Origin of the sequence: Shewanella alkalitolerans, from assembly GCF_019457575.1 — a bacterium.
Classification (GTDB): domain Bacteria; phylum Pseudomonadota; class Gammaproteobacteria; order Enterobacterales; family Shewanellaceae; genus Shewanella; species Shewanella loihica.
Map to the genome: position 1 here is coordinate 2,760,997 of NZ_CP080422.1, position 230,686 is coordinate 2,991,682.

Annotated in this window: 179 protein-coding genes, 3 tRNA genes and 1 other RNA gene (2 of these 183 running past the window's edge); 86 read left to right on the plus strand and 97 right to left on the minus strand. The window is 53.2% G+C overall.

All coding sequences use genetic code 11. The annotated features are described in order from the left end of the window. Positions 1–1,394, minus strand: partial view of a chromosome segregation protein SMC gene (smc, locus tag K0J45_RS12250; protein ID WP_220042767.1) — the beginning only. 2,032 nt of this gene lie to the left of the window's left edge; 1,394 of the gene's 3,426 nt are visible here — the first part of the coding sequence; its start codon is at positions 1,392–1,394; its stop codon lies beyond the left edge, outside the window. Between the two features lie 188 nt (positions 1,395–1,582). On the opposite strand from smc, the gene cysZ reads away from it, so the two are divergent. Further along, positions 1,583–2,356, plus strand: coding sequence for a sulfate transporter CysZ (gene cysZ / locus K0J45_RS12255; protein ID WP_220042768.1), 774 nt, complete (start codon positions 1,583–1,585; stop codon positions 2,354–2,356). Between the two features lie 49 nt (positions 2,357–2,405). On the opposite strand, the gene K0J45_RS12260 is transcribed toward cysZ, so the two are convergent. Then, positions 2,406–3,635, minus strand: a complete 1,230-nt coding sequence (locus K0J45_RS12260) for an RDD family protein (protein WP_220045295.1) — start codon at positions 3,633–3,635, stop codon at positions 2,406–2,408. Positions 3,636–3,898: 263 nt separating this feature from the next. Between K0J45_RS12260 and cysK the strand changes: the two genes are divergently transcribed. Then, a complete protein-coding gene (gene cysK, locus K0J45_RS12265; protein WP_220042769.1) occupies positions 3,899–4,867 on the plus strand; it encodes a cysteine synthase A in 969 nt (322 codons plus the stop codon). Positions 4,868–4,929: 62 nt separating this feature from the next. Here the strand turns inward: cysK and K0J45_RS12270 are convergent, their stop codons facing one another. Further along, on the minus strand, positions 4,930–5,586 hold the full coding sequence (locus K0J45_RS12270; RefSeq protein ID WP_220042770.1) for a TetR/AcrR family transcriptional regulator: 657 nt from the start codon (positions 5,584–5,586) through the stop codon (positions 4,930–4,932). A 256-nt stretch (positions 5,587–5,842) separates the two neighbouring features. Here K0J45_RS12270 and K0J45_RS12275 point away from each other — a divergent pair, with 256 nt between their 5' ends. After that, positions 5,843–6,910: a methyltransferase gene (locus K0J45_RS12275; protein WP_220042771.1), complete on the plus strand. Its 1,068-nt coding sequence runs from the start codon at positions 5,843–5,845 to the stop codon at positions 6,908–6,910. A 965-nt stretch (positions 6,911–7,875) separates the two neighbouring features. Next, positions 7,876–10,584: a TonB-dependent receptor domain-containing protein gene (locus K0J45_RS12280; protein WP_220042772.1), complete on the plus strand. Its 2,709-nt coding sequence runs from the start codon at positions 7,876–7,878 to the stop codon at positions 10,582–10,584. A gap of 72 nt (positions 10,585–10,656) precedes the next feature. On the opposite strand, the gene yfcC is transcribed toward K0J45_RS12280, so the two are convergent. Further along, the gene (gene yfcC / locus K0J45_RS12285; protein ID WP_220042773.1) at positions 10,657–12,186 is read right to left on the minus strand and encodes a putative basic amino acid antiporter YfcC; all 1,530 of its coding nucleotides are present in this window, start codon (positions 12,184–12,186) and stop codon (positions 10,657–10,659) included. A 342-nt stretch (positions 12,187–12,528) separates the two neighbouring features. On the opposite strand from yfcC, the gene K0J45_RS12290 reads away from it, so the two are divergent. Beyond that, on the plus strand, positions 12,529–13,443 hold the full coding sequence (locus K0J45_RS12290; protein WP_220042774.1) for a LysR substrate-binding domain-containing protein: 915 nt from the start codon (positions 12,529–12,531) through the stop codon (positions 13,441–13,443). 182 nt (positions 13,444–13,625) lie between these two features. Here the strand turns inward: K0J45_RS12290 and focA are convergent, their stop codons facing one another. Next, positions 13,626–15,152 carry a formate transporter FocA gene (gene focA / locus K0J45_RS12295; protein ID WP_220042775.1) on the minus strand — a complete coding sequence of 509 codons (1,527 nt, stop codon included), beginning with the start codon at positions 15,150–15,152 and terminating at the stop codon, positions 13,626–13,628. Positions 15,153–16,113: 961 nt separating this feature from the next. Here focA and K0J45_RS12300 point away from each other — a divergent pair. From K0J45_RS12300 to pflA, 3 genes are all read left to right on the plus strand, one after another. Next, complete coding sequence (locus K0J45_RS12300; RefSeq protein ID WP_220042776.1) at positions 16,114–17,646, plus strand: DUF3360 family protein; 1,533 nt, start codon at positions 16,114–16,116, stop codon at positions 17,644–17,646. 564 nt (positions 17,647–18,210) lie between these two features. Continuing rightward, positions 18,211–20,493, plus strand: a complete 2,283-nt coding sequence (gene pflB / locus K0J45_RS12305; protein ID WP_011866187.1) for a formate C-acetyltransferase — start codon at positions 18,211–18,213, stop codon at positions 20,491–20,493. 103 nt (positions 20,494–20,596) lie between these two features. Beyond that, positions 20,597–21,337, plus strand: a complete 741-nt coding sequence (gene pflA / locus K0J45_RS12310; protein WP_220042777.1) for a pyruvate formate lyase 1-activating protein — start codon at positions 20,597–20,599, stop codon at positions 21,335–21,337. A 6-nt stretch (positions 21,338–21,343) separates the two neighbouring features. On the opposite strand, the gene yfbV is transcribed toward pflA, so the two are convergent. Further along, a complete protein-coding gene (gene yfbV / locus K0J45_RS12315; protein ID WP_011866189.1) occupies positions 21,344–21,787 on the minus strand; it encodes a terminus macrodomain insulation protein YfbV in 444 nt (147 codons plus the stop codon). Between the two features lie 195 nt (positions 21,788–21,982). On the opposite strand from yfbV, the gene ackA reads away from it, so the two are divergent. The 4 genes from ackA to K0J45_RS12335 all read left to right on the plus strand — a co-directional run bounded on the left by ackA (position 21,983) and on the right by K0J45_RS12335 (position 27,142). Then, entirely contained in the window at positions 21,983–23,179 is a 1,197-nt protein-coding gene (ackA, locus tag K0J45_RS12320) for an acetate kinase (protein ID WP_011866190.1), read from the plus strand. 96 nt (positions 23,180–23,275) lie between these two features. Next, on the plus strand, positions 23,276–25,414 hold the full coding sequence (gene pta / locus K0J45_RS12325) for a phosphate acetyltransferase (protein WP_011866191.1): 2,139 nt from the start codon (positions 23,276–23,278) through the stop codon (positions 25,412–25,414). Between the two features lie 327 nt (positions 25,415–25,741). Further along, positions 25,742–26,173 (plus strand): hypothetical protein, encoded by a 432-nt coding sequence (locus tag K0J45_RS12330; protein ID WP_011866192.1) that lies wholly within the window; start codon positions 25,742–25,744, stop codon positions 26,171–26,173. A 744-nt stretch (positions 26,174–26,917) separates the two neighbouring features. Continuing rightward, positions 26,918–27,142 (plus strand): hypothetical protein, encoded by a 225-nt coding sequence (locus tag K0J45_RS12335; RefSeq protein WP_011866193.1) that lies wholly within the window; start codon positions 26,918–26,920, stop codon positions 27,140–27,142. A gap of 104 nt (positions 27,143–27,246) precedes the next feature. On the opposite strand, the gene K0J45_RS12340 is transcribed toward K0J45_RS12335, so the two are convergent. Then, on the minus strand, positions 27,247–28,170 hold the full coding sequence (locus K0J45_RS12340) for a class I SAM-dependent methyltransferase (RefSeq protein ID WP_220042778.1): 924 nt from the start codon (positions 28,168–28,170) through the stop codon (positions 27,247–27,249). Positions 28,171–28,233: 63 nt separating this feature from the next. Beyond that, entirely contained in the window at positions 28,234–29,385 is a 1,152-nt protein-coding gene (locus K0J45_RS12345) for an AI-2E family transporter (RefSeq protein WP_220042779.1), read from the minus strand. Between the two features lie 75 nt (positions 29,386–29,460). Between K0J45_RS12345 and folX the strand changes: the two genes are divergently transcribed. Both folX and K0J45_RS12355 read left to right on the plus strand, forming a co-directional pair. Next, positions 29,461–29,826 carry a dihydroneopterin triphosphate 2'-epimerase gene (gene folX / locus K0J45_RS12350; protein ID WP_220042780.1) on the plus strand — a complete coding sequence of 122 codons (366 nt, stop codon included), beginning with the start codon at positions 29,461–29,463 and terminating at the stop codon, positions 29,824–29,826. A gap of 96 nt (positions 29,827–29,922) precedes the next feature. Further along, positions 29,923–30,852, plus strand: coding sequence for a TIGR01777 family oxidoreductase (locus K0J45_RS12355; RefSeq protein WP_220042781.1), 930 nt, complete (start codon positions 29,923–29,925; stop codon positions 30,850–30,852). A 98-nt stretch (positions 30,853–30,950) separates the two neighbouring features. On the opposite strand, the gene K0J45_RS12360 is transcribed toward K0J45_RS12355, so the two are convergent. Together K0J45_RS12360 and K0J45_RS12365 are read right to left on the minus strand one after the other, a co-directional pair. Beyond that, entirely contained in the window at positions 30,951–33,401 is a 2,451-nt protein-coding gene (locus K0J45_RS12360; protein WP_220042782.1) for an ABC transporter permease, read from the minus strand. Further along, the gene (locus K0J45_RS12365; RefSeq protein WP_011866199.1) at positions 33,401–34,141 is read right to left on the minus strand and encodes an ABC transporter ATP-binding protein; all 741 of its coding nucleotides are present in this window, start codon (positions 34,139–34,141) and stop codon (positions 33,401–33,403) included. Before K0J45_RS12365 ends, K0J45_RS12360 begins: the two co-directional genes overlap by 1 nt. Before the next feature lie 64 nt (positions 34,142–34,205). On the opposite strand from K0J45_RS12365, the gene K0J45_RS12370 reads away from it, so the two are divergent. From K0J45_RS12370 to K0J45_RS12380, 3 genes are all read left to right on the plus strand, one after another. After that, complete coding sequence (locus tag K0J45_RS12370; RefSeq protein ID WP_220042783.1) at positions 34,206–34,769, plus strand: arylesterase; 564 nt, start codon at positions 34,206–34,208, stop codon at positions 34,767–34,769. Positions 34,770–35,305: 536 nt separating this feature from the next. Continuing rightward, a complete protein-coding gene (locus K0J45_RS12375; RefSeq protein ID WP_220042784.1) occupies positions 35,306–37,957 on the plus strand; it encodes a parallel beta-helix domain-containing protein in 2,652 nt (883 codons plus the stop codon). 51 nt (positions 37,958–38,008) lie between these two features. Then, positions 38,009–39,244 (plus strand): SO2930 family diheme c-type cytochrome, encoded by a 1,236-nt coding sequence (locus tag K0J45_RS12380; protein WP_220042785.1) that lies wholly within the window; start codon positions 38,009–38,011, stop codon positions 39,242–39,244. Here K0J45_RS12380 and K0J45_RS12385 read toward each other — a convergent pair. The 3 genes from K0J45_RS12385 to K0J45_RS12395 form a co-directional block, all read right to left on the minus strand. After that, positions 39,241–40,254 (minus strand): helix-turn-helix transcriptional regulator, encoded by a 1,014-nt coding sequence (locus K0J45_RS12385; protein WP_220042786.1) that lies wholly within the window; start codon positions 40,252–40,254, stop codon positions 39,241–39,243. The genes K0J45_RS12380 and K0J45_RS12385 overlap by 4 nt on opposite strands. A gap of 138 nt (positions 40,255–40,392) precedes the next feature. Then, positions 40,393–41,424, minus strand: coding sequence for a protease SohB (gene sohB / locus K0J45_RS12390; RefSeq protein WP_220042787.1), 1,032 nt, complete (start codon positions 41,422–41,424; stop codon positions 40,393–40,395). A 128-nt stretch (positions 41,425–41,552) separates the two neighbouring features. After that, positions 41,553–44,039 carry a VolA/Pla-1 family phospholipase gene (locus K0J45_RS12395; RefSeq protein WP_220042788.1) on the minus strand — a complete coding sequence of 829 codons (2,487 nt, stop codon included), beginning with the start codon at positions 44,037–44,039 and terminating at the stop codon, positions 41,553–41,555. Between the two features lie 260 nt (positions 44,040–44,299). On the opposite strand from K0J45_RS12395, the gene K0J45_RS12400 reads away from it, so the two are divergent. Beyond that, positions 44,300–45,037, plus strand: coding sequence for a YciK family oxidoreductase (locus K0J45_RS12400; RefSeq protein ID WP_220042789.1), 738 nt, complete (start codon positions 44,300–44,302; stop codon positions 45,035–45,037). 142 nt (positions 45,038–45,179) lie between these two features. On the opposite strand, the gene fabB is transcribed toward K0J45_RS12400, so the two are convergent. Further along, positions 45,180–46,391: a beta-ketoacyl-ACP synthase I gene (gene fabB, locus K0J45_RS12405; RefSeq protein ID WP_220042790.1), complete on the minus strand. Its 1,212-nt coding sequence runs from the start codon at positions 46,389–46,391 to the stop codon at positions 45,180–45,182. A gap of 175 nt (positions 46,392–46,566) precedes the next feature. On the opposite strand from fabB, the gene mnmC1 reads away from it, so the two are divergent. Next, positions 46,567–48,543 carry an FAD-dependent 5-carboxymethylaminomethyl-2-thiouridine(34) oxidoreductase MnmC1 gene (mnmC1, locus tag K0J45_RS12410; protein WP_258406681.1) on the plus strand — a complete coding sequence of 659 codons (1,977 nt, stop codon included), beginning with the start codon at positions 46,567–46,569 and terminating at the stop codon, positions 48,541–48,543. 129 nt (positions 48,544–48,672) lie between these two features. Here mnmC1 and K0J45_RS12415 read toward each other — a convergent pair whose 3' ends face one another. The 6 genes from K0J45_RS12415 to prmB all read right to left on the minus strand — a co-directional run bounded on the left by K0J45_RS12415 (position 48,673) and on the right by prmB (position 54,256). Beyond that, on the minus strand, positions 48,673–49,197 hold the full coding sequence (locus K0J45_RS12415) for an RNA methyltransferase (RefSeq protein ID WP_220042792.1): 525 nt from the start codon (positions 49,195–49,197) through the stop codon (positions 48,673–48,675). Positions 49,198–49,199: 2 nt separating this feature from the next. Further along, positions 49,200–49,481 carry a YfcL family protein gene (locus K0J45_RS12420; RefSeq protein WP_220042793.1) on the minus strand — a complete coding sequence of 94 codons (282 nt, stop codon included), beginning with the start codon at positions 49,479–49,481 and terminating at the stop codon, positions 49,200–49,202. Between the two features lie 22 nt (positions 49,482–49,503). Beyond that, entirely contained in the window at positions 49,504–50,670 is a 1,167-nt protein-coding gene (locus K0J45_RS12425) for an ATP-NAD kinase family protein (protein ID WP_220042794.1), read from the minus strand. A gap of 20 nt (positions 50,671–50,690) precedes the next feature. Continuing rightward, a complete protein-coding gene (locus K0J45_RS12430) occupies positions 50,691–51,854 on the minus strand; it encodes an MFS transporter (protein WP_220045296.1) in 1,164 nt (387 codons plus the stop codon). A gap of 231 nt (positions 51,855–52,085) precedes the next feature. Continuing rightward, positions 52,086–53,180, minus strand: coding sequence for a chorismate synthase (gene aroC, locus K0J45_RS12435; RefSeq protein ID WP_220042795.1), 1,095 nt, complete (start codon positions 53,178–53,180; stop codon positions 52,086–52,088). A 131-nt stretch (positions 53,181–53,311) separates the two neighbouring features. Further along, entirely contained in the window at positions 53,312–54,256 is a 945-nt protein-coding gene (gene prmB / locus K0J45_RS12440; RefSeq protein WP_220042796.1) for a 50S ribosomal protein L3 N(5)-glutamine methyltransferase, read from the minus strand. Between the two features lie 79 nt (positions 54,257–54,335). Here prmB and smrB point away from each other — a divergent pair, with 79 nt between their 5' ends. Further along, positions 54,336–54,863, plus strand: a complete 528-nt coding sequence (gene smrB, locus K0J45_RS12445) for an endonuclease SmrB (RefSeq protein WP_220042797.1) — start codon at positions 54,336–54,338, stop codon at positions 54,861–54,863. 179 nt (positions 54,864–55,042) lie between these two features. On the opposite strand, the gene sixA is transcribed toward smrB, so the two are convergent. After that, a complete protein-coding gene (gene sixA / locus K0J45_RS12450; protein ID WP_144200613.1) occupies positions 55,043–55,513 on the minus strand; it encodes a phosphohistidine phosphatase SixA in 471 nt (156 codons plus the stop codon). Positions 55,514–55,724: 211 nt separating this feature from the next. Between sixA and K0J45_RS12455 the strand changes: the two genes are divergently transcribed. From K0J45_RS12455 to K0J45_RS12465, 3 genes are all read left to right on the plus strand, one after another. Beyond that, positions 55,725–58,514: an insulinase family protein gene (locus tag K0J45_RS12455; protein ID WP_220042798.1), complete on the plus strand. Its 2,790-nt coding sequence runs from the start codon at positions 55,725–55,727 to the stop codon at positions 58,512–58,514. Between the two features lie 609 nt (positions 58,515–59,123). Then, complete coding sequence (locus tag K0J45_RS12460) at positions 59,124–63,401, plus strand: EAL domain-containing protein (protein ID WP_220042799.1); 4,278 nt, start codon at positions 59,124–59,126, stop codon at positions 63,399–63,401. Between the two features lie 150 nt (positions 63,402–63,551). Beyond that, the gene (locus tag K0J45_RS12465) at positions 63,552–64,187 is read left to right on the plus strand and encodes a hypothetical protein (protein WP_220042800.1); all 636 of its coding nucleotides are present in this window, start codon (positions 63,552–63,554) and stop codon (positions 64,185–64,187) included. Between the two features lie 416 nt (positions 64,188–64,603). On the opposite strand, the gene K0J45_RS12470 is transcribed toward K0J45_RS12465, so the two are convergent. From K0J45_RS12470 to fadI, 3 genes are all read right to left on the minus strand, one after another. Next, on the minus strand, positions 64,604–64,777 hold the full coding sequence (locus tag K0J45_RS12470) for a hypothetical protein (RefSeq protein WP_220042801.1): 174 nt from the start codon (positions 64,775–64,777) through the stop codon (positions 64,604–64,606). A 201-nt stretch (positions 64,778–64,978) separates the two neighbouring features. Beyond that, positions 64,979–67,099 carry a fatty acid oxidation complex subunit alpha FadJ gene (gene fadJ, locus K0J45_RS12475; protein WP_220042802.1) on the minus strand — a complete coding sequence of 707 codons (2,121 nt, stop codon included), beginning with the start codon at positions 67,097–67,099 and terminating at the stop codon, positions 64,979–64,981. A gap of 4 nt (positions 67,100–67,103) precedes the next feature. Next, positions 67,104–68,414, minus strand: a complete 1,311-nt coding sequence (fadI, locus tag K0J45_RS12480; protein WP_011866223.1) for an acetyl-CoA C-acyltransferase FadI — start codon at positions 68,412–68,414, stop codon at positions 67,104–67,106. A 408-nt stretch (positions 68,415–68,822) separates the two neighbouring features. Here fadI and K0J45_RS12485 point away from each other — a divergent pair, with 408 nt between their 5' ends. From K0J45_RS12485 to K0J45_RS12575, 19 genes are all read left to right on the plus strand, one after another. Continuing rightward, positions 68,823–69,779, plus strand: coding sequence for an AAA family ATPase (locus tag K0J45_RS12485; protein WP_220042803.1), 957 nt, complete (start codon positions 68,823–68,825; stop codon positions 69,777–69,779). Further along, complete coding sequence (locus K0J45_RS12490; RefSeq protein ID WP_220042804.1) at positions 69,779–70,708, plus strand: DUF58 domain-containing protein; 930 nt, start codon at positions 69,779–69,781, stop codon at positions 70,706–70,708. The genes K0J45_RS12485 and K0J45_RS12490 overlap by 1 nt, the downstream gene beginning before the upstream one ends. Beyond that, positions 70,709–71,203, plus strand: a complete 495-nt coding sequence (locus K0J45_RS12495) for a DUF4381 domain-containing protein (protein ID WP_220042805.1) — start codon at positions 70,709–70,711, stop codon at positions 71,201–71,203. Further along, positions 71,191–72,210, plus strand: a complete 1,020-nt coding sequence (locus K0J45_RS12500) for a vWA domain-containing protein (protein WP_220042806.1) — start codon at positions 71,191–71,193, stop codon at positions 72,208–72,210. Before K0J45_RS12495 ends, K0J45_RS12500 begins: the two co-directional genes overlap by 13 nt. Then, positions 72,207–74,273 (plus strand): VWA domain-containing protein, encoded by a 2,067-nt coding sequence (locus K0J45_RS12505; RefSeq protein WP_220042807.1) that lies wholly within the window; start codon positions 72,207–72,209, stop codon positions 74,271–74,273. Before K0J45_RS12500 ends, K0J45_RS12505 begins: the two co-directional genes overlap by 4 nt. After that, a complete protein-coding gene (locus K0J45_RS12510; protein ID WP_220042808.1) occupies positions 74,267–75,907 on the plus strand; it encodes a BatD family protein in 1,641 nt (546 codons plus the stop codon). Before K0J45_RS12505 ends, K0J45_RS12510 begins: the two co-directional genes overlap by 7 nt. Positions 75,908–75,991: 84 nt before the next feature. After that, a complete protein-coding gene (locus K0J45_RS12515) occupies positions 75,992–76,555 on the plus strand; it encodes a sigma-70 family RNA polymerase sigma factor (protein ID WP_144200587.1) in 564 nt (187 codons plus the stop codon). After that, complete coding sequence (locus K0J45_RS12520) at positions 76,548–77,252, plus strand: DUF3379 domain-containing protein (RefSeq protein ID WP_011866231.1); 705 nt, start codon at positions 76,548–76,550, stop codon at positions 77,250–77,252. Before K0J45_RS12515 ends, K0J45_RS12520 begins: the two co-directional genes overlap by 8 nt. Before the next feature lie 361 nt (positions 77,253–77,613). After that, positions 77,614–79,065 (plus strand): sodium/proline symporter PutP, encoded by a 1,452-nt coding sequence (gene putP / locus K0J45_RS12525; RefSeq protein WP_220042809.1) that lies wholly within the window; start codon positions 77,614–77,616, stop codon positions 79,063–79,065. Positions 79,066–79,446: 381 nt separating this feature from the next. Beyond that, positions 79,447–80,763 (plus strand): OmpP1/FadL family transporter, encoded by a 1,317-nt coding sequence (locus tag K0J45_RS12530; RefSeq protein WP_011866233.1) that lies wholly within the window; start codon positions 79,447–79,449, stop codon positions 80,761–80,763. A gap of 105 nt (positions 80,764–80,868) precedes the next feature. Then, positions 80,869–81,255 (plus strand): VOC family protein, encoded by a 387-nt coding sequence (locus K0J45_RS12535; RefSeq protein WP_011866234.1) that lies wholly within the window; start codon positions 80,869–80,871, stop codon positions 81,253–81,255. A gap of 75 nt (positions 81,256–81,330) precedes the next feature. Next, positions 81,331–82,041: an SIMPL domain-containing protein gene (locus tag K0J45_RS12540; protein ID WP_011866235.1), complete on the plus strand. Its 711-nt coding sequence runs from the start codon at positions 81,331–81,333 to the stop codon at positions 82,039–82,041. Between the two features lie 114 nt (positions 82,042–82,155). Then, on the plus strand, positions 82,156–83,172 hold the full coding sequence (locus K0J45_RS12545; RefSeq protein WP_220042810.1) for an efflux RND transporter periplasmic adaptor subunit: 1,017 nt from the start codon (positions 82,156–82,158) through the stop codon (positions 83,170–83,172). Between the two features lie 30 nt (positions 83,173–83,202). Beyond that, complete coding sequence (locus tag K0J45_RS12550) at positions 83,203–86,457, plus strand: efflux RND transporter permease subunit (protein ID WP_220042811.1); 3,255 nt, start codon at positions 83,203–83,205, stop codon at positions 86,455–86,457. Positions 86,458–86,468: 11 nt separating this feature from the next. Continuing rightward, the gene (locus K0J45_RS12555; protein WP_011866238.1) at positions 86,469–86,681 is read left to right on the plus strand and encodes a YgaP family membrane protein; all 213 of its coding nucleotides are present in this window, start codon (positions 86,469–86,471) and stop codon (positions 86,679–86,681) included. A gap of 92 nt (positions 86,682–86,773) precedes the next feature. Beyond that, positions 86,774–87,088, plus strand: a complete 315-nt coding sequence (locus K0J45_RS12560; protein ID WP_398351624.1) for a rhodanese-like domain-containing protein — start codon at positions 86,774–86,776, stop codon at positions 87,086–87,088. Positions 87,089–87,736: 648 nt separating this feature from the next. After that, positions 87,737–90,148, plus strand: coding sequence for a S8 family serine peptidase (locus tag K0J45_RS12565; RefSeq protein WP_220042812.1), 2,412 nt, complete (start codon positions 87,737–87,739; stop codon positions 90,146–90,148). Positions 90,149–90,247: 99 nt separating this feature from the next. Then, positions 90,248–90,598 (plus strand): VF530 family protein, encoded by a 351-nt coding sequence (locus K0J45_RS12570; RefSeq protein ID WP_220045297.1) that lies wholly within the window; start codon positions 90,248–90,250, stop codon positions 90,596–90,598. Between the two features lie 144 nt (positions 90,599–90,742). Then, positions 90,743–91,219: a hypothetical protein gene (locus tag K0J45_RS12575; RefSeq protein ID WP_220042813.1), complete on the plus strand. Its 477-nt coding sequence runs from the start codon at positions 90,743–90,745 to the stop codon at positions 91,217–91,219. A 56-nt stretch (positions 91,220–91,275) separates the two neighbouring features. Here K0J45_RS12575 and ribA read toward each other — a convergent pair whose 3' ends face one another. The 6 genes from ribA to rssA form a co-directional block, all read right to left on the minus strand. Next, entirely contained in the window at positions 91,276–91,893 is a 618-nt protein-coding gene (ribA, locus tag K0J45_RS12580) for a GTP cyclohydrolase II (protein ID WP_220042814.1), read from the minus strand. A gap of 234 nt (positions 91,894–92,127) precedes the next feature. Further along, positions 92,128–92,484 carry a YibL family ribosome-associated protein gene (locus K0J45_RS12585; protein WP_011866244.1) on the minus strand — a complete coding sequence of 119 codons (357 nt, stop codon included), beginning with the start codon at positions 92,482–92,484 and terminating at the stop codon, positions 92,128–92,130. Positions 92,485–92,641: 157 nt separating this feature from the next. After that, the gene (gene nrdG, locus K0J45_RS12590; RefSeq protein WP_220042815.1) at positions 92,642–93,115 is read right to left on the minus strand and encodes an anaerobic ribonucleoside-triphosphate reductase-activating protein; all 474 of its coding nucleotides are present in this window, start codon (positions 93,113–93,115) and stop codon (positions 92,642–92,644) included. Between the two features lie 121 nt (positions 93,116–93,236). Beyond that, a complete protein-coding gene (gene nrdD, locus K0J45_RS12595; protein WP_011866246.1) occupies positions 93,237–95,354 on the minus strand; it encodes an anaerobic ribonucleoside-triphosphate reductase in 2,118 nt (705 codons plus the stop codon). Between the two features lie 250 nt (positions 95,355–95,604). Then, positions 95,605–96,342 (minus strand): Rossmann-fold NAD(P)-binding domain-containing protein, encoded by a 738-nt coding sequence (locus tag K0J45_RS12600; RefSeq protein ID WP_220042816.1) that lies wholly within the window; start codon positions 96,340–96,342, stop codon positions 95,605–95,607. A 166-nt stretch (positions 96,343–96,508) separates the two neighbouring features. Beyond that, positions 96,509–97,456 (minus strand): patatin-like phospholipase RssA, encoded by a 948-nt coding sequence (gene rssA, locus K0J45_RS12605; protein WP_220045298.1) that lies wholly within the window; start codon positions 97,454–97,456, stop codon positions 96,509–96,511. 226 nt (positions 97,457–97,682) lie between these two features. Here rssA and K0J45_RS12610 point away from each other — a divergent pair, with 226 nt between their 5' ends. The 3 genes from K0J45_RS12610 (at position 97,683) to K0J45_RS12620 (ending at position 100,375) form a co-directional block, all read left to right on the plus strand. Then, positions 97,683–99,026 (plus strand): DEAD/DEAH box helicase, encoded by a 1,344-nt coding sequence (locus tag K0J45_RS12610; protein ID WP_220042817.1) that lies wholly within the window; start codon positions 97,683–97,685, stop codon positions 99,024–99,026. Positions 99,027–99,352: 326 nt separating this feature from the next. After that, the gene (locus K0J45_RS12615; protein ID WP_220042818.1) at positions 99,353–99,793 is read left to right on the plus strand and encodes a DUF3010 family protein; all 441 of its coding nucleotides are present in this window, start codon (positions 99,353–99,355) and stop codon (positions 99,791–99,793) included. Positions 99,794–99,868: 75 nt separating this feature from the next. Continuing rightward, positions 99,869–100,375, plus strand: coding sequence for a M48 metallopeptidase family protein (locus K0J45_RS12620; protein ID WP_220042819.1), 507 nt, complete (start codon positions 99,869–99,871; stop codon positions 100,373–100,375). A 75-nt stretch (positions 100,376–100,450) separates the two neighbouring features. Here the strand turns inward: K0J45_RS12620 and K0J45_RS12625 are convergent, their stop codons facing one another. The 10 genes from K0J45_RS12625 to K0J45_RS12670 all read right to left on the minus strand — a co-directional run bounded on the left by K0J45_RS12625 (position 100,451) and on the right by K0J45_RS12670 (position 116,516). After that, positions 100,451–101,707 carry a peptidoglycan DD-metalloendopeptidase family protein gene (locus tag K0J45_RS12625; protein ID WP_258406837.1) on the minus strand — a complete coding sequence of 419 codons (1,257 nt, stop codon included), beginning with the start codon at positions 101,705–101,707 and terminating at the stop codon, positions 100,451–100,453. A 245-nt stretch (positions 101,708–101,952) separates the two neighbouring features. Next, positions 101,953–105,009: an AAA family ATPase gene (locus K0J45_RS12630; protein WP_220042821.1), complete on the minus strand. Its 3,057-nt coding sequence runs from the start codon at positions 105,007–105,009 to the stop codon at positions 101,953–101,955. Further along, positions 105,006–106,148 carry an exonuclease SbcCD subunit D gene (locus K0J45_RS12635; RefSeq protein ID WP_220042822.1) on the minus strand — a complete coding sequence of 381 codons (1,143 nt, stop codon included), beginning with the start codon at positions 106,146–106,148 and terminating at the stop codon, positions 105,006–105,008. Before K0J45_RS12635 ends, K0J45_RS12630 begins: the two co-directional genes overlap by 4 nt. A 230-nt stretch (positions 106,149–106,378) precedes the next feature. Further along, a complete protein-coding gene (gene yghU / locus K0J45_RS12640) occupies positions 106,379–107,239 on the minus strand; it encodes a glutathione-dependent disulfide-bond oxidoreductase (RefSeq protein ID WP_220042823.1) in 861 nt (286 codons plus the stop codon). Between the two features lie 281 nt (positions 107,240–107,520). Next, complete coding sequence (locus K0J45_RS12645) at positions 107,521–107,850, minus strand: hypothetical protein (protein ID WP_220042824.1); 330 nt, start codon at positions 107,848–107,850, stop codon at positions 107,521–107,523. Between the two features lie 137 nt (positions 107,851–107,987). After that, positions 107,988–109,049: a toxin-antitoxin system YwqK family antitoxin gene (locus tag K0J45_RS12650; protein WP_220042825.1), complete on the minus strand. Its 1,062-nt coding sequence runs from the start codon at positions 109,047–109,049 to the stop codon at positions 107,988–107,990. Between the two features lie 33 nt (positions 109,050–109,082). Further along, entirely contained in the window at positions 109,083–111,401 is a 2,319-nt protein-coding gene (locus K0J45_RS12655; protein WP_220042826.1) for a toxin-antitoxin system YwqK family antitoxin, read from the minus strand. 106 nt (positions 111,402–111,507) lie between these two features. Then, positions 111,508–113,280 carry a toxin-antitoxin system YwqK family antitoxin gene (locus K0J45_RS12660; protein WP_220042827.1) on the minus strand — a complete coding sequence of 591 codons (1,773 nt, stop codon included), beginning with the start codon at positions 113,278–113,280 and terminating at the stop codon, positions 111,508–111,510. 9 nt (positions 113,281–113,289) lie between these two features. Further along, positions 113,290–115,584, minus strand: coding sequence for a hypothetical protein (locus K0J45_RS12665; protein ID WP_220042828.1), 2,295 nt, complete (start codon positions 115,582–115,584; stop codon positions 113,290–113,292). Positions 115,585–115,751: 167 nt separating this feature from the next. Continuing rightward, a complete protein-coding gene (locus K0J45_RS12670) occupies positions 115,752–116,516 on the minus strand; it encodes a TSUP family transporter (RefSeq protein WP_011866261.1) in 765 nt (254 codons plus the stop codon). Positions 116,517–116,621: 105 nt separating this feature from the next. On the opposite strand from K0J45_RS12670, the gene gcvA reads away from it, so the two are divergent. Continuing rightward, positions 116,622–117,551: a transcriptional regulator GcvA gene (gcvA, locus tag K0J45_RS12675; RefSeq protein WP_220042829.1), complete on the plus strand. Its 930-nt coding sequence runs from the start codon at positions 116,622–116,624 to the stop codon at positions 117,549–117,551. Positions 117,552–117,554: 3 nt separating this feature from the next. Here gcvA and K0J45_RS12680 read toward each other — a convergent pair whose 3' ends face one another. The 6 genes from K0J45_RS12680 to K0J45_RS12705 form a co-directional block, all read right to left on the minus strand. Further along, positions 117,555–119,525: an NERD domain-containing protein kinase family protein gene (locus K0J45_RS12680; RefSeq protein ID WP_220042830.1), complete on the minus strand. Its 1,971-nt coding sequence runs from the start codon at positions 119,523–119,525 to the stop codon at positions 117,555–117,557. A 109-nt stretch (positions 119,526–119,634) separates the two neighbouring features. Continuing rightward, entirely contained in the window at positions 119,635–120,021 is a 387-nt protein-coding gene (locus K0J45_RS12685) for a ribonuclease E inhibitor RraB (RefSeq protein WP_011866264.1), read from the minus strand. Between the two features lie 32 nt (positions 120,022–120,053). Continuing rightward, positions 120,054–120,284: an RNA-binding S4 domain-containing protein gene (locus K0J45_RS12690; protein ID WP_011866265.1), complete on the minus strand. Its 231-nt coding sequence runs from the start codon at positions 120,282–120,284 to the stop codon at positions 120,054–120,056. 48 nt (positions 120,285–120,332) lie between these two features. Beyond that, on the minus strand, positions 120,333–120,878 hold the full coding sequence (locus tag K0J45_RS12695; protein WP_220045299.1) for a GNAT family N-acetyltransferase: 546 nt from the start codon (positions 120,876–120,878) through the stop codon (positions 120,333–120,335). 7 nt (positions 120,879–120,885) lie between these two features. Then, a complete protein-coding gene (locus K0J45_RS12700; RefSeq protein WP_011866267.1) occupies positions 120,886–121,164 on the minus strand; it encodes a peptidylprolyl isomerase in 279 nt (92 codons plus the stop codon). Positions 121,165–121,256: 92 nt separating this feature from the next. Continuing rightward, complete coding sequence (locus K0J45_RS12705; RefSeq protein ID WP_220042831.1) at positions 121,257–123,098, minus strand: DUF885 domain-containing protein; 1,842 nt, start codon at positions 123,096–123,098, stop codon at positions 121,257–121,259. Positions 123,099–123,177: 79 nt separating this feature from the next. Here K0J45_RS12705 and K0J45_RS12710 point away from each other — a divergent pair, with 79 nt between their 5' ends. Then, on the plus strand, positions 123,178–123,687 hold the full coding sequence (locus K0J45_RS12710; protein WP_011866269.1) for a GGDEF domain-containing protein: 510 nt from the start codon (positions 123,178–123,180) through the stop codon (positions 123,685–123,687). Between the two features lie 59 nt (positions 123,688–123,746). Here K0J45_RS12710 and K0J45_RS12715 read toward each other — a convergent pair whose 3' ends face one another. From K0J45_RS12715 to K0J45_RS12760, 10 genes are all read right to left on the minus strand, one after another. Continuing rightward, the gene (locus K0J45_RS12715) at positions 123,747–124,994 is read right to left on the minus strand and encodes a tetratricopeptide repeat protein (protein WP_220042832.1); all 1,248 of its coding nucleotides are present in this window, start codon (positions 124,992–124,994) and stop codon (positions 123,747–123,749) included. 2 nt (positions 124,995–124,996) lie between these two features. Then, the gene (locus tag K0J45_RS12720; RefSeq protein ID WP_220042833.1) at positions 124,997–125,614 is read right to left on the minus strand and encodes an energy transducer TonB; all 618 of its coding nucleotides are present in this window, start codon (positions 125,612–125,614) and stop codon (positions 124,997–124,999) included. Between the two features lies 1 nt (position 125,615). Further along, positions 125,616–126,020: an ExbD/TolR family protein gene (locus K0J45_RS12725; RefSeq protein ID WP_011866272.1), complete on the minus strand. Its 405-nt coding sequence runs from the start codon at positions 126,018–126,020 to the stop codon at positions 125,616–125,618. Between the two features lie 13 nt (positions 126,021–126,033). Beyond that, the gene (locus K0J45_RS12730; RefSeq protein ID WP_011866273.1) at positions 126,034–126,561 is read right to left on the minus strand and encodes a MotA/TolQ/ExbB proton channel family protein; all 528 of its coding nucleotides are present in this window, start codon (positions 126,559–126,561) and stop codon (positions 126,034–126,036) included. Then, positions 126,561–127,916, minus strand: a complete 1,356-nt coding sequence (locus K0J45_RS12735; RefSeq protein WP_011866274.1) for a MotA/TolQ/ExbB proton channel family protein — start codon at positions 127,914–127,916, stop codon at positions 126,561–126,563. Before K0J45_RS12735 ends, K0J45_RS12730 begins: the two co-directional genes overlap by 1 nt. Then, a complete protein-coding gene (locus tag K0J45_RS12740; RefSeq protein WP_011866275.1) occupies positions 127,916–128,698 on the minus strand; it encodes a DUF3450 domain-containing protein in 783 nt (260 codons plus the stop codon). The genes K0J45_RS12735 and K0J45_RS12740 overlap by 1 nt, the downstream gene beginning before the upstream one ends. Before the next feature lie 773 nt (positions 128,699–129,471). Next, a complete protein-coding gene (locus tag K0J45_RS12745; RefSeq protein ID WP_220042834.1) occupies positions 129,472–132,210 on the minus strand; it encodes a TonB-dependent receptor in 2,739 nt (912 codons plus the stop codon). A 494-nt stretch (positions 132,211–132,704) separates the two neighbouring features. Then, a complete protein-coding gene (locus tag K0J45_RS12750; RefSeq protein ID WP_220042835.1) occupies positions 132,705–135,344 on the minus strand; it encodes a TonB-dependent receptor in 2,640 nt (879 codons plus the stop codon). A gap of 783 nt (positions 135,345–136,127) precedes the next feature. Beyond that, entirely contained in the window at positions 136,128–137,339 is a 1,212-nt protein-coding gene (locus K0J45_RS12755) for a porin (protein ID WP_011866278.1), read from the minus strand. 233 nt (positions 137,340–137,572) lie between these two features. Next, a complete protein-coding gene (locus K0J45_RS12760) occupies positions 137,573–139,984 on the minus strand; it encodes a DNA polymerase II (protein WP_258406682.1) in 2,412 nt (803 codons plus the stop codon). Positions 139,985–140,122: 138 nt separating this feature from the next. On the opposite strand from K0J45_RS12760, the gene dinG reads away from it, so the two are divergent. Genes dinG through K0J45_RS12790 form a run of 6 tightly spaced genes read left to right on the plus strand, consistent with a single transcriptional unit; the run spans position 140,123 to position 145,596 of the window. Beyond that, the gene (dinG, locus tag K0J45_RS12765) at positions 140,123–142,195 is read left to right on the plus strand and encodes an ATP-dependent DNA helicase DinG (RefSeq protein WP_220042836.1); all 2,073 of its coding nucleotides are present in this window, start codon (positions 140,123–140,125) and stop codon (positions 142,193–142,195) included. A 38-nt stretch (positions 142,196–142,233) separates the two neighbouring features. Beyond that, a complete protein-coding gene (locus K0J45_RS12770; RefSeq protein WP_220042837.1) occupies positions 142,234–143,007 on the plus strand; it encodes a sulfite exporter TauE/SafE family protein in 774 nt (257 codons plus the stop codon). Next, positions 143,004–143,666 carry a primosomal replication protein gene (locus K0J45_RS12775; protein ID WP_220042838.1) on the plus strand — a complete coding sequence of 221 codons (663 nt, stop codon included), beginning with the start codon at positions 143,004–143,006 and terminating at the stop codon, positions 143,664–143,666. Before K0J45_RS12770 ends, K0J45_RS12775 begins: the two co-directional genes overlap by 4 nt. Before the next feature lie 9 nt (positions 143,667–143,675). Continuing rightward, on the plus strand, positions 143,676–144,365 hold the full coding sequence (locus tag K0J45_RS12780; protein WP_220042839.1) for a DUF2057 domain-containing protein: 690 nt from the start codon (positions 143,676–143,678) through the stop codon (positions 144,363–144,365). 7 nt (positions 144,366–144,372) lie between these two features. Further along, positions 144,373–145,275: a histone deacetylase family protein gene (locus K0J45_RS12785; protein WP_220042840.1), complete on the plus strand. Its 903-nt coding sequence runs from the start codon at positions 144,373–144,375 to the stop codon at positions 145,273–145,275. Between the two features lie 51 nt (positions 145,276–145,326). Beyond that, entirely contained in the window at positions 145,327–145,596 is a 270-nt protein-coding gene (locus K0J45_RS12790; protein WP_220042841.1) for a late competence development ComFB family protein, read from the plus strand. Here the strand turns inward: K0J45_RS12790 and K0J45_RS19805 are convergent. From K0J45_RS19805 to K0J45_RS12800, 3 genes are all read right to left on the minus strand, one after another. Continuing rightward, positions 145,576–145,818 carry a DUF6538 domain-containing protein gene (locus K0J45_RS19805; protein ID WP_350355025.1) on the minus strand — a complete coding sequence of 81 codons (243 nt, stop codon included), beginning with the start codon at positions 145,816–145,818 and terminating at the stop codon, positions 145,576–145,578. The genes K0J45_RS12790 and K0J45_RS19805 overlap by 21 nt on opposite strands. An 80-nt stretch (positions 145,819–145,898) precedes the next feature. Next, positions 145,899–145,996: signal recognition particle sRNA small type (gene ffs, locus K0J45_RS12795), an RNA gene on the minus strand. A gap of 172 nt (positions 145,997–146,168) precedes the next feature. Continuing rightward, positions 146,169–146,468: a ComEA family DNA-binding protein gene (locus K0J45_RS12800; RefSeq protein ID WP_220042842.1), complete on the minus strand. Its 300-nt coding sequence runs from the start codon at positions 146,466–146,468 to the stop codon at positions 146,169–146,171. A 390-nt stretch (positions 146,469–146,858) separates the two neighbouring features. Between K0J45_RS12800 and K0J45_RS12805 the strand changes: the two genes are divergently transcribed. Then, the gene (locus K0J45_RS12805) at positions 146,859–148,250 is read left to right on the plus strand and encodes a DASS family sodium-coupled anion symporter (protein WP_220042843.1); all 1,392 of its coding nucleotides are present in this window, start codon (positions 146,859–146,861) and stop codon (positions 148,248–148,250) included. Between the two features lie 105 nt (positions 148,251–148,355). Here K0J45_RS12805 and megL read toward each other — a convergent pair whose 3' ends face one another. The 6 genes from megL to pspA form a co-directional block, all read right to left on the minus strand. Next, positions 148,356–149,531 carry a methionine gamma-lyase gene (megL, locus tag K0J45_RS12810; protein WP_220042844.1) on the minus strand — a complete coding sequence of 392 codons (1,176 nt, stop codon included), beginning with the start codon at positions 149,529–149,531 and terminating at the stop codon, positions 148,356–148,358. 125 nt (positions 149,532–149,656) lie between these two features. Beyond that, positions 149,657–150,751, minus strand: coding sequence for a TIGR01620 family protein (locus K0J45_RS12815; protein ID WP_220042845.1), 1,095 nt, complete (start codon positions 150,749–150,751; stop codon positions 149,657–149,659). 100 nt (positions 150,752–150,851) lie between these two features. Continuing rightward, positions 150,852–152,294 (minus strand): YcjX family GTP-binding protein, encoded by a 1,443-nt coding sequence (locus K0J45_RS12820; protein WP_220045301.1) that lies wholly within the window; start codon positions 152,292–152,294, stop codon positions 150,852–150,854. 107 nt (positions 152,295–152,401) lie between these two features. Then, on the minus strand, positions 152,402–152,797 hold the full coding sequence (pspC, locus tag K0J45_RS12825; protein ID WP_144200503.1) for an envelope stress response membrane protein PspC: 396 nt from the start codon (positions 152,795–152,797) through the stop codon (positions 152,402–152,404). Then, positions 152,784–153,023, minus strand: coding sequence for an envelope stress response membrane protein PspB (pspB, locus tag K0J45_RS12830; RefSeq protein WP_011866292.1), 240 nt, complete (start codon positions 153,021–153,023; stop codon positions 152,784–152,786). Before pspB ends, pspC begins: the two co-directional genes overlap by 14 nt. A 20-nt stretch (positions 153,024–153,043) precedes the next feature. After that, complete coding sequence (pspA, locus tag K0J45_RS12835; protein ID WP_011866293.1) at positions 153,044–153,727, minus strand: phage shock protein PspA; 684 nt, start codon at positions 153,725–153,727, stop codon at positions 153,044–153,046. A 177-nt stretch (positions 153,728–153,904) separates the two neighbouring features. Between pspA and pspF the strand changes: the two genes are divergently transcribed. The 7 genes from pspF to fabV all read left to right on the plus strand — a co-directional run bounded on the left by pspF (position 153,905) and on the right by fabV (position 161,707). Beyond that, entirely contained in the window at positions 153,905–154,975 is a 1,071-nt protein-coding gene (gene pspF / locus K0J45_RS12840; RefSeq protein WP_220042846.1) for a phage shock protein operon transcriptional activator, read from the plus strand. Between the two features lie 87 nt (positions 154,976–155,062). Then, a complete protein-coding gene (locus K0J45_RS12845; RefSeq protein ID WP_220042847.1) occupies positions 155,063–156,706 on the plus strand; it encodes an ABC transporter substrate-binding protein in 1,644 nt (547 codons plus the stop codon). Next, the gene (locus tag K0J45_RS12850; protein ID WP_220042848.1) at positions 156,706–157,737 is read left to right on the plus strand and encodes an ABC transporter permease subunit; all 1,032 of its coding nucleotides are present in this window, start codon (positions 156,706–156,708) and stop codon (positions 157,735–157,737) included. Before K0J45_RS12845 ends, K0J45_RS12850 begins: the two co-directional genes overlap by 1 nt. Then, a complete protein-coding gene (locus K0J45_RS12855) occupies positions 157,724–158,614 on the plus strand; it encodes an ABC transporter permease subunit (RefSeq protein WP_011866297.1) in 891 nt (296 codons plus the stop codon). The genes K0J45_RS12850 and K0J45_RS12855 overlap by 14 nt, the downstream gene beginning before the upstream one ends. Positions 158,615–158,626: 12 nt before the next feature. Next, positions 158,627–159,640 carry a peptide ABC transporter ATP-binding protein gene (locus K0J45_RS12860; protein ID WP_011866298.1) on the plus strand — a complete coding sequence of 338 codons (1,014 nt, stop codon included), beginning with the start codon at positions 158,627–158,629 and terminating at the stop codon, positions 159,638–159,640. Continuing rightward, positions 159,615–160,400: a peptide ABC transporter ATP-binding protein gene (locus K0J45_RS12865; RefSeq protein ID WP_220042849.1), complete on the plus strand. Its 786-nt coding sequence runs from the start codon at positions 159,615–159,617 to the stop codon at positions 160,398–160,400. Before K0J45_RS12860 ends, K0J45_RS12865 begins: the two co-directional genes overlap by 26 nt. A 104-nt stretch (positions 160,401–160,504) precedes the next feature. Then, a complete protein-coding gene (gene fabV, locus K0J45_RS12870) occupies positions 160,505–161,707 on the plus strand; it encodes an enoyl-ACP reductase FabV (RefSeq protein WP_220042850.1) in 1,203 nt (400 codons plus the stop codon). A 491-nt stretch (positions 161,708–162,198) separates the two neighbouring features. Here the strand turns inward: fabV and K0J45_RS12875 are convergent, their stop codons facing one another. The 9 genes from K0J45_RS12875 to K0J45_RS12915 form a co-directional block, all read right to left on the minus strand. Then, positions 162,199–164,064, minus strand: a complete 1,866-nt coding sequence (locus K0J45_RS12875; RefSeq protein WP_220042851.1) for a SurA N-terminal domain-containing protein — start codon at positions 164,062–164,064, stop codon at positions 162,199–162,201. A 225-nt stretch (positions 164,065–164,289) separates the two neighbouring features. Next, entirely contained in the window at positions 164,290–164,562 is a 273-nt protein-coding gene (locus K0J45_RS12880) for an HU family DNA-binding protein (RefSeq protein ID WP_011866302.1), read from the minus strand. 259 nt (positions 164,563–164,821) lie between these two features. Next, a complete protein-coding gene (lon, locus tag K0J45_RS12885) occupies positions 164,822–167,179 on the minus strand; it encodes an endopeptidase La (protein ID WP_220042852.1) in 2,358 nt (785 codons plus the stop codon). Between the two features lie 126 nt (positions 167,180–167,305). Continuing rightward, complete coding sequence (gene clpX, locus K0J45_RS12890) at positions 167,306–168,586, minus strand: ATP-dependent protease ATP-binding subunit ClpX (protein WP_011866304.1); 1,281 nt, start codon at positions 168,584–168,586, stop codon at positions 167,306–167,308. 84 nt (positions 168,587–168,670) lie between these two features. Continuing rightward, positions 168,671–169,282, minus strand: coding sequence for an ATP-dependent Clp endopeptidase proteolytic subunit ClpP (gene clpP / locus K0J45_RS12895; protein ID WP_011866305.1), 612 nt, complete (start codon positions 169,280–169,282; stop codon positions 168,671–168,673). Between the two features lie 89 nt (positions 169,283–169,371). Then, the gene (gene tig / locus K0J45_RS12900) at positions 169,372–170,676 is read right to left on the minus strand and encodes a trigger factor (protein WP_220042853.1); all 1,305 of its coding nucleotides are present in this window, start codon (positions 170,674–170,676) and stop codon (positions 169,372–169,374) included. A 252-nt stretch (positions 170,677–170,928) separates the two neighbouring features. Beyond that, positions 170,929–171,004, minus strand: a tRNA-His gene (locus K0J45_RS12905). Between the two features lie 8 nt (positions 171,005–171,012). Next, positions 171,013–171,089, minus strand: a tRNA-Arg gene (locus tag K0J45_RS12910). A 63-nt stretch (positions 171,090–171,152) separates the two neighbouring features. Then, positions 171,153–171,229: transfer RNA gene (locus K0J45_RS12915), tRNA-Pro, on the minus strand. 347 nt (positions 171,230–171,576) lie between these two features. Here K0J45_RS12915 and folD point away from each other — a divergent pair. After that, positions 171,577–172,431 carry a bifunctional methylenetetrahydrofolate dehydrogenase/methenyltetrahydrofolate cyclohydrolase FolD gene (gene folD / locus K0J45_RS12920; RefSeq protein ID WP_011866307.1) on the plus strand — a complete coding sequence of 285 codons (855 nt, stop codon included), beginning with the start codon at positions 171,577–171,579 and terminating at the stop codon, positions 172,429–172,431. Between the two features lie 175 nt (positions 172,432–172,606). On the opposite strand, the gene cysS is transcribed toward folD, so the two are convergent. Continuing rightward, positions 172,607–173,986 (minus strand): cysteine--tRNA ligase, encoded by a 1,380-nt coding sequence (gene cysS, locus K0J45_RS12925; RefSeq protein ID WP_220042854.1) that lies wholly within the window; start codon positions 173,984–173,986, stop codon positions 172,607–172,609. A 264-nt stretch (positions 173,987–174,250) separates the two neighbouring features. Here cysS and K0J45_RS12930 point away from each other — a divergent pair, with 264 nt between their 5' ends. Further along, positions 174,251–174,745, plus strand: coding sequence for a peptidylprolyl isomerase (locus K0J45_RS12930; protein ID WP_220042855.1), 495 nt, complete (start codon positions 174,251–174,253; stop codon positions 174,743–174,745). 18 nt (positions 174,746–174,763) lie between these two features. Next, positions 174,764–175,492 carry a UDP-2,3-diacylglucosamine diphosphatase gene (locus K0J45_RS12935; RefSeq protein WP_220042856.1) on the plus strand — a complete coding sequence of 243 codons (729 nt, stop codon included), beginning with the start codon at positions 174,764–174,766 and terminating at the stop codon, positions 175,490–175,492. A 73-nt stretch (positions 175,493–175,565) separates the two neighbouring features. Here the strand turns inward: K0J45_RS12935 and miaE are convergent, their stop codons facing one another. After that, positions 175,566–176,336, minus strand: coding sequence for a tRNA isopentenyl-2-thiomethyl-A-37 hydroxylase MiaE (gene miaE / locus K0J45_RS12940; protein ID WP_220042857.1), 771 nt, complete (start codon positions 176,334–176,336; stop codon positions 175,566–175,568). A 250-nt stretch (positions 176,337–176,586) separates the two neighbouring features. On the opposite strand from miaE, the gene K0J45_RS12945 reads away from it, so the two are divergent. Then, positions 176,587–177,183 carry a Yip1 family protein gene (locus K0J45_RS12945; protein ID WP_011866312.1) on the plus strand — a complete coding sequence of 199 codons (597 nt, stop codon included), beginning with the start codon at positions 176,587–176,589 and terminating at the stop codon, positions 177,181–177,183. Between the two features lie 85 nt (positions 177,184–177,268). On the opposite strand, the gene glnS is transcribed toward K0J45_RS12945, so the two are convergent. From glnS to K0J45_RS12960, 3 genes are all read right to left on the minus strand, one after another. Further along, positions 177,269–178,939: a glutamine--tRNA ligase gene (gene glnS / locus K0J45_RS12950; protein ID WP_220042858.1), complete on the minus strand. Its 1,671-nt coding sequence runs from the start codon at positions 178,937–178,939 to the stop codon at positions 177,269–177,271. A gap of 199 nt (positions 178,940–179,138) precedes the next feature. Continuing rightward, on the minus strand, positions 179,139–181,439 hold the full coding sequence (gene feoB / locus K0J45_RS12955; protein ID WP_220042859.1) for a Fe(2+) transporter permease subunit FeoB: 2,301 nt from the start codon (positions 181,437–181,439) through the stop codon (positions 179,139–179,141). After that, complete coding sequence (locus K0J45_RS12960) at positions 181,432–181,671, minus strand: FeoA family protein (protein WP_011866315.1); 240 nt, start codon at positions 181,669–181,671, stop codon at positions 181,432–181,434. Before K0J45_RS12960 ends, feoB begins: the two co-directional genes overlap by 8 nt. 393 nt (positions 181,672–182,064) lie before the next feature. Between K0J45_RS12960 and K0J45_RS12965 the strand changes: the two genes are divergently transcribed. The 10 genes from K0J45_RS12965 to K0J45_RS13010 all read left to right on the plus strand — a co-directional run bounded on the left by K0J45_RS12965 (position 182,065) and on the right by K0J45_RS13010 (position 201,732). Then, entirely contained in the window at positions 182,065–183,033 is a 969-nt protein-coding gene (locus K0J45_RS12965) for a DmsE family decaheme c-type cytochrome (protein WP_220042860.1), read from the plus strand. 15 nt (positions 183,034–183,048) lie between these two features. Further along, positions 183,049–185,160 carry an MtrB/PioB family decaheme-associated outer membrane protein gene (locus K0J45_RS12970; protein WP_220042861.1) on the plus strand — a complete coding sequence of 704 codons (2,112 nt, stop codon included), beginning with the start codon at positions 183,049–183,051 and terminating at the stop codon, positions 185,158–185,160. A 37-nt stretch (positions 185,161–185,197) separates the two neighbouring features. Next, complete coding sequence (locus tag K0J45_RS12975) at positions 185,198–187,108, plus strand: OmcA/MtrC family decaheme c-type cytochrome (protein WP_220042862.1); 1,911 nt, start codon at positions 185,198–185,200, stop codon at positions 187,106–187,108. A 75-nt stretch (positions 187,109–187,183) separates the two neighbouring features. Then, positions 187,184–189,331 carry an OmcA/MtrC family decaheme c-type cytochrome gene (locus K0J45_RS12980; protein ID WP_220045302.1) on the plus strand — a complete coding sequence of 716 codons (2,148 nt, stop codon included), beginning with the start codon at positions 187,184–187,186 and terminating at the stop codon, positions 189,329–189,331. Positions 189,332–189,870: 539 nt separating this feature from the next. Further along, the gene (locus K0J45_RS12985; protein ID WP_220042863.1) at positions 189,871–192,186 is read left to right on the plus strand and encodes a multiheme c-type cytochrome; all 2,316 of its coding nucleotides are present in this window, start codon (positions 189,871–189,873) and stop codon (positions 192,184–192,186) included. Positions 192,187–192,672: 486 nt separating this feature from the next. Beyond that, positions 192,673–194,886, plus strand: a complete 2,214-nt coding sequence (locus K0J45_RS12990) for an OmcA/MtrC family decaheme c-type cytochrome (protein ID WP_220042864.1) — start codon at positions 192,673–192,675, stop codon at positions 194,884–194,886. Between the two features lie 372 nt (positions 194,887–195,258). Next, on the plus strand, positions 195,259–197,229 hold the full coding sequence (locus K0J45_RS12995; protein ID WP_220042865.1) for an OmcA/MtrC family decaheme c-type cytochrome: 1,971 nt from the start codon (positions 195,259–195,261) through the stop codon (positions 197,227–197,229). An 81-nt stretch (positions 197,230–197,310) separates the two neighbouring features. Then, entirely contained in the window at positions 197,311–198,300 is a 990-nt protein-coding gene (locus K0J45_RS13000; protein WP_220042866.1) for a DmsE family decaheme c-type cytochrome, read from the plus strand. A 12-nt stretch (positions 198,301–198,312) separates the two neighbouring features. Continuing rightward, positions 198,313–200,412 (plus strand): MtrB/PioB family decaheme-associated outer membrane protein, encoded by a 2,100-nt coding sequence (locus K0J45_RS13005; RefSeq protein ID WP_220042867.1) that lies wholly within the window; start codon positions 198,313–198,315, stop codon positions 200,410–200,412. A gap of 156 nt (positions 200,413–200,568) precedes the next feature. Beyond that, entirely contained in the window at positions 200,569–201,732 is a 1,164-nt protein-coding gene (locus K0J45_RS13010) for a sugar diacid recognition domain-containing protein (protein ID WP_220042868.1), read from the plus strand. Positions 201,733–201,761: 29 nt separating this feature from the next. Here the strand turns inward: K0J45_RS13010 and K0J45_RS13015 are convergent, their stop codons facing one another. Both K0J45_RS13015 and K0J45_RS13020 read right to left on the minus strand, forming a co-directional pair. Beyond that, on the minus strand, positions 201,762–203,441 hold the full coding sequence (locus tag K0J45_RS13015) for a pseudouridine synthase (RefSeq protein WP_220045303.1): 1,680 nt from the start codon (positions 203,439–203,441) through the stop codon (positions 201,762–201,764). Between the two features lie 173 nt (positions 203,442–203,614). Next, complete coding sequence (locus tag K0J45_RS13020) at positions 203,615–204,586, minus strand: TDT family transporter (RefSeq protein WP_220042869.1); 972 nt, start codon at positions 204,584–204,586, stop codon at positions 203,615–203,617. Positions 204,587–204,696: 110 nt separating this feature from the next. On the opposite strand from K0J45_RS13020, the gene K0J45_RS13025 reads away from it, so the two are divergent. The 5 genes from K0J45_RS13025 (at position 204,697) to panP (ending at position 211,943) form a co-directional block, all read left to right on the plus strand. After that, positions 204,697–205,599, plus strand: a complete 903-nt coding sequence (locus K0J45_RS13025) for a LysR substrate-binding domain-containing protein (protein ID WP_220042870.1) — start codon at positions 204,697–204,699, stop codon at positions 205,597–205,599. Between the two features lie 794 nt (positions 205,600–206,393). Next, entirely contained in the window at positions 206,394–207,197 is an 804-nt protein-coding gene (locus K0J45_RS13030; protein WP_220042871.1) for a gamma-glutamyl-gamma-aminobutyrate hydrolase family protein, read from the plus strand. Positions 207,198–207,459: 262 nt separating this feature from the next. Continuing rightward, complete coding sequence (locus K0J45_RS13035) at positions 207,460–208,818, plus strand: GntP family permease (RefSeq protein ID WP_220042872.1); 1,359 nt, start codon at positions 207,460–207,462, stop codon at positions 208,816–208,818. 106 nt (positions 208,819–208,924) lie between these two features. After that, positions 208,925–210,070 (plus strand): glycerate kinase, encoded by a 1,146-nt coding sequence (locus tag K0J45_RS13040; protein WP_220042873.1) that lies wholly within the window; start codon positions 208,925–208,927, stop codon positions 210,068–210,070. Positions 210,071–210,302: 232 nt separating this feature from the next. Beyond that, a complete protein-coding gene (panP, locus tag K0J45_RS13045; RefSeq protein ID WP_220042874.1) occupies positions 210,303–211,943 on the plus strand; it encodes a pyridoxal-dependent aspartate 1-decarboxylase PanP in 1,641 nt (546 codons plus the stop codon). 40 nt (positions 211,944–211,983) lie between these two features. Here panP and K0J45_RS13050 read toward each other — a convergent pair whose 3' ends face one another. Next, on the minus strand, positions 211,984–212,445 hold the full coding sequence (locus tag K0J45_RS13050; protein ID WP_220042875.1) for a thiol-disulfide oxidoreductase DCC family protein: 462 nt from the start codon (positions 212,443–212,445) through the stop codon (positions 211,984–211,986). Positions 212,446–212,761: 316 nt separating this feature from the next. On the opposite strand from K0J45_RS13050, the gene K0J45_RS13055 reads away from it, so the two are divergent. From K0J45_RS13055 to K0J45_RS13070, 4 genes are all read left to right on the plus strand, one after another. Beyond that, positions 212,762–213,700, plus strand: coding sequence for an AraC family transcriptional regulator (locus tag K0J45_RS13055; protein ID WP_258406684.1), 939 nt, complete (start codon positions 212,762–212,764; stop codon positions 213,698–213,700). A gap of 292 nt (positions 213,701–213,992) precedes the next feature. Then, positions 213,993–214,679 carry an AzlC family ABC transporter permease gene (locus K0J45_RS13060; RefSeq protein ID WP_220045305.1) on the plus strand — a complete coding sequence of 229 codons (687 nt, stop codon included), beginning with the start codon at positions 213,993–213,995 and terminating at the stop codon, positions 214,677–214,679. Beyond that, positions 214,679–214,981: an AzlD domain-containing protein gene (locus tag K0J45_RS13065; protein WP_220045306.1), complete on the plus strand. Its 303-nt coding sequence runs from the start codon at positions 214,679–214,681 to the stop codon at positions 214,979–214,981. The genes K0J45_RS13060 and K0J45_RS13065 overlap by 1 nt, the downstream gene beginning before the upstream one ends. 12 nt (positions 214,982–214,993) lie before the next feature. After that, positions 214,994–215,305 (plus strand): NIPSNAP family protein, encoded by a 312-nt coding sequence (locus K0J45_RS13070; RefSeq protein WP_220042876.1) that lies wholly within the window; start codon positions 214,994–214,996, stop codon positions 215,303–215,305. A 24-nt stretch (positions 215,306–215,329) separates the two neighbouring features. Here K0J45_RS13070 and K0J45_RS13075 read toward each other — a convergent pair whose 3' ends face one another. From K0J45_RS13075 to K0J45_RS13100, 6 genes are all read right to left on the minus strand, one after another. Beyond that, on the minus strand, positions 215,330–216,016 hold the full coding sequence (locus tag K0J45_RS13075; RefSeq protein ID WP_220042877.1) for a helix-turn-helix transcriptional regulator: 687 nt from the start codon (positions 216,014–216,016) through the stop codon (positions 215,330–215,332). Positions 216,017–216,116: 100 nt separating this feature from the next. After that, positions 216,117–216,575, minus strand: a complete 459-nt coding sequence (locus K0J45_RS13080; RefSeq protein WP_220042878.1) for a GyrI-like domain-containing protein — start codon at positions 216,573–216,575, stop codon at positions 216,117–216,119. Between the two features lie 133 nt (positions 216,576–216,708). Beyond that, the gene (locus K0J45_RS13085; protein ID WP_220042879.1) at positions 216,709–217,128 is read right to left on the minus strand and encodes a VOC family protein; all 420 of its coding nucleotides are present in this window, start codon (positions 217,126–217,128) and stop codon (positions 216,709–216,711) included. A 175-nt stretch (positions 217,129–217,303) separates the two neighbouring features. Then, complete coding sequence (locus tag K0J45_RS13090) at positions 217,304–219,058, minus strand: phospho-sugar mutase (RefSeq protein ID WP_220042880.1); 1,755 nt, start codon at positions 219,056–219,058, stop codon at positions 217,304–217,306. A 233-nt stretch (positions 219,059–219,291) separates the two neighbouring features. Continuing rightward, complete coding sequence (locus tag K0J45_RS13095; RefSeq protein ID WP_220042881.1) at positions 219,292–220,197, minus strand: GGDEF domain-containing protein; 906 nt, start codon at positions 220,195–220,197, stop codon at positions 219,292–219,294. 87 nt (positions 220,198–220,284) lie between these two features. Next, positions 220,285–221,091, minus strand: a complete 807-nt coding sequence (locus K0J45_RS13100; protein ID WP_258406685.1) for a substrate-binding periplasmic protein — start codon at positions 221,089–221,091, stop codon at positions 220,285–220,287. 356 nt (positions 221,092–221,447) lie between these two features. On the opposite strand from K0J45_RS13100, the gene K0J45_RS13105 reads away from it, so the two are divergent. Then, positions 221,448–222,311, plus strand: a complete 864-nt coding sequence (locus K0J45_RS13105) for an RluA family pseudouridine synthase (protein ID WP_220042883.1) — start codon at positions 221,448–221,450, stop codon at positions 222,309–222,311. A gap of 45 nt (positions 222,312–222,356) precedes the next feature. On the opposite strand, the gene K0J45_RS13110 is transcribed toward K0J45_RS13105, so the two are convergent. The 5 genes from K0J45_RS13110 to K0J45_RS13130 form a co-directional block, all read right to left on the minus strand. Beyond that, a complete protein-coding gene (locus tag K0J45_RS13110) occupies positions 222,357–224,345 on the minus strand; it encodes a monovalent cation:proton antiporter-2 (CPA2) family protein (RefSeq protein ID WP_220042884.1) in 1,989 nt (662 codons plus the stop codon). 5 nt (positions 224,346–224,350) lie between these two features. Beyond that, a complete protein-coding gene (locus K0J45_RS13115; RefSeq protein WP_220042885.1) occupies positions 224,351–224,968 on the minus strand; it encodes an NAD(P)H-dependent oxidoreductase in 618 nt (205 codons plus the stop codon). Between the two features lie 230 nt (positions 224,969–225,198). Beyond that, on the minus strand, positions 225,199–225,744 hold the full coding sequence (locus tag K0J45_RS13120; RefSeq protein WP_220042886.1) for a GNAT family N-acetyltransferase: 546 nt from the start codon (positions 225,742–225,744) through the stop codon (positions 225,199–225,201). Further along, a complete protein-coding gene (metA, locus tag K0J45_RS13125) occupies positions 225,737–226,702 on the minus strand; it encodes a homoserine O-acetyltransferase MetA (RefSeq protein ID WP_220042887.1) in 966 nt (321 codons plus the stop codon). Before metA ends, K0J45_RS13120 begins: the two co-directional genes overlap by 8 nt. A gap of 73 nt (positions 226,703–226,775) precedes the next feature. After that, complete coding sequence (locus tag K0J45_RS13130) at positions 226,776–227,177, minus strand: YbaY family lipoprotein (RefSeq protein WP_220042888.1); 402 nt, start codon at positions 227,175–227,177, stop codon at positions 226,776–226,778. 118 nt (positions 227,178–227,295) lie between these two features. Here K0J45_RS13130 and K0J45_RS13135 point away from each other — a divergent pair, with 118 nt between their 5' ends. Beyond that, positions 227,296–228,066 carry an SDR family NAD(P)-dependent oxidoreductase gene (locus tag K0J45_RS13135; RefSeq protein WP_220042889.1) on the plus strand — a complete coding sequence of 257 codons (771 nt, stop codon included), beginning with the start codon at positions 227,296–227,298 and terminating at the stop codon, positions 228,064–228,066. An 81-nt stretch (positions 228,067–228,147) separates the two neighbouring features. Here the strand turns inward: K0J45_RS13135 and ompW are convergent, their stop codons facing one another. The 4 genes from ompW to tesB all read right to left on the minus strand — a co-directional run. After that, on the minus strand, positions 228,148–228,789 hold the full coding sequence (gene ompW, locus K0J45_RS13140) for an outer membrane protein OmpW (protein ID WP_011866351.1): 642 nt from the start codon (positions 228,787–228,789) through the stop codon (positions 228,148–228,150). A gap of 769 nt (positions 228,790–229,558) precedes the next feature. Beyond that, the gene (locus K0J45_RS13145; protein ID WP_220042890.1) at positions 229,559–229,768 is read right to left on the minus strand and encodes a hypothetical protein; all 210 of its coding nucleotides are present in this window, start codon (positions 229,766–229,768) and stop codon (positions 229,559–229,561) included. A gap of 251 nt (positions 229,769–230,019) precedes the next feature. Beyond that, positions 230,020–230,412 carry a YbaY family lipoprotein gene (locus K0J45_RS13150; protein ID WP_220042891.1) on the minus strand — a complete coding sequence of 131 codons (393 nt, stop codon included), beginning with the start codon at positions 230,410–230,412 and terminating at the stop codon, positions 230,020–230,022. Positions 230,413–230,440: 28 nt separating this feature from the next. Further along, positions 230,441–230,686: the 3' portion of an acyl-CoA thioesterase II gene (gene tesB / locus K0J45_RS13155; RefSeq protein ID WP_011866353.1), read on the minus strand. The gene runs 618 nt beyond the window's last position; the window shows 246 of its 864 coding nt (coding positions 619–864); the start codon falls outside the window, past its right edge — the gene reads right to left on this strand; it ends in the stop codon at positions 230,441–230,443.

Consider the following 230,686-nt stretch of genomic DNA (forward strand, 5'->3'; position numbering starts at 1 on the left):
GTGGCGGCCCCCAGCTCTATCTCGCCCTTAAGCTCATCGACCCGCTCGGCGAGCCGTTCACACTGAGCATGTTGCAGCGCTAGATTGGCGCTCTCATCCTGATGGGATAACTGCTCGAGCTGGCGTGACGCGCTCTGATGTTGCGACTTCAGCTGAGTCAGGACGCTCTGCTTATGCTTGAGCTCCCCCTTGGTAAGTTCCAGGCGTAGCTGACATTGATTAACCGCCTGCTTGGCCTGACTTTCGGCCTCCTGAGCCTGCTCCAGTGATAGCTCGACCTCGCCGAGCTGCTCATCGAGTAACTCGAGCTGCAGCTGCAAGGTCTGATGGGCCTCCCGGGCATCGTGCTGTCGTCCATCGAGATCGCCGCGCGCCAATATAAGCGCCTGCTCCTGCGCCTTTAACAGTGCCAGCTTATCTTCGTCCTGCTTGATACGCTGCTTGAGGTGGGCATCTTGCTGCTGGCGATGCTTGACCTCCTGTTCGAGCTTGGCGATCTGATTACCGTTAAGATAGAAGGCCTCGACCTGTTGCTGCTCCTGGCGCTCAAGCTCATCGAGTTTGAGTTTAAGCTCGGTCAAGTTGCGTGACAGGGCTTCTCGCCCGGCGTCGCCCTCGCTCTGGGTCAGCGTCTTGGCTTCTATCTCCTGGGATAACTTGTCAGACTGGGCGCTCAGCTCCAGATATTTGGCCACCTCTAGCTGGGCATGTTGATCCCGCTCCGTCTGTTTCAGCGCCCGATATTGACGCGCCGCCTCGGCCTGCTCGGCCAGCTTGTCTATTTGGCGGCCCAGCTCCTGACGGATATCCCCTAAGCGTTCGAGGTTCTCGCGGGTATGGCGGATGCGGTTTTCCGTTTCGCGTCGCCGCTCCTTGTAGCGGGAGATGCCGGCGGCCTCTTCTATGAAGACCCTCAGCTCCTGAGGCTTAGATTCGATAAGCCGTGAGATGGTGCCCTGCTCGATAATGGCGTAGCTGCGCGGACCTAGGCCCGTGCCCATGAAGAGATCGGTAATATCCTTGCGGCGGCACTTCTGGCCATTGAGGAAGTAACTGGATTCACCGTCGCGGCTCACCTGGCGTTTTACGGCAATCGCCTGATAGCTGGCGTACTGACCGCCCAGACGGCCCTGCTGATTGTCGAAGCTGAGCTCGACACTGGCCACAGAGACCGGGCGTCTGGCCGAGGAGCCGTTAAAGATAACGTCAGCCATGGAGTCGCCGCGCAGGTGTTTGGCAGAACTTTCGCCCAACACCCAGCGCACCGCGTCGATCACATTGGACTTGCCACAGCCATTGGGGCCGATAATTGCCGTAAGCGGTTGGTTAAAAGGGATTTTAGTGACATCGACAAACGACTTAAATCCAGCAAGTTTTATCTGTGTGAGTCTCATTGTGCCAGTTTGGTCGTCTATTGGGAGGCGCGCTTGGTATCGCTGTTATTATTGCTAGCCACTTTATCAAAGCATGCCGCATTTTGTAACGTTTTTTCTGTTAAGCACCGTGATTTCACCCTTGTTTTTACAACAGGGCTGACACACAATCGGCCTTAAGCAAGACATAAGGATATTCTGATAAGACTATGAATCAAAAAGCAAGCAAGCCCGCTAAGAGTGGCGTGAACTATTTTCTCGACGGCTTTCGGCTGATCAAACAGCCGGGGCTGAGACGCTTCGTCTTCATCCCGCTGAGCGTCAACCTGGTGCTGTTTGCGGCGGTGATCTACTTCGCCATCGGCCAGCTGGAGCAGGTGTTTCAATGGATCAATGGTCAACTGCCCGAGTACCTGAGCTGGCTGAACTTCCTGCTCTGGCCGCTGGCGGTGCTTACCCTCTTGGTGGTGCTCTCCTTTATCTTCAGCTCTGTGATGAACTGGATAGCCGCCCCCTTCAACGGCCTACTGGCGGAGAAGGTTGAGCAGTATCTCACCGGCAAAGACCTCAATACCGGTGGCACCATAGATCTGATTAAAGATCTGCCGCGTATCCTGGGGCGCGAGTGGATGAAACTGAAATATTACCTGCCCAGAGCCATATTGTTTCTAATCCTCTTCTGGGTGCCTTTCATCGGCCAGACCGCCGCCCCTGTGCTCTGGTTTCTGTTTAGCGCCTGGATGATGGCGATCCAATACTGTGACTATCCCTTCGATAACCACAAGGTGCCTTTTAATGATATGAAGTTTGCCCTCAATCAGACCAAAGGGAGCAGCTTTAGCTTCGGCGCCGCGGTGACCCTGTTTTCGATGATCCCCATCATCAACTTTATCGTGATGCCGGTTGCCATCTGTGGCGCCACTTCTATGTGGGTCGACAAATACCGCGCCGCCTATCGCAATGAGCAGATTGCGCCGGAATAAAGCTCACTTCAAAAAAAAGGCCTGCAATTGCAGGCCTTTTTATTACGAATCAGGCGCCACCATATACCTCTGGGGAACTCTCCTCTGCTGGGATTTCTCTTGGCTTAGAGAGATCAACAACGACAGTTTCTGAGATCTTATCTTGAATCGCCTGACGGTTGGCATCCCAATATATCTGTAGGAACCCGAGTAAACCTGTGGCGAAACCGGCACCATAGCCACCATATCGCCCAAAGGCATCCCATAACGAGATAGACGAGGCATCCAGCGGCACCACCCGAATGTTGAGCAATTTCTTACCCAGCGTCTGGCCATCGAACCAGGCGGTAAAGATAGTAAAGTAAAAGGCGGCCCAGCCAAAGCCGAGCCCGAGATCGTTTAAGATACCTTTGGCCCATTCGAGCAGGCTGTAGGGCGAAGGCTTATCTTCCTCTTCATCAAGTTTATCCGGGTCAATCCCGAGCACTGCAGGCTCATCCATTAAGGCTTGTTGGCTTGGCTCGCTTGCCTCTTGCTCCACCGTCTGTTGCTTTACCGCTTCTTGCTTCAATACTTCTGGCTTCACCACATCTTGCTTAACCTCGCCTTGCTTTACAGCATAGCCATTAGGGTAAGCCTGCTTTAGGCGCTGCATCAGTGCTTGTTTTTCCTGACTCGGCAGAGACAGCTCGTCAATCAGCTGAGATGCCAGCGCCACTTTCTCCCTGTCGCTTGTCTCTAAGCTGTCCATCGCGCTAAGCAGCTTGGTTAACTTCTCGTCTGCGCAGCTTGCCTCCTCACACAGGCTAAGGGCTATGATCTGCGGCATGACCTTAAGTGCATTTAGTGACTCCGCCTGCTGACCCGTGGTTTGCGCCACTTTCTCCCCGCCTTTACCTTTATCCGCATCGCCGTAGGAGATGATGTTGTCGCTGGTGACCCAGATTGTCATCAAGAGCATGGCAAGATAGAGCCCCCACTTCAGCGCCTTGCCCAGTTGATGGCTGCGACGCTCAATGACTAAGGTTAAGCCGACCAGGAGAATAAACAGGGCGCCGGCCTGCTCTGCTAATACGCTAATCAGCAAACCATCGATCAGCATCGCCAGACCACGCTTGAGTGGCGAGGCCAGCGGGGTATAGAGCAGCTCTGGCGCCACATGAAAGGCGAAGGGGGTGACTATTGTCTTAGGGTCCTTGCTCTTAGGATCTTTGGTCTTACGATCTTTGGAGTTTGGAGCTTTTGTCTTAGATTTTTTAGCTGACTCAGGGCTCGCAGATTGATACGCTGTGCTCGGCATATTTGCCGCATCCCCTATCCTATCGTTTGTGCTGCTCACTCATCTGCTCCCTGCGATTTATTCTGCTTATTTTGGCTAGCGGGCTTGATACATTTCGCTAACTTATCAATAGGATCCCCATTAGACCAGCCCCCTTAGCGATGTAATTATGATATAAGTGACAGCTTTTATAACAGAAAAGAATAACGAAGATGAAACTATCATTTCTAATGCGCCCAAACCACACTATGATTTAGCTGTATACATTAAGGAGCAAGTAATCCATGAGTAAAATTTTCGAAGACAATTCATATACCATAGGTAATACACCTCTTGTTCGCCTAAATCGCGTCAGCAAGGGAAATGTGCTCGCCAAGGTTGAGGCCCGTAACCCTAGCTTTAGTGTAAAGTGTCGTATTGGCGCGAATATGATTTGGGACGCCGAAAAGAAGGGCTTGCTCACTAAAGACAAAGAATTGATTGAGCCGACCTCAGGCAACACAGGTATTGCACTGGCCTATGTCGCCGCGGCCCGTGGTTATAAGCTAACCCTGACCATGCCAAACACCATGAGCCTCGAGCGTCGCAAACTGCTTAAAGCTTTGGGTGCCAATCTTGTGCTGACCGAAGGTGCCAAGGGTATGAAGGGCGCCATCGACAAGGCTGAAGAGCTGCGTCAATCTGCGCCAGAAAAATACCTGATCTTGGGTCAATTCGATAACCCAGCGAACCCAGAGATCCACGAGAAGACCACAGGTCCAGAGATCTGGAACGACACAGACGGTGAAGTCGATGTGGTTGTGGCGGGCGTGGGTACCGGCGGCACCATTACCGGTGTGAGTCGTTATATCAAGCAAACCCAGGGCAAGGCGATCACCTCGGTTGCAGTTGAGCCTGCAGACTCTCCTGTCATTGGCCAGACCATGGCCGGTCAGCCTGTACAGCCTGGCCCACATAAGATCCAAGGTATCGGCGCAGGTTTCATCCCTGGCAACCTAGACCTTGACGTAATTGATCGAGTAGAAGCCGTGACCAACGAAGAAGCGATAGAGATGGCCCAGCGCCTGATGAAAGAGGAAGGTATCCTGGTAGGTATCTCTTCGGGTGCAGCAGTTGTTGCGGCAAACCGTATCGCCGACTTGCCAGAGTTTGAAGGCAAGAACATAGTGGTGATCCTGCCATCAGCGGCCGAACGTTACCTCTCTTCTGTCCTGTTCCAAGGCCAATTTGGCGACACGGAAAACGTTCAGTAAGACTCGCCTAATAAGGCAGGTTAACTCACTTGAGGCCCCGATAGTTTTAAACTATTGGGGCTTTATTTTATCGCACGCAGGATCTTGTCGATACAGGCGCCAAGGGTCTGCTGCAGAAAGTCGCTGTCCAGATTGCCACTGATAATACTCTGATACTCCACCCAACGAATCAGCCCCAAAAGCTGATGGGCATCGGCATTGGCCGTGGTTGATCCTAAGGCGGTAAAAAACTGCTCGATAGTGCTGACAAAGCCATTGTCCAGCAACTGAATCGCCTCGGCGAGCGCGGGATTGCGCAGCGCCTCTTCGTGAAACGCCACCTCGAGAATGCGATCATCCCTGTGACTCACCTGGGTTTGAATATGTTCACAGAGAAATTCGGTCAGATGCGCAGTCACCTTGTCAGGGGCCATCTGGTGACTGTCTGCCTTAAGCGCCTCAAGTAGCTGAAAACTCTTCTGCTCAAGAGTGTTGTTCATCCACAGGGTCTTTTCGGCAAAGTAGGTTAAGGCGTCGCTGATCAGATCTTTGATATCTTTAAAGTAATAGGTGGTCGAGGCAAGCGGTACCTGCGCCTCTGTTGCCACCGCGCGATGACGCACGCCGCGAACCCCCTCCTTGACGATCAACCTTAGGGTCGCCTCTAAGATAGCCACGCGCCGTGCCTCACCATCGGCCCTGTGGGTGATACGTCCAACATAACTAAGAGGTTGCTGCATTAATTCTATCCTTATCGATCTAAGCCGTCGGCGACAGAGATGATGCTATGTTAACACCTGAGTAACACTTGACCTAGCACAGCGTCGTTATGCGCTCCTTCTCAACGACCAATAACGCCTTGTATCGTCGATAATTTCAGCTATCTTGGGACTGTTTTCGCGAGCCAGGTCGATAAAACGACATAGACTTGATGTCCTCATCAGGGGATCGGGCTAGAGTGGATGGCATTGCACTCACTCAAGCGTCAGGACTCTGATGGACTTTTACCAATCGCCGAAACAGATATCGGCATTTGATGCCAAATTTGAAGCACAAAAAATCGCATTCGCTCCCATAACCTTCCAGGTTGCCCGTTGCCTGCTGAAATTCGATCTCTTAGCCCAAATCGAAGATAAACCTGGCTCGAGCCGCGCACAGCTCGCGAGTCTGGTTGAACTGTCAGACTATGGCGTTGGCGTCCTGCTGGATATGGCCCTGAGCATGGGACTCGTATGGCAAGATGATCAAGGCTTTCATCTGGACAAGATAGGTCACTTCCTGCTTCACGATGAGATGTCCAGAGTCAACCTTAACTTCAACCATGACGTTTGTTATCAAGGCATGTTCGAGCTCGACAAGGCATTGGAGAATGGCGAAGCCAGTGGTCTAAAGGTGTTTGGCGATTGGCAGACCATCTACCCAGGTTTAACCCAGCTGCCACCTGCGGCCAAGCAGAGCTGGTTCGAGTTCGACCACTTCTATTCCGATCACGCCTTTGGCACTGTGCTGCCACTGATCTTTAAAGCCAAGCCGAAGACACTGGTGGATATCGGCGGTAACACGGGAAAATGGGCACTCGCCTGCACCCGCTACGATACCGACGTCGAAGTCACCATCATGGATCTCCCCGGTCAGCTGAAGGTCGCCATGGAAAATGCCAAGGACAAGGGCTTGAGTGACCGTATCCATGGCTTCGAATGCGATCTGTTGAAGGCGGATACGCCTTTCTTTAAGGGGGGAGATCTTTACTGGATGAGTCAGTTCTTAGATTGCTTCTCCGAGGAGCAGATACTGACCATATTAAAACTAGCCGCCGCCAATATGGCCCCCGATAGCGAACTCTGTATCTTAGAGACCTTCTGGGACAGACAACCCTGTGAGGCTGGTGCCTATTGTGTCAATGCCACCTCGCTCTACTTCACCGCCATGGCAAACGGCAATAGCCGCATGTACCACTCCAAAGATCTGCTCAAGCTGATCTCATCGGCGGGCCTCTATGTCGACGAGGATATCGATAACATAGGACTAGGCCATACCTTGCTGCGCTGTCGTAGAAAGCCTTAAATACTTAAACCTAAATTCTTAAATCTTTAACCTTAAATCTTAGGTAGACCGATGACCTCGGGCTTGCGGTCTACCTAGCTCTCGACTTTCTCTAGTCTCTATAGTACCAATGTGTACTCTGTTAAATAGCGCTAGGTTTGGGTTAATAGATGTATAGACACTAGATTAATAAGCTTAACAGCCAATTCGACAGGGCCAATTGTGTTGCTAAGCTCCTGCTCAGCCAACAAACCGTCGCCCGTCAAGGTGACTTCTCTTTCTCTTTCTCTCCCCCTTTTCTTCCCTCTTGCCCTCTCATTAGTGCAAATAATCGAGTGGAAAAGAGCAACACAGATTTAACAAGCCTAACCCTCAAGCTTAATAATAATGACTTATCATGGGCGCCAATTAGACCGTGAATTAAGAAAAACACCGCACATTAGTATTAGAAATTAATCCCCCCACACCTCGCTGTTAACAATATATAAACAATTAAACAGACATTAATAGAGGTGATTTTGGTCACAAACAAATCATTTCCACAATATTTTTCATATTTTTTGTATTTTTTTTAAATAACAAACAGCACAACTAAAAAACAACTAGCAGCAAAAGTAAAAACAAATAAAAAACAAATAGACCCACCAGAATTGACAATGTCACTACAATTAACCACAAAAAATAACACTCAGAAGTATTTTGAAATAAATCGCTTAATTAACATCCATTTTGCAATGTTAATTGTACTTATTTTGTTAAAAAAAGGATAAGAATCTAAGCGCGTAAGCAGACGTATCGGCTGTAGCCGCCTTGTTGCAGTTGTTACCTCTCTATGATTATATCGAGCACGAGGTAAAGATTTATCAATATAAGTAAATATTTGAAAAGTTTTTACTAAATAAAGATCGACACTTAGATCGAATAAAAACGGTCAGTCCAATAAGTGTTCAAATCAAAAATTAAAATAAGTCTCAGGGAGAAACACAATGCAGCCTAATTCTATATTGGCTAAAGCTGTTCGTTTCGCATTAATTGGTGGTGCCGCGACGGCAGCACTAAGCGTACCTGCCGTTTATTCGGCAGACGAAGACAGCGTAGAACGTATTCAAGTAACAGGTTCACGTATTAAGCGTACCGATATGGAAACGGCTACACCTGTTACCGTCATGAGCGCAGAAGACATGGCGAAACAGGGTTTCACTAACGTTCAAGATGCGTTGGAAAGCCTAACTTCAACCACCAGTGCAATGACCACTCAGTCAGTTCACGGTTTCACACCAGCCGCCTCTTCTATCAGTCTACGTGGCGCCGGTGCTAACCGTACGCTAACACTGATCAATGGTAAGCGTCTAAACCAATATCCAAAGCCATCTGGTGGTACCGATAACTTCGTAGATACTGCTAACCTGCCTATGGAAGCCGTACAACGTATCGAAGTACTGCAATCTGGTGGTTCTGCTATTTACGGTGCTGACGCCGTTGGTGGTGTAGTTAACATCATCCTGAAGAAAGACTTCGAAGGTGTAGCACTTAAGTACCGTCACGGTGACACCACTAACGGTGGCGGCGGAAGCGACCGTATCGCACTATCTCTAGGTGCTTCATCTGATCGCGGTAACGTATCGACTTTCATCGAATTTACCGACAACGAGCAGCTAAAAGCGACTGATCGTGAAAACTTTGGTCTGCACACTGATAAAGTGCCTTACAGCCCACATTCGGCCTACAGCTCATACGGTGCACGTATTGCCGCAGTAGCCAGAGATGATAAAACCATTCCAACTGGTCAACGCGTATTGACCCCTGAAGAGTGTACCGCTGGTGGATTCCTATGGACTGGCTCTACTTGTGGTTTCGACCGTTCAGAATGGCGCGACTTACAACCTAAGAGCACACGTTTCATCAGCTCAACCAACTTCAACTATGAACTATCTGATGATGTGAATTTCGTCGGTCGTTTAGACTTCGCCGAAGCGAAATCTACCACCAACATCGAGCCTATGGCGATCAATGACTACGACATCACTGTCGCGGGCAACAGCGTCACCGTAAGCAATGGCGATCTGAGCAAGACCTTCAACAATAAAGCGACAGCTCTGGGTGGCGACTTCGCCAACGCTGAAGATGGCGAATATTACTACGTACGTCGTCTACACGAGTTCAGCAACCGTGCTGGCGAGACTAAGACGCGTAACTACTTCTTCACCGCCGGCCTAGAAGGCACACTGGCAGATGAATACAGCTGGGAAGCATCAGTTAACTACGGCCGTACTAACGTTGACGTGTTCCGCAGTGGCTACGCAACTGTTGGCGGCATGTTTGACTACATCACTGCCGGTGAAAACGGTAACTCTCTGCTGAAGAACATGAGTGCAGAAGATGTAGAACAGGCCTCTTACTCTCCATTTGAGCAGGCTCAGTCTACTCAGAAAAACGTCCAGGCTAACATCTCTGGTATGGCGTTCGAAATGCCAGCGGGTGACGCGCAGTTTGCATTCGGTGCCGAATACACAGAGCAGGACTATGAAACCAATAGTGATTCAGAGTCTAAGAAAGGTAACATCCTGACCACTGGTGGTTCTTCAGGTGCCGGTGAGCGTTCATACTGGGCAACTTATGCCGAGTTGAGCCTGCCCGTTCTTGACGTACTGACTGTCAACGCGGCACTACGTTATGACCGCTACGACGATTTCGGTGGCAACCTGTCACCACAGTTAACGGTTGAATACCGCCCGCTAAGCGAACTATTGGTTCGTGGTTCTATCAGCTCTGTATTCCGCGCACCAGACATGCACCGAGTATATGGCGATGCGACTAAGGGCTACTCTACAGTTATCGACTTCAAGCAGTGTCAAGCATTGGGCGGTGTACCTGGCCAAGGTTATGACAACAATCCTGCACTAAACGAAGTCTGTAAAGAACTGCACGTTGACACTACCACAGGTGCTAACAAAGATCTGGAAGCCGAGACTGGTTACACTGCTAACATCGGCGCGGTATGGGGCGGTGATGCACTCAACGCATCATTCGACCTTTGGGAGTGGAAACTGGATGACATGGTTAGCGACATCAGCGCTAGCAAGGCTGCACGTGAATACGAACAGTATGAAGACATGCTGACTCGTGACGCATCTGGAAAGATCACTCATGTTAATGCCGTTGCACAAAACCTGGCGTTCCAAAAAGTACGTGGTTTAGACATCTCTGCTGGCTATGGCTGGGATCTTGACAACTATGGTGAGCTGAAGCTTAACTTCAACGGTACTTACATCCTGTTGTCTGAATTCCAACTGTCTCCAACCGATCCAGTTGAAGACGACATCGATAACGGTGGCCTGCCACAGTACCGCGCGAACCTAGTACTTGGTTACTACATCGATGACTTCGAAGCGACCTTAGGGGCTTACCACACTGCGCGTATGCACGGTGTTCAGTACAAGTCTTACAAAGAGTCTGCCGAAGATAAGAATCAACCGTTCGATGAAAGCGCACACGAAGTGGCATCACAGACTAAGTGGAACCTGACTGCAGGTTACAACATCACTGATGCTATCAAGGTGAAAGCTGGCGTAGTTAACCTGTTCGATGCAGGTCCTAACTTCGACCCAACCGATACTTCTTGGCCGCACTACCCACGTTCAGTGTACAACGCACGTGGTCGTGAGTGGTTCCTAGAAGGTGAAGTGAAGTTCTAATCTAACTGAACTTTAATGAAAAAACGGCATCCTAGGATGCCGTTTTTTATTGCCAAAATTAAAAACTTGCTCTTAGACAAAGCCGAGATAGTGAGCGGCGACTACCACTAGGCTAGAGACCAAAAACAGCGCCAGCATGAAACGCCAGATAAACTTGACCCAAATGCCCCAATCGACGCGACACACGCCTAAGGTGGCCATCAATGACGCCGACGTTGGCACCAGCACATTGGTGAAGCCATCCCCCAACTGAAAGGCCAACACGGCCACCTGACGCGACACGCCGACGATATCGGCAAGAGGAGCCATCAAGGGCATAGTCAAGGCGGCCTGACCCGACCCCGAGGTCACAAAGAAGTTAAACACCGACTGGAACAGCAACATAAACCAGGCCGAGGCGACCGCAGGTAATTGGCCAATCAGGCTGCCTGCGCTGTTGAGTAAGGTGTTAAGTACGCTAGGTTCATCAGGCTTACCACCGCCTAGAAGCAGCAAGATCCCCGAGGCGCAGCCAACCAACAGGGCGGGCTCAAGCATGGTGCCAGCGCCTTGTTTGAAGCTGGTCGCCATACGATTCAGCGTCATACCATTGAGCCCGAAGATCACAGCAATCATCCCCACGACAATCCCCATGGCAAAGAACTGACTGGCGATCTCAGGAATAAACCAGGCGTTAGCGACAACGCCCCAGATCACCCAGATAACCGTTAGCAAGATGGTGAGCAGCACCAGGCTATCACCGAGGTTAAAGCGGCTCTGTAATTCGCTCGCTCCATGATGCTCGCGAAAATATCTGTCCGACTCATAACAGAGTGAGCTTTGGGGGTTGGCCTGGATCTTGGCGCCGTAGCGCATGGTAAAGATCACCCCCATCAGGGTGAAGCCTGCCCACATGAGGCCCCTTACTCCAGCGCCCGACAGCACAGGAATGCCGGCGATACCCTGGGCAATCGCCACGCTGAAGGGATTCATCCAAGAGCTGGCAAAGCCCACCTGAGTCGCCACATAGGTCACCATCACTGTGGTGATGCCATCGAACCCTAAACGTATCATCAAAGGGCAGATGATGATGGCAAAGGCGATCGCCTCCTCCCCCATGCCAAACACTGCGCCGCCAAGGGAGAACAGAATAAAGAGCACGGGAATGAAGAGGCGCTCATTACCCTGGGTCTTATCAATAAGCCTTATGATGCCATTATCTATGGTGCCGGTTTCCATCACTATGCCAAAGGCGCCGCCTATCACCAGCATAAACATGATCACCCCGATGGCGGTGCCCCACTTAGAACCCGAAGTTAAGCCTTCGAAGGCAAAGTTAAAGAAACCTATGCCTCCGCCTCCCTCAAACAAGGCGACCGGCTGCTTGAGATGCTCTCCGGCCTCATCCAGGCTAAAGCGAAACGAGTTAGGGTCGACCACACTGCGCTGTTTTTCGACGCCATCGGCAAGATAATGGATCTCCTGGGTCTCGAAGGAGCCGACTGGCACCAGATAGGTCAGCAACATGGCGGCTAGCGCCACGAAGAAGATGATCACTAAAGTATCGGGTAAAGGGATTTTATTTTGCGGGTTCACCGCCGGGGAAGGCGCTTGATTTGCCATTGTTTTTCCATGGTTATTCTTGGAATCTAAGTTATTGCCCGCCAATATAAACCAATTCCCTTTTCACTGCACAAGAATCACCCTTACCAGCGAATAAGGGATAGCGCTCAGATCAGGCGGCCATATTGCTCAAGCATCCCTGGATAGGATTCACGTATTGGTCAAAATTGTCATGGGGCGCACAAGACGCCGCCAAAGAGTGAGGCAGGTCGAGTAACTTAGATAAAATCAACGCTTTACTTGTGAAAGCATTCGGGCGCTCATACAATCAATATCACACAAGCATCAATTTTATTGATAGTTTTCTTTATTGTTTAAATCAGTTAGGACGCCAAAAGCTCGATGAAGTACTCACTAAAACAAATCATGGTGTTCGATGCCGTAGCCAGCCTGGAAAGTGTGAGTGCCGCGGCGCGAAAACTGTCGATGACCCAGTCTGCAGTCAGCATGTCCCTTGGCCAGTTGGAGAACCTGCTCGGCCGCCCCCTGTTTATCAGACAGGGCAATCGCCTCACCCTCAGCCACTGGGGAAACTGGTTACGCCCAAGGGCAAGACGCCTGCTGCAAGATGCACAACAGATCGAATTAGGCCTTCACGAACAACACCTTATAAGTGGTCGTTTTCGTTTATGCTCGAGTCAGACGGCCGCCGAACATCTGCTGCCTGAGCTCATCAGTAAAATCGATACCGATTTTCCCGAACTTAGGATCGAGCTCACAGTGGAAAATACCGAGAACGTGGTCGAGGGCTTACTTAATTACGAATATGACTTTGGCATCATAGAAGGCCGCAACGACGACAGCCGACTCTATCAGGAGCAATGGTTAGACGATCATCTGGTGGTAGTCGCCTCGCCTCACCACCCCTACGCCAAGCAGACCAACATCAGCCTGGCGCAGCTTGAACAGGCAAGATGGGTGCTGCGCGAACAAGGCGCCGGGACCCGCCGCATTTTCGAGGGAGCCATCCACGGCGTCATCGAAAAACTCAACGTCTGGAAAGAGTATGAGCATGTCTCCCTGCTCAAGGCTTTAGTGAAGAATGGCCCCTATCTGAGTAGCCTGCCTTTCCTGGATGTGGAGAAAGAGGTGGCCGCCGGCGAGTTGGTTATCCTACCGACGCCGCAGCTCAATATGCAGAGGCACCTCTCCTTCGTGTGGCGCTGCGATTCAGGCGAGAATCCGCTACGTGACTGCGTGATCACCGAGGCCAGACGCCTGAGCAAACATCGCCAGCACGCCAAAAGCAATAAATAGCGAATTTGGTTAGTTGCACAACTCACTAACTGCTTAACTCATAGGTAAAATGAGTACACAATTGAACTGGAAATTGAAAGGGCAATTGAACTGCAAATCAAACAGACAATTGAGCTAGTAATTCAGTAGACATTAAAAAGGGGCATTCGCCCCTTTTTGTTATTTGCAGCAGGTCTTAGCCACTATTCGTAGATGGCACATACCTTGGCTACGATGGACTCTCGGTTAATTACCCCGACTAACTTGCCTTCACTGACCACAGGAAAACAGCTGGGCTTACTGGCGCTGGCATGACGCAGTCGCTCCTCGTAACTGGCATAGGTATGGCCGGTCAAAACGCCCATGTCACTCACGGGAAACAGCTTGTCACGATCTACCACCATCACCTCAATAAGATCGGCCACCGCATCATTTGGGGTTACCGTCAGCACCCTGGTCTGCATCAGATCGGCCACCTTGTAACTAATGCCACGGACAAACTCTTCTGACCATAGGCTGCGCAACAGATCTTGCTGAGAGACAAACCCCAGCAGACGTTGCTTAGCATCAACCACAGGTGCGCCGCGCAGCTGCTTCTCGTTGAGCTGCTTAAGCCCCTCATACACAGAGAGCTCAGGCGCTAGGGTAAAAGGTGTCTGCTCCATCAGCGCGCTGACATTTAATTTTTGAATCGATTTAGGCATTTGGGTCTCTCCCCTACAAACTTTACTAGATAATATTGAGATTGAATTTGCAGCGAGCTCGCTGCCGTTGTCCTGTCTGTTACTCTGATCACTGCGGCTTAACACAGGCTCGAGATGCACCGCCATAGATGTCACCTGAGCGAGTGGGCCATCATGTGCCTTACTTGAATCTATCCACCAGTAACCCAGCCCCACCACTAGGCCACCGCCGACGATATTGCCCGCGGTCACAGGGATAAGGTTATTGGTCAGAAAATGAAGCAGCGTCAGATCACTAAATTGCTCGGCGGTAAATCCGGGGATCTGATACCAGTCCCAGATGGCCAACTGCTTAATGACGATCCCGAGCGGCACCATAAAGAGATTGGCTATGCTGTGCTCGAAGCCGCTGCTGACAAACATCGCCACGGGTAGCATCAACAAGATGGCCTTAGTCAGCGCCTCCTTACTGGCGAAGGTCATCCAAACCCCCAAACAAACCAGCATGTTGCATAGGATGCCCAGGGCGAACGCCTGGCCCCAGGAGTGGTGCAGCTTATGTTGGGCGACCTTCAGGGCGTTGAGGCCCCAGAGTCCACCGTCTAACAGATACATCTTGGCACTGAGGATCAATGCCAGCATAAACATGGCACCGCAAAAGTTACCCAGATAGACGCGTCCCCAACAGGCCAGCAGCTCCCGCGTGCTGACACGCTTCTGCGCCCAGGCGACGCTGCTCAGCACGCTACTGGTAAACAGCTCGCCACCACAGATCACCACCAACATCAGCCCCAAGCTAAAGGCCAGGCCGCCAACGAGCCGCACCATGCCCCAATCGCCAGATGCCCCCGTGGTAACGGTGAGATAAAACACGAAGGCGAGCGCAATAAAGGCGCCGGCAAACATCGCCTGACCGATAGACTGCATCGCCTGCTTAGTCACCTTCTCCTGACCATAAGTCGCGGCGCGTTGACACAGGCTAGGCTCGATCGAAGGCGCTGGCTCGACCCGCCTGGCTGCAAGTGGCACTAGATTAGGTATCGTCATGGCGCGTCCATCTCCAGCCGAGCGTAAAACAGGGGTGAAATTTCATTAACATCATCTCCGCAAGTGCCAAGTCCCGAAAGACGGCGATTAATTAATAAATGTTTTTACAAAGAGTTAGCCTATTGCCTCACTCTCTGATGCCGAGATTAGCCATTAAAAGGAGGGAATAAAATTTGATAATAATGAATGAGACAATCAGTAAATTTGATAACCAAACCTGGAGGTAAGCAAGTTGTTAAGTCAGCAACAAATAACCTTTAAAGCGATTAAATACAATAGGTTATAAGAAAACAAATGTTACTTAGGAAAATAGAGATAAAAGCGCCCATGAGGTGTAAAGGCGTGCGGCTCAACAGGGCAAACTGGCAACTAACCACCTATTGCCTAAGCTATAAGGCATCTTGATTAACATCCCTGGCAAGTCCTTTGTGTGGGCGCGCTGGAGGCGAAGCGGCAGACCCAGATGAGCATTTTCGAGACACGACGCACACCGTACTGGCTTTTTGTGAAGCCTACCCCAGCCAAAAATGTGAGCCGTGCGAAGCATCTCTAATTTGCTGAGAATGGGGGGAGTGGCTCCCAAAAGTGACAAAAGGCGCGATCCATATCCAAACGCAATATATATGCCTAATGTAAAAATTGATCTGAAATGGCGATACAAGATGTTAACTAGCTCCCAAATCATCTAATCACCAGTTTCAAGTTTATTGATAGTTAATGTCAGGTGAAATTCACTATGTTAAGATTTGTGAGGTAAATTGGTCAGACCAATTTTAAACAGCGTTAGGGATGCAACTGCTCGCCGGATTTAGGGTGTTTTATCCATTCTAGGGGGCGGACAAGTTACTCGAGTGGCACCTGGGGGTTTTTCAACAAACGACACTCGCTGACTTGCAAGGATTACCTCTAAGTCTTCATCGAATTGATGAGTCAATAAGTTCTTTTCGGAGAATGAGAAATTATGTCAGAAACAGTCAAAAAAGAAGAGATGGAAGCCTCTGAGCTGACTTACAAGGCGCTTCACCGTCCTGCCAGCGAGTTTGCCACTCGTGAAGAATATTTAGACCACGAATTACAGATCATGAAGCCCAGACGTTGGGGCCTCAACCTGCCGGGACGCGACTTCCGTTTCGAGTGGGAGGACTTAGTACCCGCCATCGCTGGTACTATCGGCATCACGGTAATGTATTCCGCCGTAATGGCCGCCTGGGCTTCGGGCCTGAGTGAGCGCTGGGAACACATCAACCTGGGCGCCGAATTCGCCATTCAGGTGGTTCGCGTCGAAATGCTCATCCCCGCCCTGCTCTTCTGTATCATCAGTTCCGGCTTTATCAACCCTCGCGCTAACCTTGGCGGCAACCACGGCCCCATGATCCCACTTATCGGTACCATCGCCTTAGCTGGCGCGCACCCGTTAGCGCTTGCGATCCTTCTGGGTATCTTTGGTCTGCTACTCAGTTATTTTAAAGGTGGCTCCAGGTTGGTAAACCTCACCTCCAGCGGCGTCGCGGGGGGACTCTTGGTCTTCCTGGGCTTCATGGGCGCCAAGAGTCAGATCACCTCACTGTTTGACTGGGCCGGCGGCCTGCAGGCCAAGCACGCCCTGGACTATAGCCTGGGCTATGTGGCCTTCTTCATCCTCTTGGTAAACGTCGTCCTCTACGCCTATCTGGCCAAGGTGGGTAAACGCTGGCTGGCTATTCCACTTTGTTCAATCGCAGCAATTGCGCTGGCCTTCACCCTCGGCGCCGGCTTAGATCTGCAGTTTGTTACCGCGCCAGGCATCCCTAACCTGAACCCAGTGTACTGGTGGGGCTCTACCGAACACGGCTGGCAGCTAGGCTTACCTAACTTCGAGCACTTCATCGCATCGCTGCCTTTCGCCATCCTGGCGGTTGCCATGTGGTCACCAGACTTCCTCGGTCACCGCATCTTCCAGGAGCTGAACTACCCTAAAGGCACAGAGAAAGTGCTGATGGATGTGGATGACACCATGACCACCTGCTCGCTACGTCAAATCGTCGGTACGGCTGTGGGTGGCGGTAACATCACCTCTTCATGGGGTACCTACATGATCCCGGCGGCGATCGCTAAGCGTCCTATTCCTGCCGGCGCTATCTTACTGGGCAGCCTGTGTATCATAGTCGCGGTACTGGGTTACCCAATGGATGTCACCGTATGGCGTCCAGTGATGTCAATCGCGTTGCTGGTTGGCGTATTCCTGCCGCTCCTAGAAGCTGGCATGCAGATGGTGAAAGACACCCAAAGCAGCCAGGCGGCGGGGATCTGTATCTTCGCCTCATTCGTCGCCAACCCTGTGCTGGCCTGGGCACTCACCATGCTGCTAGATAATAACGGCCTGATTGGCGACAAAGAACGTGCCGCTAGCCTGAGCCTAGCCGACAGGCTGATCATTCCGGGTCTGGCCTTTGTTATCTGTCTCGCCGCCATGCTCGCGGTGGGGATGATTCAAGGGATCCCGGCGCTACTTTAATCGCGCAAACGACAATGAAGAGGGCTTAGGCCCTCTTCATTTTTATCTCCCCTATACTTACATCAAACTTGCTGATAACAGGCATCAATATGCCCTATGGGCATGGCGCTCATAACGCCGAGGAATCGCCCTTATCCTCGATGTCATAGGCAGTCAGACAAAGGTGTGAACCACCTCGCGCAAATAACCGACTCTTAGGTGAGATGCAAACGAATTTTTGCGCCAAAAATGATAACCCGATAGCAATTTTGGCATTAACTCGGGCAAAAGCGGACCGATTCAGATGCAGCGCCTAGGGAGATATGGTACTATGCAGATGGTTAATTGGTCTTACCAATTTAACGATAACCGAATCGATATAGACAGTGAGTGTCAAACGGCTTCGGATATCGCGTAAAACAGATTTAAATCGACACGGTTTACCGGTTCGATAATTCAGTTCCCATCATCCGGGTAATACATTGAAGGGAGCTGCGAAGAATAGCTATTGGTGTATCGCAACGTCTGCAGTGACAGCCTCTCGATAACCAATAACCTTTATCTCAAACAGAAGGTATTAGTACGATGACCGAAAAAACTGAGCTGTTCACCAAAGCGTGGGAAGGTTTTACTCCTGGTGATTGGAAGTCTGAAGTAAATGTACGCGACTTTATTCAAAAGAACTACAAGCCCTATGAAGGAGACGAATCTTTCCTAGCAGGCGCCACCGAAGCGACCAGTGCGCTTTGGGACAAAGTGATGGAAGGTATCAAACAGGAAAACCGCACCCACGCGCCGGTTGATTTCGATACCGACAAAGTCTCTACCATTACCTCTCATGCAGCAGGTTACATCGACCAAGATCTTGAAACCATTGTCGGTCTACAAACAGACGCGCCACTTAAGCGTGCCATGTTACCCAATGGCGGTATCCGCATGGTCGAAGGTTCATGCGCTGCCTATGGTCGTGAACTGGATCCAAACATCAAATATGTCTACTCAGAACTCCGTAAGACTCACAACCAAGGCGTGTTCGACATCTACACCCCTGAGATCATGCGCTGCCGTAAGTCTGGCGTACTGACTGGTCTGCCGGATGCCTACGGCCGTGGTCGTATCATTGGTGACTACCGTCGTATCGCCCTGTACGGTATCGATTACCTGATGCAGGAAAAATTTGCTCAGTTCAGCTCTCTGCAAGCGCAGTTTGAAGCGGGTGAAGACCTTTCAGCCACCATGCAGCTGCGCGAAGAGATCGCCGAGCAGCACAAAGCCCTGGGTCAGATGAAGCAGATGGCGGCCAGCTACGGCTGTGACATCTCAGGTCCTGCAACCAACGCTAAAGAAGCGATTCAGTGGACCTACTTCGGCTACCTGGCCGCAGTGAAGAGCCAAAACGGCGCAGCCATGTCTCTAGGCCGTACCTCTAGCTTCCTGGATATCTACATCGAGCGCGACATCAATAATGGCGTGTTGACCGAGCAGCAAGCTCAGGAGATGGTTGACCATTTCGTGATGAAGCTACGTATGGTGCGCTTCCTACGTACCCCTGAATACGACGAGCTATTCTCTGGCGACCCAATCTGGGCTACCGAGTCTATCGCAGGTATGGGTCTTGACGGCCGTACTCTGGTGACTAAGTCTAGCTTCCGCTTCCTGCACACCCTGTACAACATGGGTCCAAGCCCTGAGCCAAACATCACAGTGCTTTGGTCAGAGAAGCTACCGCTGAACTTCAAGAAGTACTGCGCTAAGGTGTCTATCGACACCAGCTCTATTCAGTACGAAAACGATGACCTGATGCGTCCCGATTTCGATTCTGACGACTACGCTATCGCCTGTTGTGTGAGCCCTATGGTTGTTGGTAAGCACATGCAGTTCTTCGGCGCCCGCGCCAACCTGGCCAAGACCATGCTTTACGCCATCAACGGCGGTGTGGATGAGAAGCTTAAGACTCAGATAGGTCCTAAGTTTGAGCCAATCAAAGATGAAGTGTTGGACTTTGACGATGTGATGGGCCGCCTGGACACCATGATGGAGTGGTTAGCGACTCAATATGTGTCTGCGCTGAACGCGATTCACTACATGCACGACAAGTACTCTTACGAAGCGGCCTTGATGGCGCTACATGACAGAGACGTACGTCGCACCATGGCTTGTGGTATCGCAGGCCTATCGATTGCTGCCGATTCACTGTCAGCCATCAAGTTTGCCAAGGTGAAGCCTATTCGTGACGAAAACGGCATCGCCGTCGATTTCGACATCGAGGGTGAATATCCTAAGTTTGGTAACAACGATGCACGCGTCGATGACCTCGCCACCGAGCTGGTTGAGCGCTTCATGGCTAAGATCCGTCACAAGAAGATGTACCGTAACGCGATCCCGACTCAGTCTATCCTCACCATCACCTCAAACGTGGTTTATGGTAAGAAGACAGGTACTACGCCAGACGGTCGTCCAGCCGGCGCGCCATTTGCACCGGGGGCAAACCCAATGCACGGCCGCGACGAGAAAGGCGCTATCGCGTCACTGACTTCTGTTGCCAAGCTGCCATTTGCACACGCACAGGACGGTATCTCTTATACCTTCTCTATCGTGCCAAATGCCCTGGGTAAAGATGACGACGGTCGCCGCGCTAACCTGGCTGCGCTGATGGATGGTTACTTCGCTCACAACGAGACCCGCGAAGGTGGTCAACACCTTAACGTGAACGTGATGAACCGCGAAATGCTGGAAGATGCAGTGGTTAACCCAGACAAGTATCCACAGCTGACTATCCGTGTATCTGGTTACGCCGTGCGCTTCAACGCACTGACACCAGAGCAGCAACAGGACGTCATTACACGTACTTTCACCAAAGGGATGTAATTTCCGTCAATCGAGCGGTCAAACGCTAGATTTTTGGTGAATATAAGCTAGGCTGTGCACTAATTTAGCACAGCCTACTTTAATTGAAGTTTTCGGAGTCACAATGACAGTAAAAGGGCGGATTCACTCGCTGGAATCCTTTGGCACAGTTGACGGTCCTGGCATTCGGTTTATCACCTTCATGCAAGGCTGTTTGATGCGCTGCCAATACTGCCACAATCGTGATACCTGGGATCTTCACGGTGGACGTGAAATCGAGGTAGACGAGCTGATGGAACAGATCATCAGCTATCGACCTTTTCTCGAGTCCAGCGGCGGAGGCGTCACTGCCAGTGGCGGCGAAGCCATACTGCAAGCCGAATTTGTCGCGGCCCTGTTCAAGGCCTGCAAAGCGCAAGGGATACATACCTGCCTAGACACCAACGGCTTCGTACGTAAATACACCCCAGTTATCGATGAACTCCTCGATAACACAGACTTGGTACTGCTCGATATCAAACATATCGATGACGACCAACACATCGCCTTAACCCATGTCAGCAATCATCGCACGCTGCAATTTGCCCAGTATCTCCAAAAACGCCAACAAAAAGTGTGGATACGCTATGTGGTCGTGGGCGGCTATACAGATGATATTGCTTCGGCAAAGGGCTTGGCAGAATTTATTAAACCTATGACCAACGTGGAGAAGGTAGAGCTACTGCCCTACCACGAACTAGGAAAACACAAATGGGAAGCCATGGGCGAAGAGTACACCCTCAAGGATATCTCTCCCCCATCGCGCGAAACCATGGAACAGATTAAACAGGTGTTTGTGGAAGCCAGCATAACTGCCGTGTACTAACAAAGATTAGAGCGCTTCCCAGTAGTGTTTATCGAGACGCTCGAAGGCCATCTTCAAGATGACCGCCATGTCCAGATAACAGGCACTGGCACCTAGCGGGGGACAAGCCACCCCCATCCCCTGGAGCTTGGCGGACAGATTATTGCCCCAATCCAGCAGAGAAAGTGGCAGCGGATGCTTGGCTCGCCAACCGAGCCAGAGCAAGCCTTGAATAGGCAAGCTGATAAAAAATAAGGCGATGGTAATAGCCTGAGGTAACCAGGCCCAGCCATACAGATAGAGTTGACTGCCGCCGGCCAGCAGGGCCAGCAGAGGCATCAAGCGAATCGCCAGGGCCGTCGCGCGGATCACGCGATACTCTGGAAAATAAAAACTAAGTTGTCTAACCATAGGCCAAGTCTTCATATAGCGACGACCGACCCCTAAGGTTTTTAACACTTGAACAGTCAATGATGACACCTAACACTTAAGAGACTGTCTTTACCATAGCACAAGGCGAGCGTCAGCCCCAAGCGGCATCGCCTTGGCAAAGACCGAATCTTAATCTCAGGAACGAGAATTTAAAGCGACACCGGCCCTAGGCTTTGTGGTCATTTAATTTTGGTGAATGCCAGTCATTCACTCACTTTGCAAAAGGTTTTAAACATGTCTAACAAACTGGTTTTGGTACTAAACTGCGGCAGCTCATCACTGAAGTTCGCCATTATCGACGCGCTTACGGGTGACGACCAGATCTCAGGTCTAGCAGAGTGCTTTGGTCTGGAAGATTCACGCATCAAGTGGAAAGTCGATGGCAACAAATTCGAGTCTAAGCTAGGGGCCTTCACCGCCCACCGCGAGGCGGTCGAGTTTATCGTTAAAGAGATTCTGGGCCAGTATCCTGACGTCGCCGCCCAGATCCAGGCAATCGGTCACCGCGTGGTTCACGGTGGTGAGAAGTTCACCCACTCTGTGGTAATCGATGACAGCGTAATCGCGGGTATCGAAGATTGTGCCGCCCTGGCGCCACTGCACAACCCAGCGCACCTTATCGGTATTCGCGCCGCCCAGGCCTCTTTCCCTGGCCTGCCACAGGTCGCCGTGTTTGACACCGCCTTCCACCAAACCATGCCTGAGCGCGCCTTCGTGTATGCCCTGCCCTACAAACTCTATCGCGAGCACGGCATCCGTCGCTACGGCATGCATGGTACCAGCCACCTGTTCGTGAGCCGCGAAGCCGCCAAGGCGCTGGGTAAAGAGTTAGCCGACACCAACGTCATCTGTGCCCACCTGGGTAACGGCGCGTCTGTCACCGCGGTTAAAGGCGGTAAGAGTGTCGATACCTCTATGGGTCTGACACCGCTAGAAGGCCTGGTCATGGGTACCCGCTGTGGTGACATCGACCCATCTATCATCTACCACCTGGTAGATCGTCTGGGTTACACCTTAGATGAAGTCAACAACCTGATGAACAAGCAGAGCGGTCTGCTGGGCATCTCTGAGCTGACTAACGACTGTCGCGGCATCGAAGAAGGCTACGCCGAAGGCCACAAGGGGGCGACACTGGCGCTTGAGATCTTCTGCTACCGTCTGGCCAAATATATCGCCTCTTACACAGTACCACTGGGTCGTCTAGACGCCTTAGTGTTCACCGGCGGTATCGGTGAGAACTCAGACCTTATCCGTGAGAAGGTGCTTAACCTGCTCGCCATCTTCAACTTCGAAGTGGATCCAGCACGTAACCAGGCGGCACGCTTTGGTAACCAGGGTCAGATCACCACAGACAATGGCCCAGTTGCCATGGTGATCCCAACCAACGAAGAGTGGGTGATCGCCGAAGACGCAGTGTCACTACTAAAGTAATGTTATCGCAGCAGTAAATGCTATCGCGGCGCCTAGCGCCGCCACCAATTTTGACAAGACCCGGCCGTATGTCTGGCCGGGGCATAAGAGGTAACTATGTCTCGCAATATTATGCTCATCCCCAATGGTACCGGCGTCGGCCTGACTTCTATCAGTCTAGGCATGGTACGTGCGCTGGAGCGCCACGGGGTAAAGGTGAGATTCTTCAAGCCTATCGCACAGCAGCGTCCAACCGATAAGGGCCCTGAGCGCTCGACCACCATACTTAGCAAGTCGCCGACGGTTAACCCGCTCGAGCCCTTCGACATGGCTCACGCCGAACACTTGATCCGCACCGATCAGACTGATGTCCTGATGGAGCAGATCATTGCCCGCGCCACCGAGTGCGCCGATCCAAGCGAGACCCTGATCGTCGAAGGTCTAGTGCAGACCCGCAACCACCCTTTCTCAGACGACATCAACTATGAGATCGCCAAGGCACTGGATGCTGACATCATCTTCGTCGCCGCGCCGGGTAACGAAACCCCGACCGCCTTGATGAACCGTCTCGAGATCGCCCATAACGCCTGGGGTGGCAGCAAGAACAAACGCCTCATCGGCGCCATCATCAACAAGATTGGTGCCCCGGTAGACGATGAAGGCCGTGCCCGCCCGGATCTGTCAGAGGTGTTCGATCACCAGGATGTGCAGCGTCCAGACGCAGCGAGCATGTTCCAGCTTCCTGGTAAAAGTAAGCTGCGTATCCTAGGCAGCGTGCCATATAACTTGAATCTGGTCGCGCCACGCGCTTCAGATTTGGCCAAGCACTTGAGTGCCCGCATCATCAACGCCGGTGAGATGAATACCCGTCGTCTGCGCAAGGTCACCTTCTGCGCCCGCAGTATTCCTAACATGGTTACCCACATCAAGACAGACTCTCTGCTGGTGACGTCGGGCGACCGCTCGGATGTGATCGTCTCTGCCTGTCTGGCGGCGATGAACGGCGTCAAGGTGGGTGCACTGCTGCTGACAGGTAGCTACGAGCCAGAGCCTGAGATCATGGCCCTGTGTGAGCAAGCCTTCGAGACAGGCCTACCGGTATTCTTGATCGACACCAACACCTGGCAGACCTCGCTCAATATCCAGCGCTTCGACCATGAGGTGCCTGTGGATGATGCAGTGCGTATCGAAGAGGTGCAGGAATATGTTGCCAGCCATATCGATCAAAGCTGGGTAGAAAGCGTCACCATGAACTCACCGCGTGAGCACAGACTGTCGCCACCAGCGTTCCGCTACAAGCTCACCGAGCTTGCCCGCGCCGCGGCCAAGACAGTGGTTCTGCCTGAGGGTGACGAACCAAGAACCATCGAAGCGGCCGCCATCTGCGCCGAGCGTGGCATTGCCCGCTGTGTGCTGATTGGTAACCCTGAAGAGATCCAGCGTATCGCCAGCCAACAGGGGGTAACCCTGGGCGAAGGCGTTGAAATCATCGAGCCTGAAACCGCTCGTGAGCGCTATGTTGCGCCTATGGTTGAACTGCGTCGCCACAAAGGCATGACAGAAGTGGTTGCCCGTGAGCAGCTGGAAGACAACATGGTACTGGGCACCATGATGCTGGCACAGGGTGAAGTCGACGGTATCGTCTCTGGTGCGGTAAACACCACGGCCAACACCATACGTCCGCCACTACAGCTGATCAAGACGGCACCCGGTTCTAGCCTGGTTTCCTCTATCTTCTTCATGCTGATGCCAGATCAGGTACTGGTTTATGGTGACTGTGCCATCAACCCAGATCCAAACGCCGAGCAGCTGGCAGATATCGCCATTCAGTCGGCCGACAGCGCCGCGGCCTTCGGTATCGAACCAAAGGTTGCCATGATCAGCTACTCAACCGGTAGCTCTGGCACAGGTTCAGACGTCGATAAGGTGCGAGAAGCAACCCGTATCGCCAAGGAGAAACGCCCTGAGCTGGTGATCGACGGCCCGCTGCAATACGACGCCGCCGTGATGCCAAACGTGGCTCAGTCTAAGGCGCCAAACAGCCCAGTGGCCGGTCAGGCAACCGTGTTCGTCTTCCCGGATCTGAACACAGGTAACACCACCTACAAGGCGGTTCAGCGTAGTGCGGACCTGATCAGTATCGGCCCTATGCTGCAGGGTATGCGCAAGCCGGTTAACGATCTGTCTCGTGGCGCCCTGGTCGACGACATCGTCTACACCATTGCCCTAACGGCGATTCAAGCCTCACAGAACTAATCTGTACTCGCCATAAGATCGAAAAAGCCTGTCACGAGACAGGCTTTTTTTATACTCAAACGGTTTGGCAAGATTAAAAAATATTCAGAGATGCACAATGCGTCAAAAAATGACCACACAAATTTACCAATTAAGTTCAGTCACTTAAGAGTTATGCATCGACTCTTCAACATACTTGTCCACAGATTCTGTGGATAACCGTAACAATTTGTTCATTCAGATATGCCAGCCCAGCTCCTAAGAGTCAAGTACTTTCGACTGACGCGCCCCGCTTGCCAAGACTTTAGAGAATCGCGATACTAGGCCAAAGCCTTTCGATTAAACCCTATGAAAAAATTACTCTTTATCTTCATTTTATTCTTAACGGCCTGCAGCCCAGACTCGGAAACCGTGTCGGGCGTCATGACACCTGAGCAGGTCTCATTAGGATTCTTTCGCGCCATCTATGTCGACAGAGATGTCGAGAAGGCCAAGCAGTTTGTCGATGAGCCTATGCAGAAGGTGTTGTCGCACTACTATATCGCCGCCTCGGTGCAGCGCCACGTGTTAAACCTCTCCATGCGCGATGTGACCCTGGAGATCGAAGAGATAGATATCGACTTCTTCCGCAAATTTACCAAGGATGTCACGGTGATCGTCAAGATGACCGGACTCAAGGGCGGCCAACCTTGGATAGACGATCGCACCATACGCCTACACAAGGTGAATAAGCGCTGGGTGATAGTGGAAATTCTACCGGAGAAAGGCAACCTCAACTAAGCGCTAGACTCTTCAAGCCCTAATCTCAACAAGCACTGGTCTCAACAACCTCTTGTCTCAACCGGAGTGGCCGATGCCAGAGTTCTAGCTTTGGAGGCCTAGCTTTAGAGGCCTAGCTTAGAGGCTTAACTTAGAGGCCTAGCCTACAAAAATACGACCGATAGTGTTGCCCATAAAGCGGCATACGAAACAAACCTACCGACCACAAAAAAGAGCAGCCCTAGGGCTGCTCTTTTTGTCTGAAGACTCTCACCTTAACGCACCCAGCCAGACTCGGCGCCTAAGTGAAAATTCAGTTTGGATATTTCCTTAATCCAAAAACGCTTCGTCATCCATCTCAACGGGTAATGACTCAATTACTTCATCTTGTACTTGGTAATAAGCGCTCTCGTATTCACGGGCTTCCATAACGACTCCAGATTTTTGTGTAGGGTACAGGCATGCTTTTTTATTGGTGCATTTTGCCTTGGGTATAAGCTGCAACTATCTGCTAACTCATGGGCGCTAGTGTAACACTAAAAAAGTGGGACTTACAGAAAACTTTCAGTATTGTGGCCGCATTTAGCAAAAAAATGCCTAAAAGTGTCAATATTCAATGATCAGGGTGAAAGTCTTTCATTTTTTTACTGCTACGAAAACTAAAAAACATTTTCTTTACAATAAAACGATCTAATGACTCAAATGAGAACTGCTATCAATTAATTAATAGCGAATCATTTGCGCAAGCAGGAGTGAGGTGATGCAATGAACACGCTGATCGAATTTGAGGCCCAAAGGCTAGCCGACCTGTTTACGCAGGGAGACACCTTGTCTATCCACCTGTTCATGGACTCGATGTCCATGCCCTTCGACGTACAAGAGAAACTGTTTAACGAAATTTCGGCATTAAAAAACCTGGACCACCAACAGATAGCCCAGGTCATCGAATCTCACGGTCAGTCCTTGATTCAGGAACTCTACCGCTACTAACTCTAACGCTACTAACTCTACCCCTACTAACGCTGCCGCTACAAACTAGAGGCTCATGGCTTGAATAGTTCTAGCCATGAGCACAGCTCATTAACCCTTAAAGCCTATTCTGATTCTGCTTGACGCTGACGATAGCGCAGCACCTTCAACGCCTTGTCGAGGTCTTTATCCAGGAACACCTCGGGATTAGCCAACTGCTCGACAAACTCCAGCGTCGGACTCTGCTCTGCCACCTGCTGTTTGAGAAAATCGATACCCAGCTCGGGCGCGTTGAGACACAGCAGGACTTCGCCTTGCGGCGCCAATAACTGAGGCAGGCGGCGCAGCAGTCGCGCATAATCCTTCGTCGCCACGAAGCTGCCGCGCTGATTACTCGGCGGATCGGCGATGATGAGATCATAAGGCCCCATCTTGGTTAGCTTGCCCCAAGACTTGAAGATGTCGTGCCCCAGGAAGCGTGCACCATGGGGGAACTCGTTGAGCAGATGGTTCTGCTTGCCTATGGCTAACGCTCCCTTGCTCATGTCGATATTGACCACCTGATCCGCACCGCCCTGCAGCGCCATCACAGAGAAGCCGCAGGTATAGGCAAACAGGTTGAGCACATTGGCCTGGGCGGCATTAGCCTTCACCCAGGCGCGCCCGGCGCGCATATCGAGAAACAATCCGTGGTTTTGCCCGCGCAGCAGATGGATCTGAAAACGCGCCCCGTTTTCACTCACCAGATGTGGCTCGGGCACCTCACCATATAGCAGATGGGTCTGGGTCTGCCCAGCGCATCTGTGCTGGAATACCAGGTTAAAGCCCTGCTCTCCCTGCTCTTCTCTCCAACGCGCCTGAATCGCCTGAGTCAGCTCCTCAAGCGCCGCCTCATCGATCTCTTTAAAACTGGTGAGCAGGAGCACAGGGGGAAACCAGTCGAGACACAGATGCTCGGCGCCCTCATAACGACCACCACGGCCATGAAACAGCCGCTCGGCCTCATCAGAGAATTGCACCTGCTGTATTGCTTGCTTAAATGACTCCATCTAACGCTATTTACCTATTACTTTATGCTTTAACTAATGCTATATGCTTTATCGAATAATGAACTACTTTTCCGCGTCGGCTTGTTCGCCGGCATCGGTTTGCTCGCCGGACTTGGCACTTACCTGAGCATCGGCGTTAACCTGTGCCTCGGCGTTAACCTGTGCATCGGCGTTAACCAGGGTCTCATCGACGCGATCGGCCAGTAAGATGGCCAGCCAACCACCACTCTGACTCGACTCAAGCGCTATCTTGACGATCATGGTCAGCGGCACAGAGAGCAACATGCCCACAGAGCCCAGCAGCCAGCCCCAGAAGATCAAGGAGAGGAACACCACCAGGGTCGAGAGTCCCAGGCCTCGCCCCATATATTTGGGCTCGACGATATTCCCCATCACGGTATTGGTCGCCAGATAGAGCAGCGCCGTGCCCCCCGCCCCGGCAGGGCCGAGTTGAATAAAGGCCAGCAGCACAGGCGGAATCGCGGCGATGATAGAGCCTATGTTGGGAATATAGTTAAACAGAAAGGCGACAACGGCCCAGAGCAAGGCGTAATCGACGCCCATCAGCGCCAGGCCCGTGCCGACCACCACGCCGGTTCCCACACTCACCAACGTCTTGATCACCATATATTGGTTTACCGACTGCAGGAACTTGTCTATCTGCTTGATGCGCATGTCAGGATCGTCCAGCGCGAAATGCAGCTTCTTGGGTAAGTCCTGAGCCTCAAACAACATAAACACTACGGTCAGAATGATCAGAAACAGGTTAGCCATCACGCCACCGACACTGGACAACATGTTGGTGGTCATCGACAGCGCAATACCCGGGTCGAAATAGGCCAAGATCTGCTCCTTGGAGACCTCGATATTCAGCGCCTGTAACTTGGTCAATACCCAGGAAAACTGCTCCACCAGCTGATCCCTATAAAGGGGCAACTGACGGGAAAATTCGTTGATTGAGCTCCCCACCAAGGAGGCCAGCCAGAGCCCCATCAGCACGATAAATACCATCATGATGGCCACCGCCAATGCGCGGGGCAGCTTAAGGCGGGTCATGCCATTGATTGCCGGGTTGCAGATCACCGCAATAAAGGCCGACAACACAAAGGGAACCACGATAGGGCTGGCGGCTTTTATCCCTGCCAGAATCACGACGATAAACGCCATGATGGCAAAGCCTTTAAACGCGACCCCCTGATTATCAAATCGAGTCATCTAAATAAAGTCCTTCTGAATTACCCATAATATTGATAGGCTTAACTTAAATCTTACACAAGAAAAATTACGATCATGAAACCAGAAATCGCCATTATTCGAATTAAAAATCTCCGTCTTCGTACCTACATTGGCATCAAGGAAGATGAGATCAACAACAAACAGGACGTCACCATCAACGCAGAAATCCATTACTGCGCCGCTAAGGCCCGTAACAGCGATAACATGCAAGACGCCCTGAATTATCGCACGATAACGAAAAAAATCATTGCTTTAGTTGAAAACAATCGCTTCTCACTGCTCGAACACCTCACGGATCAGGTATTAAGCATTGCCAGCGATCATGAATGGGTCGATTTCGCCTCGGTCGAGATAGACAAGCCCCACGCCCTGAGATTTGCCGATTCGGTCTCGATGCAGCTCTGCTACCAAAAGGACTAAGCCTCACCCATTCCCTAGTTACCTGCTGCCTAAAAGTGATCCGAATCCCTCGCTATGGTGTATATTTTTGATATCCCCTAAAAAATTGGAGTCGGCATGCGGATTTTGATCACCGGCGGAACCGGATTCATAGGCAAGGCCTTGGTGAAGGCCTTGGAAGGCGAACATCAACTCACCTTGCTCACCCGCTCGGCCGGCAAGGCCCACCTCACCCTTGGCAACCAACACAAGTTACTGGGTAACCTCGGCGCCCTGGCCAATCTCGACGGCTTCGATGCCGTCATCAACCTGGCGGGTGAACCCATTGCCGATAAGCGCTGGAGCCTGGAGGTAAAGCAGAAGATCTGTGACAGTCGCTGGGATACCACAGCGCGTCTGGCCAAACTCTTCGAGGCCAGCAAGACGCCGCCTAAGGTCTTCATCAGTGGCTCTGCCACCGGCATCTATGGCGATCATCACAAGCAGGTGCACTTGGATGAGAGTTTCGATCTCGCCCACTTCAAAGACACAGGCAAGGAGGAGAAATTCCCCCATAGCGTCTGCGCCAAGTGGGAAGAGTTAGCCCTGCAGTGCCAAGGGCTGACCCGGGTCTGTGTGATGCGTATCGGCCTGGTATTAGGTTTAAACGGCGGCGCGCTGAAGAAGATGCTGCTGCCCTTTAAACTGGGCGCCGGCGGCGTGGTGGGCTCGGGCAAACAGGGGATGAGCTGGATCCACAGAGAAGATCTTATCGCCATCATACTGTTTCTGTTAAATAACGATCAGTGCCAGGGGATCTATAACGCCACCGCTCCTAACCCGGTCAGCAATCGCGAATTTACCAACTCTTTGGGCACAGCCCTGAGCCGCCCCACCCTGCTGCCTATGCCTGCCCCTGTCCTAAGCCTAGCCCTAGGTGAGATGTCCCAGCTCTTGCTGGAAGGCCAATATGTCTACCCCGATCGGCTAACCCAGGCGGGCTTTAGTTTTCACTACACTCATCTGGATGACGCGCTGACAAATCTATTTGGCGCCTCCACAAGCTAGAGTTTTCCCCTCGAGCCTTAAAGGCTTAAACCTTGAGCCTTGAACTTTGAACCAGCGGGGCGCTAACCACTCGCGCCGCTCTCCTCTTTTCCTTCACGCTAGCCCTGCAAGAGTTGTCGACAGGACTTCTGCAATAGCTGACGACAACGCCAGGTGCCCAGCAGGGCGACGATGGCCGCGCCGGCAAGCGGCGCCAACAGCCACCAGTCCCAATGCATATAGACCACCAGCTCAAACACCTGAGTCTTTAGCAGGTAGATGGTGAACTCGGCCACTATGGCGGCCAGCAAGCCGGCGATAAGCCCTAACAGGGCAAACTCCAGTGCGGTGGCCATACGCAGCAACCAGCCAGAGGCGCCGAAGGTGCGCAGCACCGCCAGCTCGCGCTGACGCGTCGCCATCCCCGCCTCGGTCTGCGCTATCATCACCAGACTGCTGGCCAGCAGTACCAACACCAACACCAGAGTCAGCGACAGGGAGACCTGATCGATGATCTGCCTAAGCTGCTTCACCATGGCGCCGACATCTATGATGGATACCGTGGGAAAGCGTTTGATCAACTCGATAACCATAGTTCGCTTGCTGTCGTCCAGATAGAAGCTGGCCATTGAGGTATAGGCAAAGGGCGCTAGGGCGTCGGGGTGGAAGATCATGAAGAAGTTTGGCTGCATCGTCTCCCAGTGTACGGCGCGGATGCTGGCCACCTTGACGGTCAGCGGCTGGTTATCGATAACATAGCTCAGCTCATCCCCAAGCCCGATGCCGAGACGCTCGGCGACGCCGGACTCCACCGACACCTCATCTGCCTTTTGGTTAAAGTGACCCGATACCAGCTCGTTGTTAGGCGGCAGCGAGGTACGCCAGGTCAGATTCAGCTCACGGGAAATCCCTACTCGGCCTTGGGCCCCCTCATCGGCCTGCTCGGCAGAGATCAACTTATCACCATTTATCGCCACCAGACGGCCGCGGATCACAGGATAGATATCGGTCGCCTTGACGCGATTGTCGCTAAAGTAGGCCTCCAGCGGCGCCTGCTCCTCGGGCGCTATGTTCACAAGGAAGTAGTTGGGCGACTGCTCGGGCAGCTGTTTATGCCACTCATCGAGCAAGTCTTGCCTAAGCGCTATGATGGTCAGCAGCAACACCAGGGCGCTACTAAAGCCCACCAGCTGCACTGCATTTTGCCTGGCGCGGCGTCTGAGCCCCGCCAAGGCCAGCTGCATAGGATTGGTGGTCTTCATGCCTACGCTGTGACCGGCGCGGATCAATAAGAAACCAAACAGACTCAGCAAGACGCCGAGCAGCATCACGGCAGCAACCACGGTTAGGGTGAGCACCAGACTCTGTGAATAGAGATACCCAAGCAGTGCCATCGCCGATAGGCTAAGCACCAGGTGCAGCCACATCCCCAGTTGAATTCCCTCTAGCTGGCGCTGCAACACCCTAAGGGGCGGAATGGCCAGCAACCTCATCAGCGGATAAGCCGAGAACATGAAGGCCGAAATAAGCCCAGTGGCGACCCCTAAGGCGATAGGCCTAAATAGCGGCGGCGAGTACGCCGAGATCGAGGCAGGCAGATAGGCGCTGATCAACGTATCGAGCAGGAAACCGCCGATGAGCCCCAAGACGATACCCGCAAGAGTGACCAACAGCAGATGCAGGCCAAAGAGAATACGGATCTGCCGACTCGAAGCGCCGAAGGTCTTGAGCATAGCCACCACATCGAAATGGCGCTGGCAGTAACGTTGGGCGGCGATCCCTATGGCGGCGCAGGCAAGCGCTATTCCCAGCAGGCTGGCGAGCAGCAAGAAGCGCTCGGCCCGTTTGACCGCGCCGGCGATGGGCGAGTCCCCCGACTGCACATCGACCCAACGCTGACTGTTGTTGAGCAGCGGCTTAACTTCGGCCTCGAAAGCCTTGAGCTGGTCAGCCTCTCCAGCGAACTGATGGATATAGCTCACCCGGCTGCCAGGTTGAATCACCCCAGTTTTGGGCACATCTTGCAGACGCATCAGCACCACAGGCGATGAGGCGAAGGGGTTAAAGCCCGCATCGGGCAGCCTGGCTATCTCGGCGCTCAGGCTGAAATTGGCATTGCCTAGCTCGAGCTGCTTAGGGTAACCCAAGATCCCACCCAGACGGGTCTCGTACCAGAGCTGATCCGCCTTGGGCAGCTTATCTGTCGGGCCATCGCTCAGCTCTATCACCCCTTTTAAGGGGTAGCCGTCGCCCACGGCCCTTACCGTCACCAGCTGAAAGGCATCACCTGCGTAAGCCATGGAGTTAAACTGCATGCTGGCAACGTGTTTTAGCCCCAGCGCCTCGGCCTTGGCTAAGATCTTGTCATCCAGAGGAACCGGCGAGTTAATGATGCGATCGGCGGCGATAAACTTAGAGGCCTGGCCGTTAATGGCCAGCTGCAGGCGCTCGCTCACCCGCGCGAGGCCTGATACCGACAAGACCGCCAGGGTGATCGCCAATATGATGAGTAACAGCTGTCCCTGCAGCAGCTCTCGTTTAAACAACTTCCATGCGATGCGAGACTCCATTAACTCGCCTCCGCTGCGCTCGAACGGGCCATCTCTTGCTCGCCGCTGTTGTCAGTTTCGCTCATCACCTCACTCAACTGCCCCGCCTGCATGTTCAGACGGCGCTGACAACGATTGGCCAGCTGAAGATCATGGGTCACCAGCACCAAAGTGGTGTCGCTCTCACGGTTCAGCTCAAACAGCATGTCCGCCACCCGGTCGCTGTTGGCGCCATCCAGGTTACCCGTCGGCTCATCGGCAAACAGCACCTTAGGCTCACAGATGAAGGCCCTGGCGATGGCGACACGCTGCTGCTCGCCGCCCGAGAGCTGATTAGGGAAATGGTTGAGCCTGTGACTTAGTCCCACACGCTCCAGCATCTGCTGCGCCTTCTGTTTAGCGTTACTGATCCCCGACAGCTCGGCCGGTAACATGACGTTCTCCAGCGCATTTAGGGTATCGACCAGCATGAAAGACTGAAAAATGAAGCTGACTTTCTGTTTACGCAGCGCGGCCTTGCCTTCCTCATCCAAACCATTGAGGGTCACACCATCGAGGACTATCTCCCCCTTGGTGGGCGAGTCGAGCGCGGCCAGCAGGCCGAGCAGGGTCGACTTCCCCGAACCCGAGGGGCCAAGAATCGCCACACTCTCCCCCGACTTGACATCCAGATTGATGCCATTGAGGATAGTAAGCTCTCCCTCTTGGGTAGTTACCGATTTATAGAGATCACTGACCTTGATAGCACTATTTTCTAACATAAATTCCTTCTCGCTTCGTCGCTTAAGCCGATTGGTGCAAGCCACTTGCCTGCTTGTCTTATTCTTGATCCCCCAAGCCCATGCTAACCCGATATTGATCTTAGGTGATAGCCTAAGCGCAAGCTACGGCATGGAACAAGACAAAGGCTGGGTGCATCTATTGCAGCAGCAATCCCCCGAGGTCACCATCATCAACGGCTCGGTGAGCGGCGAGACCTCGGCCGGCGGTCTGCGTCGACTGCCCGCCCTGCTTGACTCGACCAAGGCCAAGCGGGTCTTTATCGAGCTCGGCGGCAACGATGGTCTGCGCGGATTTTCGCCTAAGCAATTGAAAAATAATCTTACAAAAATGATACTGCTCGCCAAGGAGTCAGGCGCCGAGGTGCTGCTCAGCGAGGTAATGGTGCCGCCCAACTATGGCCCGCGTTACGCCAAACAATTTACCCAGGTCTATCAGGAGCTATCGAGCGAGCAAGGGGTCACCTTAGTGCCCTTCTTCATGACAGAGATAGCCATTCATCCCAAGCTGATGCAGGCCGACGGCATACACCCCAACGAAGAGGCGCAGCCACAGATTGTCAGCTTTATCCGCCCCTGGCTTATCGATACGCAGCAACCGAGTGAATAGGATCACCTCGGGCACGCATTTGGGCAGACTATCCCGGTATGCTGACCTGTTTGCCGAGTGATTTATTCTTACGCCAAGTGCTGACAGTCCCCCTAATTGTACACTTGGCCTTCCCCTTCCTGTTTTGCACCAACGTTCGCCCAGCCCCCCCAAGCCCTGCTTGCTCAAGCCCGTGCTAAATCCCCCTCAGCCTATCGGTGGCACGCCACGATTTACCGCAAGCGGCTTCCGCCTATGCCCCCCAAGCCCCAAGCAACAGCCCCAAACAATGGCCCCAAGGCTAACGGTTTAGGCCCCTATCAGGCTTAACTGCTAAAATCAACTCATCCTACCAGTTGAGTGTGGCTAAATTTACCGTTTGATAAATTACACACCTCACTGTTTTCCCTCAATTTTATCTCAAACACCTGTTTAATAAATGTACTAAGCCACTGATTGTTACGGATGTTAAAAGTTTGTTGGCCAGATTTCACATTGCTTATCTAGTACGCCAGTGCAATCTAGAGTGGGAATAATAACAATAAGTAGGAGATACTATGTTCAACAAGATGCCTTCGTGGCTGCTCCCAAGTCTAGTGGCCAGTGCAGTGGCCCTCTCCATCACCGCCTGTTCCTCAGATGATGAAGATACCCCTAACGTCGAGACACCACCTGTTACCACCACACCAACGGATCCCGGCCCAAGCTTTCCGGTCGGTGCCATCATCATCGAAGATGGTGAGGACCTGACCACCCGCATTCAGGAAGCCCTGATCAACGCCCAAAGCAATGATGTGATCGTGCTGCCTAAGGGACACTTTAAGATAGAGTCTACTCTGCTGTTTGACGGCGACGTGGACGGTGACGGTGCCTATGCCAAAAACATCACCATCATGGGCTACGGCATGGAAGAGACCGTGCTGGACTTCTCCGAGTCGATCACCGGCGATGGTATCTTCGTGCAGAACGCCGTTAACATCACTATCCAGGATCTCTCGGTCAATGAGGCCAAGAACAACGGCATCAAGCTGAAAAACACCAACGGCATCATCTTGAGACGCCTGGCCACCGTATGGGAAGGCGCGCTGGATGAAGATAACGGCGCCTACGGCCTCTATCCGGTGGAGTGTGAAAACATCCTCATCGAAGACACCTATGTACGCGGCAGCGCCGATGCCGGTATCTATGTGGGTCAGTCTGAGTATATAGTGGTTCGCCGTAACATCGCCAAGGAAAACGTCGCCGGTATCGAGATTGAAAACTCTAAATACGCCGACGTCTACGACAACGAAGCCATGGGCAACACGGGCGGCATCCTGGTATTCGATCTGCCGATCAACAACCACAGATATGGCTCCAGCGTGCGTATCTTCAACAACAAGGTGTATAACAACAACACCCCTAACTTCGCCAATGCCTCCTCTAACCCTGCCGGGGTACATATCGTGCCGCCGGGCACAGGGGTGATCATCCTCTCCACTAACGATGTGGAGATCTTCAATAACGAGATCACCGGCCACGACACATTAGGGGTGACCGTCTCCAGCTTCTTCATCGCCGAACCGGATATGACCAGCTTTGTGGGCAACTATGGCCAGCCGGGTCAGCCCATTGAAGATGGCTGGCGCCCGACACCACGCAATATCTATCTGCATGACAACGTCATCACAGACTATGGCAAGAAGCCTAATGGCTATCTGATCGAAGATATCATCAAGGCCTACCTGCTGAGCCACGGCGCCTTCCCCGGGATCCTCTACGATGGCCTGGGCGAGATGCTCTCCAACAACGGCACCGCCGCCTATCTGGGGCTTAAGGAGTTGCCTTTTGCCGATGATGGCAGCGACAACATCTGTGCCCGCGATAACGGCGATGTCTCCTTCGGTCGTCTCTATGCCAACAGCAACACAGATATCAGCATCGCCGACGTCCTCTATGAGAAGACCCAGGATAAGATCATGAACTGTGCCCAGCTCAGTTTGCCTGTGCATACTGTCACCTTTGGCGATCAGATCTTCGGCTGCGGCGTGGATGACGATGTCGAGGGCTGTGACGGCGGCAACCTGGTCGGTGGTGGTGGCACCATAGGCGAAGGAGAAGGCGGCCTGGTGGGCGATGGTGACCTTAGCCTGTGTAGCACCACCACCCCGGGCGTAAATTGGGATGCCCTGCTGGGCGCCAACTGCCCTAACCTCTCAAACTATCAGCTGTTTGCCGATACTAAAGATCCGAGCACTGGGGCGAACTCAGGCGGTATTCCTTACGATCTCAACACTCAGCTGTTTACCGACTATGCCAGCAAGTATCGCTTCGTCTTCGTGCCTGAGGGCAAGGTGGCCAACTACTCGGCCAACGAGAGCATGGACTTCCCCGTCGGTACTGTGATCACTAAGACCTTCGCCCTACCAAGCGACACCAGCAAGCGCGGCGTGGCCAACGAGACACTGGTCGAGACCCGACTGCTTATTAAACGCGCCACCGGCTGGTCGGCCCTACCCTATGTGTTTAACGCAGAGCAGACAGATGCCGTGCTGGCCAAAGCCGGCGCTATCCAGGCCAAACAGGTGATTCACAACGGCAAGACGCTGGACTTCGACTATGTGGTCCCCAGCATGAACCAGTGTAAGCAGTGTCATCAGTTTAAGAGTGATGATGCAAGTAACGCGGTATTCGTGCCCATTGGCCCTAAGGCGCGTCATCTGAACAAGGACTACGCCTATAGCGACGGCACCATGAACCAGCTGATGAAGTGGCAGGCCGCCGGTATCTTGCAGGGTGTGCCAGACACGGCAAGCATCCCGACAGTGCCCGCCTTCCACGATGGCGATGAAGCCAAGGTGGCAGCCATGACAGATGCCGAGCTGATGCAAACCGCCAAGGGCTACCTGGATATCAACTGCGCTCACTGTCACCGTCCAGAAGGCAACGCCTCTAACACAGGCCTGAAGCTTGAGTACTGGCGTACCTACGAGGAGGACAGCGGTTATTCTCATGGTACCTGTAAGTCGCCAATCGCCTATGGCGGTGGCTCGCTGAGCTACGATGTGGTGCCGGGCTCGAGCGAGACCTCTATCCTGCACTTCCGTATGGATAGCACGACACCTGGCGATCGCATGCCAGAGATAGGTCGCAGCCTGTCCCACACCGAAGGCACGGCCTTGATTGCCGAGTGGATCAAGCGATTACCGCTGGCCACCTGCTCTCAATAATCCCAACCCAAGGGCCGCCATCAGGTGGCCCTTTTTTCACGAGCCGAAACTATGTTAACCAGCCCAGTAAAAGGTTTGCTGCCACTTTCGAGCCCAGCTCTACTAGCTCTCTTGCTGTTATGCCTCACGGCCTGCGGCGGCAGCGATGACTCCTCGACCAATCAAACAGGTACAGACACCAACCAGCCTGGCACGCCTGTGACCCCGCCGACGGGCGGCACAGATCCCTCATCGGATATCTGCGATAGCCAGGAGGGGGAGATCAACTGGCAGGCGCTGATGGAGCAAGATTGTCAGCTTCTGTCCCAATACCGGCTGTTTCAGCAGCCTGATAAACCAACCACAGCTCCTAATGGCCCAGGTTTTAGCTACGAACTCTCGAGCCAGCTATTTACCGACTACGCCCATAAATACCGTTTCATCTTCCTGCCCGAGGGCAGCCAGATCGACTATCACCCGAGCGACACCTTCGACCTGCCGGTAGGCGCCGTGCTGGTCAAGACCTTTGCCCTGCCGAGCGACACCCAGCTCATGGGGGAAGCCAACGAGACTCTGGTCGAGACCCGGCTGCTTATCCACCGCGAGAGCGGCTGGACGGCGCTGCCCTATCTCTGGCAAGGCGGCGAGGCTCGCCTCGCCGTTGCCGGCGCCAATCAGGCCCACAGCCTGACTCGTCAGGGCGAGCAGCTGGAGTTCACCTACCATGTGCCCAGCCGGGCAGAATGTAAGGTGTGCCATCAACGCGCTGGTGACAATGGCGCCCAGATCTATCCCATAGGCCTCAAGCCCTACCTGCTAAACCATGAAGTATTAGTCGATAATCAGACGGTGAATCAGCTCAAGCATTGGCGCGACCAGGGGCGCTTGAACGGCCTGCCGGCGGGCGGCGCCCCAGATTCGGCGCCTGCAATCACAGATGAGAGCGGCGATCTGACCACCAGGGCCAAGGGATATTTGGATATCAACTGCGCCCACTGTCACAGGGCCGAAGGCTTTGCCAGCATCTCGGGGCTGCGCCTGGGTTTCTATGTGGATCATACCAGCTATCAATATGGGATTTGTAAGCAGCCACCGGGCTGGGACGGCGGCGAGAAGGGGCTCTCCTACGACATCATCCCCGGCGATGGTGAGCACTCCATCTTGCTCTATCGCCAGATGCTAGATGCCCCCAAAGATCGCATGCCGCCTATTGGCCGAAGCCTGAGTCATGTGGAGGCATTGACCGTGCTGCAAAGCTGGATAGATAGCCTGTCGCCCAGTTTAGGCAACTGCCAGCATGGGGGCTAGATCTTGCGAATAAACTGTCCTGGCGGCAGGCCAAGCCAGTGCTTGAAGCTCTGACGAAAATGGCTCACATCGCCGAATCCCATGATGTCGGCGATATCCACTATGCTCTTGTCGCCCTGAACGATGAGACCGATAGCCGTCTGGCAGCGCACCTGATCCACCAGCTTCTGATAGCTGGTGCCGGCACTCGCCAGATGTCGTCTCAGGGTACGATCACTCATGTTGAGTCTCAGCGCCATCGACTCCAGCTTAGGGTTATTGGGAAAATCCTGGTTTAGGATGGCCAGCACCTTCTCGATCAAGGAGGTGTCATGCAGGGCCTGCTCATCAAGTTGTAGCAGAGAGAAGTCATACACAACAGGCAGCGAAAGCATTTCATGGGAGATGGCCCACTCGAAGAACTCGCCGTCGAAACCAACATCGGCCTGGCAAAAGGCCGCCAGGAACTCACTGTCATGGGCCGGGGTGGCCAGCTGCACCCGCTCGAGTGTCACCATCTGACCCGTGAGCTGACGCGCTAGGGCTAACATGGAGCAGACGCTGTTTTGAAACTGCAGGCTGAAATATCGCGCCGAGATCTTCGCCGTATTGAGCCAGCGAAAATAGAGGCTTCGCTCGCCATGGCTCACCAGGGTATCGGAGACACTGCCCACCAGCTCGGGATGGGCGATAACAAACTCAAGGCATTCACCTAAGGTCTGACACTTGGCCAGATAGGGCCAGATAAGCGTCAGCTCTTCCACCTTGTAGGTCTCGCCGAGCCGCGCGCCTATCTGAGGGTCATCGGCTAAGTTCCCCAGAAACGCCATGGCATAGTCCACCTGCCAGACATAGACAAAGTTTAACTTGGCCAGCTCGTTAAGCCCCAGGCCTATCTCCTGACATAGCTGCTCGGCATGATGCTCGCCGTAACACTCGGCCATGAAATGAACCAGGCTTCTCAGTTCATAGGCGGGATAAGATTGATCGCCAACTTTTAATGTCGCCTGATAGCGGGTATTACTCGTCATCTCATCATTACAACATCCAAGGATAATAGTATTTTGTATAAGATTTTAGGGACGAGTAAAAGCCCAGCAGGGATAAAAAGTTACAAATATGTAAAAACCCGCCGAGAGCGGGTTTTTATCCGGTGAAAGTCACAAGCCTTAGTTAAGAGGTTGATTCTTTTCCGCCAAGCGATTGAACACGGCATTGACCGCCAGTGAGGCGCTGTGGGCAAGCTTGTCGGCTATCTTCTTCTTCAGCTGATAGCGAACCTTGATCACTGTCTTCTCTTCGGCAAGCTTCATCACCACGTCATCACTGGTAGAGAGGCCATCGACCAGACCAAGATCCAACGCCTGCTGACCATACCAGTGCTCACCGGTCGCCACCTTGGCAATGTCCAGCGTAGGACGATACTTGCTGATGAAGGCTTTAAACAGCACATGGGTCTCTTCCAGCTCTTCCTGGAACTTCTGTCTTCCTTCGTCGGTGTTTTCACCAAACAGGGTCAGGGTACGCTTGAAGTCACCGGCGGTGTGCTGCTCGTAATCGATATCATGCTTCTTCAGCAGACGATTGAAGTTAGGGATCTGCGCGACCACGCCGATAGAACCTACGATGGCAAAAGGCGCGGCATAGATGGTATTGGCCACACAGGCCATCATATAGCCGCCGCTCGCGGCCACCTTGTCGACACAGATGGTCAATGGGATCTCGGCGCTGCGCAGTCTGTCGAGCTGGCTCGCCGCCAAGCCATAGCCATGCACCATGCCGCCGCCACTCTCGACGTTGACCACCACCTCATCGCCTTGCTCGGCAATCGCCAGGATGGCGCTGATCTCTTCTCGCAGTGACGCCACCTCATGGGCATCTATACTGCCCTTGAAGTCGATAACAAATACGCGAGGCGTAGGCGCGGCTTCGCCATCGGCCTTCTCTGCCTTCTCCTTGGCCTTCGCCTCGGCCTTGAGGCCCTTCTCGTAGGCTTTAAACTGCTTCTTGCTCAGCAGTTCTTCCTTTAAGTCGTGTTTGAGTGCCTTAAGATCTTCTGACACATTGGTCAGCTTAAGCTCACCCTTATCGGCCTTCTGCTTTACCGCAGATGCCAACACCAGCACCACGACGGCGACGATAGCCACCACTATGGTGACGGCTTTTGCCAGAAAGAGTCCATACTCGTACAAAAATTCCAAAATTCAGCTCCGTGATCAGGCCTTTAAAATCTGGCCGCTATTCTATCAGCCCTGAGGGCAATAACAAATCCAGCCATAAAAAAACCCAGCCAGGCTGGGTTTTTATTTTATCCTTGTTGGATTTAGGCTTAGTTAGCTGGCACAGCGCAAGGCTGAATCACTGAATCATCCTGCACCAGTACGCTTGCCTGGCCCTTACCCGCAGTCAGGGCAAACGCGGCAACTTGCTGCTGCATCTCAACCGTAGCCGCGGCGGCGCTACCATCTGTCACGCCTGGGACCTCACTTGGGCTAATCAGCGAGCTGTGATGACCCTTGCTAAAGCGCACGGCGCCAGAGCCAACAGTTGTAGTATCAATACATTCAAGACCCAGGTTGGCAATCAGCGGCTCGGTACCCGCCACAGGGAACTTGTCTACGCGATTCGGCAGTACCTGATCCCCTAAGTTGCTGCCATCTCCCACGATTTCAATCAGATGTACAGGCAGGCCAGTCGATTTAAGCGTCGCTGCATGGTTGATAGGATCCGCACCATCTACCGCCGTCTGTACCGCAAAGGCGAAGGTTGGAATGAACTCGGCGTACACAGCCTGAACCAGGGCCGCATACTCAGGCGTACCAGGCTCATAACCGGCAACGTTAGCCTCATCCACCAATGCCTTGAAGGTATCGCTGGCAGTTACGTTTTCAAACAGCAGTGGGCCGAAGGTGGCAGAGCCGATGAAGGTGCCCGACAAGCCGCCAGTTGGCGCAACCAGAGAAACCGCATTGAGCTTATGCACATAGCTAAGGTCCGCACCGTTAGCCGGATGGCTCAGGCCAGAGTTAGCATAGGTAGCAAAGTCGGTACCGACGATGGCGCCAAGGCTCAGACCCTGTGCGCTGATCTTAGTGATATCGAACATCTGCGGCATCTGCGCGGCGGCCAGGCCACCGGCAAGCCCAGTGAGGGCGGCGCGAAGCGCTAGGTGGTCAACCGTTGCCTGTCTGAAGTTATCACGTACCGCCAGAGTGCTCGCTATGTTAACAAACACCAAGGGGTTACCATTCTTAAACGCATCTGGGTTACCTATCACAGCGCCAAATGCTGGATCTGAAGCCGATACCTCATAGATGCCGTCGCCGTTAGCGTCGAATGAGCGAGCGCCGTGCAGCGGCATATCGATGGCGATAGTGGCAACGCCCATGGCAGCATAACTACCGGCATAGGCCAGTGACATCTCTTTACCACCGCCCAGGCCATGCATGGCGATGGTGGTCGGCCAACCGCCTGTAGGCGGCGTAAAAGGTAGTCCCTGAGAGGCGTAGAACTGCGCCAAACGCTCGGCGTTTGGCATAGAGATCAACACAGGAACCTTCTCTGCACCAGTTGGTGCAGGGATAGGGTTGAACTTAGTCAGGTGCTTGGCCTTATCGGCCGGTGTGCCATCATCGAGTAGCCAGGTCTTACCCGCCAACAGGGCAGGATCGGCCAGACCCGCTGCGGGGTCGATACCGTGCGCCACGGCCTGAGCGCCGTAATTTTGCTGACTCAGGGTACCCGATTGCAGGGCTAGCAATACGGCTACAGGGCTGTCGCCCAGCGCATGCCAGTTGCCGTTGATGCCATTACACATCACAGAGTTACAGGCGCCATAAGTAGGCAGGGTCAGTTCGGCAACATAAACATCGGCTAGGCTAGAGACCACATAGGCCACGCCATCGGCAGGAGTCAGGCCAGCCGCCTGTGCAACCGTGATCCCCAGCGGATGCGGCTGAGGCACAGAGATAGACGGCGCAAAAGGTGTGCCCTCTTGCAGCATCAGTAGCTTAGTCGTCTCATAGACATCGCTGATCGCCTGGGTAGTAAACAGGCCAGCATAGCTGATAGTCGCGCTATCTACGCCATGAGCGGCGGCCATGCCCTTCTCATAACTGTTCACCAGCGTTTGCAGCATCAGCTGATCGGGTGTCTGCAGCGGCTTGGTCTCGATATCGAGTTTCAGCGTGGCATAGGTGGTCGACGGCGCAATAGGGCGGCCAGCCGAGTCTTGAATCAGGTCTGTGGTGGCATACACATAAGATTGGCCCGCCTTGAGTGGCTTGAGCGGTACGATAGCGATAGTGTTGCCCGAGGCGCTGGCGACAAAGTCGACGCCAAACTGAAGCTCGTTGCCTATCTTACAGGCTGACACAGATGGTGCAGACTGACACTCGGGATCCGATGATAGCGGACCACCTACAGTGACTTCGAACATGCGCACCGCGCCAGGCTGGGCCACAGAGGCTGCAGCCAGCGTCAGCATGGTACCGTCATGGTCGGTGGCAGGTTCAACCGTGATAGAGATGGGAGAGGTGGTAGACCAACCGTCCAGTGCGCCCAGCGCCATCTGAGGGTCGGTGTAATCGCTTGAGCCGTCGGCTTTTTCGCCCGGCATGGTCAGGGTACCGTCTGTGGTACCGCTAAAGAGTAGATCGTTGGGTAATGGTACCTTGCTGTTAGCAGGATCGAATACCATGTGTGAAAGAGGGATTAGCGGCTCAGTCTTCTCTGCGAGTTGATCGACGCTATCTTCGCTACAACCAGCCATTCCCAATGCGGATGCAATTGCGACACCCAAAAAGAGTCTTTTCATCTTTTTTCCCCAAATCTTGTTGTAATAATTTTGTTTTCCCCAAAAATTGGTCACAATAGTCTTCCTTGTGTGACCAATAGGACTTTTAGTGTCCTTATGGCTACTCAAGTTAACGCAAAATTATTGAGTTAGCTACAATTTTGTCACACACAAACAACAGAACGATGGTCATTAATCAGTCATTTGTTTTAAACATTCGTTTCAGGCTCAAATAAATCATAGAAATGGCGGGGAATTCCGCTAACAGGAAAAATTGACTCATGTTGGAATATCAGGCAGCAAAAGATTTACTTAAAAATAAAACGATACTGGTCACAGGCGCCGGAGATGGTATTGGTCGCGCCGCTGCTCTGGCCTACGCTGAACATGGTGCCACGGTGATCTTGCTGGGCAAGACAGTCAAGAAACTGGAAGCCGTCTATGACGAGATAGAACAGGCCGGCTACCCTACCCCTGCTATCGTGCCACTCGATCTCAAAGGCGCCACAGAGCAAAACTACCAGGACATGGCCGAAACCATAGAGCAGCAGTTTGGTCACCTCGACGGCCTGCTGCACAACGCCAGCCTCTTGGGTGTACTGGGCCCGTTCGAACATATCTCGATGGATTCGGTAAAAGAAGTGCTACAAGTTAACTTGGTCGCCGAGATCATGATGACCAAGGCGCTGCTTCCCGTGATGAAGAAAGCCCCTGCTGCGTCTATCCTGTTCACTTCCAGCAGTGTTGGCCGTCAGGGACGCGCCTTCTGGGGCGAGTATGCTATCTCAAAATTTGCCACCGAAGGCATGATGCAGTCTCTGGCACACGAATATGAAGACACCAACCTGAGAGTCAACAGCATCAATCCTGGCGCCACCCGCACCAAGATGCGCGCCAATGCCTACCCGGCAGAGAACCCACAGGATCTCAAGGCGCCAGAAGAGATCATGGCGACCTATCTCTACCTCATGGGTGACGATGCTAAGGGCGTCACGGGCCAGCAGTTTAACGCCCAGTAGTTTAAGGCTCAGTCATAGCTCACGCGCCCGCTTTTATGGGCGTGTTTCACTTTTTATCAGTAAGATGACCAGCTGAAGCTAGACACAAAAAAGGGAAGCATCTGCTTCCCTTTTCTAATAACTGTCAAAAACAGCTGAGCAATTACTTGTACTTGCGCATAACCAAGGTAGCGTTTGTGCCACCGAAGCCGAAGCTGTTGCTCATGATAGTGTTAAGCTCGGCATCGCGATATTCGGTCACGATAGGCATACCTTGAGCCTTCTCGTCGAGAGTATCGATGTTGATGCTTGGCGCGATGAAGCTGTTCTCCATCATGATCAGGCTGTAGATCGCCTCATGCACACCCGCGGCGCCCAGAGCGTGACCAGTCAACGACTTGGTAGACGCGATAGCAGGTAGATTGTCACCGAAGGTTTCGGCCAAGGCTTCCAGCTCACGCATGTCGCCAACTGGCGTTGAAGTACCATGAGTGTTGATGTAGTCGATTGGTGTGTCGACACTTTCGAGGGCCATCTTCATGCAACGCACCGCGCCTTCGCCCGATGGTGCAACCATGTCGTAACCATCTGAAGATGCGCCGTAACCGATCACTTCGGCATAGATCTTAGCGCCGCGAGCGAGCGCATGCTCAAGCTCTTCGACAACCACGATTCCGCCGCCACCAGAGATAACGAAACCATCACGGTCCGCATCATAGGTACGAGAAGCCTTCTCAGGGCAGTCGTTATACTTAGTCGACAGTGCGCCCATGGCGTCGAAGCCCATGGTCAGGGTCCAATCCACCTCTTCGGCACCACCGGCGAAGACCATGTCTTGCTTGCCCATCTGGATCAATTCAACAGCATGGCCGATACAGTGAGCACTGGTGGCACAAGCCGAACTGATTGAGTAGTTCATGCCCTTGATCTTAAAAGGCGTGGCCAAACAGGCGCTGGCCGTGCTCGACATGATGCGTGGCACGATATACGGACCAACGCGCTTCACACCTTTCTCACGCAGAGTATCGGCAGCCTGAACCTGGTTAGCCGATGACGCGCCGCCAGTACCGGCAATGATACCGACGCGGTGATTTGAATATTGTTCTTCGGTGAGGCCAGCATCGGCTATCGCTTGCTCCATGGCAATATAAGCGTATGCGGCTGCATCACCCATAAAACGTAATGCTTTACGGTCGATATGTTCTTTAGGGTCTAACTTAATGTCGCCCCAAACATGGCTACGAAGCTTCATTTCTTCAAACTGATCTGAGTGGGTAATACCACTGCGACCCGCTTTGAGTGACTCGGTGACTTCTTGCTTGTTGTTACCGATACTTGACACTATGCCAAGGCCGGTGATCACGACTCTTTTCATTATTTACTATCCATTCCGTACGTCTAGTACCAATTTAGCTGCGCCAATAGTATCGCTTTTACTGCATTTAAGTGGTCAGCTTTCCATAAAGGCAGGTAAAATAATGCCTAATATCCCCTTGAGAGTAAATTCATTGGCCACCGAACACCCGAATAACGCACAAAATAGTGACAAAATGCCTACATTCGACGCAATTTTCAGCCGTTTATCGGCGATAGCGAGTCAAAACTCTCACCAAATTATCGCCCTACTCCCTAGCAGTGATGCCTACTGGCCGGCGGCGCTTATAGCAGAGCGACTAACACAAGCCGGTTCAAAGCAGCCCCTTCAAAAGCAGCACCTTCATCTACACCTGTTTGCCCAGCATCAGGCAAGCTGGCTTAAGGCCCTTGCCGAGAATGAGTCCCTATCGTCACCAGCCAAAGAACAGATTAAGGCGATTTGCGACGCTCGGGTGTCGGGCTGTCACAGGCTCAAGCTGGTAAATGCACAGCTTATCATCGACATCCATCTTGGCGATCCACTTTCCCAACTCAAGGCCTTAGTCTCCCCAAGCCTAACAAGTCAAGCTATCCAAGGCTGGCTGGCGGATACCCAGGCTACCGATGAGGCGCTTATCTGGCAGATGGCGCGCCTCAGCCAAGATAACGCCGAGTTTCTCCTTCTCGAGAATGTCGATGTTAATCTAGACAAGACCTCAAATAACGCCAGTACAAACTTACTGCTCCAGTTGATCATCAAGGCGGGTTTTACCTGCTATCGCCTTAACTTATCTCCAGAAGATGACCAACTCGTGACCCTGGCCGAAAAACCAAGTATTGCGTCTCAGGATATCGCCATGGTGGAGCGGCGCGCCCTCAGGCGCCAACAATTAGATAAGTTCGCCTTCAACCCCTTAACACAAAGTCGTGAGGGAGAAACCGCCATCATAGGTGGTGGTGTCGCCAGCGCGAACCTGGCGCTCTCACTGGCCGAGCGCGGCAAAAAGGTTAGCTTCTTCTGTATGGATAAGGCGCCGGGCGAGCAGGCATCTGGCAACAAACAGGGCGCCATCTATCCCCTGCTCACCCCAGAGCATGGCAGCCTGAGTCACTATTTTCTGCAGGGTTACCTCTTTAGCCGTCAAAGGATCAAGCAGCTACTTGAGGCGGGCCATGAGATCCCCCATGATTTTTGCGGCGTGCTGCAGACCGGTCACGATGAGCGCAGCCATATGCGCCTCACTAAGATAATCAACGCCCAGCCCTGGGCAGAATCTATCGCTCGCCCCGTAGATGCAACCCAGGCCACTTCGCTCGCCGGGGTCACCATAGAACATCAGGGGATCTACTATCCGCTCGCTGGCTGGGTGTCGCCACAAGCCTTTACCCGCGCCGCTATCGGCCAGGCCGAGCAGCTCGGTAAGCAGAGCACACACTACCAATGCCAGATCACAGCTATTCGGTTCGAAGATCAGCAATGGTATCTGACCGCAGTGCAGCAAGGTCAGAGGCAAGAATTTGGCCCCTTTGCCAATCTGGTGCTGGCCAATGGCCGTCACCTGACCGATTTTTCGCAAACGGCACACTTACCCATCAGCGGTTTTCGCGGCCAGGTCAGCCATATCCCGGCAAGAGCACCACTTGCCGAGCTTAAGACGGTACTCTGCGCCCATGGCTATCTCACGCCCGCCCACGACAGGCTGCACTGCACAGGCGCTAGCTATGTGAAAGATGCCAGTAACCTCGACTATAGCGCGGTGGAACAGGTAGAGAATCTAGATAAGATCCGTACCAGCTACGGCGGAGACTGGACGAAGGCCGTGGACATCACAGGCCATAGCGCTCGCGTAGGCGTGCGCATGGTGACTAGGGATCACGCCCCCATGATGGGCTGTGCCCCAGATTTCGAGGCGATATTGGCAGCCTACGGCGAGCACCAGCATACCAAGGAGAGTGCCAAATACTGGCGGGCTACACCTGCTCCTGTGCATCATGGTCTGTATATTCTCGGCGGACTCGGCTCCCGCGGTCTCACCTCGGGTCCATTGGCGGCAGAGATCTTAGCGGCCCAGCTTTGCGGCGAGCTGCTACCTGCGACGAATGATATATTAACCCTGCTCAACCCCAATCGTATGTGGATGAGAAAGCTTATCAAGGGTAAGGCGCTGTGAAACAGGATTAAAACCTCGCCCGTTTAGCAAGCAAAAGACGATGGTCACTCCTTGGCATGATTAACTAACTAGCCACCAGATAACAAAACGCCGACTCAAGGAGTCGGCGTTTTCATTGTATAAATAAGGCTAAGACTTTACCTTGACGCGGTTGTTGGTGTCTCTGCTGGCCCGAATGAGCTCATCGCCTGCGAGGTGTTCGCCCTTGGCCAGTCGGTCATAGAGCAACACATTAACCGAGGAGGCCAGATTCATACAGCCCACTGTTGGGACATAGACCACCTCATCGGCACGATCGATAAGCGCCTGATCTAGGGTGCCGTCTTCTGGGCCGAAGAGATAGATGGCTTTCTCTGGATGATTAAACGCCGGCAGCGGCGTGGCGCCTTCCACCAGGTCGACACAGATCACCTTAGTATCGACATCGAGATCATCCAGCAATGACTCGACCCCTTTTAGCGGAATATGCTGACTCACCCGCTTGGTGTCTGTGTTGTACTGCTCGCCCCTATGCTGTGCGGCCAGCGCATAACGCTTGCCTGTATATCGCACCTCATCGGCACGATAACAGCCGGCGGCGCGCATCACGCCGCCCACGTTGGTTGGGCTCTTGGGATTTTGCAGCCCGATAATCGCCTTGCTTGTGTTAGCCATGACTAGGCGCTTGCCACCTGAGCCATCTTCTCGCGCAGTTCATTCCAGGCGTTAACCACCAGGGCAAGGTCGGCAGGTTCCAGTTCAGACTTGGCCGTCTCCAAACAGGCCTGCATCTTAGTATCCAGCGCCTGGTAATCCTGAGACTCTTCCACTTCGAGTTCAGACAGGACTACGGCAACATGGCCCTGCAGGTAACCGCTGGCGAAGAGTTGATCGTCATCACCGCCTGTAACCTTGGTGGCGATCCACTCGTCTAATGCTTGCTCATACTGCTCTAACATTGCGTCTCCAATTATCATTTCGCTACTCAGGCTGGCCGATTAAATCTGAGCTGACTAAATCTGGGCTGATTAGGTCAGGATTAGCCACCTGATACATCACATAATCGTGGTAGCCGGTCACGACTTTATAATAACCACTTAATTCGCTGTCTAACTCTGGGTCGCCACTATCCACAATTAAGGGCCGACCTTCAAGTGCTTTTAACTTAGTTTTTGTCGCCAGGATGATAATATTTTCTTTGCCGACCTGACGAATCAGCGCGGGCGACAGCTGCTGATTACCCCGCCCCAGGATATGCCCTTGCCCGCCGATGAGGGTGATCACTAACTTGCACTCACGACCTATGGTTGCCTCGAGCAGTGCTTTAGCGCTGAGATCGCTGGCAAGCAGCTCACCCGCGTCAATCAGATCCACCCCCAGCAGGGTGTTATCCAGCCCAAGCTCCTCCATCACGGCCGCGACTGTGCTACCAGAGCCCATGATGGCAAGGGCATCGTCTATCAGCTCGATCGCCTCGGCGGCAATGTCCGCCAGCACCAGCTCGTCGACCTCTTTGCCGCCCATCTTAACTGCCTGAATGTAGCGTGGCTCGGCAGGTACCTGCATCTCGCCGAATCGGCGCGCCCTTACCACACCTTGCCTGAAGGCCACCTCGTCGATATCCATCACATCGGCGGACATCAGGCTCACCAAAGCCCCCTCGAGCAGCAACTTGACCACCATGCCCGAGGCGTGCGGCGTAATACCATAGACACCCGAGTGAATCTTCACCCCGGCCGGCACGCCCAGCACTGGCTGAGTCTCATCGATCACCTCAAACAGATCCCGCGCCGTACCGTCGCCACCGGCAAATAGTAATAGATCCACGCCAGCGGCCTGCAGCGCCTTGGCGGCGGCTTGGGTATCGCTGGCGGCGGTAGTATCACCTGCCTGATAAACCACCTGATGGTTAAATCCCATCTGCTCGGCTAAATCGGCGCCCATGGCACCGGAGGCGGTAACGACAGTGATCTTATCCAGATAAGGTTTAATCACCTCTAGCGCCTGGGCCATTCTCAGATGGGCCTTAGGTTCGGCGCCGCGGGCTATCGCCTCATCTGCCACACCATCGCTCCCCTTGAGTGCCACACTGCCCCCAAGCCCAGCCAAAGGATTGATGATCACGCCGAGGCGAAATGTCTGTTTCATGGATATTTCCTTATCATCTCTTATTGTTTTGCAACTTCGCGCGCCTTAGGGATTAACAGTACCGCAAGCATGGACAGCAAGGCACAAACGGCGGCCGCCAACCAGCTCAGCCAGGCCTGAGAGCCATCGCCCCAGATAAAGCCGCACAGCCAGGTGCCCAGCGCGCCGCCGACACCGAAACTTAGGCTGGCATAAAGCGCCTGCCCCTTGCTGCGGTGGCGCACGTCGAATCTTTGATGAACGAACTGAATCGAGGCCGCATGCACCAAACCAAAGGTGAAGGCATGCAGCAGCTGACTAACCCCGAGCCAGATCATGCTGCTGGCACAAAAGGCCATGAGTAGCCACCGCAGCGCCGTAAAGCCGATAGAGATCACCAACAAGGCGCTGACCCCATATCGACCCAACAATCTCGGCGCAAACATAAACATGACAATCTCGGCCAGCACCCCAAGAGCGACATAGATGCCGGCGCTGGACTCGCTGTAACCCACCTGTTTCAGATAAAGCACAAAAAAGCCGTAGAAAGGTCCGGCGCTCATCTGCAGCAACATGGCCGATAACAAGAACCAGATGATACCCGCATCTAACTTTAGAGGCGTGGGCGCCTGGCTCTTGTCCACCTTCACCCGGGTACTTGGCAGAGACAGGGAGCAGCCCAACAAGCCAAGGAACAGAGAGAGACCGACGAAGGGCAAGATCTCTGTGCCGAACTGGCTGATGGCAAAGCCTACGCTGACCACGAACACCAGATAACCCAGGCTGCCGAAGCTGCGGATCTTACCATAGCCCCCGGTGTTCTCCCCCAGGGTCTCTAGGGTGATCACTTCAAGCTGTGCCAAGATAGCGTTCCAGAAGAAGGTATAGATGCTGAGGCTGATGGCCAGATAGACAAAGCCACCGTGATAGAAGAAGCTCATGAAGGTGACCGCCGAGCAGGCAGCCCCCATCTTCACCAGCTGACCACGCATGCCAGTCTTATCGGCCACCATGGCCCAGATATTGGGGGCTATGATGCGCGTCGCCATCAGGATGGCGAGCAAAAATCCAATTTGCTGGGCATCGAAGCCCCGATTTTCGAAGAAGACCCCGAGATAAGGCACCAGCACGCCGAGGATCGCGAAGAAGAAAAAGTAACAGGCGCTAATCCAATGTAGTTGGTGTTGTGGATCAGGCTGTTGCATGCCGTTAGGCGACATGCTAGTGGATGACTGGGCGTTGGACGACATTTGTGTAGGGCGATTCCTATGTGTAAGGCGATTTCTAGCAGGGTTATTATCTGCTCTCGATATGACTCGGAGCGACTTCTTATAATGACTTTATTCTGACTTTTTATTCTAACTGGAACCCATAGAATTAATGGCTCCCATAAAAGAAGGCACATTTCTGTGCCCTCTTATTCGCTCAATTGCGTCTTACTTCATCCCAATCACAGGGGTGATGCTCTCGACATTCATGTTTTGTGCCCTGTGCCTGAGGAGATGGTCCATCAGGACGATGGCCAACATCGCCTCGGCGATCGGTACGGCGCGAATGCCCACACAGGGGTCGTGACGCCCCTTGGTGACCACCTCGGCGCGCTCGCCCTGCACCGTCATGCTCTCTCCCGGCACGCTGATGCTGGAAGTCGGCTTCATGGCGATATGCGCAACGATTGGCTGACCCGACGAGATCCCACCGAGAATACCGCCCGCATGGTTAGAGGCGAACCCCTCGGGCGACATCAGATCTCTGTGCTCGGAGCCCTTCTGGTTTACCACGGCAAAGCCATCGCCAATCTCAACACCTTTGACGGCATTGATCCCCATCAGGGCGTGAGCGATATCGGCATCGAGACGGTCGAACACCGGCTCGCCCAGTCCCACTGGCACATTGGTCGCCACCACTGACACCTTGGCCCCTATAGAGTCGCCGCTCTTTTTAAGCTCACGCATATACTCGTCGAGTTGCTCGAGCTTTGCGGCATCGGGAAAGAAGAAGGCATTGTGCTCAACCTGCTCAAAATCCAGGGTTTCGGCGCAGATTGGGCCAAGCTGTGACAGATAGCCCTTGATCTCTATGCCGTGCACCTGCTTTAGATACTTCTTGGCAATAGCGCCGGCCGCCACACGCATGGCGGTTTCCCGCGCCGATGAGCGCCCGCCACCGCGATAATCACGCAGGCCATACTTTTGCTGGTAGGTATAGTCGGCATGGCCCGGACGGAACTGATCTTTGATGTTAGAGTAATCCTGGCTACGTTGATCGGTATTCTCGATCACTAAGCCGATGGAGGTACCAGTGGTTTGCCCCTCGAACACACCAGAGAGGATCTTCACCTGATCGGGCTCGCGTCTGGCTGTGGTATAACGCGAGGTGCCCGGACGGCGCCTGTCGAGATCATGCTGCATATCGGCTTCATCGATCGCCAGACCCGGAGGACAGCCATCGATAATACAACCTAAGGCTTTACCGTGGCTCTCACCAAAAGTCGTCACCACAAAATTTTGACCGATACTGTTACCCGACATTCGCTTACTTCACCTCTACTTGATTATTTGCCTCAGCATAACCTAAAGCCGCCACTGACTATATTCCTAAATCGGCTTAGTCATTCTAAGCCGACAAAACATTGTCCGATGAGACTCTAGCCGACCATACATTATTCACTATCTTTGTAGATGGCGAAAAGTGATTCATTTTCAACTAACTGATCGCGAGTCAGCACAAACACGCCGTCGCCGCCATGTTCGAAGTTAACCCAGGTAAATGGCACCTCGGGGAACTGCTCCATAAGGTGAACCATAGAGTTACCCACCTCGACCACCAAAAGACCATCTTGAGTCAGGTAATCGGCCGCATTGGCAAGGATGCGCTTGGTGAGATCGAGACCATCGCGACCCGAGGCTAAGCCTAGCTCTGGCTCGTGGTGATATTCCTCTGGCATGTCACCGATATCTTCGGCATCCACATAAGGCGGATTAGAGACAATCAGATCGTATTGCGGCCCCTTAGGGATGGCGGCAAACATGTCAGACTCGATAGGGAATACCCTGTCCATCACGCCTAATGATTCAATGTTGATCTGCGCCACTTCCAGCGCATCGCTGCTGATGTCGATAGCATCGACCTCGGCATCTTCAAACTCATAGGCACAGGCGATGGCGATACAGGCGCTGCCGGTACAGAGATCCAGAATACGGTTGACCGGCTTGTTATAGAGCCAAGGGCTGAAACGGTTAGCAATCATCTCGGCGATCGGCGAGCGCGGAACCAACACCCTGTCGTCCACATAGAACTCCAGGCCGGCAAAGCAGGCGCGGTTGGTCAAATAAGGCACGGGCAGACGCTCGCGTACCCGGCGAATGATGAGCTCGACAATCTTATGCTTTTCGCTGCTGGTGAGATTGCTATGGATCACCTGCTGACCAATCTCTTCTGGCAGATGCAGCGCATGGAATACGAGAGCGATGGCTTCATCCCAAGCGTTATCGGTACCATGACCATAGTAGATATTGGCATCGTTAAAGCGGCTCACCGCCCAACGTAACATATCGCCGATTGTACGTAATTCCGTCACGGCTTCATCAACAAAAATCTTGTCCAAAACTGGCTCCCGCTAGATAGTTCCGCCTCATTGTAACTGAACTCTATTCATATGGCATCGGATTCAATAAAATAGCGCCATGAATAAAGAAAATGATGATGAATTGGCGCTTTTTTCGGCGTTAACCAAAGGGATAAAGCCGCTTAAACAGGATAAGCGTCATTTCGCCGCGCCGCAAAAACCGAAGCGAGAGCTGGAGATAGCCACCACCCAGCTGCACGCTGACAGCTATTTTTCCGATACCTACCAGCCCCTGCTGCCCCTGGAGGGCGCCATGCGCTGGTCGCGAGAAGATGTCGACAGCCACGAGCTCAAACGGCTCAGACGCGGCGACTATCAGCCGGACCTACTGCTGGACCTACACGGCATGCGCCAAACCGAGGCCAAACTCGAACTTGCGGCCCTTATTCAGGCCTGCGTTAAACAGCACAGCCACTGCTGCTGCGTCATGCATGGCCATGGCACCGGCATCTTAAAACAGAATCTTCCCATGTGGCTTGCCCAGCACCCTCAGGTAAAGGCCTTTCACAAGGCGCCTAAGGAATGGGGCGGCGATGCGGCCCTCTTGGTGTTGATTGACGTTGGCGAGTTACCGAGCTGGGATTAATCCTTTGTCTTTTGGGAATGTGACCAGCGGAAACAATAAAGCTCACTGCTTGATTGACGAGCGGGCTGAATAGCCGCCTTCTTATTTCAGTAGAGATCAAAAAGGACGCCTCGGCGTCCTTTTGTTTAAGTGGTCAACGGTTACGCAAATGCGTTAATGCATTTTTCTATGAGTTAGAGTTAGCTCACCGTGTGCGGCGTGTGCTGCCAGCTGAGCGAACCACGCTCACCATGACGGTCGATCAGGGTCACTCCTGAGGTCGCAAACAGCGGCGGCTCTATGCCGGGCACCAGCTCGCTCACCATATAACCCAGTAGCGGCATGTGGGCAATCACTAACACACTGTCTGCCTTATACTGTTCGGCATAGGCCAGGGTCAGATCGGCGGCAAGGGTCGGCTCGGCCGATGGCGTCAGCTCATCTAATACCAACCACTTTCTCGGTTCGGGGAAGTGCTTACTCACTTCCTGCCATGTTTGCTGCGCACGCAGATAGGGACTCACCAACACGAGATCGAACTCGGTCACATCACGGGCCAGCCAATTACTCATCAATTCAGTCTGATAACGGCCGATTTCTGTCAGTACTCGTTCTCGATCTGAGTGGGCGTGATAACCCGCCTCGCCATGTCGCATCAAATATAGCTTCATACTACTCTCGCTATGATTATTCTTGTTCTACTATGAATTGTAGCGTTAAAGTGCAGCGCAACAAACCTTAACCCTGTTATTAATTAGTCGAATAATGGATAAGATATTTGCCAAAGTCTTTTTTGAGGCTCAATATGTAGGCTTACCGCTTTAGTCGCCTAAACTCCGATGAATATCATACGTTTGTCCAGCATAAGGATGGAGCCAACCATTGCAAACATCTATGCCGATCACTAAAAGTCCCAACGATCATCGCCAGTATCAGTATCTGCAGCTGGACAACGGGCTACGTGTATTGCTAGTGGAAGATCTCCAGGCCCAGCAGGCTGCCGCATCGATGGCTGTCAACGTCGGCCATTTTGACGATCCCGCTTCGCGTCCCGGCATGGCGCATTTTCTCGAGCATATGCTGTTTCTGGGCACGGAAAAATACCCCAAGTCTGGCGAGTACCATGCCTTCATCAATCAACACGGCGGCAGTAATAATGCCTGGACAGGCACGGAGCAGACCAATTTCTTCTTCTCCATCGACGCCGAAGTGTTCGAGGAGTCTCTGGATCGCTTTAGCCAGTTTTTTATCGCGCCCTGCTTCGATCTTGAGCTGGTCGATAGAGAGCGCCACGCCATCGAGTCAGAATTCAGCCTTAAGCTCAAAGATGATATCCGCCGCACCTATCAGGTTCAGAAGGAAACGGTTAACCCGGCTCATCCCTTTTCAAAGTTTTCGGTTGGCAACCTCAAGACCTTAGACGGCGATGAGAAAACACTGAGGCAAGAGCTGCTGGATTTCTATCAGACCCATTACAGCGCCAACCTAATGACCCTGTGTCTGGTAGCACCCTTACCACTAGATGAACTCTTGGCATTGGCCGAGAGCTATTTTGCGCCGATTGAAAACCGCAAACTGGCAAAGCAATACCCAAATGTGGCCATCTATGAAGCCGCTCAGCTTGGCCAACAGATCAACATAGTGCCGCTAAAAGAGCAGCGCCGCGTGGCGATCACCTTTCCCCTTCCCGCCATCGATCGCTTCTACAAGCGCAAGCCGCTGACCTTTATCAGTCATCTATTGGGTTATGAGGGCAAGGGCAGCCTGCTGAGTCACCTAAAGGAGCAAGGGCTAGCCATCAATCTCTCGGCCGGTGGCGGGGTCAACGGCTATAACTTTAAAGACTATAACATCAGCATTCAGCTGACCGAGAAAGGCCTGCTACAGCTCGACGATGTGATTCAGGCAAGCTTCGAATACCTGAAACTGATCAAGACCCAGGGTATGCAGGCATGGCGCTATCAAGAGCGAGCCAACCTGCTCAAGCTTGCCTTCAAATATCAGGAACAGATCAAACCGCTGGATCTGGCCAGTCATCTCAGTATCAACATGCACCATTACGAGGTATCTGATCTCATCTATGGCGACTATCGCATGGATGGTTTGGATGTAACTCAGGTCACCGAATTGCTGGACTTGATGAGCCCGGATAACTTACGTATTCAGCTGATCTCGCCCGATTTAGACACAGAGAAACAGGCCGCCTGGTATCACTCGCCCTATCAGATGAAACCCATCGATGCACAGAGGCTCAAGCATTGGCGCGAGCCTGAGATTCGAGAGGCGCTGAAACTGCCTGAGCCTAACCCCTTTATCATCGAAGACTCGATCGCCAGAGACGTTAAGAGTGACCATCCGGTGCCTGTCGTCGTCTGTCAGGAAACCGGCTATCGAATTTGGCACAAGAAAGATGATGAATTTAACGTGCCTAAGGGACATATGTACTTGTCGCTCGATTCGCACCAGGCCGCAGCGACCCCAAAACATGCGGCGCTGACCCGCCTCTACGTGGAGATGTTGCTCGATTATCTGACCGAGTTTACCTATCCGGCCGAAGTCGCCGGACTCAGCTACAACATCTACCCTCACCAGGGGGGGATCACCCTGCATCTAACCGGCTTGACCGGTAAACAAGAGGCCCTACTGTCACTGCTGATCAACAAGGCCAGGGAACGTAACTTTACCCAGGACAGGTTTAAGCAGATAAAGAAGCAGATCCTACGCAACTGGTTTAATCAGAGCCGCGCAAAGCCTATCTCCCAGTTGTTTACCAGCCTGACGGTAACGCTGCAGAAACGCAGTTTCGAGCCGCAACGTATGGCTGAGGAGCTAGAAGACATTACTCTGGACGACCTTCACAACCATGTACGCGCCTTCTATGAGAAGATCCATCTCGAGGGTCTGGTCTATGGCGACTGGCTGACCGAAGAGGCTCAGGCCCTGGGTAAACGGTTAGATCACATACTCTCATTGGTCTCCTCACCCAGCGGCGAGTCGGAGCGAGAGCTGATAAAACTTGAGAATGTCGGCACCCTGATGCGTGAGGTCAGCGTTAATCATCAGGACAGTAGCATCATAGTCTACTATCAGTCGGCCCAGGCAACGCCGCTGAAGATGGCGCTGTTCAGCCTGTTAAATCACACCATGTCGTCGACCTTCTTCCACGAGCTGAGAACCAAGCGTCAGCTAGGTTACATGGTAGGCACAGGCTACCTGCCACTGAATCGTTATCCAGGCATGATCTTCTATGTGCAATCCCCCACTGCCGGCCCCTTAAAGCTACTGGAGGCCATAGACGAGTTTATCGCCGACTTTAACTACGCCGTCATGCAGATCACCAATGATCAATGGGAACTCACTAAGCAAGGACTCATCAACCAGATCATGGAACACGACCCCAACCTTAAGACCCGGGGACAGAGATATTGGTCGAGCATTGGAAACAAAGACTACGACTTTAATCAGCGAGAACTGGTCGCCGAGCAAATTGGTGAACTCACACGTTCTGATCTGATTAAGTTTATGATGCAGAAGATGCGCACCAAACACGGCGACCGTCTGATCCTCTTCACCACAGGGGAGCAACACAGAAATCAGGAACAGCTGACCTCAGACAATATGATCACAGATCTGAGGAGCTTTAAACAGCGAGCCTCCAAGTTTAGATATTAGGCTAACGCCCTCCCCTAGAGTCTGGCACATTAGTGTCCAAGGCTTTGGGCTTTGGGCTTTGGGCTTTGGGCTTTGAACCTAAATAGCCACAGTGTTAAGGCACTGTACTTGAGGTAGCGTTCTTCTAATAGTGTGCTAAAGAGCTTTTTCTTGCTGGATACTAGTTCACTCTGGGTGTTTAAGATTGAGTTGCTGGCCTCAGTACTTGATACATTCATCTTAATCCTTTGGTTAGTTCTTGTGTTTTAAACCCCCTATCTGATCCACTACGAGACTACTGTGAGAATCGTTAACAGATCGAACCTATTTTTACGTCACAGCACCGACCCAACATTACCCCAACGCCAGGACACTGATTGTTAGCGTCTTTTTTGCTCCAATTGCCAAAACACTCGATATAGTACGAACGCCTGATTGGCACGCACACAACAGACAAAGCCTAATCACTCAGAAGATTTAGCAGTACAAAGCCCTAAAAGACAATGAAAATGAAAGTAATTTGCAAACAAGAAAATTCAGTGTTCTTTTGACAAATCCCCCTATTTCTGAATAAAGTAGGTTAAATAACTGTTGCCTATGCATTATTGGCTAATAATCAAACTAATAATTATGCCTAAAATCCTCTCAAGATTGCTACTCTCACTGCTAATGGCCCTGACTGTCTCCAGCTATGTCTCCGCCAGTGAAATACCAAGCAACGCGCCGATCTTAAAGGTCGATCACTATAACGTTCCCGAAGGTCTATCACAAAGTTCTGTTACATCAATAGTCGAAGATCAACAGGGACATATCTGGATTGGAACCTTAAACGGGCTTAACCGCTTTGATGGCATTCACTTTAAGCATTATTTCACTCAAGGTAATGATTCATCATTACCAAGTTCATTTATTAGAAGTTTATTTGTAGACACAAGCGGGAAATTATATATAGGCACAGACAAAGGTCTTTCCATATATAATCATGAACTAAATAGTTTTTACTCTCCAAAATTCGGCGATATCGAAAACGACCTACCAATATGGTCAATAACCGCTAATGAGGGTAAAATTATTATTGGTTCAGAGAATCAAGTATTATTGTTGAACAAGGAACTAAAGAAAGAAAACTCTTACATCATAAAAAATGCAGAGGGAATTAAAAACGTCATCGCAACAAGCAAAGAAATCTACGCAAGAACATATCATGGCGACGTTTACAGACTTAAAGACTCCGCTACCGACAAAATATTACAAAAAGTCCAAAACATAATAAAAACAAAAGAGAATGTTTATGCGATAAAACACAACAAAATATTGGATATAACTAAAGGTAACGAAGAAAAATATCGATTTGACGAAAATATTGATCTGGGATTCAATGATGAAAATCAGATGTTGGTGTTCTCTAAAGCGCGACTATATAAAGAAAGTGATAACTTCCACAAACCTTTATCATTAGAGAATAACAATTTTAATTACACAGATGCATACAAATTAAAAAACAGCATAATTTTAACTGCCCCTAACAATGGACTCTCAATAATTAATGAATACAAAAACCTCATTAAAGAATATAAGATAGATAAAAATATATGGTCCGCTAACAAATACAACAACCAACTAATAGTTACATCTGATGCAGGCAATATCAAGGTCTTAGACAGAGAACTTAATGAGCTTAAAAAATATGAAATTGATATAAAAGGCCCTAAATCTGCGATAATTAAAAATGATAAATTACTTGTAGCAAGTCAACAAGGATTAGTTTCAATAAACCTTGAAAACAATAAGCTCACCGTAATCGATAACAGTCAATACTTTATGATCAAAGATGTTATTGACTCCCCCACTGTTCTAGCAGGTTCGACAGGTGGAGAACTTGTAAGATACGACACTATCTCCGGAATATTAGAGAAATTAACCGTAGATAAAGGTAATCCAGTATTTGATATTAATATCAATGAAAATAACATTTGGGTTGCCACACAAGGAGGACTATTTAAAGTAAAAGATAATAACATCACCAATATTTACAACGAAGATTTGGTGGTTAGCATATACAGTGATAAAAACGAAGTACTTTTTGGAACAAGAACATCTTTATACAAGTACAATTTAGTAAACGGTGAAACAAAGAAAATAATCCACAAAAACAAACCTATTTATGCAATTGCAACTTATAAAAACTTGATTATTGCCCCGTCAAACTCTGAAATAATAATTTACGACAGAGACAGCGAAAACATTTTAACCTTATCTTCAGCCTTTGGTAGTCAAGAAGAGTATAATGTTCAAGCCATATCAGTCATTGATAGCAATATTTATATAGGAGGGATAGATGGATTATCTGTTATCTCCATGAAAAAATTAGAAAATTTATTATCGGAGAGAAATAGACCATCTGTCATATTGGATGATCTTTTAGTTTTCAATATCCCACAAAAAATCGGCGAAGGAGTACTAAGTAAATCAATATCTTACTCAGAAAGTATCCAACTTAAGTATTCCGACTACCCTTTTACTCTTGGATTTAGTACACCAGGAAACCAAAACTCTGATCTCCAATACTCTTATCAAATGGAGGGATTATCTGATGTGTGGATCAACTCTAAAGGCATAAATTCGGCTACCTATACCAACCTGTCTCCTGGACCGTATGTTTTTAAAGTACATGCGATTGATCCACTAACCGAGAAGTTCGGGCCAACGAAAAGTATTGCAATAGAAATAACGCCTCCTTGGTGGTTATCAATTCAAGCTAAACTCGTCTACCTGCTTATTACCCTCTTGATCACGGGTGCCATAGGCAAGGCAGCGTTAAGAAGAAGAGAAGTACAACGTCAGATCGCTAAATCTGAAGAGCGACTGAAGCTCTCCCTGTGGGGTAGCGGTGATGAGATGTGGGACTGGGATATCGAAACGGGTCAAATCTACCGCTCAAATATCTGGGGATCTCTCGAGTTTCCACGGGATGGCCAGCGCTCCGGTGAGGAAGGTGAAGAGAGTAACATTCACCCTATGGATCAAGAACGTGTTAACACGGCGTTGAATAAACACTTCTACGGTGAAACCGATCACTTCGAGGCAGCCTATCGCGTTAAGGGCAAAGACGACCAATGGATCTGGATCTTGGACAGGGCAAAGATCGTTGAACGCGATGAAGAAGATAAAGCCCTGCGTATGACAGGTACAATCAAAAACATCAGCAACTTCAAACAAGCAGAGGAGCAGCTCAGACTGTTTGAGCGCGCCATCGAGAACATCTCAGAAGGCATGTTCATCCTGGACAACAAATTTAAATTTGTTGAGGTCAACGAGGCCTGCTGCGATCTATGTGAGAAGAGTCGCAATGACTTTATCGGTGAGCTATTTAAGTTTGACCTTTATCCCGAGAGCTACTCTGAGCAGATTCGTCATATTCTGCAGCAACAAGGCAGCTGGAGTAACGAAGTAGAGTCCGCCAAGGGCGATGGCAGCAGCTTCCTGATGGAGCTTACCGTCGATGCGATTTACGATGAGCAAGGTGTCCTCTCCCACTATGTAGGGGTATTCTCTGATATCTCTCGTCGCAAACAGCAGGAAGAAGAGTTACGTAAACTAACCAACAACGATCTACTCACCAGTCTGCCAAATCGATCGAGTCTCATGGTTACCCTAGGTAACTTGGTGAAGAAAGATACCCATCACACCCTGATGGTATTGGACTTAGATAACTTTAAGAAGATCAATGACTCACTTGGGCACCAGGTAGGTGATGAACTCTTAATTAAAGTAGCGAGACGCATCGAATCCACCGTGCCTTACCATACGAGTATCTATCGTCTGGGCGGCGACGAGTTCGCCATACTGGTCGATAACAATCCAGATATCGGCTCCAGCGCCGTCATCGCCAATCATGTAGTCGATGCCTTCTCAAGCCCATTCGAGCTCACCAAAGACAGAGTCGTTGTCGGGGTGAGTATAGGTATAGTGCTTTACCCAGAAGACGATCAAAACGAACAGGCGCTTCTGCGTAAGGCAGACATTGCCATGTATCACGCAAAATCTGCCGGTGGCAATCGTTATCAATTCTATTCGGAGTCTCTCAACCGTAACGCCATTCGCCAGCTGGAGGTGGAGAACCTTATACGCGAAGGTTTAAGGGACGATCTCTTCGAAGTCTACTATCAACCTAAGATTGACCTCAGAACCAGCAAGATGGCCGGTATGGAGGCCCTGGTAAGATTAAATCACCCTGAACACGGTCTCATTTCCCCGGGCGACTTTATCCCACTGGCCGAAGAGAATGGACTCATCGTCGAGATTGGCGAGGTCGTACTACGTAAAGCCTGCTTCGCGGCACAAAATTGGCGTCGTCAAAATTTGTTCAACGGCCGGGTCGCTGTCAATTTATCATCACAACAATTCGCTCTTCCGGACCTACAACAACGGATAGAGTCAATTTTACGTCTAACTCAACTGCCTGCAGCCAACCTTGAGCTTGAAATTACCGAAGGCACCGTCATAAAACAGCCAGAAAAAGCGATAAAAGTGATGATGCAACTCTCTAAAATGGGCGTCAGCCTTGCGTTAGACGACTTCGGCACCGGATATTCGTCACTGTCATATTTAAAGCGCTTCCCAATTGACACCCTAAAAATCGATAAGGCTTTTGTTGACGACATAGATAAATCTGACAGAGATCTAAAGATGGTCGACTCTATTATCACTATCGCCCATAACATGGGCCTCTCTGTTGTCGGCGAAGGCGTCGAGGAAGCATCTCAACTCAGCATATTGAAAGCATTAAAATGCGAAGAAATACAAGGCTTTATATACAGCAAGGCGGTAAATGAAAGCAGCTTCACCGAGCTACTAAAACAGGAGAGTTTTACCTCTACACCTGTCTCGCAACACAAGAAAGCCTAGTCTCGAATTAAAAAAAGACAGGCTAACGAGGAAGAAATATAAACTAAAAAAATACTTAAAATAAAAATTGGCATAACACCTGCAATGTATCTCTCAAGCGTCAGTCAAATGTCGACGCAATAACTTCAATAACCCTGAGAGATTAAGACAATGATTAACGGACTAGTTACTGCCATCACTTTAGCTTTAAGCCTAACGAACATATCAGCTGACAAAGTTGATAACTATGCAACAGCGGGAATTCCAAACGTTAAATACAAGTCTGTTAATCTTGCAGGTATTCCAAACGTTAAGTATAAGCCTATCGAAGTCGCTGGCATCCCCAACGTTAAGTACAAGCCTTTAGAAGTCGCTGGCATCCCCAACGTTAAGTATAAGCCTATCGAAGTCGCTGGCATCCCCAACGTTAAGTACAAGCCTTTAGAAGTCGCTGGTATTCCCAACGTTAAGTACAAGCCTATAGAAGTCGCTGGCATCCCTAACGTTAAGTACAAGCCTGTAGAAGTCGCTGGCATCCCTAACGTTAAGTACAAGCCTTTAGAAGTCGCTGGCATCCCTAACGTTAAGTACAAGCCTTTAGAAGTCGCTGGCATCCCTAACGTTAAGTACAAGCCTTTAGAAGTCGCTGGCATCCCTAACGTTAAGTACAAGCCTTTAGAAGTCGCTGGCATCCCCAACGTTAAGTACAAGCCTGTAGAAGTCGCTGGCATCCCTAACGTTAAGTACAAGCCAGTCGATGTCGTAGGTATCCCTAACGTTAAATACATCAACTCAGCCGTTGCTTAAGTCTTAAGGAGAATGATTATGTTAGATTCATTGAAAAAAGCTCTAGGACTTACTCACAAACCAGAGCGCAAAAAAGTACAGCTTCCAGAAGGCCTGAATCACTTAGAGGTGATCCCAGCAAAAGGTTGGTGGAACTAATTGACTTCAAACGTCTTTCGAAAACCAGACACATAAAAAGGAGCTCTAAAGGGCTCCTTTTTTTATCTGACTTATCTATCTGATTTTTTAACTAATTCTTTATATGAACTGACTATAGTCCGAGATGTAGATATCTAGGCCCAAAGCCCACGCCACTCTGAACGAGCAGAGAAGATGGCATCAACTTGTACTTCAAACTTGCTAATAAGTCACTAATATTCACCGCAGCTCTACATCTTGATAGCGCTACACCCTTAGGCTTTTATACCTTAATAGCTCTATACCTTAATAGACATGCTTTGCTTGCCCTGCGCCCGCTTCTGCGCGAATCGCTTGTGAGTGCTAAATAGCGGATAGGCGACCGGCCCTATGATGAGTCCTAGCATGGCCCAGCGTTTCACCCCTAGCCCGGCGCGAAATGCCATATTGCCCATCGCCACACTACTTACCATCAACACACCAAGAATGTAAATCACCACAGACACTACCTCACAACAACGGCGTCAATAAGGCTAAAAACAGCCAAAACGAGCCAAAACGAGCCCAACATGATAACCGAATTCACGCCTTTGATGAACAAAAAACAGGCAAAAATAATCCTCAGGCAAAAAAAATGCGGCATTATGTTGCCGCATTGTTAAATGTGAATAGGGCTATTCGTAGAACTTACTGCCCGATTCGGCCATCTCGACTAGGCGATCACATGGCGCGAAACGATCCCCGAATTGATCTTGATAACGTTTCAAGGTCTCAACTAAGTGCTTGGCACCCAAGGAGTCCATGTAACGGAAAGGTCCACCCAAGAATGGCGGGAAGCCGATACCAAATATAGCGCCGATATCACCGTCTCGTGGCGAGGCAATAATCCCCTCCTCTAGACAACGAACCGCTTCATTAAGCATCTGCACCACACATCGCTCGGCCAACGCTCTTGGCTCGCCGTCGGCGCCAGGTGTTAACCCAAGCACACCATAGACGCTCTCATCCACCAGCTTCTTCTTCGACTTAGCGCCATATTGATAGAAGCCCTTACCATTCTTACGGCCTTTACGGTCATCGGCCAAAAGCTTGTCAAAGGCGGCGGGTGCCTTAAAGCGATCACCCAACTCCTTCTCCAAAATCGGCGAGATCTTGGCGCCCACATCTATGCCGACCTCATCGAGCAGCGTCATAGGACCTACCGGGAAACCAAACTTCACTAGCGCCTTATCTAGATGATCTACACTCTGACCTTCCAGCAGCAGATTCGCCGCCTCGTTCATGTAGAGCGCCAGAATACGGTTAACATAGAAACCGGCACCATCTTTCACCACGATAGGCGTCTTACCCTGCTTGCGAGCAAAGGCAACTGTAGTGGCGATAGTCTGTGGTGAGGTCTTGTCATGGGCGATCACCTCGACCAGTGGCATCTTCTCTACCGGTGAGAAGTAGTGCAGGCCAATCACATTCTCAGGACGCTCTGCAGCCTCGGCGATCTGCTTGATGGGCAAGGATGAGGTGTTAGAGGCAAAAATCGTATGCTCGCCACATTCACGCTCGACATCCTTCACCATCTGATGCTTGAGGTTTAGATCCTCAAACACGGCTTCCACCACCATGTCTGCATCCTTTATCCCTTTATACTCTGTGGTGGTGGTCATCAGCGCCATCAGGTTATCGCGCACCGCAGGCGTCATGTGACGACGTTTTACCCCTTTGGCCAGCAGCTTATAGGCATAGGCCAATGCGTTGCTTAAACCAGTTTCACTAATATCTTTCACCCGAACAGGGATCTTCGCCTTGGTGGTGGTCACAGAGGCGATACCGCCACCCATCAGGCCACCGCCCAGTACCATCACCTTGTTGACGGCCTTTGGCGATACATCACCGGCACCAGTTTCTTTCTTCATCTCAGTGGTTGCAAAGAAGATGCTGCGCAGGGCCTCTGACTCACTGGAGACCACAAGGTCGCCAAAGTGCTGCGCCTCAACCTCTAGGCCTTTCACTATGCCTTTGGTCACGCCCTGACGCACACAGTCGATGATCTTCTCTGGCGCAGGATAGTTGCCCTGAGTCTTCTTATTGACCTGCTTAAGCGCCTGTTCGAAGATGATGTTGCGACCAACAGGCGTGCCCTCAAGCAGCTTCTCTACCGTCGACAGCTTTGGTTTCTTCGCCGGACGAGCGCCAGCCAGTGCCATCTCTATCGCCGTCTGCAGCAGAATCGATTCAGGCACCACATCGTCAACCAGCCCCATCTTCAACGCTTGCTTGGCGCGCAGCTGCTTGCCGGTGAGCATCATGTCCAGCGACTTGGCAATACCCACTAAACGCGGCAGACGCTGAGTCCCGCCGCCACCTGGCAGCAGACCGAGTTGCACCTCGGGCAATCCCAACATTGTCTTGTTGCTGTCGGTACAGACACGCTGATGACAGGCCAGGGCCAGTTCGAGCCCCCCTCCGAGACAGGCACCATTGATGGCGGCAACCACGGGAATCGACAGAGACTCCAGCGCAAAAAACACTTCGTGCCCCTGCTTAGACAGCTCCCTGGCATCTTCGGCGGTAGCGCAGGCATCCAGCATAGAGATATCGGCGCCCGCAACGAAGGAGTCCTTCTTACCCGAGATGATCACCACGCCGCGAATTGCGGCATCGGCCTTAATCTCGGCCAACATCTCACAGATCTCGGGGCCAAACTCGGCTCTGAGGGTATTCATGGTCTCGCCAGGTACATCCATGGTCAGCACGGCGATGCCGTTGTCGAGACGATTTAATGTAAAACTCTTTTCCATGAGATCACTCCACTTCTACTATCATAGCTGCACCTAAACCACCCGCCGCACAGGCAGTTGCCAGACCGGTACCGCCGCCACGTCGTTTGAGCTCGCGACACACCTGAGTAATCAAACGCGTCCCGGTCGCCGCAAAGGGGTGACCATAGGCCAAAGAGCCGCCCAAGACATTGAACTTAGTCATGTCGATCTCGCCGATGGCGCGATCGCGACCCAGTTTCTCCTTCGCAAACTTCTTCGAGGCAAACATCTGCATGTTGGCGAGCGTCTGCGCCGCAAAGGCTTCGTGCATCTCGATAAGGGTAAGATCCTCAAGCTCCATGCCAGCACGCTTAAGTGCCAACGGCGTCGCATAGGAAGGCCCCATCAACATATCCTGCCACACGTCGATGGCGCTAAAGGCGTAACTCTTAATATAACCAATCGGCTCATAACCCAGGGCCTTGGCACGGCTCTCGCTCATCAGGAGGACCGCCGAGGCGCCATCGGTCAGTGGCGTACTGTTGGCCGCGGTCACAGAGCCGTGTTTACGGTCGAAGGCTGGACGCAGCTTGGCGTAAGAGTCGAGCGAAGAGTTTTCGCGAATGTTGTTATCTCTGTCGATGAATGATTTGTATGGCGGTACGTGCGCCACCATCACCTCATCACGCAGATGGCCCGAATCCCAGGTCTCTGTCGCCAGGGTATGTGAGCGATGCGCCAGGGCATCTTGATCGGCGCGGCTAATGTTATAGGTCTTGGCCATCTGCTCGGCGGTCTGTCCCATGGAAAGGCCGGTCGAGTATTCGGCAACCGCAGGGGGCACAGGAAGCAGATCTTTCAGTCCAAGGCGACGAATGATGGCCCATTTCTGGCCAAAGCTGCGGGCCTTATTGAGATCCACCAAGGCGTGAGCGAGTTTCTTCGACACGCCGATTGGCAGTACGGATGATGAATCGGCGCCGCCGGCAATCCCTATCTCGATATTGCCTGTCATGATGGACTCGGCCACATTGACCGTCGACTGGAAACTGGTGGCGCAGGCACGTGTCACGCTATAGGCGTCGGTGGACACATTCATGCCAGTGCCGAGCACTATCTCGCGGGCGATGTTGGGCGCCGCTGGCATCTGTACTACCTGACCATAAACGAGCTGTTCAATCTCTTTCGGGTCGAGTTCCGAGCGAGACAGGAGTTCGTTCACCACCATCTTACCCATATCCAATGCCGACACCCCATGAAACGCGGTCGCCTGCTTAGCAAAGGGGGTTCTTAGCCCCATCACTATCGCGATGCGATCGCCCTTCGCGTTCCTTACTTGCTGTAATTCACTCATCTTTTGCCCTCGTGACGCGTCTGATAGAAACGCTTCTACTAACGCCGTTATTATTCTTCCCTACCCCGTTGCTGGGTATCTCGCTACACTCTCGCAACAGGTCAGACCATCAAAGTGTGATCTGATTCTAACTTCTTATTTCAAGGTTTTAAACACCTGTTTGGTTTTTAAACGACAAATATCGAAAAAGATGTTGATTAACAATGTTTAATAAAAGCAAAATTAGCCATTAAAGCCAGTTTAAATCCCGGTTTAAGCATGCTAACTTATTTTGCTGATTGAAATTTGGCGCCGCCAAGCCCCCAAGGTCATCCAACACACCTAAGGCTGAGGTAAGGCGTTTATCACTGAATTTTTTACCCGATACGCTGTCTACAGCTCACACAATAGATAATACCGAGTAGCATCATGCCCTTAAGTCGATTTCATGCATTACGTGAATACCTGGATAAAGTGATCCTGGGTCAACCCACTCTTACCGAAAACTTATTGATCGCACTGATTGCCGATGGTCACTTACTAGTTGAGGGCCCTCCGGGTCTGGCCAAGACGCGAGCGGTCAAGGCGCTGAGCGATGGCGTAGAGGGGGACTTTCACCGCATTCAGTTTACCCCAGACCTACTCCCGGCGGATCTCACCGGCACCGACATCTATCGCGCCCAGACGGCCACCTTCGAGTTTGAGGCAGGCCCTATCTTTCACAACCTGATCCTGGCCGACGAGATCAACCGTGCACCGGCCAAGGTGCAGTCGGCGCTATTGGAAGCCATGGCCGAAGGCCAGGTTACCGTGGGTAAACAGAGCTACAAGCTGCCAAAACTGTTTCTGGTGATGGCGACACAAAACCCGCTGGAAAACGAAGGCACCTATCCCCTGCCCGAGGCGCAACTTGACCGCTTCCTGATGCACCTGAATCTCGACTACCCCAGCGCCACCACCGAATTTGAGATCATGCGCCTGTCCCGCAGCGAAGCCCTCACCCAGGAACTGCCAAAGGTTGAGCCGATCGCCCAGGAGGAGGTATTCGCCGCCCGTAAGGCCGCGCTGGATATCTATCTCGCCGAGCCGCTGGAGCAATATATTGTCAACATCGTCATGGCCACCCGCCAGCCGCAGCAATACAGCGATCAACTGGCCAACTGGCTGGAATATGGCGTTAGCCCACGCGCGACCATCTCCATCGAGCGCTGCGCCCGCGCCCGCGCCTGGCTGATGGAACGTGACTTCGTCTCGCCAGAAGATATTCAGGCAGTAGTGCCCAACGTACTGCGTCACCGCCTGCTGCTCAGCTATCAAGCCCAGGCCGAAGGCGTGAGCAGTGATCAGGTAATAAACCATATTCTGAGTCAGGTAGCGGTGCCTTAATGGGACAGAATGCTTTACCCCTATTTGCCGATGGCGTCTCCCTCAATCAGAAAGAGCTGTTAGCCTGCCAAAATCTTGCCCGGGCCCTGCCCGAGCGCAAGAGCAAGGCGCGCGCAGCACTGGCCGGCCACAGAGCCAGCAGCATCAAGGGACGGGGAATGGAATTTGCCGAGGTTCGCCATTACCAAGCCGGCGATGATGTGCGCACCATAGACTGGCGAGTAACCGCCAGAACTGGCAAGGCCCATACCAAGCTGTTTGTCGAGGAGCGTGAGCGCCCGGTATTACTGCTGCTGGATCTCAGCCACAGCCTCTATTTCGGCTCGAGCCTGATGCTGCAGTCGGTGCAGGCGGCGCACCTGGCAGCCACCCTGGGCTGGGCCGCCGTCGGCCATGGCGATCGCCTGGGCGCACTGATCGCCAGCGAGGCCGAGCACCTAGAGCTTAAACCCCGCAGCCGACAAACAGGCATGCTGGCGCTTATCTCTGCCATAGAGCAGGTCCACCAGCAGCAACTTAATCAGCTAAATCAACCGGTGAAACAGCCCGAGCACATCTTCAAGGCCTGTCAGCGCCTCAGGCGAATCGCCAAGCCTGGCTCGTTAATCTGGATCATCAGCGATGGCAGCCATTTCGGCCCCCAGTGCCTTGGGCCATTGAGCGAGCTTAAACGCCATTGCGATATCGGCGCCTTTCTGATCACAGACCCCCTCAGGCAAGGCACCCTAAAGCTGCCGCCCCAGTTTCAATTTCCGGTGAGGGATGGCGATAAGGAGCTGATGTTAGACAGACGCAGCTACGATGCCTGGCTGGCTCAGCAACAAACACAGCAACAGGGATTTATCACTATGATGAATCAGATCAACGCCCGACCAAGAAGCATCGACGCGGCCCAGCCGTTAAATCAACAAATTGGAGCCCTGAGGTAGATGCAAGCGGCAAGTCAACCTGCGCTCGCCAATCTGCAGGATATCATCACCCCGCCCCCGGTCGGCGTCTGGCCCCTCGCCTATGGTTATTACCTGCTGGCGCTACTACTGCTTATGCTGATAGCGGCCCTGTTTTTCTATATCAAACGCAGAGGCAAGCTGCTGGCGGCAAAACGCGAGGCGCTTACTCTTCTCTCTCAGGTGACGGCAGAGGACCCTCAACTACCGCTGGCGGTCAACAGCCTGCTAAAACGCAGCGCCATGAGTTATCTGCCCCGGGAGCAGGTCGCCTCACTACAGGGCGATGCCTGGTATGCCTGGCTAGGGGCTCAGGTGCCGTCCATGGATCCTATGCTGCCAAGCCTGTTGGAGAAGCGTTTCCAAGCGGATAAGCTCTCACCAAGTGAGGCGACGCAACTCCTCGATGGCGCCAAAGCCTGGCTACAGCAGGCGCTGCCACTCAAGGCTGGCAAGGAGGCGTCATGTTCACACTAGCCTGGCCCTGGCTACTCATATTACTGCCGCTGCCACTGATTTTTTCTCTCAGCAAAGCAAGCGGCAGCAAACAAGCCACGCAGACGGGTGGCGGTCATCTACAGATGCCCGGCGTCGCTGAAGCGCCAACGACAAGATTCGATCACTCCCCTCGCCGCAGCCGCTGGCCCTATTGGCTCATCTGGACGGCGCTGGTATTTGCCGTTGTGCGCCCGCTATGGGTTGGCGATGCCATAGAGCTCCCCAGCAAGGGACGAGACCTCATGCTGGCGGTGGATCTGTCGGGCAGCATGCAGATAGAAGATATGGTATTGAATGGTAAGACGGTCGATCGTTTCACCATGGTACAGCTGGTAATGAGCGAGTTTATCGAGCGCCGCAAGGGCGACAAGCTGGGGCTGATACTGTTTGCCGATCACGCCTATCTGCAGGCGCCGCTCACCCAAGACAGACGCTCGGTGGCCCAGTTTCTCACCGAGGCGCAAATCGGCCTAGTGGGCAAACAGACCGCCATCGGCGAAGCCATCGCGCTGGCGGTCAAACGCTTCGACAAGGCCGAGCAGAGTAACCGCGTGCTTATCCTGCTTACCGACGGCTCCAACAACTCGGGTAGCATCACGCCGGAGCAGGCCGCCGATATCGCCGCCAAGCGAGGCGTAACCATCTACACCATAGGGGTGGGCGCCGAGGTGATGGAGCGCCGCACCCTGTTTGGCAAGGAGCGCGTTAATCCGTCGATGGATCTCGACGAGAAGCAGCTCACCCTGCTGGCCCAGAAGACCAAGGGGCGTTACTTCAGGGCGCGTAATTCAGATGAACTGGAACAGATCTATCAGGAGATAGACAAGCTTGAGCCCACCGATAGCGACCAACTCAGCTATCGACCACAGGCGGAGCTCTTCTACTATCCCTTGGCCATTGCCCTGCTTGTCAGTGTGCTCATGATGTTAAGTGGCTTCGCTGCCGTGCAGGCCTTGGTTCAACGTTTACCACGGAGCGCCTCATGATCCATTTTCTCCGTCCCGAATGGCTGCTCGCCCTCATCCCCCTGGCGCTTTTGCTCTGGCTGCGAAAGCGCCAGCGACATCAGGCCTCGAGCTGGAATCGCTATATCGCGCCGCACCTGGCAAAGGTGTTAGTGAGCGGTCAGGCAAGCAACAAGAAACAACACCTGGGCCTCATCGCCTTTATCTGGCTCGTTAGCGTCCTGGCGCTCTCTGGCCCGGCGCTGACCAAACAGACGCTGCCGGTATTTGAAGCCAACCTGGGCCGGGTGATAGTGATGGATATGTCGCTCTCCATGTACGCGACCGATCTGGCGCCCAACAGGCTGACTCAGGCCAAGTTCAAGGCAACGGATCTGATCAAGAGCCTCAAGGAGGGCGAGACCGGCCTTGTGGCCTACGCCGGCGACGCCTTTACCATCAGCCCGTTAACCCGGGACAAATCAACCTTGCTGAACCTGCTGCCGACCCTGTCGCCGGAGATCATGCCGGTGCTGGGCTCCAACCTGCCCGCGGCCCTAGAGCAGGCCAAGCAGTTGCTTGTTCAGGGCGGTCATCTCAAGGGCGAGATCATCTTGCTGGCCGATGGCGTGAATCCGGACCAAATCAGTGATGCCAAATCGATACTGGACGATACTCAGTATCGTCTCTCCATCATCGCCATGGGCACAACTCAGGGCGCCGCCATCCGCTTGCCGGATGGACAACTGATGCGTGACCAAAGCGATCAGGTGGTGGTCAGTCAGACGGATCTCAGCCAGCTCAACAACCTGATCGGCAACAGCGGTGGCAAGTTATTTGCCTACCGCGCCGATGGCAAAGATCTTGAGTCACTGACCCAGAGCTTAAGCCAGGAGAGCGATGCCAAGACTTCAGAACTCCAGGGAGAAGCCTGGCAAGATCTCGGCCCCTATCTGGCCCTGCTCCTGCTGCTGCCGGCGCTGCTGAGTTTCAGACACGCCTTCGCCGCACTGGCCTGCCTGGCTATCCTCGCCCCAAGCCCAGAGGCCCAGGCCGCCAGTTGGCAACATCCCTTCTCCACCGACGATCAGAGAGCGATGCAGGCCTATCAGGCGCAAGACTATCAAGGTGCGGCCGAGCAGTTTACCTCGCCCCAGTGGAAGGCTGCATCCCTGTACAAGAATGGTGATTATCAAGAGGCGCTCGAGCTTTTCGAGCAGGATGACTCGGCGAGTGGCCTGTTTAATCAGGGCAACAGCCTGATGCAGCTCAATGACCTCGATAAGGCCATCGAGCGTTATCAGCAGGCGCTCAAGAAAGACCCTCAGCTTACTCAGGCCAAGCAAAATCTTGAGTTGGCCGAGCAGCTAAAGCAGCAACAGCAAGCTAGCCAAGATCAAGGCCAATCGGATCAAAAACAGTCCGAGCAGAATCAATCTGATCAAGACCAGTCGAATCAGGACTCAAATAAGCAAGATAAGTCCCAACAAGAGGGCGCCGGGCAAAATCAAGGTCAGCAACAAGGCCAAGGCGATCAGCAATCGGGCCAGGGCTCGAGAGGCCAGCAGTCTCAAGGCCAGAATGGTCAACAAGAAGATGAGCAAGGCTCTAACCAACAAAGCACTGGCCAGCAAGGCGCTAGCCAAGAAAGCCCTGAGCAAGAAACTCCCGAGCAACAAGCCTCTGGCGAGCAGGATGGTCAGTCGCAAGACCAGCTGGCAGGCACAGCTAATGACGCTCAGATGAGCGCCGATCCGGCCAAGGACGCCAAAAACCCAATGGACGCCAACGCAAATCAATCTGACGCTGACCGGCAGATGGGACAAGGCCAGCAGGCGCAAGACGAACAAGAGAGCACTCAAGCCCAGGCTCAGGCCCAGGCCGCGAATATGACCCAGGGCAAACCCGGCGAGGGCGACGAGCAAGGCGAGCCGGTCGCGGCCGCAACCAACGCCATTGCGCCTGAGGATCTGCCCCCCGAGATGCAGCGCGCCCTTACCGGGGTGATAGACGACCCTCAGGTCTTGCTGCGCAACAAGATGCAATTGGAATATCAAAAACGCCGCCGTCAGGGGGCGACCATAAAGGACAATCAACAGTGGTAATACGACGCTTTTTGACCTTAGCCTGTTTGGCGCTCTGCCTATCGGCGCCGGCCTATGCCTTAACTAAGGTAGAAACATCGGTAGACAGAAACCCCGCCATTCAGGGGGAATATCTGGTGCTCAGCATCAAAGCCGATGACGATGTAGACAACGCCAGCCTGGATACCAGCGGCCTGTTAAAAGACTTTATCGTCGGGCGTACCAGTGTCAGTCGCAGCACCCAGATCATGAACTTCGACGCCAGCAAAGAGACCCGCTGGCAGATCCTGCTGGCGCCCAAGAAGACCGGCACTGTGATCATCCCCGCCATGACCATAGACAACATAAGTTCAGATCCCATAGAGCTAAAGGTGGCCGCCCCCGGCAGCCAACCCGAGCAGATGAAGAATCTGTTCATCCGCAGTAGCGTCTCGACCGAGACCGCCTATGTGGGCCAGCTGATCACCTATAAGGTCAAACTCTACCTGGGCGTCGAGTTGCAACGTGGCGTGCTCAGCGCACCTAATGTCGAAGGGGCGCAGCTCAAGCAACTGGGGGACGATGTCGATGGCGCAGAGATCATCGACGGTCGCCGCTACCGGGTGATCGAACGCACCTATAGCCTGATCGCCGACGAGCCAGGTACGCTGTCGCTCTCCGGCGCCAGCTTCTCCGGCGATGTCTTAGTGGAATCCTCCCGTCGCGGCGGCATGTTCTCCTTCAACGAGAGCCGTCCCATGCAGGCCAAGGCCGCCCCGAGTGAGATAGAGGTGTTGCCTATCCCAGAAGGTTATCAGGGCGACTGGCTGGTGAGCGATCTCGTGGTCTTAAAAGAGGACTGGAAAAAAGATGTCCAATATCAGGTAGGCGTGCCCATCACCCGCAACATCAGCCTACTTGCCTCCAACGCCGACGACACCAGCCTGCCCGGCATCAGCCTGAGCCTGCCTGACACCTTTAAGGTCTATCCGGAAAAACCCCAGCGCAAGACCTATGTGCGTGATAAGCAGGTGGTCGCCCAGCTCAACCAGACCACGGCGATAGTCCCAACTCAGCCCGGCAGCTATACCCTGCCCGAGATCCGTATTCCCTGGTGGAACAGCCGTACCCAGAAGCAGGAGTTCGCCACCCTGCCCGCGCGTAACATCAGCGTCGCGCCGGCCAGCGCCAGCCAGGAGAGTCCGCAGCTCACCGCGGTAACACCACAATCCGATTCGAGCGGCCTCTGGCCCGCCATCAGCGCCCTGTTTGCCCTGCTCTGGTTGGCGACTAGCCTGCTCTGGTACCGTCACTACCAAGCTTATCGTTATCGCGCCACGCCAAGCGGTGCAGACGAAGGTGCTACGAGTCACGCGCCCAAAGCCTCGGATGCGTTACGTCAATTTGAAACCGCCTGCCGAAATGGCAAGACAGGTGACGCCCTGGTTGCCCTGCAGCGTCACATGAGCCAGCAGGCGGGCAAGCCAATGACCCTGACCGATATCGCCGCCCTAAGCTGCGATCTCGACCAGGCGATTCAAGCCATCCAGCATCAGGGATACAGCCTAGACCGCCAAGGGCTAGAGGTTGAAAAAGTGATCACTGCGGTGAAAAATGCCCCAAAAGCTGCGCCCCACAGCACACAATCTGCTTTAAGGCCCTTAAATCCGCTCTAACAACTTGCCTCAGGCGCGCCAATGGCGTTAACGTAGTCGAAACAATTGACGCGCCTCACCTCCTTTCTATGCTGCGAGTAAAAAATGTTTAGCGTGATACGAAATAAAAAACCGAAAAAGTCGGTCAATAGAGACATGCTGAATAAACAACGACGATACGATAGCCTTGTCAGGGCACTTCATGGCGACCTGTTCCGCTACGCCTTCTGGCTGTGCGGGGATAAACATATCGCCGAAGATATCACCCAAGAAACCTTCTTACGCGCCTGGCGCTCCTTGGAATCACTCAAAGATGACAAGGCGGCCAAGGCGTGGCTGATCACCATATTGAGGCGTGAAAACGCCCGCCGCTTCGAGCGTAAGCAGTTTGACTACTCGGATGTAGAGCAGGCAGATATCGCCGACCATATCTCTTCGTCCAGCGAAGAGAACATGGAGCAGCATATGCTGAGACGCCAGATAGCCAAGCTCGAGGCCGAATATCGCGAGCCCTTGATCCTGCAGGTGATCGGCGGCTTCAGCGGCGAAGAGATCGCCGATATCTTAGATCTGAATCGTAATACCGTAATGACTCGCTTATTTCGCGCCAGAAATCAGCTAAAAGAGATACTCGATGACACGCAAACCAGGGGGCGCTCTAATGGATGAGCTCAAATTCCGCCGCGAGGCCTATGAAAATCCAAACCGTCAAGACGACGAGTTTCTTGCGTCGATGCACGAGTCGAGTGAGCGCACTGCCTTTGTCAACGATCTCAAGCTATTAGACAAGAAACTCGAGGCTGCCCTTAAGATAGAGGTGCCTGAGGATCTCGAGGCTAAACTGCTGCTCAACCAACAGTTACATCAGCATCAGGTAGATCGCCGTAAGACAGGCTTTACCCTGGCCCTGGTGGCCTCTATCGCCTTCATCGCCGGCATCAGTTTCACCCTACTGCGTCTCGCCCCGGTGGATCTGGGACAGCACGCCCTGGCCCATGTCTATCATGAAGAGATGGCGATGAAGAGTGAAGAGAACATCAGCGTCGATGAGGTCAATACTCAGCTGGCCTCGCTGACCAGCCTTAAGCATGCCCACTTTACCGAGCAGCCCGGTCGCGTGCTCTACAGCACCTACTGTGACTTCCAGGGGGTGAAGAGTATCCATCTGGTGATGCAGGGCAAGCAGGGTAAGGTCACCCTGTTTATCGTGCCGCTGGAAGATCGCATGGTGCTCGAGGAGGCCTTTGCCGACAACCGCTATCAGGGAATGGGCTTCAAATCTGACAACGCCTACGTCCTGCTGGTCGGCGAGCATGCCACAGATCTGGACTTTGTCAGAGACGAAGTGAAAGAGTCTTTCATCTAGGGCTCCTACCGTTAGACCAGAGTCCAAGGCACATTCCAATTAGTCAGGTAAGCTAATACAGGGAGTCACCTCAGGTTGGCTCCCTTGCACTTGCGACTGTGTTTTAAACTCTCGGCCACTAACATATACGAGCCGTATTCCGCCAATATGACCAACAAAGCCACAACATTTCCGCATAACTTGGCAATTAATCGACCGATAAAGCCTAGATCCTGATCACATTTCACGGCAGATTTGGGCTAGCGCTCAAACATCTGCTAGCATACAGGCTCATTTAAAACAGACATGTCGGCGCACTTTGACGATGGGCTCACATCCCGGCTAACAAAAGGCATTGGCATGAGAACAATATGGCGAAAGCATGAATATTGAATTACCGATATTAGTTACTTTTTTCGGCTACCTCATCCTGATGATGGGCATTGGCCTTTGGGCATATAAAGCAACCGACTCTGTCGACGATTATATTTTGGGTGGCCGCTCCATGGGACCGGCCGTCACCGCACTCAGCGTGGGCGCCTCGGACATGTCAGGCTGGCTGCTGCTGGGACTCCCCGGCGCCGTCTACCTCGGCGGCTTGGGCGAAGCCTGGATCGGCATAGGCCTGGTATTTGGCGCCTGGCTAAACTGGCTATTCGTGGCCAAACGCCTGCGGATCTACACCCAGTTTACCGATAACGCCCTCACCCTGCCGGACTTCTTCGAAAAACGCTTCGAAGACAAGCAATCTGTATTAAAACTGGTCTCGGCGGTCACCATCCTGGTCTTCTTCACCTTCTATACCTCATCGGGCATGGTGGGCGGCGCCATACTGTTCGAGAAGGTGTTTGGCCTTGACTACAACCTGGCCCTGCTTATCGGCTCTGGCATCATAGTGGCCTACACCTTCGTCGGCGGCTTCTTCGCCGTGAGCTGGACCGATTTCTTCCAGGGCTGTCTGATGCTGATCGCCCTGCTGATCGTGCCGGTTACCATCTTCAGCCAGCCTGAGACCCAGAACGGCATCCATAGCCTGGATCCTGCCATGCTGTCACTGCTGAGCGACAACACTACTATGATTGGCCTGGCATCTCTGCTTGCCTGGGGTCTTGGTTATTTCGGTCAGCCCCATATCCTGTCGCGTTTCATGGCCATCGGCAGCGCCGACGACCTTAAGGTCTCGCGCCGTATCGCCATGAGCTGGATGATAGTGGCGCTGATGGGCGCGCTGGCAACAGGCCTTGCCGGCACCCTCTACTTTGCCGATCAGCCTATCGACAACCCAGAGACCATCTTTATCCACCTGGCCCACGCCGCCTTTAACCCTTGGATCGGCGGCCTCTTGGTGGCGGCGATCCTCTCGGCCATCATGAGCACCATCGACTCACAGCTGCTGGTCTGCTCTAGTGTGATCACCGAGGACTTCTACAAGAAGTGGCTCAGACCCGATGCCAGCAGCAAGGAGCTGATGATGATTGGCCGTATCGGCGTGCTGACCATAGCCGTCATCTCTGGCGTCATCGCCCTGAACCCTGAGAGCAGCGTACTGAGCCTGGTGAGCTATGCCTGGGCAGGCTTCGGCGCGGCGTTTGGCCCTGTGGTGATCCTGTCTCTCTTCTGGCGAGGCTATAGCCGCAATGGCGCGGTAGCCACTATCGTCGTTGGCGCCATCACAGTGGTGCTATGGAAACAGAGCACAGGCGGCATCTTCGACCTGTATGAGATCTTGCCTGGTTTCCTCTTCGCCACCCTGGCCGGTGTCTTAGTCAGCCTGGTCTCGGCGCCAGCAGACAGCACCCGCGAACAATTTGAGCAATTTAGCCAGAAACTCTGAGGCCAGGCTCCCACTTCGCTAACGTAAAAATGAGCGGAAGATAAAAAAAGCGTACAAGTGTACGCTTTTTTTATACCGCATAAATTTTACTTACAATTTGCCATTTCACAACCCGTTAACCTTTAGCAAAACCTTAATCAAACCCAGAAGCTACGTGGCATAGCGCCATCAAGCACCTCTTCAAACAACAGCTAACTTCCCTGCATAAAACCGGCCATCCATTTAACACAAAATCAACAAAAAGTTGCATCTGGTCGGAGTTGTTGAGGTAACACCTCATCCCTACTATGCACGGGAATTATAAAATGGACCTGGCCGCCACGACTCAGGCACAAGCATGAGCGCAGTATGCAGCCGGGCCGACAATAACGAGAACAAACTATGAAGCGTTTCAACAAGACAATACTCGCAGTAGCCGTCACACTCGCTAGCTCACAGGCGATGGCCGCCGGTTTCCAACTCAACAGCCAGTCAGCCACTGGTGTCGGCCGCGCTTTTGCCGGTGATGCCGTGATCGCTGACAACGCCTCAGTGCTGTCTCGTAACCCAGCGGCCATGGCCCTGTTTGACGAGAAGCAACTTTCTATGGGTCTGACCTACGCCGATGTGGAAGTCAGCGTTAAAGATGTTTACATCGACTCGCTAGTGGGCCCGATCCACTATGGTCATGTGGACGATGCGGCAGAAGCCAAGATCATCCCTAACTTCTACTATGTCAGCCCGGTAAACGACAAGTTTGCCTATGGCGTTGCCATGTTCAGCAACTTCGGCACAGGCACAGACACTACCCCTATGTCACAGCAGCTGGTTAACGGCTTGCCTGCCCCGCTGGATCTTTTGGGTAAGACAGAAGTGACCACGCTCAACTTCAACCTGAGCGCCTCTTACCGTTTTAACGACCACTTCAGCGTCGGCGCCGGCGTCGATGTGATCTATGGTCAAGGTACCCTGACCCGCGGCGGCCTGGTACCGACTCAAGCCGGTGCAGTACAGCAAGATCTTGTGGATGTTGACGCCGACGGCGTAGCATTTGGCGGCATCATAGGCGCAGTGTATGAGATCAATGCCGATCACAGATTCGGTATGAGCTACCGTTTCAGCCCAGATTTCAAGGCGACAGGCGACATCAACATGTATAACCCAGTTGCCGGTGCCAACGTAGCCTTCGATGAGATCAACATCCCTATGCCGGATATCTTCCAGGTGGCGGGGTTCCATCAGCTGACCGAGAAGTTTGCTCTGCACTACACGGCGCAGCTGACCACTTGGGGCGATTTCAAAGAGATCACAGTGACCGACGGCACCATAGGTGGCGTGCCTGTCGCACCTGAGGCTAGCCTCAAGACCTACGCCTGGGATGACTCTTGGCTGTTCAGCGTTGGCGGTACCTACACACTCAACCAGGACTGGACAGTGCGTGCCGGTTACATGTTTGACCAAGGCGTCGTTGGCGAAGTGAGCTCTATCTCTATCCCTGACTCTGACCGTCAGTGGTTCACCGCCGGTGCCACCTATAACCTGGGCAAACACGCGAGCCTGGACTTCGGTGTCGCCTTCATCCGCGGTGAAGATGTCGATCTTATCGAGCACAGCGCCATCACAGGCGGTCTGCCAATCGGTCCTGATACCGGCATGGTTCACGCAACCACACGCTCGAACGCCACTTACTACTCTATGCAGTACAACTACAAGTTCTAACTTGTACCAGTGTCCCCAAAGAGCCGCAGCCTACTGCGGCTTTTTTGTAGTTATCGGAAAACTTTTCTACAGTTAATACAAAGCTCCCGTGACGACAGATGGACAATGGCAAAAGTAATTGGTTTAGGTGGCATATTTTTCAAGAGTGACGATCCCCAGCGGCTCGCACAGTGGTACAAAACCTACCTGCAGGTGCCGGTAGAAAACTGGGGCGGCGCGGCCTTCTACCTCAATAATCTGATGCCTATGGCTGCCACCGGCTACAGCGTCTGGACCCCAATGGGAAGAGACACAGATTATCTTCACCCCTCTAGCAAAGAGTTTATGTTTAACCTGATAGTCGACGATCTCAACGAGGCCCTCTCCCAGGTGGCCGAAGGCGGTGCCGAGCTTTTGGCCGAAACCGAGGACTCAGAATTTGGCCGATTCGGCTGGTTTATCGACCCCGACGGCAACAAGGTCGAGCTCTGGCAACCCAGCACCCAAACCTAAGCGCTGTTTCCCCTGGAAAACCAAACGAAACAAGCATATGCTGGCTTTACCCCATAGCAACTCGGACGCTTATCCATGCAAAAATCACTAGCAAGTATTCTCTTAGGCGGCTTCATCTGCGCCGGTCTCTATCTGTTAGGCACTAGCCTTGGCGATAGCATCATCAAGATGCGCGCCATGGAAAGAACCGTCACGGTCAAGGGCCTCGCCGAAGTCGAGGTAAAGGCCGATACCGCCATCTGGCCCATCCGCTTCACCCAGGTCGACAATGATCTCAATAACCTCTATCAGGAGGTGCAGAGCAAGACAGATAAGGTGATCGCCTTCCTGATTAAACAAGGCTTTACACAGGATGAGATCTCGAGCTCCCTGCCCTCCATCGAAGACAGGCAGGCCCAGGGTTATGTAGACCCTAACGTCAAATACCGCTACGCGGCCCAGGTCACCGTGTCCCTCTACACCAAGCGGGTGGATCTCCTGCTGGGCACCCAGCGCAACCTTATCGAGCTGACCAAGGAAGGGATCGCCATCTCCAACCAGGATTACAACGGCCGCACCGAGTTTCTCTTCACCGGCCTGAATGAGCTCAAGCCGCAGATGGTGCAGACGGCCACGGAGAATGCCCGCCAAACCGCCGAGAAGTTTGCCAAAGACTCCGCCTCCCAACTTGGCAAGATAAAGCAGGCGTCTCAGGGGCAATTTACCATCAGCAACCGTGACAGCAACACGCCGAGTATCAAGAAAGTCAGGGTGGTTTCGACCCTGACCTATTACTTAAACGATTAGTTTTAAAGGGGCAAAGGATTTTCGCCCCTTCAATCGTATTTTTCTAATAAAAGATTGCACAAGCTTAAAAAGTCCATTAGAATTTTCTTATGAAGTTTTAAGAGGTGATCTTCCATGCAAGTACAACACACACTTTCCATCGGCATTTTGCTGTCACTCGTCAGCCTGGTATCTGGCGCCAGCGAACTCCCCACCATGACGGTGGCCAAACACTCTCAGCCCCAGTGGATCACCTTAGATGCACAGCTTGAGGCGGTAAAATCAGCGACGGTATCGGCGCAAACCTCGGGCCGCATCATCAAGATCAACTATGACGTCAACGATATCGTGCCCCAGGGCGCATCCTTGCTGGAGATCACCAGTAAGGCCCAGGGCGCCGAATTAGCGGCCGCCGAGGCCGACTTTGCCCGCGCCCAGGCCCAAAACGAAGAGGCGCAGAAACAGCGTAAGCGTTATGAGCAGCTGTTCCCCCAAGGCGCCATCTCCCAAGGCGATATGGATCAGGCCATCGCTAACGCCCGCGCCTCGGCCCAGGCGGTCAGCGCGGCCAGAGCGCGTATCATTCAGGCCAACGAGTCTCTGCAGTACACCACGGTCAGCGCCCCCTTTGCCGGCGTGGTCACCAAGCGCCATGTGGAAGTGGGCGAAACCGTGTCACCGGGCCAGGCGCTGCTGAGCGGCTTTGCCACCGAGCATATGCGTGCCGTCACCCATGTGCCCCTGCGTTACATAGATGCGCTGCGCGCCAATCCCAAGATGAAACTAGTGCTGACCAACGGCAAGGAGCTCGAATCGGACGCCCTGACCATCTTCTCTTTCGCCGACGCAAAGAGCCACAGCTATAAGACACGTATCGACCTACCGCCTCAGGAGCCCAACCTGATGCCGGGTATGTGGGTCAAGGCCAGCTTCAACGCCGGCGATCGCAATACGCTGACCATCCCCGAGTCTGCGGTGATCTATAACAACGAGCTAAGCGCGGTCTACCTGATGCAGAACAATCAGTTCATGCTCAATCAGGTGCGACTGGGCAACAAGCAGGGCGATAGCTTCGAGGTGCTTTCGGGCCTGAGTGATGGCGACACCATCGCCATCGACGCCTATCAAGTGCTGCTGAAGTTGAAACAATAGATCTTGTGATCGAATAGGAGCCGTATAGATATGAATCAGCAAGATCGACACCAAGATAATCCGCACAGCCCAAAACGTCTGGGATTTTCCGGGCGCCTGGCGGCCATGTTCCAGCTGAGCGCCATCACCCCCTTGCTGGCCCTGCTTGGCCTGCTACTGGGTCTGTTCGCCGTCATGGTGACCCCAAAAGAGGAAGAGCCGCAGATAGATGTCACCTTTGCCGACATCTACATCCCCTTCCCCGGCGCCACGCCGAGCGAGGTCGAGCATCTGGTGACCCAGCCTATGGAGGAGGTGATCTCGCAGATCAAGGGGATAGACACCCTCTACTCTTTCTCACAGCCAGATGGCGCGCTGATCATCGCCATCTTCGAGGTGGGGATCCCGCGCAACGAGGCGATCGTCAAGCTCTACAATCAGGTCTATTCCAACAAGGACAAGGTTGCCAGCCAGGCAGGTGTCGGCGAGCCACAGATCAAGCCCCGCGGCATCGACGATGTCCCCATCGTCAGCCTGACCCTATGGTCGAAAGACAAGAAGCAATCTGCCGAGCAGCTGACCCATATCGCCAAGGGACTGGAGAGCGAGCTGAAACGCATTCCGGGCACCCGCGAGATCTACAGCGTCGGCAGCCATGAGATCAGCCTCAACGTGCGGATCGATCCCGCCAAGATGAGCTTCTATGGCCTCACCTACGATGATATCAACCGTAGCCTGTCGAGCAATAACCATGTCTCCATGCCAGTATCTCTGGTGCAGGATAATCAGGAGATCAAGGTTCAAACTGGGCAGTTTTTAAAATCGAAACAAGAGGTTGAGCAGCTGGTCGTCGCCGTGTATCAGGACGAGTCGGGCCAGAGCGCCCCCGTGTACCTGGGCGATATCGCCAAGATTAGCCTCAACAGCGACATCCCTACCCAGCACGCCTGGCACGGCGATAAGTCGGTCATCTATCCTGCGGTCACCATCGCCATCGGCAAGCAGCCGGGCGAGAACGCCGTGGATATCGCCAATGTGATCCTCGAGCGCCTGGACAAGATAGACAACATACTCGTGCCCGACGATGTCAACATCACGGTCTCGCGCAACTATGGTAAGACAGCGGGCGACAAGGCCAACACCCTGATCCTCAAGCTGGTGTTTGCCACCTCGGCCGTGGTGATCTTAGTCTTCCTCACCATGGGGCTACGCGAATCTGTGGTAGTGGGCATCGCCATCATCATCACCTTGGCGATCACCCTGTTTGCCTCCTGGGCCTGGGGCTTTACCCTTAACCGTATCTCGTTGTTCGCCTTGATCTTCTCTATCGGCATACTGGTAGATGACGCCATCGTGGTGGTGGAGAACATCCACAGGCACATGGCGCTGGGCAAACGCTCCTTCGTGGAGCTGATCCCCGTCGCCGTCGATGAGGTGGGCGGGCCGACTATTTTGGCAACCTTTACCGTGATCGCCGCGCTGATGCCGATGGCCTTCGTATCCGGCCTCATGGGCCCCTACATGAGCCCTATTCCCATCAACGCCAGCATGGGGATGCTGATCTCCCTGGCCATCGCCTTCATCGTCACCCCTTGGCTGGCCACAAAGCTGCTCAAGGGTCATCAACACCAAGGCGGTGATGGCGAGCATGATGTGGACGATCGTATGCTGAGGCTGTTTACTAGGCTGATCTCCCCCTTCGTCAGAGGCAAACAGGCCGGTAAGGCGAGGATTGGCCTGGGCGCCGCCATTGCCCTGCTGATCATGATCGCCGTCTCTCTGCCTGTGGGTCAGTTAGTGGTACTCAAGATGCTGCCCTTCGATAACAAGTCGGAGTTTCAGGTGATGCTGGATATGCCAGAAGGCACGCCGGTCGAACAGACCCAGCGTGTACTCAAGGCTCTGGCCATGGAACTGGATAAGGTCGAAGAGGTGGACAACTACCAGCTCTACGCCGGCACCGCCGCGCCGATGAACTTTAACGGCCTGGTACGTCACTACTTCCTCAGACAGAGTCAGGAACTGGGCGACATTCAGGTCAATCTGGTTGATAAAGGCGATCGTGACAGAGACAGCCACAGCATAGCTTCAGAGGTGCGCCGCGCGCTGCAGACCACCGCCAAGCAATACAATGCCAACGTCAAGGTGGTGGAAGTGCCCCCTGGCCCACCTGTGTGGTCGCCGATCCTGGCCGAGGTCTATGGCCCTAACGCCGAGATGCGTGAGACCGCAGCCAATGCTCTGCAGCAGCTGTTCCACGATACCCAGGATGTGGTGGATATCGACATCTACCTGCCGGCCGCGCAGCAGAAATGGCAGGTCAATATCGACCGCGCCAAGGCCAGCCTGATGGGCGTGCCCTACAGCAATATCGTCGATCTGGTGGCCACTTCGGTGGGCGGCAAGGCGGTGAGCTACCTGCACAAGCCAAATCAAAAGTCGCCTGTGCCTATCAAGCTTCAGCTGGAGGAAGGCGCCAAGGTGGATCTCGAGCAGGTACTCAACCTCAGGCTCACCAATGCCTCGGGTAACTCTGTGCCCGTCTCTGAGCTGATCACCATACACAAGCGAGCCATAGACGCGCCTATCATACGCAAGAACATGATCCCAATGATCATGGTGGTCGCCGACATGGCTGGCCCGCTGGACAGCCCGCTCTATGGCATGTTTGAGATCGCCGGCAGCATCAATCAAGAGGGTGGTCTGGGCTTCGATCAACACTATGTCAACCAACCCTCAGGGTTGGACAGCATCGCCGTGCTCTGGGACGGCGAGTGGAAGATCACCTATGAGACCTTCAGAGACATGGGGATAGCCTATGGCGTGGGCATGATCGCCATCTACCTCCTGGTGGTGGGTCAGTTCCGCTCCTACAGCGTGCCGCTGATCATCATGGCGCCTATCCCGCTCACCATCATTGGCGTGATGCCGGGCCATGCCCTACTGGGGGCACAATTTACCGCCACCTCTATGATAGGCATGATCGCCCTGGCGGGCATCATAGTGCGTAACTCCATCCTCTTGGTGGACTTTATTAATCAGGAAACCGCCGCGGGTGTGCCCTTCGAGCAGGCGGTGATCCATTCTGGCGCCGTCAGGGCCAAGCCCATCATGTTGACGGGACTGGCTGCCATGATAGGTGCCCTGTTCATCTTAGATGATCCGATCTTCAACGGCCTGGCCATCAGCCTGATCTTCGGCATCTTGGTATCAACCCTGTTAACCCTGGTGGTGATCCCCGTGCTCTATTACGCCGTGATGCGTCACCGCCCCGAATACTTTGCCGCGGTTAATCCGCAATCTTAAGGAGATACAGTATGTCTGTCGAACGTAGTATTTTCGCCTTTGCAGGCTTTATGGTCATGTTGTCTTTGCTGCTCACGACCTTTGTCCACCCTAATTTTATCTGGCTAACGGCTTTTGTAGGCGCTAATCTATTTCAAAGCGCCTTTACCGGCTTCTGTCCGGCCGCCATGTTAATGAAGAAGATGGGGATCAAGACGGAAGCGGAATTGGCCCGCATGAAATAACTCACAGATCACAAGGAGCCAACGTGAGACAAGCCAATAAGATGCTACCCAAATCAATCATCAGCCTGATGGCGCTGCTATTTGTCGCCATCATGGGCGTATCGGCGCCAAGCTATGGCGAAGAGAAAAACCCTAAGGTTGCCTGGGAGCATATACAGCAAGGGGCCATGGTCGTTGATGTCAGAACCCCGGAGGAGTTTGCCGAGGGACATCTAGAGAACGCGATTAATATTCCCTTTGAAAACATTGCCGAAGAGTTTACCAAGCGCGGCATCGCCAAAGATCAGTCTGTGGTGCTCTATTGTCGCAGTGGCCGCCGCAGCGGCATCGCTCAGGAGAGTCTGGTAAAGCTCGGCTACAGCAACACCTATAATGGTGGCGGCTACCAGAGTCTGGCTAAGCACTAAGAGAAGATGAGCTTAACGCTAAGACATCCTTAAACCGACTAAGGCACCCCTGGGTGCCTTTTTCATTAGCTGCCTTTTTCATTAGCTGCCTTTTTCATTAGCTTCCTTTTTATTCCCAATATTATTCACTAGTAGCCGTGTTCACAAGCGGACTGCTCCATTAGCTGCCATCTTCACACTTCGCCTTTTTACACTTAAAGCATGCCTCCCCCTTTAGAAGGCTTAGGATCTCGCGACATTAAGACGCTGCCCAATTGTAACAATTGAAACAGCATATAACTATTAGCTATATATTATTACACTTATGGAATAACGATTATTCTATAATTACAATAAGTTATAAATTAAGGTCAATTTTACGTCGCAGGCAATCAGGCAACACACCAAGCAAATAAACAGGCTGAAAATTCGAATAAATACTCAAAAACACACTATCCCATCGGCGAAACAATCGTATTCACTGAATATTTTCTGCATAAAAATGCTCAACACAAATCGCTTATTTTACCCAAACACCAACTTAACAGCTTGTTTACAAATGTTTCATCAGCAGATAAATTCACTGTCGAGTAACGCATATGATGGCAGTCATGCTGCTATGCACTCCAATAATAATTATTAATTCTAACTTTTAAAATGGAAGACAATATGACAGTTAAAAAGACAACTGCGGTCGCTATGTCTTTGTCTGCGCTTGCCCTGGCAATTGCAGCAAACGTCAATGCGGCGCCTGCGAAAGGACTCCACCTTCAGGCAGATAATGCTCGTATCAATCAAGCATCTCCCCTGCCTAAGCGCTATATCGTCAAGTTTAAGAATGCCCAGGCCGCCGCACAGGCCGATGCCAACAGCCTTAACGACTATCAGCCTAGAGCCAACGAAGTCTTCTCTCAGCACAGAGCACTGAACAGCGTGAAGGCTAAGCAGATGAAGCGCATCGGTCGCTCAAACGCTTACTCGGCGCAGCTGGATAACAATGGCGTCAAGTCCCTGAAATTGCGCGCCGACGTTGATTATGTCGAAGAAGATATGCCGCGCCACCTGCTGAGTGAAACCACACCTTGGGGTCAAACCTTTGTGGGCGCCACCAGCCTGAGCGACAGCATGGCCGGCAACCGCACCATCTGTATCATCGACTCGGGTTACGATCGTAGCCACAGCGAGCTGAGCGGCAACAATGTTACAGGTACCAACAACTCAGGTACGGGTAACTGGTATGAGCCAGGCGCCCACAACGCTCACGGTACTCACGTAGCGGGCACCATAGCCGCAATTGCCAACAACGACGGCGTAGTCGGTGTGATGCCAAACCAGAACGCCAACATCCACGTAGTGAAAGTATTTAACTCAGATGGTTGGGGCTACTCATCATCATTGGTTTCGGCGGTTGACACCTGTGTGGCCAACGGCGCGAACGTAGTGACCATGTCTCTGGGTGGCTCTCAGTCAACCACCACAGAGAAAAACGCCCTAGCCGCTCACGCCAACAACGGCGTGCTGCTGATCGCAGCGGCCGGTAACGACGGTAACAACACCCACAGCTACCCTGCATCATACGATGCGGTTATGTCTGTAGCTGCGGTTGATAACAACAAAGATCACGCCGCCTTCTCTCAGTACACCAACCAGGTGGAGATCTCAGGTCCAGGTGAAGCGATCCTATCAACCGTTACACGCGGTGAAGGTCGTCTGGCTAACATCACAGCCGGTGGTCAGTCATACTTCGACAATGGCGTAGTGCCTCATAACCGCTATGTGAAAGACAGCAGCGGCAACTATGTTGGCACTCCTATCTCAGGTTCTGTCACTGCCGAGCTGGCCGAGTGTAGCGTATCGGGCGGAGTCTTTAACTGTGGCGACATGACTGGCAAAGTCTGTCTGGTTGAGCGTGTTGGCAACCAAGGCGCCAGCTACCCAGAGATCGACGCGGTCAAGGCATGTAACAACGCCGGCGCCCAAGCAGCTATCGTGTTCAGTAACACCGCGCTGCCAGGTCTGCAAAACCCCTTCCTGGTTGACACCAACAACGAAGCCCCAATGGTTTCTGTGTCTGTCGATCGCGCCACAGGTCAGGCACTACGTGCTCACCTAGGCACTAACGTCACAGTAGCCAACACTAGTGGTGAAGACTACGAGTACTACAATGGTACCTCTATGGCAACACCACACGTATCGGGTGTTGCAACACTGGTGTGGAGCTACCACCCAGAGTGTAGCGCCGCTCAGGTGCGCGCTGCGCTAACAGCAACGGCTGAAGATCTCGATGTTGCCGGTCGCGACGACAAGACTGGTTACGGTCTGGTTAACGCGGTTGCCGCCAAAGAGTACTTAGATGCCTCTTGTAACGGCCCAACCGATCCAGGTACAGGCACCGGTGGTAACGTGCTGGAAAATGGCGTGGCTAAGACCAACCTGTCTGGCGTGAAAGGCGACGAGCTACACTTCTCTATCGACGTACCAGCCGGAGCCACCGATCTGAACTTCGCCATGAGCGGTGGTACAGGCGATGCCGACCTTTACGTCCAGTATGGCGCGGCACCTACGCTGAGCAGCTATGACTGTCGTCCATGGAAAGGCGGCAACAGCGAGTCTTGTCCAGTGAGCACACCACAAGCGGGTACCTACTATGTGATGGTTCAAGGTTATAGCGACTTTAGCGGTGTTAGCCTGACAGCCAGCTACACAGAGCAGAGCACTGGCGGTAACACAGGCGGCCCAGCCACCTATACCAACAACACCAGCTATGCGATCCCTGATAACAACACTGCTGGTATCAGCAGCCCAATCGATGTGGCTCGCAGCGGCGACTCAGGCACGGTAACGGTAACGGTTAACATTACCCACACCTACATCGGCGATCTGCAGGTTGAACTGCACAGCCCAAGTGGTCAAGTAGCCGTGCTACATGACAACAGTGGCGGCAGTGCCGACAACATCATCAAGAGCTACACAGTCGACATGTCTGGCGTTGAATCTGCCGGCACCTGGACACTGAAGGCAGTTGATAGCGCCCGTCGCGACACAGGCACTATCGATGCGTGGCAGCTAAGCTTCCAATAATCGCATCATCTAGACAGGGGACCTCAGGGTCCCCTTTTTTATCGAAAACGCCTTGGATAAGCTGATATAATGGGCCAAATTTTTTACTCAGCTATCACCATGACTCAGGCGAATAACCCACTACACGGCATCAAGCTCGAAGCCCTACTCACAGACCTCGTCGACCACTACGGCTGGGAAGAGCTTGGCAGACGCATCGACATACGCTGCTTTAACCACGACCCATCCATCAAATCCAGTCTCAAGTTCCTGCGTAAGACCCAGTGGGCCAGGGAAAAGGTGGAGCGCCTCTATCTTAAGATGATTGGGGAGCCTATCCCGGCGCACCTACGCGGCGATGCCGGTCGTCCTATAGATGCCCCCAAGCCTAAACGCACCACTGGCGATGAGGCGGAAAGCTCAGGCACCAGCGGCATCAATCAACATATTTGGGGCAAATCTGACGAATAAGCCAGGTGATTTCACCAGGAAAGTGAACCCTATCAGATTAATCACATCAAAATCCGCTTAAGCTTCTGTCCTGCCTGCCGATACTAACGTCAGGCATACTTTTAATTGCATCTATTTAATGAAGTAACAAGGAAGGTTAAGCAGATGAATGTTCACGGTATAAACGCCTTCGGCGCCCAAAGCCTGGGCCCCCAGAGCCTAAGCTCAGTCGATGTGCGCGATCCCAATGCGCCCGAGGCGCTCCAAAATCCAAGTCACCCAAACCAGAGTGAACAAACTCAGTCCAGCAGTGACAGAGTCAGCCTATCTGAGGCCGGCAAGAAGGCCCTCGCCTATTCCACTGGTAATGCACTGCATGATAACGGGGCGGCCAAGACGGACAAGGCGCGCAAGGCAGAGGAAGCAGAAGAGGACGAAAACCTGTCAGAGATCGACAAGAAGATCAAAGAATTAAAACAGAAACTCGAAGAGTTACAGCTAGAGCTTCAGGCCCTGCAAGGAGACGACTCTGAAACTGCCGAGTTGAAACGAAAAATGTTGCAGGATCAGATAGCCATCACTTCTACTCAGTTGATGACTCTGCTCAAGGCCAAAGAAAAACCGGTTCAAACTAGAGCGTAAGAAAACAAAACATTTGCCGACGGCGACACACTAGAGTCGCCACGGCACTAGCAGGATTAGTCTTGATGCTCTTCGGTGAAGTGATATTCAGACATCATGTGACCCAGCTCGGTCGACTTGGTCTTCAGATAGGCCTCGTTATAACGATTCTTACCCACCTGCAGGGGCACACGCTCGATAACCGCGATGCCAAGTTCCTTCATCGCCTTCACCTTGCGGGGATTATTGGTCATCAGCTTCACCTGCTGCACACTAATTTTCTCAAGCATGGGCTTGATCATGTCATATTTGCGCATATCGGCGGCAAAACCCAGACGCTCGTTGGCTTCCACCGTATTGGCACCTTGATCCTGCAGCTCGTAGGCACGGATCTTATTGAGCAGACCGATACCACGGCCTTCCTGACGCAGATAGAGAATAAATCCCTGACCCGCCTCGGCGATATTTTGCATCGCGGTTTGTAGCTGAAAACCACAATCGCAGCGCAGACTGAACAGGGCATCGCCGGTCAGACACTCGGAGTGAATTCTGCCCAGAATGGGCTGGCTCGCATCTAACTCGCCAAAGGTGAGCGCCACATGTTCTTTGCCCGTCTCTGTATCTTCGAAACCATGCATGGCAAACACTCCCCAAGGGGTGGGAAGCTTTGAGGTGGCGACATACTTAATCGACATGAAATAACCTTTACAACTCGCTCTGTCTGAGATGCGAACGAAAAATGAAAACCAGGAGGAGAGACTCTCCCCTTTCTCAGACCGAGCATTCTATGTGTTTTTGCCTAACAGTGAAATACCCGAGTGATGAAATCGGTTATTGCTTCACCGCAACCGCTTTGGCTTATAAGGATACGCCCTGAGTGGCGGCAAGGCTATGAAGTCGCTCACGCCGCCATCAAAATCCTCTATGGCCTAGAAGGCCTTAGGTGCGTATCCAGTCACCTGAGTCAGTCCCATCTGACGTCCAAGGGCCGTCATGGGGTGCACAACGATCAAGCCCTTCACCGAACGCTTGAGCTTACCCATATCCGCCTGCTCGGCCTTGGTCAGCGCACGGCTAAAGGCAAGTTCGCTCACCTCTGTGCCGCGTTTGTTCAACTGACGGCTCTGCTGCTGTTTAACATGGGTAATTTGCTTAGTTACCGCATTGATCTCTTGCTTAAATTGCAAAATCACCGCCTGATCGCCACGCTTCTCCGCCGCATCTAATTTACGACGATACTTGTCGAGACGATCGTTTAACTGCTGTAACTCTTGCTTTAAATTCATTAACTTGCCTTAAAAATCTCGCGAATATACAAATGCCACTCAGATAAAAATAGGCAGCATTTGCCAGTTTGGCGAACATTATACCACTAATGAGGAAGGTACGAACAAGTCATCCGGCATCGGTGCACCCAAGCCGTAACTCTATCTGCCGCTAAAATCAGCGCTTGTCGGTGAGATAGTGAATAACCTGATTGCTGCTGCCGCGAAACACCAGGCTGGGATCGGCAAGCGACTGCTCAAATTTGCCATCCACCAGCACGTCCACATGGGCGATAACCGCTTGTTGGGCCGGGCTGAGTTCATCGAGTCGATAGCCGGTCCACAGCCAGATATCCTTGCCCCGGCACTCCTGCCTTACACGTTTAACTAAGGCCAAGATGACATTGAGATTGCCCGGATGCAGGGGGTCACCGCCAGAGAGCGACAGGCCGCGGCGCACAATACGGGTATCATTGAGATCCTTAATCACCTGCTCGAGCATAGCCTCGTCGAACAGATGGCCCGAGTCAGGATTCCAGGTCGACTGGTTATAGCAGCCCCGGCACTGATGCTCGCAGCCCGAGACAAACAGGGTCGCCCTGGTGCCGGGTCCATTGACCACGTCGATGGGAAAATATTGATGATAGTTCATGTGCCCCTCATACAAAGATAGCAAGTGCCCCGGGGCGCCTTGCTATCTTCATCTTTTCTTTCACTTTCAATATTCACTTTGTGCCAGCAGACGAAACTTTGGTGCTGCCTGGCTCAGCTCATTAAAGGTGCTTCACCCGGCGTTTAACTTCTTCCTGCTTACCATAGTTGAAGGGTCTGGCATCCGGGCTACCCAGGTAGCCACACACCCTGCGGGTCACAGACACCCGGCTCGGCTCATGGTTGCCACACTTAGGACAGGTAAAGCCCTTACTGGTACAGCTAAACTCGCCGGTAAAGCCACAGTCGTAGCACTCGTCAATCGGCGTATTGGTACCATAGTAAGGCACCCGACTGTAACTGTAGTCCCACACATCTTCCAGCGCCTCGATATTGTGCTGCATGTTGGGGTATTCGCCGTAGCAGATGAAGCCGCCACTGGTGAGCGCCGGATAGGGCTGCTCGAAATCCAACTTATCGTACGGGTTCACCTTCTTCTCCACATCCAGGTGGAAGCTGTTGGTGTAGTAGCCGCGATCCGTTACGCCGTCGATCACCCCAAAGGCCTCGGTATCCAGCTTGCAGAAGCGGCTACACAGGTTCTCGCTAGGCGTGCTGTAGAGGCTGAAGCCATAGCCCGACTCCTCGCGCCAACGCACGGTCGCCGCCTTGAGGTGTTCGATTATGGCAAGCGCCTTGCCGCGCAGGGCCTCGCTGTCATACACATGGGTCTCGCTGCCATAGAGGGCATTGATGGTCTCATGCAGGCCGATGTACCCCAGGGAAATAGAGGCGCGGCCATTCTTAAAGATGCCGCTGATCTCATCATCCGCACGCAGACGCACGCCACAGGCACCTTCCATATAAAGAATTGGCGCTACCCTCGCCTTCACGCCTTGTAGACGCTCGATGCGCGTGTCCAGGGCGCGGCGGGCCACCGCCAGACGTTCATCCAGCAGCTGATAGAAACGCGTCTCATCACCCTTAGCCTCGATAGCGATACGCGGCAGGTTCAGGCTGACCACGCCAAGGTTATTACGCCCTTCGTGCACCAGCTCGCCCTCCTCCTCGTAGGTACCGAGGAAGCTGCGACAACCCATAGGCGTCTTAAAGGAGCCGGTGACCTTTTCGACCTGTTCATAGTTGAGAATATCGGGGTACATGCGCATCGACGCACACTTGAGCGCCATCTGCTTGATATCATAGTTGCAGTCGCCCGCCTTATGGTTGATGCCGTCGCGAATGGCGAAGACCAACTTAGGGAAGACCGCCGTCTTACGGTTCTTACCCAGGCCAGTCATGCGCACCTTCATCATGGATGACTGAATGAGGCGCGACTCCCAGGAGGTGCCTAGGCCGAAGCCGAAGGTGACAAAAGGCGTCTGGCCGTTGGCGGTGTGCAGGGTGTTGACCTCATACTCCAGCGACTGGAAGGCGTCGTGACACTCTTTCTCTGTCTGCGCCGTGGCAAAGGCCTTGGCGTCTGTGATCCCCCAGGTCAACGCGACCTGATAGTGCTTGTCATAGCTCTTGGCGACGAAAGGCGCGAGCACCTCGTCGATACGGTTGATGGTGGTGCCGCCATAGATATGGCTGGCCACCTGGGCGATGATCTGCGCCGTTACCGCCGTGGCGGTAGAGATAGACTTAGGGGTCTCGATCTCGGCGTTACCCATCTTGAAGCCATGGGTCAACATACCGGCCAGATCGATCAGCATACAGTTAAACATGGGGAAGAAAGGCGCATAGTCGAGATCGTGATAATGGATCTCACCCGACTCATGGGCCGCCACCACATCCTTAGGCAGAATATGGCGTGTAGCATAGTGTTTGGCCACAATGCCCGCCAGCAGATCACGCTGGGTCGGGATCACCTTGGAATCTTTGTTGGCGTTCTCGTTCAGCAGCGCCGCATTGCTCTGCTCAACCAAGCCACGGATCTCGCGGTTGAGACGGCTGCTCAACTCACGATGAATATCCCTGTCGTGGCGATACTCGATATAGACCCTGGCGAGTTGCTTGTAGGGGCCTTCCATCAACTGATTTTCTACCGCATCTTGCAGGTCGTGAATATCCACCTGCTCGAGCTCGGCCACCGACTGGCGTACTTGTAAGGCCACCTCGGTGGCATAGGCAACATCATCAATACCTGCCGAACTTGCTGCAGCAACCACTGCATCTCGAATCCTTGTTTCGTCAAAAGGCGTGCGGTAACCATCCCGCTTAATAACCACTGGCATTGTTCAATATCTCCTCAAGTAACGGCCAAATTAACACCATATATAGTGTTAATATAGACGATGAACACAATATGTAGCGCATTAAGCTACAAGTTAGGCTCAAGTACCTTGATCCAGATCATTAATTTGCGGATGGAATTTTGTGACACAAGATTACTGCCAACTGGGCCACTTATCGTTAAAACTTGCCTTGACCCAGTCGGCAAAGGGAGCTAGATGCGGGATAAAAATGGGACAAACTGTGAATAAATTACGTAATTCGTTTAGATAGTGCCAGATAACGCTGTAATTGCCCGGAAGCCTGTTGCGAACTTCCCGATGCGGCGGCCAATTGCATGGTGGATTTAAGCGCCTGCCACATCTCCTTGTCTCTGCTCGTCAGACCGTTATCGCCCTGTACAAACACCGACAGCTGGGCCGATACCCGCGCCGCCTTCTGGTTCAGTCCCTGAGTGTCGAGGCTGTCCATCTGCTTGAGCACAGACTCGGCGTCATCGAGCATGGCAATCATCACGCTATCGGGCTTACTCTCCTTGAGCTGCTCGCGCTGGCTGGCGATAAAGTCGAGCAGCGACGGCTGCGAGCCATCGCCCCTTGGGATCTCAAAGCCCGCCTGACTCAGACGATTGAGCTGACTTTCTGATAAGATGCCGTCCTGATGCAGACGCTGAATTAACTTGGGAATATCACCGATACCAAACTGCCCCTTGGAGAAGAAGTCTTTGGCCATCGCCTCTATCTTCTGCGCCCGCTCCGCCCTTGCCGAGAGAAATACCGCCTCCTGAGGAATATCTGGGCCTGTCGTTTTCGTCTTGGAGGCTTGATTTGACAGGGTCACCTTGTCACTGGCCGATGAGCCGTCGACATCGCGTGTGTGCTGACCCTGTGTATCAGGGCCATGGGCTTCTTGGCCGTGTGTATCTAGGCCATAGCTGTTGGCAATCAGATTGGCTTGTGAACCATTAATGGCCTGGCTAATTGAATTCATTGTCAATTTTTCGACTACTGCAGAGAAATATCCCTACAAGCAGCAAAAACCAGGCCAAAGCTCCTAGCCAGAACTCCTAAAGAGACAAGCCTTAGGGAATGTTAGCCGTTTATTTAAACAACTCCTGTTTATAAGGACTGACGCCTAAGGGCTATTACTAAAACTATTAATGACGCTCTAGCTCATCGATACGGGCACGGATGATATGGGCCACCTGCCTCACCGCCTCTTGTCCCGCCTCGATCGCCTCGCCCGCGCGGTGGAACTCCATGGTGCCAATCTCCATCACATTAGGGGTGATCAGGATATCCGGTGGATCCCCCATCAGGCGTACCCGCTTGTGACGCTGCTCCAGGATATCCATCGACTGGGACATCACAGCCAACATGCCTGGCTCACTGCGATTACCGAGGGAAAACTTATCGGTCAAGCCGCTGACATAATCCCGTCCCCGGGCCAAGAGATCCATAAAGCCGCTCTCCAGTTCCTTCTCGGCTTTCACCTGCTCTGCCTGACTGGCCTTCACATCGGAAGAGATGGCCACGGGCAGCTGCTGATGGCGGGTCTTCCTGTGAGCGTTAAGATCCACGGCAATCACTAGGTCGACGCCCATTGCACGGCTCACCGACACGGGCACAGGGTTAACCACGGCGCCATCCACCAGCCAGCGCTCGCCAATGCGCGCCGGCGGCAAGATCCCCGGCATGGAACATGAAGCTCTCACCGCATGACGCAGGCTGCCCTGCTTAAACCAGATCTCCTGGCCGGTATAGAGGTCGGTCGCCACCGCGGCAAAGGGCATCTGCATCTGCTCGATATCCAGGTTGCCGATATGCTGCTGCATCACGTCGAACACCTTCTCGCCGCCAATCAGCCCGCCTTTGCGCCAGCTCAGATCCATCAGGCCCAACACATCCCAGCTGGAAAAGCTGGTCACCCAAGCCTCTAGATCGTTAAGGTTATCTTGCGCATAGGCGGCGCCCACCACGGCGCCGATAGAACAGCCGGCCACCTTGTTGGGGAAGACTCCCATGTTCGCCAGCTCGTTTAGCACACCTATGTGGGCCCATCCCTTCGCCGCACCACTGCCCAGTGCAATGCCGATATTCGCCATCTTCTCTGTTACTCTCCCTGGGACGCGAGCCGCTTGAGCAAGCCGCGTCTTATTGTCTTTAGTTTTCATCATAAGCCAAACCATGACGCCGCACAGCCTATAGCGGTAAAAATTAATCTAAGCGATGCGCCTTAGCATTGACTGGCGACGAGCCAGCGCGCAAGTCATGGCTGAATCGCTCACGGCGATGTATAATGCGCCCCTATCTATATTTCGGAGCACAGCATTGCAATTTTCAGATTTTTCACTCGATAAACGTCTACTGACCAGCCTTGAACACATGGGCATCGACACGCCGACCGAGATCCAAACGCAATCGATACCCGTAGGCTTATCGGGAAGAGATCTTATGGCATCGTCTAAGACGGGCTCGGGCAAGACCCTGGCCTTCCTGTTGCCAGCAATGCAGCGCGTCATAGCCACCAAGGCGCTAAGCAAGCGCGATCCCAGGGTGTTGATCCTGCTACCGACCCGAGAGCTGGCCACCCAGGTCTACAGCCAGCTGCGCCTGCTGGTCGCCAACACCCAATACAAGGCAATCAAGATCCTCGGCGGCGAGAACTTTAACGATCAGGCCAAGGCCCTGGCGAGAGACCCCCACTTCGTGGTCGCAACGCCGGGCCGTCTGGCGGATCACTTGGCCCAGCGTCACCTGTTCCTCAACGGACTCGAGCTGCTTATCCTGGATGAGGCCGATCGCATGCTGGATCTTGGCTTCGCCGAACAGCTCAGGGCCATCAACCAGGCCGCCGATCACAAGCGTCGCCAGACCCTGATGTTCTCGGCAACCTTAGATCACGGCCAGATCAACGAGATTGCCGTCGAGCTACTCAAGGAGCCAGAGCATGTGGCCATAGGCGCCTCCCATGTGGAGAACCAGGATATCGCCCAGAAGATCTACCTGTGCGACAACCTGAGCCACAAGGAGCAGCTGCTCACCCGTCTGCTACAGCTTGAGCCCCACAAGCAGGTGATCATCTTCACCGCCACCCGTGGCGATACCGACCGCCTGGCTGGCGTGCTGGCCGAACAGGGCTTTAGCACCAGCTCCCTCAGCGGCGAGTTGAAACAGGCGGCGCGTAACCAGATCATGGACCAGTTCAGCCGTGGTCAGCAGCAGATATTGGTCACCACAGACGTCGCCTCCCGCGGCTTGGATCTACTTAACGTATCCTTGGTGATCAACTTCGACATGCCAAAGTTTGCCGAAGAGTATATTCACCGTATCGGTCGTACCGGCCGCGCCGGCGCCAAGGGCGATGCTATCTCCCTGGTCGGGCCGAAAGACTGGGTCAACTTCAAGCAGGTACAAAACTTCCTGCGTAAAAGCTTTGAGTTCAGCGAGCTGGAGGAGTTGGCGCCTAAGTTTAAGGGGCTAAAAGACAAGCCGAGCCAGGAGAAGCGCCTGGGTAAGCAGCAGGCGAAACCTAAGGCCAAGAAGGCTAAGGCTGCCAGCAGCGACAAGCCGAAGAAGCAGCGGGATAAGCGCTTCATCACAGGCGTCGATGTAGGCGATGCGCCAATGCTGAGAAAGCCCAAGGCGAAACTGCAGGATACCCCTGAAGATTAACGCCTGGCCCCGAGCCTAAAACCTATGATTTGCGGTCACTTAGCGGGCACTTAGCGGTCACTGAGTATTCACTGAGGGCCGCTTTTTATTGCCCGTTTTATCTGTCGTCTATCTGCTCTCTACTGTTCTTTACCCGTTCTGCATCTATTCTGTATTTGTTCTACATCTCCCGACGCCTATCGTGTCGGGCGGTTATCTATGGCACATGCCACCCTATTTAAATCAAGCGGCAGACGATAGCGGCGATTTTCACCTAACAACTAGTGCTCAATCGGGCCAATTAAGGTTACAATAGCCGCCATTGATTTTTTTATATTAGGGTTATCATGAGAGTTTGTGGCGTTGAGTTAAAAGGTGGCGAAGCCATCATCTGTTTGTTGAGCTATGAGGGTGAGACCTTTAACATCCCTGATTGCCGTTCTCGCTCACTGACCATCTCTAATTCGGCCAGCACTGAGTCGATTAAAGAGTTCCACTTCGCCTTTAGCAAGCTGATGCAAGACTACAAGGTCGATCAGGTCGCCATCATAGAGCGCGAGCAGAAAGGCAAACTGGCAGGCAGCGCCACCAGCTTCAAGATGGAAGCGGCGATTCAGCTTTGCGGCCTGCCGGTGCACCTGATCTCACCGGTCAACATCAAGGAGCAGCTCAAGCGCAATCCGCCTATGGTGGATTTCGACGGTCTGGATCTCAAGCGTTTCCAAAAGAGCGCCTTCGAAGTCGCCTACTGCTACCAAAACAAGTGCATCTTCACCAAGAAAGATTAAGCCTGTTGCCGGGCGCATCGCGCCCGGCGTTATCTAATCGCGTCACCTTAGCCGCCATCCACTAGGCTTTTTCTTATGTCATCACTGCCCTATCTGCAAGGCTATCGGCCCGAGCTTATCAGCCAGGTCAACGAACTGATCGAGACTAATCGACTGAGAAGTGTCCTCGAACGCCGCTATCCAGATAGTCACACTATCCGCAGCGACAAGGCCCTGTATGACTACACCATGGCGCTGAAGAACCGCTACCTTAAGAAGTCCTCCCCCCTGAGTAAGGTGATCTTTGACGATAAGATCACCCTCAAAAAGCAGGCCCTTGGATTGCACAGCTATGTCGCTAAGAATCACGGCGGCAAGACCAAGTCGAAGAATGAGATCCGCATCGCCGCGCGCCTCAAGGAGGTGCCCGAGCCCCTGCTGCGTATGGTGGTGGTACATGAGCTGGCGCATCTTAAAGAGAAGGATCACAACAAGGCCTTCTATCAGCTCTGCTGCCATATGCAGGGTGACTACCATCAGCTGGAGTTTGACCTGCGGCTATGGCTCACCATGCTGGATCTCGAGGCCCAAGAGAAAGCCTAACCATAAAAAAACGCCACATCATGTGGCGTTTTTCTCTTCGATAAGCCGTTAAATCAATCGGTATTAATTAGCTTTTTAGCTCTGGCCCATCATCATCTGGCGCACCTTGACCAGCTGAGCAAACTCGCCCATCTGCTTCTTCGACAGCTTACTCGCCATAGGGATATCCGCCTTCATAGGATCCACGGGGCGGCCATTGATATGGAACTCATAGTGCAGATGTGGCCCTGTGATGCGGCCCGTCTTACCCGACAGGGCGATCACCTGGCCTCGAGACACCCTCTGTCCCTTGTGCACCAGGGCCTTAGAGAGATGCAGATAACGGGTACGATACTTGTTGCCGTGGTCGATCACCACATATTTACCCGCATATCTATGGTCGGTCACCAAAGAGACGATGCCATCGCCAGGGGCTACCACCTTAGTGCCGATCGGCGTGGCGAAATCTGTGCCGTTATGGGGCGCGGTGCGACCCGTAACCGGATGGTGACGATGGCGATTAAAGCGCGAGCTGACACGGTAGTTCTTCTGTAGCGGCACACGCTGGAAGGCCCTTGCCAGGCTGCGGCCCTGATCGTCATAGAAGTTGCCGTCGCTATTCTGGTAGGCGTTGATCGTGCTGCGACCACGTTCTATGGTGATCGCGAGAATATCGCTATTGCCCGTCACCTCACCATCGATATATTGATCGCTCTTAAGCACAGAGAATCGGTCGCCCGCGCGCAGATCACGAGCAAAATTCAGCTTCTCTTTCAGCAGGGTCTCGATGCGCTGAATCTCGCCGGCATTGAGGCCGATACGCTGAGCCGACAGATAGAAGGAGCCCTGGATCTCACCGCTTAAGGCTCTGTCCTGCCAGATCCCGTCGATGTTGATCTCATCGACACTGAAACCACCCTCTTCGTAACGGCTAAACACCACCTGGCGCGCCGCATTGAAGTAAAGTTCGAGTTTCTCGAGCTGGCCCGAGTCATTGAGCCAGAAACGTATGATGTTGCCGGGTTTGAGGGTATCTAGGGCCAGGATATTCAAATCCGCCTCCAATACCTTGTACATGGTCTGCTGATCCACATTAGCCTCGACAAACAAGCCACTGAGGGTATCGCCGGACACTATGGTCTTAACAAAATCGGCATGAGACAGGGTTTCGACCGCTTCGTCGCCCAGGTGCAGGTTAGTCACCAGAGACTCAATATCCAACGCCACCGGAATGCGTTGTGGCTGGGCCTGTTTCTGGCTTGGCCAAAGCAGCGCCGCGCCCACGACCAGCCCGGCCGCCAATAAGATCTTCTTGTGGGGCGAGGGTAACGCCATGATACGGGATTGAGACATGCTCAAAAAAGAAATTTTACCTGCGCGCAACCTGTGCCTCATTTTTCATTATTATGCTTATCATTAGACCCCAAAACCCCATAAAACATGGGGTCGATGCCAAGTTATATCAAAAATAACGGCATTTACAAACCGATCGACAACACAATTTAATGGAATAAACAGAGGTTTTTGGCGACCAAACAGACAAAAAAACTAAAAAGGTGCTGAAAATCCCACTGATATCAGCACCCTTTAAATCTAGCTTAAGGTAAAACTAATTTAATCTCGCTACCCTCGGCACTCTTAAGGATATCGATGCGGCTAGCGATCTGCTCCTTCATCTCGGTCACGTGGGAGATCACCCCCACCATGCGACCCGCAGACTGAAGATCCATCAAGGTTCTGATGGCCAGCTCGAGAGAGTCCTGATCCAGGCTACCGAAGCCCTCGTCGATAAACAGGGTATCGAGCTTAATGCCGCCGGCATAGGCCTGCACCACATCCGACAACCCAAGGGCCATAGACAGAGCTGCCATAAAGCTTTCGCCGCCGCTCAGGGTCGCCACTGAGCGCACCTTGGCGGTGTAAGCATCTTCCACCTCCAGCTCCAACCCAGAAGCCTTGTTGCCCTTGGCCCGCTCCTCCTTGCGCAGTAGACGATAGCGCCCCTTACTCATCAGCTGCAGCCTGTGGCTGGCTTCCAGCAAGACATCGTCCAGCAATACGCTCAGCACGAAGCGTTGCAGGCTTATCTTGTTACCCGTGTTGCCATTGGCCACATCGGCCAGGGTGCCGACCACGGCGTACTGCTGCTCGAGAGCGCCGGCCTTAAGATCCAGCGACTTGAGCTGCTCCTGGGTTTGACTTAGCTGAGCCGCCCTGGCGCTCACCTTCTGCCACTGAGCTAAGGCCTGCTGCATCACCTGCTCGGCGTCCATTTTTTGCTGCTCGAGCGCACTCATATCCGGCGCCTCACAACCGGCTAAGGCCTCTTGGAGCTGAGACAGGTTAGCCTGATGAGTGATAAGCGCCTGCTCGAACGCCTTAATCTGATTGGACAACTCGGCCTGCTCGGCCTCGGTCAGGCAGGCCTGCTCGAAGGCGGCAACGCTTTCAAATTCCGAAGTCGCTAGCGCCTGTTGGAAACTCAGGCTCTCCTGCTCGGCTAGGGCATTCACCTCACCAAGACGACGGCTCGCCGCCTCCAGCGAGGCCTTGGCCGCCGCGTTGTCCTGCTCCGCCTTGGCATGGGCCGCCCTCACCGATTGCTGGCGCGCCTTAAGCTCATCGATAGTCTTGGTAAGATCGGCAATGGCCGTGCTGAGCGTCGCCACGTCGCTAAAGCCCTGTGGAATGGCCGCACTTATCTGCTGATACTGCCCCTTGTCGCTGGCCAGCTGCTCGGCCAGTTTGCCGTAGTGGGCGCGCGCCTCATCCAGCGCGGTTTGTAGCTCTCGTCCCTGGTGCTCGCTACGCTCAAGCTGAGTCTCTAGCTGGGCAAGTGATTGCTGCGCCGCCTTGGCCCGCTCGAACGCGCTGCTGAGCTCTGCAAGTCGCGCCTGATGCTCATCAAACGACAAGCCTGCCGCCTCGCCAAGCTCATCTTGCAGCTGAGATGCACTTAGCTGCAGGCTCGAAAGGGATTGCTGGAGCAGCTTATACTCGCTTCTGGCCTGATGCAGCAGATTGAGCGCGTCGCTCTCTCGCTGCTTAGCCTGGGCCAGCGCCTCGTCGCTCGGCAGGTCAAACTCGCCCATGGCAGGCTCTGGGTGTTCCAGGCTGCCACAGACGGGGCAAGGCTCGCCCGGTGATAACTCGGCCGCCAGGCGCGCCGCCTGACCGCGATGCCAACTAAGCTCCAGACGCTTATGGGCATCGATTGCCTGCTTGTGCTTTTCGGCAAGCTCACTGCCTGCTGTCTTAGCCGCCGTTAACTTCTGCTCGAGGGCCGCGATCTCCAGCCCCTGCTGCTGCCAGCGCTCAAACACCTTGAGCTGGGCATGGCCGTCGCTCAGAGATTGTTGCAACGCGAGCTGCGGCTCGGCGTCACGTTTAAGCGTCTCGCGGCGACTCACCATCTCCTGGCGAGCCTGATTAAGCTCGTCTAGCTGTTTGGCGCTCTGCTTACCACTCGCCTCGGCCGCCTGCATCTTAGCCAGGCCATCGGCGAGTCGCTGATTCAGTTGATTAAGCTGCTCTAGCTGAGGCGCTAGTGCCTCAAGTTGGGTCAGGCGCTGCTGCTGGCTCAGTTGCTCTTGCTCGAGCGCGCCCAGCTGCTCGAAGGCCTGCTGGCTCTGATTCAATGCCTGCTCGGCGCTAGCTTGAATCTGCTGGCACTCACCTAAGTGCTGGCTTGCCGAGCGCTGCTCACCGAGGCGGGACTGCATCGCCCGGTACAGGGGGCTCAGGCTATTGGCTCGACCGGCCGCCTGCAGTCTTTGTTGCCACAAAGTCGCCTCCACCTGGCGAGCCTTGAGCCCCTCACCCTCGCTTTGCAGCGCCTGCAGGCGATTGAAATCGCTCTGCAGCTTCTGGCCCTTGTCCAGATTCTGATTGGCGGTCAGCAGTGCCTGCTCGGCTTGCTGCTTGTGCGCTAGGGCAAGTTCCAGCTCGGGAGCAATGAGCGCCTGCTCATCGATAAGTGCCTGATCGCTTGCTAACTCGGCGCCCTCCAGAATGCCGCCGCGGCGATTGCGCATCGCCTCGACGTCACGGCGGATCCCGGCCGCCTGCTGCTTGAGGCGCTCCTCGATACGGCGATAGATGTGGGTCTGAAACAGCTGGCTGAAGATCTTCTCCCTGGCCTTAGAGTCGGCCATCAAGAGCTCGCGAAACTTGCCCTGGGGCAGCACCATCACCTGACGGAACTGATCCACATCAAGACCGGTTAACTGCTCTACCTGCGCGGTGGCGTCAGACACCTTGGCCGCCACCAGCAGGGTCTCGCTGCCATCTGTGTCGAAGCGAGACAGCTGGGCCTCGCTCTTTTGCAGCGTCACGCCATCACCACTCTTCTTGGCCCTTGGCTGCTCGGGCACGCGGCGAATGAGATAACGTGTGCTGCCAAGCTCAAACTCGAAGCTGACCTGAGTCAGCCTCTGCTCATCGGCCATGTCGCAGCGCATCTGGGTGCCTTCGCGCTCATCCCCTGTGGTCTTGCCATAGAGGGCGAAACAGATGGCATCGAGAATCGTCGTCTTACCCGCCCCCGTGGGGCCGTTGATCAGAAACAGCGGGTTACTGCCCAAGGCGGCAAAATCTATGATCTGCTCGTCGGCGAAGGGGCCGAAGGCAGTCATGGTCAGTCGCAGTGGTCTCATTGCGCCGCCTCCCCTTTGTGCAGCTCATCCAGGGTCTGGGTGATCAGCTCAAGCTGCGCCTCGTTAAGTGGATCGCCGGAGACCTGAGTGAAGAAATCTTTAAACATCTCGAGCTCACCCTTCTTGATGTGATCCGAGGCGATGGCCAGCTGCTGATTATTGGCCATCAGGCCGGTGCGCTCCAGATGCAGCACGTTGGGATAGACGCTTCTGAGCTTGCCCATGGCATCTAAGATGGCGTGTTTATCCAGCAGACGCACCATCAGATAATCCTCTCGGCCGGGATCTTTCGCCCCTTGCTGCAACAAGTCATCGAGCGCGCCCTCTATGATGCGCACATCACGCAGCGGGCTGAGCGGCAGCAGTGTCATGACAGCCTGGCTGTCTGCCGTGAGCTCCACCAGGGTAACCGACTTGTTCTGATGCTGCTCGCTAAAGGAGTATTTAAGGATGGAGCCAGAGTAGCGCACCTGCTCGGCTCCTTTGTATTGCGGGCCATGGAGATGACCCAGGGCCGTATAGTCGAAGGGCACGAAATGCTTAGGCGAGATCTTGTCTGCACCGCCGATACTCAGCGGTCGCTCAGAGTCCGATTCGCTGCCGCCATCGAGGAAACAGTGGCCTATTACCACCTTAGGCAATCCCTGACTGTCATGGTCCTGCACCTGCTTGAGCAGCTCGACCATCGCCTCCTCATGGCTGCTGGCCTCGCAATCGAGTTGCTGCCTGACGGTGGCAGGCTCGGCATATGGCAGCGGATAAAAAACGGCATCGCCGCTGCCTGAGCTTAATCTTATGGGGCTCACCTTGGGCGCCAAGGGACCTATGATGTGCAGGCCGCTGGCCTGCATCTGGCGTGCGGCAAACCCCAGCCTTTCATGACCGTCATGGTTTCCGGCGATCATGATGACATCGATCCCAAGGGCGATAAATTCGTTGAGCACCTCATCGAGCAGGGCCACTGCGTTGGCCGGCGGCACGGAGCGATCATAGATATCACCGGCGACAATCAGGGCATCGACCTCGTGGGTCTTGGCCAGGGAGACTATCTGTTCCAGCACATGACGCTGATCGTCCAGCAGGCTCTGATTGTGCAGCTGACGGCCGATATGCCAGTCTGAGGTATGGATAAATTTCATCTTTTCTCGTTTAAAAATGAGGAGGATAGGTAGAGAAGCTCTGCAAGCTATAGTAAGAAATGTCACCCCATTAGGCAATGCGCCAGCTTGGGCTTTCTAGTCGATGGTTATTGCATTAGGCCAAAACCTAGCCTGCCATAAACTCTTGGCCAGCGTTTTATTTCGTCTAAATAAAAAAGACCCACCTTAACGGGTGGGCCTTCTCTGTTTATCAAGCTTGTGGGCGCGAGCTATTTATCCGGCGTCAACGCCAGCACGGCGTCGATATCGGCAGCGCTGTGACGCTCGGCCAGCTGCTCCCAAGGTTCACCCCAGGTGCGATTGACGATGCGACCGCGCTTCACCGCGTCCCGCGCGGCGATCTGCTCGGCCCAGCGCTTGAGATGCACATAGCTGTCGACGTCGAGGAACTCAGCGGCGTCATAGGCATGACCCAGCACCAGATTGCCATACCAGGGCCAGATCGCCATGTCGGCAATGGAGTAGTTGTCCCCGGCGATATAAGTGTGTTCGGCCAATTGCTTGTCCAGCAGATCCAGCTGACGCTTTACCTCCATGGAGAAACGGTTGATGGGATACTCAAACTTTTCCGGCGCATAGGCGTAGAAATGACCGAAGCCGCCGCCGAGATAGGGCGCAGCCCCCTGCAGCCAGAAGAGCCAGTTGAGTACCTGAGTGCGCTCATGACCAGTCGCTGGCAGGAAATGGCCAAACTTCTCAGCCAGGTGAAGCAAGATTGCGCCGGACTCGAACACGTTGACTTCAGTATCGCCCGTCTTATCCAGCAAGGCGGGGATCTTAGAGTTGGGGTTGACCGCCACGAAGCCGCTGGAGAACTGCTCGCCCTCACCTATCTGAATAAGATGCGCGTCATACTCGGCATCCGCGCCGAGGGCGAGAAGCTCCTCAAGCATAATGGTGACCTTCTGACCATTAGGTGTCGCCAGGGAATAGAGCTGCAAGCCATGCTTGCCCTGGGGCAGTTTGGCCTCATGACGGGCGCCCGCCGTGGGGCGATTGATGCTGGCCCAGGTACCGCCATTTTCGCTGTCCATGGTCCACACTTTCGGGGGAATATAGGTTTCAGACATACTGCTTCCTTTATCTTATTAGTTGGTGTCGCGATCGCGTCGCAATAGTTTCGAAATAGTTTTCGCAATAGTCTCGCGATAGCTTCGCGCCATGCCCGCTGGGGACATACTCTGTCCTGGAGTGATCTCGGGGCGTATGCTGACAATTTAAACCCTTGTGGGGTCAATTGGATAGAACCTTTGGCTATAGGGCCAACTGAATTGGCATGAAAGAAAATCGCCATTCACCGCAAGGCCACAACTGACAGGCGTTCGCTCAATAAAAGGCGTTTCAGAATGACTCAATCCGAATCCGCATCAGCATCCGACTCGTCGGCCTGTTTGGCCTGGTATCTTTCTAAGATCCCGCTGCGGGCAAGTCCGCGATGCACATTGCGGCACAACTTGGCGAAGCGGCTCACCTCACCGAGTAATGGCGTTTCCCCCTGCTCGATGGCGCTTTCCCAATAGCGCATCTCGCTGTCGACCAGCTCGAGTAACTTCTTGGGGCAACCGATACAGGAACCCTGAGGGCCACAGACGAAGGTCTCGGGCTCATTGAGCGGCATCGCCTGCTTGACCTGATCGATCAGCTGTAACATGGCGGTGGTGCTATCTGGCTTGCGCGTCACGGGCGTTGAAATCTCACATCGAATCTGACGAAAAATAAGACGGCTATATTACCTTTCCCTAAGCTAACAAAACAGGACCTAGATCATAGCCCCTGGATCATAGCACCCGAATAATAGCGCCGGAATCAAGGGCGCTCTTAATAGATCTGCTGACCGGCAGCGTTAAAGTAAAACGCCTCGAGTAATTCCCCTTGGCCGTCGAAGCGCTCACGCTTAATCAGGTTGCCCGATTCATCGAAGGTCTTCACCTCTGTATCCACCATGACCCCCTGTCGATACTCCTTGGCATTCATCAGCTGGCCATTGCAGTGATACCACTCGAATCGCCCCTGCTCGATGCCCATCTCATAATGGGCGAGCTCCTCGAGCGCGCCGCTAGACTGACAGAAACTGCGCTGCTCACCGTGGCGCACGATGAGCGGATCGAAACCATATTGCTGCTGCGATTGTACCTGACCGTTTGGCCAGTAGGTCTGCTGCGTGGCCTGGTTGCTCTCCCTATCATAGGCATAGCGCGTCTTGACCTTGCCGCTGGCATAGAAGGTTATCTCACTGAGCCGCTTAAGATCCTGTTTACGAAACAGGGCGTCGCTGGCCAAGCTGCCGTCTGGGAAATAGTGACGCTGGCGCTCACGCTGCTCGCCGTCCTGAAAAAAGAGGTGCGTCCAGGGGCGTCCCTGCTCATAGGTGATGGACTCGACTGTCTTATCGCCCTCCAGGCGGCGATAACTTTCTATAATGCCAGCCTCATCGAACAGGGCGACCGCCTGCTCCTCGCCATTCTTGTAGATGGCCTGACGTTTCGGTCGCTGGCTTTGCATATGGTAGTCTAAGTGCTCACCCTCTCTTATCCCTTGGCGATACCAACCCTGGGACAAGATGCGACTGCCCTCGGCCGAGAAGCTAAATCCATGACGTTTCCCCTCGAGATACTGGGTGGCACTGAAGAAGCCCTCCGGCTTGCCTGTGGTCTTGATACCACTGAAGGGCTCACCGCGATAGCCTTCCAGACAGTCCGTATCGACCCAGATGCCGTAGACCTCTTGTCTGCTACAGTCGATGGGCGACAGCGCCTGCTCATCTACGGGCAGCTGTGGCGCCTCGCTGCAACCGGGTATCAGGAGAATACCAAGAAAGAGCGTCGCGGCCCGACCTAGCAAACGCTCAGCGGCTCGACTGAGCAAGAGACTGGGACACATCTTATCTAACCACCCGCATTTTCGACACGCCACCTAGTGATGTTCCGTCTTGATCAGCTTGCCGAATTGATCATAGAAGGCCCAGTCGCCGGCCTGACGGTCTGCGATATAACTGCCTTCGCTTCGCAGCTCACCACTTGGCCAGTAGGCGCGCCACAAGCCTTCCTTACGAGAGCGCAGGAAGGCCCCCTGCTCGGCCTGCTTGCCATTGGCGTGAAAATAGCTGGCCTCGCCTTCACGTTGACCATCCAGCCACTGCTCCTTGGCTTGGGGCTTACCCGTTTGGAAATAGCTGAGCTGCTCGCCGCTAAGCTTGTCTTTCTGGTAGTGAGCACGCACCTTTAACTGACCATTGGGGTAATATTTGGCGTACTCGCCGTTAAGTTTACCGGCCAAGTACTCGCCGCTTTCCGACAGCACGCCGTCTTCAAACCAGCTTTGCCAGAGTCCGACCTGCTCCCCCTTGAGCATCTCGCCCTCGCGCTTGAGTTGACCGTTATTGGCGTAATACTCGCTGTAGTGGCCGCTGAGTTCACCCGCCTGATACTGCTCGCTGCGATAACGCACCTGCTTAAAGCTGTAATAGGCCCGCTCGCCCTCGAGTTTGTCCTGATGATAATGGCTGACGCGATAGATGTTGCCCTCGGGAATAGGGCCAAAGCTGGGGTCCTTCTCCTGGTAGCGATACTCGGTCCACTCGCCCTCCTTGCGATCCTCAAGGTAATGACCTGTTACCCGGCGACGTCCGTTGTCAAACTCGCTGTAAGGCCCGTTTAGCTTACCCACCTCGAAGGTCATCTCACGGCTCACTATGCCCTGACGATACTGACGCCAGGTTCCCTGTTTCTCGCCATCCTTGTACTCGCCAGCCTCGTTGAGATCGCCGTTGGCATACCAGCGGGAAAACGCGCCATGAAGCGGATAGCGGCTGCGGCCGGCGATTTTCTCATCGCTGTAATAGATAAGTTCTCTGGGTTTACCCGTCTCATAGAAGGATTCATATTTGCCGACCCATTGCCCTTCGATGCGAGTCCCGCGCTCCTTGAGGGTGCCGTCGTCGAAATAGCGCTCGGCCTTGCCTGTCTGGCGATTGTCCTGATACTGATCCAGGCTGCGCAACTGGCCATTATCGTAATAGGCGATGAAATCCCCATGACGCGCGCCCTGACGCCACTGCTCCTGACGCTGCAACTTGCCCTGACGATAGGTCTCGAACTTGCCATCTCTCAGCCCCAGATCGTAATGCTCAGTGGCCAGCAGGTTACCCGCCGGATCGAAGCGCTGCTGCAGGCCATGCAAGGGATATTGCCCGTTGTCGGCCAGAATCTGATCCTGGTAGCGAATCACCTTCTTAGGTTTGCCATCGTCAAAATAGGTCTTCTGCTCGCCCGCCTGCAGCCCCGCCTTATAGTTCAGCTCGCTCACCAGGATACCGGCGCGGTTAAAATAGCGCTGAATGCCGTCATGTTCGCCATCGAGGTAGTTTTCCTCCTCGAGCTTAACCCCGGTGTCGCTGTAATGCACCAGAGTGCCCTGGCGCAGATCCTCACTGTACTGCCCCTGCAGCGATAACTGGCCATTGGGATAGTAGCTTAGACTCTCGCCATGCAGGCGACCGGCGACGTAATGCTCGTCGCGCTCGGGCGTACCATCATCATAGAACGTCTGCCAGCTGCCCTGGCGCTCGCCATTGGCATCTAGCATGCCTGTCTCAATCACCTGCCCCTCGCTGTTTTGCGCAAGATAAGGGCCGGACAACTGGTTGTTGGCATACTGCTGTCGCTGAGCCAGCACGCCGTTGGCATGGTAGGTCTCCCACACTCCGTGGCGCAGATTATCGACATAGGCCTCTTTGGCCTTAAGCTTACCGCTGGCGAAATAGCGCAGCACCTGGGTTTTCACCCCAGCCTCATAGACCGTCTTCTGATAGAGGTTACCCAAGTCATCATATTCGGCCCACTCGCCGCTTGGCACGCCGTTGAGATAGAACTGCTCCTCACTCAGCTCGCCGTTTGGCCTAAACAGCTGCCAGCGCCCCGACTGCAGGCCGCTGACATACTCGCCGTCCACCAACTTCTGATTGTTGGGCAGATAGACCTGCCAGCGACCATTGGGCACGCCCTGGGCAAACTCCCCCAGGGTATAGCCTTGATTATCCCGCACCAGGGTCACCTGACCACTCAGCGCCATGCCGGTGGCCAGGTTGTAGTAGGTGGCGATCCCTTCCTGCTGGCGGATCTCCACCATCAGGCTGGAAAGATTCTGACTCGCCGCCACGGGGCTGGCGATAAAGGTAGACACGCCCAGGCCGATCCCAGCCAACAACACAGAGTAAGCGCGATTAGAGTGCATATAAGCTTCCTTGTACCTAACCATTTGTTCCTAAAAACATGTTTCTAAAAGACGTCTAAAAAAATAATATTTACTGAATAATGCTGGGTGCAGCCAGGCCCTGCAGTTATCGCCTAAAGATCAGCTCATGCTGAGTGCGATAGGGCCAGCTTTGTTCAGCCGCGGTCGGCTCACCGTGGCGATATTCGCTTCGCCTACTCAGGGCGCCATCATCATAAAACGCATACTGAGTGCCATGCAGGCGCCCCTGCTCATCGAAGCTTGCGATAGCCAGCCGATAGCCCTGGGCGCTGAAACGCTGCCATTTCCCCACCTGCTTACCTGCTCGATATCGGCCTTGCCAATACTCACGCCGAGTCACAGGCCGCGGCGAATAATCCTCCTCGCTCGGCGGCACTATCCAATCGCCGTCACGCTGACCGTTAAGATATTGGCCACGCGCGTAGATCTCGCCGTCGCTATAGTAGCGCTCAAATTTGCCGGTCAGCTCGCCATCGCGATAATGGATTCGCTCCAACACCTGACCCGCCTCTCCCAGGGATAAATACTCGCCATCAAGCCGGCCATGGCGGTTATAGTGGCACCGGGTACGCATCTCGCGGCTCTGCATCACCCAATCACCCACCGGCTTATCGGCGGCATATTCTCCCTGATAGATGAGCCTGCCATCGCCGCTTCGTTTCTCGGCCTTTCCCTGCTTCACGCCGTCGTGATAGTGGCTCTTCTCTATCCAGGCGACTTGATTATTCCGGCCGTGGTTATTATTAGTGGCGTGGCTATTGTTGGCGCCAAGCCTGTTGTTACCGCCAAGCTTTGCCTCAATTTTTAATCCGGTGAGCTTACCCGCTATAGTCTCCTCGCGGCCTATCATCTCGCCCTCAAGATATTGGCTGACCAGACGCCACTGCCTCTGTTTGTGCTGCTCTATCTGCTTGACCAAGACCTCTTTTTGATAGAAGCGCCTCACCTCTTGGCGGTCGCCATCGGCGAGGTAGCGATATTCCGCCTCGAGATAGCTCTCACCATTGTCACGATACTCGACCACGCTCTCGGTGCGGCCACGTTCATCGAGGACCTCGCGTTTGGCCAGGCGACCATCTTCGAAATAGTTCAGCTGCTCGCCGGTCTTGACCCCATTTTTCCATCTGAGATGCTGCTTGAGCTGACCACTTTGAAAATAGGCAAAGTAATCCCCCTCCTCCTTGCCGTCACGATAGGCCTGGGTCACCTCCACCTTGCCATCCTGCCAGAAGGTTTCGGTACCATGTTTACGCCCACCTCGTTTCTGGCTTTCCATGGTCAGCTGACCCTGTGGGTTGTAGAAGCGGTCACTGCACCGCCCGGTATGACAAAGGGTACGTACCGGCGCCCCGGTCTGTGTATAGACCATCTCCTGCTGCACTGGCTTACCCTGGTGATAAACAGACTCGCGCTTAAGCTCGCCTGTTGGGTAATACTCTTTCTGCGCGCCCTCTCTTTCGCCCCTATCGAACTGACAGTCGCAGCTGAGTTTTCCCTGCTCATCGTAAATCTTCACCTGACCGTGGCGCTGCCCCTGGTCATTAAACTCGCCCTGCTCGATCAAGGCGCCATCGCTGGCGAAGAAGCGATAAGGCCCCACGGGATGAGTGCCCTTATCTCCCAGGCGGTCACTGCTTAGGTCGCCACTAAATTGCTTGATGTTTGTGCCGAGATAATAGGGCTCGAAGCGAAACCGCCCCAAGGACGGGCCGGGCAGAGGCTCAAGTGGTTTTTTGAGATAAAACTTGGCCTCGCTCTTTAGCTCGGTCGGTTGCCAGTCCTTATCGAGCCAGATGCTCGCCTCGGCGGCGCCCAAGCTTACACACAAGACAAGCAGAAACAGTAAGATACGCTGCATACTCATCTCCTAGGGCAGTGGCTTGAGCTTAAACTGATAGGGAAAGCTCATAGGCTCATCACCGATGGCAAGATAGGCGGCGCTGCTCGCCGCGCCATCGACGCTAAGAAATCGCCCCTCAACCAAGGCCTTCTCCAGCCCCTGCCCCACGCCGTCTTTAGGCAGACGCGGCGACAGTGGCCGCCCCTCGGCGTCTGTTATCAGCAGCGAGCGATACAAACGACTCACCTTAGCCTTGCGCTTATCCAGATTAGATAGCCAAGGGGTTAGATCCACCAGCCAGGGACGACGCTTATCGCCCTGCCCAATACTCAGCCACTGAGGGCGCCCCTGGCAGACAATGCTGCCTTGGATGCTTTTGTCGTAGAAATAGCGCCGGCTGCCATCTTGGCTAGCCAGCACATAGGCGCTCTGCCCCTGACCGTTATCGATAAGCCGCCACTGCACCGGCTTACCGACCTCATCAAATCCTTTATCTATCTGCGGCCGACACACCTCGGCAAGGGCGGTCGGCATAGGGACATAGAGATCGTTACCTGTGCGAGAGACGACCGACGGCTCAGCGAACTGCCATCTATCCCTCGACTTAGCAGATGCACCGCTGTCAAAGCCGCCCCTTGAGGCTGGCGTTAGCGGTGGATTGGCGAGGTTCGCCTCATAGTCTGACTGAGTCACAAAGGTGATAGCTTTTGTCCTCACCTTATCTCTTAACTGCTCGCCATGGAGGATTGAGAGTAATTTGGGCACCTCTGCTAGCTGTAAGATGTAGACATGACTAGTCTGCTCACGGGAGGCCTGCTCGCCAGAAGCTTGCTCAAGAATAAAGAGCTCATCGAGCAGTAGCTGCTCTGTGCTCGTCAGCCACTTAGGCCCCTGACCTTCAGGCGCTTCGTAGCCCAACTTGCCGTTCAGGCCGTTGAAATCAGGCGACAGGCTGTTAACTCCACGATTAGTCACGACCAGGCGATAGCGACCGGGTTTGTTCAGTGCACTGAGTATTAGCGTCGCCTCGCCAAAGCGGTAAGACTGCTTCAGCAGCGCCTGCCAGGAAACTTGCTCGGTGTATGTGCGTACCGGAGTAAAACTCACCTCGGCGCGGATCTGATAGAGCTCCTCCAACTTGGCCCGGCTCTCGCCCCAGCCGAGCGGCAGCAGATTTACCCCTGAACTGACCACCCCCTCCAGGGCGCTGGCGCCGCGGGCACTGTGGCGCCACAAGGGCAGATTTATCACCCGATCGCGCCAGTCGATAAGCTGGATATTTTGGTATTCGACCGAGGTGGCAAAGTCCCCCGCAACTAGGCCATGAATATAGCGCAGCTCGATATCATCACCGCCCCACCCGGCTGACATGATCCCTTGGTCCGGCTCCATCATAGGAAGAGTCGCATCAGGGTCGTCTGGCGTCATGGGCAAGGTTGGGATCTCATACAAGTCGGGCTCAAGGTCATCGTTCGAGTCGCCCTCATCCTGCCACAGCATGTCGCTCACATAGAGAGTCGATTTCGGCGCCAGCAGCCAGCGGCGCGTCTGCCTCCTATCGCCTTTCTCTTGCTGCTCCACCAGCAAGAGCCTATCTAGCCAGCCGCTACGCCTGTCGAACCTCAGCTGGCCATAGCGTCGGTTTTCTATTCCTTGTTGCTCACTGCTCTGTTCAAGCGTCGCCGTCACCCATTGCCCCTCGATGGCGGTTATCTTCCAGGGGGCTAATGCATCTGTATCCGTTTGAATGAAATTACCGAGCTCAAGGGTGTCACCCACACTAGGCGCCTTTGCTTGCCACTGAGTCTGGGGAATGAGCGGATTGAGCGTGAACAGGGATTTCAGCGGTGCCAGCGCCCTGGCAGCCTCTTTGCCCTGCTTGGCCAGATAGGCATCCCACTCATCCTGAGCCGTGAAACGCGCCTGGCTTTGACTTGTAGCGACCTTGTCATCACCCCTTAATTGCACTCCCTGACGCACTATCTTGGCCAGCGCCGCGCCGCGGCCAGCATCATCGAAACTATTGATATTGAGTCGATAGGCAGGGTCTTGGTACTGCAGCATAGTCGGGATAACAGAGAGGCTAACCGACTCGGTGTTACTCGATGCAGAATCAGTTTGATACTTGAGGAGCGCCCGGGCCCGGACGCCGACTTGCTGATTGTCACCATGGGCATAAAGGGTACTCATGGTGACTTGATATTCATGGGGGCGGGCATCCGTTTCCCGGCTATGCGCCTCACAATAATGACTCTGAAACGCGAACAGGCTCAAACAGAGCGTCAATGCCGTACAAACAATCCTGTTTTGGCTAAAGGCCATCCTAACTTCCCTGGCTTTGCATGTTACTGAAATGTAATGAGATTAAACTAAACCTTCAGCCATTCTACACAAAACTCAGGTGAAATACACAGCATTCGATTTCCGCTGTCAGATCCCCTAAGTCACTGACTTACGGCTACAACAGCCCTCTTATGTCAAAGAAAAGACTATAGATAATGCTCCAGCAGCAACTTGCCGCTCATGGCGATCGACATGGTCACCACCAGCGGGCGGATGATCTTACTGCCCTTAGTCACCACCATGCGCGAACCTAAGGTAGCGCCAATCGCCTGACCCAACAGCATCACGCCGCCCAGCAGCCAGAACACCTTGCCGCCCAAGGCGAAGAAGATCAGCGAGGCAATGTTGGTGGAGAAATTGAGCACCTTGGCGTGAGCGGTTGCCTTCGCCAGCCCATATCCGGCAAGCGACACGAAGGCCAGCGCGAAGAAGCTGCCGGTACCCGGACCGAAGAAACCATCGTAGAAGCCCACGCCTAAGGCGGCCGTCAGGCCAAAGAGGGTTGGCGACATCACCTGATGCTTATCCTCTTCGCTGATGGACTTGGAAAACAGGAAATAGCAGCCGATCGCCAGGATCAAGAAAGGCAACAGCAGCTTAAGCACACTGGCATCGATTAGCTGCACCGCGACCGTCCCAAGCGCGGCGCCAAGAAAGGCGCAGCAGATGGCCAATTTCATCTTACTGAGATCCACCATCCCCTTACGCACGAAGTAGAAACTGGCAAAAAAACTGCCGCCACAGGCCTGTAGCTTGTTGGTCGCCAGCGCCGCCGTGGGTGGCAGGCCCGCCCACATGAGCGCAGGAATGGTGATCAGGCCGCCGCCTCCGGCTATGGCGTCGATAAAACCGGCCAGGGCGGCCACTGCAAACAGCAGTGCCATCAGTTCATAACTCAGTTCGAGGGACATAGGGACTCTTTAAAAGGTTTATTCACAATTGGCCGCTATTAAACGCGCTTTGCATACATTTAGCAAAGGAGTTATCCTCGCCTTAGCGTGAAATAATCTCACAGAATGAAGATGAACCAACTGACACTCCCGCCCCTAAATGCCCTGCGTGCCTTCGAGTCTGCGGCAAGACATCTAAGCTTTACCCGCGCTGGGAATGAACTCTTTGTCACCCATGGTGCCATCAGTAAGCAGATAAAATTATTAGAGTCTTACTTAGATGTCAGCCTGTTCAGCCGCCAGCATAAACAGCTCAGCCTCACGCCTGAGGGCGAGCGTTATCTGCGCCATATCAGCAGCGCACTGCAAAGTATCAGCCAGGCCACAGAGGAGCTAAGGTCACAACCGGGTATCGCGCAGGCGCTGTCGATCAACGTCTTGCCCAGCCTCACCATTAACTGGTTGATCCCGAGACTCGAGGAGTTTAAGGCCCGCCATCCCCACCTCTATGTGGATCTCTCCATCGGCGACTTTCAGGTGGATTTCAAGCGGGACAAGTATGATGTGGCCATTCGCAGCGCCACGGTGCGCCCGACCCATTGCCATGTACTCAAGTTGATGGATGAAGATCTCTGCCTGGTCTGCGCGCCGCAGCTGGCCAAGCAGATAGACAGCCTTCAAGATATCAACCGTCAGACGTTACTAAAACACACCACCCGCCCCGAGCTCTGGCCACTGTGGGCCGAGAAGGTAGGACTCAAGCTGACCACAGACAAGATGCTTGGGATGGAGCATTTCTATATGCTAAGTCAGGCGGCGGTCAGTGGCATGGGGCTTGCTCTGATCCCCCGCTTCTTCATCGAAAAGGAGCTGGCAGAGGGCAGCCTGGTGATCCCCTTAGCGACCCAATTTACCAGCCCCTATGCCTACTATGTGTTGACGCCTAATCTACTACCGTCAAAGCAAAGTGAGCGACCACTCAAGGTCCAGGCCTTTATCGACTGGCTGCTGGAGATCTTTGCCCCATACCGCCACCAAAGCGACGATCTAAGCTAGAACTTACTCGAGCAGATTGCTCGCGTCGAAGGCCTCCAGATAGTTAACCCCCTGGTCCACATCGAACTCGAAGTTGAGCACCTTGAGGCAGGTATCGAAGGTCTTCTCGCCAAACCACTCCCGGTCGAAGGCATGCAGCGCCTTGATGATCCCGGCCTGCCCGCCATCCCCCTGGAGCTTGACTGGCGTCAGGGTGGCGATAAAGCTTGCCACCAGCCCGTAGAGGTCCTTCTCAGCCTCCCCTTCGGCGGCCCATAGCTGAGGGTCGGCGTAACGGCGAGCATAATGACTGGTGGCGATGTCCAGCCCTATGCCGAAGTTCACCAGTACGGCCTTATCGTCGCTACAGATGATGTTTTTCGGGCAAATGGCGCCGTGATAGATATCCATCTGATGCAGATACTGCAGCGCCGACAATAACTGAGTAAACCAGGTCGCCGGTTGCCCAAGTTGAATGTCGCTTAGCTCATCCAGCGACACGCCGCGCTCCCAGGCGCGGCTGATAAACAGCTCATCGCTCTGGGGCAGTTGGCCAAAGTTAAGCACCTGCTCCACATGGGGGTGATAGAGTTTCGACAGGCTGCGATAGAGGCTGCTGAGCATCAGCCAGTCGGTCTCCACCTTGGCATAGATGGAGACGCCACAGGGATAGTTGCCCTGAAGATGGCGCGCGCGCCAGAACTGGCTATGCTCGGTGGCGGCAATGAACTGCTCCAGCTGATAGTGATGATCGATAATGGCGCCGCTGGCAATTTCGATACGCTCAGGCAGGGTGTCGCAGACGCCGTTGTCAATCAATGCCGCGATATCACAGCGGATCATGTCCAGATCTGTGTTACTGCCACTGGCGGCCTGGCGAAACCATTGATAGATCCTCGGCTGACGTGTCTGCTCCGCCAGGAAAAGAAAACTGGCGGCGAAGGCGGCGATATCTTGGCTGGCATTGAGGTTGTCCTTGATATCGATAAACTCGACATCACCGAGATCTGAGACGAACAGACAGTTGCTCTGCCAGCCGCCAACCGTGACACCACGACGATGGATCTGCTGCAAGCCGGAGACGGCGCGGCGCAGGATCTCCAGTAGCTGATAGGTGGTTAACTGCTCGTGTTCGAGCACATCCAGCGGTACGCCCCGTGGCATCCTGATCGGCAACACCAACTGCTCGCCATCTTGAATAAGCGGCGCGCATTGCGGCACGCCGCTACAGCCCGCCAGGGTCTGCAGCCGCTTAAACTCATCGCGCAGACGCAGCTCATATTGCAGCGACTCATCGCTGTTCTCAAACTGAGTCGGCACTAATACCTTGAGCAGCCAGGGCGCCGTCCAACCGCCGGGGCTGTACTCCGCCTGCCACACCTCGAGGCCGCTCTGGATGAAGAGACACTTGAGCTTAACGAAATCCTGGATCTTATTGTTGCGCTGCTCCACCAAGGCCACCTGGCCTATGGTCTCCAGCACCATCTGTTTCTGCTTGTCGGTCACCTGATGCTTACACGGCGCCGTCAGACCCCACTCCTTGGTGAGCGCGGCAACGATCTGACTCGGGGTATAGATACTCAAAGAGCCCTGCTGTTTTTCAAGCTCAATCTCTTCGCCTTTGCGGCCGGTGACAAACACCATCCCCTGACACCAGGGCGCATAGACCCCCACGGGGATCTTGTGTTTGACATTACCGGCCAATACACGGGCCACATAGTTGGCCTTAGCCAGGCTGTTATCCACCTGACGGCCATCGAGCGACCAGGCATGCAGACCGGCGTCCAGGCGACCGATATAGCCCTTCACGTCGACCACATAGACGCCCCATTCGCCGATCACCAGCGCATCGACCTCCATCGCCTGTCCCGACTTGGTGGGGATCTCCACATTGGTCAGCAAGATATAGTTGTCGGGCAACTCATCGGCCAGCATAGCAAATGCCCAGCGCTCGGCGTCGTTGACCGGGGTACCAAAACTGATCTGCTTCGCCATCTGCTCTCCCTAATCCTTGGCTTGCTTATCTTATTGCTAACGTTACCGCAAAAAAAAGCCACTATAAATAGTGGCTTATTAAATTAGTGGCATTTTAAATTAGCCGCGATTAATGATGGCAGTCGTCATCGCATTCATGGTCATGGTCGGCAAACTCATCGTCACCTTCCTGATGCTGCATCACGCCCCAGCCATCGGTCGCTCCACCGAACTCGGCGGCAAACTCGTTGAGCTCAACCTCCTGATCGACGATGGCCTGATATTCCGGCACCATGTTGATGCAGACGATCAATTCCCACTTACCTAGCTCATCGTTGAGGTGTAGCTCCAACTCACCTTCTAGCTCTGACTGGGAAAGCTCTTCCACCGCAGACTCGGCGTCGCGCTGATCGTCGAAGATCAGGAAAAAATCCACATCCAAGGCCTTGGTTAAATCGATACCGGCCTCGGCCATGGCGGCTAACATCTTGCCATTATCATCATCTGGGAACTGCATAGTTTGACTCCTTCTGGATCTGTCGCGACGAATCACTCAGCGACAATTGTCACGCTTTCGCCGTTGTAGCTGACCACCTGTCCGGCAATCACCTTCTTACGTTTACGGGTCTCGACTTCACCATCGACGGTCACCAGGCCTTCGCTGATCACCATCTTGGCTTCGCCGCCACCTGAGGTCATGGATTGCACCTTCAATACTTTATAGAGTTCAATAAACTCTTCACCCGGTAACAGGGTCAAGGTTTGAGATTCTGTGGTCACACTAACTACCTTTATTTAACTGAGTCGACGGGAGTATATCACTCTGGCCTATTGCGGGCTATCACTGCGCTCCGAGGCGAGCAATCCATAATAGCGATCGTCCACCCAGGCATCATTTAGCCTGAAGTTATGCCTTAAGGTGCCCTCAAGGATAAAGCCGCACTTCTCAAGCACCCGGGCCGAGGCCAGATTCTGGTCGGTACAGAGCGCAATAAATTTATGGGCATTAAACTGCAGACAGGCCCAATCGATCACCGCCCTGAGGCTCTCGGTAGCATAACCGCGCCCCTGGCCACTATTGCTAAGCATATAGCCCACCTCGACCTGACCCAGGCTGGTATCGACGCCGTAGAAGCCGGTGAAACCGATAAACTCACCATCCTCTATGGTTTCAATCACCAGGGTCAGCCAGGCGCCAGACTCGTAATCCCAGGGCGCGAGACGCTGCTCGAACTTCTCCCGGATCACGCCTTCAGTTTGGGGCGCCCTGACATAGCGGTTTTGCCGCTCATCCTGATGGACCGACAGGAAATGCGGCCAGTCCTCAGGCATGAGCGAGCGGATCTTTAAGTTGTCTGTATATAACTCGACGATCAAGAGATTAACCGCGGCTGGTCACTTCGAGCAGGTGGTAGCCGAACTGGGTCTTAACCGGGCCTTGCACCTCATTTAACGGCGCACTGAACACCACCTCGTCGAACTCACGTACCATCATGCCTGGACCGAATGACCCCAGGTCACCGCCCTGCGCCCCTGATGGACAAGATGAATGCGCCTTGGCCATCTCGCCGAAATCTGCGCCATCCAGGATCTGTTGCTTGATCTGTGCGCATTCTTCTTCGCTGCTAACCAATAGATGACGTGCTGTTGCTTGTACCATGTGGCACTCCTTTGATTTCCCTAAAAATGAATAAATTAAAAACCCAGCAAGTATAAAACATTTGCTGGGTTTAAAAAGGTATAACGCTCAGATTATGCCTTAGCGCCCTGAGCTTTTATCCAGCGGTGGATTTTTTGCTCCATAACCGCCATCGGCAGCGAGCCCGAGGTTAAGATCTGATCGTGGAACCCTTTGAGATCGAACTTGTCACCCAAAGCCTTTTCCGCCTCGGCGCGCAGGGCCAAGATCTTCAGCTGTCCCACCTTGTATGAGAGGGCTTGACCTGGGATAGCCATGTAGCGCTCAACCTCGGCGATGATGTCGGTCTCGGCCATCGGCGAGTTGTCCTTCATATACTGGATCGCCTGCTCGCGGCTCCAGCCCTTGGCATGTAGCCCTGTGTCGACCACCAGACGCATGGCGCGCAGCATCTCATCGGATAGCTTACCAAAATACTGGTAAGGATCTTCAAACAGGCCCATCTCGATGCCGAGATACTCGGCGTACAGGGCCCAGCCCTCTTCGAAGGCGGTATAACCGCTAAAGCGTTGGAACTCAGGCACACCGGTCAGCTCCTGCTTGATGGCGATCTGGAAGTGATGCCCAGGTGCGGCCTCGTGCAGTGACAGTGTCGTCATGCCCCACTTAGGCTGCGCCTTCAGATTGTAAGTGTTGATATAAAACACACCTGGACGCGAACCATCGACCGCAGGCGCCTCGTAAGATGCACCGGCCGCAGACTGCTCGCGGAAGCTCTCAACCGGCTTGACCACATAGTCGGCCTTAGGCATGACATTGAAGTAGTTAGGCAATACGGCGTTGATCTTGTCCTTCAGTACCATGTAGCCGTCGATCAGCCCCTGACGTTCGCTAAAGAAGTATTGTGGCTCAGAGGATAGCGAGGCAAAGAAGGCCTTGAGCTCGCCCTTGAAGCCCACCTGCTCTCTCACCTTATCCATCTCACTGAGAATACGCGCCACCTCATTAAGGCCAATCTGATGGATCTCATCGACCGGCATAGTGGTTGTGGTGTGGGCATTGGCTAGATGCTGATACCAGAGTTTACCGTTAGGCAGTCCCCACCATCCATCGCTGGCTCTTGCCACGGGCAGATAGGTCTCCTGGAAATATTGCTTGAGCGACGCCAGCGCTGGGATCAGCTCTTTGCCGATCAGAGTGTCATATTGCTGAGTAAGCTTCTGCTTCTCCTCTTCACTAAAGCTCTCGGGTAGATTAGTGATAGGCGCATAGAAGAGGCTGTCACTCGGCTGCTCGACCAACTGGGCCTCCAGCTGCGGTATGATGCGCTCGACCAAGACTCTTGGTAACACAACCTTGCTGGCGATACCTTCGTCCATGCGCGCCTGGGCCAACTTAGTCCAGTTGATAAAGCCCGATAGGCGCGATAGCCAGTTTTCATAGTCTTTAACCGTATTAAATGGCTGAGCGCTCTCACCGCTGCCAAGCTGCACCATGGTAATGACTGTGCTGTAGAACTGGTTCATCGGCATGAAATAGGATGGGAAGGTCTCGGACACCAGCGCCATGTTTCTGTCATAGGTAAACATGTCGTAGCTCAGCTGCAGCGGCTCGGGTAAGGCGCTGCGATCTATGGCCTTTACCGCCTTCAGGTAGCGACTGTTAAGCTCGTGACGCGACTTGAGATACTCCTCGGTCAGATCGCCGCCAAACTGGTCGTTGTAGTCATTGACGCCGACAAAGGTGGCGTACATTGGCTCTAGCTTGAGCATGTCATTGAAATAACGATCCACTAAGGCAAGGTATTCCTGCTCGGCGCTTTGTACCTGAGGCGCCACAGTCTGTTTTGGCGCTGGCGCATTGCTCTTGGCCTGGCTTGCACTGGTTTCCTTGTCTGAGCAGCCCACCACGGCCACTAAAGCTGATATCGTCAATGCGAGAAGCGTTTTGTTCATTCGAGTTATATCCTTCATATTCTGTGCAAGTGAGTGTTGTTTTCTATAATTACCTTAGGTGTATCTGAGGAGCGAGCTAATGATTTACTCATTTAGTAATTCTGGATTCAGAGATCCCGAAACTGGCGTCTACAACCAAACCTATTTTATGGAGGTGTTTAACCGTGAGTGGCACCGCCACATGCGCGAACGCCAGACGCTGGCCTTATTGTATCTTTGCCCACACATTCATGAAACAGTAAAGCAACCTCATTTACTGGAATTATTCATGAAACAGGTTCAAGAAGCGATACTTAGGACAACGGATATGGTCGCCAGACTGAATCAGGATAACTTTGCCTTGGGGCTGTTTAACATAGATAGAGAAGGAACCGAAATCGTTATCGCCCGCATAGAACAGAAAATAATGGACTTCAATCAAGACTATCAACGCAAACACAGCAATCGCATCGACTATGAGCTGGCCGGTTGTCTCTGCCAACCCGAGAGCGATCTCAACATCGAAAACCTGTTTGAAGATGTCCGGTCATTGACCCACACCTTAGAGGGGCAGAAGGAACACCATACGGCGATGCATTGCCTGAACTAACTTATATACTTGTCTACCGGCATAAAAAAAGCCCCTTGCGGGGCTTTTTATTTTAAGGCTTAAAGTGCGACGTTATAGATACGTGCCTTTTCCTTGATATAGGCGAGATAACTTGTCGCTGAACGCTTAGTCTTCTCATCCTTAGCAGCCTTCAAGCAGGCATTGTATGCCGCTTTTATCTGCTTAGTACCTAGATAAGCCAAAGTTAGCTCAAACTCGACTTCACCTGCACTCACACCGCCGGCAGCCAGTGCTTTTTTCAGCACAGGGATCGCCTCTTTGTGTTTCTCTTGCAGGGTCAGCAGACGGGCTTGTTTAAGGTAAAGTTTACCATCGTTATTGATGGCAGCAGCCTTACCATAATAATCCCCCGCTTCCTTTAGCTCTTTAGCATTGTGATAGAAGCCACCCAGGATAGATAAGGTTTTCTCATCTTCCTTAATCAGGCCACTCTTCATATGCTTTTCATAGATTTTCGCTGCGCGGTATGGTGAACCATTTTGCGCCAGCAGTTGAGACAGACGCGTGATGTTACCCGACGTCTCTAAAAATCCATTCTTATAGGCTAAGTCGTAGGTTGCTAATGACTTTTCATAGCTCTCAGTCATCAAATAAAACTGCGCTAACTGTACCCATAGACGGCCATCTTGTTGGAAAAGAGGCACCATAGTCTCTAGGACTTTAATCGCATTTTTATAATCTTTCTTGTTGAAGTAAGCAGTCAGCTTCATCTGGTACAAGCCTTTATCTGGCTTAGTACTGATAGCTAGACCCTTGTCGACAACGCCGAGCACCTTATCCCACTCTTTGAGCTCTGAATAAGCGATACCTATACGACGATACACTTGTGGATCTTCTTTACAGGTAAACTTCATCCACTCGTAGTAGTAAGGGATAGACTCTTTAAACTTCTTTTCCTGAATCAACAGGTCGGCATATAGACGCAGGGTTGCACCATGGTCTGTGCCACCAAGAACATCAGCGTCAACGGCTTGCTTCAGGTACTTGATCGCCGTACCCATTTGATTCTTTTCGGCGTAAAAGTTACCCAACATACGGGCAATATAGGCCTTATCAAAAGCATCGCGTGGGCTGGCTTCAAGCAATACGGCAATCGCTTCGTCGATATTGCCTTCTTGATAAGCTTCGAAAGACTTTTGTACTTTCTTTGCCGAGCTTTGGCCTACGGCCTTAGACTGGCGCTTCTCAATGGGGCATTTTTCGGCAGCGTTTGCAGCTGGCGCAACGACCAGGCTTCCACCAATGGCAAGCAATAGTGCGGCTGCAAGTGTATTAACCTTTTGCATCTCTATTTGCCTCCATCAAGTTTAAAGTCTAGTTGTACAGTCATACCAGGTTGCTTGAGGGCTTTACCGTCAACAATCTTTGGCTTGTACTTCCACTTCTTCAGTGCACGCTTAGCTTCTTTGTCGAAGATACGCTTAGGATCGGCATCGATCACTTGCACATCTTCTACACCACCAAGTTCGTTGATGGTAAAGCTAAGTTGAACCCAACCTTCCTTACCGTCACGTGCTGCAGCAATCGGGTACTGTGGCTCGATACGAACGATAGGTGTTGCATCACCGTCACGAGTCATCATGTTACCCAGCTTAAAGCCGGTAGATGCTGCACCTGCTACTACACCAGTCATGTTGAAAGACATGTTAGTGTCGATGTCTGATGAGCTATCAGGCGGTGGCGTATCTGGTAAAGGTGGCTGCTCAGGCGGTGTAGGTGGCTTAGGTTTAACCCTAGGCTTGTCCTGCACTTTCGTATCCTGTTTATCCATACTGATCTCAATAACCGGAGAATCAGTGGCAGTGTCGGCGCGTTTCGCGCCGCCACCGACCAAGAAGGCCATGAAAACAAACAGGGCGAAAGTAACAGCACCACCAACTAATAATGATACTATTCCTCTCAACATATTAGTCTTTCCCCGCTGATACCGAAATCTTGTTGATCCCAGCTTTCTTCACATTGTCCATAACCTTAACAACAATGCCGTGTTCAGCTTCTTTATCTGCTTCGATCAATACAGCCGCTTCTGGTGATTCAGCCAGCATACGCTCAACGTTTGCTGTTACACGCTCGATGTCAACCTGACGGTTTTCCATCTTGATCACGCCTGTCTTGCTCACACCGATAAAGATGTTTGCCGACTTCTGAGTTGTCGCTTGAGAAGCCTCTGGCTTGTTGTAGTCAAGACCAGATGGCTTAATGAACGACGTTGTTACGATAAAGAAGATCAACATGATAAACACGATGTCGAGCATCGGTGTCATATCAATTTGCGCTTCTTCTTCTATACTTGAATGCTTTTTACGTGCCATGTTCAATCTCTCTCTAGTGGTGTGGCAGGCTATCTTTTAGCTTTTCCATACTGATTTTCATCTTGGCGTCTAGGCGAGTACTAAAGAATACTCCCGATAACGCTGCGACCATTCCCGCCATTGTCGGCATGGTTGCCATTGAAATACCAGCTGCCATCATACGAGCATTACTCGTCCCATGAACTGCCATCACATCGAATACCTGTATCATACCGGTTACGGTACCTAGTAGACCGATCATTGGACAGATGGCTACTAAGGTTTTGATAATCAGCATACGAGCATTCATATCTTGTTTCGCTTGGGATACCCAAGCTTCACGGATACGGTGTGCATGCCAAGAGGTTGAATCCTCTCGCTTGTCCCATGCGGTGATAATGTTTTTGTGCTCTTTTGGCGCAATCAGATTGAGATACCAATAGCGCTCAAGCATTAACACCCACATGAGGAATAGCACTGCCGCAACCAACCAGAGGACGTCGCCTCCGGAGGCCATGAAGCCCCTGACGGAATCCCAGATGTCCATCAGGTATAGCATCATTAGGCGTTCCTCTTCTCAGCGTGCTCGGCAACGATACCTGCACTTTGCTCTTCAAGTACTTGAACAACTGACTTGCTACGTGCAATCACGATAGCGTGCATTAGCATCAGTGGCAGTGCAGCAACCAGACCTTGTACGGTTGTCATCAGTGCCATAGAGATACCACCAGCCATTAGCTTAGGATCACCAGTACCGAATAGCTGGATGCTTTGGAAGGTTGCAATCATACCTGTTACTGTACCCAGTAGACCCATCATAGGTGCGATAGCCGCTAAAACCTTGATGATAGAGATACGAGTCTCAAGTGCTGGAGTTTCTTTCAGAATCGCTTCGTCAAGTTTCAGCTCTAGGGTTTCAACGTCAACATCTTTGTTGTCGTGATATGCCTTAAGTACGCGACCCAGTGGGTTATTACCTGGGTTGTCGATGTTCTTACGTTGAGCGTTAACTTTCGCGCCAACAACATACAGAGTCACCAGACGCTCGATAGAGATCAGGGCACCAAGAACAAGCAGACCGATGATGATGTAACCGATAGTACCACCGGCTTCGATACGCTCTTCGATAGTTGCCTTCTGAGTGAACACGTTTAGCAGTACACCACGTGCAGGGTCAACAAACAGCTTGTGAACGCCTGAAGTTTGACCTTCAAAGTCTTTAACGCTGGCAACTTGCTCGCTACCTGGCTGTTGTGAAAGCTGCTGAACCAGACCTAGATCGGCGTTATAAACAACATACTGACCATCGGCTAGCAGGTTGTAAGCACCAACACGAGTGATCTTGGTGTTGTGAACGTTACCGTCGATACCAGTTACGGCACCTTCAAAAGTAACCACTTTACCAGACTCAGCCATTTCGAATAGCTGCTCTTCCCAGAACTTTTCTAGCTCTTCGATTTTTGGCAGTTCTTTACGTGCACCTAGCTCGGCGATGAAAGCATCACGACCAGGGAACTGAGCGCTTACGTTTGATGAAACAAGCTTACCAGCGAAATCACCGGCTTCACCTTTAACAACACCGAACATCTCACCCAAGTCACCTTGAGCAATCTTACGGTCTTCTTCTAACTGAGCAATTTTACGCTCGTTATCGGCAAATGCTTGAGAAAGATCTTTACCGCGTTGTTCTTCAGCCGCTAGCGCCGCTTTTTCACGCTTTAGCAGTGCAGCTTTATCGCCACGCTCGGCTTGGAACTCGGCTTCACGCTTCTTGTTTACTTTAGCAGCATTAGCACGATCGGTTTGAACTTGCTTAAGTAGCTGGTCGATGTTCTTAGGCGCATCAGCAGCGCTCACCATGCCAGCAGTTAAAGACAGACTTGCAGCAACGATTGCTGTAGAGATTAACTTTTTCATTATTGTGCAGCCTCCGCAGCTGGGATTGGTAACGCGAACATATCTGGAGCACCCTGGCCACGAGCCTGGCGAATTGCTTTAGTAATGTTACGTAGATAGCTATCTTCTAGCTTATCCCATGCTTTTGTCTCAGGATTGAACATCCATGCAGACTTTTGATCTAGGCTTTGTGCGTAGTAGGCAACGCGACCGAAGTTGATGAAATCAACCAGGATCTCTTTACCGTCAAGTTGCAGCTTACCGGTTTCAACATTCAACTTAGAACCATATTCACGCTCGATGTTATAAGCATCAAGGATCAGACGGTATTTTTCAGCCAGTGTTACGTTAGCGGTATCTAGGGTTTCACGAAGACGCTTGATACGGGCTTCACGAGTTTCTTTGTTGAATGGCAGATCCAGAGCAACAAACTGCTCTAGTGCATCAACCATCTTGAACATTAGCGGTACAACGCCTTGACGTAGCTTATCAACACCGTTGATGTCTTCTTGGATAAGCTTCATAGTGGCTTCTTGGTCTGCTACCAGGCCAGCTACATAATCGTTGTATGACTTAGTTGACTCACGAGTGTCTGCAACTTGGCCATATTCAAACGCCATGTCTTGCGCTTGATCGTAATACTTATCAACTTTCTTTTGAGATGCGGCCGCATCTGCATGAATTTTCGCATCCGCTTTCTGAACATCAGAAAGTGGATCGGCAACCACTAAGTTACTGCCTGCTAAGGCCAGCGCGCCAATGAGCGCCGTAGCGATTTTAGTTCTATTGCTTACCTTGGACATAGTTCCCAACCAATTTGAAGTGAAAAATAAAAGGTTTAACTTATTGGTAACACGGGTTTTCTGCTTATATTTGCATGAATTCCGCCACCATAAGTGTGCATTTCTCTTGTGATTGTTAGTTATTATCTTCCCTTTTCTACACCAATCAAGGTGTAGACCCGCAGGCATCATTTCACAAAATGTTGACCTGTGTCAACATTTGGAAACGGCTAAAACTAGCAGAAAAAGCTCTTAGGGGCTGAAAATAACACAAGAGGTGTTTTTTCAAACAAGTCAATATTTACAAATCTAATTCACACAAGCCGACTTAAACAACAATACGCAGCTAACCACATGATTTTAATTGAATAAATTGCATAACAAAAACCAAATACACTGTTAACATGTCATTAACCAAATAACTTTATCGCAAACGTTTGCATCAAATTATGTTGTGCTGGTATTACCACGTGGTCTATCTGAAACATCTTTTATACATATCGCAAATTGGAGCCTGCAGATACTAGATAGTTTTATTTATGACAATCTTCCAACCCAAAACCTGACCGTCATTATCTTCAATCTGATTAATGCTGCTTAAGTTCGCACCCAGTTCAATTAGATTAGCTAAGCTAGCCAATAGTGCCAGTACATTTAGCCAAGTTCGCTATTGGCATTATCATCAAATTTTGTGCATAAAAAAATCGGGCCCATTTTCATGAGGCCCGATTTGGCATTTGTCTTACTTTTTAATCAATCATCTTAGCAAGGATAATACCTATACCGATCGCTGATTAGAACTTCATGCTCGCTCTTACGAAGAAGTAACGACCAAGTACGTCATAGGTGTAAGGGTCGGTGTTAGAGTCATTGTTACCTGAGTAGTAAGGTGGCTCTTTGTCAAACACGTTGTTCACACCGCCAGACAGACGGATAGTGTTAGTCACATCGTAAGTGGCAGAGATGTCATGGTAAACAACACTGTCAACGCTTGGCGCGTAGCATGATGATGGGTCATCTTGACAAGCAAATGAGTCCATACCATCGATGTAGCGTGCCTTGTATGTTGCACTCCAGCTATCACCTGTCGCAGTCAACTCTAGGTTAGACTTCAGCTTAGCATAAGCACCGGTACCACCAGTGATCAGGCCGCGGTAATCAACAGCATTACCGTCTTGGTCAAATTCTTCGAACTTATCCAGGATAGAAGTATCCAGGCTCGCTCTCCAATCTAGACCCAAGCCTTCGAAGGTGTACAGCACGTTGATGTCGTAACCTGCAGTATTGGTTTGACCGATGTTTTGTAGTCCGTTATCAAACGAAATACGACCGGTACCATCAATCTCGATGTTAGAAGACTGACACAATGCAGTACCAGTGTTGATCTTCGCACCACTTGCATCCAAACACTGGTTAGCAATGTAGTTAGAGTCAACAGAGGTGATAGTGTTGCTGATCTCGATATCGTAGTAGTCAACAGTAAATGACAGACCTTCGATAAAGTTTGGTGAGTACACGATACCCAAAGTCGTGATATCGGCCTCTTCCGGTGTCAGCAGAGGGTTACCACCAACTGTTACTTCAGCCTGTGTCTGAGGTGTTGCAGGGTGCTTGATCTGGTCGAATGAAGGTGACTTACCACCGTAAAGCTCGCTAACTGTAGGAGCACGGAACGCAGTAGACATACCACCACGGAACATGAAGTCATCAGTCATGCGCCAGGTCAGACCTAGCTTCCAAGTTGTGTCATCACCGAAAGTGCTGTAATCGAAGTAACGCATAGCGGCACTTAAGTCGACTTGCTCAGCAAGTGGTAGACCACTTAGTAGCGGGATAGCCAATTCTGCATAAATTTCGTTAACATCGAAATCACCCGCAGTAGCTTCTACACGAGGATCGTTTGCCAGACCTTGTGAAGTCAGAGAATCAGGCGTGTAGTGTGCAGCTTCTTTACGATACTCGTAACCAGCAGCGAAGCCCATGTAGCCAGCAGGCATTTCGAATAGCTCACCAGAAAGCGAAGCGGCGAAGATGTCTAGCTCACTACCACCGCTGTTCAGCTCGGTGTAGATGTAAGGAGCGATGCTGTCACCAACCCAAGAAGATTGAGAGAATGGATCGAACTCTTTGTTTCTTACTGCTTCATCGATTGAACCTAGGTTATGTAGGTTTGCCAGAGTATCAACAGAGTCGTTCTTACCTTTGTTGTAAGAAGCATCCCATGCCCAACCATTGTCAAACTCACCTTCAAGGCCGACAACGATACGAATCGTATCTACAACCTGAGAGAAGTAACGGTTACCAGATTCAACCACACGACGTCCGTAGTCTAACGCCTCGCCTTCCTGAACAAGACCAACCAGATCTTTAGTCATCCATGAAGAGTCATATACCCAAGAAGAGCTATTCCAGATTGGCTGTGGTGCCATCTGTTGGTTAGACCAACGCTTAGAGTACATAGCTTCAGAGAAGAAGGTCATAGAGTCAGTTAACTCATATGTACCAGCCAATGAAAGGTTCAAACGCTCCATTGGAGTAGACAGATAACTTGTCTTCGCGTAGTTGTAACGGTCAGCATTGGTGAAATCATGGTATTGACCACCCAGACCACTCAAATCAGGCACGCTCTTATCGGCGAAACCTTCCCATACAGGCTTACCTGTATCAGGATCGGCAACGTAGTGACCATAGTAACCTGAGTCACCTACTGCATAAGCACCATCAGGGCCAGTACCTACGATACCATGGTTTCTATCACCCCAGATGTGGCCGCCTTCAGAATAGCTACTACCGGCACAGTAAAGCTCGCTACCATCAGATGTTTCGGCAATAGGACACTTAGAGAAGTCACGGTCAGCCTGACTAGCTTCGCCACGCTTGGTGTACTGAGCGTTGATAACGATGTTACCTTTGTCGAAGGTGTTACCTAAGGTAAAGTCTACGCTGGTCTCATCTGCGTCACCCTGACCAGAAATACCGGTCTGAGCATTTACTTCGAAGCCATCGAAATCGCGCTTAAGAATAATGTTAACTACGCCAGCAATAGCATCGGTACCATAAATGGCTGACGCGCCATCTTTAAGTACTTCAACACGCTGAATCATTGATACTGGAATGGTGTTCAAGTCAACAGTTGACGCAGCACCAGTACCTGAAGCGATCATACGACGACCGTTAACCAGTACCAGAGTACGGTTAGAGCCCAGACCACGAAGGTTAATACGCGCGTTACCGCCAGAACCGTTGTTGATTGCGGCGTTGGTCATGGCACCACCGGCAGACGTCATGTTACGTAGAACGTCATCGATAGAGGTTGCACCTGAAGACAGAATTGAAGATGCGTCGATTACGGTAACTGGGCTAGCAGTTTCCATATCGGTACGCTTAATACGTGAACCCGTAACCTCGATACGTTCAACTTTATCAGCACCCTCATCGGCAGCTGATGCTAACGGCGCGGTAAAGGCTGCCATTGCTGCGCCACTGACAAGCGCAAAACGTACCGAATTAGCCAATAAGCTATTCTTATACATGTTGTTTCTCCCTGGATCGTACTTCTTTATTTATTATATAAATGTGCACTAACGGTTAACAAAGTTAATTAACGCAACACACGGCACCACAAATAGAACCACAAGAGAAACATTTAATCAACAAATAAGCTTATTTGTTGTAATCTTCAAACTTAAGTGCTCAGATTTACAGCACAAGACGGTGGAAGTAACTACTTATCCCTACTCAATATTTAACCACTTCGCTCTGTGACTCTTCGTCAATTTTTATGCTGTAACGGTTTGTTACCGAAATCCATTCGAGCCTTCCAAAATGACAACTTTGACTCTCCCGCTCATAAAGCATAAATTTTAGTCACTCGCACGAGTCTGGATGACTAGATACAATTTGTGCAGATTTCGGCTTTAAAAAATTAATATCCCTCCTTTCCAAACTAATCATCTAACAAAAAACGGCCCCGAAGGGCCGCTTTTATATTTGCCATCAGCCTAAGCTTGTGGCTATTCAAACATCATTAGAATGACTGTTCAATCTTGAAGAATACTGTACGACCTAGTACGTCGTATAGTCCAGTATTCACATCACGCCAGCCCACTGTACCTTCGTACCAAGATGGTGCTTCTTCGTCGAACAGGTTGTTTACACCGAGTGTAAGTTTACCGTTCCAAGCGTGGTTATAAGAGAACTGCACGTTATGCTTGAAGTAAGAAGGGATATCGGCCAGATAGTCAGTACCGTACTCTTCGTTACCTGAGTCTTGTGCACCAATATAGTAAGTGGTCCACGCTGCAGTCATGTCACCATTGGTCCATGACAGGTTCACGTTACCACGGTATTCAGGATAGTCCTGAAGACCTGCATATTGGAATGGCTCTTCGCCCTTGGCTGAAGTTTGAGAGAAGTCTTTAACATAACCCATCTCACCTTTAACCGAGAAATCACCCACTTCAGTTTCAAGAATGTATGAAGCTTTGAAGTCGAAACCAGAAGTTTCTAGGCTAGCCATGTTACGGTCGAAGCTGTACGCCACGTCAATCTTACCGTTTGCATCACGAACGATAGCGTCTGAACCGCCATTATCGATCTCATCTTTCAGCAAACGAGTTAAGCTTGTTGAAGCGATCTGGTTATCCAGAGTCAGATCATAATAAGACAGTTCGAATGCTAGGCTGTCAGTAGCATTCCAAACAACACCTGTTGTGAATGACTCACCTTCTTCAGGCTTAAGGTCTGGGTTACCACCGAACCAAGTCTTGTGCTGTGAACCGCCAGTAGCACAGTAAACTGGGTCAGAAGCCGCATTGTTACCTTGGTCACACCACAGGTTATCATCTGCAGTCTCGAAGCTTAGCGCCTGGCTAGAGAACATTTCACCCATGTTTGGAGCACGGAAAGATTCACCCCAGCTAGCACGTAGCAGTAATGAATCAACTGGACGCCAAGTTACACCCAATTGAGGTGATACGTTGTCGAATGAACCGCTTACTACGTTGGCACCAACATCACCTTCTTGGTCGTAGTTGTCGTAACGAGCCGCAGCCTTAACATCAACATTGAAAGGCAGTGTCGCCTGAATTTCTACATAGGCAGAAGTACGATCACGAGTTGCGTTTACATCGTCACCACCTGAACCACCTGATACACGACCTGAAGCTGATTGTGGGTCACTCTTCTGAGTAAACTCTACAGTTTCAAATTCGGCACCAAACACACCAGACAGTGAGAACTCACCATCGTCGATGAAGGTAGTAGAAATCAGACCATCGATTTGCGAGCTGATAAACTGAGCCTGATAAATACCTGTGTGAGCCGCTTGACCGTAGAAATCTACCATCATGGCATCCCAATCCGCATAGCTCATGCCAGTTGTGTTAAAGATGTCATATTGCTCGCTATCAATTAGCGTTTGAATGATATCGTCATTGATCAGATTCTGGTTGAAGGCATTGGTGGTTGAACGGCTATGTTGACCGTTAATTTCCCAATCGATGCCGTTACCAGCTTCAATGTAACCAACCAGACCACCGAAGAAATCGATTGAGTTGATTTCAGTGCGAGTATCACGCTCACCGATGGCAGCAGAACGCATAGAAAGGTCTAAATCTTCACCTACTGGGTTGTACGCATTTGACGCAGACATTGAAGGCTTGTTAGTTGATACTGGCGTACCAGCATAACGGCTATCTGTCTCAGATAGAGAAGCACTTGCGCGGCCACGGAATCTCAGGTTTTCAGACAGCTCATAGTTGAAGTTAGACAGAACAGAGTTCTGAACAACATCACCAAACAGCTTAGTCACTTCACCATAGCTGTATAGACAACGTCCACCGTTTGCACCGTCAGACAGGTCATAGGTATTTGGCGCTTCTGCACACATGGCGCTGTTAGTCACCCAACCGCTCGCACCTTTACCATTTGGTACGCTGCTGTAGCTTGAATAATCGAAATAAGTTGGATCATCAAACTTCCAGATATCTTTATCCATAACTTTCTGAGAGTTGTAGTACTCATAAGTCAGGGTAATGTTACCTTTATCGCTGGTGTAACCGCTTGTTACAGTGAAGCGGTTTACGTCACCACCTTCAACGCTAGGTAGTTCAGAATCATAGGTAAAGTTCAGACCTTCAAAGTCTTTCTTAGTGATGATGTTGATTACACCGGCAACCGCATCAGAACCATATACCGCTGAAGCACCTTCACGAAGGATCTCGATGCGTTCAACGATTGCCATAGGGATACGAGAAGTATCGGCAGAAGCACCTGAACTTGAACTAGTACCCGGCATACGACGGCCATCAAGCAGCACTAGAGTGTACTTAGCGTCTAGACCACGCATTTGTACGTTACTTGTCGCAGCACCGCCTGAACCATAACCAGACATACCGCGCCATGAACCGAAGCTGTTTACAGAAGAGTTATTCAATACGTCTGCAACAGTCGCTTCACCAGTTAATTTAATATCTTCCGCAGTAAGTACTGTTACTGGAGAAGCAGTTTCCATATCAACTTGCTTAATACGTGAACCGGTAACTTCAATACGCTCAACTTTCTCTGGCGCTTCATCCGCAGCAAAAGCTACTGGCGCAGTTAGTGCAACAACGCCGCCAACCAGTGCCAAACGCACTGAATTAGCTAATAAGCTGTTCTTATACATGTTGTATCTCCCTGGACTTTATTTTTTATTTTTTTGTGAAAGTAAACACAAATAAACATCAATAGTTACATTTGCGCACATTCGCCAACAAATAGAACCACATGAGAAACATTTAATCAACAACTACTCCGCTATTTTCACAGAAACGACTAGTGATCGCTCAATTTGTAGACACCCGTCACATTACCGCTGATTTCTGCTAGCTCCAACAGGGTTGAAATTTCTGAATAGACGTTGCTTTACGCATGGCGAAAAGAGAAGAAGGAAAAGTTTTATTTACTTTAAAAACAATACCATATGAAGCAATACGCATGATCGCATAAGGCTAAATTAGCCACAGGATTAATTAGGCATTAATCAAATAGAAGAACACAAGAATGTTAATAATATGTCATTAACCTTGTGATGCAGGAATATAAAGAAAAACTCAGATATGGGCAAAAGTTGCAATAGCACGTAAAGAATTGATTACAAATTCACCAGACATTAGAAATTAAATCTCAATCGCGCATTAAGACCAACGCACAGTCGATATGGCTAATAAATAGACACCCAGTAACCCACAAAACGAGATAAGAACCCGGATAGGGAGCATATAGGTACATATTTTATCTTGAGAGCGAAGCCCACAAATAACACTACTCGGTGGGCAAAATAGCTGAGCTCACGCTTTTCTACACGATTAGTAATTTAGGTAAGCTATTTTTAACAGACAATAAAAAAGCGCCTATTAGGCGCTTTTCATTGAATTGTTTAGACTTTCACTCGTAATGACAAGGCGTATTACAGAGTGTAACGAATACCTATGGCTATACCGTCTTCTTCAAATTTAGCTTGGGCTTCAGCATCGGCACCTTCAAACTTACTGAAGTCTTTACGGCCTTCAACATAAAGCACTGTGTTGGCATCCCACACATAGTGCAGACCAACAACCACGAACTGACGCTTGAACGATGAGTTAGGGTCAACGTTGTTAGGCTGGATCACATAGTCCTTACCCGCGTCTAAGATGTTGTAAGAAACAAAGGGACGGAAACCGTTATCAAACTTGTAAGAGAACAGTGTTTCGACACCGTATGAATCCTTGATCAGACGACCCAGGTTATCTGTATCATGGTTCTCGTTCTTGTTGAAGTTAGCCGCGCCGTAGAAACCATCGGCATCCCAGTTACCCCATGTCACACCCATACCGTAGATCACGTCGATTGCGGTGATCTGCTCTGAGGTCTTTCTGAAGGTGACATCAAACTCACCACGGTTGATACCGGCAGAGACAGAAAGCTTGTCGTTAACCTGATAGGTCGCAGACGCGCCATAGGTGTAGTTGTACTTAACTTCTTCTGAATCTAAGACAGGATCTTGGCTGTCCCAACGCTCTTTACAGTCGGTAGACAGGTTAGGATCATATTCACAGGTATAGAACTTATCGTTCTTTAGCTGCGCCTGAACCGCAAAGCTCAGATCGCCTACGCTGTTACGGTACTGAACGATCTTGTCACCACGACCCACACCGTTTACCGCACCATCTGCCTTGTTATAGGTGTAAACACCGGCAGCGTTACCGTCCCATACGAAACCGTAGTTAGTGTTGTAAACCACATCATACCAAGCACCCCACTGCTTACCTATGGTCAAACTACCATAGAGATCATGGGCGATACCGACATAACCGAGACGATTGTTAAGAAAGTCACCGCTCTTAGATTCGAAGTTACTCTCACTGCTGTAAACGATTTCGCTGTTACCGAATGGGTTAACACCCCACTCCAGCTTAGTGAACGCCTTCCAGCCGTCGCTCATCTCGCGGGTGAAACCAAAATTGATCCGTGACGCACCGTTAACCACTTCAGTTGAACCTTGAGTGTTAATAACACGGGCATCAATAAAACCACCAATTTCTACCGCATTTTTATCGTCTTTATAGATTTCGATAGCGGATGCAGCGGGGACAAAAATGACAGCCGCTAACGCTGTTGCTATTACACTCTTCTTCATCTGTTAGTCTAACCTTTTGTTATGTTCAGTTTGCTTTATCTTATTGTGCGACATTCCGTTGTTTTATTTCGTTCCAATTTCAGCTAAAGACTAGCAAAAGATTAGCATTCCCTCAAAGACGAATATCACAATAACGGCGCTATTTTTCACCAAGTTAACTAAAGAATTCCAGAAAACTCAGACTTTACACCAAACGTTAACAACTCATCACTATCTCAACAACCAGAAAACAACTAAATTAACGACATTTGCTTGGCCACAAGATTATTGAAACTAGTGTTTAAAATTGAAAGTATGGGATCAGAAATGGGTGCGATCTGTTTATCCAGATAGTACTGATAATCGATCTTTCCGAGTAGATGCTGCACAGGTTCGGCGCCATTTTGCGTCATCAGGTAGCTTATCTTTTCGCCACGCTTACCATGACTGTCATCGCCACTTCGCTGGCACCAGAGGGTCGCCGCCTTCACATGGGGTGATGATTTGGCGGTATAGTCTTCGATGTTGCGCCTAAGGCGTTTAGAGAAGATCAGCTTGTCGTCCAGCTCTCCCTGCTGCAGCGCATCCACAATTTGTTTTAAATAGCCGAGCACATCCTGCTTGGCAAACAGTCGATAATAGAGTTCTGCCTGCACCTCCCTCGCCAAGGGGCTCCAGTCACTCCTCACCTGCTCCATCCCCTTGAACACCAGCTTGAGGCTTTGGTCTTCCTGACGATAGGCGCCCACATAACGCTTCTTGGAGCCTTCGGTAGAGCCACGCAGTGTCGGCATGAAGAACTGCTCGAAATGTCGCTCATATTCAAGCTCGAGGTAACAATCTAACTGAAACTCCTGCTTGAGCTTGAGTCGCCATTTCTCGTTGATCGATGCGACCAGCTCCCTGGCAAAGGCATCGATATCACCGACGCACTCGGGCGAGGAGATATGCACGAAGGTAGAGTCGGTATCGCCATAGATAACGGTCAAGCCCAGCGCCTCAATCCATTGCTTGGTCTGCTTCATGATCTCATGACCCCTAAGGGTAATTGAGCTTGCCAGGCGCGCATCGTGAAACACACAGCCGCGAGACCCCAGCACGCCGTACAGGGAGTTCATGATGATCTTTATCGCCTGCGACAGGGGGGCGTTGGCTTCGCGCTTGGCTTCTTCTCGCTTAGCCGACAGGCTGGCGATAAGCTCGGGCAGAATAGGAGAATTGCGGCTAAACTGGGCGCCCAAAAAGCCTGGCACAGTATCATTGCCTTCACTTGCTCCCCTTACCCCAGCGTTAGCCCCTTCTTTTAATCCTTCCACCAGCCCCTTGGGGTCAATTAGAAACGTCCTGATGATCGAGGGGTATAGGCTCTTAAAATCGAGCACCAATATATGTTGATAGAGCCCGGGTTTAGAGTCCATCACATAGCCGCCTGGGCTCTCTATGCCATCGCTGACCGGCACGCTGGGGGCGACATAGCCGGCGCGGTGCAGATGGGGCAGATAAAGATTATTAAACGCCGCCACTGAGGCGCCGACCCGGCCAAGCTCTAAGCCGGTTAGACGCGAGCGCTCCATCACAAAGGCCAGCAGATCGGTTTTGGCAAAGATCTCCCACACCAGGCGGCAATCGGTAATATTGTAGTGGGCCAGCGCCGCCTTGTCCTCACGAAACAGGGTCGCTATCTCCTCGGCGCGGTGACTGACGTTATGAATCGCCTTCCCCTCACCGAGTAACTCTCTGGCGACAGATTCCAGACTAAAACTGTCAAACTGATAGAAGGCCGCCTTGAGCCAGTCGATGCCATCGAGCACCACACGGCCAGGCAAGATTAAGGTCTCCGGTCGATATTTGTTATCGACCCGCCAAGAAAGCTGAGTGCCTAGCCTGCCAAGCGTCAGCGGAATATTGAGCGCCTTGGCCCTGCGATACAGGAGCGCCAGGTCGAAGGTCACTACCGCCCAACCTATAATGATGTCGGGATCATGCAGCTTAAACCAGGCGAGCAGCGCCTTAATCAGCGCAGCCTCATTGGGCACAAGCTCTAGATACTCAGGCGGCGACTCACACGCCTCCCCCACCATGATCACCTGCTGATAGGGCTCGCCGCTGGCCGATTGGCCGTACAGCCCGACGCTAAAAAGCTCACCATCCATGGCGCATTCGAAATCCAGCGAGACCACAGCCAGCTTAACTTCTCGATTAACATCGAGCTCACAGCGTCTTGCCCGCTCGGCGATGAGCGTGGGCGTGTCTTGTGCCTGGCTTTGCCAGCGGCCGATAAACTCCACGTCTAAGGCGATGTAACGCTCGATAAGATAACGCTGCTCGGCCCTCAGCTCAGACTCGTAAAGAGAGATCCCCTTATCGGTGGCGATACGGCTTAGATGACGAAAACTTTGATTATTAGCGAAATAGAGGGCGCTGACCGGCTCATCGTCGAAGGTGGTCAGGTTAAGCGCTTCGCTGCGTACCCCACTCTCATGGTTGCCGCCGAGCAGGTTCAATTCATCCTGAGTGCGACAAAAACAGATGCGCTCGCCATTGGGCACTATGACCCGAGCTGGCCCTTCGGCCGTACTAAGGTAATAGTGTAATTCGCTGCCTTGGTGGTGACGGGTTAAGATCCGCCCTTTTACGCTCACCAGCGGGGTGTTTAAATCATGCAAGCCTGGCTATTATCCAATTAATTTCAACACATTAGGTGACACGACAACAAATAAGTCGTGAATTCCTTACTTCTACTCTTCTTAGGCTATGTAATCACTGTTATTATGTACAGCATTATTTGCCAGCACTAAGCCTTCATGTTATCTGCCGACGTTAAAACCCAGATCCGAACGATTTACAAAGAGATTGCCGCCGCCCTGCCTAACTTTAGATCGCGTCGGGAACAAAATTATATCGTCGCCGAGATCTCCAAGACACTCGCCGGTGAATATGACAAGCATAGACGCATCATAGTGGTCGAGGCGGGCACAGGCATAGGTAAGTCGCTGGCTTATATCTTAGGTTCGATTCCACTGGCGTTGGCGAGCAAGAAGAAGGTCTGTATCGCCACCGCCACGGTAGCCCTGCAGGAGCAGCTGCTCAACAAGGACCTTCCCTTCTTCTCCAAGCAATCAGGGCTTAATTTCACCTTCGGCCTGGTAAAGGGGCGTCAGCGCTATGTCTGTCTCTCTAAGCTTGAGATGCTGATCGGCGGCGATGACGGCACTCAGATGGCCATGTGGCAGACAAAACCTGATCATAGCCAGGTCGAGCTCTTACAAGGCCTGCTGAAAGACTTTCACGAAGGACGCTGGAACGGCGAGCGAGACACACTGTCTCAGCAGCTGCCCGATCACCTGTGGCAGCAGATCGCCTGCGATAAACACAGCTGCCACAGACAGCTCGCCAGCCACAGACACTGCCCCTTTCATAAGGCCCGTGAAGACGTGGACACCTGGGATGTGCTAATTGCCAACCATAGCCTGCTGTTTGCCGATCTCGAACTGGGCGGCGGGGTGATTCTGCCAGATCCGGAAGAGCTCTATTATGTGATTGACGAGGCCCATCACCTGCCGATAGTGGCCAGAGACTTCTCCAGCGCCCAGGCAACCCTCAGGGGCGCCATCGACTGGCTTGAAAAGGTCGGTAAGACCAGCGCCAAGCTGCAGAACCAGCTCAAGAGCAACAACATCATAGCCCCAGCCCAGGCCATGCTAGATCACATCAACGATCTCACCAGCCTACTCACCAGCGTCGCCCAATATTGCGACGGCCAGGCGGCCAAATTTGATAACCCGGAGCGGCGCATCCGCTTCGAACACGGCAAGCTGCCGGCGGCCTTGACCATGCTGGCGGAAAACCTGGCCACGGCATCGAGCAGCGCGCTCAAGCAATTCAACAAGATGCTGGTGCTGCTCAACGAGGCGATTAAGGATGGCGAGCTACCTAAGCATCAATCTGAGCAGCTACTGAGTGAAACGGGCTTCATGTTACAGCGCCTGGAGAATCTGCAGAAGCTGTGGAAGATGATGGCCAAGGAAGACAGCGCCAAAGGCGCGCCCATGGCCCGCTGGGTCGAGCATCTGGTGGGCAAACAGAGCGACTATCTGTTTAACGTCTCGCCGATCGAGGTGGGATATATGCTCGAAACCCTGCTGTGGGAGAAGGCCGCCGGCGTGGTGCTCTGTAGCGCGACACTGAGGGCACTGAATAACTTCAACCACTTTACCCATCAGGTAGGACTCTCCATCAACGATGGCAGTCGCTATCTGGCCATGGACAGTCCGTTTGATTTCCAGCAGAACGCCACCCTGTATCTGCCCAAGATGCGCACCGAACCCACGGACGATCGCTATACCGACGAGCTGGCGGAACAGATCCTCACGCTAATCGATGGTGAGATGGCAACCCTAGTGCTGTTTGCCTCCTACTGGCAGATGGAGAAGGTGGCCGATCTGGTCAGAAGCAAGATTAAGTCGCCGCTGCTTATCCAAGGGGAAGCCTCCCGTCAGCAGCTGCTGCAAGATCATAAGCAGCGCTGCGATAACGGCGAAGTCAGCATCATCTTCGGTACCGGCAGTTTTTCTGAGGGTCTCGACCTTCCCGGCGACTATCTGACGAACCTGATCATCACAAAACTGCCCTTTGCCGTGCCCACCTCACCGGTGGAACAGGCACACGCGGAATACATTAAGGCAAAGGGAGGAAATCCCTTCTTACAGCTGACGATCCCAGATGCTTCGCGTAAACTGATCCAAAGTTGTGGTAGATTACTGCGTAAAGAAGAGGATTATGGCAGAATCACCATATTGGATCGCCGTTTAGTGACCAAACGCTACGGCAAATCCCTACTGGATGCCCTGCCTCCCTTTCGTCAAGTCATTGAATAGAAAGCAATCTAATAGAAAGCAACCGAATAGGATAACCATTGGATCTATTACTCGACCCAGGTAGCTGGGCGATTCTGGCTGCGACCGGCTTTATCGCAGGTTTTATCGATGCCGTCGCCGGTGGCGGTGGCCTGCTGTCGATCCCGGCCCTGCTCACCATAGGCATTCCACCCCATACGGCACTGGGCACTAACAAGTTGGCGGCCAGCTTCGGCTCCTCCATGGCGGCCTTCACCTACTATCGCAAGCAGTTTTTCACCCCCAGATTTTGGTATCACGCCTCCATTGCCACCTTTATCGGCGCTGTCATAGGCACCTTTGTGGTCTACCTCATCGACAATCAATGGCTCGAGAAGTGGCTACCGCTGTTTATCATCGCCGTGGCACTTTATACGCTACTAAAACCCAATGCCATGGGCTGCCCCACCTATGAGCCGCCGGTAAAGCCGCCCTCTAAATTTAAGCAGTGGCGCCAAGGGTTACCGCTTGGCTTCTACGACGGATTTGCCGGCCCAGCGACCGGTGCCTTCTGGACCATCAGCAGCGTGTCTCAATATAAGCTGCCTGTACTCAATAGCTGTGGCCTTGCCAGAGCCATGACGCTGATCAGCAACCTCACCTCACTGAGTGTGTTTCTGGCATTAGGCCAGGTAAACCTCATGGTCGGACTGTCGATGGGGCTGTGGATGATGCTTGGCTCATTCATCGGCGCCCGCACCGCCATCAAATTTGGCGTGCCTTTTATTCGCCCCCTGTTTATTAGCATAGTGATACTCATCGCCATTAATCTGGCCTGGGGAGCCTGGGCATGAAGACAAATGAACTTATCCACCGCCTGCGAGTCCAACTGAAACAGTTAGAGCAAGAGGTGCTGCAACACGACAGCCAATTGCCTAAGGGCGAGCGTAAGCTGCTGCAAGATACAGAGCGATTTAACGACAATCTGTTTAATCAGGCAGGTGCTCAGCTTGGCCCCTGCATAGATCAGCTCAGTAAGAAGATTGCTCAGCTGGAGAAGCTGCTCCAAGGCAATATTTCGGCGACGACCATCGCGCTGGCCTGCGAAGGTATTCAGGACAGGTTTACCGCCCTGAGGCGCGCATTGAATACCACGGCGCTTGGGGTAAAGTCGGCCGAGCAGCAGAAGGCGTCTCGCATCGCTTATGCGCGCAAGCGGCGACAGAAGAGCCATGCTCAGAGCGGATTTAGTTGGATCGCGGCCGGCGTGATGAATAACAGCCACCAGCTCTATGAAGAATTGAACAAACATATGAACTGGGTTCACACCTTTGAACAAAAAATTGCGCATTTGCAATCTAAGCTTGAAAACTGTCATAGTGCTGACAAAATTGCACTGCAAAATGAAATACTTTTGATCCATCGCCGCTTGGGCAAGTGCCGACAAGCTATCAGCTATATAGAAGATCGTATTCAGGCGTTCGAACGCCCATACAAGCATCAGAATCGTTAAGGAGCAACAATGAAATCAATCAAGCCAATCACCGCTTTAATCGCTCTGCTTGGTGCCTCATCGGCAATGGCTGCCAACCTCTCCATCCCCATGGCATTCGAATACCTTGCCCTAGACGGCAAGAAGGTAGAAGGCAGCCTGTTTAATCACAAATCTGATCTTGAGCTAAGCCAAGGCACGCACAAAATCGCTATCCGTTACCATGACATGGTGCAAGACGACTTTAGCGACAGCGAAAGCTTTGTAAAATCATCTCCCTTCATCGTGACCCTGGCGGTTGACGGCGACTATGATTACCGCCTGCAGCCGGCCGAAGGCGAGATCATCAAGAAGCCCAAGTCATTCGCCAAATCACCAGCGGTAGTGATCAGCCGTGTCGATGGCGGTGCGGTCAACTACAAGGTGACTCACACCGAGCTCACTGAAGACAGCTTCGTCAGCAAGCTGTTTAACGGCAACTCGGGTCAGGATATCGAAACCGCAGCCGCAGCCGCGACAGGTACAGCCGTCGCCGCCCATGCTGCTGCACCAGTGCAACCAGCTGGCACTGTCGAAGCCGTTACCCTACCCGCTACGCTACCGGCCAATCCAAGTGCAAGCGATGCCGATCATGCTCAGCAGATGTTGCAATACTGGTGGCTACATGCCGACGACAAGACACGTAAAGAGTTTATGAGCTGGGCTATCAAACAGCTGTAACTTTTAGATGGTTCCACTCGTCTATCACGCCAGCTATTCACAGCTGGCGTTACCCCACCACCACAGATTTCCCATTACTAAATACCAGGCGCTCTACCAATACCTGCTGGATAGACAGATAGTCGACCCGGCGGCATTTCACTCCCCAGAGGCGGTCAGCCTTGAGTGGCTGAAATCGATCCATTGTCCCGACTACGTCATGCAGTTTATCGAGCAGCGTCTGCCCGACAAGGCGGTGCGCCGACTGGGATTTCCCCTTAGCGAGCGCTTGACTCAGCGGACACTCTACTCTGTCGGCGGTAGCCATCTTGCCTGCGAGCTGGCGGTAAAACACGGCATAGCCCTGCAACTGAGCGGCGGTTATCATCATGCCCACTATCAGTTTGGCAGCGGCTACTGCGTATTTAACGACCTGATCTCTGCCGCCCTGCATGCCCAGAGCCTGGAGGGGATAGAGACAGTGCTCATCTTCGACTGCGACGTGCATCAGGGCGATGGTACAGCCGCCATGGGCCAGGCCTATGACAACCTCTACACCTGCTCCATTCACTGCCAGGAAAACTTCCCCGCCCGCAAACAGACCTCAGATCTCGATCTGGAGTTGAGCCGCGGTGTCGGTAATGAGGAATATCTCGAGGCTGTCGCTCAAACCTTAGCGCTCGCTATTCGCCTCTATAAGCCGGATCTGATTATCTATGATGCCGGAGTCGATGTGCATCAGGAAGACAGGCTAGGCCACCTCAATATTACCACTGAAGGGATCTACCAAAGGGACAGGCTGGTGCTGGACAACGCCAAGGCGGCCGGCATTCCCATCGCCTGCGTCGTCGGCGGAGGTTACAGCAAGGAGATAGAGATGCTCGCCGAACGCCACGCGCAAGTTTTTATTGCCGCTCATGCCATATGGTAGCAAACTAGATTATGCTTAGTTAAACCACAACGGAGCCTGAGGGAGAGACCTATGCAACTGGAAATTCGCAATTATTACGAAGTACTGTTGATGGAGTTACTGTCTGATGAAGGATTATTTGACGAGCTACCCGAAGACTATCTAGCCGATCTCTGCTGCGTGACCCTAAACCAACTGCCAGTGCGCTATATACGTCACCTGGTGGATACCTATTTTTTCGAAGACTACAACGAACTCAAACAGATGAAAGAAGAGATCCAGACCGCACTGGAAAAATCGCGCGCCTTCTTAAAGTCAAAACTACCGGAAGAGCAGACTTAGGCGGATTAGCCCAGGGGAAATATCAGACAGTCTTCGTGGGTTGCCGTCATATGTACATGCTGCAGCTTCCAATCTGTCTCTGGTGGCGAGTGACTTTCTGATTTCCCGCTTGCCTAAAGTACCTTGCTGAGACTCAGGCACGACAATTCTTGCATACCAAATGTCTGATGTCCTTGCGTGGACGAGATCGAAACAGATAAGGAGGATTTTTAGATAGACTATTTATCATCAAGTGTACCACCAAGTGTATCACCTGAGGTATTTCTGAGTTAACTCGTTGATAATAGTTGGGATTGGAGGTTCCCCTAGAGCCAACACCCCGGCACATGAGTCGCCTGCTGCGGTTGCTCCCTTCCGGGCCTGGCCGAGTTCACAAGTTATCATTGCGGGGGGACCCTAGGGTCACCACAGATTCTTAAGCAATTAAATCCCTAAGACGGCGTGCATTATCTACTATGGCAGCCCGGCAATCAAGTCAATAACCAAGAGTAATCGCCAGAATAGGCCTAACTGCCCATTCTATAAACAAAAGCCCGCGAGTGCGGGCCAAATTCCATCGACGTTCATGGTGTCTACAGGGCCAATATCGCCTTGTTCTGTTCGATCACCTTAGGGCCGATACCCTTTACCTGAGTTAATTCTTCAATGCTGTTGAATTTACCGTGAGCATCTCGGTACTCGACTATGGCCAACGCCTTAGCTTCACCAATCCCCTTGAGCTGAGTCAGCTCCTGGGCGCTTGCGGTATTGATATTAACCTGGCTTAGGCTCGCCTGGGCCGTGTCGGCAGGTATCGAAACCTGTTCGGCAGCCAGCGCGGGAAAGAGGGAAAATGACGCTACGACGAACGCAGCTAAAAGTAGGTTCTTCATTGGGGCTCTCCTTAAATATCCTTATGCTGTTCATGGCCAACAATCCATTTTCCTCGGCCACCTCGAAAACATAGAACAGCTTCAAAAATTTCGCCAATTCGTGACCGGCAAACATACCGCGCCGACCACCGCGAGAGATGGATCACAAAATAAATTATATTAATTTATTTCAGTCTGTTATTAATTAGCGCCCCGTTACCCAGCCGCCGTAAAAAAAATTGATCGTCAGACGTCACCGCTGCGTGACTTGCGCCACAAACCACTGCGATAGAGCGATCCAAATCACATGTAAAAAAGTATGAAATGTAGTTTTGCCACAGAAAAAATTTAGTTGCGCCCCGCAACCGCTAGGCTAGTGTAGAGCGCCAAAATAATAATTAAGGAACCCCTATGTCCCTCGACACCACACAAGAGGCGATCGCCGCACCGCCAAAGCAGGCAGCCCAAACCAACTTGCCGATTCTGTTTGGCGATATAGTGCTGTTTGCCTTGCTCTATAACTTTCTGCCTTTCGAGCCAGGGGTGAATACCGGCATCGCTATTCTCGTCTTCGCCGCCGTACTCTGGCTGACCGAAGCAATTCACATCAGCGTCACCGCCATACTGATCCCTATCATGGGCGTCTTGCTGGGGGTTTTTGAAACCAAGGCGGCCATGAGCAACTTCGCCAATCCTATCATCTATCTCTTCTTCGGTGGCTTCGTGCTGGCCGCGGCCCTCAACCATCAGGGCATTGATAGACGCATCGCCCAAAAGGTATTGACCGCCTCCAAGGGCAAACTCAGTATCGCCTGCATGCTGCTGTTTGGGATCACAGCGCTACTCTCCATGTGGATCAGCAACACGGCCACGGCGGCCATGATGCTGCCTCTGGCCCTTGGGATCCTCAGGCAACTGGATTTCAAAGAGCACAGAAGCACCTATCTCTTCATGCTGCTGGGCATCGCCTACTCGGCCAACATTGGCGGCATAGGCACCCTTGTGGGCAGCCCGCCGAACGCGATCGCCGCCGCCCAGGTCGGCCTGAGTTTCGCAGACTGGCTAGAGTTTGGTCTGCTTACCGTGGCCCTCATGTTGCCTAGCATGTTGATTGCTCTCTATATCTACCTAAAACCCAACCTCAATGTGGTGTGTGAGATCCCAAAGAGCAACGAACAACTCGCACTGCAGGGTAAACTCACCTTACTTATCTTCCTTACCACTGTGTGCTGCTGGATCTTCAGCAAGCCTATCTCCACCGCACTGGGGGGAATCAAACAGTTCGATACCATAGTGGCACTGGGCTCAGTCGTCATGCTCGCTGGGCTTGGCCTGGTCGACTGGAAGAAGATTGAGAAAACCACAGACTGGGGCGTGCTGATCCTCTTCGGTGGCGGCCTCACGCTCAGTGCCATCCTCAAAACCACGGGCACCAGCGTCTTCCTGGCCCACTGGGTCACCGACATCTTCGGCAATACCCATATGGCCCTGTTTACCTTTGCGGTGATCTTCTTCGTGGTGATGCTTACCGAATTTGCCAGTAACACCGCCAGCGCCGCGCTATTGGTGCCGGTGTTTGCCGCCATCGCCGAGGCGCTAGGCCTGTCACCTGTGATGCTCTCTGTGCTCATAGGTATCGCCGCGTCCTGTGCCTTCATGTTACCTGTGGCCACACCGCCTAACGCCATCGTTTACGGCTCTGGCTTTATCAAGCAGTCGGAGATGATGCGCGCCGGGGTGATCATCAACTTCATCAGTATGTTGGCGCTCTATGTGATCGCCCATCTGTTTTGGACCATCTAAAAACACAAAAGCCTGCAACTGCAGGCTTTTTTATTCTTCTATCTAAGGACTCACATAAGACTCTAGGCTTTAACTCCCAAATTAGTCGTCAAATTAGCTGTCGATCTAAGCCTCGAAGGCTTGGGCCAGATCGGCAATGATATCCTCGCTATCTTCAAGGCCCAGGGAGATCCTCAGTAGGGTATCGCCTATGCCGGCATCCATTCGCGCCTCTGGCGAATAGGGGGAATGCGTCATCGAGGCAGGATGCTGGATCAAAGACTCGGCGTCACCTAGGCTGACCGCAATCTTAAACAGCTTAAGCCTATTAGCGAACGCCTTGGCAGTGTCGAAACTTCCTTTAAGTTCGAAGGCCACCACACCGCCGGCCCTGCGCATCTGCTTGCCCAGCAAGGCATGCCCAGAATGTCCCTTGAGGCCAGGATAATAGACTCTGGCCACCTTAGGATGTTGCTCGAGATAGTCGGCGACCCGCTCAGCGTTATCGCAGTGGCGCGCCAGTCGCACATCTAAGGTCTTGAGCCCTCTTAGGATCAACCAGGCATCGTGGGGCGAGATCACCCCGCCGATATCCTTAAGCACCTCGAGTTTCACCTTAGTGATCATCTCCTCAGTCCCGCAGACAATACCGGCTATCACGTCACCATGACCGTTGAGATACTTAGTCGCGCTGTGGATCACCATGTCGATCCCCATGCACAGCGGGCGCTGCAACAGCGGGGTCATGAAGGTATTATCGACGATACTCACCAGCTGATGTTCTTTGGCCAGCGCCGCGATAGCCTCAAGATCATAGACATCCAGATGTGGATTAACAGGCGTCTCGCAAAACAGCGCCTTAGTGTTGGGGCGAATGGCCTGAGCTATGTTGGCCACCTCGCAGAAATCCACCAGGGTCACTTCTATGCCGAAGCGCTTAAACTGCTCCGTCATCAGGGCAAAGGTACAACCATAGACAGCCTTGGAAGCGACCAGGTGGTCGCCCTGGCTTAGATTGGTCAGCAAGGCCGCGGATACCGCCGCCATGCCGGATGCGGTCGCCGCAGCGGCTTCGCTGCCTTCCAGCACCGCCATCTTACGTTCTAGCTCTGCCGTGGTGGGATTGCCAAGGCGAGTGTAGATATAGCCTTGTTGTTCGCCGGCAAAGCAATCACCGCCCTGCTCGACTGTATCAAAGGTAAAGGTGGCGCTTTGCACCAAAGGGGATACCAAGGCACCATGCTGATTGGCCTCATGCCCTGCATGGATCACCTGAGTGGCAAGTTTCCATTTATCTTGCATACACTTTCTCCGTCATACTCGCTGCCTATTATTGTTGGCTTATATTTATTGGTTTAGCGTGGCAGCGATGCATTAACTTGCCCAGTTTCGGGACGCGGAGTAAACCTGTCTCGAGAAATTATCTCCTATTTGGATGTAAAATCTTTGTTACGAACAGTCGTTTTACCTAAGACGCTAATGGAGAAGTCTTTCAACTCGCCAAGCAGGGCCGTGTGTATCTTACTCAACTTAGGTCGGGAGTCTGGGGTAAACACCACGGGGCGGCACAGTCGCATGGTCTGATAGCCCAGACGCGCCGTGAGCAGCCCGCCACCCAGCCCCTGGGCCAGTCTGGCGGAGATCTTGCCTGACATCTCCAGCGAAAACAGCTGAGCTCCGATATCGGTGACAATCTCGCTGGTGCCGGCATAGATGATGTTAGTGATCACCGACCGGATAAGCTTGATGCGGCTCCAGTAACCCAGTTCTATGCCGTAGCAGCGCGCCAGCTCAGCTATCATCTTCTGATTGCGCCAGAGTATGATCGCCATATCCAGCACGGCGATAGGACTGGCCGCCAACAGGAGTGCCGATTCGCTGGCATAGCGATGCACCAGCTTCTTCGCCTTGGCATCGACCTGTGGCAGCACGCTGCTCTCGAACAGTATCAGGCGTTCGGCGTCGTTATGCTCCTCGTGCACCAGGCGATAATAACTATTGGTGTCAATATCTTCTGGTAGGTTTGAGATGAGTCTGTCGATAAACTTGTCCGCCTCGCCCCTCTGCATGCTCTGAGATAAGCGCTCACTCACCGCCTGGGCCTCTTCTACCGCGCGTAGTCTGCGCAGTTGGCGCCACTCCTTCACGCCTAGAGTGATAGCCCAAAGACTCACGATGGCGGTCACGCTACCATAGAGACCAAACAGCCAAGGGCTCTGAGCCCACGCATCCCTTAGGGTCAACCCGAGCTCCACCAGCAGAATGCTGCCAATCCCGAGCAAGGACGCCTTGGCAAGCCATGACCATGAGCGTCGACGCGCGCCAGATGGCGACCTGCTAACGATGCCGTCAAGCTCAGGTACCAGTGCCTGGAGCGCCGCTTCGTCGAGCTCGCCTCTCTCGGCATCCTCGAACACCACCTGGTCATCGAAGCGCTCTGCCGCCTTGAGCTCGGTGACGCTTAACGCCTGCTTTGGCTCGAACACTTGCTTCTTTTCAATCTGCATATCGGCTTTACTCATAACGCTTTTCGGTGCCCTCTTTGCGATGCATGCTTTCTAACAGCTAGCTTTCTAACAGCTAGCTTTCTAACAGCTAGCTCTCTACACCCAAGTGCCCGATTTAACTCAGCTTGTCGCCGAGCAAAAACTGCAACAGGTGATCCAGGCGTATATGCTCAAACTGCGCCTGATGGCCAGACTCGGCCAGTTGCGGCGGGGCGAAATCGACAAACTCAAATCCTTGCTTTCGCCAGAAATCGCCACCAGGTAAGTGAGTGGGGACTTCGCCGGGGAACATAGTCACCTCTTGGTTTGAGGCAAGCTCAATCCCCTTCACCACCTCGACCGATTTCCCCTGGCTCTGCACCATGCCGTGCTGAGTCGCCTTGATGGCACTGATCGCCATCACCTCGACTTCACAGCCTTCAAACTGGGCATGTTGCTGACTGCGTTTAACCAGATGAGACAAGAGCGACAACACATTGCCCTGCTGATCCCGGGTGATGTGATCGACCTTGCTGGCGGCAAACAAGAGCTTGTCAATCCGCGGGGCAAACAAGCGTCTCAACAGATTCGATTGCCCGAAATGAAAACTCTCCATGATGGCATCGAGCGCCCCCGTCATATCATCAAACTGCGCCTTGCCGCGATTAAGCGGCGTCAGGCAGTCGACCAGCACCAGCTGGCGGTCGAACTTGGCAAAATAGTCACGATAGAAGGGCTTTACCACCTGGCTAACATAGCTGTGGTAGCGCTGCTTCAATACCTGATAGTAGGAGTGCTTTGGACTCTCTTCAGCGGCGTCCAGCTCGGCCTCGCTCAGATGTAGCAACGGAAAGAAGGCCAGGATGGGGGTATCGGCAAGCTCCCCTGGCAGCAACATGCGCCCTGGCTGAGCATGGTAGAAGCCTTGCTCCTCGACAAGATCCACCAGCAGCGCCTGATAAAGCCCAGCGATCTGCTTTAACATGAGCTCATCGGCACTCTGCGTAAGGTCCAGCTCCCGACAGGCCGCTACGAACGCCTGATAATGGGCGCTCTGGGACAACACGGCATCACGGCGCGCCTGCACCTGGCACCAGGCCTTGAAACTCAGCTTGAGCATAGGCAGATCCAGCAGCCACTCGCCGGGGTAATCCACTATGTCCAAAAAAAGCGTCGCGCTGTCGGTAAATTTCGCCCTAAGTCCTGCCGAAGGCTGATAGCGAATGGCCAGTCGCAATTCACTGATGGTACGGGTCGATTGTGGCCAGGTAGGCGTCTCGCCGCACAAGGCGCTCATGGCGCCCTCATAATCGAAACTCGCTATAGTCAGATCCGGCTGTAGCGCACGTTTCACTCCGTGTAGGCGCCCCTCACGGGAGACCTGCAGCAGCGACAACGCATTATGGCGCTGACCGACACCGGCATGCAGCAGTTGATTGACCAGTCCGGTAATGAAGGCGGTTTTGCCCGCGCCCGATAAGCCTGTCACCGCCAGACGAACATGATTGTCCGTGGTGCGTTTAACCAGTGACTTGGAGTGATGGCCGAGTTGACGAAGTGAGCGGTTAAATGAATTCATCATTTGCTTTTACTATTGGCTAAGAGCTTTATGGCTAAGAGCTTTAGGGTTAAAGGCTTCTTATCTTAATACGGCTAAGGGCGGTATACACCGCCCATTGAAAGGATTTAAAGATTGTTGATCTGCTGTTTAAGATCGAAGCTATCTGAGGTGACGTGCCTTTCAAGATGCTGCAACCTGAGTTCTAAATCGCGAAACTGGTTGTTGACGTCTCTTAAGGCTGCCTTAGCCGGCTCTCCTGCCTGCCATACCTTCTTCTTCACCTCGATCTCCTTGTGTTGTTGCTTGTTCTTTGCGCTGCCGGGTTTGATATCCAAGATCATCCAGAGTAGTACGTAGATGATAAGAATAACCCCCGATCCCCCAAGCAAAAATATCGATGCGGCGACCACTCTGACCAACCAGGTTTCGAAGTTGAAGTAGTCCGCGATCCCTGCGCATACTCCAGCTATCTTGCCTGACTCGGGGATTCGATATAAGGGTCGTCCCTTAGATTCGCTCATCTCGATTCCTCCACTGCGGGGCCTCGCTATCTAAAATCGCTTCCAATGTCTCTATGCGTTGGGCCATTTTATCAGCTTTGCCGATTAGCTCATTCAGCTGAGCATACTCTTCTTCAGTGAGTCCCTGGCTCACTTGGCGTTTGCTACGATAGTGCAGTATCAGCCAGATGGGCGCCACCACTACCATAAAGATAATAATTGGGGCTATTAATAAATCCAAATCCATAACTCACCTCAGAATTGTTGTTATTTAGTCTGTTTCTTGGCTTTCGCTGCTTTTACCTTAGCCTTCAGGGCTTCTAGCTCTGCACTAACGGCATCTTCAGCTTCCAGCGCGGCGAATTCATCGTTCAGTGTCTTTTGGTTACCCAGATCATAGGCTTCCACCTGAGATTCAAGACCTTCGACACGACGCTCATACTGCTCGAATCGGCTCATGGCATTGTCAATCTTGCTAGAGTCCAACTGACGCTTCACCTCAAGGCGAGAAGACGCAGTCTGCTTACGCATAATGATAGTCTTCTGACGTGCCTTGGCGTCGGCCAATTTCTCTTGCAGCAGGTTCACTTCCTCTTTCAGGCGTGCGATCTGCTCTTCGACAACCACTAGCTCCTGCTCTAGGGTGCTTGCCAGCTCACTGGCCTTTTGCTTTTCAAGCAGAGCGGCCTTGGCCAGATCTTCACGGTCTTTCGACAGTGCCAGTTCCGCCTTGTCCTGCCAATCCTGAACCTGCTCCTGCACCTTAGCGATACGACGAATGATCTCTTTCTTCTCTGCCAGTACCTTGGCTGAGGTAGAACGAACTTCTACTAACGTATCTTCCATCTCTTGGATGATCAGGCGAACCATTTTTTCTGGATCTTCTGCTTTATCGAGTAATGCGCTGATATTCGAGTTAATAATATCTGCAAAGCGAGAGAAAATTCCCATAATACTGTCCTCAAATTTATGTTGGTTTCGCCTAGATTAATACATTAAGTGTGCCAACTTAACTATACCGATTAAAAACAATCAGTTAAACATATTTATAACTTTTTCTTTATTTTAATTCACAGGGCACATATTATAATTTTCACCAATAATTAGCGTGAAAGACTAAAAAATAAAGTGGCCAATCAATTTCAACAAGACAACCTCATAGGTCAGTCGAACGCTCTACTGGAAGTCCTTGAGCACGTTTCAAAAATTGCACCCTTATCTAAGCCAGTCTTAATTATTGGCGAGCGCGGAACCGGTAAAGAGTTAATCGCCGAGCGCCTACATTATCTCTCCAAGCGCTGGGATCAAAGCTTTATTAAGCTAAATTGTTCATCCCTCAGTGAAAACCTATTAGAGAGCGAGCTCTTCGGTCATGATGCGGGCGCCTTCACCGGCGCCAACAAGAAGCATGAAGGGCGTTTCGAGCGCGCCGATGGTGGCACTCTGTTTTTAGACGAGCTCGCCAACACCTCAGGTTTGATTCAAGAGAAGCTGCTGCGCGTCATCGAATATGGCGAGTTCGAGCGTGTAGGGGGCAGCAAGACGGTACAGACAGATGTGCGCCTGGTGTGCGCCGCCAACGAAGATCTCCCCTCACTGGCCGAAGCCGGCGAATTTAGGGCCGACCTGCTCGACCGCCTGGCGTTTGATGTGATCACCCTGCCGCCTCTGCGTCATCGCCCGGAAGATATCATGCCCCTGGCCGAATATTTCGCCATCGGCATGGCCCGCCAGCTTAAACAGCCACAATTTGACGGCTTTAGTCGCAATGCCATCGAGCAATTACTGGATTATCACTGGCCGGGCAATATCCGTGAGTTGAAGAACGTGGTCGAGCGCGCCGTCTATCGCAATACGGATCTGGAAGAGCCGATCGACAGCATCATCATAGATCCCTTTGCTTCCCCTTATAGGCCGACCAACCGCGTCAAGACCAAGTCCCGTCAGGTACAGAGTGAGCCGATCGCTGAACAGGAGAGCCCAGCGACGCCCGCTACCGAATCAAGGAGCAAGGCTAACGGCCTAGATATCAGCTTCCCGCTGGACTTTAAAGAGCACTGCGAGCAGCAGGAGATCATGCTGCTTAAGAAGGCACTGGAATCTGGGCAATACAACCAGAAGAAGACGGCGGAGCTGCTCGGACTTAGCTACCATCAGCTGCGAGGCATCTTAAAAAAGTACAACTTACTGGATAAATAAGCGCACCTGGGGCAGATGATGTTTGCCCCTAACTCCAGACCACTGTTAAAATAAACCCCTTCATTCAAATAACTATTACATCTGCTGATGAAAGAGCTGCTCAAACGTCTCACGTTAGGTTCGGCGTTTTGTTGTATCGTGCCACTGCTGTCGGCCTGTGGACCGACGCGAGTGCCCTCGGGATTGGTCTATTGCTCTGAAGGCAACCCTGAGTCCTTCAACCCCCAGTTGGTCACCTCTGGGACCACGGTCGATGCGACCTCACAGCAGCTTTACGACGGTCTGGTGGATTACGACGCCAGAACCGGTGAGATGACCCCATCTCTCGCCACCTCCTGGCACCTCAGCGATGATGAGAAAGTTTACACCTTTGAGCTTCGCAAGGACGTGCAATTTCATCGCTCCGACATCTTTACCCCGAGTCGCAACTTTAATGCCGACGATGTGCTCTTCTCTTTCAACCGCATCATAGATACCGACAATCCCTATCACTTTGTCTCTAAAAGCGGTTATCCCTTCTTCCAGAGTATCGGCTTTGCCGAGCTTATCGACGACATAGAGAAGATAGATGACTATCATGTCGCCTTTCATCTCAAGCACAAAGATGCCTCCTTCCTCTCTAACCTGGCGACAGGCTTCGCGGTGATCCTCTCTAAAGAGTATGCCGAACAACTACAGCGCACGGGGCAGGAAGAGTTGCTGGACAAACTGGCCATAGGGACAGGGCCCTTCAGGCTGATCGATTACGTCAAAAATGACTTTATTCGTTACTACCGCAACCCCTACTATTGGCGCCTGACCCCAGAGGTCGACCAGCTGGTGTTTGATATCACGCCAAAGAGCACTACCCGCCTAGCTAAGCTTATCACCGGCGACTGTAACGTCTCGGCCCTGCCTAAGGCCGGTGAGCTGCCGGTGGTGATCGAGAAAGAAGATCTAGAGGTGGAGTCGCTCCCCGGATTTAACGTGGCCTTCTGGGCCTTTAATACCGAGCGGATCCCCTTTAACGATGTGAGGGTGCGCCGCGCACTGGCCCACGCCATAGACAAAGAGAACATCCTCAGGGCCGTGTATCAGAAGACGGCCGAAGAGGCGGTGGGTCTGCTGCCGCCACTCTCCTGGGCCTATTCGGCCAACGAGAAAATGATCGACTACAACCCGGAAAAGGCGCGCGAGCTACTCGACGAGGCTGGAGTGAAAAACCTCACTATAGATATCTGGGCCATGCCGGTCGCCCGTATCTACAACCCCAATGCCCATAAGACCGCCGAGCTTATCCAGGCGGATCTGGCCAACATTGGCGTCAAGGTCAACATAGTCAACTACGACTGGAGCGTCTTTAATCAGAAGCTGAGCCAGCATGGTTACGACTCTGTACTCATCGGCTGGAACGCCGACAACAGCGACCCCGATAACTTCTTTACCCCTATTTTGAGCTGCGCCTCGGTGGGCTCAAACAGTAACCGTTCTCGCTGGTGCGACCCCGCCTTCGACCATATCCTCAACGCGGCCAAGTCCACCACAGACAGAGAGAAGCGAGCGCGTCTCTATCAAGAGGCCGAGCAGTATGTAGCCGAGCAGGTACCTATGCTGCCCTTCGCCCACGCTACCCGTATGGTGGTAAAACAGAAATCGGTGACCGAGGCTAAGCTGACCCCCTTTGGCGGCATCTCCTTCACCAAGACCTCCGCCCAGCCTCGCCTTGCCAGCGACAACAAGGAGAGTAACTGATGGCCAGATACCTGATCCGTAGGTTAAATCTTTTCCTGGCGACCTCGCTGGTGCTTTTCCTGGTGATGTTCATCGCCACCGGTAAGTTTCCCGTCGCCCACACCTTTGCATTAACGGGCCTGCAATCGCCGACTGCCCAGGAGCTGACGCAGATAGCGCAAGATTACCAACTCGATAGCTCGCAGGCACACCAGTTTCTCGCCTACCTACAGCAGCGCCTGTCGGGCAACCTCGGCATATCGGCCACCTCACAGAACCCGGTGATCGACGAGCTCACCGCCGTGCTGCCCGCCAGTTTCGAGCTTGGGATTGTCGCAGGGCTGATCGCCCTGGTATTGGGTCTGCCGCTGGGGGTACTTGCCTCCTTGAGTAAACATAAGATCACCCAGCACACCATCATGGCGATCACCCTGACAGGTTACTCCATTCCCGTGTTCTGGCTCGGCCTGTCACTGTCGCTCTGGTTTGGGGTGCAGCTTGGCTGGCTGCCGATTTCGGGGCAGATTAATCTCTTGTATGACATACGCCCTGTCACCGGCTTTCTGCTGATCGATACCCTGCTGTCGGACTCGCAATACGCCACCTCGGCCTTTATCGACGCCCTGCTGCATATCATCTTACCTGCGGTGACCCTGGCGGTACTGCCTTTTACCGTGGTGGTGCGTATCACCCGCGCGGCGATGATATCTATCATGGAGCAGACCTACATCAAGGCCGCCGAGGCCCGCGGCCTCCATACCAGCATCATAGTGCTGCGCCACGCATTGCCGAACGCCTTTATTCCCGTGCTGAAAAACCTCGGCCTCATGCTGGGCGCCTTTGCCAGCTATGCTATGGTGGTGGAGGTGATCTTTAGCTGGCCTGGCGTGGGCGCCTGGCTGGTCTCAGGGATTTACCAACGGGATTATACTGTGATACAGGGCGGGATCCTCGCCGTCGCCTTAATCATCATCTTCTTAAGCATTCTTATCGAGGTGATCCATACGGCAATGAACCCCCTCAGCAGGAAAGAGCTCTATGCCGCAAATTAAAATTTATCAGGAAGACCATATCCCCTCGCCCCTGAGCCGGATCTGGTCCGCCTTTACCGACAACCCATTCGCCTTCGCCGGGCTCTGGGCCGTCTGCTGTCTGCTACTTCTGGCTCTATTTGGCCCGCTTATCGCCCCCTATAGCCCTGAGCATCAGGATCCCTTGGCGCTGCTACTGGCGCCCTCCTGGGAGCCCACAGGCACGGTGGAGCACTTCCTCGGCACAGACGATCTGGGCCGCGACATCTTCAGCCGCCTGCTCCATGGGGCTCACCTCACCTTCGGCATGGCGCTGGCAATCGTTATCACCGCCCTGCTGCTGGGCTTCATCATAGGTTCCATCTCGGGCATGATGAAGGGACTCAAGTCGAGTATCTTGAGCCACCTGCTGGACGCTCTGCTGTCGATCCCTTCGCTGCTGATGGCGATTCTGGTGGTGGCGGTTACAGGTCCGGGGCTTGGCAACGTCTTCTGGGCCGTAGGTATCGCGCTCACGCCGCAGTTTGTCCGCGCCATTCATCAGGCGGTGCACGAAGAATTACAGAAAGAGTATGTCACCGCCGCCAGACTCGACGGTGCCAATAGTTTGCAGATCTTCTGGTATGTGATCCTGCCCAACATCATGGACACCATGATCATCCAGACCACCTTAGGGATCTCGGCCGCCATCCTGGATATCGCCGCACTGGGCTTCCTCAACCTGGGGGCCCAGGCCCCTAGCCCTGAATGGGGCGCCATGGTGTCACAAGGCTTAGATAATCTGCTCACCGCCCCCTGGACGGTTACCATACCCGGCGTCGCCATCCTCTGTAGCGTGCTAGCCATTAACCTTGTGGGAGACGGACTGCGCTCTGCCCTCTCGCCGATTCGCTCCTAACGAGACGCACCTATGCCTTTACTGGACATTAGAAACCTCACCATAGAACTCGATACTCCCCACGGCCGCGTCAAGGCCCTGGAGCGTGTGAGCCTTACCCTCAATCCGGGCGAGGTTCACGGCCTAGTGGGCGAGTCGGGCTCGGGCCGCACCTTGTTAGCCAAGGCTATCTTAGGGATCCCGGGTCACAACTGGACCATACAAGCGGATCGCATGATGTGGGATGGACAGAACCTGATGGACATGTCCCCCAGCGAGCGCCGCGTGCTCATGGGCAGCGAGATGGCGATGATCTTTCAAGATCCCATCAGTAGCTTAGATCCAGCGATAGCCGTCGGCACCCAGATCATCGAGGCGATGCCGGAAAACAAGGAACTACCTTGGTGGAAGCGCGGCAGCGACAAGCGCAAGAAGGCCCAGCAGTGGCTGCACAAGGTAGGCATTAAAGAGACCCAGAAGATCATGTCCAGCTACGCCTGGGAGCTCTCCGACGGCGAGTGCCAGAAGGTGATGATCGCCATCGCGGTAGCCAACCAGCCCAGGTTGCTGATTGCCGACGAGCCCACTAACTCGATGGAGGTTCGCACCCAGGCGCAGATCTTCCGTCTGCTGAGTAAGCTTAATCAGCTGCAGAACGTATCTATCCTATTGATTAGTCACGAATTAGAGACGCTATCTCAGTGGTGTGACCGCCTAACCGTGATGTACAGCGGTCAGGTGATGGAATCGGGAGTGACCAGTGATGTTATCGCCAATCCCTATCACCCTTACACCAAGGCGCTTTTGGATAACATTCCCGATTACTCCAATCCCGAGCACCACAAGACCATGATGCAGACCCTGCCAGGCTCGGCGCCGGCGCTACAGCATCTGCCCATAGGGTGCCGACTCGGCCCGCGTTGCCCCCAGGCACAGAAACTCTGCGTCAATCAGCCTAGCCTGTGTCACCAGAAAGATCGCTATTTTGCCTGTCATTTCCCTTATCACAATGAGCCATGCCATGAAGAGCCCCTTACTAAAAGTTAATCGACTCAGTAAAACCTTTTTCGCCGGCTATAAGGGATTTAAACGCCAGTATAACCATGCCCTCGAGCCCATCTCCTTCGAGCTTAATCGCGGCGAGACGCTGGCGATAGTAGGCGAGACAGGCTCGGGCAAGAGCACCCTGGCCCGTATCTTGGTGGGCGCCGAGCAGCGCACCGATGGTGAGATCTTATTTGAGGGCGAAGCGCTGGAAAGCCGCAACCTGAAGCAGCGTTGCAGGCTCATTAGAATGATATTCCAAGACCCCAACACCTCGCTCAACCCGCGCTTGACTGTGGGTGAGCTGCTGGATGAACCCTTAAAATTCAATACGGATCTCGACAAGCAGGCACGCTTCGCGCAGGTTGTGGATACCCTGCGCAAGGTCGGCCTACTGCCAGAGCACGCCGACTTCTACCCTCACATGATCTCAGAGGGGATGAAACAGCGGGTCGCGGTGGCCAGGGCATTGATGTTAAACCCAAAAATCATCATCGCCGACGAGGCATTAACGGCACTAGATCTCTCGGTTCGCTCGCAAATTCTTAACCTGCTGCTCAAGCTGCAGCAGGAGATGGGACTCTCCTATATCTTCGTGTCCCACAACATGAACATCATTCGCCATTTCAGCGATAAGATCATGGTATTGCACCAGGGCAAGATGGTGGAAAAGGCCACCACTGAGAAGTTGTTTAACGCCCCCGAGCATGAATACACCCAGCGGCTTATTCAGGAACAGACCATGTTTTCCTACAAGCGTTAAACTGCTCCAACCACTGGAACATTAACGTCTTATTATTAAAAAAGGTGTGCCATTTCAGCGTGGTTTAATTATCCTTATGGCACTTTTTCAAGAGAAGCAGAAACATGATAATCAAACCCAAAACACGTGGCTTTATTTGTACCACCACTCATCCGGTTGGCTGTGAAGCAAATGTACTAGAGCAAATCAACATCACTAAGGCAAAAGGCCCTGTCGCCAACGGCCCTAAGAAAGTATTAGTGATCGGCTCTTCAAGTGGCTATGGTCTATCTTCGCGCATTGCGGCAGCCTTTGGCAGCGGCGCGGCAACCCTCGGCGTCTTTTTTGAAAAACCAGGTACCGAGACTAAGCCTGGTACGGCTGGCTGGTATAACTCAGCGGCCTTCGACAAATTTGCAAAGCAAGACGGTCTCTATTCTAAGAGCCTGAACTGCGATGCCTTCAGCCATGAAGCCAAGCAGAAAGCTATCGAGCTGATCAAGCAAGATCTGGGTCAGGTAGACATGGTCGTCTACTCACTGGCCTCTCCGGTAAGAAAACTGCCTGACAGCGGCGAGCTGATTCGCTCTTCACTGAAGCCGATTGGCGAGACATACAAGTCTACCGCGGTTGATACCAACAAAGATCTGATCATCGAAACCAGCGTAGAGCCGGCCACAGAGCAAGAGATTGAAGATACTGTTACCGTCATGGGCGGTCAGGATTGGGAACTGTGGATCAATGCCCTGGCCGAGGCTGGCGTACTGACTCCAGATTGTAAGACAGTTGCCTACAGCTACATAGGCACAGAGCTGACCTGGCCTATCTATTGGCACGGTGCCCTAGGCAAGGCCAAGATGGACCTTGACCGCGCCGCGCACGCACTCAACGACAAGCTATCGGCCACAGGTGGCAGCGCCAACGTCGCCGTGCTCAAGAGTGTGGTTACTCAGGCCAGCTCGGCCATCCCTGTAATGCCACTCTACATCGCCATGGTATTTAAGAAGATGCGCGAAGAGGGTCTGCACGAGGGCTGTCAGGAGCAGATCAACCGTATGTTCCACGAGCGCCTTTACCGCGCCGACGGTGCAGCACCGGCAGTCGATGATGCCAACCGCCTGCGTCTGGATGACTGGGAACTTCGTGACGAAATTCAGCAGCACTGCCGCGACCTATGGCCGACCATCACCACAGAGAACCTCAGCGAACTCACCGACTACCGTGAGTACAAGGAAGAGTTCCTCAAGCTGTTCGGCTTCGGTATCGAGTCTGTAGACTATGACGCCGATGTGAACCCTGAGGTGAACTTCGACGTCGAGCAGTTCTAAACCGCTCGCTCATCGATAAAAAGCCACGGCCATTGCCGTGGCTTTTTGTTTGCTGGCTTATTTTCCCTGGAGCGCCTCAGAGGCACTATCAGGCCGCGATTGGTGAAACCTGCCATAAGCCCCAATAAAAGTTGCATTCTCTCAACTCATCTCTTCTAAGCGGCGTTATGAGTAGGCTAAAGACAATCTCCCTACCTATCCCCCATAGAAGACAATCCAGAGTGATAACTGCAAAAGCAGATGCTGACCGCTACTGGCTAGAAGCCTAGACCAAACACTCGATAGAAAGGCAGTTATCAACACCCACCTCACCTAAGGAAACGGCGGAAATGGCTTCTATGCAGCAACTTAGGCAGATATCCCCCCTTAGTCGGATTGTCGCTCTGAACGAACTGTCAAACCGAGTTGCATGTCCTATGGCCAAATCTTAGAAACAAAAAAGCCAGTCACTAGGACTGGCTTTTGGCAACCCATCTTATTCTCAAGATAAGTTATTCGGCTGGCGTGTAAACCACTTCCGCCTGAGCCTTCAGCGCGGCGATAAGCGCGCGGTAGTCGTTCTCACTGTACTGAGAGTTCAAACGTTGCTTAAGGGCCGTAACTAGGCTCTCATCTACGCTCTCGGCTTGATTCACCTTATCGAGAATCACCACGGCATAGCCGTTAGCCAGGGCCGCAGTATCAACCACAAACTGCTCGGCTGGCTGGGCCATCTCGAACGCTTTGCTAACGATAGAGGTATCTATGCCTTGCTCGCCACGACTTAGCTGAGTGCGAGTGATCATCTCGGCCGGGATCTCACCGCCCTTGATCGCTGCCATCATCTCTTGCGCCTTGTCGCGCGCCAGCTCGTTAGCCTTATCTTGCTTGAGACGCTCGACAATGGTCGCCTTCACGTCGGCAAACTCCATGGTGCCCGCCGCAGCGTGCTTATTCACACGCACCACGACCACATGGTTATCACCCAGCTCGATCACATCACTGTTCATGCCATCGAGCAGAACCGTGTTAGAGAAGGCCGCCTTAAGCACATCGGCAGAGTTTAGTGGCTCTGGCGCATTGTCGCGGGTAAATACAGGGCTGGTCTTCACCGCAACACCCACTTCTTTAGCCGCTTCGGCTAGGGTATCGGGTACTTCGTAGCTCACGTCAGACAGGCGCTGTTGCAGGGTATAAAACTCGTTAACTGCCTTGTCTTGCTGGATCTGGGCAACGATCTTGTCTTTTACCGCCTCGAATGGCGAGGTCGATGCCGCTTGTAGATCGAGCAGCTTGATGATGTGGTAACCGAAGCTGGTCTTCACTATGTCTGAGTACTGACCTTTTTCCAGCGCGAATAGCGCCTGGTCGAAAGGTGCTTCCATCACGCCCTGTTCGAACCAATCCAGCTTACCGCCCTGCTCACCGCTGAAGCTGTCATCTGAATCACTCTTAGCCAGCGCTTCAAAATCTTCGCCCGCCTTGAGCTTAGTCATGATGGCTTCGGCCTTAGCCTTAGCTGCATCTTCATCATCACCCAGGCTCACCAAGATATGGGCGGCCAGACGCTTCTCAGGCTGCAGGTACTGCGCCTTGTTCTCGTCGTAATAGGTCTTAGCTTCTTCATCGCTTACCTGAATCGCCGAGGCCAATTGATTAGCACTTAGCTCGATATAATCCAGCGCTATGGTTTCAGGACGCACGAACAGCGACTGATTTTGCTGATAATAGGTATTCGCTTCTTCGTCACTCACACTTACAGCGGCCAACATAGGCTCGGCATCGACCACATGGTAACGAATGTCACGGGTTTGTCCCTGGATCTTGGCCAGATACTCGGCTTCACCAGGCAACACAAATTCAGAACCGACAACGGTCACTACTAGCTGACGACGAGTCATGTCACCACGCATCATGTCGCGGAAGCTGTTGGCTTGATAGCCAAGCTGGCGGATCAGGGCAAGGTAACGGTCGTTGTCAAACTTACCGTCGGTTTGGAAGGCTGGCTCATTCATGATAGCCGTCTTGATCTGTTGATCAGACACTGTAAGCCCTAAGTCGGCAGCGGCTTGATCCACCAACTTGTCGGCGATCAGGCGCTCTAATACATTCTGCTTAACGCTAGCCAGGTAGCTTTCGTTGCTGGCCAAGGTGTCGTACATATCACCCAGTTGCTGCTCTAATCGAGCACGCTCGCTTTGATAGGCTTGCTCCAGTGCAGATTTACTGATCTCTTCACCATTAACCGTAGCCGCGCTCGGCTCCGAAGATGAACCCAAATAGCTACTCACGCCAGTAAATGCAAAGGACAAAATGACAAGAACGAGAATGCCTTTAGCAATCACGCCCTGTGAGCCTTCGCGAATCTTTTCTAACATCAGACTTCTCGCTCGTTGCAATAAAAATAAAAAGGCGCATCACCTATTGGAGGATGCGCCATTTTTGTAATTTGTAGACCTAGTTTACACAGTGCGTAATGTTAGGCCAACGGCTTGATAATGAGGGTTACATTATCAAAACCCCTACTCGTAAAAAGCACTGTCTAAACAGTGCTTATCAAACTACTCGTAAGGTTTACAAAGGCCACCTTAACTAAGTGTGTCTTAGTTTACAGCGTCTTTAAGTGCTTTACCGGCCTTGAATGCTGGAATGTTTGCAGCAGCAATCTTGATCTCTTTACCAGTCTGTGGGTTGCGACCAGTACGCTCTGCGCGTTGACGCACTTCAAAAGTACCAAAACCAACTAGAGAGATTTTATCGCCATCTTTTAAGCCATCAGTCACAGCAGAAATAAAAGAATCTAGAGCACGACCAGCGGCCGCTTTAGAGATATCAGCACCAGAAGCGATTTTCTCGATTAGTTCAGATTTGTTCATGTCATCCCCTTGAATTTAATTTTTGCGCCGCAACCAAATCCTTCTCTAGAGCGGTCTGCGGAGGCTTTTTATAACAAGCTTGAAACTAAAGTTCAAGCCAAATAGGAAAACCTAAGAAATAAAATTGGAATAAGCCTAAAAACCAGCAGCGCCAAGGGCTGCAGCTAAAATGCTATCCACAGACCTAGGCTACCACAGGTTTAGATTTTAAAAAGCCCCTTTTTGCATTTTTTTTAATGCAAATAGGCATTTTCTTGCGTTAGACCAAATTTTTAACAACTTCAAAGCCTTCGATTGGTCGTTCTAGCGCCAGCTTAAGCACCTCATCCACCCAACGTACGGGTCTGATCTCAAGGTCGGCCACAACATTGGCTGGGATTTCCTCAAGATCACGCTCGTTCTCCTTAGGAATAAGCACCAGCTTAGTACCGCCGCGATGGGCCGCCAGCAGCTTCTCTTTCAGGCCACCGATTGGCAAGACCTCACCGCGCAGGGTGATCTCACCCGTCATGGCCACATCGGCGCGCACAGGGTTACCTGTCAGGCTAGAAACCAAAGCGGTACACATGGCTGCACCGGCAGAAGGACCGTCTTTTGGCGTCGCCCCTTCGGGTACGTGCACGTGAATATCGCGCTTCTCATAAAAATCTGGGTTGATGCCCAGCTGCTCGGCGCGGGCACGTACCACTGTCATGGCCGCCTGAATCGACTCCTGCATCACATCACCCAGAGAGCCAGTGTAGGTCAGCTTACCCTTGCCCGGCACAGAGGTAGCTTCGATGGTCAGCAGATCGCCACCCACTTCGGTCCAGGCGAGGCCTGTCACCTGGCCAATCTGGTTGTTCGACTCGGCCTTACCATAGTCAAAGCGCTGCACGCCAAGGAAAGACTTGAGATTGTCTTGGTTGACATCCACATGCTTCACCGACTTGTCCAGCAGGATCTGTTTAACCACCTTACGGCAGATCTTAGACAGTTCGCGCTCAAGCGCACGCACACCGGCTTCGCGGGTGTAGTAGCGAATGATGCCAATAATGGCGCTCTCATCGACCTTGACTTCGCTGGCCTTGAGGCCGTTACGCTCTATCTGTTTAGGCAACAGATGCTGCTTAGCGATGTTGAGCTTCTCATCTTCGGTGTAACCCGACAGACGAATCACTTCCATACGGTCGAGTAGCGGGCCAGGAATGTTCATCGAGTTAGAGGTCGCCACGAACATCACATCAGAAAGATCGTAATCGACTTCCAGGTAGTGATCGCTGAAGGTCGCATTCTGCTCAGGGTCTAACACCTCAAGCAATGCCGACGCGGGGTCACCACGCATGTCGCTGCTCATCTTATCGATCTCATCGAGCAGGAAGAGCGGGTTCTTCACCCCAACCTTAGACATCTTCTGGATCACCTTACCCGGCATTGAGCCGATATAGGTACGGCGATGACCACGGATCTCGGCTTCATCTCGCACACCGCCGAGCGCTACGCGCACATACTTACGGCCGGTCGCCTTGGCGATAGATTGCCCCAGAGAGGTCTTACCCACACCCGGTGGGCCCACGAGACACAGGATAGGTCCCTTAAGCTGTTTAACACGGCTCTGCACCGCCAGATACTCTAAGATGCGCTCTTTAACTTTTTCCAGACCATAATGGTCTGTGTCCAGCACATCCTGAGCCTTGGCGAGATCGCGCTTGATCTTAGAGCGCTGTTTCCAGGGCACAGAGATCATCCAGTCCACATAGCTGCGCACCACAGTAGCCTCGGCGGACATAGGCGACATCATCTTCAGCTTGTTGAGCTCGGCGGTAGCCTTCTCTTTGGCCTCGCTCGGCATGCCGGCTTCTTCAATCTTACGGGTCAGGGTCTCAAACTCGTCGTGAGACTCGTCGATATCCCCAAGCTCCTTCTGAATCGCCTTCATCTGCTCATTCAGATAGTACTCGCGCTGACTCTTCTCCATCTGCTTCTTGACGCGAGAGCGAATACGCTTCTCCACCTGCAGCAGATCGATCTCCGACTCCATCATGGCCATCAGATATTCGAGGCGCTCTGAGACGTTAACCATCTCGAGCACCGCCTGCTTATCTTCAAGCTTCAGCGGCATATGGGCCGCCATGGTGTCTGCAAGGCGCGCGGCTTCATCGATCCCCGAGAGCGAGGTTAAGACCTCTGGCGGGATCTTCTTGTTTAGCTTGATATAACCTTCGAACTGACCGATGGCCGAGCGCACCAATACTTCCTCTTCCTTATCGGCAAGTTCTTCCGATTCGAGGTACTGGGCGGTCGCCACAAAAAATTCGGTTTCTTGAGTGTACTTGTCGATACGGGCACGTTGGCCACCTTCGACCAGCACCTTCACTGTGCCGTCAGGCAGTTTGAGCAATTGTAAGATAGAGGCAACGGTACCGACCTCGAAGATATCATCGCTGGTCGGCTCATCTAATTCAGCATCGCGCTGGGCCACTAATATAATCTGCTTATCTTGCTCCATCGCTGCTTCCAGGCAGCGAATAGATTTTTCCCGACCGACGAACAGGGGAATAACCATATGGGGGTAAACCACCACGTCTCTCAATGGCAGTACCGGGAGTTCGATTCGCGCTTCACGCTCTAAGGTCATAGCTCGATTCCGTTTGGTAACAATATTAATGAGTATATTGGGGTGTTTCAGTGGGTTTCAATGGCAAATATAAAAAAAGGAGCCCAGTGGACTCCTTTATGTTTATTTCGCTTCACGTTAGCCGAATTATTGTTCAGCCACCGCGGCTTGCGTCTCATTGGCTTCGTAGATGAGGATAGGAGCGGACTCGCCCTTAACCACTGACTCATCGATAACCACCTTGGCCACGTTCTCGGTTGATGGCAGGTCATACATGATGTCCAGTAGAATGCCTTCGACGATTGAACGCAGACCGCGAGCACCTGTCTTACGATCCATTGCCTTGAGGGCAATCGCCTTGAGCGCATCTTCTCTGAACTCAAGCTCAACCCCTTCCATCTCGAACAGGGCGGCAAACTGCTTAGTCAGCGCGTTCTTTGGCTCAGACAGGATCTGAATCAATGCCGCTTCATCCAGCTCGGCCAGGGTAGCCAGTACAGGCAGACGACCGATGAACTCAGGGATCAAACCATATTTCACCAGATCTTCAGGCTCAACCTGCAGCAATACGTCAGAGATAGTGGCCTTATCGGCCTCGCCTTTCACCTCGGCGCCGAAACCTATGCCGGTACCGACATGAGAGCGCTGCTCGATCACCTTCTCTAGGCCCGCAAAGGCGCCGCCACAGATGAAGAGGATCTTAGAGGTATCGACCTGCAAGAACTCCTGCTGAGGATGCTTACGTCCGCCTTGGGGCGGTACGGCAGCCACAGTGCCTTCGATCAGCTTAAGCAGCGCCTGCTGCACGCCTTCACCGGACACGTCACGGGTGATCGATGGGTTATCTGACTTGCGGCTGATCTTATCGATCTCATCGATATAGACGATACCACGCTGGGCCTTCTCGACATCGTAGTCGCACTTCTGCAGCAGCTTCTGAATGATGTTCTCGACATCCTCACCCACATAACCGGCCTCGGTCAGGGTGGTGGCATCGGCCATGGTAAAAGGCACATTCAAGAACCGAGCTAAGGTCTCGGCAAGCAGCGTCTTACCACTACCGGTTGGGCCGATCAGCAAGATGTTACTCTTGCCCAGCTCGACACCATCTTTAGGGGTGGCATTTTTTAAACGCTTATAGTGGTTATATACAGCAACAGATAAGACTTTCTTAGCCTTCTCTTGACCTATGACATAGTCATCAAGATGCGCTCTGAGCTCATGTGGCGTAGGTAATCTATCTTGATCTTGCTTTGGCGATATCTCACGGATCTCTTCACGGATAATATCGTTGCAAAGCTCTACACACTCGTCACATACATACACAGAAGGGCCGGCGATGAGCTTACGAACCTCATGCTGACTCTTTCCACAAAAAGAGCAGTACAGCAGTTTCCCACTATCACCGTTACTTTTGTTGTCGCCCATTAGTTTACCTCTTTTGCAGTTTCACTCACTGCACAATTCTTCTCTTACGCCTTTTACTGATCATAGCTCAGCAAGCGACAAATATCAGCCTCGTTTATCGAGCACAGAGTCAACCAATCCGTACTCTGCGGCCTCGGTTGCACTCATGAAATTGTCACGATCCGTATCGCGCTCGATCACTTCCAGCGGCTGGCCTGTATGATCGGCAAGCATCTGGTTCAGCTTGTTCTTAATGCCCAAGATCTCTTGTGCATGAATCGCGATATCAGAGGCCTGGCCCTGGAAGCCACCCAATGGCTGATGGATCATTACACGTGAGTTTGGCAGACAGTGACGCTTACCCTTGGCACCACCGGCAAGCAGAAAGGCGCCCATACTGGCGGCCTGACCGATGCAGACTGTGCTGACATTTGGCTTAATAAACTGCATGGTATCATAAATCGCCATCCCCGCAGTGACCGAGCCACCAGGAGAGTTAATATAAAGATAGATATCTTTATCTGGACTCTCAGACTCGAGGAACAGTAGCTGAGCCACAATCAGGTTAGCCATATGCTCTTCAACCTGACCAACGAGAAAGATCACCCTCTCTTTGAGCAGACGAGAATAAATATCATATGAACGTTCCCCTTTGGCAGTTTGTTCAACGACCATAGGCACAAGTGCATTCAGTACTGATTCTGGCGCATTTTGCATTATTAACTTCCCTAAATAAAAACGGCCCGCATGAGGAGCCTCATACGAGCCATTATAAATGGCTAACAGCCATTTAAGTCAAGCATAGGTTACGCGCGACCGGTAGCCTTGTTCATAAATTCTTCGAATTGAACTGCTTTCTCGGTAACCTTGGCAGTTTTCAGCAGTGCTTCAACAGCTTGCTCTTCTAGCGCAACGTTACGCATGTTCTGCATCATCTCTTGGTTGTTATTGTAATATTCAATAACTTCCTGTGGATCTTCGTAGGCAGAAGCCATAGAAGCGATCAGCGCTTGAACACGCTCGTCATCAGCTTTCAGCTCGTTAGTCTTGATCACTTCGCCAAGTAGCAGACCCACTTTTACGCGGCGCTCGGCTTGCTCGGTGAACAGGTCAGCTGGTAACTCAGGCATGTTAGCGGCTTGGTTGCCGAAACGCTGCATAGCTTGTTGACGCAGAACGTTAACTTCGCCATCGATTAGTGCCTTAGGCAGGTCGATTTCGTTTTGCTCAAGCAGACCGTTTAGCACTTGATCTTTGACGTTAGCTTTAAGCGCTTGCTCAAGCTCACGGCTCATGTTTTTACGGATCTCAACTTTCAGCGCTTCCAGGCCGCCGTCAGCAACGCCGAACAGCTTAGCGAACTCGTCGTTCACTTCTGGTAGGTTAGCCGCTTGTACTTCTTTCAGAGTAATAGCGAACTTGGCTACTTTACCCTTCAGGTTTTCTGCGTGGTAGTCTTCTGGGAAAGTCACGTCGATATCGAATGCTTCACCGGCTTTGTGACCTTCAACACCAGACTCGAAACCTGGGATCATACGGCCGCTGCCAAGTTGAAGTTCGAAATCTTCAGCCTTACCGCCTTCGAACTCTTCACCGTCGATAGAACCAACGAAGTCGATCTTCGCCTTGTCGCCTTCGGCAGCTTCACGCTCAACCGCTTCGAACGTAGCGTGTTGCTTGCGCAGCGTTTCGATCATTGCATCAACGTCTGCATCGGTAACTTCGGCAGTTGGTTGCTCAACTTCAATCGCATCTAGGCCTTTTAGTTCTACTTCTGGGTAGATTTCGAAGGTAGCAACAAACTGGAAGTTTTCAGCATCGGTTTCACCAGGAACAAAAGTTGGTGCACCGGCTGGGTTCAATTTTTCTGCGATGATGGCTTCGATAAAGTTACGTTGCATCACTTCGCCAGTGATCTCTTGACGAATCGCTTTACCATAACGCTTGTTGATCACGCTTACAGGTACCTTGCCTGGACGGAAACCAGGAATACGTGCACGCTTAGCTTCATTTTTCAAACTATCAGAAACGGCTTTTTCAATCTGCTCAGCAGGAACAGAGATAGTTAGGCGGCGCTCTAAACCTTGTGTTGTTTCTACAGAAACTTGCATTGTTTTACCTCGAAATATGTCAAACGTCTTTTGTAATAGCCGAATCATCAACTATTAAGGTATTCGTTTCTTGATCTAAAAAAACGACTAAAATGCCTTGGTAACTGGGTTTGGCAGTCGTCGCACATAGTTGAAATTTATCAAGACGCGACATTATAGCCACGGTTTTCGGCATAGTCGAGCCTCAAAGCCCTAATTACGGACGTAAAAAAAGCGACCAGAGGTCGCTTTTTTTATTTTCTTCGAAAGAAGTGGGGTGACTGATGGGACTTGAACCCACGACAACCGGAATCACAATCCGGGGCTCTACCAACTGAGCTACAATCACCACTGATTTGGTACGCCCGGCAGGATTCGAACCTGCGGCCATCCGCTTAGAAGGCGGATGCTCTATCCAACTGAGCTACGGGCGCGTCGTTATGAACTTGGTTCATATCCTAACAGGGCAAATAACGTCTCCACGTTATTTTAAAATTTGGTCGGTGATAGAGGATTCGAACCTCTGACCCTCTGGTCCCAAACCAGATGCGCTACCGGACTGCGCTAATCACCGAGAATCTTGATTCCTGACGATACTCTGGGTGTCGTCGAGAACGGAGCGCATATTATCCCCTCATATGGTTAGCGTCAACGATTTTTTTGCAATGCCGACGCGCCTGACTATTTAAGCAGCTATCCGCAACTTTATTAAGCAATTCGCGCAAATATCCAAGCAATTAATCAATTTCATCCCCCTAAATAGCCTTATTTAAAGTAGCTAGACATATCGTGGCCCTCGCCGACATTATTCATATATTAGAACTGACTGTTATCGAGCTAAGTCAATGACAGTTTCCGCCCCCCCTGTTAAAATGTCGCCGATTTTTTATTATCGCGCCATATTAAGGAAATCCACCCCCCATGACAGCACAAATAATCGATGGCAAAGCGATTGCTCAATCCATTCGAAAACAACTGAGTGCCAAAGTAACCGCCCGCAAAGAGGCCGGAAAACGTGTACCGGGATTAGCCGTTATCTTAGTGGGAGCCGATCCCGCCTCTCAGGTCTATGTCGGCAGTAAGCGCCGTGCCTGTGAAGAGGTTGGCTTCCTATCACAATCTTTTGACCTGCCGACCGAAACCTCGGAAGCCGATCTGCTGGCCCTGATCGACAAGTGCAACGAAGACCCGAGCATCGACGGTATCTTGGTTCAACTGCCGCTACCGGATCATATTGAAGAGTCGAAGGTGATCGAGCGTATTCGCCCGGATAAAGATGTCGACGGTTTCCATCCTTATAATGTGGGTCGTCTGGCTCAGCGCATTCCAGTACTGCGTTCTTGCACGCCGATGGGGATCATGACACTTATCAAGTCCACCGGCGTAGACACCTACGGCCTGGATGCTGTGGTCGTTGGCGCCTCTAATATCGTCGGTCGCCCGATGACGCTAGAGCTGTTATTAGCCGGCTGCACTACCACTACCTGTCACCGATTCACCCGTGACCTTGAAGACAAGGTGCGCCGCGCCGACCTGCTGATCGTCGCCGTGGGTAAGCCGAACTTTATTCCTGGCGAGTGGATTAAACCGGGCGCTATCGTTATCGACGTGGGGATCAACCGCTTAGAGAGCGGTCAGCTAGTAGGTGATGTGCAATATGATGTGGCCGCCGAGCACGCCAGCCATATCACGCCAGTGCCGGGCGGTGTCGGTCCAATGACCATCGCCAGCCTGCTGGAAAACACCCTGTACGCCGCGGAAAACTATCACGACTAAAGCTCTCACGACTAGCTATCTCGACTAAGCTATCACGGCTAACGTCGACTACTAAATGCCCGCAAGTATTAGCCGTCTGACTTGATTCGCTAAGCGACAGATACAAAAAAGCCTGCATATTGCAGGCTTTTTTACGCGTGTCACTTTATTAAGTGACGGAAAACGTCATAACGGCTTACTTCTTACGCCAGGTCGTTCCTTCCGGGCCATCTTCCAGAATCACCCCAAGGGCATTGAGGCCATCACGCGCCACATCGGCCGCGGCCCAATCCTTCTCGGCGCGGGCGCGGTTACGCTCGGCGATCAAGGCTTCGATCTGCGCCACCTCATCGTCGCTGCCCTCGCCCTTAAAGAAGCCATCGACATCCTGCTCTAGGATCCCCAGCACGTCACCCAACTGCTTCATGCTAACGCCCAGGGCGGAAGCCGCCGCCAAGTCATCAACTTTTAGACGGTTGATCTCACGGGCCATGTCAAACAGCACTGAATAGGCCTCAGGCGTATTGAAATCATCGTCCATAGCCTCTTTAAACTTAGCCACATACTCGTTTGCTGACGCAGCCTCGACGCTCAGGTCCAGTCCCTTCAGCGCGGTATAGAGACGCTCGAGCGCCGCCTTAGCCTGCTTTAAGTTATCTTCCGAGTAGTTCAGCTGGCTGCGGTAGTGACCAGACAACAGGAAGTAACGCACGGTCGAAGCATCATAATGTGCGAGCACGTCGCGAATGGTAAAGAAGTTATTGAGCGACTTGGACATCTTCTCCTTGTCCACCATCACCATACCGGTATGCATCCAGTAGTTCACATAGGGGGTGTCGTGGGCGCAGCAAGACTGAGCAATCTCATTCTCATGGTGAGGGAACTGCAGATCAGAACCGCCGCCGTGAATATCGAAATGCTCACCCAGATGCTTGCTGTTCATCGCCGAACATTCGATATGCCAACCAGGACGACCAGGGCCCCATGGCGAATCCCAAGTTGGCTCGCCCGGCTTAGACATCTTCCACAGCACGAAATCCATAGGATCGCGCTTGTTCTCGTCCACTTCTACGCGGGCACCAGCCTGCAGTTGATCCAGGTTCTGACCAGACAGACGACCATATTCAGGGAAGGACGCGACGCTGAAGAGCACATCGCCATTGTCGGCGATATAGGCATGGTCACGCTCCAGCAGGCGCTCGACCATCTCGATGATCTCAGGCATATGCTGAGTCGCACGAGGCTCAAAATCGGGGCGCTTCATGTTCAGCGCATCGAAGTCGTGATACATTTCTTGGGTCAGACGCTCGGTGAGGGCGTCGCAGCTCTCGCCATTCTCGGTGGCGCGCTTGATGATCTTATCGTCGACATCTGTGATGTTACGGTGGAAATTCACATCATAGCCGATATATCTCAGGTATCTGACGATCATGTCAAAAGCAACAAACGTACGTCCGTGACCAATATGACACAAATCATAAATGGTAACCCCGCAGACATACATGCCGACTTTACCTGGCTGTATTGGCTTAAATTCCTCTTTTTGGCGGGTAAGACTGTTGTATAGCTTCAACATTGATATTCTCTACAGATAATTGACAACAAATAGGCCGCTCAGTCTACCACCTGAAAACGGCCGCTTCCAGCGTGATTGCGTGAATCTAAAGCGTTTTTTGTGCCCCCGCACATTCTCTGGGCCAGACAGGGCAAAATGCGAGAGTTTATCGCACGGCTAAGCATGTTCCAAGGGAGAAAAGTCACGCCATCCCTTTATGCGCCTTGGTTAATAGGCTAGAATCTGGCGCTATCTGAATAAGTAACCATGATGAGATACAGTCATATGATCACAATGCAAACCAACCACGGTGTTATTAAACTCGAACTCGATGCCGAAAAAGCCCCTGCAACCGTCGCTAACTTCATCAAGTATGCGAAAGACGGCTTTTATGATGGCACCATCTTTCACCGCGTTATCGATGGTTTCATGATCCAGGGCGGCGGATTCACCGAAGATATGTCGCAAAAGCGTTGCAACGAAGCGATCGAAAACGAAGCCAATAATGGTCTGTCTAACCTGGTCGGCACCATAGCTATGGCCCGCACCTCAGATCCACACTCGGCCACCGCGCAGTTCTTCATCAACATCAACGACAACACCTTCCTCGACTTCAAATCTGAGTCGGTACAAGGCTGGGGTTATTGTGTATTTGGTAAAGTCACCGAAGGCATGGATGTGGTTAACCAGATCAAGGCCGTTGCCACCGGCAACCGCGGCATGCATCAAGACGTACCGCTAGAAGCCGTGATCATCGAAAGCGTAACTGTCGAAGCTTAATCACAGGGCCGACACTCGTTGAACTACACCCTGTTTGTGGGCGATCTGCACCTCAGTGCCGATCGCCCCGATATCCTAAACGCCTTCCATCAATTTCTTGACCAAGATGCCAGCCATTGCGACGCCCTCTATATCCTGGGTGATCTGTTTGAAGTCTGGGTGGGCGATGATATTGCCGAGCCTTTTGCCCTGGAGCTTGCCGAGCGCTTAAAGCGATTCTCGACCCATACGCCCATCTATTTTATCCATGGCAACCGGGACTTCCTGCTGGGTAAAGAGTACGCCAAGCGCGCAGGCATGACGCTGCTGCCTGAGGTTTATAGCATCGACCTCTATGGTGAGCCCAGCGTGTTGCTCCACGGCGATAGCCTGTGCACCCTGGATAAGGCTTATCAGAGATTCCGCCGCTTTAGAAATATGGCCTGGGCCAAGTTTATCTACAATCACCTGCCTAAGTCGAAACGCATCGCCATCGCCGACAAGCTGCGTAGCAAGAGTAAGCAGAGCAATCAGCTTAAAAGCTATAGCATCATGGATGTGGAGCAGAGCGCGGTCGAGCAGCTGATGGCTGAGACTGGAGCTAAGCGCATGATCCATGGTCATACCCACAGACCAGACATTCATCGGCTCGCCAACGACACTCAGCGTATCGTGGTGGGCGACTGGTATGAGCAAGGCAGCGTATTGAAAATCAGCCCCAAGGAAGTGAACCTGCAGAGCCTGCCCTTTGGTGAAACAGAGGCATAGGCCAGCCGAAACAGCCTGATCCCCCGTTAGTTTACAGTACGCACTAACTAAGGTCTGTCAGACTTTTCCCGTATCAACAGGTCTCAGGCCTTCCCGAGTGAAACTTAAACTCACTGTCTGGCGCGCTGATAAGTTCCGCCTCCAGCTTGGCAAAGTGAGCCACACGTTCATCTATATTCTCAGGCGATATCGCCTGGGCCAGCACCAGATAATCTTGATAGTGACGCGCCTCTGAGCGCAGCAGCGACACGTAGAACTTACTCAGGCCCTCATCAAGATAAGGCGCTAGCTTGGCGAAACGCTCACAGGAGCGAGCCTCGATAAAGGCGCCTACGATCAGCTTATCCACCAGGGTAGCCGGCTCATGGGTGCGCACCGCGCGCATCATCCCCTTGGCGTAGCGGCCTGCAGTGAGATTCTGATAGGGTATGCCCCGTGCCTGCATGATCTCCAGCACCTGCTCAAAATGGTGAAACTCCTCTTTTATCAGGCGTACCATCTTGGCGATAAGATCCTGACCGTAATCGACCCCATCCTTCGCGGTCAACTCACCCACCAGCTCATTCTTTTTCACATCCCGCGCCAGAAAGGCATCGATATCCCGCGACTTGTTATAGACGAACTCCTCATAGGGCTTGGCCCACTGGAGTAGCTGATCGCCACTCGCCTTATCCACCGCATACTTACGGATCAAAAACATCGCCGTCTGCGCCGCCTTCAGTTCACAGTTACAGTGATCGATAAGCAGCGCAGCAAGCTGCTCGCTCTGGCTGGCGAGCGCTATCCACTCATCAGGGGTTTCACATTGTAGGAACTGCTTTATCGGGGCTAATAGGGCTTGCATCACACACTCGAGGATTAAACGGACAGACGCCGACTATTCTACCCTTAAAAGATGGCCTTAGGCAGGTCCATCTGCCTAACAGATGAAAGTTAGCTTGACTAGTCTAAGTTTATGTTCAATAAATAAACTATGTCAGTCCTCACAGGGCTGTTTGGGAGCCTGAGGTCTATTGGGTAGCAGACCAACAGGCAATGCGGGTTCGTCTGAAGTTTGGCGAGCACAATATGAAAGCTGAACAAGGATAATTATAATGATATTGAATCACTTAATGGGGTTATACACTCATCCGAAAGAAGAGTGGCACACAATTGAGAAAAACCACGAAGCGCTGAGAAGCAGTCTTAGCCATGTCATGCTAATCGCCCTCATACCGGCCGTCTGTACCTATCTTGCCTCCACCATGTTCGGCTGGAACCTAGGAGTATCCGATCCCCTCTTCCTCACCAAGCAAAGCGCCATGATGATGTCCATCAGCATGTATTTCGGCCTGATTGCCGGCGTCTTCGCCCTGGCCTATCTGGCCTATTGGATGGCAAAGACCTTCGATGCTCAGCCTAGCTACACACAGGCGATCGAGCTGGCAGCCTATACCGCAACGCCTCTCTTCATGGTCGGCTTGGCGGCGCTGTATCCTGCGCTCTGGTTCATGATGGTCGTTGGACTGGTAGGACTCACCTACTCTGTGTACCTGCTCTACACTGGGGTACCTATCATCATGAATATCCCGGAAGAGAAAGGCTTTATCTATGCCAGTTCGGTAGTCACCGCAGGCTTGGTGCTATTGGTCGCGCTGATGGCTTCGAGCGTCATCCTTTGGAGCTTCGGCCTAGGCCCCATGTACCAATAGACGACTTAGCTGACGCAAGATACAACAAAGGCTTTAGGGTTCACCTAAAGCCTTTTTTTAATATCAAATTTAATACCAAGCAGTATTAGTTAGAAGAGTCTCGCAGGGCAACCGTCAGGTTAAACACCAGATGCTCAGGCGATGAGTCTTTGCTATCGGCGCAGAAGTAACCTTCGCGCTCGAACTGATAGGCCTTCTCGGCCTGTACATTAACCAGGCCAGGCTCGACCAAGCCATGCTTAACCACCAATGACTCAGTGTTCAGCACCTCATCAACCGTCTCGGCGGCCGCAGGATTCGGCTGATTGAAGAGTCTGTCATACAGGCGGAACTCGGCAGGTACCGCACTTGTGGCCTCAACCCAGTGGATCACCCCTTTCACCTTACGACCATCGGCTGGGTTCTTACCCAAAGTTTGATTGTCATAGGTGCAATAGATGGTGGTCACATTGCCCGCCTCATCCTTATCGCAGCGCTCGGCCTTGATCACATAAGCGTTACGCAAACGTACCTCTTTGCCCTGGATAAGACGCTTGTACTTCTTGTTGGCCTCTTCACGGAAATCATCGGCATCGATATAGAGTTCGCGACCGAAGACCAGCTCGCGCTCGCCCATAGACTCGATAGTCGGGTGCGCCGGTGCAGATAGCTTCTCTACCTGACCTTCCGGGTAGTTTTCGATGATCACCTTAACCGGGTTGATCACCGCCATGGCGCGAGGCGCGTGCTCGTTCAGCTCTTCGCGAATACAGGCGTCCAGCATGCTCACTTCGACCATGTTCTCTTGCTTGGTCACACCGATACGACGGCAGAACTCACGAATCGCCGCTGGCGTGTAGCCACGACGACGCAGACCGGCGATGGTCGGCATACGCGGGTCGTCCCATCCTGATACCAGACCACGCACCACAAGGTCGTTAAGCTTACGCTTAGACATCAGGGTGTATTCCAGATTCAGGCGAGAGAACTCATACTGACGGGTACGGTTTGGCGCCTGGAAATCGTCCAGGTTATCCAGCACCCAGTCATACAGACGGCGGTTATCCTGGAACTCCAGCGTACAGAGCGAATGGGTGATATCTTCCAGCGCATCAGAGATACAGTGGGTGAAATCATACATAGGGTAGATGCACCACTTGTCACCTGTCTGATGGTGATGGGCGAAACGGATACGATAGATCACAGGGTCACGCATACACATGAAGGGTGACGCCATATCGATCTTGGCTCTGAGTGCACATTCACCCTCTTTGAATTCGCCTTTGCGCATCTTCTCGAACAGCTCAAGGTTCTCTTCGACAGAGGTATCGCGATATGGACTGTTCTTACCCGGCTCTTTCAGGGTGCCACGGTATTCACGGGTCTGCTCACCATTGAGGAAACAGACATAAGCCAGTCCCTTGTTGATAAGTTCTACCGCGTACTGGTGCAGCTGATCGAAATAGTTCGACGAATAACGGATCTCACCATCCCATTGGAAACCTAACCAATGTACGTCGGCCTGAATAGAGTTAACGTAATCGATATCCTCTTTCTCAGGGTTGGTATCATCAAAACGTAAGTTACATAGCCCCTTGTAGTCCTGCGCCAAACCGAAGTTCAAACAGATCGATTTTGCGTGACCGATATGAAGATAACCGTTTGGCTCGGGCGGAAAACGTGTGTGCACACGGGTGTGCTTACCGCTCTCTAAATCTTCATCTATGATGTTACGAATGAAGTTACTTGGACGTACTTCGGTGTCCACATGACTCATGGAAATCCTCTTTGCGAACTCTATTTCATCGGGCGCACAGGTGCCGCTCGAGACTAATGGGAGAAAACCTGCATATTCCTACAGATTTCGCTTCGTTACAACGGCCAAATCGCAAAAACTGCCATGATTTAGCGCAAAAACAGAAAAGCAGCGACTTATCGCTGCTTTTCTCGGTTTAACAAACTGTTTTACATCAGGCTTAAATCGACTCGGTCACCACATTGATCACCGGAATGATAGTCTGAGCACGCTGTCCCTTGCGCTTTAACCAAAGGTAGAAGACTACCAGCGCGACCAGGAAGAAGGCGATCCACAGACCAGACTGCAGCGGATGCGCCGCGAAGGTCATCGCCTGATAGAAGACGGTCGCTGTGCCATAGGCCAGGCCCAGAGTCCAGGTTGCCGCAAAGGTTGCCCAGCGAGGGCCAAACTCACCCACTAGAGCCCCCATGGCCGCCACACACGGCGTATAGAGCAGGATAAACAGCAGGTAGGCAAAGGCTGCCGTCACGCCACTGAAACCACTCTGCAATGCGCTAAAGGTCGAGGTATCTACGTCCAGCTCACTCGAGGCCGTCTCAATGGTCTGAATGTCACCAACCGAGATAGATAGCGGATCTTCAGGTGCGATGCCAAACAGGTTTTCAGGAATGGTTGCCAAGGCTTCGCTGAAGCTCTCAGAAAGTGGCGCCAAGGTTTCATCTTCACCGCTCGCGGTCGAGTAGAGGCTGTTCAGGGTGCCGACTACGGCTTCTTTGGCGAAGATACCTGTGATGATACCCACGGTTGCTGGCCAATTATCCTGCTCTATGCCCATTGGCGAGAAGAGTGGAGTGACCTTCTGGCTCGCCACACTCAGCACAGACTCAGAGCTGTCCTCGTGGCCGAAGCTGCCATCGACACCTATGGCGTTGATGAAGTTAAGCAGGGTTACCACGATAACGATTGTCTTACCTGCGCCTAGAATAAAGCTCTTGGTACGCTTACCAGTTCTGGCCATCACCGCCTTAAGCTTTGGCTTCTCGTAGTTAGGCAGTTCCATCACCACGGCGCTGCTGCTGCCGGGAAGCAAGGTTGAACGTAGCAACAATCCTGTTCCTACCGCGGCTAACACGCCTATGATATAGAGCAGGAATACCAGGTTTTGACCCGACTCGGGGAAGAAGGCCGCCGCAAACAGGGCATAAACCGGCAGACGCGCACCACAAGACATGAAAGGCGCCATCATACCTGTCACGATACGCTCACGCTCGCTGCCTAAGGTACGGGTCGCCATGATGGCAGGTACCGAGCAGCCAAAACCGACGATCATAGGCACAAACGCCTTACCCGGCAGACCGATACGACGCATCAGGCCATCGACCACGAAGGCGGCGCGCGCCATGTAACCCGAGCCTTCCAGCACAGATAGTGCCAGGAAGAGCGCGGCGATCACGGGAATAAAGGTGGCTACGGTTTGGATACCCTGGCCCATACCGCCGGCAACTATGGTCACCAACCAGGCTGGGGCACCGATATTGGTCATCAGTGCGCCGAGATGATCGACAAACAGGGCACCGGCCGTGATGTCGAAGAAGTCGATAAAGGCGCTACCGACATTGATACTGAACATAAACATCAAGTACATCACGAACAGGAATACCGGGACTCCTGCGATGGGATGCAACACCAGCTTATCGAGACGGTCGCTCAGGGTAAGCTGATCGCTGTCTTTCACCGATTGGTTAAAGACCTGCTGCACGAAATCGAAACGTGTGGTGGCCACCATGATCTCGATATCCTTACCTTGGGCCGCTAAGCGCTCGGAGCATTGGGACACCTCAGACAGCATCTGACCATTCTTACACTGGCCACAGCCAAGACCGTTACCCATCATCGCCAGGGCGCGGCCACGACTCAGCTGGCTATCACGCTCAAACAGCGCCTTGATACCCGCCTCGATCTCAACATCGTAATCCAGCACCAGAGGCGCCTCGGACACCTTACCATCTAACAGGTCGACCACCTGGGCCTGTACCTGCTTGATATCATTCATATCGCGAGAGCAGACGGCAATCACGGGGCAGCCTAGCTGCTGACTCATCTTGTCGACATCGACCTCTATCCCGTGGGCCTTGGCCGCGTCAATCTTGTTGATCACTACCACCATAGGAATGCCAAGCTCGCGCAGCTGCACCGTCAGATACAGGTGACGCTCGATATTGGTGGCATCGACCAGGTTGATGATGCCATCCATCTGCGCCTCGGCCAGGTATTGCTGGGCAATCTGCTCGTCAAGAGAGCAATCGCAGCTGCTACCGGCTGGCAGTAAGTCGTAAATACCAGGCAGATCCGTCAGCAGCACCTGGGTATCGTTCAGGGTAAAGGCCCCTGTCTTCTTCTCTACCGTTACCCCAGACCAGTTACCCACCTGCTGGTTAGCACCGGTTAGCGCATTAAAGAGTGTTGACTTGCCCGCGTTAGGGTTACCAACGGTCACACAATGAAATTGTTTAGCCATGAGCCAGCTCCACCTCAATTACTTCAGCCAGGTCCTTACGCATGCATAACTTACTGCCACGAATGGCCAACTCTAATCCCGAGCCCAATGGGGCGCGTCGTAACAGGGTCAGAGAGGTGTTGGGGGTGATCCCCATGGATAAAAGCTTGCGTTTCACCACCGCAGGCAGGCTAATCTGGCCAACCTCGGAGATCACTGCACTATCGCCAGGCTTTAATTCGCTTAATTTCATATTGCAACTCTACCTTTTCAGGTCTCGATAAATCTGAACTACACCAGATTCTAACGGAGCAAGGCTTCCAATAACTTTATCTAGATCAATATTTATGATTGGAAACGATAATAATTTTCAATTGTATTTTATATTATGTGACAGATATCTCAATCAGTAAACGAGATTATCAAATGAGAACCATTTTCATTGGCGAGCAATTCTACGTCCCAACTTACGAGCACAACGTGATCCAGATCACATAAAGTGCTAATTCGCTCAAATACTTCATTTTTACCCATTATTTATCGCCACAAAATTTACACATTCGTCACAAATCTTGCCTATTATTTAGCTTTGGTAAATTAGTAATTCATAAAGATAACAACTAAACGCCACACTGTGCTTGGATGGATGATGATGAAAAAGGAATCGACTTGGCTGCGTGCCCTTAGGCTAACGGCCCTACTCGCGCTATACCCTCTCTTTAGTTTGCACGCTCAGGCAACCCCCTGGGACGAGATGCCCGCCGAGGAGGTGGAGAAGATCCTCGATAGCAAATTCGCCGAAGGTCAATACTCCCCCAAGGGCGCCGATAGCTGCCTCATGTGCCATCGCAAGAACCAAACCGTCATGGCGCTATTTGACGGCGTGCATGGCAATTCCCAGGTAAAAGGCTCCCCCATGGCCGACCTGCAGTGCGAAGCCTGCCACGGCCCCATGGGCAAACATAATCGCGGCGGCAAGGAGCCTATGATCACCTTCGGCGCCAACTCACCCGTGCCAGCCGAGAAACAAAACAGCGTCTGCATGAGCTGCCATAACGACGACCAGCGCATGGCCTGGAGCGGCAATCATCACGACAATGCCGATGTTGCCTGTAGCGATTGTCATCAGGTACACACGGGTCATGACCCCATAAGCGATAAGAGCCAGGAGGTCGCCGTCTGCACCACATGTCATACCCAACAAAAGGCCGACCTGCACAAGCGCAGCAGCCACCCACTCAAGTGGCAGCAGATGGTTTGTAGCGACTGTCACAATCCCCACGGCGGTCTGGGCGAGGCCAGCCTGAAGCAGATGAGCATTAACGATAACTGCTACGCCTGCCATGCCGAGAAACGTGGGCCTAAGCTGTGGGAACATGCACCGGTCACCGACAACTGCGCCAACTGTCATAATCCCCACGGCACGGTCAACGAGGCCATGTTGATCGCCAAGCCCCCTCAGCTTTGCCAGCAGTGCCACGCCAGCGACGGTCACGCCGCCAATCCGGTATTTGCCAACAGCCCTAATGCCTTCAACGGCGGCCAAAGCTGCCTCAACTGCCACAACCAGGTGCATGGCTCTAACCATCCATCGGGCAAACTACTGCAACGTTAATGAGGGAGCATAGCGATGAACAGACTTAAAGGGACTCACACACGCGCTTGGCCACTCAGCCTGCTGACCCTCTCTATCCTCAGCAGCCTGGCATCGGCCCAGGGGTACGATCTCGCCTCCGCCAATCGCAGCTCGGTGAAGATGGATGCCTGGAAATGCCAACGCTGTGAAGTCAAAGATGCAACCACTGGCGAGATAGGCGTCGGCGTCGCCTATAACGACGGCGGCGATAGCCGTTTCGGCAACACCACGGGCACAGACACAGATGGCGCCGTGGCGAGCCTGGAGGCAGATCTAACCCACAGGAAGTCCTCTGGCTACCAGACCCAATTTAAGGCAGACCGCCTAGGCTACGACGCCAGCTCAGCCAGTTTAACAACCGGACGCAAGGGCCAGTACGAGATAGCCGCCAGCTATCGAGGCTTTGCCCGCTTCGACAACAATGCGGCACTAACCCCCTATCGGCTATTGGCCAACAGCTGGCAGCTCCCCAGCCAATGGCAGAGCGCCGCCACAACCGATCAGATGAGCAGCCTAAACGATAGCCTGATGGCGAGTGAGCTTAAGATCACCCGTGACCGCTACCGTCTCGACGCCGCCTATACCGGCAGCTTCTACGAGGCTAGCCTCGGCTACCAATATGAGCAGCGTCAGGGCAATCGCCGTGCCAGCGCCAATCTCCTCACCAACAGCACCATGCTGGCGGAGCGCGTCGACGACAAGAGCGATCGCATCGAAGGCAAACTCTACTTTCGCGGCAATCAGTGGCTGACCGGCATAGATGCCGAGCTCAGTCATTACAAGAACGATATCAATGCCCTGCACTGGCAATCGGCCTTCAGCCCCACCTTCGGCGCCGCCTATTATGGACAGAGCGCTGTAGCGCCCGATAACAAGGCCTATCGCATCGCGGCCCACAGCCAATTCTCCGCCCCGGGTCAGCAGGTGCTGATGCATCTGGGTTTTAGCCGCATGACCCAAGATCAGGCCTATCTGCCGGCCACCATTAATGGCCCCTCACCCATGCTGCCTGCGACCAATCTCGACGGCCAGGTAGATCTGCTGGAGATGAAGCTTAAGTATCTCGGGCGTCTCACCCCGGAGCTCAGCCTCAGGGCCGGCTACGACTATCGCGATTGCGACAACAAGTCTGAGATAATGAGTTACCCGCAGATCATTACCGACAGCTACTACAGCGGCGATAAGGTTAATCAGGCCTATGACCGAACCCGTCAACAGGCGAATCTGGGAGCCAAGTACCGCTTTACCCGCAGCCTCTATCTGGATCTGCAATACCAGTATGAGCACAACAACTACAACGCCCTCGACCGCGACAGCCTGCAGACATCAGATGTTACGGCCAAGCTCCACTATCGGCTCTCCTCCCAATGGCAGGCCTGGCTCAAGGCCGAGTTTAAGGATCGCGGCGGCAGCGAATATCTGGGATCGAGCGTCAGCAATCGCCCCAACAACCCGCTGTTAAGGCGCAGCTATCTGGCCGATCGTGAGCGCCAGCGCTATGGCCTCTACACCAGCTATAACGGCGAGTCGCTCAGCGCCACGCTCAACCTGCACCTGATGCAGGATGACTACACAGACACCCAGATAGGCCTGACCCAGGTCGATAGCCAGGGTTATGATCTCTCCGCCAACTATGCCCTGAATGAGCAGATTAACCTCAGCGCCTTCGTCAATCAGGACTGGCGCGACAGCGATCAGGCAGGCAGTAACAACTTCGGTAGTGCCAACTGGTTTGCTACCACCAAGGATAAGGCGACCCTTATCGGTGCCGGGTTCGATTACGATGCCCTGATGGAGAACCGTCTGCGACTAGGCCTCAACTACAGCTATAGCGACGGCCAGAGCGACACAGAGGTCAGCCAGGGTCTGCACAGCCCATACGGCAGCTATTACGCCACCCGACACAATCTCAACGCCTTCGCCGACTTTAATCTCAGCGAGAGCCTGGGGCTGCGGCTGGATTGGATCTTCGAGCAGTACCAAGACGCCGACTGGGCTAACGACAACCTGATGCCAGACAGCATCCCCAACGTGTTGACCTTCGGTGACCTCAGCCATGATTACAACGCCCACTACTTTGGAGTGACCCTGAGTTACCAGCTGTAACTCAGGCGCCCCCTATGCCAAGGAAGCGATGATGAAGATGAACAAAACTTTCCATTATGCCGCCCTATTTGGGCTAGTTTCGCTACTCTCCGCCTGTGGCGGCGATGATGGTAAACCCGGTAATCCTGGCGAGCCCGGCGGCCCACCAGCCATGGTGATCGACACCTTAGTGGTCAGCTTCGATCCCGTGCAGATGCAATCAGGCGTTGCCACGGTGAGCTACCGCGTCACCAATCAGGATGACGAACCTGTTGTGGGGATCCCAAGCGCCACCTTTATTGCCGCTCAGCTGCTGCCCCAGGGCTACACCAATGCGGGCAACGCCTCCCAGTGGCAATACTTCACCTCGGAAAGCTGCAACGACAGCTGCCCTGGTGAGTATGTGGATCATAAGAATGGCCGCTACAGCTACACCTTCAGCTCAGGTTTCGACGGCTTGAATGATGTCGGTTACCAGGCCGGCGCCACGCAGCGAGTCGTGGTTAAGCTAGGGGGCGACAGCCTGGCCGATGGCACCAGCCTGCCCGTCACCAATCAGCACTTCGACTGGCAGGGCGACAAAGACGGCACCAGCAGCGATCCTGTATACACCCGCAACCTGATCAAGATAGAAACCTGCAACAGCTGTCACAGCGATCTGGCCTTTCATCGCGGCAACTACAACCAGATTGAGACCTGTGTGACCTGTCACAATGCCGATCGCGTCAGCAATCCAGACAACATCTTCCCGCAGATGATCCACGGCAAACACCTGACCGGCTTCCCCGGCTCGCTGGCAAACTGCCAGACCTGCCACGCCGAGGACGAGACATTGAGCGAGCAGATGAATTGGGCGCGGGTACCCACCATGGAGGCCTGCGGCGCCTGCCATACCTATATCGACTTCAAGAAGGGGGAAGGCCATCCGGCGCAGCTCAACAACGCCAACTGCGTCGCCTGTCACAACCCGGATTGGACCGCCAGCGTCCACAACGACGGCGGCAACGCCCAGGCATTGGCACAATTTAAGCCTGTGATCACCAAAGCGATGCAAAGTGGCGATACCGTCTCATTCACCCTGACACTGGAAAACCCCGCGACGGGTCAGCCCTACACGGCCAGCGCCGACCAACTGGATTTCGTCTCCGACCTTCGCGTATACGCCAACTGGGGCACCAGCTTCGACTATGCCACCCGCTCGGCGCGCTCCATACGTGTGCATGAAACCGCGCCTATCTCCGGCAGCAACGGCAGCTTCGACTATCAGATAGCCGGGCTGACGGTCCCCGCAGGTAGCGAGATGGATAAAGGCACGCTAGCGATTCAAGGCAGAGTCTGCGCCGCCAACGGCGTACTGGGCGCCTGTAGTGATGAGGCCAACAGCGAAGTGGTGATCAAATCCAGCCATCGCTTCTTCGCCACCGATGCCTTGAGCGATAGCGGCCGCCGCGTGGTGGTCAACAACGACACCTGCGGTAGCTGCCACGGGGATCAACAGCTGAACTTCCACGGTTCGCGCAACGATCTTGAGGGTCAGTGTCAGCTATGTCACAACCCCAACATGCAAGCCGAGGCCGCGGACAATCCGTCCCTCACCACGGCGGACTTCAAGCATCTTATCCACGGTATTCATAGTGGTCAGCGCGCCGGTTTCGAAGGGATTAACTACCCTGGCAATATAGGTAACTGCGCCCAGTGTCACGCCGACAGAGATGGCGTGCTCTCGGTCGCCCTGCCGCTGGATCCCGGCGTGAAACCGCTGGCCATAGACGATGGCAGCTACACCAGCCCAACAGCCGCCATCTGTAGCGACTGCCACAGCAGCGAGACCAACAAGAACCATATGATCCAGCAAGGCGCAGTGTTCAGCGGCACTCTGTCCGATGCCACCGCAGGCACCGAAAGCTGCAGCACCTGTCACCGACAAGGCGCCGATGCCGATGTGCTGAGGGTGCATCCCATCAAATAAACCGGACACGGCGCCAGCTCACTGGCGCCGATTCGACAACGCATTGAGAGATTGACTGAAATGGAAGGCACTATGATGGATATGAAGAAGAAGGTGAATCAATGGAGCCTCATCGCCCTGAGTTGCAGCGCGCTGCTACTGGGCTGTGGTAGCGACGGCAAGGATGGTAAAGACGGCCCCGACGGTGTCATAGGCGTCAGCATCACAGACACCCCAAGCGTGATGGCCCAGTTTACCCAGGCATCGGTAGAAGATGGCCAGGTCAGCGTGACCTTTAAGCTTGAGAATGCCAACGGCGTGGCCGTACTCGGCCTGACCAAAGACTATGATCTCAGATTCGGCATCGCCCAGCTGGCCCAGGTAACAGAGACGATTGATGGCCAAAGCTTCGATCGCGGCTACCAGTGGCAGGCCTACATCAACAGCCTAAGACAACCGGGGTCATTGCCAGATGACACCTCAGGCCTTAACCCCTCGCCTCAATATCAGGCCAATGTCGAGGCGGCCAGTGCCTGCGAAGACTGCCTGACAGATAACCTCGATGGCAGCTACACCTATAAATTTCAGCAAAACATCGCCAATGTCACCGAGCCTTTGGCCATCACATACAATGGCGATAACACCCACAGGGTCACCCTGGAGCTGAAGCTACCCCAGGCGACCGCCAACGCCCACCATGACTGGCAGCCCTCTTCGGGGTCGACCGACGGCATTCAAACCCGTAATGTAGTGAGTAAGGAGACCTGTCTTAATTGTCACCAGGAGGAGAGCCTAGCACTGCACGGTGGCCGCCGCATCAGCCTCGAGAATTGCGCCAGCTGTCATACCGCGACCTCAGGCGATCCCGAGAGCGGCAACAGCATCGAATTTACCTACCTGATCCATGCCATCCACAAGGGTCACGACAGGGTCACCAGCACGCCAGAAGGGATTGTACCCGCCCCCTATAAGATAGTGGGCTTTGGCGGCAGTCTGCACGACTATGGCAAGGTGATGTTCCCGCAGAAGCCAGCAGCCAACTGCGCGGCCTGTCACAAAGAGGGGGACGGCGCCCCAAGCGACGCAGCCCTGTTTAAGGCAGATAACTCCAGCATCGCCTGTATCAGCTGTCACACCGAGAAACCCTCGCAGAATCACTCAAGCACCAACTGCGTCGCCTGCCACAACGCCACGGATACCTATCCGGGCACAGGCAACGCCGAGAAGCGCCATGGCGACGTGCTAAAGGCCTACTCGCTGGCCCAGGCCATGGGCGTCAGTTTCAGCAACATAGGCCTGGATGGCGACGGCAAGCTGAAATTTGATCTCCAGGTAACCGACTCTGCCGGTAATCCGGTAGCCAGCGAATTTATCGAGCTTGGCACCCGCGTCGTGGTCGCCTGGGATGTGGACAAGGACTACCCGGCCTACACGGATGCCTCCTACAGCAATCGTCGCTTCAGACTGTCCCAAGGCACCTATGACGATGCCAGCAAGACCTTCACCATAGTGGCCAGCAGCTTCGACATGCCAATGGATGCAGCGGGAAAGACCTTCGAGCTCTGGTCTGCCATTGAGGTCTGCTTCAACCACGGCGGCTATGGCGTTGCCGATGTGGTGATGACCGCCTGTAGCGATGATACCCGCTGGGTAGCCGTTAAAGAGGCGCCCTATCGCTTCGTCTGGTCCGGCACAGGCGTTGCCGAAGATGGCCAGGTGGCCATGCGCCGCGCCATCGTCGATACCAGCAAGTGTCAGACCTGTCACAATCAGGAGAATCACCATTACAACAATGGTTATAACTGTCAGACCTGTCATACCTCAGACAAGACTACCAGCGGCGATGACAGCTATCCGGGCGGACGTCGCCCCACCAGCTTCGCCTTTAAGGCCCACGAGGCAGAGGGTCACTACCTCAAGTATGCCGGCGTGCAGTCGGGCACAGTGCTCAAGACAGACTGCCTCACCTGTCATACCGATGATGGCATCACACTTGGCCGCGCAAGCGATCGCGTCTGGCGCTATGGCGATACCACCACAGGCGTCGATATCTGGGTCTCATCCGATGCCGGCGCCTGCCTGAGCTGCCACCAGAAATACCTTAAGGATTCTGGTGCGGCCCATATACAGGCCAACGGCGGTATCTTAGACGGTATGGACGCAGACGATGTGCGCGCTCGGGCGGCAGAGACCTGCGCCACCTGCCATACGCCGACTCAGCTGTTAGGCATTCACCAGGAGTAGCATCGCACTATAAAAGATGGTGAGCGAAACACTGGATAAAAGGAGGCTGCGGCCTCCTTTTTTATCGCCCTACACCTATGCATGCCATCAATGCATGACGCCAAACGCCACGCCATCCAGCCGCACAATTCACAAACTACTAACATCAAGCCCACAAACCCGAAAGTTTCACCGGCAAAATGGATCGGTTTCCCAGCGCCTATGCTTGCGTTAGATCAAAACTGCGGTGAAAAAATCCACTGCCGCTTAAGCTTTATTTAAGAAAAGGCTTATTTTTAGGCAGCTCAAGAGAAAATGCCCTCACTCGATATTTATAAGTAACTGTAAAATAATAAATTTAACAAGTTTATCAATTTCCACCAAGCTTAATGGATCCGCTTCACGTTTGCGCCAAGTGGGCCGCTGCACCTACCCCCTTTTAAGTAATATGGCCCCTAAGGTGCCGCCAAGTTGTTGAGGCAATAGCAATAACTCTGGCCACCTTGTTCATACCAAAAAAGAAAAAATTGAGATCACTCTCATTCTCATGCAGGGGAAAAATGATGAAACGGTATTCAATCAGTACCGCAGTCAAAGCAGCATTCGGTGTCGGAGCCTTATCTCTGGCGCTGGTCGGCTGTGGCGGCAGCGATGGAAAAGATGGTGAAGATGGCAAGCCTGGTGAAATCGCGGTCGATATCAACAGCGCGACTGCGGTCCAAACCAAGATAGAAAGCGCCAGCTATGACGCGGCGGCCAAGACCCTAAGCTTCGAATTTAGCCTGACCAATCCTAATGGCGTCGCCGTCACAGGATTAGAGGCGCTCACCGACCCACTACGCATCGCCTTCGGTCGCATGGGCACCCGCAGCGAGGCCTTCACACCCTACAGCCTGGAAGATGGCACCCAGGTCACCGGCCGCGCCGATGGCGACGAGGAGATCTGGCTCTCTTACCGCAACGCCAGCAAGAACGGCGTACCTATGACGGGCACCAACAACTGGCGTCCAACTCGTGACTGCCCTGAAGGACTTAGCTGCCTGAGCTACCTAGGCGAAGGCCGTTATCGGGTTACGGCGCCAGAGATCATAGACACCAATGGCCTGGACTACGACTATGATGCCAACCGCATCAATGGTATCTACCTGATCACCTATGGTGTGGGTCAGAATAAGCTAAAGAATGTCGAAGCCTACTACTGGGATCCTTTGACCGAGCAGTCGGTCTCTTCGCCTAAGAAAGTGCTGGAGATGGATACCTGTACCAGCTGTCACGTAGGTCAGGATCATATCCGCCACGGCAACTATGGTAATACCGCCGACGGCTGTGGTTTCTGCCACACAGACTATACCCAATACAGTGGCTCAGGTACCGATGGCGAAGGCAACACGGTCGAATTTAACTTTGATGGCTCCATCAAGGGACTGGTTCACGCCGTGCACACTGGCATCATAGAGGGTGATCGCCGCGGATTGGAAAAATTCAACACTGTCATTGCCAACGCAAGCAAAAACCCAGCGTTTGCTTACAAATTTGATGGAGCGGCGCTCGATAGCGAAGGCAATCCTAAGGCCGAGCTTAACTTCCCGGCCTCGACGGCTAACTGTCAAAGCTGTCACGTAAGCTACACCACCACAGAAGAGACGCTGCCCGAAGGCCTGACCGCTCACGCCCTGGCCTGGTTTGGCGATAAGGATGTGACCAGCTGTCAAAGCTGTCATGGCGAATACCACAAGGGCAGCAGCCTGGTGGCGCCGGGTGAAGATGGCGCAACCATGGTAGGTTGTGTCACCTGTCACAGCAGCCAAGATGGCAATACCCGCGGCGGCGCCTTCCGTCACTTTGCCGGTCATGAACAAGAAAGCAGCCAGGCCGCATCACAGGCCGGTATCTTAGTCGGTGCCAGCTACAGCCAGATCGCCTGGGATGAAACCAGCGCGACCTTAAGCTTTACCCTTAACCTCAACAAGGGTGAAGAGGCGGTTACCAGCCTACATGTACCGCGCGTTACCGTGTACGTTAACGCCGTCGATGCGGTTAAACCTGACGCCTACCTGGCGGCGCGCACCAGTGATAGTGCAACCGCGAATCCTGATGGTAGCTATACGGTGACCGTCGATGCGTCTAAGCCTAACTATGGCCTACCTTCACTGGCCGAGGTTATTGCCAATGGGGCAGATCTGGCGATCACCTCAAGCTTTAGCACCTGCTTTAAGAACAAGTCTTCAACCTTGGTTGAACTTGACGGCGAACGCAACTGCGCCAGCGTGTTAAGCCCCAACGCGGCTAAGACAGAGTTCGTTAAGCTTGACGGAACGCCTGGTGCAGTGCGCGCCAGCGCCGTGGACTATGACAACTGCGCAAGCTGTCACAACAACGACATGGTGGTTAGGAAAAATAAACAAGATCCAACAAAAGGTGATTATCACTACCGCAACGCCGACGTACACACCTGTGCCCAGTGTCACGAAGCCGGTGACTACAACAGCCTGGTGGTGCGCGTTCACGGCACCTTCGGTAGAGCCCATGGCCGCGCTGATGTGCATCAACTGGTCAGCAGTGCCAACTGCTCAGCCTGTCACAGCGATCTCAACTTCGGTCTAGAGAATGCACGCTCAACACCGATGCGCTGGAACAAGGGAAATTACAATAATGATATCCCATCGACCTTCTCTAGCCCACAGGCCGGTGTGTGCGCCTCTTGCCACGTCTCATCAAGCTATGAGATCGGCGGTGGTAAAGATGCGGCCAAGTCTCACATCGAGAGCATGGGCGGCGTCGTTGATGGCAGCTATGAAGCGGCCATGCTAAACAGCGAATCATGCCTCACCTGCCACAGCGCAGAGAAGGTCGCCGAGCTGCACAAGCAAAACTAAAACAGACGCCACTGTTTTAAAGACCCATTTAAAATAAGCTAAGAGTGTCAGGCCATGCCTGGCACTCTTTTTTATCGCCGCTTTCTGTTCCACTTTCTCTCCCATCTGCCGCAAGACCACGGGTGCGCATGGAGCAAACTCAAAGAAACACAGGCTCTACATACCCCCAAAGGCGCCACATTTTCGGCTACAGCAAATTAACAGGATGTGATTTAACTGGCTGACTTTCTTAAGTGAAAATGAAAATTTCACCAAAAATGCATTTTTTTACCTACCTCTAAAGAAATAGTCAGATCTCAATCACATAAGCAGACTGAAACACCTGCTAAAAAGTTGCCGTTTCGATAGCCTTAGAGGTGGAAATTAATTCCACACACTAAGCGGGTGTTTTCAGTAGACAAAACAAATACTGTTCTCAATTTCAGTGCTTGTTTTTATTGAAGAACAATCAATTAGTGATGATTAAAACTATTGCAGGGAATAATCATGATGAAAAAGTTCAATGTTAATGCAGCGACAAAAGCTGTATTAGGTGCCGGACTTCTCTCTCTCGCCTTATCCGGTTGCGGCAGCGACGGTAAAGATGGCGAAGATGGTAAGGACGGCGTCATTGGTGTCAATATCGACACTACACCTACCCTTCAGGCAACCTTTACCAATGCGACAATCGACGCGGGTAAAGTCACGGTCGACTTCAAGCTTCAAGATGCAAACGGCGTTGCCGTACTTGGGCTCACCAAAGACCACGACCTGAGATTTGGTGTCGCGCAGCTGACCCATGTGGTTGAAACCAAAGCCGATGGCGAAACCGCCGATCGCGGCTTCCAATGGCAGGCCTACATCAATAGCGAGAAAGCGCCTAACCCAGACTGGGTACCAGAGGGCGATACCGACATCAATCCGTCTAACCAGTTCCAAGCCAACGTAGAGCAAGCCGCCAAGTGCGACGACTGCCTGGTCGACAACGAAGACGGTAGCTACACCTATACCTTCCAGACCAACATCGCCAACGTCACCTCACCTGTCACTGTGACCTATGACGCCGATGCGACTCAGCGTATTACGCTCGAGCTGGAACAACCTAGCGTTACGGCTAACGCCAACTATGATTTCCAACCTTCTAGTGGCGCGACTGAAGGCATTCAAACCCGCGACGTGGTTGCTATCGAGACCTGTTACACCTGTCACCAGCCAGAGAGTCTGGCACTGCATGGTGGCCGTCGTATTAACATCGAAAACTGCGCCTCTTGCCACACCGCCACCTCTGGCGATCCAGAAACCGGCAACAGCGTCGACTTCACTTACATGATCCACGCCATTCACCGTGGTGAAGAGCGTCACACCTATGATGCCGACGGCAACCAAGTTCCAGCACCTTACAAGGTGATTGGCTATGGCGGCGGCGTGCATGACTACGGCAAGGTGATGTTCCCACAAAAACCAGCGGCCGATTGTAGCGCCTGTCACGTCGAGGGCAGCAATGCACCGGCAAATGCCGACCTTTACAAGGCAGACCTGAGCAACACTGCCTGTATCGCCTGTCACAGCGAGAAGCCATCTTCTCACCACAGCAGCACAGACTGTATGGCCTGTCACAACAGCACCGAACCATATGGCGGCACAGGTAGCGCCTTCAAGCGTCATGGCGACGTACTGAAAGCCTACCAAGATGCCGAGGCGATGAGCGTTAAGTTCAGCAACATAGGTGTTGATGCTAATGGTAAGTTTGTCTTCGACGTACAGGTACTGGGTGCCGATGGCGCCGCCCTGGATGGCGAGCTATTAGATCCGAAATCACGTGTGGTTGTGGCCTGGGATATAGACAAAGACTTCCCTGCCTATAGCGATGCCTCTTATGGCAATCGTCGTATAGCGCTTGAAGACGGGGTATACAACGCCGAGACTAAGACTTACACCCTAACCGGTAGTGATTTCGACCTACCCGCCGATGCCAACGGCAAGACCTTCGAGCTCTGGTCAGCGCTGAAAGTCTGCTTCAACAACGGCGGCTATGGCGTTGCCGAGATTAAGCCTACCGCCTGTGCAACCGAAGGCGCACGTAAGGTAGAAGCTAAACAAGAAGCGATGCACTTCGTCTGGAAAGATGGTGCCATCGATGACAGCGCAACAACAGCCGAGCGTCGTGACATCATAGACCCAAGCAAGTGTCAGGGCTGTCACAACCAGGAAAACCATCACTACAACAATGGTTACAACTGTCAAACGTGCCACACCTCTGACAAGCCGATAAAAGAATCGGTTCGTAATTCAGGTATCTATGACAGTCCTACAAGCTATGCGTACAAAGCGCACCACGCAGCAGGACACGACATGAACGCCAAATGGGGTAGTGGGCTAAAATCTGGAACGGTAATGAAGACAGATTGTTTAACATGCCATACTGCACAAGACGACAGAAATAAAATCGACAATGGCATTACCTTAGGCAGATCGCCTGAGCGTGTTTGGAATTACCCTAACCTTGAGACTAAAGATAAATCAGGTATTTGGGTGTCTTCCGATGCAGGTGCTTGTATGAGCTGTCACCAGGCTCACCTGAGCGATGCAGCCAAGTCTCACATCGAGACCAACGGCGGTATCATAGACGGTGTTAGTGCCGATGACGTACGTACTCGCGCAGCAGAAACCTGTAAGACCTGTCACACACCAGAAAAGGTGATGGAACTGCACGGTTACTAAGAGGATTGACTCACTAACTCTCAAGGTTAGTGGGTCGACATCTACCTCGAAGGGAGGCACTCGCCTCCCTTTGTTTTTACTGTAGAACAGTGAACGCTAAAATAAGAACAAAAATCGCAAAACTGTTTCATTTTGCAACATTTTTTCCGCCAAGCCGCCCCATTCTTCGCCCGCCGAGCTACCCCTTTAGAAATAGAAAGATCTCGGTCACACATTAGACTCAGTCAGGCAGATTTTAGCCGCTTGTTACGTTAGCATTTCCTTGGGGATTTCTATTTCCAGCATTGACTTAGGTCGCACAACTTATAACTGAGAATCGGCGCAATCAATGGCCATGCACTTAAGACGATGCCAAACCTATGCAGGGAAAAAATGATGAACGTACAAAATAATAAATTTAAGCTGCTACTCGCAGCAGGTGCCGTCTCCATGGCTCTCACTGGTTGTGGTGGCAGCGACGGTAGTGATGGTAATCCGGGCAACCCAGGTGGCCCAGCAGCCGATGCCATTGAAGTACTTCACCTTGATGTCACCAAGGTTGAATACGACAACGGCACACCCACAATCACAGTCTTTGCGACCAACCAGGAAGATCTTCCTGTTATCGGTCTGAAAGATCTTGAAGTGAAAAAAGTGGTTCAGCTACTGCCACAAGACGCGACCGGTGCAGGTAATGCCGCCGAATGGCAATATATCGGCTCACAAAAAGCCTTCACCGACCACAAGAATGGTAACTACACCTTCACCATCGACGTGGAAGGCTACAACCCAGAGCTGACCCAAAGATACAATATCGTCGCCAAGGCCTCGACACTGCTCGACGGTGTCACCCTGGTGCCACAAACCGAGATCGCCGAAGACTTCTCTGGCGAAGGTTATGAGCCACTCTACACCAAGAATGTGGTCTCAACCGCCAGCTGTAACAGCTGTCACGCCGAAGGACAGAAGATCTACCACAGCTACACCAGCGTAGAGACCTGTGTCTCTTGTCACACCCAAGAGATGGCCGATGAGAAAGGTAAGCCACAAGTTGCCTTTAACCATCTGATCCACAACGTCCACAACGACGCTAAGATGTATGGCCGTAACATGGACAAGAGCGCCGAGACTGCGCACCACATTGTCCAGGACAACTGCCAAGCCTGTCACGTTAAGTCTGACGAGCTCACCGAGTGGGGCAACTGGTCACGTATTCCAACCATGGAAACCTGTACCAGCTGTCACGTCAACATCGACTTCGAGGCGGGTAAAGGCCACTCTCAGCAAAATGACAACAGCAACTGTGTTGCCTGTCATAACGCGAGCTGGACTGCCGAGCTGCACACCCAAGCTGGCAACGACAAGAAAGCCCTTATCGACCAATACGGCCTGAATGTTGAGTCAACCATCAACACCGAAGGCACTGCTGCCACCATCAGTGTTCAAGTGGTCGATGCCAGCGGCGCCGCCGTTGATATCAACACCATTCTGCCTATGGTACAACGCTTCGAGATCGTGACTAACGTAGGTCCTAACAATGTGACCCTAGGTTATGGCGGTAAAGACTCTATCAACGCCGTGAAGAATGGCGTGGTTGATGCGGCTGCGATGATCGAAGATGGCAAGCTGGTTTACACCACTAGCAAAGATCTTAAGCTAGGTGCCAACGGTATCGACAGCGAGACCGCCTTTACCTTCGTTGGCTGGGCAATGTGCTCAGACAAGGGTGAGTTCGTGACCTGTGACGATCCTGCCTTCGACGGTAGCGACACCGACAAGTACACCGGCATGAAAGCCGACCTTGCCTTCGCCGCATTAGCAGACAAGGCGCCAAGCATGCGTCACGTCGATTCAGTGAACTTCACCGCCTGTGCCTCTTGTCACACCACAGAGTTTGAAGTGCACAAGGGTAGCCACCATGCAGGTTTCGTCCTGTCTGAGCAGCTCTCTCACGCGAAAGACGCCAACGACATGCCTATCATAGGTGTCGATGCCTGTGTGGCCTGTCACACACCTGACGGCACATACGCTGGCGGCGCGAACAAGGGTGCCCTGGAGATGAAGCTGCACGTGGTACACGGCGAGCAAGGCATCATCAAAGATTGTGCCCAGTGTCACAACGACTTCAATCTGGACGCCTTCAAGGCTAAAGGTGCCCTGGCAACTGCTGCTGGCCAATACAGCACACCTATCGCCGCGACTTGTACTTCTTGTCACACCAGCGATAGCGTCAAGGCCCACGCCGAAAGCCAAGGTGCCATCATCAATGGTGCTAAAGATGTCGCTAACGATGCGGCGCAGCTAGAAACTTGTTTCTTCTGCCACGCACCTGTTATCGAAGATCACACTGCGGTGAAGATGTAATTTGCGCATCTCAAATTGAAAACCGGGGGAGTCTCCTCCCCCACTTTTCACGACTCATTTGTGCAAATTAGGATGCCTATTATGAAAATCACAAATCAATTCAAAAGCCTGTTTCCGGCGGTGATGACAGCTGCACTGCTGTCGCTCGGCATAAGCCAGGGCGCGGTGGCGTCTAAATGGGATGCCAAGATGACCCCGGACGAGGTGGAAGTCACCCTGGACAAGAAGTTCGCCGAGGGCCAATACTCGCCTAAGGGCGCCGACTCTTGTCTCATGTGTCACGGCAAGTCTGAAAAGGTCATGGACCTGTTCAAGGGCGTACACGGCGCTGCCGACTCGAGCAAGAGCCCGATGGCTGGCCTGCAATGTGAAGCCTGCCACGGCCCCATGGGTAAGCATAACCGCGGCGGTAACGAGCCGATGATCGCCTTCGGTCCAGACTCTACCCTGTCTGCCGAGAAGCAAAACAGCGTCTGTATGAGCTGTCACAAAGATGACAAGCGTATGGCCTGGAACGGCGGTCACCATGACAATGCCGATGTGGCCTGTGCCTCTTGTCACTCGGTGCACACAGATAAAGATCCTGTTCTCTCTAAGAACACAGAGATGGAAGTCTGTACCAGCTGCCACACCAAGCAAAAAGCCGACATGAACAAGCGCTCTTCTCACCCAATGAAGTGGGCACAGATGGTCTGTAGCGATTGTCACAATCCACACGGTACCCTGTCGGACTCGGACCTGGTCAAGCCCAGCGTTAACGAAACCTGCTATTCGTGCCACACAGAAAAACGCGGCCCAAAGCTATGGGAACATGCGCCCGTAACTGAAAACTGCGTTACCTGTCACAACCCGCACGGCAGTGTTAATGAGGGCATGTTGAAGACCCGCGCCCCGCAACTTTGTCAGCAGTGCCACGCTAGCGATGGCCATGCCAGCAATGCTTACATGGGCAACACTGACCAAGGTTCTACCGTGGGTGGCAATGCCTTTACCGGTGGTCGCAGCTGTCTGAACTGTCACAACCAGATCCATGGTTCTAACCATCCATCTGGCAAACTGTTCCAGCGCTAAGGAGACGAGAAGATGAAATTCAAACTCAATGTAGTCACCCTCGCCCTTATCGCTAATGCCGGTATCGTCATTCCCGGCATGGCGCTGGCCGACGGCTATGGCATTCAAAACGCCAACACAGAAAAGGTAAAGTTCGATAACTGGGACTGTAAGCGCTGTAAGATTGAGACAGGCGTCACTGGCACTATCGGTGCCGGCGTCGGTTACAACGACAGCGACGACATCCGCTCGGCCAACGCCTTTGCCGCCGAAAATGAATTTGTCGGCAAGGTCGACGCCGATGTGAGCTACATCAGCGAGTCTGGCTACCGTGCCAGCATAGAGGCGCAAAATCTCGGCATGGAAAATGGCCGCCTGGATCTCGAGTCAGGCAAGGTGGGGCAGCACAAGCTGAGCCTCAACTACCGTCAAATCGCCACCTACAAGACCGATAAGGCAATGAGCCCTTATCAAGGCGTGGGCGGCGACTACCTGACCCTGCCAGACAACTGGCAGACGGCGGGTTCGAGCCAGGATATGAGCGAGCTATACAGCAGCCTAAATCCACTGGAGCTGTCGCTCAAGCGCAAGCGCGCCGGCATCGGCTTCGAGTATCAGGGTGAAGAGCTGTGGAGCACCTACGTCAACTACCAGCGTGAAGACAAGACCGGCCTTAAACAGGCATCGGGCAGCTTCTTCAATCAATCTATGATGCTGGCAGAGCCTGTGGACTACACCACAGACTCAGTTGAGGCGGGTATCAAGCTTAAAGGCGACAACTGGTTTACCGCCCTGGCCTACTCAGGCTCGAGCTTTAAGAACCAATACAGCCAGCTCACCTTCGACAACGCCTTTAATCCGACCTTCGGCGCCCAGACTCAAGGCACTATGGCCTTAGACCCAGACAACGAGGCGCACACAGTCTCGCTAATGGGCCAATACACGGCGGGTAGCACCATCATGAGCGGCCGCGTGCATTATGGTCAGATGAGCCAGGATCAGGCGCTGGTTACCTCAGGTTATGGTTACCAGACACCTGTGGACGCGCTGGATGCCAAGGTCGACATGAAGGGTGCTAACCTCAAGGTGGTGTCCCGCATCAACCGCACGGTTCGCGTTAATGCCAGCTATGACTATAGCGACCGCGATAACAAGACCAATGTGGAAGAGTGGACCCAGATCAGCATCAACTCCACCACAGGCAAGGTGGCCTACAACACCCCTTATGACTTCACGACACAAAGGGCTAAGTTGGGCGCCGATTTCCGTCTGAGCCGTGGCATGAAGCTGGAAGCGGGTTACGACTTCCGCCGCGACGAGCGTAGCTACCAAGACCGCGAAACCACAGATGAGAACACGCTATGGACCAAGTTCCACCTCAGCGCGTTCGACAACTGGGATATGTGGATCAAGGGCAGCTATGGCGAGCGTGATGGCTCTGAATATCAGGCCTCTGAGTGGACTTCGAGCGAGTCTAACAGCCTGCTGCGCAAGTACAATCTGGCGGATCGTCAGCGCACCATGGTTGAAGCCCGTATCAGCCACACGCCAATCGATGCCCTGACCATAGACTTCGGTGGCCGTTATGCCCTTGACAACTACAACGAGACCCAGATAGGTCTGACCGAGTCGAAAGATGTCAGCTACGACATCAATGCCAGCTACCTGATCAACGACGACATGATGGTCAACGCCTTCTACAATCGTCAAAACATAGACTCAGAGCAGGCAGGCAGCAGCAACTACAGCACGCCTAACTGGTTTGGTCTGGTGGAAGATCAGGTCGATGTGATCGGCGCCGGGTTCAGCTACAACAATCTGTTAGAGAAGAAACTGCGCCTGGGCGTGGACTACACCTACTCAGATTCGAGCAGCAACACCCAGGTGAAACAGGGTCTCAGCGGCGACTATGGTGATTACTATGCCAAGGTCCATAACGTCAATGTCTACGGTCAATACCAGGCCACAGACAATATGGCGCTGCGTCTTGACTACAAGATGGAGAAGTACAAGGACAATGACCCAGGTAACAGCATAGCGCCAGACGGGATCTGGAACGTGGTCGGCTTTGGTTACAACAGCCATGACTACAATGCCCACCTGATCATGCTGAGCATGAGCTACAAGCTGTAATTACCGTTCATTTATAGCTAGCTAAAAACCCGCGCCCGTCGCGGGTTTTTTATGCTCCATCCTTAATGACCATCTCGCAAAAACAGCCTCCCAGGCTTTTTCCCGTCAGGCTTTTGCCGTAAGCTCAACACACCACCTCCAAGATGACGCAGCGCCTTGTACTTTCTCGATAATCAACTCGCCCAGCAGATAGTCGATCGCACCATGGCGATCATAGGACACAACATCAATGTGATGAACAGCCAGGGGGTGATCCTCGGCTCGGGCGAGCCCCATCGCATTGGCTCCACCCATGAGGGGGCCCTACTGGCCATCAGTCAGAACCGCACCGTGGAGCTTAACAGCGCCAGCGCCGCCAGCTTGCAGGGGGTCAAGCCCGGCATCAATCTGCCGCTGCACTATCAGGGGGAGATCATAGGCGTCATCGGCATCACGGGAGAACCCGAACACCTCAAAGCCTTCGGTGAGCTATTGAAGATGACCGCCGAGATGATCGTCGAGCAGGCCAACTCACTGAATGTGGCCCAGTGGCGCGCCCGCCAGCAGGAGGAGTTTATCCTGCAGCTGATAAAGCCCGAGGGGCGGGACCTCAGCCACCTGAAGATCTGGGCCCAGCGTCTGGATATCGATCTCGAGATGCCAAGGGTCGCGGCCGTGCTGCGTATCAGCGACGACGCCGGCGACGAGCTGGCCAACTCCCAGCTCAAGACGGTACTGCATCTGTTAGAGACGCCGTCACGCGGCAACCTGATCGCCATGACCTCTATGACTGAGCTGGTGATCCTCAAACCTGCCTTCTTAGACGGCAAGGCCTGGAGCGCCGAGGCCGAGAGCCTGCGTATCGACCGTCTGCTCAAGCGTCTGCCCAGCGAGCTAAACGCCAGATTGAAGATTTCCCTGGGCCACTACTTTCCCGCCACCATGGATATCAACCGCTCCTATCAGACGGCGCTGGAAACCCTCAATTTTGGCCAGCAGCTGCACCCAGAGCAGAGCAAGTATCTGTATGAAGATCATGCCCTCTTGGTGATGCTCTCGGGGCTTAAACATGACTGGCGCGGCGAGCAGCTGCTGAGGCCGTTTCAGCGCCTCATCGACAGGGACAAAAACGCCCTGCTGCGCAAGACACTGGCCAGCTATCTGGGGCATTTCGGCGACCAGCAGGCCTGCGCCAAGGCGCTGTTTATCCACCGCAACACCCTGAGGTATCGCCTGGATAAGATAGCCCAGATCACTAAGGTGGATATTCAAAAACTCGACGGCCTGCTACAGCTCTACCTGGGCCAGGTGCTGCTAAGCCGCGGCCAGGACCAAGGCTAAATGATGACCATGGCCTAAGCTAGTCAGGCCTAGAAATCGGGATCACAGCTAAAGCTGATTCGCTCACCGCTGATGGGGTGGTTAAAGGCCAGATACTGGGCGTGCAGATGCAGCCGGTTAGCCTTAGCCCCGTAGAGATCATCGCCTATGATGGGCATGCCCAAGCCATCCTGATGGGCACAGTGCACCCTGAGCTGATGGGTACGTCCCGTCTTAGGAAACAGTGACAGCAAGGTCGTCCCCTCGGCTCTGGATTTTACCTGCCAATAGGTATGGGCGTGTTTACCGTGCTCGAAACACACCAGCTGACGCGGCCTGTCGTCGAGATCTACCCGCAGCGGCAGCCTGATCTCGCCCTCTTCCCCCTGCACCTCACCCGCTACCCTGGCAAGATAACGCTTCTCCACTGTGCGGCCGATAAACTGCTGCACCAGTGCAGTATTAGCCTCGCTGCTCAGGGCGATCACCATCAGGCCTGAGGTGGACATATCCAGACGGTGAACGATCAACGGCCCGGTCGCCTTGGGAAAGGCCTGACGCATACGGCTATAGACGCTGTCGGTTACGTGCTTGCCCGGCACAGAGAGAAACTCCGCCGGCTTGTTGACCACGGCGATCGCCTCATCCTGATAGATAATGGAGAGATCTTTGCCCTCGGCGGGATTGTTCAGCAGCGGGTTGTCATCCAGCGCTATGCCACTCAACATATGGGCCAGAATCGGTTCACACTTGCCGTGACAGGCGCCATAGAACTGCTTGTGCTGCTTCACCTCCGACTTGGGTGATGCCCCCCACCAGAACTCCGCCATGGCGATGGGCTTGAGGCCGTTGGCGAAGGCAAACTGCAACAGCTTAGGCGCGGCGCATTCTCCTGCGCCTGCAGGAGGTAATCCTTTTGGCGACAGGCTAAATAGGGTGTTGAGATCTTTGACCTCCCCCGCCTGATTCAAGAAGCAATACTGGGCAAACAGCTTGCGCTGCAGCGCGTTGGACTGAGCGGCCCGCTGCTGTTTAAGCGCTTCAATCTCATCTTGAAGCGCGCTAAGGCGATGCTCGCGCTCGGCGATCTGGCTATCCCACTGCTCATTTAACTGTCTGAGGCTGTGCTTCTCGGCCACGCTCTCGCGGCCAAGTTGTTGCTGCAACGCCTCGAATGCCTGGGCATCTAGCTGCTCACCGGCCACACGTCTGGCCTTCCGCGCCTTACGATTTTCGATGATCTCTGCCCGCAGCTCGGCCACCGCTGCGGCTTTACCAGCGTTTAATGTGTTTAGCTCATCACTAAGCGATGCAAGTTCTGGCGCCTGCTGCAGCGATTCAAGCTCAGCAGTTAACTGATTGATGGCCAGCTGCTCGCCGTGAAAGAAGCTGTCCTGGGTCAGCATGTCGAACACCGGCGGCACGAAGCCCTGCAGTAGATTCTGCTCGGCTAATTTGCCGGAAAACGCCTTGAGATAGCCAAGCTCGCCATCAGCCTTTTGCACCACCAGCACGCCAAACATCTTACCTATGGCGCCTTCGCGCTGCCCCGTCAGGCCAAAGTTATGTTGCCAACTCTGTTGCAGCTTTAGGTGTGCTTGCAGCTCGCTGGCTGCCAGCTCACACAGCCTGTGGGGCTCATAATAGAAGGGAAAGGTAAACCGCTCAGGCAGCGCTATGCCCTCGATTGAGGTGCTAAAGGGGGTAAAACATTGCTGGGCACAGTACATGGCGTCTGACATCTTGAGTAAATAGGCGATTAGAGGGCCCATTTGGCATTAGGGCCCTTACTGAAAACGGGGATTTTACGCGCTCACGCCGGTGAAGTCATGGGACTGACGTAATAATTTGCGCCTTGAGGACACGATACTAGCCTATCCGTAACACTTGGCTATTCGTGACACTAGGCCGTCCGTGACACTAGCCGCGGCTGTATTAGGAGGCTGTTGATGTAACGCAGCGCAACATAGACCACCACAACTGTGGCCACCACCAACTCCAGCGCCGCGAGATCTCGCACCTGCTGCACATACTCGGCTTCTATCCCCTCTAATACCATCCAGTTGGCCATCTTAAACAGCGCCGTGCTGCCTATCACCATGGGGAAGGTAAACGCCGCATAGCCGGGGCTAAAGGGCAGCCTGAGGAGCTTATAAAAAGCCAAGTAGATGATGGCCGTCATCAACACCGCGATACCAAATAACAGGGCGATGATCACCGGCGATGGCGTCGCTGTCACCGTTAGGTAACCTGCCAGCGAGAGACTGGCCGGCGCCGCCAGAATCGCCAACGTAGGCTTGGCCGCATCGGGCACCTCATGGGTGAACATGAGGCGATAGATCATCATGGGCAGCATCACGGCATAGGCCAGCATGCCGAAGATCAGAGTGCTTTGCGCTATGGCTGCGAGTGTTGGGTTACCAGAGAAGGACACATCCGCAACCACTATGCCCACAGGCGGCACAAACCAGCTGGGCACCATGTGGTGAAGCTCAAAATCCTTCGCCCTGTGATACACAAAACTCACCAGGAAGACGATATGCAGCGCCACAGCCGCCAACCATAGAGCGTCGCCCGCAACCGGAAACAGTTGCCCCAATGAGTTAGACACCACCATAGTCGCCATCGCGAAGGTGGGCACCACGCTGCCGACGACCGGGTGGGCGAGATCTTGCCTTAAAAGATGTTTATGAAAGAAAAACTTAACGCTCAAGACGGCTAACAAGACGCTAGCGATCGCGGCGCCAGCCCACTGGCCATAGCCATTAAGCTCAGTGAAGTTTTCCCAACACCAACCTAAGCTTGCAATGCCTAGCGCTAAGCCCGCCATAGGTGTAGGAACGCCCATTACTGCCTTTTTCGTTTTATGAATCATCACAATCTCAATCAGGTTTCTTGCTGTGAAGCAATAATACGCTTGCCTTTCGTTTCGTTATATCTAATTATTTATAACTAACGTTCAGAATAACCAAACACACGTCATCTATGGCCAGCCACATCTCGCTCAAGCAACTCAAAGTCTTTAGCACCCTCACCCAACACAAGACCCTAACGGCCGCTGCCGACAGCCTGTTTCTCTCCAAGGCGGCGGTGAGTATGGCGCTGTCGGAGCTGGAAAAGCAGCTCGGCCACCACCTGTTTGACCGGGTGAACAACCGTCTCATCCTCAATCAGGAGGGACACAAGTTGCAGCCTCTGGCAGATGAACTCCTACACAGAGCCGGCGATATTGAGCAGCTGTTTAACGATGAACAGTCACTCTCGGGTCTGCTGCGCATCGGTGCCAGCGACACCCTGGGCAACCAGGTGGCCCCCTATCTGCTGAGTGACTTTCGCCGCCATACCCAGCACGAGTTGCAGAGCCTGTTTATCTCTAACTCGACGCAGATCTGCGACATGCTGATCGCCTACGAGCTGGATATTGCGCTGATCGAGGGTAAGATCCAGCACCCAGAACTCGATGCAACCCCCTTCAGTTCAGATGAGATGTGCGTGATCTGCCCGCCAGATCATCCCCTGCCAGCAGATAGCGACATCCCCTTGCATCAACTCGAGGCCAGTCACTGGATCCTGCGCGAAGCCGGCTCAGGCTCCCGGGAATTTTTCCTGCGGGTCGTCGCCCCGAGGCTAGAGCAATGGCATGAAGCCTTTCAGCTCAACAACACTGAGGCCCTGATCAACTCAGTCTCGGCCGGCCTTGGCCTCGCCTGCCTGTCACGCCTGTCCGCCGAACCGGCGATCCGCGACGGACGAGTAAAAATGCTTAGCCTGCCGCTAAACATGAAGCGCCGCTTCTGGTTGCTGGTCCACAAGGAGAAGTACTTAAGCCCGCTGCTGAAAACCTTTATCGCCTTCTGTCATGACTGGGAGCGGGAACATCAGCTGTAGGGTAATATTTAACGCCAATACTAAGGGGTTATTGACGAGGTTGTTTTGATCTAAGTCGGTTTGTTGTATGGCTATCTGCCAAGGTGAGATTGTGGTGGCATCTATCATGTTTCTTTGTTGTAGCTTCTAACGACATGATTCTTTGAAAGGTCCTTGAAGGCCGCTATCTTCATGGCAACCTATCGCCTGTCCGGCGGGGATCGTGCAAACACTATTTTGGCACGCTGTGGATATATCCCTATACGCTCCACGGCGACGTCCTGTCGCCGAGGGCCAAAATCGTGCTTACACAATAGCTCCAACGCCTCTTCGATTTAACGAAATTTATTGTGACTAGAGATTAAGTCTTGAGGTATGAGCAAAGATCCAACCCTACTCACGATTTAGGAAACAAAGCCCGTCGCTGAACCAAACTTTAAGTACAGTCAGAGCAGGAGTAATGAACATGTCTATCAAGGTCGTTGGTATTGATCTTAAATCCCCCTCCAAAGAACAATCCAGGTAGACGCAAACATTTAAAATTCCCCGAAGCAAGCAACGCCAAGTAAATCAAACACAACCAGAGAATGAAATCAGGGATTTCGCCTCTCCTCCTACCAGCACCAAAATGTAATTAATTACACCCACCACGTTTGACATAATGAACACCAATAGGCAGACTGGTGGTCAACAAATGTGCTTTTTCACATTTTGCTATCCTTAAGAAAGGTGATAGCTAGGGCCAGTAGCGGCCACATGAGGCTACACAGACGTCACGCATCGGGTGACATACAAATCGACCAAACGGGTGATCTATGCCAATAACACAGACTACAAGTGCTAAGAAATCCAAACCAATTATCTTGATGACCATGGGTCAGCAAGACAGGAACCAGCATCCCTACCAGGTGATGACACACAAATATATGCAGCCGATTGTGGAGATCGCCGGGGCCATACCGCTGCTGATGCCCACCTGTTTCGGTACAGAGGATGTAGATCGCTACCTGGATATGGTCGATGGCGTATATCTTTCGGGCGCGGGCTCCAATATCGATCCCAGCCTCTATGGCCAGGAAAACCTCACCCCGGAAAAAAGCCAGGATGTGAATCGCGACACCGTGGATCTGGCCATCATAGCCGGCGCCCTCAAGCGTAAGTTGCCTATCTTAGGGATCTGCCGCGGCATGCAGGAGCTCAACATCGCATTGGGTGGCACCCTGTATCAGAAGGTCTATAGTGAGCCAGGTTTCGATGATCACCGTGAAGATCCACAGACCCCAAACCATGTGCAATATGGCCCAAGACACCCCATCAAGACGGTGCCCGGCAGTTGGCTGGCCAAGCTGATTGGCGATAAGACCATGGTCAACTCTCTCCACGGCCAGGGGATCTGTACCCTGGGTAAGGGGCTAGAGGCCTTGGCCTATGGCGAAGATGGCCTGATCGAGGCGATCCACGGCCCGGAATATGGTCAGTTTATCCTCGGCGTGCAGTGGCACCCCGAGTGGCAGGCCAATGACAATCCGGATTCAATCAAGCTGTTCCAGGCCTTCGGCAGCGCCTGTCGCGGCGAGGCCAGCTGGCAATCGGCCAACGACGCTAAATTAACCGCCTAATCGAACACGCCCTGTCGGTCATTTTGTGATCTAGACCGACTTTATTCCTCTCCCCCAACCGATATTTGGGCAAAAGCACAAATATCGGTTGCACATAAGTTAAATATTAGGAAGCTGGCACGAAGCCAGATTGTCCGATTCTCCGGATAATAGTGCCAGCCTGAAAACCCTTTGCTCCCGCGCTTGGAGCGAGTTAACGGGTCATCGCTAGATCAAACCAACAACTATAGCCAACAAATATAACCCAATACAGGGACACCCTATGAGCCTAGTACTGATCTTGATCGCCGTGATAGCCTTCATCGTTATCGCGACATCCAAATTTAAGCTTCACCCCTTCCTAACCCTCATTCTCGCCTCTTTCATCGCCGCCTTTGCCTACGGGCTACCCAGCACCGATGTGGCAAAAACCATCACCTCCGGCTTCGGCGGTATCCTGGGCTATATCGGCCTGGTTATCGTGCTGGGTACTATCATAGGTACCATATTGGAGAAGAGCGGCGCGGCCATCACCATGGCCGACGTGGTGATTAAGGTACTCGGAAAACGCTTCCCGACCCTGACAATGTCGATCATAGGTTACCTGGTCTCCATCCCGGTATTTTGTGACTCGGGCTTCGTGATCCTCAACTCGCTCAAGCAGTCGATGGCCAACCGCATGAAGGTATCAAGCGTCTCCATGAGCGTCGCCCTGGCTACCGGCCTGTACGCTACCCACACCTTCGTGCCGCCAACGCCCGGCCCGATTGCCGCCGCCGGTAACCTGGGTCTGGAGTCAAACCTGGGTCTGGTCATAGGCGTGGGCATCTTCGTCGCCGCCGTCGCCGCGCTGGCTGGCATGTTATGGGCCAACCGCTTCGCTCATGTCGAGCCCGACGGTGAAGGCGCCGAGGAGCTAAAGAACAATGTGGAAGATTTCGAGCAGCTCAAGGCAGCCTACGGCGAGCTGCCTAGTCCGGCCAAGGCGTTTGCTCCTATCTTCGTGCCAATCTTGCTGATCTGCCTGGGCTCAATTGCCAAGTTCCCCTCGCAGCCACTGGGTGATGGCGCCCTGTTCGATACCCTGGCCTTCCTGGGTCAACCGGTAAACGCCCTGATGATAGGCCTGTTCCTGTCACTGAGCCTGCTCAAGAGTCAGGATAAGATCAAAGAGTTTAGCGATCGCATCAGCCACGGCTTAGTGGTGGCCGCGCCTATCCTGTTGATCACGGGTGCCGGCGGAGCCTTCGGCGCCGTGCTCAAGGCCACAGAGATAGGTAACTTCCTCGGCAGCTCGCTCTCGGCCCTAGGCATAGGTATCTTCATGCCATTTATCGTCGCCGCGGCGCTGAAATCGGCCCAGGGCTCATCGACCGTAGCCCTGGTGGCCACCTCAGCATTGGTTGCCCCTATGCTTGGCGATATCGGCCTTGCCAGCGACATGGGCCGGGTGCTGACAGTAATGGCCATAGGTGCTGGCGCCATGACAGTCTCCCACGCCAACGACAGCTTCTTCTGGGTGGTGACTCAGTTTAGCCGCATGAGTGTGAAGCAGGCCTACAAGGCGCAAACCATGGCGACCCTTATCCAGGGTGTCACCGCCATGATCCTTGTCTACCTGCTGAGTCTCGTCCTACTCTAAGCTAAACAAGCCGGCGCCATAGGCCTAAGCCTGGGCGCCGGACAACCCAGCTGATTTTTTTTCAGATTTTGTAATGTATTCACCCCTCTTCACACAGGAAGCCTGCATGAAAATAGTCATCGCGCCCGATTCATATAAAGAAAGTTTGAGCGCCATGGAAGTCGCCACCGAGATAGCCCGGGGGTTTTGTGAGGTGCTTCCCAACGCCGAATATATCAAGTTACCGGTCGCCGACGGCGGCGAAGGCACGGTGCAATCTATGGTGGATGCCACCGGCGGCAAATTAGTCGAGCTTAAGGTCACTGGGCCCCTGGGCAGTCAGGTGGATGCCCACTATGGCCTGCTGGGTCAGGAGGCGCCCGGACAGCGCACCGCGGTGATCGAGATGGCCTCGGCCTCTGGGCTGCACCATGTGCCGACCCTCTTGCGCGACCCTTTGGTCACCACCAGCTATGGCACGGGCGAGCTTATCTGTCATGCCCTCAACAGTGGCGTCACCCATCTGATCCTCGGCCTTGGCGGCAGCGCCACCAACGACGGCGGCGCAGGCATGCTACAAGCCCTGGGCGCGCACCTGCTGGACAATGAGGGCAAGCCCCTAAGGCCCGGCGGCGCAGCGCTTGAGCACCTCACCAGTGTCGATATCGGCGAGTTGCATCCACGGCTTGCCCAGGTAGCAATTGAGGTCGCCTGCGATGTAGATAATCCACTGTGCGGCGACAAGGGGGCCTCGGCCATCTTCGGGCCGCAAAAAGGCGCCGATGAGATCATGGTCGCCAGATTAGACAAGGCCCTTAGCCACTTCGCCGCTATCACCCATGCTGCTGGCCTCAAGGAGTGCCGCGACATGCCGGGCGCCGGCGCCGCGGGCGGTATGGGCTTTGCCATGCTCGCCTATCTGGGCGCCAAGTTAAGACCCGGCATAGATATCGTCATGGAGACGGTCAGGCTGAGCGAACATCTCAAGGGCGCGGATCTCGTCATCACGGGCGAAGGCCGCCTCGACAGCCAGACACTACATGGCAAGACCCCCATGGGCGTCACCCGCGAGGCCAATAAACAGGGGATCCCGGTGATCGCCATCGCCGGCTGCGTCAGCGAGGATGCCAATGTGCTGCTGGACCACGGTATAGACGCCCTGTTTTCCGTGACGCCGAGGGCCTTGCCGCTCGAGGAGGTGCTGGCCGGCGCCCGTCATAACCTCTATAGCTGCGCAGTCAATATCGCCCGCCTCTATCGTCTGGGGCGTTAGCCGCCGCTCTGAGTTGACTCTAAATGCCCTGATGCCGCCTTGGCTCAGGGCTTTTGATTATCAGCTAACGGCTTTCATTTCGGCTCAAGGCTGGTCTCTGATAAGCCAGTCGCCCGCCAGCCATTTCACTTTTCCCCTTGATGCGGTATAAAGCTTACAGTAAAGTTAGCTCCCTTTTTCGATCGCCTGTTTTTCTATTTCAAAACAGACACAAGTTAAGCGACGCGCCTCGATGACATCAAAACAGACACGACAAGCGACCGCCTCTGAAGAGGCCTTGATGCGTATTTTCACTCTGCCCGAGGCACCGAATTCGACCCTGGGTAAGATAGAGAAAAACCTGTCGGAGAACCTGATGGGCTTCCTCAAAGAGAGTATCGTCGCGGTCGAGAAGCCGCTGACCGAAATAGAAAAAGATTTCCAGGCCTACCAGATCCCTACAGCCCCCAGCTTCGTCTCCGACTATGCCGAGCAGATGATGCAGACCCTAATCGCCCACAGCGTGCACACCTCGGCTCCTAGCTTCATAGGTCATATGACCTCGGCCCTGCCCTATTTCGTGCTGCCGCTGTCGAAGATGATGGTGGGGCTCAACCAGAACCTGGTGAAGATAGAGACCTCCAAGGCCTTCACGCCGCTGGAGCGCCAGGTGCTGGGGATGATGCACCACATGGTCTATGGCCAGACAGAAGAGTTCTACCAGAGCTGGATGCACAGCGCCAGTCACTCATTAGGCGCCTTCTGCTCCGGCGGCACGGTCGCCAACATCACGGCGCTGTGGATCGCCCGTAACCGTCTGTTAAAGCCGGACGGCGACTTCAAGGGGGTGGCCCAATCTGGCCTGATGCGAGCACTGCGCCACTACGGCTATGACGATCTGGCCATTCTGGTATCAACTCGAGGTCACTACTCCCTCGGCAAGGCCGCAGATCTGTTAGGCATAGGCCGCGACAACATCATCAGCGTGCCCTGCGCTAGCGATAACAAGGTAGATGTGGCCAAGATGCGCGAAGCGGCCGAGCAGTTAGCCGAGCAGAACATCAAGGTGATGGCGATTGTCGGCGTGGCCGGCACCACGGAGACAGGTAATATCGACCCGCTCGATGAGCTTGCGGATCTCGCCGAGCAGCTGGGTTGCCACTTCCATGTGGATGCCGCCTGGGGTGGTGCCAGCCTGCTGTCGAGCAAGTATCGCCACCTGTTAACCGGTATAGAACGCGCCGACTCGGTCACTATCGATGCCCACAAGCAGATGTACGTGCCCATGGGCGCCGGTATGGTGCTATTTAAAGACCCGGAATTTGCCAACGCCATCAAACACCACGCCGAATATATTCTGCGTAAGGGCTCGAAAGATCTGGGTAGCCAGACGCTGGAGGGCTCACGCCCCGGCATGGCCATGCTGGTGCATGCCTGCTTACAGATCATCGGCCGCGACGGTTACGAGATCTTAATCAACAACAGCCTGGAGAAGGCGCGTTACTTCGGCGAGCTGATTGCCGCCCAGGACGATTTTCAGCTAGTCTCCAGACCTGAGCTCTGCCTGCTGACCTACCGCTATGTGCCGGCCAAGGTGCAGGCGCTGCTCAATGAGGCGGTCGCAGCCGGTGACGCGGCCCGTGTGAGCGAAATCAATGCATTACTTGACGGCCTGACCAAGTTTATCCAGAAGCGCCAACGTGAGCAGGGCAAATCCTTCGTCTCCCGTACCCGCATCATTCCGGCCAATAACCTAGAGCAGACCTCTGTGGTGTTCCGCGTGGTGCTGGCCAACCCATTGACCAGCAATGAGATCTTACAGCAGGTATTGGATGAGCAGCGCGACATAGCCAAGCTAGACGATCGCTTCCTGCCGAAATTGCTGGCCCTCTAGTTTTTCAATAGCTCAATCTAGAAAGTGCAATCGAGCACGCTCACTCGACAAATCTGCCCCTGTCTACCTCGGATGGCAGGGCGCAAGTTCTGCGACCAAACAGGCGATAACGCCGATTGGCTACCTGGCGATAGCCCCAGTCTCGCAGGCCCCTGGGCAGCACTTTCAATACCCTTAACAGGGGCCATAGACCATCGAGCTTGCTTGCCACCGCCAGCGCCGCCTCGCTCTGGGCCAAGACACCCTGCTCATCGAGCAGATAGAAGCTGCTGAGATCCTCAAGGTCCACGTTTATCCCGCGATTGGCCAACAGCCGCTGGGCCGTCTCGCTCTGAATCGAGGCGAATTTGAAATGCTCGCGCCTGTCGCGCCTGACGATGAAACGCACCGCGCCGTGGCACAGGTTACAGCTGCCATCGAAGATCACTAAAGGATAGCGATCCCCCTGCAGGACTCTATCCTCAATGTCAGTGGGTTGATTGTTAATTCGCTGACTCCTCATTTTTGCCGCTTTCTCGACTTTCTACTCACAACGTTCTCGACTCTCGACTCGCTTCCCAAGCTATCAGCTATCCGCTATCAGTTCTCAGGGCTTGGAAAGCCTTTGCGCTCGCCTCTTACCTGAGTGTATCACCCAAGTCGCCATAATCTGCTTTAGTTCATTTCAAACAGAGGCCAATTTTGTACAAAAACAGTCAACTCATTTAGGCTATGATGGCTAAGAGCCGATACAAACCAGTGACGAACTAGAACTATTGAGTAGTAACCACTGAGCATAGGCCTCTCGACGCGAGTATAAAGAGATTGCCCAAACACCCATGAAGTCACCAGCAACTGAGTCAACAACCAAGCATGCCGCTGATCCCCAACGTCTCGGCCGTAAATCGGCAAAGGCCCAAGCAAAAGCCCGAGAAAAGCAGCAGACAAAAGAGCAGGCCAACTTCAGCCTGGCAAAGGAGCTGGGCGGCATAGAGCTACTGGATGCCAGTTACCATCAGCAAAACTTCTCGCGCCACAGCCACGAGGGCTATACGGTGGGCGTGATCGAAACCGGCGCCCAACGTTTCTATCGCACCGGCGGCGATCACACGGCGCCTCAGCACAGTATCATATTGGTGAACGCCGATGAGGTGCATAACGGCCGCTCGGCCACAGACTTTGGCTGGTCCTATCGCGCCATGTATCCCCTGCCGCAGCAATTTGCCAGGGTCCACGATGAACTAGGCGGTAAGGCTGGCGACGCGCCCTATTTTCCTGAGCCTGTGGTGCACGACAAGCCGCTGGCTGAGCTGTTACGCCTCACCTTCGACACATTAAGCTCCTCAGACAATGCCCTGCTGCGTGAGAGCCTCATCTACACCAGCCTGGCACGCCTGATGTCCCGCCATGGCGCCAGCCGCCCGGTCGAGAAGTCGCTGCGACCAACGGCGCAGCTGGCACTGGTAAAGCAGTTTCTGGATGATATGCCCACCGCCGATGTCTCCCTCGATGCCCTAGCCAAACTGGCGGGGCTCAGCCCCTTCTATCTGATCAAGCAGTTCCAGCGCCAGTATGGTTTGCCCCCCCACGCCTACCAGATCCAGGGGCGAATTCGATTGGCTAAACAGATGATCCACCAGGGATGCAAGCTGCTGGAGGTAGCGCTGGCCTGTGGCTTTCATGATCAGAGTCACCTCAATCGTCACTTCAAACGTGCCCTGGGCGTCACCCCGGGCCAGTATGCCAGAGAGGTCGAAGCCAGTAGGCCAAGAGGCTAATAGCTCAATCTGTAAGGCAAGGCAGGACAAAAAACAGCGCAACAATGTACAAGCAAGGTGCGCCCTTTTCTAGTAAGGTCGAATAATCCCTGAATCAAAACCAGCTAAGATGACACGCGAATCTCAACCAGACTCGAAAAAGCCTTTGCCTGACTCGGCCGCCGAAAGCCCAGATGCCGGAAGCCCAGATGCAAACAGCGCTAATACCGAAAACGCTATGCTCGACAACGAAAGCCTAGGTAACGAAATAGGTAACGAAATAGTTAACGAAAGAATAGGCAATGCATCACCAATGCGTGCGGCGCTCAAGGGGGCGCTGGCCATCTCGCCCCTGACACTAGCAGTCGTTCCCTGGGGCATACTCGCCGGTTCTTTTGCCATAGACGCCGGGCTCACGCCATTGCAAAGTCAGGCCATGTCGGCGCTGGTCTTCGCCGGTGCGGCGCAGCTGGTGGCGCTTGGGATGATCAAGGCAGGGATTGGCCTTGCCAGCATATTAATCACCACCTTGCTGATCACCTCGCGCCACCTGCTCTATGGCATGGCGATGCGCCCGCAGATCAGTCCGCTGCCGCTGAGGTGGCGACTCACCCTGGGCTTTCTGCTCACCGATGAGCTGTTTGCCATCGCCAACCTGGGCAAACAGCGCAGCCTGGATCCCTGGTTCGCCTTCGGCGGCGGCTTTAGCTTCTATCTAGGATGGAACCTAGCCACGGCAATGGGGATAACCCTGGGCCATAAGATAGAGAATCTGGACGCCTTGGGGCTGGATTTCGCCATCGCCGCCACCTTCATCGCCATTGTGGTGCCTGCGGTGAAACGCCCCTCAATCCTGGTGTGTGTGCTGGTCGCCATGGTGGCGAGTGTGGTGTGCGCCCTGATGGAGCTGCAGGCGGGGCTGCTTATCGCCTCCTTGACCGGCATGGCCTGCGGCCAGCTCTATGCCAAACTCAGCGGTGAATCCTGGAGGCAGGCATGATGATCTGGCTTACCATGCTCGCCATGACGGTGGTGATCTTCCTCAGTCGTTACTTGTTTCTCGAGCCAAAACTGCCCCTGCGCCTGAGTAAAAACACCCTGCAGTTCCTGGGATATTCCGCGCCTGCGGTGCTAACCGCCATCGCCGCTCCCATACTCTTCGTGCGCGACCAGCAGCTGGCGATCACATTCGATAACAGCTACCTCATCTGCGGCTTAGTGGCCGTGTTACTAGCCTACTTTACCCGCAACACACTGCTGACCGTGCTGGTGAGCATGGCGCTGTTTTTCATCATACATTAGGGAGAAATTTAAATGGCGGTAACCTGTCACGTGAAATACATCATCGACCCGAATAAGCTGGATATGTTTGAGCACTATGCCAGACTCTGGCTGCCTTTGGTGGCCAAGTTTGGCGGGCAACATCACGGCTACTTCCTGCCCAGCGAGGGGGCCAACGATGTTGCCCTGGCGCTATTCAGCTTTCCGTCACTAGCCAGCTACGAGCAATACCGCGAGGCCTCAGTGCATGACAAAGAATGTATCGCCGCCTTCGAGTACGCCAAGCAGCACAAGTTTATCCGCCGCTATGAGCGCAGCTTCATGCGCCCGCTGCTGCCGGAATAATTTTATATACCGATGGAAATACCGCTAACACTCGCCATGTTGCGCCTGCATCATGGCGATATAATCTGGCATCTCCTGGCCCGGCGTGTGCGGAAAATGGCTGCCAAGGGGCAAGACGCCCACGATGCGATCGACACGAAAGTTACGAAAATCACTGCGCAGCTCGCACCAGGCTAGCAGGGTCCAGACCCCTTGCCAGTAATAGAGCGCCAAGGGGCGAATCTGGCGCTCGCTAGCGCTCTGCTTCACGTCTTGATAGCTCAATAGAATATATTCTCGCTCCCTGGCCGTCCTGCGCAGCAGGTCGAGAAAGGAGAACAGCTGCCCCTCACTGTAAAAATCGGGGGCAAACATCAAAGATTGATAGGCCTTGAGCCGCTCGGGCAACACTGCCTCGACCTTGATCATCGCCTGCTTGGCGGCGCTTGCCAGCTCGTGGCCCCCCTGGGCCTGCACCATACGCATCCCCACCTGTATCGCCTCCAGCTCCTGCTCGTTAAACATCAGTGGCGGTACATTCACCTCCTGGCGCAGCAGATAGCCGACGCCGGCCTCCCCTTCAATGGGGATCCCCGACAGGCAGAGATCCTGAATATCCCGATAGATGGTACGGCTAGAGACCTCGAGTCGCTCCGCCAGCTGCTTAGCCGTGGTGAGGCGTCTGTGTCTGAGAATTTGTACGATTTGAAATAGGCGATCGGCGCGGCGCATGACTTACCTGAATTAGCCGCCCCTTGGACGGCCCGTGGTGATTATGACTGGACGTTGCTAAATCCAGACTTAACTAGACTTTGGCTAGACCTCTACCTATTTAAACTTCGACGTGGACGCCGATAAAGATATCGACGCTGTCGGGCTGGGCGTAACACTCAAAATCGGTCAGATACTGGCGACGATAGGGGCAATCGGGGCGCTGAAAATAGGCCCAGATCTGCTGCCAGAGTGAAATAACCGCCTGGGGCATCTCTCCTGTGGCGCTGAAACAGAGGTAGTTACCGCCCTCTAAGGTGAGCGGCGTTAACTTGTCGTCATGCTCTATGGTGCCCACCTCGACCGCCGTCATCAGGCTATAGTCGCCATCCATGTCGCTGGCATAGTCGTAATAGACCCCATACACAGGCAACTTACCGAAGATCTGCTCGCCATACTGCCCCATGAAGGCCTGCCACAGAGGGGCGATTTTTTGCGTCGCCGCTTCAGACTCGGCTCCATTGTTGGTACGAACACTCATGCCGACCAGTGACTTGGGGGCGAGGTTTATCGTCTTCATCTCAATTCCTTCTGTTATATCCTTTGCATAGCTTGCTTTAATAGCTTGAATTGCAAGCGCCGCGGCGCTTGCGTTAACCCTATCAGCTGTAGCTAATGAGTCAGAACTTTAAATGCGCTGGGACATGAGTCCACTAGCCTTTCAGACTCGGTGCCCAGAGGCCGACGCGATTGCCTTCGCTATCGACGATGATGCAGCTATAGCCGCACTCCCCTTCCTTGATAGCCATGGCAGGCAAAGCTATTTCGACATCATTTTGCTCCAACCTTTCAACCAGGGGGGCCAGGTGATCGCTAAGGTGCAGATAGAGGATGCTGCCGGCTCCACTTGGGCGCATCATATCATGTTTTACCAGGGCGATACTGGCCGCTTGGGGCGCCTCTGTCTCTAGTATGGCCATCTCCATGCCAAACATCTGCTCATCGCGAAAACGCACCCCGAACTGAGCCTGATAGAAGGCCTTGGCCCGCGCCATATCCTCGACGGCGATCTCGCCCCAGACTAAAGGTGCCTGTTGTAAAGGTGTCTGGTTTAACACTTGCTGTTCTTGCATCTTGCTCTCCTTAATGGGCCGAATGCGACGCTCAACCCTGAGCGTCTCCCTCACTCGACCAGCAAGAAGAGCTTAACGTCCCCCTACTGACAGCCTAGTGTCAGTAGGCTGTCAATCAGTTAACAAACCATGACTCGCCTCCTAGCATTAGGCATTAGGCATTAGGCGTTAGGCATTAGGTGTTAGGCAAGCCCGCCTGATGCTGGGAGACAAATTCCGCCATGGCGGCCTCGGCGCGGCGCTGCACATCCGCAAGCCCCTCCTGCTCGCCAAAAGGCTCGACCACCTCGTAATAGCACTTCACCTTAGGCTCTGTGCCCGAGGGGCGCACTATCACCCTAGCGTTGCCTTGCAGACGATAGATGAGCACGTCGCTGCGAGGCAGGTCGATCGTCTCTTCGCGGCCATCGGCAAAACGGCGCACGCCCAGGCTGATGTCATCCACAGACACCAGGGCCCTACTGGCAATCTCGCTGGGGTTGAGCGCCCTTAGCTGCTCGCCTATGGTGGGCGCACCTGGCTCACCGCTGAGGGCGATACTCACCTGACGGTTGAGATAATAGCCATATTGACGATAGATGGTCTCTAGCCTGTCCCACAGAGTCTCCCCTTTGGCAGCCAGCTCGGCGGTGAGCTGCACGAAGGCGACCAAGGCTGAGAGGCCATCCTTATCCCACACCATGCTGCCGACCGTGTAGCCGAGCGCCTCTTCGTAGGCGAACAGGAAGCGATTCTCCTGAGTCTGTTTGCTCATGCCGACATTGGTCAGCCACTTGAAGCCTGTGAGTGTGGTCTCACAGCGGGCGCCGCATGCCTCACTGATGCGGGTCAGCAGACTGGAGGAGACTATGGTGCAGCAAAGCAGTCGCTGATCATCACTGGCGTGGGAGAGCAGATAATGGCCCAGCAAGACCCCCACCTGATCTCCGGTCAGCATCTGATAGGCCTCAGAGGCCAACATCTCTGGCGTGGCAGCGGGTTTACGCACCGCCACCGCGAAACGGTCGGCGTCTGGATCGTTGGCACAGGCCAGCATGGCACCATGCTTGTGAGCCTCGGCCATCACCAGATCCATGGCGCCTGCCTCTTCGGGGTTGGGGAAGTTCACCGTGGGGAAGTCACCGTCTGGCTCACGCTGGGCCGCGACCGAATAGACCTGTGTAACCCCGATATCCTTCAACAGGGTCTCGGCCATTTCGGCGCCGACCCCATGCATGGCGGTGTAGGCCAGGCTCACCAACTCGGGATGGGCGGGGCTTTGCAGCACCTCTGCGTTTAACACGCCCTGACGATAAGCCTGATAGTAATCCTCCTCGAGCATCACCAGCTTACCAGTCTCCACTGCCGTTTCCAGCGGCAACATATCCACCGGCGAGTTGGCCGCCAGCTCGATACGCGCCGCGATGCCGGTATCATGGGGCGGAATGATCTGCGCGCCATTACCCCAGTAAACCTTATAGCCATTGTACTGCGGCGGGTTATGACTGGCGGTCACCACTATGCCGGCAGCCGCCCCGAGATGCAGAACGCCGAAGGCCACCAGAGGGGTCGGCGCCACCTTGCTGGTGAGGAACACCTTGAAACCCGAAGCGGTAAGCACGCTGGCGGCGTCCTCGGCAAACTGCTTGGAGTCGTGACGGCCATCGTAGCCGATGACAACGCCGCGACTCACTGCATTTTCCACCTGAGCCTTGAGGTATTCGGCGACCCCTTTGGAGGTCTGCTGCACCACCAGACGGTTCATCCGCATGGGACCTGCGCCCACCACGCCGCGAATGCCCGCGGTACCGAAGGTGAGACGGCCAGCGAACCTTGCCGCCAGCTCCTCCTGCGCCCCCTGTTCGACCAGGGCCTGGATCTCGGCGCGACTCTTGGCGTCGCTATCGAGACTCAACCAATGTTTTATCCTTGCCTGTATCTGTGTTTGCATAATGCCTCCGCTGCACCAGTTTCCCTTAACAGTATGTCTGCCTGAAGGGGTTAACAAGTGAATTTGCATTAAAGATTCATTATATAAACTATAGAAGAAACACCCGGATGCCCCAATTGAGGTGACCTGTTTCTAGTGCCGATTTAGCTATCAAAGAGGCGGCCTGCCCCTAGATGGTCGCCAGCGCCAGAATGAGCGCGTCGATAGCGGAGGTAAAACGGCTTAGCGAAAGCCTAAGGAATATAGCTCAGCTGATTCTTACCCTGATCTTTCGCCTGATACAGGGCCATATCGGCGCGCCTTAGGGTATCCTGGTAGGAGGTATCGCCCACCTTGATCCCCGTCATCCCCAGGCTGATGGTGGCCAGCAGCTCATCCTCGGCCAGGGCAGATAAGGCGCGATTGAAGCTCTGATGCAGCGCCTCGACCATGGCCATCGCCTGAGTCGGCAGCAGACCCGGCAAGACCACCACAAACTCATCACCACCGAAGCGGTAGGCATAGTCTGTCTTACGGAACTCGCGGCGGCAGATCTCGGCCACGGCCAGGATGTTCTCATCCCCCTTGTGGTGGCCCTTGGCGTCGTTGATCTGTTTCAGGTTATCGATATCCAGCATCAATATAGTGGTTGGCATCCCCTGCTCGCTGAAGTTGTCGAAATGCAGGGCAAAGTCACGCTCGAGACGGCGACGATTATAAAGGCCGGTCAGCTGGTCCGTATCGCTCAGTTCCCTGAGCCTTAACTCCAGCTCATGGCGCTTAGAGATATTACTGGCGACCCAGAGCACCACCTCTTCGCCGTCGACGCGAAAATCCAGCGCCTGAATTCGTCCCTCGAACCAGATGGGCTCCACCGGCCCCTCGTCGGGCAACCCCTTCACATCCTTGTTGCTCAGCTCATATTCTTCGATCAGCAGGCGGCGGGTCGAGAGTGCCCTGTCTATGGTCTGCAGAAACCAGGCGGCCTTGGCGGGCTTGATCACCTCATGAAGATAGGCACCTATGAGGCCACGACCATCGTGATAGTAGCGCGCATCGCTGCCGCCGAAGACGGCCACATATTTGCCGCTACTGGACAAAATAAACGCGGGATCCGGCAGTGCCTCAAGCACGGCGACCATCTGCTCATTTGCGATCATAACCACCCCATCAATGCAGCCTGACTCACTCTCATTAAACCCTATTTGACGCCAAATCGACAAGAATAGCCAGACAAATCAATATACTTAATCGAACCACAATTCAGGTTCGCTCAATAGGTTCTTACTGGTCTGTGACAAAAATGGATTATCCAGGCGAAACACACGTCGCTCGGTCAGCCTAGCCCGCCCCAACATACCTTCTGTGATGGCATGATGATAAAAAAGTTCATCGAAGCTGCCATCGCTCAACGCCGCGCGCAGGCCATATTCGATCCGCTCCGACAGCGCCAGATTATCAGGGCTGACGAAGAAATAGAGGGGCGCTGGATAGACGATGACAAACTGAGTATCCACCATCAGGTTTGGTCTGTCGGCAATCTCGTCCCAGGGCTCATGGATCGCCCGCAGGAAATAGTCGAAGCGGCCCTTCTCCAGCATGGTCAACAGGCTGTGGGCCGCCCCCCTGACCAAGGTAAAGCCCTGGCGCTGCAAGATATCGCTGTCTGGCCAGTCGCTGCCCTGGCCAACGGGGATCCGCTGGAGCTCTTCTATCTGGGTGATGTTGGCGAAACGGGCCTCATCTTCGGTGCGTATGATGGCGATACGATGACCCATCAGTCCCTTGAGCAGGGGAAAGTAAACCGCGCGCAGCTGCCGCTCCCGGCTGATGCTGGTCATGGTCCACACCACATCCAGCTTGCCCTGCTCCACCAGCTTGATGGTGCGCCCCTGGGGCATATCCATCTCCACCGGCAGCAAGCGATAGTCGCCATATTGATCTTGGCTCTTCTCCATGGCAAGGCGTAGCAGGTCGATATAGTAACTCTGTTTGGGATCGACAAAATGGGTCGACAGGTTGTAGCGCACCTCAGTCACCTCGGCCCGCGCCATAGTTGCCGTTATGAGACAGGCCGTTATGAGACAGGCCATTATAAAACAGGTAGTTATGAGACAAGCAGTAAACGAGCAAGCTTTTCTCAGACAAACGAATGTCTTGCACGCCATCGCACTTTGCACCATGTCGCTCCTCCCTGATCCCACTGCCTTGAGTATAGCAGCCGATGCTGAGGTAGAGAGCAGAGGGAGAGAACCGAGAGCAGAACTTAACCAATGACAACAAGGCCAAGCGTCGGGCGCCGCAAAAGGGGAAAAATAGTGTAAACTGACGGGGTTTTTCGCCCAAGAGCTCTCTAGTACGTAAAGCTAAGCCGTAAAAGATAAACCGCCACCTAGAAGATTAGCCTGCCATGCAACCAGACCCCAAGCTAAGCCCTATCGAACATCACCTCAAGGTCAGCCAGACAGAGACAGACGCCTGTACCCTGCTGGCCGAGGCGAGTCAGCTTTCCAAGCAGGAGATTAAACAGGCGATGGCCAAGGGCGCCGTGTGGCTCACAAGGGGCAAATACACTCAGCGTCTGCGCCGGGCCAAGAAACCGCTGAAACTTGGGGATCAGCTGCACCTCTACTACAACCCTAAGGTACTGGCTCAACAGGTGGAGGATGCCCAGCTGATTCTGGACAAGGGCGAATACAGTATCTGGTACAAGCCCTATGCCATGTTGTGTCAGGGCTCAAAATGGAGCGATCACACCACCATCAACCGCTTCGTCGAGACTCATCTCACGCCGCAGCGCCCCGCCTTTATCATCCACCGTCTGGACAGGGCGGCGACCGGATTGGTGATCATAGGCCACAGCAAAACGATTACGGCAGCGCTCGCGGCTCAGTTCGAGCATCGCGAACTGGACAAACAGTACCGAGTGATCGTCAAGGGTGCGTTTCCCAATACACCACGCACCATCACCACTGAGGTGGACGGCAAGCCGGCGTGCTCTCACGCCAGCCTGGTGGAGTACGACAGTGAGCTGGATATGTCCCTGGTGCAGGTAAAGATAGAGACGGGCCGCAAGCATCAGATCCGCATCCACATGGCCAGCATAGGCTTTCCCGTGGTGGGTGACAGACAACATGGCGGCGCCGAGACGGGCGATGTGAATCTGCAGCTCACCGCCTGCTTTTTGGACTTCGCCTGCCCCCTAAGTAAGCAGCCGCTGCATGTTGCACTCCCCAAGGGGCTGCAACCTAGCCTGGCAGCGCTTAAGGTTTGAGCGCCCGCTTAAGGCTTGAGCAGCGCTTAAGTTTTGAGCGCCCGCTTAAGGCTTGATCTGCTCGTCACCAGGCGTCGCTGGCAAAGGCTCATCGACACGCTTGACGGTCAGGGGCTCATCGCCGTCCAGTAGCTCATCATAGCCCTTGGGCGGCGGCGTCCAGCCCCGCTCGCTCATGGCATACTTATCGTTTCTATCCCTGGCCATGGCGGCCTTGATGGTCTCTTCCAGCTCGATAAACAGCTTGCGATAGTTGTTATCGAATCGCTCGCCGCTGCTGTCATCTTTCCAGGCGCCATAGAGCATGTCGGAGCTGCGCTTCTCGATGCGCTTAAAGGTGTTCTTCTGCTGCTCCACATGGAAGGGATGAAAGCCGAGACACTTCATGGCGTCGGCTCCCAGCTCAAGGGCCGAGAGCAGGGTCTCCTTCTGAATGAAGTCGGCACCTGCATCCCGCAGCAGATAGGCATGACCGCGGTCGAACGCCCGGGCGAGCACCTTGACCTTGGGATAGGTATGCTTAACATACTTCACCAGCTCCACCGCACTGTCGCGATTATCCATGGCCACCACCAGCAGGGAGGCTTCCTCTATCCCCGCCGTATGCAGCAGGTCCGGGCGGGTCGCATCACCAAAATAACTCTTCACATTGATGCGCCGCAGCATATCCACCTGGCTAATCTGATGATCCAGCACCACAGTCTTGATGCCATTGGCGCTCAGCAGACGATTGATCACCTGCCCGAAGCGGCCGACGCCCGCGATGATCACGCTGCCGTGCTCATCTATGGTGTCTGCCTCGCGATCCGCCTTGGCGCTGCGATACCTGGGCTCAATAAAACGCTCAAACAGAATAAACAGTCCTGGGGTCAACATCATGCTCAAGGCCACCACCAATGAGAGCTTCTGCGCCAGCTCGCCGGGCAGCACATGATTTTGCACGGTGAAACTGAGCAGCACGAAACCAAACTCCCCCGCCTGGGCCAGGCTGAGGGCGAACAGCCAGCGATCGCTTTTGCCTATCTTGAACACTGGCGAGATCAGCAAGAGCACCAAGGCCTTAAGCACTATGATCCCCAGAGTCAGCCCCAAGATGAGACCGAGGTCCTGCCACAGTATGCCAAAGTCTATGCCGGCACCGACTGTGATGAAGAAGAGCCCCAACAGCAGCCCCTTGAACGGGTCGATATTGGACTCAAGTTCATGGCGAAACTCACTGTTGGCCAACACCACGCCCGCCAAAAAGGTGCCTAATGCAGGCGAGAGCCCCACCAGACTCATCAGGGCAGCGATACCTATCACCAACATCAGCGCCGTGGCGGTAAAAATTTCCCTCACCCCGGATGAGGCCACGAAACGAAACAGGGGACGGCTCAGGTAGTGACCGCCCACCACTAAGATGGCGATAGCCGCGACGATCACTATGGCGTAGGCCCAGGGCGGCAAGCCGGCCACCAGACTTATCTCTTCGTGCTTGGTCGCCACCTGAGTCGCCGCCTGCTGCGCCTGCTCCACCAGCTCCGGCAGGGCCAACAGTGGGATAAAGGCCAGCATGGGGATCACCGCGATATCTTGAAACAGCAACACAGAGAAGGCGTTTCGGCCACCATCGGTGCGATTGAGTCCCTTCTCGTTAAAGGTTTGCAACACGATCGCCGTCGATGAGAGCGCGAAGATAAGGCCTATGGTAAAGGCGATGCTCCACTGCACCTCGAAATAGAGCGCAATGGCTGCCACGGCGGCCGTGGTCAGCGTAAGTTGCAAGCCACCCAGCCCCATCAGGCGATTCCGCATGGCCCACAGCATCTTAGGTTCGAGCTCGAGTCCCACCACAAACAGCATCATCACCACACCGAACTCGGCAAAGTGCTGAATGACTGAGGTCTCCTCCCCCACCAGGCCGATAACAGGCCCTATCACCACCCCTGCGATCAGATAGCCAAGCACAGAACCTAGGCCAAAACGCCTGGCCAGGGGCACGGCGATCACGGCGGCAACCAGATAGATAAAGGCTTGCAGGAAATAGTTAGTCATGGCGCTTACCCCGTGATTATCTGATCAAGATGGCCGTTTAACCTCTCAAGCTTGGCAGCCAGACGACGATTGAGCTTGCCCGCTACCAGGGCGGTGAGCAGCTCGCGCCACTCCTCAAGGTGCTGTGCCATCAGGCCATCTTCGACGGCGGTGCGGGCACCAAACAGGGCGAACGGCGGCAGGTAACGCATACCGGTAAGGCTGGCGGTCTGCTCCAGCGGCGCCAACAGCTGTCTGAGGGTGAAATGATTGTAACCCTCGGCCTGATAGGCCTCCTCCTTGCCCCCGGCCGTGATGGCGCAGAAGAAGCGCTTACCCTTGAGTGCATTGCCATCCGTGCCATAGGCAAAGCCATATTCCAGCACCAGGTCTTGCCACTCCTTTAGGATGGCGGGCGTGGAATACCAGTAGAGGGGAAACTGAAAGATCACCACATCATGGGCCAGCAGGCGCTGCTGCTCGCGCTCGATATCGATATCAAATTCGGGATACTCGCCATAGAGATCCACAGTGGTGACACCGGGTATCGTCTTGGCCAGTTCAAACAGGGGCAGATTAACTTCAGATCTATGTTGGGAAGGATGCGCCAATAACAGGAGTACGGCTTGTTGTGGCTCTGACATGAGGATCCATTCTCGAGGGTGACGCGTCGGGTGAATACCGGGCGCTAGGTCTAGATAAAATAGCGCCTAACACCTTGTTCTTCAAGCGCAGCCAGCGCGAGTCTGAGCAATTTTTTCCGTTTAGCCTGTTATGTGCCAGGTCTGTTATTTGCCAGGGCGGTTATGTGCCAGTGCGTTATATACCAGGTCTGTTATTTACCAGGCTGTTACGTCCCGAGAGCCTAGCAAGGTTATTCGGGAGTGCGGTAGAGGTACAGACTAACCCCGTCATCCTCGTAGCAGTCTATCTGCTCCATACCCGCCTTCTCCAGCACTCGGCTGGAGGCGATGTTTTCCACCATCACCTCGGCATAAACGCAGGCTATGCCTAATGTCTCTCTGGCGTAATTGAGGCAGGCGGTAACGGCCTCGGTGGCCAGCCCCTTGCCCCAATACTCGGGCAACATGCGATAGCCGATATCCACCCCGCCCTGTCCGCGGTTGAGCAGCGGCTCATGCTTGACGCCGCAGAAGCCGATCAGCTCATTGCTCTGCTTATGGATCAGCGCGTAACGGGCATAGCCTGGGTCGCGATAACCTGCGAGCCAATAGTTCTCTATGACATACCTGGCATCATCCAGGCTCTTGACCGCATCCTCATCGCCGGTATAACGCACCACCTCAGGATGAGAGGAGAAACGGTACACCGCCTCTGCATCCTCCATCACAAACTGGCGCATGGTGAGCCTGGGCGTCTCTATCAGAGTAGGCGCTACGCCCGTATCCGCTTTAGTCATTGTCCTCGGCATCCTTGTACTCATGCTCCCAGGGGGTGATAGCGCTCATATCATGGAGATCATAGGGGGTCAGCTGGTAGACATAGTAGTTAAGCCAGTTGCTGACCAAGAGACTGCCGTGACCATGCCAGCGGGCGACCGGCGCCTGGCTGGGATCATCGCCGCGAAAATAGTTTTTCGGCACACTCGGGTTAAGGCCTTCGGCGAGATCCCGCTGATACTCATCCTTCAGGGTGGATTTCTGATATTCGGGATGACCCATCACAAACAGGTTGCGGTTATTGCGGCTCAGCACCAGGTAGGCGCCCGCCTCGTCGGACTCGGCCAGCACCTGCAGCTCCTTGTGAGCCTTGAGATCGGCCACCTCCATCTCGGCAAAGCGGGAATGAGGCGCGAAGAACTCATCGTCGAAGCCCCGCAGCAGCGGAAAATGTTTATGGGTGCGCTGATGATTAAACACCCCGGAGCGCTTGGCCGAGAGCAGCTTACGCTGCAGACCATAGAGGTGATACAGAGCCGCGTGGGCCGCCCAGCAGAGAAACAGCACCGAGGTCACATGGTGCTGGGACCAGTCGATGATCTCGCGAATATGATCCCAGTAGGTCACCTCTTCAAACTCTATCTGCCCCAGCGGCGCGCCCGTGATGATCAGGCCATCGTAATTCTTATGGCGCACCGCCTCGAAATCACGATAGAAGTTGTTCATGTGATCGATTGAGGTGTGCTTGGAGACCTTGTCGTGGATGCGCAAAAGATCCACATCCACCTGCAAGGGGGTATTACCCAAGAGGCGAAGCAACTGAGTCTCAGTCTCTATCTTGTTTGGCATCAGGTTGAGGATCAGCACCTTCATGGGTCTGATATCCTGATTGGCCGCCCGGGTCTCGGACATGACAAAGATATTTTCTGATTCGAGAATTTCCGCCGCTGGCAGATTATCGGGAATTTTTACCGGCATACCGCGCCTCTTTCGACCTGGTTAACAGAGCCCCACAACTGGCTAGGTGTCGCAAGCGGCGCGGTGTCTCACCTTAACCGCCGACGCGCTGCACTAGCACAGAGATAGGCGCACTATCGCCTAAATCTATGGGGTAGGATTGAGTATTGATAAACATCAGCTTGCCATCCAGGGTGATCTTGGCGCCCACGCTATAGGTGTGTCCCGCCTCGAACTGATCCCTCGGGATGACAAAACCAAAGGGTGCCGGCGTGGTCACGTCGTCGCGATCGAAGGCCGCTAACACCACGGCAGGCGCATCCATCTTAGACACGTCCTGGATCTGCACCGACAGCACAGCCTGGGGTGGTAAGGCGATTCGCTCCTTAAACCAAACCTCCCCCTGGATCTCCACGCTGGCATTAGGGGTTGCACAAGCCGTCAACAGGCCCGCACTCATCGCCACTGCCGCTAGGGGTTTTAACCATCTGTTCATACTCTTGCTCCTAATCATACATCAAGACTTCTGGATGTCCATATGTCTATACTATAAATCTTGTTCTCTATCAGAGATCTTCATATCATAGGCGAACCATTTATTGAGAAATAGCCTCATGTCTCAAGCTACTGCAATAATTGTGGGCGCCAGCTCACTCGTTAGTCGTGAAATTGCCAAACAACTTGCCGAGCAAGGCGTCGAACTGGCCCTACTGGCACAAGATACCGAATCCCTTAAGGAATTTTCCCAGTCTCTGCCCACCCAGGTCAGCCTACATGAGCTGGCGATAGAGAGACCAAAGGATATCATCGCCACCCTGGAAAGCGTCTGGCAGCAACTGGGCGGCGCCCATCTGGTGATCGTCAATACCGGCCTCAATGGCTATGACGCCTCCCTGCCCTGGCAACTGGAACAGGATATCGTTACCGTCAATGTGCAGGGCTATAGCGCCATATGCAATACGGCATTCAGACTATTTGTCGATCAGGGCTATGGCCAACTCGCGGCCATCAACTCCATCGCCGGACTAAGAGGCGGCCCCAGCGTGGCCTATCATGCCTCCAAGGCCTATGCCAGCAGCTACCTTGAAGGACTAAGCATGCATGCCCAGCGCCTCAAGCTGCCGATCACCATTAGCGATCTTCAACTCGGCCTGCTGGACAAGGCGGCCATGCAGCAGAGCCGTCTCTGGCTATCACCGCCCCATGAGGTAGCGCACCAGGCACTCAAGGCGATGCAGAAAGGTAAGCGCCGCGCCTACATCACCAAGCGTTGGCGTCTGGTAGCCTGGTTAACCAAGCTGCTGCCGGAGTTTATCTACAACACCCGTCACTGGCGCACTAAGGAAGAGCGCAAGGCGGCCAGAGCGGCCAAGAAGGCGCAATAGGCCAAAGAAAGCAGAAAGTTAAAAAGCAGACATGAAAAAAGGAGCCGATTGGCTCCTCTTTATTTTCGATATTTAGCGAGATTAGAAGGTGTAACCTACGCTCACCATGTAAACCCAAGGGTCGATATCGGTTTCGATGCTAACCGCTTGACCGGCAAGCTTGAAGTTCACATCGGTATTGATCTTGGCGTACCACACTGAGGCGTTAACCAACCAGTTCTTGTTCACTTGGTAGTCGATACCCGCTTGCGCCGCTAAGCCCCAAGAGTTGCTTAGGCTAAGGTCGGTCAATGCACCATCGAGGTCATTGGTAAATTCACTGTCGAAGAAGTTAGTGAAGTTCACACCGGCACCGATATAAGGACGCAGCTTAGAATCCGCCGAACCAAAGTAATATTGAGCCACTAAGGTAGGTGGCAGGTGCTTGGTCTCGGCAATTTTACCAACGCCTTTTAGCGATACGTCATGGCTAAAAGGGGTAGCGGCCAACAACTCGATACCAATGTTGTCGGTCAGCATGTAACCGAAGTTCAGACCCAGCTGCGTATTGCTGCTGATGTTGAATTCGCCAAAACCAGCGACATCTTCGCTCGACTCATTAGGGGCAACAACAACACCACCGGCACGAACGATGATGTCACCAGCTTGGTGAGCAGAAGCGGCAAATCCAGTAGACAGTAGGGCGGCAGCGATCAGACCTGAAACGATAGTTTTTTTCATCATACTACTCCATTAATACAACAGTTAACGTTGTTTTTATTATCAAAATCCTTACATTTGCGCGTATCCTGCCAGATAGACATCAAGAAGTTCTTGATCCAAATCAATAAGCCAGAGTAATACCCCTTTTTGTATAGCTAGGCGCGATCCAGATCACAGCAAATAAACAAATATTGATAATGCCCCTTTAATTTCCGTGACCCATATCCGCATCGATCACTTGTTGATCAACCAAACCGATCTCGGCCAAATTCAATCATTAACAATCTGATAACATGATATAAAATGGCGCTGCATTTAAGCATACGTCTCTTAAAAAACTGCTGAGGGAAACTTTGCGAACGGGAGAAGTGAGCAAGCAATACCGGCCTAGAGACGCACAGCAAATTTGGCTGGTATAAGATGGTGGGGTTAGCGCATCAAGCTGACCGGGTAACTTTGATAGCCTGGGGCGGCGCAAGGAATATGGCGCGAGACATACACCGCTAGGAATACGGCGCTATGAATAAGCCGCTAGAAATACGCCACTAATAATAAGAGGCGCCTGTTTTCGCAGCTTCGAGATGGCAAAGCTAAGGAGACACTTTTTAGATGACACACTCTAAATGCCAAGCTCGAGATGACACGCTTGAGATGCCACTATCTAGATGACACGCATAAGATAACGAACCTCAGATAACAATCCCTAGCTGCCCCCCTTAGATAACAAAAATAAGGCGGTTATGCTGAGAGACCCGGCTTGAGACTATAAACTCAAATTGACTAGACTCGGCTAACCTGCCGCAGAGATGGCGAATATGAGACACAGTATCGCCAGGCTGAGCAGTACCAGGCTGGCAAACAGGGGTTCCTGAGCTTCAGGATCCTGCCAACTAGCATGCAGCCAACTATTATGCTGCTCACGCTGATCCTGAGATCCAGTGCCCTGCACTTCGGCGCCGGGCAAGCTACCGATAAGATGATGACTGCCGATAAACTGCATCTGTTCTTCCTTGATTTGTTATTATTATCACCTCACCCTATTGGATAAAATATATTTAATCAAGGGTCATATTAGGGCGCCTGGCTGAAATTTACTCAAGTTAATAGATATAAGAGCAAAGACGACGCCCGACATGAGGAGATAACTTGAAGCAAAAATCGGGTGATAAATTAGAGGCAAAATAAGGGCATAAAAAAGGAGCCCTGAGGCTCCCTTATCTGTTCGTTAACTGCTTGGCTTATTTGACCAGCTTATTTGACCAGCTTCATCACCACTTCCGTGGTGTATTTGCCATTGTTGATCACCGGGAACCTGTCGTAGGTCTGGAAGATCACCTTACCCTGATACTGGATCATGGCGACCACACCATAGTTGACGCTCTTGTCTATGGTCTCGCGGGCGAAGGCAAACTTGAAGGGCACAGGCGCCCTGGCGATATCGAAGCTCTTCTGGGCAATAATGGCACCCGGGGTGTCGAGATCGATCACCGCTATGGTAATGCTACTGCCTTGCGGCAGGTTAATCTTCTCCAGATAACCGGCGGCGCCGTTGACGAAAATCGGTGGCTCAGGTTCTACCGTCACACAACCCGCCAACATAATAAGCAGTAAAGACGCCAATATGGCTTTCATTTTCATCTTCATCACATTCAACCTTTCACTCACTGTTCGTTTATCCCTGTGTTAATCGAATCAAGCCTTCCTGGGTCGCCGAGGCCACCAACTCACCACTCTGGGTGTAAAACTCGCCGCGCACAAAGCCGCGTCCGCCACCGGCATTAGGGCTATCTATGCTATAGAGCAGCCACTGGCTGAGATCCAGCGGACGGTGGAACCACATGGCATGATCTATGGTGGCCATGCGCATGCCAGGGGTTAAGAAGGAGACGCCGTGGGGCTGCGCCGCCGTCACCAGGAA

What these genes read in the sequence shown, in the direction of transcription:
- cysZ (WP_220042768.1), top strand. Translation starts at nt 1,583, where the DNA reads ATGAATCAAAAAGCAAGCAAGCCCGCTAAGAGTGGCGTGAACTATTTT.
- K0J45_RS12260 (WP_220045295.1), bottom strand. Translation starts at nt 3,635, where the DNA reads ATGCCGAGCACAGCGTATCAATCTGCGAGCCCTGAGTCAGCTAAAAAA.
- cysK (WP_220042769.1), top strand. Translation starts at nt 3,899, where the DNA reads ATGAGTAAAATTTTCGAAGACAATTCATATACCATAGGTAATACACCT.
- K0J45_RS12270 (WP_220042770.1), bottom strand. Translation starts at nt 5,586, where the DNA reads ATGCAGCAACCTCTTAGTTATGTTGGACGTATCACCCACAGGGCCGAT.
- K0J45_RS12275 (WP_220042771.1), top strand. Translation starts at nt 5,843, where the DNA reads ATGGACTTTTACCAATCGCCGAAACAGATATCGGCATTTGATGCCAAA.
- K0J45_RS12280 (WP_220042772.1), top strand. Translation starts at nt 7,876, where the DNA reads ATGCAGCCTAATTCTATATTGGCTAAAGCTGTTCGTTTCGCATTAATT.
- yfcC (WP_220042773.1), bottom strand. Translation starts at nt 12,186, where the DNA reads ATGGCAAATCAAGCGCCTTCCCCGGCGGTGAACCCGCAAAATAAAATC.
- K0J45_RS12290 (WP_220042774.1), top strand. Translation starts at nt 12,529, where the DNA reads ATGAAGTACTCACTAAAACAAATCATGGTGTTCGATGCCGTAGCCAGC.
- focA (WP_220042775.1), bottom strand. Translation starts at nt 15,152, where the DNA reads ATGACGATACCTAATCTAGTGCCACTTGCAGCCAGGCGGGTCGAGCCA.
- K0J45_RS12300 (WP_220042776.1), top strand. Translation starts at nt 16,114, where the DNA reads ATGTCAGAAACAGTCAAAAAAGAAGAGATGGAAGCCTCTGAGCTGACT.
- pflB (WP_011866187.1), top strand. Translation starts at nt 18,211, where the DNA reads ATGACCGAAAAAACTGAGCTGTTCACCAAAGCGTGGGAAGGTTTTACT.
- pflA (WP_220042777.1), top strand. Translation starts at nt 20,597, where the DNA reads ATGACAGTAAAAGGGCGGATTCACTCGCTGGAATCCTTTGGCACAGTT.
- ackA (WP_011866190.1), top strand. Translation starts at nt 21,983, where the DNA reads ATGTCTAACAAACTGGTTTTGGTACTAAACTGCGGCAGCTCATCACTG.
- pta (WP_011866191.1), top strand. Translation starts at nt 23,276, where the DNA reads ATGTCTCGCAATATTATGCTCATCCCCAATGGTACCGGCGTCGGCCTG.
- K0J45_RS12330 (WP_011866192.1), top strand. Translation starts at nt 25,742, where the DNA reads ATGAAAAAATTACTCTTTATCTTCATTTTATTCTTAACGGCCTGCAGC.
- K0J45_RS12335 (WP_011866193.1), top strand. Translation starts at nt 26,918, where the DNA reads ATGAACACGCTGATCGAATTTGAGGCCCAAAGGCTAGCCGACCTGTTT.
- K0J45_RS12340 (WP_220042778.1), bottom strand. Translation starts at nt 28,170, where the DNA reads ATGGAGTCATTTAAGCAAGCAATACAGCAGGTGCAATTCTCTGATGAG.
- K0J45_RS12345 (WP_220042779.1), bottom strand. Translation starts at nt 29,385, where the DNA reads ATGACTCGATTTGATAATCAGGGGGTCGCGTTTAAAGGCTTTGCCATC.
- folX (WP_220042780.1), top strand. Translation starts at nt 29,461, where the DNA reads ATGAAACCAGAAATCGCCATTATTCGAATTAAAAATCTCCGTCTTCGT.
- K0J45_RS12355 (WP_220042781.1), top strand. Translation starts at nt 29,923, where the DNA reads ATGCGGATTTTGATCACCGGCGGAACCGGATTCATAGGCAAGGCCTTG.
- K0J45_RS12360 (WP_220042782.1), bottom strand. Translation starts at nt 33,401, where the DNA reads ATGGAGTCTCGCATCGCATGGAAGTTGTTTAAACGAGAGCTGCTGCAG.
- K0J45_RS12365 (WP_011866199.1), bottom strand. Translation starts at nt 34,141, where the DNA reads ATGTTAGAAAATAGTGCTATCAAGGTCAGTGATCTCTATAAATCGGTA.
- K0J45_RS12375 (WP_220042784.1), top strand. Translation starts at nt 35,306, where the DNA reads ATGTTCAACAAGATGCCTTCGTGGCTGCTCCCAAGTCTAGTGGCCAGT.
- K0J45_RS12380 (WP_220042785.1), top strand. Translation starts at nt 38,009, where the DNA reads ATGTTAACCAGCCCAGTAAAAGGTTTGCTGCCACTTTCGAGCCCAGCT.
- K0J45_RS12385 (WP_220042786.1), bottom strand. Translation starts at nt 40,254, where the DNA reads ATGACGAGTAATACCCGCTATCAGGCGACATTAAAAGTTGGCGATCAA.
- K0J45_RS12395 (WP_220042788.1), bottom strand. Translation starts at nt 44,039, where the DNA reads ATGAAAAGACTCTTTTTGGGTGTCGCAATTGCATCCGCATTGGGAATG.
- K0J45_RS12400 (WP_220042789.1), top strand. Translation starts at nt 44,300, where the DNA reads ATGTTGGAATATCAGGCAGCAAAAGATTTACTTAAAAATAAAACGATA.
- fabB (WP_220042790.1), bottom strand. Translation starts at nt 46,391, where the DNA reads ATGAAAAGAGTCGTGATCACCGGCCTTGGCATAGTGTCAAGTATCGGT.
- mnmC1 (WP_258406681.1), top strand. Translation starts at nt 46,567, where the DNA reads ATGCCTACATTCGACGCAATTTTCAGCCGTTTATCGGCGATAGCGAGT.
- K0J45_RS12415 (WP_220042792.1), bottom strand. Translation starts at nt 49,197, where the DNA reads ATGGCTAACACAAGCAAGGCGATTATCGGGCTGCAAAATCCCAAGAGC.
- K0J45_RS12420 (WP_220042793.1), bottom strand. Translation starts at nt 49,481, where the DNA reads ATGTTAGAGCAGTATGAGCAAGCATTAGACGAGTGGATCGCCACCAAG.
- K0J45_RS12425 (WP_220042794.1), bottom strand. Translation starts at nt 50,670, where the DNA reads ATGAAACAGACATTTCGCCTCGGCGTGATCATCAATCCTTTGGCTGGG.
- K0J45_RS12430 (WP_220045296.1), bottom strand. Translation starts at nt 51,854, where the DNA reads ATGCAACAGCCTGATCCACAACACCAACTACATTGGATTAGCGCCTGT.
- aroC (WP_220042795.1), bottom strand. Translation starts at nt 53,180, where the DNA reads ATGTCGGGTAACAGTATCGGTCAAAATTTTGTGGTGACGACTTTTGGT.
- smrB (WP_220042797.1), top strand. Translation starts at nt 54,336, where the DNA reads ATGAATAAAGAAAATGATGATGAATTGGCGCTTTTTTCGGCGTTAACC.
- sixA (WP_144200613.1), bottom strand. Translation starts at nt 55,513, where the DNA reads ATGAAGCTATATTTGATGCGACATGGCGAGGCGGGTTATCACGCCCAC.
- K0J45_RS12460 (WP_220042799.1), top strand. Translation starts at nt 59,124, where the DNA reads ATGCCTAAAATCCTCTCAAGATTGCTACTCTCACTGCTAATGGCCCTG.
- K0J45_RS12465 (WP_220042800.1), top strand. Translation starts at nt 63,552, where the DNA reads ATGATTAACGGACTAGTTACTGCCATCACTTTAGCTTTAAGCCTAACG.
- K0J45_RS12470 (WP_220042801.1), bottom strand. Translation starts at nt 64,777, where the DNA reads ATGGTAAGTAGTGTGGCGATGGGCAATATGGCATTTCGCGCCGGGCTA.
- fadJ (WP_220042802.1), bottom strand. Translation starts at nt 67,099, where the DNA reads ATGGAAAAGAGTTTTACATTAAATCGTCTCGACAACGGCATCGCCGTG.
- fadI (WP_011866223.1), bottom strand. Translation starts at nt 68,414, where the DNA reads ATGAGTGAATTACAGCAAGTAAGGAACGCGAAGGGCGATCGCATCGCG.
- K0J45_RS12485 (WP_220042803.1), top strand. Translation starts at nt 68,823, where the DNA reads ATGCCCTTAAGTCGATTTCATGCATTACGTGAATACCTGGATAAAGTG.
- K0J45_RS12490 (WP_220042804.1), top strand. Translation starts at nt 69,779, where the DNA reads ATGGGACAGAATGCTTTACCCCTATTTGCCGATGGCGTCTCCCTCAAT.
- K0J45_RS12495 (WP_220042805.1), top strand. Translation starts at nt 70,709, where the DNA reads ATGCAAGCGGCAAGTCAACCTGCGCTCGCCAATCTGCAGGATATCATC.
- K0J45_RS12500 (WP_220042806.1), top strand. Translation starts at nt 71,191, where the DNA reads ATGTTCACACTAGCCTGGCCCTGGCTACTCATATTACTGCCGCTGCCA.
- K0J45_RS12505 (WP_220042807.1), top strand. Translation starts at nt 72,207, where the DNA reads ATGATCCATTTTCTCCGTCCCGAATGGCTGCTCGCCCTCATCCCCCTG.
- K0J45_RS12515 (WP_144200587.1), top strand. Translation starts at nt 75,992, where the DNA reads ATGTTTAGCGTGATACGAAATAAAAAACCGAAAAAGTCGGTCAATAGA.
- K0J45_RS12520 (WP_011866231.1), top strand. Translation starts at nt 76,548, where the DNA reads ATGGATGAGCTCAAATTCCGCCGCGAGGCCTATGAAAATCCAAACCGT.
- putP (WP_220042809.1), top strand. Translation starts at nt 77,614, where the DNA reads ATGAATATTGAATTACCGATATTAGTTACTTTTTTCGGCTACCTCATC.
- K0J45_RS12530 (WP_011866233.1), top strand. Translation starts at nt 79,447, where the DNA reads ATGAAGCGTTTCAACAAGACAATACTCGCAGTAGCCGTCACACTCGCT.
- K0J45_RS12535 (WP_011866234.1), top strand. Translation starts at nt 80,869, where the DNA reads ATGGCAAAAGTAATTGGTTTAGGTGGCATATTTTTCAAGAGTGACGAT.
- K0J45_RS12540 (WP_011866235.1), top strand. Translation starts at nt 81,331, where the DNA reads ATGCAAAAATCACTAGCAAGTATTCTCTTAGGCGGCTTCATCTGCGCC.
- K0J45_RS12545 (WP_220042810.1), top strand. Translation starts at nt 82,156, where the DNA reads ATGCAAGTACAACACACACTTTCCATCGGCATTTTGCTGTCACTCGTC.
- K0J45_RS12550 (WP_220042811.1), top strand. Translation starts at nt 83,203, where the DNA reads ATGAATCAGCAAGATCGACACCAAGATAATCCGCACAGCCCAAAACGT.
- K0J45_RS12555 (WP_011866238.1), top strand. Translation starts at nt 86,469, where the DNA reads ATGTCTGTCGAACGTAGTATTTTCGCCTTTGCAGGCTTTATGGTCATG.
- K0J45_RS12560 (WP_398351624.1), top strand. Translation starts at nt 86,774, where the DNA reads ATGGGCGTATCGGCGCCAAGCTATGGCGAAGAGAAAAACCCTAAGGTT.
- K0J45_RS12565 (WP_220042812.1), top strand. Translation starts at nt 87,737, where the DNA reads ATGACAGTTAAAAAGACAACTGCGGTCGCTATGTCTTTGTCTGCGCTT.
- K0J45_RS12570 (WP_220045297.1), top strand. Translation starts at nt 90,248, where the DNA reads ATGACTCAGGCGAATAACCCACTACACGGCATCAAGCTCGAAGCCCTA.
- K0J45_RS12575 (WP_220042813.1), top strand. Translation starts at nt 90,743, where the DNA reads ATGAATGTTCACGGTATAAACGCCTTCGGCGCCCAAAGCCTGGGCCCC.
- ribA (WP_220042814.1), bottom strand. Translation starts at nt 91,893, where the DNA reads ATGTCGATTAAGTATGTCGCCACCTCAAAGCTTCCCACCCCTTGGGGA.
- K0J45_RS12585 (WP_011866244.1), bottom strand. Translation starts at nt 92,484, where the DNA reads ATGAATTTAAAGCAAGAGTTACAGCAGTTAAACGATCGTCTCGACAAG.
- nrdG (WP_220042815.1), bottom strand. Translation starts at nt 93,115, where the DNA reads ATGAACTATCATCAATATTTTCCCATCGACGTGGTCAATGGACCCGGC.
- nrdD (WP_011866246.1), bottom strand. Translation starts at nt 95,354, where the DNA reads ATGCCAGTGGTTATTAAGCGGGATGGTTACCGCACGCCTTTTGACGAA.
- K0J45_RS12600 (WP_220042816.1), bottom strand. Translation starts at nt 96,342, where the DNA reads ATGAATTCAATTAGCCAGGCCATTAATGGTTCACAAGCCAATCTGATT.
- rssA (WP_220045298.1), bottom strand. Translation starts at nt 97,456, where the DNA reads ATGGCGAATATCGGCATTGCACTGGGCAGTGGTGCGGCGAAGGGATGG.
- K0J45_RS12615 (WP_220042818.1), top strand. Translation starts at nt 99,353, where the DNA reads ATGAGAGTTTGTGGCGTTGAGTTAAAAGGTGGCGAAGCCATCATCTGT.
- K0J45_RS12620 (WP_220042819.1), top strand. Translation starts at nt 99,869, where the DNA reads ATGTCATCACTGCCCTATCTGCAAGGCTATCGGCCCGAGCTTATCAGC.
- K0J45_RS12625 (WP_258406837.1), bottom strand. Translation starts at nt 101,707, where the DNA reads ATGTCTCAATCCCGTATCATGGCGTTACCCTCGCCCCACAAGAAGATC.
- K0J45_RS12630 (WP_220042821.1), bottom strand. Translation starts at nt 105,009, where the DNA reads ATGAGACCACTGCGACTGACCATGACTGCCTTCGGCCCCTTCGCCGAC.
- K0J45_RS12635 (WP_220042822.1), bottom strand. Translation starts at nt 106,148, where the DNA reads ATGAAATTTATCCATACCTCAGACTGGCATATCGGCCGTCAGCTGCAC.
- yghU (WP_220042823.1), bottom strand. Translation starts at nt 107,239, where the DNA reads ATGTCTGAAACCTATATTCCCCCGAAAGTGTGGACCATGGACAGCGAA.
- K0J45_RS12650 (WP_220042825.1), bottom strand. Translation starts at nt 109,049, where the DNA reads ATGTGTCCCAGTCTCTTGCTCAGTCGAGCCGCTGAGCGTTTGCTAGGT.
- K0J45_RS12655 (WP_220042826.1), bottom strand. Translation starts at nt 111,401, where the DNA reads ATGCACTCTAATCGCGCTTACTCTGTGTTGTTGGCTGGGATCGGCCTG.
- K0J45_RS12660 (WP_220042827.1), bottom strand. Translation starts at nt 113,280, where the DNA reads ATGCAGCGTATCTTACTGTTTCTGCTTGTCTTGTGTGTAAGCTTGGGC.
- K0J45_RS12665 (WP_220042828.1), bottom strand. Translation starts at nt 115,584, where the DNA reads ATGGCCTTTAGCCAAAACAGGATTGTTTGTACGGCATTGACGCTCTGT.
- K0J45_RS12670 (WP_011866261.1), bottom strand. Translation starts at nt 116,516, where the DNA reads ATGTCCCTCGAACTGAGTTATGAACTGATGGCACTGCTGTTTGCAGTG.
- gcvA (WP_220042829.1), top strand. Translation starts at nt 116,622, where the DNA reads ATGAAGATGAACCAACTGACACTCCCGCCCCTAAATGCCCTGCGTGCC.
- K0J45_RS12680 (WP_220042830.1), bottom strand. Translation starts at nt 119,525, where the DNA reads ATGGCGAAGCAGATCAGTTTTGGTACCCCGGTCAACGACGCCGAGCGC.
- K0J45_RS12685 (WP_011866264.1), bottom strand. Translation starts at nt 120,021, where the DNA reads ATGCAGTTCCCAGATGATGATAATGGCAAGATGTTAGCCGCCATGGCC.
- K0J45_RS12700 (WP_011866267.1), bottom strand. Translation starts at nt 121,164, where the DNA reads ATGGTACAAGCAACAGCACGTCATCTATTGGTTAGCAGCGAAGAAGAA.
- K0J45_RS12705 (WP_220042831.1), bottom strand. Translation starts at nt 123,098, where the DNA reads ATGAACAAAACGCTTCTCGCATTGACGATATCAGCTTTAGTGGCCGTG.
- K0J45_RS12710 (WP_011866269.1), top strand. Translation starts at nt 123,178, where the DNA reads ATGATTTACTCATTTAGTAATTCTGGATTCAGAGATCCCGAAACTGGC.
- K0J45_RS12715 (WP_220042832.1), bottom strand. Translation starts at nt 124,994, where the DNA reads ATGCAAAAGGTTAATACACTTGCAGCCGCACTATTGCTTGCCATTGGT.
- K0J45_RS12720 (WP_220042833.1), bottom strand. Translation starts at nt 125,614, where the DNA reads ATGTTGAGAGGAATAGTATCATTATTAGTTGGTGGTGCTGTTACTTTC.
- K0J45_RS12725 (WP_011866272.1), bottom strand. Translation starts at nt 126,020, where the DNA reads ATGGCACGTAAAAAGCATTCAAGTATAGAAGAAGAAGCGCAAATTGAT.
- K0J45_RS12730 (WP_011866273.1), bottom strand. Translation starts at nt 126,561, where the DNA reads ATGATGCTATACCTGATGGACATCTGGGATTCCGTCAGGGGCTTCATG.
- K0J45_RS12735 (WP_011866274.1), bottom strand. Translation starts at nt 127,916, where the DNA reads ATGAAAAAGTTAATCTCTACAGCAATCGTTGCTGCAAGTCTGTCTTTA.
- K0J45_RS12740 (WP_011866275.1), bottom strand. Translation starts at nt 128,698, where the DNA reads ATGTCCAAGGTAAGCAATAGAACTAAAATCGCTACGGCGCTCATTGGC.
- K0J45_RS12745 (WP_220042834.1), bottom strand. Translation starts at nt 132,210, where the DNA reads ATGTATAAGAATAGCTTATTGGCTAATTCGGTACGTTTTGCGCTTGTC.
- K0J45_RS12750 (WP_220042835.1), bottom strand. Translation starts at nt 135,344, where the DNA reads ATGTATAAGAACAGCTTATTAGCTAATTCAGTGCGTTTGGCACTGGTT.
- K0J45_RS12755 (WP_011866278.1), bottom strand. Translation starts at nt 137,339, where the DNA reads ATGAAGAAGAGTGTAATAGCAACAGCGTTAGCGGCTGTCATTTTTGTC.
- dinG (WP_220042836.1), top strand. Translation starts at nt 140,123, where the DNA reads ATGTTATCTGCCGACGTTAAAACCCAGATCCGAACGATTTACAAAGAG.
- K0J45_RS12775 (WP_220042838.1), top strand. Translation starts at nt 143,004, where the DNA reads ATGAAGACAAATGAACTTATCCACCGCCTGCGAGTCCAACTGAAACAG.
- K0J45_RS12780 (WP_220042839.1), top strand. Translation starts at nt 143,676, where the DNA reads ATGAAATCAATCAAGCCAATCACCGCTTTAATCGCTCTGCTTGGTGCC.
- K0J45_RS12785 (WP_220042840.1), top strand. Translation starts at nt 144,373, where the DNA reads ATGGTTCCACTCGTCTATCACGCCAGCTATTCACAGCTGGCGTTACCC.
- K0J45_RS12790 (WP_220042841.1), top strand. Translation starts at nt 145,327, where the DNA reads ATGCAACTGGAAATTCGCAATTATTACGAAGTACTGTTGATGGAGTTA.
- K0J45_RS12800 (WP_220042842.1), bottom strand. Translation starts at nt 146,468, where the DNA reads ATGAAGAACCTACTTTTAGCTGCGTTCGTCGTAGCGTCATTTTCCCTC.
- K0J45_RS12805 (WP_220042843.1), top strand. Translation starts at nt 146,859, where the DNA reads ATGTCCCTCGACACCACACAAGAGGCGATCGCCGCACCGCCAAAGCAG.
- megL (WP_220042844.1), bottom strand. Translation starts at nt 149,531, where the DNA reads ATGCAAGATAAATGGAAACTTGCCACTCAGGTGATCCATGCAGGGCAT.
- K0J45_RS12815 (WP_220042845.1), bottom strand. Translation starts at nt 150,751, where the DNA reads ATGAGTAAAGCCGATATGCAGATTGAAAAGAAGCAAGTGTTCGAGCCA.
- K0J45_RS12820 (WP_220045301.1), bottom strand. Translation starts at nt 152,294, where the DNA reads ATGAATTCATTTAACCGCTCACTTCGTCAACTCGGCCATCACTCCAAG.
- pspC (WP_144200503.1), bottom strand. Translation starts at nt 152,797, where the DNA reads ATGAGCGAATCTAAGGGACGACCCTTATATCGAATCCCCGAGTCAGGC.
- pspB (WP_011866292.1), bottom strand. Translation starts at nt 153,023, where the DNA reads ATGGATTTGGATTTATTAATAGCCCCAATTATTATCTTTATGGTAGTG.
- pspA (WP_011866293.1), bottom strand. Translation starts at nt 153,727, where the DNA reads ATGGGAATTTTCTCTCGCTTTGCAGATATTATTAACTCGAATATCAGC.
- K0J45_RS12845 (WP_220042847.1), top strand. Translation starts at nt 155,063, where the DNA reads ATGAAAGAGCTGCTCAAACGTCTCACGTTAGGTTCGGCGTTTTGTTGT.
- K0J45_RS12850 (WP_220042848.1), top strand. Translation starts at nt 156,706, where the DNA reads ATGGCCAGATACCTGATCCGTAGGTTAAATCTTTTCCTGGCGACCTCG.
- K0J45_RS12855 (WP_011866297.1), top strand. Translation starts at nt 157,724, where the DNA reads ATGCCGCAAATTAAAATTTATCAGGAAGACCATATCCCCTCGCCCCTG.
- K0J45_RS12860 (WP_011866298.1), top strand. Translation starts at nt 158,627, where the DNA reads ATGCCTTTACTGGACATTAGAAACCTCACCATAGAACTCGATACTCCC.
- K0J45_RS12865 (WP_220042849.1), top strand. Translation starts at nt 159,615, where the DNA reads ATGAAGAGCCCCTTACTAAAAGTTAATCGACTCAGTAAAACCTTTTTC.
- fabV (WP_220042850.1), top strand. Translation starts at nt 160,505, where the DNA reads ATGATAATCAAACCCAAAACACGTGGCTTTATTTGTACCACCACTCAT.
- K0J45_RS12875 (WP_220042851.1), bottom strand. Translation starts at nt 164,064, where the DNA reads ATGTTAGAAAAGATTCGCGAAGGCTCACAGGGCGTGATTGCTAAAGGC.
- K0J45_RS12880 (WP_011866302.1), bottom strand. Translation starts at nt 164,562, where the DNA reads ATGAACAAATCTGAACTAATCGAGAAAATCGCTTCTGGTGCTGATATC.
- lon (WP_220042852.1), bottom strand. Translation starts at nt 167,179, where the DNA reads ATGACCTTAGAGCGTGAAGCGCGAATCGAACTCCCGGTACTGCCATTG.
- clpX (WP_011866304.1), bottom strand. Translation starts at nt 168,586, where the DNA reads ATGGGCGACAACAAAAGTAACGGTGATAGTGGGAAACTGCTGTACTGC.
- clpP (WP_011866305.1), bottom strand. Translation starts at nt 169,282, where the DNA reads ATGCAAAATGCGCCAGAATCAGTACTGAATGCACTTGTGCCTATGGTC.
- tig (WP_220042853.1), bottom strand. Translation starts at nt 170,676, where the DNA reads ATGCAAGTTTCTGTAGAAACAACACAAGGTTTAGAGCGCCGCCTAACT.
- folD (WP_011866307.1), top strand. Translation starts at nt 171,577, where the DNA reads ATGACAGCACAAATAATCGATGGCAAAGCGATTGCTCAATCCATTCGA.
- cysS (WP_220042854.1), bottom strand. Translation starts at nt 173,986, where the DNA reads ATGTTGAAGCTATACAACAGTCTTACCCGCCAAAAAGAGGAATTTAAG.
- K0J45_RS12930 (WP_220042855.1), top strand. Translation starts at nt 174,251, where the DNA reads ATGATCACAATGCAAACCAACCACGGTGTTATTAAACTCGAACTCGAT.
- miaE (WP_220042857.1), bottom strand. Translation starts at nt 176,336, where the DNA reads ATGCAAGCCCTATTAGCCCCGATAAAGCAGTTCCTACAATGTGAAACC.
- K0J45_RS12945 (WP_011866312.1), top strand. Translation starts at nt 176,587, where the DNA reads ATGATATTGAATCACTTAATGGGGTTATACACTCATCCGAAAGAAGAG.
- glnS (WP_220042858.1), bottom strand. Translation starts at nt 178,939, where the DNA reads ATGAGTCATGTGGACACCGAAGTACGTCCAAGTAACTTCATTCGTAAC.
- feoB (WP_220042859.1), bottom strand. Translation starts at nt 181,439, where the DNA reads ATGGCTAAACAATTTCATTGTGTGACCGTTGGTAACCCTAACGCGGGC.
- K0J45_RS12960 (WP_011866315.1), bottom strand. Translation starts at nt 181,671, where the DNA reads ATGAAATTAAGCGAATTAAAGCCTGGCGATAGTGCAGTGATCTCCGAG.
- K0J45_RS12965 (WP_220042860.1), top strand. Translation starts at nt 182,065, where the DNA reads ATGATGATGAAAAAGGAATCGACTTGGCTGCGTGCCCTTAGGCTAACG.
- K0J45_RS12970 (WP_220042861.1), top strand. Translation starts at nt 183,049, where the DNA reads ATGAACAGACTTAAAGGGACTCACACACGCGCTTGGCCACTCAGCCTG.
- K0J45_RS12975 (WP_220042862.1), top strand. Translation starts at nt 185,198, where the DNA reads ATGAACAAAACTTTCCATTATGCCGCCCTATTTGGGCTAGTTTCGCTA.
- K0J45_RS12980 (WP_220045302.1), top strand. Translation starts at nt 187,184, where the DNA reads ATGGATATGAAGAAGAAGGTGAATCAATGGAGCCTCATCGCCCTGAGT.
- K0J45_RS12985 (WP_220042863.1), top strand. Translation starts at nt 189,871, where the DNA reads ATGATGAAACGGTATTCAATCAGTACCGCAGTCAAAGCAGCATTCGGT.
- K0J45_RS12990 (WP_220042864.1), top strand. Translation starts at nt 192,673, where the DNA reads ATGATGAAAAAGTTCAATGTTAATGCAGCGACAAAAGCTGTATTAGGT.
- K0J45_RS12995 (WP_220042865.1), top strand. Translation starts at nt 195,259, where the DNA reads ATGATGAACGTACAAAATAATAAATTTAAGCTGCTACTCGCAGCAGGT.
- K0J45_RS13000 (WP_220042866.1), top strand. Translation starts at nt 197,311, where the DNA reads ATGAAAATCACAAATCAATTCAAAAGCCTGTTTCCGGCGGTGATGACA.
- K0J45_RS13005 (WP_220042867.1), top strand. Translation starts at nt 198,313, where the DNA reads ATGAAATTCAAACTCAATGTAGTCACCCTCGCCCTTATCGCTAATGCC.
- K0J45_RS13015 (WP_220045303.1), bottom strand. Translation starts at nt 203,441, where the DNA reads ATGTACTGTGCCCAGCAATGTTTTACCCCCTTTAGCACCTCAATCGAG.
- K0J45_RS13020 (WP_220042869.1), bottom strand. Translation starts at nt 204,586, where the DNA reads ATGATTCATAAAACGAAAAAGGCAGTAATGGGCGTTCCTACACCTATG.
- K0J45_RS13025 (WP_220042870.1), top strand. Translation starts at nt 204,697, where the DNA reads ATGGCCAGCCACATCTCGCTCAAGCAACTCAAAGTCTTTAGCACCCTC.
- K0J45_RS13030 (WP_220042871.1), top strand. Translation starts at nt 206,394, where the DNA reads ATGCCAATAACACAGACTACAAGTGCTAAGAAATCCAAACCAATTATC.
- K0J45_RS13035 (WP_220042872.1), top strand. Translation starts at nt 207,460, where the DNA reads ATGAGCCTAGTACTGATCTTGATCGCCGTGATAGCCTTCATCGTTATC.
- K0J45_RS13040 (WP_220042873.1), top strand. Translation starts at nt 208,925, where the DNA reads ATGAAAATAGTCATCGCGCCCGATTCATATAAAGAAAGTTTGAGCGCC.
- panP (WP_220042874.1), top strand. Translation starts at nt 210,303, where the DNA reads ATGACATCAAAACAGACACGACAAGCGACCGCCTCTGAAGAGGCCTTG.
- K0J45_RS13050 (WP_220042875.1), bottom strand. Translation starts at nt 212,445, where the DNA reads ATGAGGAGTCAGCGAATTAACAATCAACCCACTGACATTGAGGATAGA.
- K0J45_RS13055 (WP_258406684.1), top strand. Translation starts at nt 212,762, where the DNA reads ATGAAGTCACCAGCAACTGAGTCAACAACCAAGCATGCCGCTGATCCC.
- K0J45_RS13060 (WP_220045305.1), top strand. Translation starts at nt 213,993, where the DNA reads ATGCGTGCGGCGCTCAAGGGGGCGCTGGCCATCTCGCCCCTGACACTA.
- K0J45_RS13065 (WP_220045306.1), top strand. Translation starts at nt 214,679, where the DNA reads ATGATCTGGCTTACCATGCTCGCCATGACGGTGGTGATCTTCCTCAGT.
- K0J45_RS13070 (WP_220042876.1), top strand. Translation starts at nt 214,994, where the DNA reads ATGGCGGTAACCTGTCACGTGAAATACATCATCGACCCGAATAAGCTG.
- K0J45_RS13075 (WP_220042877.1), bottom strand. Translation starts at nt 216,016, where the DNA reads ATGCGCCGCGCCGATCGCCTATTTCAAATCGTACAAATTCTCAGACAC.
- K0J45_RS13080 (WP_220042878.1), bottom strand. Translation starts at nt 216,575, where the DNA reads ATGAAGACGATAAACCTCGCCCCCAAGTCACTGGTCGGCATGAGTGTT.
- K0J45_RS13085 (WP_220042879.1), bottom strand. Translation starts at nt 217,128, where the DNA reads ATGCAAGAACAGCAAGTGTTAAACCAGACACCTTTACAACAGGCACCT.
- K0J45_RS13090 (WP_220042880.1), bottom strand. Translation starts at nt 219,058, where the DNA reads ATGCAAACACAGATACAGGCAAGGATAAAACATTGGTTGAGTCTCGAT.
- K0J45_RS13095 (WP_220042881.1), bottom strand. Translation starts at nt 220,197, where the DNA reads ATGATCGCAAATGAGCAGATGGTCGCCGTGCTTGAGGCACTGCCGGAT.
- K0J45_RS13100 (WP_258406685.1), bottom strand. Translation starts at nt 221,091, where the DNA reads ATGGCGCGGGCCGAGGTGACTGAGGTGCGCTACAACCTGTCGACCCAT.
- K0J45_RS13105 (WP_220042883.1), top strand. Translation starts at nt 221,448, where the DNA reads ATGCAACCAGACCCCAAGCTAAGCCCTATCGAACATCACCTCAAGGTC.
- K0J45_RS13110 (WP_220042884.1), bottom strand. Translation starts at nt 224,345, where the DNA reads ATGACTAACTATTTCCTGCAAGCCTTTATCTATCTGGTTGCCGCCGTG.
- K0J45_RS13115 (WP_220042885.1), bottom strand. Translation starts at nt 224,968, where the DNA reads ATGTCAGAGCCACAACAAGCCGTACTCCTGTTATTGGCGCATCCTTCC.
- K0J45_RS13120 (WP_220042886.1), bottom strand. Translation starts at nt 225,744, where the DNA reads ATGACTAAAGCGGATACGGGCGTAGCGCCTACTCTGATAGAGACGCCC.
- metA (WP_220042887.1), bottom strand. Translation starts at nt 226,702, where the DNA reads ATGCCGGTAAAAATTCCCGATAATCTGCCAGCGGCGGAAATTCTCGAA.
- K0J45_RS13130 (WP_220042888.1), bottom strand. Translation starts at nt 227,177, where the DNA reads ATGAACAGATGGTTAAAACCCCTAGCGGCAGTGGCGATGAGTGCGGGC.
- K0J45_RS13135 (WP_220042889.1), top strand. Translation starts at nt 227,296, where the DNA reads ATGTCTCAAGCTACTGCAATAATTGTGGGCGCCAGCTCACTCGTTAGT.
- ompW (WP_011866351.1), bottom strand. Translation starts at nt 228,789, where the DNA reads ATGATGAAAAAAACTATCGTTTCAGGTCTGATCGCTGCCGCCCTACTG.
- K0J45_RS13145 (WP_220042890.1), bottom strand. Translation starts at nt 229,768, where the DNA reads ATGCAGTTTATCGGCAGTCATCATCTTATCGGTAGCTTGCCCGGCGCC.
- K0J45_RS13150 (WP_220042891.1), bottom strand. Translation starts at nt 230,412, where the DNA reads ATGAAGATGAAAATGAAAGCCATATTGGCGTCTTTACTGCTTATTATG.